This is a genomic window from Alkaliphilus metalliredigens QYMF, assembly GCF_000016985.1.
Lineage (GTDB): Bacteria > Bacillota > Clostridia > Peptostreptococcales > Natronincolaceae > Alkaliphilus_A > Alkaliphilus_A metalliredigens.
Window position 1 is genome coordinate 1,730,143 of sequence record NC_009633.1, and the last position, 230,686, is coordinate 1,960,828.

At 35.4% G+C, this 230,686-nt stretch carries 229 protein-coding genes, 14 tRNA genes, 3 rRNA genes, 5 pseudogenes, 1 CRISPR repeat array and 1 other annotated feature (2 of these 253 running past the window's edge); of the genes and pseudogenes, 214 read left to right on the forward strand and 37 right to left on the reverse strand.

Translation table 11 applies throughout. The features are described 5' to 3' along the window. The 18 genes from pheT to AMET_RS08195 form a co-directional block, all read left to right on the forward strand. Nucleotides 1–75, forward strand: partial view of a phenylalanine--tRNA ligase subunit beta gene (gene pheT / locus AMET_RS08110; RefSeq protein WP_012062855.1) — the 3' portion only. It extends 2,319 nt beyond the left edge of the window; the window shows 75 of its 2,394 coding nt (coding positions 2,320–2,394); the start codon falls outside the window, past its left edge; the stop codon is at nucleotides 73–75. A gap of 106 nt (nucleotides 76–181) precedes the next feature. Next, nucleotides 182–751 carry a cell division protein ZapA gene (locus tag AMET_RS24240; protein ID WP_012062856.1) on the forward strand — a complete coding sequence of 190 codons (570 nt, stop codon included), beginning with the start codon at nucleotides 182–184 and terminating at the stop codon, nucleotides 749–751. A gap of 127 nt (nucleotides 752–878) precedes the next feature. Next, entirely contained in the window at nucleotides 879–3,302 is a 2,424-nt protein-coding gene (locus tag AMET_RS08120) for a DUF3656 domain-containing U32 family peptidase (protein WP_012062857.1), read from the forward strand. Between the two features lie 130 nt (nucleotides 3,303–3,432). Further along, nucleotides 3,433–3,963 (forward strand): transcriptional regulator MntR, encoded by a 531-nt coding sequence (gene mntR / locus AMET_RS08125; RefSeq protein ID WP_012062858.1) that lies wholly within the window; start codon nucleotides 3,433–3,435, stop codon nucleotides 3,961–3,963. A 215-nt stretch (nucleotides 3,964–4,178) separates the two neighbouring features. Then, on the forward strand, nucleotides 4,179–4,940 hold the full coding sequence (locus AMET_RS08130; protein WP_012062859.1) for a metal ABC transporter ATP-binding protein: 762 nt from the start codon (nucleotides 4,179–4,181) through the stop codon (nucleotides 4,938–4,940). Next, nucleotides 4,937–5,812 (forward strand): metal ABC transporter permease, encoded by an 876-nt coding sequence (locus AMET_RS08135; RefSeq protein ID WP_012062860.1) that lies wholly within the window; start codon nucleotides 4,937–4,939, stop codon nucleotides 5,810–5,812. Before AMET_RS08130 ends, AMET_RS08135 begins: the two co-directional genes overlap by 4 nt. A gap of 70 nt (nucleotides 5,813–5,882) precedes the next feature. Then, a complete protein-coding gene (locus AMET_RS08140) occupies nucleotides 5,883–6,851 on the forward strand; it encodes a metal ABC transporter solute-binding protein, Zn/Mn family (protein ID WP_012062861.1) in 969 nt (322 codons plus the stop codon). A 217-nt stretch (nucleotides 6,852–7,068) separates the two neighbouring features. Next, entirely contained in the window at nucleotides 7,069–8,022 is a 954-nt protein-coding gene (locus AMET_RS08145) for an ATP-binding protein (protein WP_012062862.1), read from the forward strand. Continuing rightward, complete coding sequence (locus AMET_RS08150) at nucleotides 8,019–9,467, forward strand: Y4yA family PLP-dependent enzyme (protein WP_012062863.1); 1,449 nt, start codon at nucleotides 8,019–8,021, stop codon at nucleotides 9,465–9,467. Before AMET_RS08145 ends, AMET_RS08150 begins: the two co-directional genes overlap by 4 nt. A 19-nt stretch (nucleotides 9,468–9,486) precedes the next feature. Beyond that, on the forward strand, nucleotides 9,487–10,815 hold the full coding sequence (locus tag AMET_RS08155; RefSeq protein ID WP_012062864.1) for a pyridoxal-phosphate dependent enzyme: 1,329 nt from the start codon (nucleotides 9,487–9,489) through the stop codon (nucleotides 10,813–10,815). Continuing rightward, nucleotides 10,761–12,047, forward strand: coding sequence for an aminotransferase class V-fold PLP-dependent enzyme (locus AMET_RS08160; RefSeq protein WP_041720521.1), 1,287 nt, complete (start codon nucleotides 10,761–10,763; stop codon nucleotides 12,045–12,047). The genes AMET_RS08155 and AMET_RS08160 overlap by 55 nt, the downstream gene beginning before the upstream one ends. A gap of 267 nt (nucleotides 12,048–12,314) precedes the next feature. Further along, nucleotides 12,315–13,055, forward strand: a complete 741-nt coding sequence (locus tag AMET_RS08165) for an energy-coupling factor ABC transporter permease (RefSeq protein WP_012062866.1) — start codon at nucleotides 12,315–12,317, stop codon at nucleotides 13,053–13,055. 28 nt (nucleotides 13,056–13,083) lie between these two features. Further along, nucleotides 13,084–13,797 (forward strand): energy-coupling factor transporter transmembrane component T family protein, encoded by a 714-nt coding sequence (locus AMET_RS08170; protein WP_012062867.1) that lies wholly within the window; start codon nucleotides 13,084–13,086, stop codon nucleotides 13,795–13,797. Beyond that, a complete protein-coding gene (locus tag AMET_RS08175; RefSeq protein WP_012062868.1) occupies nucleotides 13,785–14,645 on the forward strand; it encodes an energy-coupling factor ABC transporter ATP-binding protein in 861 nt (286 codons plus the stop codon). Before AMET_RS08170 ends, AMET_RS08175 begins: the two co-directional genes overlap by 13 nt. Nucleotides 14,646–14,761: 116 nt before the next feature. Next, the gene (locus AMET_RS08180; RefSeq protein WP_012062869.1) at nucleotides 14,762–15,457 is read left to right on the forward strand and encodes a TVP38/TMEM64 family protein; all 696 of its coding nucleotides are present in this window, start codon (nucleotides 14,762–14,764) and stop codon (nucleotides 15,455–15,457) included. A gap of 333 nt (nucleotides 15,458–15,790) precedes the next feature. Beyond that, complete coding sequence (locus AMET_RS24245) at nucleotides 15,791–17,149, forward strand: copper amine oxidase N-terminal domain-containing protein (protein WP_012062870.1); 1,359 nt, start codon at nucleotides 15,791–15,793, stop codon at nucleotides 17,147–17,149. A 338-nt stretch (nucleotides 17,150–17,487) separates the two neighbouring features. Further along, complete coding sequence (locus tag AMET_RS08190) at nucleotides 17,488–17,736, forward strand: GIY-YIG nuclease family protein (protein WP_012062871.1); 249 nt, start codon at nucleotides 17,488–17,490, stop codon at nucleotides 17,734–17,736. A gap of 272 nt (nucleotides 17,737–18,008) precedes the next feature. Continuing rightward, entirely contained in the window at nucleotides 18,009–19,172 is a 1,164-nt protein-coding gene (locus tag AMET_RS08195) for an iron-containing alcohol dehydrogenase (RefSeq protein WP_012062872.1), read from the forward strand. A gap of 115 nt (nucleotides 19,173–19,287) precedes the next feature. Here AMET_RS08195 and AMET_RS24250 read toward each other — a convergent pair whose 3' ends face one another. After that, nucleotides 19,288–20,433: a glucosaminidase domain-containing protein gene (locus AMET_RS24250; protein WP_012062873.1), complete on the reverse strand. Its 1,146-nt coding sequence runs from the start codon at nucleotides 20,431–20,433 to the stop codon at nucleotides 19,288–19,290. A 188-nt stretch (nucleotides 20,434–20,621) separates the two neighbouring features. On the opposite strand from AMET_RS24250, the gene AMET_RS08205 reads away from it, so the two are divergent. Next, nucleotides 20,622–21,359: a SagB/ThcOx family dehydrogenase gene (locus AMET_RS08205; RefSeq protein ID WP_012062874.1), complete on the forward strand. Its 738-nt coding sequence runs from the start codon at nucleotides 20,622–20,624 to the stop codon at nucleotides 21,357–21,359. A 72-nt stretch (nucleotides 21,360–21,431) separates the two neighbouring features. Here AMET_RS08205 and AMET_RS08210 read toward each other — a convergent pair whose 3' ends face one another. Together AMET_RS08210 and AMET_RS08215 are read right to left on the reverse strand one after the other, a co-directional pair. Continuing rightward, nucleotides 21,432–22,004 (reverse strand): indolepyruvate oxidoreductase subunit beta, encoded by a 573-nt coding sequence (locus tag AMET_RS08210; RefSeq protein ID WP_012062875.1) that lies wholly within the window; start codon nucleotides 22,002–22,004, stop codon nucleotides 21,432–21,434. Nucleotides 22,005–22,017: 13 nt separating this feature from the next. Then, complete coding sequence (locus tag AMET_RS08215; protein WP_012062876.1) at nucleotides 22,018–23,805, reverse strand: thiamine pyrophosphate-dependent enzyme; 1,788 nt, start codon at nucleotides 23,803–23,805, stop codon at nucleotides 22,018–22,020. Nucleotides 23,806–24,433: 628 nt separating this feature from the next. Between AMET_RS08215 and AMET_RS08220 the strand changes: the two genes are divergently transcribed. Genes AMET_RS08220 through cas2 form a run of 7 tightly spaced genes read left to right on the forward strand, consistent with a single transcriptional unit; the run spans nucleotide 24,434 to nucleotide 32,394 of the window. Then, on the forward strand, nucleotides 24,434–26,830 hold the full coding sequence (locus tag AMET_RS08220; RefSeq protein WP_012062877.1) for a CRISPR-associated helicase/endonuclease Cas3: 2,397 nt from the start codon (nucleotides 24,434–24,436) through the stop codon (nucleotides 26,828–26,830). Nucleotides 26,831–26,844: 14 nt separating this feature from the next. Beyond that, complete coding sequence (cas5c, locus tag AMET_RS08225; protein WP_012062878.1) at nucleotides 26,845–27,597, forward strand: type I-C CRISPR-associated protein Cas5c; 753 nt, start codon at nucleotides 26,845–26,847, stop codon at nucleotides 27,595–27,597. Next, nucleotides 27,581–29,536 carry a type I-C CRISPR-associated protein Cas8c/Csd1 gene (gene cas8c, locus AMET_RS08230; protein ID WP_012062879.1) on the forward strand — a complete coding sequence of 652 codons (1,956 nt, stop codon included), beginning with the start codon at nucleotides 27,581–27,583 and terminating at the stop codon, nucleotides 29,534–29,536. The genes cas5c and cas8c overlap by 17 nt, the downstream gene beginning before the upstream one ends. 15 nt (nucleotides 29,537–29,551) lie before the next feature. Then, complete coding sequence (gene cas7c, locus AMET_RS08235) at nucleotides 29,552–30,412, forward strand: type I-C CRISPR-associated protein Cas7/Csd2 (protein WP_012062880.1); 861 nt, start codon at nucleotides 29,552–29,554, stop codon at nucleotides 30,410–30,412. Then, complete coding sequence (gene cas4, locus AMET_RS08240; protein WP_012062881.1) at nucleotides 30,399–31,067, forward strand: CRISPR-associated protein Cas4; 669 nt, start codon at nucleotides 30,399–30,401, stop codon at nucleotides 31,065–31,067. Before cas7c ends, cas4 begins: the two co-directional genes overlap by 14 nt. Beyond that, nucleotides 31,064–32,095: a type I-C CRISPR-associated endonuclease Cas1c gene (gene cas1c, locus AMET_RS08245; protein WP_012062882.1), complete on the forward strand. Its 1,032-nt coding sequence runs from the start codon at nucleotides 31,064–31,066 to the stop codon at nucleotides 32,093–32,095. Before cas4 ends, cas1c begins: the two co-directional genes overlap by 4 nt. Beyond that, the gene (gene cas2, locus AMET_RS08250; protein ID WP_330368728.1) at nucleotides 32,086–32,394 is read left to right on the forward strand and encodes a CRISPR-associated endonuclease Cas2; all 309 of its coding nucleotides are present in this window, start codon (nucleotides 32,086–32,088) and stop codon (nucleotides 32,392–32,394) included. The genes cas1c and cas2 overlap by 10 nt, the downstream gene beginning before the upstream one ends. A 168-nt stretch (nucleotides 32,395–32,562) precedes the next feature. After that, a CRISPR array of direct repeats spans nucleotides 32,563–33,661; the repeat unit is 32 nt; unit sequence GTCGCTCCCTATATGGGGGCGTGGATTGAAAT. A 196-nt stretch (nucleotides 33,662–33,857) separates the two neighbouring features. Here the strand turns inward: cas2 and AMET_RS08255 are convergent. Genes AMET_RS08255 through AMET_RS08265 form a run of 3 tightly spaced genes read right to left on the reverse strand, consistent with a single transcriptional unit; the run spans nucleotide 33,858 to nucleotide 41,056 of the window. Next, nucleotides 33,858–34,901: a flavodoxin family protein gene (locus AMET_RS08255; RefSeq protein ID WP_012062884.1), complete on the reverse strand. Its 1,044-nt coding sequence runs from the start codon at nucleotides 34,899–34,901 to the stop codon at nucleotides 33,858–33,860. Beyond that, complete coding sequence (locus AMET_RS08260; RefSeq protein WP_012062885.1) at nucleotides 34,898–36,142, reverse strand: lactate/malate family dehydrogenase; 1,245 nt, start codon at nucleotides 36,140–36,142, stop codon at nucleotides 34,898–34,900. The genes AMET_RS08255 and AMET_RS08260 overlap by 4 nt, the downstream gene beginning before the upstream one ends. A gap of 18 nt (nucleotides 36,143–36,160) precedes the next feature. Next, nucleotides 36,161–41,056, reverse strand: coding sequence for a cytidyltransferase (locus AMET_RS08265; protein WP_012062886.1), 4,896 nt, complete (start codon nucleotides 41,054–41,056; stop codon nucleotides 36,161–36,163). Nucleotides 41,057–41,545: 489 nt separating this feature from the next. On the opposite strand from AMET_RS08265, the gene AMET_RS24255 reads away from it, so the two are divergent. From AMET_RS24255 to AMET_RS08320, 11 genes and pseudogenes are all read left to right on the forward strand, one after another. Beyond that, on the forward strand, nucleotides 41,546–41,929 hold the full coding sequence (locus AMET_RS24255) for an RDD family protein (protein WP_012062887.1): 384 nt from the start codon (nucleotides 41,546–41,548) through the stop codon (nucleotides 41,927–41,929). A 191-nt stretch (nucleotides 41,930–42,120) separates the two neighbouring features. Then, nucleotides 42,121–42,948, forward strand: a complete 828-nt coding sequence (locus tag AMET_RS08275; protein ID WP_012062888.1) for a transporter substrate-binding domain-containing protein — start codon at nucleotides 42,121–42,123, stop codon at nucleotides 42,946–42,948. Nucleotides 42,949–43,044: 96 nt separating this feature from the next. Beyond that, on the forward strand, nucleotides 43,045–43,698 hold the full coding sequence (locus tag AMET_RS08280; RefSeq protein WP_012062889.1) for an amino acid ABC transporter permease: 654 nt from the start codon (nucleotides 43,045–43,047) through the stop codon (nucleotides 43,696–43,698). After that, on the forward strand, nucleotides 43,691–44,422 hold the full coding sequence (locus tag AMET_RS08285; protein WP_041720527.1) for an amino acid ABC transporter ATP-binding protein: 732 nt from the start codon (nucleotides 43,691–43,693) through the stop codon (nucleotides 44,420–44,422). The genes AMET_RS08280 and AMET_RS08285 overlap by 8 nt, the downstream gene beginning before the upstream one ends. A 225-nt stretch (nucleotides 44,423–44,647) precedes the next feature. Beyond that, nucleotides 44,648–48,178 (forward strand): pyruvate:ferredoxin (flavodoxin) oxidoreductase, encoded by a 3,531-nt coding sequence (nifJ, locus tag AMET_RS08290; RefSeq protein WP_012062891.1) that lies wholly within the window; start codon nucleotides 44,648–44,650, stop codon nucleotides 48,176–48,178. Between the two features lie 385 nt (nucleotides 48,179–48,563). Continuing rightward, a pseudogene (malQ, locus tag AMET_RS08295) lies at nucleotides 48,564–50,054 on the forward strand (4-alpha-glucanotransferase); the annotation flags it as partial. 8 nt (nucleotides 50,055–50,062) lie between these two features. Beyond that, a complete protein-coding gene (locus AMET_RS08300; protein WP_012062893.1) occupies nucleotides 50,063–52,423 on the forward strand; it encodes a glycogen/starch/alpha-glucan phosphorylase in 2,361 nt (786 codons plus the stop codon). 211 nt (nucleotides 52,424–52,634) lie between these two features. After that, on the forward strand, nucleotides 52,635–53,201 hold the full coding sequence (locus AMET_RS08305; protein ID WP_041721505.1) for a YdcF family protein: 567 nt from the start codon (nucleotides 52,635–52,637) through the stop codon (nucleotides 53,199–53,201). A gap of 43 nt (nucleotides 53,202–53,244) precedes the next feature. Next, a complete protein-coding gene (locus tag AMET_RS08310; protein WP_012062895.1) occupies nucleotides 53,245–53,724 on the forward strand; it encodes an ASCH domain-containing protein in 480 nt (159 codons plus the stop codon). Nucleotides 53,725–53,983: 259 nt separating this feature from the next. Then, entirely contained in the window at nucleotides 53,984–54,523 is a 540-nt protein-coding gene (locus tag AMET_RS08315; RefSeq protein WP_012062896.1) for an RNA polymerase sigma factor, read from the forward strand. Beyond that, on the forward strand, nucleotides 54,516–55,298 hold the full coding sequence (locus AMET_RS08320; protein WP_012062897.1) for a hypothetical protein: 783 nt from the start codon (nucleotides 54,516–54,518) through the stop codon (nucleotides 55,296–55,298). The genes AMET_RS08315 and AMET_RS08320 overlap by 8 nt, the downstream gene beginning before the upstream one ends. A gap of 282 nt (nucleotides 55,299–55,580) precedes the next feature. On the opposite strand, the gene AMET_RS24950 is transcribed toward AMET_RS08320, so the two are convergent. Then, nucleotides 55,581–55,751 (reverse strand): CDIF630_02480 family spore surface protein, encoded by a 171-nt coding sequence (locus AMET_RS24950; RefSeq protein ID WP_012062898.1) that lies wholly within the window; start codon nucleotides 55,749–55,751, stop codon nucleotides 55,581–55,583. A 475-nt stretch (nucleotides 55,752–56,226) separates the two neighbouring features. On the opposite strand from AMET_RS24950, the gene AMET_RS08325 reads away from it, so the two are divergent. The 14 genes from AMET_RS08325 to AMET_RS08390 all read left to right on the forward strand — a co-directional run bounded on the left by AMET_RS08325 (nucleotide 56,227) and on the right by AMET_RS08390 (nucleotide 70,096). Then, entirely contained in the window at nucleotides 56,227–57,504 is a 1,278-nt protein-coding gene (locus AMET_RS08325; RefSeq protein WP_012062899.1) for a uracil-xanthine permease family protein, read from the forward strand. Nucleotides 57,505–57,886: 382 nt separating this feature from the next. Beyond that, nucleotides 57,887–58,552 carry a hypothetical protein gene (locus AMET_RS08330; RefSeq protein WP_012062900.1) on the forward strand — a complete coding sequence of 222 codons (666 nt, stop codon included), beginning with the start codon at nucleotides 57,887–57,889 and terminating at the stop codon, nucleotides 58,550–58,552. A gap of 19 nt (nucleotides 58,553–58,571) precedes the next feature. After that, nucleotides 58,572–58,817, forward strand: coding sequence for a transposase (locus AMET_RS08335; protein WP_207636417.1), 246 nt, complete (start codon nucleotides 58,572–58,574; stop codon nucleotides 58,815–58,817). Between the two features lie 670 nt (nucleotides 58,818–59,487). Then, a complete protein-coding gene (locus tag AMET_RS08340) occupies nucleotides 59,488–60,255 on the forward strand; it encodes an ABC transporter ATP-binding protein (RefSeq protein ID WP_012062902.1) in 768 nt (255 codons plus the stop codon). Further along, complete coding sequence (locus tag AMET_RS08345) at nucleotides 60,242–62,101, forward strand: FtsX-like permease family protein (protein ID WP_012062903.1); 1,860 nt, start codon at nucleotides 60,242–60,244, stop codon at nucleotides 62,099–62,101. Before AMET_RS08340 ends, AMET_RS08345 begins: the two co-directional genes overlap by 14 nt. A gap of 1 nt (nucleotide 62,102) precedes the next feature. After that, nucleotides 62,103–62,471, forward strand: a complete 369-nt coding sequence (locus AMET_RS08350; RefSeq protein ID WP_012062904.1) for a YxeA family protein — start codon at nucleotides 62,103–62,105, stop codon at nucleotides 62,469–62,471. 90 nt (nucleotides 62,472–62,561) lie between these two features. After that, the gene (locus tag AMET_RS08355; protein WP_012062905.1) at nucleotides 62,562–63,275 is read left to right on the forward strand and encodes a response regulator transcription factor; all 714 of its coding nucleotides are present in this window, start codon (nucleotides 62,562–62,564) and stop codon (nucleotides 63,273–63,275) included. Between the two features lie 2 nt (nucleotides 63,276–63,277). Continuing rightward, nucleotides 63,278–64,681 (forward strand): sensor histidine kinase, encoded by a 1,404-nt coding sequence (locus AMET_RS08360; protein WP_012062906.1) that lies wholly within the window; start codon nucleotides 63,278–63,280, stop codon nucleotides 64,679–64,681. 247 nt (nucleotides 64,682–64,928) lie between these two features. Beyond that, nucleotides 64,929–65,144: a hypothetical protein gene (locus tag AMET_RS08365; RefSeq protein ID WP_012062907.1), complete on the forward strand. Its 216-nt coding sequence runs from the start codon at nucleotides 64,929–64,931 to the stop codon at nucleotides 65,142–65,144. Between the two features lie 285 nt (nucleotides 65,145–65,429). Beyond that, nucleotides 65,430–66,542, forward strand: a complete 1,113-nt coding sequence (locus tag AMET_RS08370) for a DUF362 domain-containing protein (protein WP_012062908.1) — start codon at nucleotides 65,430–65,432, stop codon at nucleotides 66,540–66,542. Between the two features lie 51 nt (nucleotides 66,543–66,593). Continuing rightward, complete coding sequence (locus AMET_RS08375; RefSeq protein WP_012062909.1) at nucleotides 66,594–67,754, forward strand: metallophosphoesterase; 1,161 nt, start codon at nucleotides 66,594–66,596, stop codon at nucleotides 67,752–67,754. 78 nt (nucleotides 67,755–67,832) lie between these two features. Then, entirely contained in the window at nucleotides 67,833–68,171 is a 339-nt protein-coding gene (locus AMET_RS08380; protein WP_012062910.1) for a YddF family protein, read from the forward strand. A 55-nt stretch (nucleotides 68,172–68,226) separates the two neighbouring features. Next, a complete protein-coding gene (locus tag AMET_RS08385; RefSeq protein WP_041720531.1) occupies nucleotides 68,227–69,420 on the forward strand; it encodes an FprA family A-type flavoprotein in 1,194 nt (397 codons plus the stop codon). A gap of 169 nt (nucleotides 69,421–69,589) precedes the next feature. After that, nucleotides 69,590–70,096 carry an arsinothricin resistance N-acetyltransferase ArsN1 family A gene (locus tag AMET_RS08390; protein ID WP_012062912.1) on the forward strand — a complete coding sequence of 169 codons (507 nt, stop codon included), beginning with the start codon at nucleotides 69,590–69,592 and terminating at the stop codon, nucleotides 70,094–70,096. Between the two features lie 52 nt (nucleotides 70,097–70,148). On the opposite strand, the gene AMET_RS08395 is transcribed toward AMET_RS08390, so the two are convergent. Further along, nucleotides 70,149–71,321, reverse strand: a complete 1,173-nt coding sequence (locus AMET_RS08395; RefSeq protein ID WP_012062913.1) for a TraB/GumN family protein — start codon at nucleotides 71,319–71,321, stop codon at nucleotides 70,149–70,151. Nucleotides 71,322–71,788: 467 nt separating this feature from the next. On the opposite strand from AMET_RS08395, the gene AMET_RS08400 reads away from it, so the two are divergent. Further along, nucleotides 71,789–72,781 (forward strand): NADPH:quinone oxidoreductase family protein, encoded by a 993-nt coding sequence (locus AMET_RS08400; RefSeq protein WP_012062914.1) that lies wholly within the window; start codon nucleotides 71,789–71,791, stop codon nucleotides 72,779–72,781. Nucleotides 72,782–72,987: 206 nt separating this feature from the next. Next, a complete protein-coding gene (locus AMET_RS08405) occupies nucleotides 72,988–75,915 on the forward strand; it encodes an insulinase family protein (RefSeq protein WP_012062915.1) in 2,928 nt (975 codons plus the stop codon). Nucleotides 75,916–75,954: 39 nt separating this feature from the next. On the opposite strand, the gene AMET_RS08410 is transcribed toward AMET_RS08405, so the two are convergent. Then, entirely contained in the window at nucleotides 75,955–77,568 is a 1,614-nt protein-coding gene (locus AMET_RS08410) for a putative manganese-dependent inorganic diphosphatase (RefSeq protein WP_012062916.1), read from the reverse strand. A 277-nt stretch (nucleotides 77,569–77,845) separates the two neighbouring features. On the opposite strand from AMET_RS08410, the gene AMET_RS08415 reads away from it, so the two are divergent. The 6 genes from AMET_RS08415 (at nucleotide 77,846) to AMET_RS08440 (ending at nucleotide 83,957) form a co-directional block, all read left to right on the forward strand. After that, nucleotides 77,846–78,163 carry a nucleoside triphosphate pyrophosphohydrolase gene (locus AMET_RS08415; protein ID WP_012062917.1) on the forward strand — a complete coding sequence of 106 codons (318 nt, stop codon included), beginning with the start codon at nucleotides 77,846–77,848 and terminating at the stop codon, nucleotides 78,161–78,163. Nucleotides 78,164–78,232: 69 nt separating this feature from the next. Beyond that, nucleotides 78,233–79,468, forward strand: coding sequence for a competence/damage-inducible protein A (locus AMET_RS08420; RefSeq protein ID WP_012062918.1), 1,236 nt, complete (start codon nucleotides 78,233–78,235; stop codon nucleotides 79,466–79,468). Nucleotides 79,469–79,552: 84 nt separating this feature from the next. Next, nucleotides 79,553–80,707, forward strand: coding sequence for an HD-GYP domain-containing protein (locus AMET_RS08425; protein WP_012062919.1), 1,155 nt, complete (start codon nucleotides 79,553–79,555; stop codon nucleotides 80,705–80,707). Between the two features lie 255 nt (nucleotides 80,708–80,962). After that, a complete protein-coding gene (locus tag AMET_RS08430) occupies nucleotides 80,963–81,916 on the forward strand; it encodes an L-threonine 3-dehydrogenase (protein WP_012062920.1) in 954 nt (317 codons plus the stop codon). 193 nt (nucleotides 81,917–82,109) lie between these two features. Beyond that, on the forward strand, nucleotides 82,110–82,706 hold the full coding sequence (gene rpsD, locus AMET_RS08435) for a 30S ribosomal protein S4 (RefSeq protein ID WP_012062921.1): 597 nt from the start codon (nucleotides 82,110–82,112) through the stop codon (nucleotides 82,704–82,706). A 147-nt stretch (nucleotides 82,707–82,853) separates the two neighbouring features. Next, nucleotides 82,854–83,957: an alanine racemase gene (locus AMET_RS08440; protein WP_012062922.1), complete on the forward strand. Its 1,104-nt coding sequence runs from the start codon at nucleotides 82,854–82,856 to the stop codon at nucleotides 83,955–83,957. A gap of 50 nt (nucleotides 83,958–84,007) precedes the next feature. Here AMET_RS08440 and AMET_RS08445 read toward each other — a convergent pair whose 3' ends face one another. Then, nucleotides 84,008–84,757, reverse strand: coding sequence for a peptidylprolyl isomerase (locus tag AMET_RS08445; RefSeq protein ID WP_012062923.1), 750 nt, complete (start codon nucleotides 84,755–84,757; stop codon nucleotides 84,008–84,010). A gap of 268 nt (nucleotides 84,758–85,025) precedes the next feature. On the opposite strand from AMET_RS08445, the gene typA reads away from it, so the two are divergent. From typA to AMET_RS08480, 7 genes are all read left to right on the forward strand, one after another. Continuing rightward, nucleotides 85,026–86,837 (forward strand): translational GTPase TypA, encoded by a 1,812-nt coding sequence (gene typA / locus AMET_RS08450; protein WP_012062924.1) that lies wholly within the window; start codon nucleotides 85,026–85,028, stop codon nucleotides 86,835–86,837. 339 nt (nucleotides 86,838–87,176) lie between these two features. Further along, on the forward strand, nucleotides 87,177–88,154 hold the full coding sequence (locus AMET_RS24260) for a polysaccharide deacetylase family protein (protein WP_012062925.1): 978 nt from the start codon (nucleotides 87,177–87,179) through the stop codon (nucleotides 88,152–88,154). A gap of 60 nt (nucleotides 88,155–88,214) precedes the next feature. Then, a complete protein-coding gene (locus tag AMET_RS08460) occupies nucleotides 88,215–90,584 on the forward strand; it encodes an endonuclease MutS2 (RefSeq protein WP_012062926.1) in 2,370 nt (789 codons plus the stop codon). 67 nt (nucleotides 90,585–90,651) lie between these two features. Next, the gene (locus AMET_RS08465; protein ID WP_012062927.1) at nucleotides 90,652–91,083 is read left to right on the forward strand and encodes a DUF523 domain-containing protein; all 432 of its coding nucleotides are present in this window, start codon (nucleotides 90,652–90,654) and stop codon (nucleotides 91,081–91,083) included. A 91-nt stretch (nucleotides 91,084–91,174) separates the two neighbouring features. Next, nucleotides 91,175–91,384 (forward strand) — a binding site (T-box leader). A 103-nt stretch (nucleotides 91,385–91,487) separates the two neighbouring features. Then, complete coding sequence (argS, locus tag AMET_RS08470) at nucleotides 91,488–93,188, forward strand: arginine--tRNA ligase (RefSeq protein ID WP_012062928.1); 1,701 nt, start codon at nucleotides 91,488–91,490, stop codon at nucleotides 93,186–93,188. Nucleotides 93,189–93,377: 189 nt separating this feature from the next. Next, a complete protein-coding gene (locus AMET_RS08475) occupies nucleotides 93,378–95,870 on the forward strand; it encodes an ABC transporter substrate-binding protein (RefSeq protein WP_012062929.1) in 2,493 nt (830 codons plus the stop codon). Between the two features lie 138 nt (nucleotides 95,871–96,008). Next, nucleotides 96,009–97,145 carry a hypothetical protein gene (locus tag AMET_RS08480; protein ID WP_012062930.1) on the forward strand — a complete coding sequence of 379 codons (1,137 nt, stop codon included), beginning with the start codon at nucleotides 96,009–96,011 and terminating at the stop codon, nucleotides 97,143–97,145. 27 nt (nucleotides 97,146–97,172) lie between these two features. Here AMET_RS08480 and AMET_RS08485 read toward each other — a convergent pair whose 3' ends face one another. After that, nucleotides 97,173–97,367, reverse strand: a complete 195-nt coding sequence (locus tag AMET_RS08485; RefSeq protein ID WP_012062931.1) for a hypothetical protein — start codon at nucleotides 97,365–97,367, stop codon at nucleotides 97,173–97,175. A gap of 144 nt (nucleotides 97,368–97,511) precedes the next feature. Here AMET_RS08485 and AMET_RS08490 point away from each other — a divergent pair, with 144 nt between their 5' ends. Then, on the forward strand, nucleotides 97,512–98,855 hold the full coding sequence (locus tag AMET_RS08490; RefSeq protein WP_041720536.1) for an MATE family efflux transporter: 1,344 nt from the start codon (nucleotides 97,512–97,514) through the stop codon (nucleotides 98,853–98,855). Between the two features lie 46 nt (nucleotides 98,856–98,901). Here the strand turns inward: AMET_RS08490 and AMET_RS08495 are convergent, their stop codons facing one another. Together AMET_RS08495 and AMET_RS08500 are read right to left on the reverse strand one after the other, a co-directional pair. Beyond that, a complete protein-coding gene (locus tag AMET_RS08495) occupies nucleotides 98,902–99,510 on the reverse strand; it encodes a zinc dependent phospholipase C family protein (protein WP_012062933.1) in 609 nt (202 codons plus the stop codon). Between the two features lie 162 nt (nucleotides 99,511–99,672). After that, the gene (locus AMET_RS08500) at nucleotides 99,673–100,314 is read right to left on the reverse strand and encodes a hypothetical protein (RefSeq protein ID WP_012062934.1); all 642 of its coding nucleotides are present in this window, start codon (nucleotides 100,312–100,314) and stop codon (nucleotides 99,673–99,675) included. 180 nt (nucleotides 100,315–100,494) lie between these two features. Here AMET_RS08500 and AMET_RS08505 point away from each other — a divergent pair, with 180 nt between their 5' ends. From AMET_RS08505 to AMET_RS26865, 24 genes are all read left to right on the forward strand, one after another. After that, nucleotides 100,495–101,250 carry a GNAT family N-acetyltransferase gene (locus AMET_RS08505; RefSeq protein ID WP_012062935.1) on the forward strand — a complete coding sequence of 252 codons (756 nt, stop codon included), beginning with the start codon at nucleotides 100,495–100,497 and terminating at the stop codon, nucleotides 101,248–101,250. A gap of 1 nt (nucleotide 101,251) precedes the next feature. Next, nucleotides 101,252–103,015, forward strand: a complete 1,764-nt coding sequence (locus tag AMET_RS08510; protein ID WP_012062936.1) for a B12-binding domain-containing radical SAM protein — start codon at nucleotides 101,252–101,254, stop codon at nucleotides 103,013–103,015. Nucleotides 103,016–103,046: 31 nt separating this feature from the next. Continuing rightward, nucleotides 103,047–103,799, forward strand: a complete 753-nt coding sequence (locus AMET_RS08515; protein WP_012062937.1) for a hypothetical protein — start codon at nucleotides 103,047–103,049, stop codon at nucleotides 103,797–103,799. Next, a complete protein-coding gene (locus AMET_RS08520; protein WP_012062938.1) occupies nucleotides 103,799–104,284 on the forward strand; it encodes a GNAT family N-acetyltransferase in 486 nt (161 codons plus the stop codon). Before AMET_RS08515 ends, AMET_RS08520 begins: the two co-directional genes overlap by 1 nt. 19 nt (nucleotides 104,285–104,303) lie before the next feature. Continuing rightward, nucleotides 104,304–105,434: a tetratricopeptide repeat protein gene (locus tag AMET_RS08525; protein ID WP_012062939.1), complete on the forward strand. Its 1,131-nt coding sequence runs from the start codon at nucleotides 104,304–104,306 to the stop codon at nucleotides 105,432–105,434. A 187-nt stretch (nucleotides 105,435–105,621) separates the two neighbouring features. After that, nucleotides 105,622–106,530, forward strand: coding sequence for a bifunctional enoyl-CoA hydratase/phosphate acetyltransferase (locus AMET_RS08530; RefSeq protein ID WP_012062940.1), 909 nt, complete (start codon nucleotides 105,622–105,624; stop codon nucleotides 106,528–106,530). Nucleotides 106,531–107,038: 508 nt separating this feature from the next. Next, nucleotides 107,039–108,566: ribosomal RNA gene (locus AMET_RS08535) — 16S ribosomal RNA — on the forward strand. 68 nt (nucleotides 108,567–108,634) lie between these two features. After that, nucleotides 108,635–108,710, forward strand: a tRNA-Ala gene (locus AMET_RS08540). A gap of 291 nt (nucleotides 108,711–109,001) precedes the next feature. Then, nucleotides 109,002–111,937 (forward strand): 23S ribosomal RNA (locus AMET_RS08545). Nucleotides 111,938–112,117: 180 nt separating this feature from the next. Continuing rightward, nucleotides 112,118–112,234, forward strand: a 5S ribosomal RNA gene (gene rrf, locus AMET_RS08550). The 16S, 23S and 5S rRNA genes sit together here with 14 tRNA genes alongside, the layout of an rRNA operon. An 8-nt stretch (nucleotides 112,235–112,242) precedes the next feature. After that, nucleotides 112,243–112,317: transfer RNA gene (locus AMET_RS08555), tRNA-Asn, on the forward strand. 5 nt (nucleotides 112,318–112,322) lie between these two features. Then, a tRNA-Leu gene (locus AMET_RS08560) sits at nucleotides 112,323–112,411 on the forward strand. Nucleotides 112,412–112,426: 15 nt separating this feature from the next. Then, nucleotides 112,427–112,502, forward strand: a tRNA-Met gene (locus AMET_RS08565). 5 nt (nucleotides 112,503–112,507) lie between these two features. Further along, nucleotides 112,508–112,584: transfer RNA gene (locus AMET_RS08570), tRNA-Met, on the forward strand. Between the two features lie 9 nt (nucleotides 112,585–112,593). Continuing rightward, a tRNA-Glu gene (locus AMET_RS08575) sits at nucleotides 112,594–112,668 on the forward strand. Nucleotides 112,669–112,676: 8 nt separating this feature from the next. Next, nucleotides 112,677–112,752, forward strand: a tRNA-Val gene (locus tag AMET_RS08580). Between the two features lie 125 nt (nucleotides 112,753–112,877). After that, a tRNA-Asp gene (locus AMET_RS08585) sits at nucleotides 112,878–112,954 on the forward strand. Nucleotides 112,955–113,023: 69 nt separating this feature from the next. Next, a tRNA-Tyr gene (locus AMET_RS08590) sits at nucleotides 113,024–113,108 on the forward strand. 39 nt (nucleotides 113,109–113,147) lie between these two features. Continuing rightward, nucleotides 113,148–113,230 (forward strand) — tRNA-Leu (locus AMET_RS08595). A 321-nt stretch (nucleotides 113,231–113,551) separates the two neighbouring features. Then, nucleotides 113,552–113,626 (forward strand) — tRNA-Gly (locus tag AMET_RS08600). Nucleotides 113,627–113,638: 12 nt separating this feature from the next. Continuing rightward, nucleotides 113,639–113,714: transfer RNA gene (locus AMET_RS08605), tRNA-His, on the forward strand. A gap of 12 nt (nucleotides 113,715–113,726) precedes the next feature. Next, nucleotides 113,727–113,801 (forward strand) — tRNA-Cys (locus AMET_RS08610). A gap of 4 nt (nucleotides 113,802–113,805) precedes the next feature. Then, nucleotides 113,806–113,882: transfer RNA gene (locus AMET_RS08615), tRNA-Arg, on the forward strand. A gap of 336 nt (nucleotides 113,883–114,218) precedes the next feature. Beyond that, nucleotides 114,219–114,350, forward strand: a complete 132-nt coding sequence (locus AMET_RS26865; RefSeq protein ID WP_278184243.1) for a hypothetical protein — start codon at nucleotides 114,219–114,221, stop codon at nucleotides 114,348–114,350. 174 nt (nucleotides 114,351–114,524) lie between these two features. On the opposite strand, the gene AMET_RS08620 is transcribed toward AMET_RS26865, so the two are convergent. Together AMET_RS08620 and AMET_RS08625 are read right to left on the reverse strand one after the other, a co-directional pair. Further along, nucleotides 114,525–114,785: a hypothetical protein gene (locus AMET_RS08620; protein ID WP_012062941.1), complete on the reverse strand. Its 261-nt coding sequence runs from the start codon at nucleotides 114,783–114,785 to the stop codon at nucleotides 114,525–114,527. A gap of 36 nt (nucleotides 114,786–114,821) precedes the next feature. After that, nucleotides 114,822–115,427, reverse strand: coding sequence for a class I SAM-dependent methyltransferase (locus AMET_RS08625; protein ID WP_012062942.1), 606 nt, complete (start codon nucleotides 115,425–115,427; stop codon nucleotides 114,822–114,824). Between the two features lie 414 nt (nucleotides 115,428–115,841). On the opposite strand from AMET_RS08625, the gene AMET_RS08630 reads away from it, so the two are divergent. From AMET_RS08630 to AMET_RS08665, 8 genes are all read left to right on the forward strand, one after another. After that, a complete protein-coding gene (locus tag AMET_RS08630) occupies nucleotides 115,842–116,042 on the forward strand; it encodes a helix-turn-helix domain-containing protein (RefSeq protein ID WP_012062943.1) in 201 nt (66 codons plus the stop codon). 96 nt (nucleotides 116,043–116,138) lie between these two features. Continuing rightward, a complete protein-coding gene (locus AMET_RS08635) occupies nucleotides 116,139–116,387 on the forward strand; it encodes a hypothetical protein (RefSeq protein ID WP_012062944.1) in 249 nt (82 codons plus the stop codon). A gap of 343 nt (nucleotides 116,388–116,730) precedes the next feature. Further along, nucleotides 116,731–117,282 (forward strand): CD3072 family TudS-related putative desulfidase, encoded by a 552-nt coding sequence (locus AMET_RS08640; RefSeq protein ID WP_012062945.1) that lies wholly within the window; start codon nucleotides 116,731–116,733, stop codon nucleotides 117,280–117,282. 26 nt (nucleotides 117,283–117,308) lie between these two features. Next, on the forward strand, nucleotides 117,309–118,751 hold the full coding sequence (locus tag AMET_RS08645; protein ID WP_012062946.1) for a bifunctional metallophosphatase/5'-nucleotidase: 1,443 nt from the start codon (nucleotides 117,309–117,311) through the stop codon (nucleotides 118,749–118,751). Nucleotides 118,752–119,006: 255 nt separating this feature from the next. Then, nucleotides 119,007–120,080 carry an ABC transporter ATP-binding protein gene (locus AMET_RS08650; RefSeq protein WP_012062947.1) on the forward strand — a complete coding sequence of 358 codons (1,074 nt, stop codon included), beginning with the start codon at nucleotides 119,007–119,009 and terminating at the stop codon, nucleotides 120,078–120,080. After that, on the forward strand, nucleotides 120,077–120,970 hold the full coding sequence (locus AMET_RS08655) for a carbohydrate ABC transporter permease (RefSeq protein ID WP_012062948.1): 894 nt from the start codon (nucleotides 120,077–120,079) through the stop codon (nucleotides 120,968–120,970). Before AMET_RS08650 ends, AMET_RS08655 begins: the two co-directional genes overlap by 4 nt. A 20-nt stretch (nucleotides 120,971–120,990) precedes the next feature. After that, nucleotides 120,991–121,812 carry a carbohydrate ABC transporter permease gene (locus tag AMET_RS08660; protein ID WP_012062949.1) on the forward strand — a complete coding sequence of 274 codons (822 nt, stop codon included), beginning with the start codon at nucleotides 120,991–120,993 and terminating at the stop codon, nucleotides 121,810–121,812. Nucleotides 121,813–121,836: 24 nt separating this feature from the next. Next, nucleotides 121,837–123,165 carry an ABC transporter substrate-binding protein gene (locus tag AMET_RS08665; protein ID WP_012062950.1) on the forward strand — a complete coding sequence of 443 codons (1,329 nt, stop codon included), beginning with the start codon at nucleotides 121,837–121,839 and terminating at the stop codon, nucleotides 123,163–123,165. Between the two features lie 116 nt (nucleotides 123,166–123,281). Here AMET_RS08665 and AMET_RS08670 read toward each other — a convergent pair whose 3' ends face one another. Further along, nucleotides 123,282–125,390, reverse strand: coding sequence for a polyribonucleotide nucleotidyltransferase (locus AMET_RS08670; protein WP_012062951.1), 2,109 nt, complete (start codon nucleotides 125,388–125,390; stop codon nucleotides 123,282–123,284). A 1,037-nt stretch (nucleotides 125,391–126,427) separates the two neighbouring features. Between AMET_RS08670 and AMET_RS08680 the strand changes: the two genes are divergently transcribed. From AMET_RS08680 to AMET_RS08690, 4 genes are all read left to right on the forward strand, one after another. Next, nucleotides 126,428–126,673 (forward strand): hypothetical protein, encoded by a 246-nt coding sequence (locus AMET_RS08680; protein ID WP_012062953.1) that lies wholly within the window; start codon nucleotides 126,428–126,430, stop codon nucleotides 126,671–126,673. A 189-nt stretch (nucleotides 126,674–126,862) separates the two neighbouring features. Further along, the gene (locus tag AMET_RS08685) at nucleotides 126,863–127,183 is read left to right on the forward strand and encodes a hypothetical protein (RefSeq protein WP_012062954.1); all 321 of its coding nucleotides are present in this window, start codon (nucleotides 126,863–126,865) and stop codon (nucleotides 127,181–127,183) included. 22 nt (nucleotides 127,184–127,205) lie between these two features. After that, complete coding sequence (locus AMET_RS27330; RefSeq protein ID WP_012062955.1) at nucleotides 127,206–127,325, forward strand: aspartyl-phosphate phosphatase Spo0E family protein; 120 nt, start codon at nucleotides 127,206–127,208, stop codon at nucleotides 127,323–127,325. 144 nt (nucleotides 127,326–127,469) lie between these two features. Continuing rightward, nucleotides 127,470–127,958 (forward strand): Csac_0668 family 2Fe-2S cluster-binding (seleno)protein, encoded by a 489-nt coding sequence (locus AMET_RS08690; RefSeq protein ID WP_198135415.1) that lies wholly within the window; start codon nucleotides 127,470–127,472, stop codon nucleotides 127,956–127,958. Nucleotides 127,959–128,116: 158 nt separating this feature from the next. Here AMET_RS08690 and AMET_RS08695 read toward each other — a convergent pair whose 3' ends face one another. The 3 genes from AMET_RS08695 to AMET_RS08705 all read right to left on the reverse strand — a co-directional run bounded on the left by AMET_RS08695 (nucleotide 128,117) and on the right by AMET_RS08705 (nucleotide 131,432). Continuing rightward, a complete protein-coding gene (locus AMET_RS08695) occupies nucleotides 128,117–128,323 on the reverse strand; it encodes a hypothetical protein (RefSeq protein WP_041720540.1) in 207 nt (68 codons plus the stop codon). 1,792 nt (nucleotides 128,324–130,115) lie between these two features. Then, nucleotides 130,116–130,379: a hypothetical protein gene (locus AMET_RS26500; protein ID WP_242661415.1), complete on the reverse strand. Its 264-nt coding sequence runs from the start codon at nucleotides 130,377–130,379 to the stop codon at nucleotides 130,116–130,118. Between the two features lie 54 nt (nucleotides 130,380–130,433). Continuing rightward, complete coding sequence (locus AMET_RS08705) at nucleotides 130,434–131,432, reverse strand: IS701 family transposase (protein WP_242661416.1); 999 nt, start codon at nucleotides 131,430–131,432, stop codon at nucleotides 130,434–130,436. Nucleotides 131,433–132,768: 1,336 nt separating this feature from the next. On the opposite strand from AMET_RS08705, the gene AMET_RS08710 reads away from it, so the two are divergent. The 9 genes from AMET_RS08710 (at nucleotide 132,769) to AMET_RS08730 (ending at nucleotide 135,842) form a co-directional block, all read left to right on the forward strand. Next, nucleotides 132,769–133,032: a hypothetical protein gene (locus AMET_RS08710; RefSeq protein WP_012062957.1), complete on the forward strand. Its 264-nt coding sequence runs from the start codon at nucleotides 132,769–132,771 to the stop codon at nucleotides 133,030–133,032. 13 nt (nucleotides 133,033–133,045) lie between these two features. After that, entirely contained in the window at nucleotides 133,046–133,297 is a 252-nt protein-coding gene (locus AMET_RS08715; protein WP_012062958.1) for a LexA family protein, read from the forward strand. A gap of 90 nt (nucleotides 133,298–133,387) precedes the next feature. Further along, complete coding sequence (locus AMET_RS26870; RefSeq protein WP_012062959.1) at nucleotides 133,388–133,513, forward strand: hypothetical protein; 126 nt, start codon at nucleotides 133,388–133,390, stop codon at nucleotides 133,511–133,513. A 266-nt stretch (nucleotides 133,514–133,779) separates the two neighbouring features. Further along, nucleotides 133,780–133,881: a hypothetical protein gene (locus AMET_RS27335; RefSeq protein WP_408626402.1), complete on the forward strand. Its 102-nt coding sequence runs from the start codon at nucleotides 133,780–133,782 to the stop codon at nucleotides 133,879–133,881. Nucleotides 133,882–133,910: 29 nt separating this feature from the next. Further along, nucleotides 133,911–134,306 carry a ComEC/Rec2 family competence protein gene (locus tag AMET_RS08720; protein ID WP_049765239.1) on the forward strand — a complete coding sequence of 132 codons (396 nt, stop codon included), beginning with the start codon at nucleotides 133,911–133,913 and terminating at the stop codon, nucleotides 134,304–134,306. A gap of 56 nt (nucleotides 134,307–134,362) precedes the next feature. Continuing rightward, nucleotides 134,363–134,491 carry a hypothetical protein gene (locus AMET_RS26875; RefSeq protein WP_012062960.1) on the forward strand — a complete coding sequence of 43 codons (129 nt, stop codon included), beginning with the start codon at nucleotides 134,363–134,365 and terminating at the stop codon, nucleotides 134,489–134,491. Further along, a complete protein-coding gene (locus tag AMET_RS08725; protein ID WP_012062961.1) occupies nucleotides 134,492–134,797 on the forward strand; it encodes a hypothetical protein in 306 nt (101 codons plus the stop codon). It begins immediately after the preceding gene. A 37-nt stretch (nucleotides 134,798–134,834) separates the two neighbouring features. Then, nucleotides 134,835–134,999 (forward strand): DUF3006 domain-containing protein, encoded by a 165-nt coding sequence (locus AMET_RS24960; protein ID WP_278184255.1) that lies wholly within the window; start codon nucleotides 134,835–134,837, stop codon nucleotides 134,997–134,999. A gap of 393 nt (nucleotides 135,000–135,392) precedes the next feature. Continuing rightward, nucleotides 135,393–135,842, forward strand: coding sequence for a hypothetical protein (locus AMET_RS08730; RefSeq protein ID WP_012062963.1), 450 nt, complete (start codon nucleotides 135,393–135,395; stop codon nucleotides 135,840–135,842). Nucleotides 135,843–136,028: 186 nt separating this feature from the next. Here the strand turns inward: AMET_RS08730 and AMET_RS08735 are convergent. Then, nucleotides 136,029–137,388 (reverse strand): annotated as a pseudogene (locus AMET_RS08735) (transposase); the annotation flags it as partial. Nucleotides 137,389–137,497: 109 nt separating this feature from the next. Here AMET_RS08735 and AMET_RS08740 point away from each other — a divergent pair. From AMET_RS08740 to AMET_RS08750, 3 genes are all read left to right on the forward strand, one after another. Then, nucleotides 137,498–139,732, forward strand: a complete 2,235-nt coding sequence (locus tag AMET_RS08740) for an nSTAND3 domain-containing NTPase (protein WP_012062965.1) — start codon at nucleotides 137,498–137,500, stop codon at nucleotides 139,730–139,732. Nucleotides 139,733–140,109: 377 nt separating this feature from the next. Continuing rightward, the gene (locus AMET_RS08745) at nucleotides 140,110–141,765 is read left to right on the forward strand and encodes a VWA domain-containing protein (RefSeq protein WP_012062966.1); all 1,656 of its coding nucleotides are present in this window, start codon (nucleotides 140,110–140,112) and stop codon (nucleotides 141,763–141,765) included. Nucleotides 141,766–141,947: 182 nt separating this feature from the next. Then, nucleotides 141,948–142,166: a hypothetical protein gene (locus tag AMET_RS08750; protein ID WP_041720543.1), complete on the forward strand. Its 219-nt coding sequence runs from the start codon at nucleotides 141,948–141,950 to the stop codon at nucleotides 142,164–142,166. A 1,446-nt stretch (nucleotides 142,167–143,612) separates the two neighbouring features. Here AMET_RS08750 and istB (AMET_RS08755) read toward each other — a convergent pair. Further along, the gene (gene istB, locus AMET_RS08755; protein ID WP_330368730.1) at nucleotides 143,613–144,323 is read right to left on the reverse strand and encodes an IS21-like element helper ATPase IstB; all 711 of its coding nucleotides are present in this window, start codon (nucleotides 144,321–144,323) and stop codon (nucleotides 143,613–143,615) included. Between the two features lie 35 nt (nucleotides 144,324–144,358). Further along, on the reverse strand, nucleotides 144,359–145,906 hold the full coding sequence (istA, locus tag AMET_RS08760) for an IS21 family transposase (RefSeq protein WP_012062968.1): 1,548 nt from the start codon (nucleotides 145,904–145,906) through the stop codon (nucleotides 144,359–144,361). A gap of 513 nt (nucleotides 145,907–146,419) precedes the next feature. Between istA (AMET_RS08760) and AMET_RS08765 the strand changes: the two genes are divergently transcribed. The 15 genes from AMET_RS08765 to AMET_RS08825 all read left to right on the forward strand — a co-directional run bounded on the left by AMET_RS08765 (nucleotide 146,420) and on the right by AMET_RS08825 (nucleotide 156,194). After that, nucleotides 146,420–147,070, forward strand: coding sequence for a hypothetical protein (locus AMET_RS08765; RefSeq protein ID WP_012062969.1), 651 nt, complete (start codon nucleotides 146,420–146,422; stop codon nucleotides 147,068–147,070). 553 nt (nucleotides 147,071–147,623) lie between these two features. Further along, nucleotides 147,624–148,343, forward strand: a complete 720-nt coding sequence (locus tag AMET_RS08770) for a class I SAM-dependent methyltransferase (RefSeq protein WP_012062970.1) — start codon at nucleotides 147,624–147,626, stop codon at nucleotides 148,341–148,343. Nucleotides 148,344–148,416: 73 nt separating this feature from the next. Then, nucleotides 148,417–148,839, forward strand: a complete 423-nt coding sequence (locus AMET_RS08775; protein ID WP_012062971.1) for a VOC family protein — start codon at nucleotides 148,417–148,419, stop codon at nucleotides 148,837–148,839. Between the two features lie 166 nt (nucleotides 148,840–149,005). Continuing rightward, nucleotides 149,006–149,239 (forward strand): hypothetical protein, encoded by a 234-nt coding sequence (locus AMET_RS08780; RefSeq protein WP_012062972.1) that lies wholly within the window; start codon nucleotides 149,006–149,008, stop codon nucleotides 149,237–149,239. Between the two features lie 152 nt (nucleotides 149,240–149,391). After that, complete coding sequence (locus tag AMET_RS08785) at nucleotides 149,392–149,865, forward strand: hypothetical protein (RefSeq protein ID WP_012062973.1); 474 nt, start codon at nucleotides 149,392–149,394, stop codon at nucleotides 149,863–149,865. Between the two features lie 336 nt (nucleotides 149,866–150,201). Continuing rightward, nucleotides 150,202–150,462: a hypothetical protein gene (locus tag AMET_RS08790; RefSeq protein WP_041720545.1), complete on the forward strand. Its 261-nt coding sequence runs from the start codon at nucleotides 150,202–150,204 to the stop codon at nucleotides 150,460–150,462. Nucleotides 150,463–150,558: 96 nt separating this feature from the next. Continuing rightward, entirely contained in the window at nucleotides 150,559–151,170 is a 612-nt protein-coding gene (locus tag AMET_RS08795) for a hypothetical protein (protein ID WP_012062974.1), read from the forward strand. 303 nt (nucleotides 151,171–151,473) lie between these two features. Further along, nucleotides 151,474–153,042: an IS21 family transposase gene (istA, locus tag AMET_RS08800; protein ID WP_049765184.1), complete on the forward strand. Its 1,569-nt coding sequence runs from the start codon at nucleotides 151,474–151,476 to the stop codon at nucleotides 153,040–153,042. Continuing rightward, nucleotides 153,030–153,773 carry an IS21-like element helper ATPase IstB gene (gene istB / locus AMET_RS08805; protein WP_012062302.1) on the forward strand — a complete coding sequence of 248 codons (744 nt, stop codon included), beginning with the start codon at nucleotides 153,030–153,032 and terminating at the stop codon, nucleotides 153,771–153,773. The genes istA (AMET_RS08800) and istB (AMET_RS08805) overlap by 13 nt, the downstream gene beginning before the upstream one ends. Before the next feature lie 24 nt (nucleotides 153,774–153,797). Next, entirely contained in the window at nucleotides 153,798–153,986 is a 189-nt protein-coding gene (locus AMET_RS08810) for a hypothetical protein (protein WP_041720379.1), read from the forward strand. Between the two features lie 52 nt (nucleotides 153,987–154,038). Beyond that, entirely contained in the window at nucleotides 154,039–154,275 is a 237-nt protein-coding gene (locus AMET_RS08815; RefSeq protein WP_041720546.1) for a hypothetical protein, read from the forward strand. Between the two features lie 80 nt (nucleotides 154,276–154,355). Continuing rightward, the gene (locus AMET_RS27340; protein ID WP_408626396.1) at nucleotides 154,356–154,502 is read left to right on the forward strand and encodes a PF20097 family protein; all 147 of its coding nucleotides are present in this window, start codon (nucleotides 154,356–154,358) and stop codon (nucleotides 154,500–154,502) included. Between the two features lie 108 nt (nucleotides 154,503–154,610). Continuing rightward, nucleotides 154,611–154,847: a hypothetical protein gene (locus AMET_RS08820; RefSeq protein ID WP_012062975.1), complete on the forward strand. Its 237-nt coding sequence runs from the start codon at nucleotides 154,611–154,613 to the stop codon at nucleotides 154,845–154,847. Between the two features lie 97 nt (nucleotides 154,848–154,944). Then, entirely contained in the window at nucleotides 154,945–155,097 is a 153-nt protein-coding gene (locus tag AMET_RS27050; protein ID WP_330368731.1) for a hypothetical protein, read from the forward strand. Next, entirely contained in the window at nucleotides 155,091–156,194 is a 1,104-nt protein-coding gene (locus AMET_RS08825) for a Y-family DNA polymerase (protein ID WP_012062976.1), read from the forward strand. Before AMET_RS27050 ends, AMET_RS08825 begins: the two co-directional genes overlap by 7 nt. 626 nt (nucleotides 156,195–156,820) lie before the next feature. Here AMET_RS08825 and AMET_RS08830 read toward each other — a convergent pair. Both AMET_RS08830 and AMET_RS08835 read right to left on the reverse strand, forming a co-directional pair. Then, the gene (locus AMET_RS08830) at nucleotides 156,821–157,525 is read right to left on the reverse strand and encodes a response regulator transcription factor (RefSeq protein WP_012062977.1); all 705 of its coding nucleotides are present in this window, start codon (nucleotides 157,523–157,525) and stop codon (nucleotides 156,821–156,823) included. Nucleotides 157,526–157,578: 53 nt separating this feature from the next. Then, entirely contained in the window at nucleotides 157,579–159,699 is a 2,121-nt protein-coding gene (locus tag AMET_RS08835) for a sensor histidine kinase (RefSeq protein ID WP_012062978.1), read from the reverse strand. A gap of 311 nt (nucleotides 159,700–160,010) precedes the next feature. On the opposite strand from AMET_RS08835, the gene AMET_RS08840 reads away from it, so the two are divergent. From AMET_RS08840 to AMET_RS26360, 3 genes are all read left to right on the forward strand, one after another. Further along, complete coding sequence (locus AMET_RS08840; RefSeq protein WP_012062979.1) at nucleotides 160,011–160,400, forward strand: flagellar protein FlaG; 390 nt, start codon at nucleotides 160,011–160,013, stop codon at nucleotides 160,398–160,400. Nucleotides 160,401–160,480: 80 nt separating this feature from the next. Then, complete coding sequence (locus AMET_RS08845) at nucleotides 160,481–164,998, forward strand: InlB B-repeat-containing protein (protein ID WP_012062980.1); 4,518 nt, start codon at nucleotides 160,481–160,483, stop codon at nucleotides 164,996–164,998. A 177-nt stretch (nucleotides 164,999–165,175) separates the two neighbouring features. Next, nucleotides 165,176–165,334: a hypothetical protein gene (locus AMET_RS26360; protein ID WP_012062981.1), complete on the forward strand. Its 159-nt coding sequence runs from the start codon at nucleotides 165,176–165,178 to the stop codon at nucleotides 165,332–165,334. 944 nt (nucleotides 165,335–166,278) lie between these two features. Here the strand turns inward: AMET_RS26360 and AMET_RS08850 are convergent. Genes AMET_RS08850 through tnpA (AMET_RS08855) form a run of 4 tightly spaced genes read right to left on the reverse strand, consistent with a single transcriptional unit; the run spans nucleotide 166,279 to nucleotide 168,099 of the window. Next, nucleotides 166,279–167,049: a DMT family transporter gene (locus tag AMET_RS08850; protein WP_012062982.1), complete on the reverse strand. Its 771-nt coding sequence runs from the start codon at nucleotides 167,047–167,049 to the stop codon at nucleotides 166,279–166,281. Continuing rightward, nucleotides 167,034–167,438 (reverse strand): IS66 family insertion sequence element accessory protein TnpA, encoded by a 405-nt coding sequence (tnpA, locus tag AMET_RS26510; protein WP_012062983.1) that lies wholly within the window; start codon nucleotides 167,436–167,438, stop codon nucleotides 167,034–167,036. Before tnpA (AMET_RS26510) ends, AMET_RS08850 begins: the two co-directional genes overlap by 16 nt. A 27-nt stretch (nucleotides 167,439–167,465) precedes the next feature. Next, nucleotides 167,466–167,771 carry an IS66 family insertion sequence element accessory protein TnpB gene (gene tnpB / locus AMET_RS27345; protein WP_012062984.1) on the reverse strand — a complete coding sequence of 102 codons (306 nt, stop codon included), beginning with the start codon at nucleotides 167,769–167,771 and terminating at the stop codon, nucleotides 167,466–167,468. After that, complete coding sequence (gene tnpA, locus AMET_RS08855; RefSeq protein ID WP_012062985.1) at nucleotides 167,761–168,099, reverse strand: IS66 family insertion sequence element accessory protein TnpA; 339 nt, start codon at nucleotides 168,097–168,099, stop codon at nucleotides 167,761–167,763. The genes tnpB and tnpA (AMET_RS08855) overlap by 11 nt, the downstream gene beginning before the upstream one ends. 225 nt (nucleotides 168,100–168,324) lie before the next feature. Between tnpA (AMET_RS08855) and AMET_RS08860 the strand changes: the two genes are divergently transcribed. The 17 genes from AMET_RS08860 (at nucleotide 168,325) to AMET_RS24990 (ending at nucleotide 182,328) form a co-directional block, all read left to right on the forward strand. Continuing rightward, on the forward strand, nucleotides 168,325–168,897 hold the full coding sequence (locus tag AMET_RS08860; RefSeq protein ID WP_012062986.1) for a TetR/AcrR family transcriptional regulator: 573 nt from the start codon (nucleotides 168,325–168,327) through the stop codon (nucleotides 168,895–168,897). A gap of 101 nt (nucleotides 168,898–168,998) precedes the next feature. After that, nucleotides 168,999–169,229, forward strand: a complete 231-nt coding sequence (locus tag AMET_RS08865) for an SDR family NAD(P)-dependent oxidoreductase (protein WP_012062987.1) — start codon at nucleotides 168,999–169,001, stop codon at nucleotides 169,227–169,229. A gap of 4 nt (nucleotides 169,230–169,233) precedes the next feature. Continuing rightward, complete coding sequence (locus AMET_RS24980; RefSeq protein ID WP_083760919.1) at nucleotides 169,234–169,491, forward strand: 4Fe-4S dicluster domain-containing protein; 258 nt, start codon at nucleotides 169,234–169,236, stop codon at nucleotides 169,489–169,491. A 215-nt stretch (nucleotides 169,492–169,706) separates the two neighbouring features. Further along, nucleotides 169,707–170,819, forward strand: a complete 1,113-nt coding sequence (locus tag AMET_RS08870; protein ID WP_012062989.1) for a metallophosphoesterase — start codon at nucleotides 169,707–169,709, stop codon at nucleotides 170,817–170,819. Between the two features lies 1 nt (nucleotide 170,820). Then, nucleotides 170,821–171,378, forward strand: coding sequence for a class I SAM-dependent methyltransferase (locus AMET_RS08875; RefSeq protein ID WP_012062990.1), 558 nt, complete (start codon nucleotides 170,821–170,823; stop codon nucleotides 171,376–171,378). Between the two features lie 728 nt (nucleotides 171,379–172,106). Beyond that, a complete protein-coding gene (locus tag AMET_RS08880; RefSeq protein ID WP_012062991.1) occupies nucleotides 172,107–172,679 on the forward strand; it encodes a hypothetical protein in 573 nt (190 codons plus the stop codon). Between the two features lie 289 nt (nucleotides 172,680–172,968). Beyond that, on the forward strand, nucleotides 172,969–175,878 hold the full coding sequence (locus AMET_RS08885) for a TOTE conflict system archaeo-eukaryotic primase domain-containing protein (protein WP_012062992.1): 2,910 nt from the start codon (nucleotides 172,969–172,971) through the stop codon (nucleotides 175,876–175,878). A 266-nt stretch (nucleotides 175,879–176,144) separates the two neighbouring features. Beyond that, entirely contained in the window at nucleotides 176,145–176,492 is a 348-nt protein-coding gene (locus AMET_RS08890; protein ID WP_041720550.1) for a transposase, read from the forward strand. 228 nt (nucleotides 176,493–176,720) lie between these two features. Then, a complete protein-coding gene (locus AMET_RS24265) occupies nucleotides 176,721–177,191 on the forward strand; it encodes a hypothetical protein (RefSeq protein ID WP_012062993.1) in 471 nt (156 codons plus the stop codon). 341 nt (nucleotides 177,192–177,532) lie between these two features. Then, nucleotides 177,533–178,483 carry a DUF5050 domain-containing protein gene (locus AMET_RS08900; RefSeq protein ID WP_012062994.1) on the forward strand — a complete coding sequence of 317 codons (951 nt, stop codon included), beginning with the start codon at nucleotides 177,533–177,535 and terminating at the stop codon, nucleotides 178,481–178,483. 852 nt (nucleotides 178,484–179,335) lie between these two features. Further along, nucleotides 179,336–179,464 carry a hypothetical protein gene (locus AMET_RS26880; protein ID WP_278184244.1) on the forward strand — a complete coding sequence of 43 codons (129 nt, stop codon included), beginning with the start codon at nucleotides 179,336–179,338 and terminating at the stop codon, nucleotides 179,462–179,464. Nucleotides 179,465–179,658: 194 nt separating this feature from the next. Next, entirely contained in the window at nucleotides 179,659–180,300 is a 642-nt protein-coding gene (locus tag AMET_RS08905) for a SurA N-terminal domain-containing protein (protein WP_012062995.1), read from the forward strand. 116 nt (nucleotides 180,301–180,416) lie between these two features. Next, nucleotides 180,417–180,704, forward strand: coding sequence for a hypothetical protein (locus tag AMET_RS08910; protein WP_012062996.1), 288 nt, complete (start codon nucleotides 180,417–180,419; stop codon nucleotides 180,702–180,704). Between the two features lie 380 nt (nucleotides 180,705–181,084). After that, nucleotides 181,085–181,285, forward strand: coding sequence for a hypothetical protein (locus tag AMET_RS08920; protein WP_041720554.1), 201 nt, complete (start codon nucleotides 181,085–181,087; stop codon nucleotides 181,283–181,285). A gap of 146 nt (nucleotides 181,286–181,431) precedes the next feature. Then, nucleotides 181,432–181,572 carry a DUF4181 domain-containing protein gene (locus AMET_RS27350; protein WP_408626403.1) on the forward strand — a complete coding sequence of 47 codons (141 nt, stop codon included), beginning with the start codon at nucleotides 181,432–181,434 and terminating at the stop codon, nucleotides 181,570–181,572. Nucleotides 181,573–181,716: 144 nt separating this feature from the next. Further along, nucleotides 181,717–181,977 (forward strand): hypothetical protein, encoded by a 261-nt coding sequence (locus tag AMET_RS08925; protein WP_041720556.1) that lies wholly within the window; start codon nucleotides 181,717–181,719, stop codon nucleotides 181,975–181,977. Further along, nucleotides 181,978–182,328 (forward strand): transposase, encoded by a 351-nt coding sequence (locus AMET_RS24990; RefSeq protein ID WP_083760927.1) that lies wholly within the window; start codon nucleotides 181,978–181,980, stop codon nucleotides 182,326–182,328. A 531-nt stretch (nucleotides 182,329–182,859) separates the two neighbouring features. Here AMET_RS24990 and AMET_RS08930 read toward each other — a convergent pair. From AMET_RS08930 to AMET_RS26515, 4 genes are all read right to left on the reverse strand, one after another. Continuing rightward, complete coding sequence (locus AMET_RS08930; protein ID WP_012062998.1) at nucleotides 182,860–183,183, reverse strand: hypothetical protein; 324 nt, start codon at nucleotides 183,181–183,183, stop codon at nucleotides 182,860–182,862. Between the two features lie 2 nt (nucleotides 183,184–183,185). After that, nucleotides 183,186–183,530 (reverse strand): hypothetical protein, encoded by a 345-nt coding sequence (locus AMET_RS08935; protein ID WP_041720558.1) that lies wholly within the window; start codon nucleotides 183,528–183,530, stop codon nucleotides 183,186–183,188. 55 nt (nucleotides 183,531–183,585) lie between these two features. Beyond that, on the reverse strand, nucleotides 183,586–183,777 hold the full coding sequence (locus AMET_RS08940; protein WP_242661422.1) for a DUF2922 domain-containing protein: 192 nt from the start codon (nucleotides 183,775–183,777) through the stop codon (nucleotides 183,586–183,588). Between the two features lie 61 nt (nucleotides 183,778–183,838). After that, nucleotides 183,839–183,991, reverse strand: coding sequence for a hypothetical protein (locus AMET_RS26515; protein WP_242661423.1), 153 nt, complete (start codon nucleotides 183,989–183,991; stop codon nucleotides 183,839–183,841). Nucleotides 183,992–184,408: 417 nt separating this feature from the next. On the opposite strand from AMET_RS26515, the gene AMET_RS08950 reads away from it, so the two are divergent. From AMET_RS08950 to AMET_RS09120, 39 genes and pseudogenes are all read left to right on the forward strand, one after another. Then, nucleotides 184,409–184,726: a hypothetical protein gene (locus tag AMET_RS08950; RefSeq protein WP_012063001.1), complete on the forward strand. Its 318-nt coding sequence runs from the start codon at nucleotides 184,409–184,411 to the stop codon at nucleotides 184,724–184,726. A 213-nt stretch (nucleotides 184,727–184,939) separates the two neighbouring features. Further along, a pseudogene (locus AMET_RS26520) lies at nucleotides 184,940–185,059 on the forward strand (helix-turn-helix transcriptional regulator); the annotation flags it as partial. 202 nt (nucleotides 185,060–185,261) lie between these two features. Beyond that, the gene (locus AMET_RS08955) at nucleotides 185,262–185,825 is read left to right on the forward strand and encodes an RNA polymerase sigma factor (protein WP_012063003.1); all 564 of its coding nucleotides are present in this window, start codon (nucleotides 185,262–185,264) and stop codon (nucleotides 185,823–185,825) included. A gap of 17 nt (nucleotides 185,826–185,842) precedes the next feature. Beyond that, nucleotides 185,843–186,565: a DUF4367 domain-containing protein gene (locus AMET_RS08960; protein WP_012063004.1), complete on the forward strand. Its 723-nt coding sequence runs from the start codon at nucleotides 185,843–185,845 to the stop codon at nucleotides 186,563–186,565. 117 nt (nucleotides 186,566–186,682) lie between these two features. Beyond that, the gene (locus AMET_RS08965; RefSeq protein WP_041720560.1) at nucleotides 186,683–186,922 is read left to right on the forward strand and encodes a hypothetical protein; all 240 of its coding nucleotides are present in this window, start codon (nucleotides 186,683–186,685) and stop codon (nucleotides 186,920–186,922) included. 64 nt (nucleotides 186,923–186,986) lie between these two features. Beyond that, nucleotides 186,987–187,553 (forward strand): hypothetical protein, encoded by a 567-nt coding sequence (locus AMET_RS08970; protein ID WP_012063005.1) that lies wholly within the window; start codon nucleotides 186,987–186,989, stop codon nucleotides 187,551–187,553. A 358-nt stretch (nucleotides 187,554–187,911) separates the two neighbouring features. Beyond that, entirely contained in the window at nucleotides 187,912–188,412 is a 501-nt protein-coding gene (locus tag AMET_RS08975; RefSeq protein ID WP_012063006.1) for a hypothetical protein, read from the forward strand. A 291-nt stretch (nucleotides 188,413–188,703) separates the two neighbouring features. Next, nucleotides 188,704–189,267 carry an RNA polymerase sigma factor gene (locus tag AMET_RS08980; RefSeq protein WP_012063007.1) on the forward strand — a complete coding sequence of 188 codons (564 nt, stop codon included), beginning with the start codon at nucleotides 188,704–188,706 and terminating at the stop codon, nucleotides 189,265–189,267. Between the two features lie 17 nt (nucleotides 189,268–189,284). Beyond that, complete coding sequence (locus AMET_RS08985) at nucleotides 189,285–190,019, forward strand: DUF4367 domain-containing protein (protein ID WP_012063008.1); 735 nt, start codon at nucleotides 189,285–189,287, stop codon at nucleotides 190,017–190,019. A gap of 293 nt (nucleotides 190,020–190,312) precedes the next feature. Further along, entirely contained in the window at nucleotides 190,313–190,885 is a 573-nt protein-coding gene (locus AMET_RS08990; protein ID WP_012063010.1) for a hypothetical protein, read from the forward strand. Between the two features lie 125 nt (nucleotides 190,886–191,010). Then, nucleotides 191,011–191,283, forward strand: a complete 273-nt coding sequence (locus AMET_RS08995) for a hypothetical protein (RefSeq protein WP_012063011.1) — start codon at nucleotides 191,011–191,013, stop codon at nucleotides 191,281–191,283. Between the two features lie 121 nt (nucleotides 191,284–191,404). Then, complete coding sequence (locus AMET_RS09000) at nucleotides 191,405–191,845, forward strand: hypothetical protein (RefSeq protein ID WP_012063012.1); 441 nt, start codon at nucleotides 191,405–191,407, stop codon at nucleotides 191,843–191,845. 63 nt (nucleotides 191,846–191,908) lie between these two features. Then, nucleotides 191,909–192,574 (forward strand): synaptonemal complex protein 1, encoded by a 666-nt coding sequence (locus AMET_RS09005; protein WP_012063013.1) that lies wholly within the window; start codon nucleotides 191,909–191,911, stop codon nucleotides 192,572–192,574. A gap of 37 nt (nucleotides 192,575–192,611) precedes the next feature. Further along, nucleotides 192,612–193,238, forward strand: coding sequence for a hypothetical protein (locus AMET_RS09010; RefSeq protein WP_012063014.1), 627 nt, complete (start codon nucleotides 192,612–192,614; stop codon nucleotides 193,236–193,238). A gap of 88 nt (nucleotides 193,239–193,326) precedes the next feature. Beyond that, nucleotides 193,327–193,758 (forward strand): hypothetical protein, encoded by a 432-nt coding sequence (locus AMET_RS09015; protein WP_012063015.1) that lies wholly within the window; start codon nucleotides 193,327–193,329, stop codon nucleotides 193,756–193,758. A gap of 351 nt (nucleotides 193,759–194,109) precedes the next feature. Next, nucleotides 194,110–194,334, forward strand: a complete 225-nt coding sequence (locus AMET_RS09020) for a hypothetical protein (protein WP_012063016.1) — start codon at nucleotides 194,110–194,112, stop codon at nucleotides 194,332–194,334. Nucleotides 194,335–194,482: 148 nt separating this feature from the next. Further along, nucleotides 194,483–195,631: a peptidoglycan DD-metalloendopeptidase family protein gene (locus tag AMET_RS26885; RefSeq protein WP_012063017.1), complete on the forward strand. Its 1,149-nt coding sequence runs from the start codon at nucleotides 194,483–194,485 to the stop codon at nucleotides 195,629–195,631. Between the two features lie 363 nt (nucleotides 195,632–195,994). After that, nucleotides 195,995–196,162 (forward strand): hypothetical protein, encoded by a 168-nt coding sequence (locus AMET_RS25685; protein ID WP_157047207.1) that lies wholly within the window; start codon nucleotides 195,995–195,997, stop codon nucleotides 196,160–196,162. Between the two features lie 64 nt (nucleotides 196,163–196,226). Next, on the forward strand, nucleotides 196,227–196,394 hold the full coding sequence (locus tag AMET_RS26225) for a hypothetical protein (protein ID WP_198135417.1): 168 nt from the start codon (nucleotides 196,227–196,229) through the stop codon (nucleotides 196,392–196,394). A gap of 87 nt (nucleotides 196,395–196,481) precedes the next feature. Beyond that, complete coding sequence (locus AMET_RS09030) at nucleotides 196,482–196,817, forward strand: DUF6054 family protein (RefSeq protein ID WP_012063020.1); 336 nt, start codon at nucleotides 196,482–196,484, stop codon at nucleotides 196,815–196,817. Between the two features lie 51 nt (nucleotides 196,818–196,868). After that, nucleotides 196,869–197,234: a DUF2500 domain-containing protein gene (locus tag AMET_RS09035; RefSeq protein ID WP_012063021.1), complete on the forward strand. Its 366-nt coding sequence runs from the start codon at nucleotides 196,869–196,871 to the stop codon at nucleotides 197,232–197,234. An 89-nt stretch (nucleotides 197,235–197,323) separates the two neighbouring features. Next, on the forward strand, nucleotides 197,324–198,631 hold the full coding sequence (locus AMET_RS09040) for a hypothetical protein (protein ID WP_012063022.1): 1,308 nt from the start codon (nucleotides 197,324–197,326) through the stop codon (nucleotides 198,629–198,631). A 581-nt stretch (nucleotides 198,632–199,212) separates the two neighbouring features. Further along, a complete protein-coding gene (locus tag AMET_RS09045; protein WP_012063023.1) occupies nucleotides 199,213–199,566 on the forward strand; it encodes a TIGR04104 family putative zinc finger protein in 354 nt (117 codons plus the stop codon). 649 nt (nucleotides 199,567–200,215) lie between these two features. After that, nucleotides 200,216–200,491: a hypothetical protein gene (locus AMET_RS09055; RefSeq protein WP_012063024.1), complete on the forward strand. Its 276-nt coding sequence runs from the start codon at nucleotides 200,216–200,218 to the stop codon at nucleotides 200,489–200,491. A gap of 33 nt (nucleotides 200,492–200,524) precedes the next feature. Then, the gene (locus tag AMET_RS09060; RefSeq protein ID WP_012063025.1) at nucleotides 200,525–201,094 is read left to right on the forward strand and encodes a DUF5673 domain-containing protein; all 570 of its coding nucleotides are present in this window, start codon (nucleotides 200,525–200,527) and stop codon (nucleotides 201,092–201,094) included. Nucleotides 201,095–201,181: 87 nt separating this feature from the next. Continuing rightward, nucleotides 201,182–201,580, forward strand: coding sequence for a DUF4181 domain-containing protein (locus tag AMET_RS27355; protein ID WP_041720569.1), 399 nt, complete (start codon nucleotides 201,182–201,184; stop codon nucleotides 201,578–201,580). 29 nt (nucleotides 201,581–201,609) lie between these two features. Beyond that, nucleotides 201,610–201,822: a PF20097 family protein gene (locus AMET_RS27360; protein ID WP_408626404.1), complete on the forward strand. Its 213-nt coding sequence runs from the start codon at nucleotides 201,610–201,612 to the stop codon at nucleotides 201,820–201,822. Nucleotides 201,823–201,901: 79 nt separating this feature from the next. After that, on the forward strand, nucleotides 201,902–202,459 hold the full coding sequence (locus AMET_RS09070) for a hypothetical protein (protein ID WP_012063028.1): 558 nt from the start codon (nucleotides 201,902–201,904) through the stop codon (nucleotides 202,457–202,459). Nucleotides 202,460–202,627: 168 nt separating this feature from the next. Beyond that, nucleotides 202,628–203,245 carry a DUF6273 domain-containing protein gene (locus AMET_RS09075; RefSeq protein WP_012063029.1) on the forward strand — a complete coding sequence of 206 codons (618 nt, stop codon included), beginning with the start codon at nucleotides 202,628–202,630 and terminating at the stop codon, nucleotides 203,243–203,245. Between the two features lie 35 nt (nucleotides 203,246–203,280). After that, nucleotides 203,281–203,601: a DUF6273 domain-containing protein gene (locus AMET_RS27365; RefSeq protein WP_408626405.1), complete on the forward strand. Its 321-nt coding sequence runs from the start codon at nucleotides 203,281–203,283 to the stop codon at nucleotides 203,599–203,601. Nucleotides 203,602–203,794: 193 nt separating this feature from the next. Beyond that, entirely contained in the window at nucleotides 203,795–204,259 is a 465-nt protein-coding gene (locus tag AMET_RS09080; protein ID WP_012063031.1) for a hypothetical protein, read from the forward strand. Between the two features lie 1,288 nt (nucleotides 204,260–205,547). After that, nucleotides 205,548–205,913: an ArsR/SmtB family transcription factor gene (locus tag AMET_RS09085; protein ID WP_012063032.1), complete on the forward strand. Its 366-nt coding sequence runs from the start codon at nucleotides 205,548–205,550 to the stop codon at nucleotides 205,911–205,913. A 76-nt stretch (nucleotides 205,914–205,989) separates the two neighbouring features. Next, a complete protein-coding gene (arsB, locus tag AMET_RS09090; protein WP_012063033.1) occupies nucleotides 205,990–207,063 on the forward strand; it encodes an ACR3 family arsenite efflux transporter in 1,074 nt (357 codons plus the stop codon). A 40-nt stretch (nucleotides 207,064–207,103) separates the two neighbouring features. Further along, nucleotides 207,104–207,403: an arsenite efflux transporter metallochaperone ArsD gene (arsD, locus tag AMET_RS09095; RefSeq protein ID WP_012063034.1), complete on the forward strand. Its 300-nt coding sequence runs from the start codon at nucleotides 207,104–207,106 to the stop codon at nucleotides 207,401–207,403. A gap of 12 nt (nucleotides 207,404–207,415) precedes the next feature. After that, complete coding sequence (locus tag AMET_RS09100) at nucleotides 207,416–208,303, forward strand: ArsA family ATPase (protein WP_012063035.1); 888 nt, start codon at nucleotides 207,416–207,418, stop codon at nucleotides 208,301–208,303. Next, the gene (locus AMET_RS09105; RefSeq protein WP_012063036.1) at nucleotides 208,296–209,186 is read left to right on the forward strand and encodes an ArsA family ATPase; all 891 of its coding nucleotides are present in this window, start codon (nucleotides 208,296–208,298) and stop codon (nucleotides 209,184–209,186) included. The genes AMET_RS09100 and AMET_RS09105 overlap by 8 nt, the downstream gene beginning before the upstream one ends. Nucleotides 209,187–209,310: 124 nt before the next feature. Beyond that, entirely contained in the window at nucleotides 209,311–209,538 is a 228-nt protein-coding gene (locus AMET_RS09110; RefSeq protein ID WP_012063037.1) for a hypothetical protein, read from the forward strand. Between the two features lie 176 nt (nucleotides 209,539–209,714). Next, a complete protein-coding gene (locus tag AMET_RS09115) occupies nucleotides 209,715–210,431 on the forward strand; it encodes a gamma-glutamyl-gamma-aminobutyrate hydrolase family protein (RefSeq protein ID WP_012063038.1) in 717 nt (238 codons plus the stop codon). A gap of 21 nt (nucleotides 210,432–210,452) precedes the next feature. Beyond that, nucleotides 210,453–211,379: a permease gene (locus tag AMET_RS09120; RefSeq protein WP_012063039.1), complete on the forward strand. Its 927-nt coding sequence runs from the start codon at nucleotides 210,453–210,455 to the stop codon at nucleotides 211,377–211,379. A 247-nt stretch (nucleotides 211,380–211,626) separates the two neighbouring features. On the opposite strand, the pseudogene AMET_RS25690 reads toward AMET_RS09120, so the two are convergent. The 3 genes and pseudogenes from AMET_RS25690 to AMET_RS24275 form a co-directional block, all read right to left on the reverse strand. Further along, a pseudogene (locus AMET_RS25690) lies at nucleotides 211,627–211,812 on the reverse strand (hypothetical protein); the annotation flags it as partial. A gap of 85 nt (nucleotides 211,813–211,897) precedes the next feature. After that, the gene (locus AMET_RS25695) at nucleotides 211,898–212,077 is read right to left on the reverse strand and encodes a hypothetical protein (RefSeq protein WP_157047209.1); all 180 of its coding nucleotides are present in this window, start codon (nucleotides 212,075–212,077) and stop codon (nucleotides 211,898–211,900) included. A gap of 258 nt (nucleotides 212,078–212,335) precedes the next feature. Continuing rightward, nucleotides 212,336–212,674, reverse strand: coding sequence for an ArsR/SmtB family transcription factor (locus AMET_RS24275; protein ID WP_012063042.1), 339 nt, complete (start codon nucleotides 212,672–212,674; stop codon nucleotides 212,336–212,338). 302 nt (nucleotides 212,675–212,976) lie between these two features. Here AMET_RS24275 and AMET_RS09130 point away from each other — a divergent pair, with 302 nt between their 5' ends. Genes AMET_RS09130 through AMET_RS09145 form a run of 4 tightly spaced genes read left to right on the forward strand, consistent with a single transcriptional unit; the run spans nucleotide 212,977 to nucleotide 215,788 of the window. Further along, nucleotides 212,977–214,116: an aminotransferase class V-fold PLP-dependent enzyme gene (locus AMET_RS09130; protein WP_012063043.1), complete on the forward strand. Its 1,140-nt coding sequence runs from the start codon at nucleotides 212,977–212,979 to the stop codon at nucleotides 214,114–214,116. A gap of 30 nt (nucleotides 214,117–214,146) precedes the next feature. Further along, nucleotides 214,147–214,680 carry a (Fe-S)-binding protein gene (locus AMET_RS09135; protein ID WP_012063044.1) on the forward strand — a complete coding sequence of 178 codons (534 nt, stop codon included), beginning with the start codon at nucleotides 214,147–214,149 and terminating at the stop codon, nucleotides 214,678–214,680. A 41-nt stretch (nucleotides 214,681–214,721) separates the two neighbouring features. Continuing rightward, a complete protein-coding gene (locus AMET_RS09140) occupies nucleotides 214,722–215,402 on the forward strand; it encodes a permease (protein WP_012063045.1) in 681 nt (226 codons plus the stop codon). A 41-nt stretch (nucleotides 215,403–215,443) separates the two neighbouring features. Further along, on the forward strand, nucleotides 215,444–215,788 hold the full coding sequence (locus AMET_RS09145) for an ArsR/SmtB family transcription factor (protein WP_012063046.1): 345 nt from the start codon (nucleotides 215,444–215,446) through the stop codon (nucleotides 215,786–215,788). Nucleotides 215,789–216,812: 1,024 nt separating this feature from the next. Here AMET_RS09145 and AMET_RS09155 read toward each other — a convergent pair. Together AMET_RS09155 and AMET_RS09160 are read right to left on the reverse strand one after the other, a co-directional pair. After that, on the reverse strand, nucleotides 216,813–217,004 hold the full coding sequence (locus AMET_RS09155; protein WP_041720576.1) for a hypothetical protein: 192 nt from the start codon (nucleotides 217,002–217,004) through the stop codon (nucleotides 216,813–216,815). A 278-nt stretch (nucleotides 217,005–217,282) separates the two neighbouring features. Next, nucleotides 217,283–217,543, reverse strand: a complete 261-nt coding sequence (locus tag AMET_RS09160; RefSeq protein ID WP_012063048.1) for a hypothetical protein — start codon at nucleotides 217,541–217,543, stop codon at nucleotides 217,283–217,285. Between the two features lie 535 nt (nucleotides 217,544–218,078). Between AMET_RS09160 and AMET_RS09165 the strand changes: the two genes are divergently transcribed. The 21 genes and pseudogenes from AMET_RS09165 to AMET_RS09240 form a co-directional block, all read left to right on the forward strand. Next, nucleotides 218,079–218,444: a GntR family transcriptional regulator gene (locus AMET_RS09165; RefSeq protein ID WP_012063050.1), complete on the forward strand. Its 366-nt coding sequence runs from the start codon at nucleotides 218,079–218,081 to the stop codon at nucleotides 218,442–218,444. A gap of 65 nt (nucleotides 218,445–218,509) precedes the next feature. Next, nucleotides 218,510–219,445, forward strand: coding sequence for an ATP-binding cassette domain-containing protein (locus AMET_RS09170; RefSeq protein ID WP_012063051.1), 936 nt, complete (start codon nucleotides 218,510–218,512; stop codon nucleotides 219,443–219,445). Between the two features lie 88 nt (nucleotides 219,446–219,533). After that, nucleotides 219,534–220,163 carry a hypothetical protein gene (locus tag AMET_RS09175; RefSeq protein WP_157047210.1) on the forward strand — a complete coding sequence of 210 codons (630 nt, stop codon included), beginning with the start codon at nucleotides 219,534–219,536 and terminating at the stop codon, nucleotides 220,161–220,163. Then, on the forward strand, nucleotides 220,163–220,861 hold the full coding sequence (locus AMET_RS09180) for a hypothetical protein (protein WP_012063053.1): 699 nt from the start codon (nucleotides 220,163–220,165) through the stop codon (nucleotides 220,859–220,861). The genes AMET_RS09175 and AMET_RS09180 overlap by 1 nt, the downstream gene beginning before the upstream one ends. Before the next feature lie 469 nt (nucleotides 220,862–221,330). Next, nucleotides 221,331–221,714 carry a hypothetical protein gene (locus AMET_RS09185; protein WP_012063054.1) on the forward strand — a complete coding sequence of 128 codons (384 nt, stop codon included), beginning with the start codon at nucleotides 221,331–221,333 and terminating at the stop codon, nucleotides 221,712–221,714. Nucleotides 221,715–221,729: 15 nt separating this feature from the next. Continuing rightward, nucleotides 221,730–221,894: pseudogene (locus AMET_RS27370) on the forward strand (S41 family peptidase); the annotation flags it as partial. 53 nt (nucleotides 221,895–221,947) lie between these two features. Further along, nucleotides 221,948–222,382, forward strand: a complete 435-nt coding sequence (locus AMET_RS09190) for a hypothetical protein (RefSeq protein ID WP_041720583.1) — start codon at nucleotides 221,948–221,950, stop codon at nucleotides 222,380–222,382. 369 nt (nucleotides 222,383–222,751) lie between these two features. Beyond that, nucleotides 222,752–223,264, forward strand: coding sequence for an RNA polymerase sigma factor (locus AMET_RS09195; protein WP_012063055.1), 513 nt, complete (start codon nucleotides 222,752–222,754; stop codon nucleotides 223,262–223,264). Continuing rightward, the gene (locus tag AMET_RS09200; protein WP_012063056.1) at nucleotides 223,236–223,952 is read left to right on the forward strand and encodes a hypothetical protein; all 717 of its coding nucleotides are present in this window, start codon (nucleotides 223,236–223,238) and stop codon (nucleotides 223,950–223,952) included. Before AMET_RS09195 ends, AMET_RS09200 begins: the two co-directional genes overlap by 29 nt. 326 nt (nucleotides 223,953–224,278) lie before the next feature. Beyond that, the gene (locus tag AMET_RS25700; RefSeq protein ID WP_157047214.1) at nucleotides 224,279–224,416 is read left to right on the forward strand and encodes a hypothetical protein; all 138 of its coding nucleotides are present in this window, start codon (nucleotides 224,279–224,281) and stop codon (nucleotides 224,414–224,416) included. 437 nt (nucleotides 224,417–224,853) lie between these two features. Further along, entirely contained in the window at nucleotides 224,854–226,332 is a 1,479-nt protein-coding gene (locus AMET_RS09205) for a WG repeat-containing protein (RefSeq protein ID WP_012063059.1), read from the forward strand. Nucleotides 226,333–226,430: 98 nt separating this feature from the next. Further along, a complete protein-coding gene (locus tag AMET_RS26530; protein WP_012063060.1) occupies nucleotides 226,431–226,610 on the forward strand; it encodes an ECF subfamily RNA polymerase sigma-24 factor in 180 nt (59 codons plus the stop codon). A gap of 146 nt (nucleotides 226,611–226,756) precedes the next feature. Continuing rightward, on the forward strand, nucleotides 226,757–227,044 hold the full coding sequence (locus AMET_RS09215) for a TIGR04104 family putative zinc finger protein (RefSeq protein ID WP_012063061.1): 288 nt from the start codon (nucleotides 226,757–226,759) through the stop codon (nucleotides 227,042–227,044). A 101-nt stretch (nucleotides 227,045–227,145) separates the two neighbouring features. After that, on the forward strand, nucleotides 227,146–227,298 hold the full coding sequence (locus tag AMET_RS25710; protein ID WP_157047216.1) for a hypothetical protein: 153 nt from the start codon (nucleotides 227,146–227,148) through the stop codon (nucleotides 227,296–227,298). Continuing rightward, the gene (locus AMET_RS09220; RefSeq protein ID WP_207636418.1) at nucleotides 227,259–227,579 is read left to right on the forward strand and encodes a hypothetical protein; all 321 of its coding nucleotides are present in this window, start codon (nucleotides 227,259–227,261) and stop codon (nucleotides 227,577–227,579) included. Before AMET_RS25710 ends, AMET_RS09220 begins: the two co-directional genes overlap by 40 nt. A 114-nt stretch (nucleotides 227,580–227,693) precedes the next feature. Then, a complete protein-coding gene (locus AMET_RS25715) occupies nucleotides 227,694–227,870 on the forward strand; it encodes a hypothetical protein (RefSeq protein ID WP_012063063.1) in 177 nt (58 codons plus the stop codon). 97 nt (nucleotides 227,871–227,967) lie between these two features. Further along, nucleotides 227,968–228,105, forward strand: a complete 138-nt coding sequence (locus tag AMET_RS25720; protein ID WP_157047217.1) for a hypothetical protein — start codon at nucleotides 227,968–227,970, stop codon at nucleotides 228,103–228,105. A gap of 61 nt (nucleotides 228,106–228,166) precedes the next feature. Beyond that, the gene (locus AMET_RS09225; RefSeq protein ID WP_012063064.1) at nucleotides 228,167–228,739 is read left to right on the forward strand and encodes a hypothetical protein; all 573 of its coding nucleotides are present in this window, start codon (nucleotides 228,167–228,169) and stop codon (nucleotides 228,737–228,739) included. Nucleotides 228,740–228,936: 197 nt separating this feature from the next. After that, nucleotides 228,937–229,659 (forward strand): MBL fold metallo-hydrolase, encoded by a 723-nt coding sequence (locus tag AMET_RS09230; protein WP_012063065.1) that lies wholly within the window; start codon nucleotides 228,937–228,939, stop codon nucleotides 229,657–229,659. After that, entirely contained in the window at nucleotides 229,656–229,985 is a 330-nt protein-coding gene (locus AMET_RS09235; RefSeq protein WP_041720589.1) for a hypothetical protein, read from the forward strand. The genes AMET_RS09230 and AMET_RS09235 overlap by 4 nt, the downstream gene beginning before the upstream one ends. A gap of 276 nt (nucleotides 229,986–230,261) precedes the next feature. Continuing rightward, on the forward strand, nucleotides 230,262–230,686 hold the 5' portion of the coding sequence (locus AMET_RS09240) for a nitroreductase family protein (protein WP_012063066.1). It continues 121 nt past the right edge of the window; 425 of the gene's 546 nt are visible here — the first part of the coding sequence; the start codon lies at nucleotides 230,262–230,264; its stop codon lies beyond the right edge, outside the window.

The window sequence follows — 230,686 nt, forward strand, 5'->3', positions numbered from 1 at the left end:
GATGATGTGAATATCCTACACGATCAAATCCTAACCCAGATCCGTGAAAAACTAGAAGGAATCTTAAGAGACTAAAAAATATCCATTTATACACATATTTAAAAAAGAAGGAAAATTACTTTTTATACAGAACTATATAGTAGTAAGCGGAATACGCCATTTAAAGGGGCTGATTATATTTATGGAAAAAAAGAATAAGGTAGTTGTTAAGATAAAGGGACAGGAATATCCAATTCTTGGAGAAGAGCCAAAGGAATACCTATTGCGGGTGGGTAATTTTGTAGACGAGAGAATGGAAGAAATTGCAAAGGCTAACTCAAAGTTAAGTACTTCTATGGCTGCTGTCCTAACATCCATTAATATTGCAGATCAGTTCTTAAAGCTCAAGATGGAAGTGGATACGGTAGAAAAAGAATATGTAGGTCCATTAAAGGATTTAGACAATATAAAAGGTCAACTGACATCAGCGCTAGAGCAAGTAGAGGAGCGCAAAGCCTACTGCAATGTATTAGAAGAAAAAGTAGACTCCTTGACCCAAAGTCATAAATCATATGATGAAGAGAATAAATCTATGAAAGAAAAACTCACCCAAAAAGAGACGGATTTGGCTAAAACCCAGGAGATTATCAATGGTCTCCAAAATAAATTATTTGAAAACCAGATTAAATTGGTACAAGCCCGCAAAGAGTTGGATGAAGTGATCCAAAAAGGTGACTACCAAAAAACAAAAGATAACAAGAGGGAAAGCTGAATATTAAATCAGCAAACATGTACCTTTGAAAATATCATAAGTAAGAAAAGAAGAGTAGTGATATAATAATATGACTACTCTTTCTATTGAGTAAAATCATTAAATTTTGATTAGGAGTTGTTGAGAAGTGAGAAGAGAAATTGAACTACTGGCTCCGGCAGGTAGTTTTGAAGCATTACGAGCAGCAGTTCAAAATGGCGCCAATGCCATCTATTTAGGTGGTGCAGAGTTCAGTGCAAGGGCCTATGCCTCAAACTTTGACCGAGAGCAATTAGAGGAAGCTGTTGATTATGCTCATATGAGAGGTGTTAAAATTTATGTGACGGTGAACACCTTAATCAAAGATAGAGAAATGGAAGGCCTACTAGGGTATATTACCTTCTTATATCAGATCGATGTTGATGCAATTATTGTACAAGATCTTGGCCTGGTTAAAATTCTCAGAGAAACACTGCCAGAATTTGAAGTCCATTGTAGTACACAAATGACTCTACATAATAGTGAAGGCGTGAAATTGCTTAAGAACATGGGTATGAGTCGTGTTGTCTTAGCTAGGGAGCTCTCCTTAGAAGAAATTAAGACAATTTATCAAACAACAGAAATGGAGCTAGAGGTGTTTGTACATGGGGCTCTATGTGTCAGCTATTCAGGGCAATGTTTAATGAGTAGCTTGATCGGAGGTCGTAGTGGTAATCGTGGACGTTGTGCTCAGCCATGCCGCAGAATGTATGAATTATATGATTTGGAAAAGGGAGAACCTGTCCAACCCATAGACTCCCAAGCATTTCATATGAGCATGCGGGATCTAAATACATTTGATCATATTCATCAATTGATTGATAGTGGTGTCACCTCCTTTAAAATAGAAGGAAGAATGAAAAAGCCTCAATATGTGGCTTCAATTGTAGGATCCTATCGACAAGCCATAGATCATTATTTAGAGCACAATCAAGCTTTTAAGGATGAAGAATTGCAATGGGAAATGGAACAAATGTTTAATCGGAAGTTTACCAAAGGCTACCTATTTAACAGCCAAAAGACTGAAGTGATAAATATCCAGAAGCCTAATAATAGAGGCGTTTCATTGGGAGAAGTAATGGATTATCATACAAAGACAAAAAAAATGAAAATAAAATTATTAAGAGATATAGAACCTGGAGATGGAATCGAAGTATGGGGACAAAAGAAAGAAGAAATCGGCGGTTCTGTTAAAATTCAGGGAAGTAAGGGACAAGTTGTGGAAATTGAGATGAGAGGTAATATCCAGCCAGGAGATGAAGTTTACAAAACCCTAGACATCAGCTTAAATAAAGAGCTTGAAAAAACCTATCATCGACAAGTTGAAAACAGGAAAATTAATATTAGAGCAGAAATTAAAGTTGAACTAGGGAATCCATGTGAATTATCATTGTGGGATGACAGGGGAAATACAGCCTTTGTAAAAAGTGACTTTATTGTAGAGGCTGCTCAAAAGGTCGCTGTAGATAAAGAGAAGATCGTCAAAAATGTAAGCAAGCTTGGCGATACCCCCTATCATTTGGAAAATGTCCAGGTTACCTTAGACCCCAATGTATCGGTACCACTGTCTGTGATTAATGACATAAGAAGAAAAGCAATTGAAATCATAAATGCCCAAAGGAATGTAGGCTACAAAGGAAGACCGGATGTCATTCCCCATTTACCCATGCTCAATGACATCATAGAGGATAAGTATAGTCACGCCAGTAGAAGAAAGGGTCTTGTTGTAAAATGTGACTCTATTATGCACCTTAGAGAGGTAGTCACAAAGGATGTACATCGGGTTTACTACGGGGATTTTAAAACACTACAGGTTGCCATAGATCTTTGTCATGGGAAAAAAATAGAAATATACTTTAAGAGCCCTTCCATTATTAAAGATCAAGAAATGACTCATCTTGTTGAAGGTTTATCGAAGCTGAAAATTGATGGCGTGTTGGCAGGAGACCTAGGCATGCTCAATGTGAGTATTCAAAATCTTAAAATACCTACCATTGCAGATTATTCCCTAAATATCTTCAATAGCTATACAGCACAATTGATGGCAGATATGGGCGCAAAGGGAATGACACCATCATTGGAACTGACACTGAGGGAAATGAAAGGACTCAAGAGTATAAAAGGATTAGATACTGAGGCTGTATCCTATGGGAAGCTTCCCATCATGACAATGGAATATTGTCCCTTGGTTCAGGTGGAAAAGTGCGATCAACAATGTGCCCCATGTAAATATTATCAGTATGACTATCGATGGGGACTGAAGGACCATAAGGACATTATTTTTCCCTTTACTAAGGATTACTGGGGAAGAACCATTTTATTCAATGGACAAACACTTTATTTAGCCGACAAGCTCTCTGACTTTAAGGATTTGAAGGTGAAGTGGCTAAGGTTAGAATTTACTGATGAAACAAAGGAAGATGTGACTTCTACCATTACCCAATACGAAAAGGGCTTAATGGGAAAAGAGGAGCCTTTAAAGAAAAAGCAAGGCACCTTTACACGGGGACATTATTACCGTGGGGTTGAATAAATAGTAAGATAACCAAAACCTCTGATCCCTTGATCGGAGGTTTTGTATTTAAACGGAAGCATCAGAGGAATTATATGTTATGGAAAGTACATTACAAGCATAAACTCATATAAAGGGTAGAGGGCAGGTGATGACCATGGACAAAACAGATGAGTTTTACACAGCCAGGGGATATGAAATGAGTAGAAAGCAACATAGGTTGACAGCTAGTATGGAGGATTACATCGAGATGATTTATCGGCTGAGTGTGAAAAGTGGCTACACCCGAGTCAATGACTTAGCAGAAAAGCTTAATGTACAGCCTCCCTCTGTCACAAAAATGATGCAAAAACTTCATGAAAAGGGATTGCTGGACTATCAAAAGTATGGAATGATCCACTTAACATCTGAGGGTATACGGCTAGGGAAGTACTTTCTAGAAAGACATAATATTGTAAAAGAGTTTTTGGCAATATTAGGGGCTAATGATAATTTACAAAAGGATGTGGAAGGAATAGAGCATTTTCTAAGCTGGAGTAATTATCAAATTTTAGCAGCCTTTCTTCAGTATCTAAAAGAGAATCAGGATTTTATTGAAAACTTTGCTCAATACAGAAATCGGTGGCTAGCAGAGGAAGTTAAAAAAGAGTTGCATACACAAAACAAATATTTTGAAAAATAGTGGATGAATTAATAGAATTTGATACATAGAGAGCTTCTTAGGAGGCTCTCTTTTTTTTGGTACAGGCACAAAAAAGATGTATTTCAATATAGTACTATTAGATGCCAGGTTAGCCGCAGGCAACTTTATTATAGATTGCTATACATGTGTTAAATGACTATCATGTGAAGCATTTACTTGGTGATGATTCAATTAAATATAAAGGAGGTAATTAAATGGAAAAGGATTATGTAGTTCAAGTTGATAACCTAACCGTGTCCTATTATGGAAATACAGCGCTCCAAAATATATCATTTGCAGTTGAACCTAGTCAGCTAGTTGGGATTATAGGACCCAATGGTGCAGGAAAATCAACACTGATTAAAGCCATTTTAGGGCTCATGCATATAGAGAAAGGAAATGTGAAAGTGTTTAATCAGATAATCCAAAAGGTAAATAAACGAATTGCATATGTTCCCCAGCACAATGACATTGACTTGGATTTTCCTGTTTTGGTAGAAGAGGTTGTGATGATGGGAAGATATCCTCATCTCTCCTGGTGGCAGTGGCCCAGTAAGTCTGATAAACAGAGTGTAGAAAAAGCCCTAGCAGAGCTGGGGGTAGAAGATTTGAAAAAAAGACAAATTGGAGAACTGTCAGGAGGACAAAGACAGCGGGTGTTTTTAGCTAGAGCATTGGTCCAAGATGCAGAACTATTCTTTTTAGATGAACCTTTTTCAGGAATTGATGTCATTTCAGAAAATATTATCATTAAACAATTAAGAAATTTAAAAAAGCAAGGGAAAACTATCTTTGTGGTACATCATGATTTAAGCAAAGCAGAAGCCTATTTTGATCAACTAATTTTATTAAATAAAAATCTTGTAAAATATGGGGACAGTAAGGATGTATTCAAAATGGGGCTACTTCATAAGGCTTACAATGGGAGTATTGCTATGGGCAGGAATGAAGATCAATTAATGGTGGTGAGTCAATGATGGAAAACATTCGTTTCTTTATGGAAGCTTTGCAATCCTATCAATATCTACAAAATGCAATGATTGCAGGAGTCTTGGTGGGAGTCATATGTGGGATGATGGGGTGCTTTATCATTCTAAGGGGAATGGCACTAATGGGTGATGCTATATCCCATGCAGTACTTCCTGGAGTCGTCATTGCATATTTGCTAGGTTTTAGTTTTTTTATTGGGGCGGTCATAACAGGTGCCATGACTGCCATAGGAATAGGATACATTACACAGCATAGTAAAATTAAGGATGATTCAGCCATTGGTATTATGTTTACCGCAGCATTTGCCCTGGGGATTGTGATGATTACAGCTCAAAAGGGAACTGATGTGCATCTGTGGCATATCCTCTTTGGCAATGTACTTGCTGTATCTAGGGTGGATCTATGGGTGATATTTACCATTGGTGTGGTGGTAATTGGAGGCCTGCTATTGTTCTATAGACAGTTCTTGCTAAGTACATTTGACCCCACAATGGCCCAGGCAATTGGATTGCCAACAAAGAAAATCCATTATCTGTTGATGCTCATGCTATCCTTAGTAACTGTGGCTGCATTAAATACAGTAGGGATTGTCTTGGTGGTAGCCATGTTAATTACACCAGGATCTACAGCTTATCTATTAACAAATCGCTTGCCTATCATGTTGGCACTTTCAGCTTTATTTGGTGTGGTATCCTCTGTGATTGGTGTTTATTGCTCTTTTATTTATGATGTTGCCACAGGTGGTTCAATTGTTTTAGTGGCATCGATACTATTTGCCATGGCATTTCTATTTGCACCTAGACAAGGAATTGTAAGGGTATGGTGGAGAGAAAAGATAAGATATGGTGCAGTACAATAAAAAATTAATTGTGCTTGTCAATCAATCATTTAAGGTGAGAACCTAATAAAAATAAAAGGAGTGTTAAAAAATGATATTGAAAAAGAAAAAATTGTACTTTGTATTAGGTATTTTATTGACATTGACATTAATACTATCAGCTTGTAGTAACACGATAGAACCAGCAATTGAAGATAACATTGATGAATCATTAGCACAGCATGAGGACATAGAAGATCCTGAAGAAGGACTACAAATCTTAACGACAATCTCAATTATAGGGGACTTAGTAGAAAATGTAATAGGAGACCGTGGGCAAGTGGAATATTTAGTACCAATAGGAGAGGAACCAGAAGAGTATGAGCCTATTCCAAGTGATTTTCAAAAAATCAGTGATACCGATGTTGTCTTTGCTAATGGATTAAACCTAGAGGGCTGGATTGAAAGAGTCATGACAAATGTCAGCGGTACAGATTTAGTTTATGTGACTGAAGGAGCTCCCACCATAACGTTAATCGATCAGGACATTGACGATCCACATTTATGGCTCAATGTAAGCTATGTTATTGATTATTACTTAGATAATATTTTAAATACCGTCATCTCTTTGGATCCCCAAGGGGAAGGAACTTATCGAGAAAATACGGAACAATACATTAAAGAGTTAAGGGAATTAGAGCTATGGATTGAAGAAAGCGTTAAAGAAATTCCAGAAGAAAACCGACTCATTGTCATTAGTGAAAACGCACTAAAATATTTTGGAGAAGCCTATGGATTTGAAACGGAGGGCATATGGGAGTTGAATTCCCACGAAGAGGGAACACCACAACAAATTTCCCGGGTAATTGATTTAGTAAGAGAGCGAAATATACCATCAATTTTCGTAGAAACCACAGTCAGTGATCGATATATGCAAATGGTTTCTAGTGAATCCAGGGTACCCATTGCAGGGAGTTTGTACACAGATGCAATCGGCGTTAAGGGGAGCCCGGGAGATACTTATATTAAAATGATGAGGCATAATGTAGAAGTACTTGTAGAAGGTTTGAGGGGACGTTAAAATTGATTTGCTGATGAAAAAAAGGTTAAGTCTATGAGTATAACATAGACTTAACCTTTTTATATAGAATCTGTCTATTGTAGTTTGTGCAGGTTTATTGTAAATGCTAAGGACAAGTACAAAAAATGGGAATAGGTTCCAATAAAGATGGCAATAATTAAAGATGCAAATTACTTGCATTTACAACTATAAAAAACTGGATAAGGAGCTTGAAAAGATGAGAGTAGGATTTTTTGGTAAGGGTGGAAGCGGAAAAACAACAGCTACAGCAGGGTTTATCAGCTATTTAAAAGATATGGGGGACCATGTTCTTGCTGTTGATGCAGATATGAATGTTCACCTAGGAAAAACACTACAGATGGAGCATAAATCAATAGGAGATGCCTTCGATGAATTTGAAGAATACTTAGAAGGCCATAGAAGACATCCAGTAGTGGAAAATAAGAAGCCTGTTATTATCGGGACAACACCTCCCGCTCTAAATTCAAGGTTTATAAGACCTAAAAGTGAGGATCCTTTTATCAAGACATATGCAACCCAAAGAGATAATATTTCTCTAATTACTGTAGGCACCTATAGAAATACTGAGGTGGGGCATTCATGTTATCACGGGAAGTTAGGAGCATTGGAGCTTATGTACAATCGCCTGTTGGATGATAAACATGATATTGTCGTGGCTGATTCAACCGCAGGGGTAGATAGTGTTGGCACAAGTATGTTTTTTGTTTATGACATTATTATTTTTGTTGTAGAGCCAACATTAAGGAGCCTTAATGTTTATCTGGATTTTCTAAAAATCACAAAAAACTATTCGCTAAATGTCTATGTGTTAGGCAATAAGGTTACAGATGAAGATGATATCAATTTCCTTAAAGAACATATTGGCGAGGACAAGCTTATTGGATGTATAAAACATTCCAGTGATTTAAGAAGATTTGAACAGGGAGACAATAGCTCTTTTGACGAATTTATAAATAAAAACCAAGCAGTATTTGAAACCATCCACCGCCTGATTATGGATACAGAAAAAAACTGGGATAGCTATTATGAAAGAGTATTAAATGTCTATAAAGCTGGATGTCAAGAATGGTACAATAACTACTATTCAGAAGAACTTGAAAAATATATTGATCCAGAATTTAACTATACTAAAGTGGTGTTAGCTTTATGATAAAATTCACAGCTTTTCTTAGAGAAACCATTAAGGAATTTATAGATGAAAAGCATAGTCTTTTAAATTTAATTGATGGTTTGGGATCACCATTAAATATTATATTTCCAGAGGAAATTAATCAAAACATAGAAGAATTTAAGGAAGTGTTCAATAAGCATTTTGTCAGTGGGAAGGTATTTTATGCTCATAAAACCAATAAGTCAAATTCAATAGTTAGACAAGCCTCCTTTGAAGCTGTTAATATTGATGTGGCATCTGAAAATGAACTAAAGAGCGCTTTAAAGAATGGATTTACAGGAGATAGAATTGAGGCAACAGGCCCTAAAAATAGAAATTTCATCACCCTAGGGCTGCAACATAACATCATTTTTAATATTGATAATTTACAAGAGCTTGATCAAGTAATGGAACTTAAAAAAGCAATAGATTTTCAAAATACAAAGAAGGTGAAAATTCTTTTGAGATTTAGCGGATTTAAATCTGAAAGTATTAAAGTGCTATCTAAAAACAGTAAGTTTGGCATACCGGCAAGTGGGATTTATCAAGCTTTAGAAAAACTAAGTCAATATAGAGAGGATATTCATTTTTGGGGATTTTCTTTCCATGTAGATACCATTGATCTCAAAGAAAAAGTGATAGCAATTGAAAATTGCATTGACTTCTTTGATATTGCTAGAGACCATGATTTTGAGCCAAGGGTGCTAGATATAGGAGGCGGTTTTAAAGTTAGCTATATAGAGGATGCCAAGGAATGGAATGACAGTATTAGTTATTTAAAGGAATCAATATTAGGCTATCAGGAAGGTGTAACCTGGAATAATCAAACCTTCGGCATACAGCAAGAAAAAGGGGTACTTAAAGGCACGTTAAATATTTATAATTACCATGATAATCTAACAGGCCCCAAGTATTTAGACGCCTTATTATCCACAAGGTTACCGAAATTTGAAAATAGAACAATAGGAACAATCCTAAGTGAAAATATGATTGATCTATTTATCGAACCTGGTAAGGCACTGGTGAATCAATTGGGCTTGAGTGCCGCAAAGGTTAACTTTATCAAACAATCTTCTGATGATGAAATTCTAATAGGGTTAGACCTTAAAAGGACAGATGTTGTGATGGGGGACCAAGAATTATTCATAGATCCAATTATAATCCATAGAAGTAAAGTCACAGATTTACAGGAAGATAAAGGGGTCTATTTCATCGGGAATCTATGTCTAGAATCAGATTTAATATTCAAACATAAAATTTTCATAAACCAACTACCTGCTAATGGAGATATAGTGATATTTCCTAATACAGCTGGTTATTTTATGGATTTTAATGCCACTGATTCCATTATGCAGCCAATTGCTAAAAAAGTGGCTGTAGTAAAGCAGAAAAGTGAATTTAAATGGTTTATCGATGAACTATACAATCCAGTAAATACTCATTAAGATAAAAGGGTGATGATTTATGCTATATAATAATATAATTGAGCTTATTGGAAATACACCTATTCTAAGGATTGCTCCAGAAGTTCATAAATTAAAAAATATTGACATTTATGCTAAACTAGAGTTTTACAATCCCTTTGGGTCTGTTAAGGATCGGGTAGCTTATGGGATGATTAAGGATGATATAAAAAATATTAAGGAAAACAATCAAACAATAATTGAATCCTCCAGTGGAAATACCGCTAAAGCCCTACAGGTTTTAGCTGCCATTAACGGAATAGAATTTAAAACAGTTACGAACAGAATTAAGATTCCAGAGGTGAAAAGCATTTTGCAAATGCTTGGGGCGGAAATAGAAGAGCTACCAGGTCTTTCTGAATGTCCTGATCCTACAGACCCTAATGATCCTGTTATATATATTGAAAAGATTATGTCTCAGGAGGCTAATCAATATTTTCACACTGCTCAGTATGTTAATATGAAGAATCGAGATACCCATTATGATACAACGGGGAAAGAAATTTATAAAGATGTTGGAAGCGTAGATTATTTCTTTGGCACATTAGGTACCACAGGTTCTAGTAGAGGCATTATAGAGTATCTTTACGAAAAAAATGAAAACATGAAAAAGGTCGGTATTGTAGCGGATAAAGGTGATACAATCCCAGGGATTAGAAACATAGATGAAATGTATGAAGTAGGGATATATGAGAAGAAGCTATATGATCATATTATTACTGTGGATTCGATAGAAGCAATTGATGGAATGTTGAAGTTAATTAAACAGTGTGGGGTATTAGGAGGGCCTACAAGTGGTGGAGCCTTCTGGGGAACATTAAAATATCTACAAGAAATTGACGAAGGTTTATCGGAAAAGAAAAAAGCAGTATTCGTTGTTTGTGATAGAGTGGAATGGTATGTATCCTACATTCAAAAAAGGCGACCGGATCTTTTTGATGCGACGATTAAAAAGGAGACCATTAGAAATCTATCTCAAGAAGAATTATCCAACGCCACAACGATAAAAATCCAAGAAGCATTGGAGTGGGTAGAAAAGAATAATTCTCTAATTATTGATTTAAGGGGAGGTTTGGCATTTAAAACAAGCCATATACCAAATTCAATCAACATAGTAGATGATTATTTTGAAGCGTTACTGGATTCTGGCATGCCCTTTGCCAATAACATGACTGTTCTACTGGTATGTCCAGTGGGAGAAAAATCCAAAAAATTTGTAGCACTAATGAAAAAGAGAGGGTTTGAAGCCTATAGTTTAGAGGGAGGAATGGTGGCATGGAGGGATGCAGGGTATCCTATGGAACGTTCAAGACAGAAAAAGAAGGGTTAGAGATGGATATAGAAAATATAAGAAATGAATTTCCTATACTAATCAATAATCCTGACAAAATATATTTTGATAGTGCATCTACTACCCAAAAACCGTACGCTGTCATTCATACATTAAATAACTTTTATACAAACTGTTGTGCGAATATAGGAAGAGGTAGTTATGAATGGGCAAACAAGCTTGATATAGAGGTAAATGAAGCAAGAAAAAAAGTTGCATCATTTATCAATGCACCAAGCCCAAACGAGATTGTTTTTACTTCTGGCACTACCCACAGTTCCAATACAATCATTTACTCCTGGGCACTTCACCATCTTAAAGAGGGCGATGAAGTATTGGTATGTTACTCAGACCACAAGTCTGCCATTATGCCATGGATACATATTAAAAATATTTTACAGGGTTTTAGCATTAAAATAAAAGTGATCCCCATTCTGATCAATAGTCAAGGAGATTATAATGAAATAGATTTGTATGAAAAGGTCAATCGTAAAACTAAAGTCATTAATCTCACTCATATACACAATGTTTTTGGTATTGAGATGGGGATAAAAGAAATGATTAGTAATCTCAGGAGCAACAAAGAGATTGTATTTATAGTTGATGCCAGCCAAAGCATTGGGCATGTTAGGGTAGATGTCCAGGACTTAGAGGCAGACTTTCTCTACTTTTCAGGGCATAAAATGTTTGCTGCAAACGGTACAGGAGTATTATGGGTTAATAAAAGGCTTCACAGTCAAATAAGACCATTTATGGTGGGTGGGAATAATAAGATTGAAGTTAGTGGAGAAGGTTTTTATCATGAGGATAAAATACAGAATTTACTAGAATCAGGAACCATGGACATTCCTTCTATATTAACCCTTGGGGCAGCCATTGATTTTATTAAAGAAATAGGCATAGAGCAAATAGAAGCATATCTATTACATTTAACGCAATACTTGATAGAAGAATTAAAAACCATTAAAGAAGTTCAATTTTTACCTGGACCAGCCCTGTGTAGCTGTATTATTGGAAATGGTATTGTTTCCTTTAAAATACAAGGGGAAAAGTCACAAGATATTGGTTATGTTTTAAATGACTATGGTGTATTTATTAGGGCAGGAAGTCATTGCATGGGGGATGAAAGTTTAGCTGAGGATTCTATTAGAGTAAGTTTACAGATATACAATACTGTGGAAGAGATAGACCGGTTCATTTCTATTATCAAAGAAATAGTTGAAGCAATATAATACAACTGAGAATAATTTCTAGCCTATTACCACTAAAAAATAATTGACCGAGGAGGCAGAATGAATAAAGCTCTGTATGTTCATATAATTAAAAATAAGCTTTATCATCTATATTGTATAGGTGGTAAAGCTTATTTTTTTATATTATTGACAATTAATTCCTATACATATAGAATATAGACAAGTGATAATGCAACTCATATGCATTACCTGAGGAGCATATATTAAAAGTGAAGATTTAAAATACACATTAAGGGGGAGATAGAAATGAGTCATATTCATGTCCCAGATGGCATTATACCTGCTATATGGTGGGTGTCTGGATATGTTGGCACCTGTATTGTTATCTATTTTATTATGAAGAGCCTTGACAAAGAAGAGGTAAGACAAAAAATTCCCTTCACCGGAATAGCAGCTGCTATTATGTTGATAGGAATGTCGGTACCATTAGTAATTGTACCATTACATCTAAGCCTTGCGGTATTAACGGGAATTTTAATAGGGCCTAAGTTAGGGTTTTTAGCAGTATTTGTAGTTAACTTAATTTTAGCTTTATTTGGCCATGGGGGTATAACAATTGTTGGTTTGAACACCTTGGTAATTGGTTCAGAAGTAGCTATAGGATTCTATTTGTTCAGGTATTTGAGTAATAATTATCATAAGGTCACAAGTACTGTCATTGCCACAGTGGTAGCATTAGTAGTATCCATGACACTAATGGTTAGTTTTGTAGCGATTACTGCCGACGTAACAGAAGCGCTACCCCATCACCATGCAGAGGGTGTTACACAAGAAGTGACCTATGAAGATGACTCTTCAACTCAGTATGGAGAAGGACTTCAGCAGGAAATTGCGTCCATGCGCTACTTTATGTTTAGTGGGTGGATAGCTGTATTGTTAATACTCTTAGGAGGGATTGCTTTAGAGGCAACAGGAACAGCCCTGATAGTAAGATACTTCTTAAAGGTGAGGCCAGACCTTATTCTATCACCTGCTGAAAAGGTGTAGAAAATATATTTGTAAAGGTGAAAAGAATATGCATTTAGCTGAAATTGATGAAATATCCAACAATGGCAATAGTCTTTTACATAGAACAGGAACAATAGCAAAAGTAATACTAGTAATGTGTATATTGGCAAGTTTCATTATTACCAATGATTTAATGAAGCTAGGTTTTCTTATAGGTGTTTTACTGATTCTTTTTATTATTGGAAAAGTGCCGTTAAATAAAGTGATTCACTTAGGTCTATATCCAGCTTTTTTTAGTATCATTTTTGCTCTTTTAAGGGCACAGCAAGGATGGTTGTTGGGAATAATCGTAATAGTAAAGGCTGTAGGAACAGCTTTTACCATGATATTATTAATCACCACGACTTCCTATGTAGATATTTTTTCTTTCTTTTCTTTATTTATGCCATCATTATTGGTGGATATTTTCCTTTTTACTTATCGATCGTTTTTCATATTGATAAGTAAAATTGAAAATCTATTTAAGAATATGCGATTAAGGGGAGGGTACAGGTCCTTTAATATATTTAAAAATCTTAAAAATATTGCAGCTATATTAGGAATGCTAATTATTCATTCCTTTGAAATGAGTGAGAGAATGTATAAAATTTATTCATTAAGGGGCTATCAAGGCACGATCCCCCTAAGAGTAGAGCTATGGCCCCTAAAAGGAAAAGATTTCATATTTATTACTTTAGGGTTAATGATTTTAACTGGGACGGTGATGACATGGAGCCTTTAATAAAGGTACAGTGCTTAAAGCATGTTTATCCTGATAAAACAGAAGTGAGTGTTTGTGGGTTGGATTTTATTGTGTCAAAGGGAGAAAGAACGGTAATATTAGGTCCTAATGGTGCTGGAAAAACAACACTACTGGCTCATATATTAGGATTACTTGCTCCTGTTGAAGGAGTAGTAGAGGTGATGGGGCTACCGCCTTATAAGAATTTTAATGAGATACGTAAAAATATAGGTGTTGTCTTTCAAAATGTAGATGAGCAAATCATTGGACCCAGGGTCTATGATGATATTGCTTTTACGCCTCGTAATGAGGGGTTATCTAAGGAAGCGGTTCATGAAAAAGTAATGAAAGTTGCTAAAACCCTTAACATAGAAGACTTACTCAATAAAATCCCCCATTATCTGAGCGGAGGCCAGAAAAAAAAAGTGGCCTTAGCAGGGGCTATTGTTATGATGCCCAAAATATTAATTATGGATGAACCATTTGATTCTTTAGATCCAAAGTCTAAGGTAGAAATGCTAGATATGATCAACTGTTTAAACAAAGAGTATGGCATAACATTGGTTATTACTACTCATGATATTAATTTAGTACTAGGATTAGCAGATACGATTTATATTTTAAATCAAGGGAATGTCGTGGCCAAGGGGACCCCTGAAGAAATATTTATGCAGGATGAAATCTTAAGAAAAGCAAACTTAGAACCACCTATTTTAGTAGCGTTATTTTCAAGACTACGAGAAAAAGGATATGATGTTATATCGCCAATTAGCTTAGAGAGTGCAGAAGAACAATTATTATTGATATTACAAAATGCTGGGAGGGTGGGGGAAGGTGTATCTTCATAATTACTGACCCTAACAATAATCTCAATATAAAATGAATTTGGATAAGGCTCTTGACATAGATTATCATGTTCAATAATATATAGAAAGAAGAAAGTATAGGAATGAAGGTGTTTTAATTGAGTAAGGGTAGTAAGGTTTTAAAGATTGCTTTAACGGTTGTCCTGTTTATGCTTTTAATATTTATCAATAAACATACCCCAAATTTCAATAAAGAACAACTAGTAAACTACTTTCAACAGTTCAACGATACAAAAAATTTAGAGTTTATTTTTGTGGGAACGACTGTAGTAGCTAGTGTTTTATTGGTACCGATTTCATGGTTTAAGGCAATTGCAAGTATTTCATTTGGTGCTGAAAAGGGGTTTGTTTATGCACTATTATGTGCAAATATCAGTTGTGCTATTTCTTTTTTGATTGGTAGACTTTTAGGAAGAAAGGCAATAATGGGTTTCTATAAAAGAGTGTTTGAGCACAGATTAAGTGAAAAGCAAAAAGAATACTTTGAAAAAAGTCAAAATTTAAGCTTTACATATATATTTTTACTAAGAAATATTTACTTTATACCCTTTTCATTGACTAATTACTATCTAGGAGTGACCAATGTTTCATTTAGAAAATATATGTTGGCTAGTTTTTTAGGAATGATTCCAGGGACTTTCATTTACACTTACTTTATTGCAAAGTCAGTGAGTATTACAGAAAACATTATGGAGTTAGTATTTCCAGCACTTTTAGTGATAGCTTATTATGCTTTAGTACACATTTGTAGGAAGAAATTTGAAGAAAGATCTTTATCTGAGCTTATGAATTAAGCTTATAAAAATTGGATTTAGTATTGGAACTCAAACGACTCCTTAGAGTCGTTTTTTTTATCATAAACATCCATGATAATCAATATTGGAAAATTGACCAACATTACAATTATTTGTTGACAATATAATAACAAAATTGTATTATAAAAAGAGAGTCTCGAGAATCATTATCATGTATTATACGTTATATAATGATATGGATTTTCATTTGCAGTGAAATATATTATTTTCTACTGGAAAGTTGGAAGATCTAATACAGAAATTTAGCAAATAATATAGTAGATGATTTTCAGGGTGCACTAAAATGTAAATATGGATATGAGGGGGATTATAATGAAGAAGTTTGTGGCAGGATTAATGGTTGGCGTAACTTTAATGGGTGGCATTTCTTATGCGTCTAATTCAAGCGTACAGGGAGCCTTAGAATCTTTTAGGTTTTTAATCAATGGAGAAGCGACTCAACAACAAGGTTTTATTCATGAAGGAAGAACCTATGTACCAGTAAGATTTGTATCAGAAATATTAGGGAAAGAAGTGTTGTGGGATGGTGCAACTCGAACGATCCATATCGATGAAAAGACCGGAGTAACTTATGATAATGGAAGATATAGAGGAACTTATGGAGATAGAGGGGACCAGCAAGTAAGCATCGAGTTCCACTTAGAAGATAATATCATTAAAGACCTCAGCTATCGATACCTATATCACTCGGGTAACGACTATCGTAAGATTGAAGAGGGACAACCACTATACCCAGTCGTGCAACAGCATCAGCAAGTACTAGACTACTTAGATGGAAAATCACTTGATGCCATCTATGACCTTTACAATCCAGGAAATATAGTAGCGGATATTGATAGCTTCACAGGAGCCACTATTCGAGGTTCAAAAATCTTCTCTGCTATACAAGATGGTTTAAATAGAGGAGTCTATGTGCCAGCTGGTGATTTTAGCAGAGAAGTTAGCGTCTATGAGGATGGAAGGTACAGAGGTGTATTTTCAGATGGTGGAGCACAACAAGTGAGTATTCAATTTCACTTAGAAGACAATGTAATGAAGGATTTAAGCTACAGACACCTATACCATCGTGATACTGACTATCGTCAAATTGAGCAAAGTCACCCATTATACTCAATAGTGGTACAGCATCAGCAAATCTTAGATCACCTAGAGGGGAAACCATTAGAAGCTATGTTTGCTCTACATAATCCAGGAGACTTGATAGAAGATATTGATACTTTTACTGGGGCTACAATTAGAGGAAACAAAGTACTTTCTGCAATTAGAGATGGATTAAATAGAGGTATATATACGCCATCTGGGGACGTTAGTACAGCCGTTAAAGTTTATGAAGATGGAAGATATAGAGGAATATACGGAGACAGAGGAGATCAACAAGTAAGCATTCAGTTTCATTTAGAAGACAATCTACTGACAAACTTAAGCTATAGACATTTATACCATTCTGGTAATGACTATCGCCAGATTGAGGAAGGTCATGCACTGTATCCAGTAGTGGTACAGCATCAGCAAATCCTAGACCATCTAGAGGGGAAACCATTAGCAGCTATTTTTGATCTGCATAATACAGGAGACTTTATAGAAGATATTGATACCTTTACAGGAGCTACAATGAGAGGAAATAAAGTGCTTTCTGCAATTCAGGATGGGTTAAATAGAGGTATATATTAAACTTAGTAGTGAATTACATTAGATATAAGATGCAAAATAGAGTTGGGCCTAAGCCTAGCTCTATTTTTATAATTAATATATGGATCAAAAGGAAAATCAGGCTACTTAACAACAAATCTTACACTTTTGTGTATAAGATGATAACTTTCTAGACATATTTTTATTTTTTACTCCATAAATAAAAACCAGAATGATACAATAAGGATAGAAGAAGTGAGATTTGGAATTCAAGTTTTGATATTGTGAACCACAATAAAAGGAAGCACTTTAAAATCTACTAAACACTGATTGTGTGGTAGGTTTATTTTAAGAATAAAAGACAGCAGGAGGGCGCGAAAATGCCATATACGTATATTGTTGAATGCAAAGATGGGACATATTATACTGGATGGACCGTAGATCTTGAAGCAAGAGTAAAGATGCATAATGAGGGCAAAGGGGCTAAGTATACAAGGAATAAAAGACCCGTTAAATTGATTTATTGGGAGCTAAAAGAAGATCGTAGTCAGGCACAAAAAAGAGAAAGAGCCATCCAGAAAATGAATAAATCAGCCAAAGTACAATTGGTACAGCAAATGAGTAAATGAAACGTACTCCAGGCAAGAGTAAGTTATGGAATCCTCTTTATTGTTTAATAAATAACGAATGCTGTGTTATTTTAGAACAGTTGGTCTAAAAGGGAACAAAAAAATGTGCCGAAGTGGAACTATTGGTGAAATATTCCGAATTGACTAAAAATTCACAATTTATTTTGACTGATATACTCCTACTTAATACAGACTTTAATAAATAATAAATTGTGGCATGGTACTTGCGTATAAGTATAGTGAAACTAAAATTTTTTAAGGGGGAAAATATAATGGCTTATGCAGATCAAGTTTTTAGTTATTTTATGCCAACAGTAAATTTAATGGGTGCGGGAGCAGTCAAGCAAGTAGGGGTACAGGTTAAAAATCAAGGTGGAAAAAAGGTGCTAATCGTTACAGATGCATTCCTGAACAAATTTGGAATGGCAGGGGACATTAAAGCTATTTTAGAAGCTGATGGATTAGAGGTAGTTATTTTTGACGGTGCACAACCAAATCCCACAGACTTAAATGTGGAAGCAGGATTAAAGGCATTTAAAGATAATGGATGTGATACAATCGTTTCTCTTGGTGGCGGATCTGCTCATGACTGTGCTAAAGGTGTGGGAATTGTAGCAGGTAATGGTGGCAAGATACAAGATTATGAAGGCGTTGATCAAAGTACAAAACCAATGGTACCGTTGATTGCAATCAATACAACTGCAGGAACAGCCAGTGAAATGACAAGATTTTGTATTATCACAGACACAAGCAGAAAAGTAAAAATGGCAATTGTAGACTGGCGATGTACACCAAGTGCATCTATTAATGACCCCGTCTTAATGGTTAATATGCCAGCTGGCTTAACTGCTGCTACCGGTATGGATGCTCTAACCCATGCAATTGAAGCCTATGTATCAGTGGCTGCAACACCTGTTACGGATTCAGCGGCTTTACACGCAATCAAATTAATTTCTGAAAATCTTAGAGGCGCAGTAGCTAACGGAGATAACTTTGAAGCTAGAAAGCAAATGGCATATGCTCAGTTTTTAGGGGGAATGGCCTTTAATAATGCAAGTTTAGGAATTGTTCATGGTATGGCACATCAATTGGGTGGATTTTATGACCTACCCCATGGTGTCTGTAATGCAATTTTATTACCACATGTAGAAAAGTTCAATATGCTTAGTAATCCGAACCGTTTTGTTGACATTGCAAAGGCATTTGGTGAAAATGTAGAAGGTCTATCAACAATTGATGCCGCAGAAGTTGCAATTAATGCAATCAAGCGTTTGTCACAAGATGTAGGAATTCCATCGGGCTTAGCAGCATTAAATGTTAAGGAAAAAGATTTCAAACTAATGGCAGAAAATGCGTTGAAGGATGCCTGTAGTGCAACAAATCCAAGAAAAGCATCGTTAGAAGACGTTATCAATATATTCAAAGATGCGATGTAATATAAAAATATAGAACAGCTACACATTAAGACGGAGTGTAGGTAAACGATTTCAAATGAAATACAATGAACATTCTAAAAAGATGAGTGCCCTTAAACAAAAGGGCACTCATCTTTTAATTTGATTCGACAATCTTGTTTAAATGTTCATATATTGATCTCACACCTCGCCACCAATCAGGGTCCTCTGCATACCTGCGATTAATCCACTTGAAGGGATCCATTCCCTTGGGCAATCCCTTAAGTAAGTTCGAAACTGTTCGTGCGGCAATGGCTGAAGAATCTTCAAGATTCGTATTATACTTGATCCAACTTTCAAAAACATTGTAGGGATTGTTGATGATTTCTCCTGCATTAGGGTGACTTTCAGGAATAAAACCTTGCTCATGTCCTGCAATAGAAAAAAGGATAAGTGGGTCAAGATGAAACTTTTTGCTTGTCTCTATAATGGTTAAAAAATGTGGATCTCTTCCTAGGAGAGAGCCTCTGTCAATTAAATAAAATCGCAAGTGATTTTCATTAATATTTCGATAGCGAAGGGTCTGAGGGATATGATAAAAAGTAATAATTTCATCCATCAGAGTCGTAAAAGAGCCTGATGTTAGTTGACTCATGGGCTCATCGATATTAAAACGTACAGCTGGCTCCGATGTGGTAGATGGATCTATATTAATAGAGTAGCCAATAAAAAGAAGTACAAAAGTTAATAATATGAATATAGATAAATGGTGGTTAGATAATCTTGTGAAAATTCGGCTGGATTCTCTATTAGTAGTGACTTCATCAATGACTTGATCAACTTCCCCCACAAAAGGGGCGTAAACTAAAGGGACTTCTTCTATGAAGGATTCAGCAAGATTTTTCTGATCCTTAGATAAAACTGCTTCTCGATAATTCATAATGGTTTCAATATCAATGCTATCTTGGATTTTGTGGTTAATCCAATTGCTAAGTGTGTCTAAAGTATCATCAGTAAAGCTATCCATTGTGATACAGCACTCTACGATATCAGAGCAAAGAATGGATCTTTGTTGTTCGAATAAAGTTTTCTGTAAAAGGCGTGTTCGGAGCTCCTCCTGATGATGAACCTCAAAGCCCTTTAATTCATGATCGATTACTTGACGAATAGACTTGGCTAAAATTTGTGCCTTGTGCTTTTCGCCATGATGGGGATATTTAAATTCAATATATTTTTTTAAGGAAAAGATGTTTTCCCTTGTCAAAATAGGTTTCGTTGCTAATCGATCTACGAAAGTAATCATATTTATCACACCTCAGGTTAGTGGAACTTTATATATTATACCTCTATTATAATACTTTTCTACCCAAGGGAAAAGGTGGAATTTAATGAGACATTTTGAGTAAGGAGCAGGATTATGATTTTTTGTATAGAATATGGATACAGGGAATGGTAAGTTAAAGAAATGATCAGAGTAGAGGAGGAATATAAATGACTAAAAATATTGGAAAAGAGTTCATGAAATATACAAAGTATGAATATTTAGTGCCATCGGATCAGGAAAAAGAACTGCCACAGCCACCCTTAGAGAATGCCTATGAAGGCAGTGAAGACAAAATCAACCTACCCTCTCCAGACAAAATAAAGGTTGGAGAAATAGACCTAAAGAAAGCCATGGAAGTTAGAAAAAGTCTTAGAAAATATTCCCAAAAATCCTTGGAAATTGAAGAACTAGGATTCCTACTGTGGTATACCCAAGGTGTGAAATCTGTGGTTTCAAGACCAGCTACTCTAAGAACGGTTCCTTCAGCTGGGGCAAGACATGCCTTGGAAACCTATCTGTTAATCAATCAAGTGGAGGGAATTAAGCCAGGGATCTATCGCTACCTCGCCTTGGCCCATCAACTGGTTCCAATCAATTTAGCAGATACATTAGCAGATAAAGTGACACAAGCCTGTCATAATCAAGAATTTGTTAACCAGAGTGCCGTGACCTTCATATGGGTAGCTGATATTTATCGCATGAAGTGGCGATATGGAGAAAGAGGCTATCGATATATTCATCTAGATGCAGGGCATGTTTGCCAAAACCTGTATTTAGCAGCAGAAGGGATTGATAGTGGCGTCTGTGCAATTGCAGCCTTTGATGATGATGAAATCAATCGGTTGATTGGCGTCGATGGAGAACAACAATTTGTAACCTATATAGCTACCCTAGGAAAGAAATAAATCAAAAATCAGTGAATCAAAAAAGCCCTTGTCAGAAGTTTACAAGGGCTTTTTTCGTAGATGCCGATCACATTAGCTAAATTCAAAGCCTAAATCAAAGGCTTTTAGATTGACATCAATGGCCTTGGAAGGCACGTTTTTTGTAAGAGACCTCTTCCATGAATCCTGACTTAGGGGCAAATGCTTTGCCATCATACCCAGTAAAATGGTATTGGCTACTTTATCATTGCCTAGTTTTTTAGCCTCCTCTAGGGCATCAATCTCAGAATAAGTAAAGTCCTTGGAGAGACCCGCCACTTCTGCCTGTGGGTAAGCTTCTTTTTCCAGTAAAACCGGTGTAGGATAAACTCGATTTTGATTGAGTACAATAATGGCAGTGCTTTTCATTAAATATCTCCACCGATAGGCTTCTAATGGTTCCATTCCCATGAGAATATCTCCCTCTCCTTCGGGAATATTAGGAGAAGCAATGGATTTGCCAATACGTACAGAACCCCAAACCATGCCTCCACGCTGAGAAAGACCTACGACATCATTACTCTTTACATCTAAACCTTCCTCAAGTGCTGCATCACATATGATTCTAGTTGTGAGGACAAGACCTTGGCCACCAACACCGGCCAGCATAATATTTTTCGTTTCCATAATCAATCCCCCTTTAGTCAGATTCCGAACGTTTTATGGCATTTACAGGGCACACCTGGGCACAAATACTACATCCCACACACATATTGGCATCAATGGAAGATTTCAATTTATCATAGTCTTTGTACTCCTTCATGCGAATGGGTGGACAGTTTGTGTTGACACAAGAGCGACAACCAATACAAATACTTGGATCTACATAGAAATGTGGTTCCTTGATTTTATATTTTAACGCACAGGGTCGTGTGGCAATGACGATAGAAATGCCTGGTCGTTTGATTTCATTATTAATCACCTTTTTAGCTTCATCATATTTAAATTGATCCACCATGACTACCTGTTTAAAACCAATGGTTTTTATAAGTGATTCAATGTCAATGTTCATATCATCAGCCAGATTATAATGACCAGAGCTAGCATTGGATTGACCACCAGTCATGGCTGTGGTACGGTTATCCAAAATAATAATGGTCAGGTTATCCTTGTCATCAGCTTGGTGGAGTAAGTTGATGAATCCTGGGATACCAGAATGGAAAAATGTACCGTCACCAATAACAGCAACTAGAGGCTTGGGATCTTCTTTTAATGCCAATGCTTTCTGTACACCCTTGGTAATGCCAATGGAAGCTCCCATACTAATGATGGAGCTAGAGCCATTAAAGGGAGCCTGGGCCGCCAAGGAATAACATCCAATGTCTCCCATGATTTTGACTTTGGATTTTTTCAAAATATCAAAAATGGGACGGTGTGGGCATCCTGAGCAGAAAAGAGGCGGTCTCGCAACGGCAGCTGTCTTTTCCGCTCTATCTATTTTTTTCTTAAGTACTCCCGCTTTATAGAGTCCCTCGGCAATCTCTTCACTATTGAGTTCTCCTGTGAAGGAAAAATAAGATTTTCCAGAGCATGGAATCCCATGAATTTTCAATTCATTTTCGATAAAGGGCATCATTTCTTCCAAGACAATGATTTCATCATACTGCTCAGATAATTCCTTTATTCTTTTTATGGAGAGGGGATAAGTCAAACCCAGTTTATAAATACTGACCGGGGGATCGATTTCTTTAAGATTGTAATACATTAGGCCCGATGCAATGACCAATATGGTAGCACCGTCTTTTTCTTCCAATTGATTCACAGGACAGTCATAGGCATATTCTTGTAGCTTTTCTAAACGATCCTTCATAAAATACTGGGCCTGGTAGGTGTTTTTTGGGATCATTGCATACTTAACAGGATCTAAATCAAACCCAGTGGGTGCATGTTCTTCTCTTTCTCCCATTGTCACCACACTTCGACTATGACAGACACGACTGGTAATATTAAGTAAGGTGGGTAATTGAAAATCCTCACTCAAGGAAAATGCAAGCTTCGTATAATCCTTGGCTTCTTGACTATTTCCTGGAGATAAAATGGCCATATTGGCGAATTTAGCAAACAAACGATTATCTTGTTCGTTTTGAGAACTGGCCATTCCAGGATCGTCCCCTGAAACCAACACAAAGCCACCTCTTATGGGGGTTTCTGTAAAGGTCATCAATGGATCCGAGGCAATATTCATGCCTACGTGCTTCATGACAGCCATGGATCTAGCCCCTGTAAAGGACCCTCCAATGGCAACCTCCAATGCTACCTTTTCATTTGTTGAAAACTCAGCATAAACACCTTCATAACTTTTTATGGTTTCAAGAACTTCAACAGTCGGCGACCCAGGATAACTGGCAGCCACAAGACCACCAGCTTCATAAAAACCTCTGACCAGGGCCTCATTTCCTGTTAATACACCTTTAGATTGTGAACTCATTTTCTCACACTCCTTTATCTGATTTTAATAGGATGAATATAAATGCGTATAGATGATAGCATACACTAACTATACCTACCCATTACTTTCGTAGATAAATCATACTTTCAATACTAATGATGAGATAGAAGAATTATTTAAAGCAAGGCTGAAGGTGTCTCACGGTGAAGACATTGAGCCTGTTATTGGAGAAAATGTAAAGAACAATGAAATTATTTATGATTCAGAAGATTGGTCCATTAAAGTTGATTATAAATAGTATTAGCACTACATTGGAGGATATTTTAATGTACCTAAAATACATGTGACATTAGAGGGACAGACTTGTGAGTCAGGGCATGTTTTGATTTACAATATTAATAAAGCTACGCACTGCAACAGGTATTGGAATTAATTTTTTTCTATACTAATGCTAGAAAAATAAAAATAGCTGTAAGAAAGCTCCTTGTCTTAATAAAATCTGTATTTTTATTTTAACTAACATAATTCGACAACAAATTAATAGCAAATTAGATATACTTAGGAACAAGAGAGAATTGTTTTTAGGATTTACTCCACCTTAAATTGATTGAATCCTAATAGATAAAGATTGGGAAGGTCTAAATTATACAAAACAAGGAGTGGTTAAATGTTTTGCGCTCATATTAATCCAACAACGCGAAAAGAACAAAGTGTTAAGGAGCATTTACATAGTGTTTCTAAAATGTCCATGGAATACGGTGCTAAAATTTCACTTGGTGCAACAGCCGAATTAATAGGCATGCTTCATGATATGGGAAAGCAAACAGACAAATTTAACTCTTATATACACTACAGTGCAACAAATCCCAGTGACAAATCCCTTAGGGGATCAATTGATCACTCCACAGCAGGAGCAAAGTTTATATATGATAACTTCTATCATACAAAGGATCCATATCAAAAGTTTACAGCACAGCTTATTTCATTAGCAATCTGTTCACATCATGGTGGATTGATAGATTGCTTAGACCTGAATGGCATGGATAGATTTACTGATAGGATGAACAAGGATAAAGACTTTTTATACGAAGAAGCACTATCTAATTATAGGTTGGAATTCTCAGAAATGAAGCATCTAAATGATTTATTTAATAAGTCAAAGGAAGAGATAAAAGCAATTCTTACTAAAGTTAACAAGATAGATGGTTCTGCTAAATTTGGACAGTTTGCAGCTGGGATGCTGGAAAAGTATCTTTTTAGTTGTGTGATTGATGCAGATAGATACGATACATATTTATTTATGGAAGGTAAAGAATCAAAACAAAACATTGATAAATCAGATTTGTGGAATGAACTTGCAGATGTATTAGAGGTCAAATTGAAAAGCTATCCTAAATCGGGCAAAATAGATTTGTTGAGAGAAGAAGTTTCCATAGCATGTAAAAACTTTGGAGAAAACAAAACAGGAATATATCAATTAGCAGTACCCACAGGTGGAGGTAAAACCCTGTCTAGTTTGAGATATGCTTTGCAACACGCAAAAAAATTTAATAAAGAACGAGTTTTTTATATTATTCCTTTTACCACGATTATCGACCAAAACGCTAAGGATATAAAAGATATTTTAGGTCGTGAGGATATCATTTTAGAGCATCATTCAAACCTTGTTGTTGATAACGATCAAGAAGAGTACAAGCTTCTAACGGAGCGCTGGGATAGTCCAATTGTTTTGACAACAATGGTACAGTTTCTTGATACTTTATTTAGTGGTGGAACACAAGGTGTTAGGCGAATGCATAACCTGACAAATTCGATTATCATATTCGACGAGATTCAGGCAATTCCCATTAAGTGTATTAATATGTTTAACAGTGCAATTAATTTCCTTTCAAACATTTGCAATGCAACGATTATACTTTGTACAGCAACGCAACCACTCTTATCGACTACAGAAATGCCCTTAAAGCTAAGTGAAAATCCTAATATTATTCCCGACATGCATGAGAAATTTGAACAATTTAAACGTGTGAATTTGATTGATAAAAGAACTACTGAAGGGTATAGTGCAGCTTCACTAAAAGATTTTGTACTAGACACCATGGAACGGGTAGAAAGCGTATTGATCATTGTAAATACTAAAAACACTGCAAAGGAAGTGTTTAATGAGTTAAAAAAAGCAAATGCTGATTTACCTCCAGAAAAGCAGTATGCAGTTTTTCATCTAAGTACGGGTATGTGTCCTTCTCATAGAATGAAAATTTTAAAAGAGATGAGAACAAAGCTAGGACATGAAAGGGTTATTTGTATTAGCACACAATTGATTGAAGCTGGCGTTAATATTTCCTTCGGTAGTGCTATACGCTCCCTTGCCGGACTTGATAGTATAGCTCAAGCAGCAGGAAGATGCAATCGCCATGGAGAAACAACTTGTAGTGATGTTTATATTGTTAATATTGAAGGAGAAAGTGTTAATAGATTAGTAGATATAAAAGAGGGACAAGAGTGTACTAGGAGAGTTCTTGATGAATTTAAAGAAAACCCGAAAAGCTTTGATCATGACTTGCTTTCCCCAAAAGCAATGAATCAGTATTATCAGTACTATTTCCATAATAGAAGTGCAGAGATGAACTACACATTAGCAAAGCCAAATGATGATAAATCGATGTATGACTTGTTATCTGGCAATAAAGAAGCATTCAATGCATTTAATAGTAGAAATGGCTACAAATCAGAATTAATGTTAAGACAAGCCTTTAAAACCGCAGGAAGTAACTTTCAGGTAATTGACCAGAACACAACTGGTGTCATTGTTCCATATGGAAGAGGAAAAACACTTATCACCCTTATAAATGGTGCATGTAATTTAAGTGAGTTAAAAGAGTATTTAAAGGAAGCTCAGCAGTTTTCAGTAAATCTATTTGAAACAGATAAAAGAAAACTAGAGGAAATAGGAGGAATCGTTGGATTGAAAGATGGTGCTATATTTGCGATTCGAGATGGATTTTATGAAGATGATGTGGGGGTGACTTTTGAAAATGCACCAATGGAATTTTATAATTATTAAGGAGGGGGAGAAAATTGAAAAAGGAAAATAGTGTTGAATTTAAAGTGAGTGGACGATATGCCCTTTTTAGCGATCCTATCAATCGAATTGGAGGAGAAAAATTTTCCTATCAAGTGCCAACATATCAAGCACTTAAAGGAATATTAGAAAGTGTTTATTGGAAACCCACATTAATATGGATTATTGATGAAGTCAGGGTCATGAATTTAATTAAAACCCAATCCCAAAATATACGTCCCGTCAATTTCAGTGGAACTAGTAAAGGTACAGGAACACCACTAAATACTTTGTCCATTTATACTTATCTAACAAATGTTGAATATCAAGTAAAGGCTCATTTTGAATGGAATTATAATCGTCCAAATTTAGAGAAGGATAGAAATGAGAATAAGCATTATATAGTCGCTAAAAGGATGATTAACCGTGGTGGTAGGCGAGATGTTTTCTTAGGAACCAGGGAGTGCCAAGCATATGTTGAACCATGCAAATTTGGGGAGGGCGAAGGTGCCTATGATCATTATGGGTCACTTTCATTTGGACTTATGTTTCATGGTTTTGACTATCCTGATGAAACAGGAGAAGACAAGCTAACAGCTAGGCTTTGGTCACCAGTAATGAACAATGGGTATATCAAATTTCTAAGACCTGATGAGTGTACGATTAAACGTGAACTCTCGTCCATGAAACCTAAGGTATTTGATGAAAATAATTTTAGTGGACTTGAAGAGTTTGAAGAGGAGGGGGATATAATTGAATTGGATTCATAAGCTTTATGATACTTATGAGAATTGTAAGAGTGAAGTAGGCGTTGCAAGGACAGATTCTAAAACACCTTTATTACCTCTGTCACATACCATTGTAAATTCTAATATTGAAATAGTGGTGGATATACATGGAAATTTTAGAAGGGCAAGAAATGTATCTAAAAGCGAGGCCATGACAATTGCTCCTTGCACTGAAGATTCAGCAAGCAGAGGTAATGGTAATAATCCACATACTTTGTTTGACAAACTACAATATGTAGCTGGAGATTATACTTCTTTCTTTAATGACAAAAGAGACAAGAAGTTCTTTATTGAATACATAAAGTTATTAGAAGCGTGGAGTAATTCTGAATATAAAGATGAAAAGGTAATAGCAGTTTTAAATTATTTAAAAAAAGAAAGATTAGTTGCTGATTTGATTTCAGAAAAATTGCTAGAGGTTGATGAAAATAGTCATGTAACAAACAAATGGTTTGGAGACAAAGATAATAAGCCGATGAAAACAAGTGATATTTTTGTTAGATTTATTGTGGAAATTCCAGGTGATGTTAATTGTAGACTATGGGAGAATACTGATATTCTCCGAAAATATCATAATCATTATTTAAATACTAAAACAAAATATGGATTATGCTATATACAAGGAAACAATATGCTCACTACTTTAAAACATCAATCAAAAATTAGAGGCAATGGTGACTCAGCAAAGCTTATTTCAGCAAACGATGAAAATGGATTTACATACTTAGGACGTTTTTCTGATAGCAATCAGGTAGTAAGTATTGCTTATGAAACTTCACAAAAGGCACATAATGCGTTAAAATGGCTTGTAGATATTCAAGGACAGAAGTTCGGAAACCCAAAAGATGGACAAAAAATTATAGTTGCATGGGGTACTAAAAACCAAACTATTCCCCAAATTTTAGAGGATACACAAGGAGGCATTTTTGGAAAAGAAGAAACGGCAATTGTTTCAACTGAAAAGGAATTTGCCCAGAGGCTAAATAAGGCTATTGCAGGTTATGGATGTGACTTAGATACAAAGGCTGAAATCGTTATTATGGGGCTAGATGCTGCAACAACAGGGCGGTTATCCATTGCCTATTATCGAGAGCTTTATGGTACTGATTTTCTAAATAGGATTAAACATTGGCACAGTACATGTATTTGGCAACATTCATACAAAATAATTGCTGATGGATTTGATGAAAAGGGAAAAGCAAAATTCAAGACGATTTCTTTTATTGGTGCTCCTTCTCCAAAAGATATCGCTACTATTGCACTTGGAAGTCCTAGAGAAAACAGCAAAACACAAAAGAAACATCTTGAATTAAAGGATTCTTTGCTAAAGGCAACGGTAGAAAGATTATTACCTTGTATTATTGATGGGGCTAAGTTACCCTATGATCTTGTCAATTCAGTTGTAAATCGTGTTTCAAACCCCGTTTCCATGGAAAAATGGGAATGGGAGAAAGCATTAACCATAACGTGCGCTTTAGTTAAAAAATATAAATATGATAAACTTAAGGAGGTATGGGAGATGGCGCTTGATGAAAATCAGAAGGATCGGAGTTATATTTTTGGTAGACTTTTAGCAATTGCACAACAAATCGAAGAATATGCATTGTATACGACAGGTGAAAAAAGGCCTACAAATGCAGAAAGATTAATGCATCAATTTAAACTTCACCCTTATAAAACATGGGGGATTATTACAGATAAGCTTGGACCATATATCGCAAGATTAGGTTCAAAGGGTACCGGTTTAACGGAGCTAATGACCCAGGTTAATTCGATGATACCCTATGAAGAATTTACTAGCCCAAAGAAATTAGATGATAGCTATATATTAGGATATTATTGCCAAAGACAAGTTTTTATTGATGAAAAAAATATAAGAATCCAAGCAAACGCAATAAAGAAATTAGGACAAGCAAATTAAAGGGGGAGAACCAATATGAGTAATTTTGAAAACAAGATTGATTTTGCAGTAGTTATTTCTGTAAAAAATGCAAATCCCAATGGAGATCCGCTAAATGGGAATCGACCTAGGGAAAATTATGATGGCTTTGGTGAAATTTCTGATGTTTGCATCAAGAGAAAAATCCGCAATCGCTTTCAAGATATGGATCAAGCAATATTTGTTCAGTCAGATGAAAGAAGAACAGATGGTTTTAGGAGCCTGAAGGATAGAGCCGATGGCTGTGAAGAACTTAAAAAATCAAGTAAAGACAAGGAACAATACGCAAAAATAGCCTGTGAAAAGTGGATTGATGTGAGAAGCTTCGGGCAAGTTTTTGCATTTAAAAAAGGTGGAGATGATAATTCTGTGTCGATAGGTATACGAGGTCCAGTTTCAATTCATTCAGCGGTAAGTATTTCTCCAATTGAAATTTCAAGTATGCAAATTACTAAAAGTGTTAATGGTGAAACAGGGAAAGATCCTGATAAGAAAAGCCCTGACACAATGGGTATGAAACATAGGGTTGAATTTGGTGCTTATGTGATTTATGGAAGTATCAATACGCAGTTGGCAACAAAGACAGGCTTTAATCAAGAGGATAGTGAACTCGTTAAAAAAGCTCTTATTACACTTTTCGAAAATGATTGTTCCTCTGCCCGTCCTGATGGCAGCATGGAGGTATGTAAGTTGTATTGGTGGAAACACAATAGCAAGATTGGTCAATATTCATCTGCAAAGGTTCATAGGACCTTGCGAATTGCCCCAACAATAGAAATGCCAAAAGATATTAATGATTACAATATCACCCATGAAACATTAGACGGACTAGCTCCAGAAATATATGATGGAATATAAAGAGGAAGATTTTATATTACTATCTGGGATACAGCACTTTTCATTTTGTAGACGCCAATGGGCTTTAATACATATTGAACAGCAGTGGCAAGAAAACCTTCGTACGATTGAAGGCCAAATTCTTCATGAAAGAACACATGATAACACCGTAAGAGAAAAGCGTGGAGACTTGATTGTTTCACGGGGGATGGCAATCTTTTCTCGTTCGTTAGGGATAACCGGGGCTTGTGATGTTGTTGAACTCCATAAGGCATCGGATGGAGTCAGTATATTTGGTAGGGATGGAAATTATAAGCCAGTCCCTATTGAGTATAAAAGGGGTAAACCTAAAGAAGATGAGTCTGATATACTCCAACTATGTGCACAGGCTATGTGTCTTGAAGAAATGCTATTATGTGAAATCCCAGAAGCTTTTTTGTTCTATGGGGAAACCAAACGACGGCTTAAAGTTACACTTGAAGATGAATTGCGGCAACGGGTACAAACAATTGTTAAAGAAATACATGAATTATATGACAAGAGATATACACCTAAAGTTAAACCATCTAAAAGGTGCAAGGCATGTTCACTTGCTGAAATTTGTATGCCGAAGTTATGTAAAAATCCCTCCGCTGTTAATTACATAAAGAAAAATCTTTTGGAGGTGGAGGAATGAGAAAACTATTAAACACACTCTATGTCACTTCTCCCAATACTTATTTATCTCTTGATGGAGAGAATATTGTGATTTTAAAAGATCAAGTAGAGATCTCTAGAATTCCATTACATAACCTTGAAGGCATTGTTGCGTTTGGGTATACTGGTGCAAGTCCAGCATTAATGGGTGCATGTGCAAAACGAAATATTGCGTTAAGCTTTATGAAACCAAGTGGTAAATTTCTCGCTAGAGTAGTTGGTGAGGTTAGAGGTAATGTCACTTTAAGAAAAGCACAATATAGGCTTTCAGACAACACAGAGGAAAGCAATATAATTTCTAGGAATTTCATTCTAGGGAAAATTTATAATACACGTTGGGTGATTGAGCGGGCAACTCGAGACTATGCAATGCGACTTGACGTTGATAAATTAAAAAAGGTTTCTAAAGTTCTTGCAAATTCCCTGAAATTAGTTGAACAAAGTGAAAATTTAGAGCAGCTCAGAGGTTATGAGGGGGAGGCAGCATCACAATATTTTAGTGTATTTGACGATTTAATTCTTCAACAAAAAGAATTCTTTTATTTTCGTTACCGTAATAAGCGCCCCCCTCTTGACAATGTTAATGCGATGCTGTCATTTGTATATACGCTACTGGCACATGATTTCGCAGCAGCATTGGAAACAGTTGGGCTTGATCCTTATGTAGGATTTTTACATCGAGATAGACCAGGCAGGATTTCGCTGGCACTTGATATGATGGAGGAGTTACGTTCTGTTTATGCTGATCGGTTTGTTATTTCGTTAATCAACAAAAAAGAAGTGAATTCAGATGGTTTTACCCAAAAGGAAAATGGTGCAGTTACTATGGATGATGATACAAGAAAAACCATCTTGAAAGCGTGGCAGAGTAAGAAGCAGGAAACAATCACACATCCATTTTTACAAGAAAAGGTAGAATGGGGCCTTGTCCCTTATGCCCAGGCAATGCTATTGGCCAGATTTATCCGGGGGGACTTGGACGGATATCCGACGTTTATGTGGAAGTAGGGGATGAAATGTTAGTGTTGATAACTTATGATATAAATACACAAACACCACTTGGTAGGAAACGACTACGCCAGGTTGCAAAACAATGTGTTAACTATGGTCAACGTGTTCAAAATTCAGTGTTTGAGTGTGTGTTAGATGCAGCTAAATGCCGTGAGGTTCAGCACACACTTGAAAAAATTATCGATAAGGACAAAGATAGCTTGCGATTTTATTATTTAGGAAACAATTATAAAGGTAAGGTTGTACATATAGGCGCAAAGGAGTCATTTGATGTTGAGGACACACTTATAATTTAGTGCGAACCTTTAGTTAACATGAAACGCCTAGAGCACTCGCACCTAAAATAGAAGGATTTTTGGTGCATAATAGTTAAAATATGCAATGAAAATCATTGTTTTAATAGTAAGAATGCAAAAGATGGCTAAAAAGTCAGGAAATTAGGTAGATTTTAGCTCTTTTTTGCTGTCGCTCCCTATATGGGGGCGTGGATTGAAATCGTTATTATCTTTTAGTCCTGCGAATTGCATTGGTAGTCGCTCCCTATATGGGGGCGTGGATTGAAATATTTTGCATTGATATTTCAACCCTGTTATTTTTCCAGTCGCTCCCTATATGGGGGCGTGGATTGAAATCCCATACAACTACATTGAAAAAATCCGCTTTTTTAGTCGCTCCCTATATGGGGGCGTGGATTGAAATGCTCATAGCTCTTAGCTTTGAATAAGATTTACAGTCGCTCCCTATATGGGGGCGTGGATTGAAATTAAAAGGGAGATGATTGAATGAAGTATATAGACCCGTCGCTCCCTATATGGGGGCGTGGATTGAAATTTCTGGTATTTCCTTACCTTTTAATATCGCTGTAGTCGCTCCCTATATGGGGGCGTGGATTGAAATTTATAGCTTCAGGTGTTTCTCCGGTGTTGTACATGGTCGCTCCCTATATGGGGGCGTGGATTGAAATAATGCTCCAGTTTTTAGCTTTCATTTCTCTTATAAGTCGCTCCCTATATGGGGGCGTGGATTGAAATTTCCATGTGGATTGACCTTTATCGTATTCATCCAGGTCGCTCCCTATATGGGGGCGTGGATTGAAATTTGTGTCATGTCCTCAACCCATTGTGTCCCTGTCGTCGCTCCCTATATGGGGGCGTGGATTGAAATCAATACACCAAATTCATTTAGTCTGTATTGCGTGGGTCGCTCCCTATATGGGGGCGTGGATTGAAATTGCCCTGGTGGCTGGTGTTAACTCTTTAAATTTAGTCGCTCCCTATATGGGGGCGTGGATTGAAATCTTGATAGTGTGTACAAAACACTCATATTCATTGTGTCGCTCCCTATATGGGGGCGTGGATTGAAATTTGTTCACTTAGTCCGTTCCATTGTTTTTTAGTTGTCGCTCCCTATATGGGGGCGTGGATTGAAATTTATCTTTTATTAACATGTTATAATCTGATAGAGAGTCGCTCCCTATATGGGGGCGTGGATTGAAATCTCCCCTCAATCTCCTACCATTTATTTCTGAATTGTCGCTCCCTATATGGGGGCGTGGATTGAAATGGATTCGGCAACAACAATCGAAGTAACAATGGGGTCGCTCCCTATATGGGGGGCGTGGATTGAAATACCAGGAAAAGTAATGTATTCAAATCATTTAGACTTCTCATTCCCAAATGTTCTCACAAACGATGAACCTCAACAAAACTTAGGCATAAAGGAAACCCTTTGATGAGCTTATCTTACCAAAGGGTTTCCTTTATGCTTTAATTTCTTTCAACATATTATGTGCAAAGACTTCGGCCTTTTCTTCGATCTGAGGATTCCAAAATATAGAGCCTGGATCATTAGCAATGGCTGTTAATGCAAAGTAAGGAGGTAATTGAAATCCTTTATTAATATTTAATGAATCAAAAAGTTGCTTTGAAACTGAATCACCACCGGAGTTAGCAGAAACAACTAGGGCAAAGATGCTCTTATCATAGAATTTGATTTTTCGATAGAGAGCTGTTAATCGGTTGATGACAGCAATTAAATTAGCAGAAACAGAATTATTGTAGTTAGGACAAATCCAGACGATGGCATCGGCTGCCTCAATGGCAGGATAAATCTCCGTGACCATCATCCCCCCATAAAAGCAACTGGTTTGCATGCCATAATGCTTGCAAGTTTGATATGGGCATCCAATACAGTCTAAGACGGTGCCATTTTCAACATGAAATTCTTGTATATCACAGACATCTAGATGATTTTTTACTAAATCCCATAGAATCAGGGTATTGGACGTCCTGCGATTACTAGAGTGTAAAGCAACAATTTTTGGCCTTTTAATGATCTGAGGTTGGTAATTTAGCAATCTTTTACCTAAGGATTTAGCGCGCTCTAATGCAATTTCTTCCAGGGATAAATCTAAGGCTTTCTGCCATGTCATAAAATTTTGAAATCCTCCGATGACTTCCACCAATGGATGCCCCATAAAGCGACATCCCATCTGGTTGGCTAAAAAAAGAATCGTCTTCGTCATACTTCGTGTATAGTATTCCGTATCGCTAGAGATGATTAATGCAGCCTGGGCTCCTAATAAGGAATCATCTCCTCTTCTCTTTAAAGTGGTCAACATTTCTAGTAAGGGGATATTTGTGCCTATTTCATCTAACTGAACCACAAATAATAGGCTACAGTTCTGTAAATCAGGCAAATCCTTGGATGTTTTATGTACTTGATAAGCACCACCTTCTACAGCGGATTCCATCATGTCATGTAAGTGAGTGGATACTTCTCCAGGGATGATGACATGAATCATAAAATCGCCTCCAGTTTATCATAGGTTTCCTGAAGTCGATTCAATAGTAAGGGATGAAGTGTGAGGGTTTCCACTTCTGTACCAGAAGAAATCAATCGATTTTTCGCTCCCATATAGACGCCTCCCATATAGGTGGCACTATAGTGCCACTCACCTTTGATTGTAGATAAAATGGAGAGGGCACCAGAAGAAAGGGCTGGGGCAATATAAGGCTTAAAGCCTAACTGCCGCACCTCTAAATTAGCTTTTTTGGCTTTTTCAGTTAAATAGGCTGATAAACTTTCATTATAATTGTAGATACTATCTGCGATGACTAAATCTGCTCCATGGGGTCCAAAAGAGCGACCCTCCTGTTCGAAATGCAGGGCCTTTGGATTTTCCTTTGAATAGTAACGGGCTCTGGCATTCATTACACCAAGACCATAACCCCGAATTTGCTCTGGGGCCAATCCCTTAAAGTCGTAATTCCCAGCGTTATCAGTGTTGCTACTATTTAAAACAACTTTACAAAGAAGATCAACAGGATCGGAAACCACAGCAAATATGCCCTTAAAGCCAGCATCTCGAGCCTGCTTGGCATAGACCTCAATGATTTCTGAATTAGCCTCTAGCTGTACCATTCGAACATCCTGTGCTTCATCTCCAATGGCGGGAACGCGAGCAGCAATACAGAAGACAAACATATCACAATTAAACAGTTGATCATTCTCCAGGATGTGTACATCAGGATAGAGGCTGTCATTAATATTGTAGATTTGATTGATTTCTTGCTCCCAGCGTTTCAGCTTGTTGGGGGTCCGATCATAAATGCCAATACGATCCACCCATTGATCTCCTAATAATCGGAGGCCCATTAATAATGTGCCTCCAACATCACCTAAACCAGCAATATGGACGCGCCATTTTTTGGGATGGGATTGTGTCAAAACAGTCTCCCAATCAGGGTAATCAGTATTGACACCTGTAACTGAACCTGCTTCAATTTTATGCTGTATCCACAGTGGGAGGGGATCCGTAGATGTGAATTCCTCCTGGTGGATCAAATTTAAATTCTCTTTGTCAGTAAAAATAAGAGCAGGATGTGAGAGGGAAAAGGTCCTTCGACTCTTATTAGGATCCATAGATTTTAGATAGTACAGTGATCCCTCATGTTTTTGAACTTCTACTTCATCAATTTGTTCAAAACCAGGGTAATGGTTACGTGAAAACAAAATGTTATCTTGAAAACGATAATAAAACATGTAGTAGTCCTCCTCTGATTATATCGTAAAGCTATATTTTAATCGTTTTAATTGTTCTAAATCTCTTTCTAAATGTTGGGATGGGTGAACGTTATAATTATAGCTGACATTTTCTCCTTGGTCAGGATAACGAGGGTACAGGAAGACTTCACCTAGCATAGAAAGTGTCAACTTCTTCTCATTAATTCTTTGGTATTCAATTTCTACAGCCTTTAATATATCGATGGCATTTTGAAGACAGGTTTCTGATAGATCATACAAGGTTTCCTTTGGCACATCCTTAATAAAGGAAGGTGAGGTGTAGGGAAGAATAAAATTAACTGAAGATAAAATATTCTTCTCAGGATAGACGCCTCTCCACAGTGTGTCGCCACCAATAAAGGGATACAATAAAGCCTCATTAAACCAGAGACGTAGCTTGGGTAGAAAATAAGCACTATCAACTTGACGATTTTGAATCTCCATTAACTCTTTACCTCGTCCAGATAAAAGGCCTACGATCACTTTTTTCACATTAATGTTTTCAGACTTTAGTAGTGGGTCAAGTCCTTTAAGACGATAGCCTTTATTTAACAGGTCATCAACTAAAATAACCGGACGATCAAAGGATCCAATCATACGAACTTGATTTTTTATATCTAAATAAAAGGGATAAGCACCAATTGTAAAGCTCTGCATATCTGGTGCAAATAGTCGTTCGATATGTAAGGACTTCGTAACGGTATTCGGAACAATGGCACGATTTAGGATGTTACCAAAGGGAACACACATAAATTCTCCTAGTTGCCGAGGAACCATGGCAATTGGGGGGACACTGTTTTCCATACATATTTTTTTCATAATCACTTCGTCAATGATCTTCCGATCAAATGAGAGGACCAAATGTCCAGGATAAAGCTTTGTGAAGGCTTCTTGCAACTTTTTACGAGTTTTAAGAACTGTTTTTTTGATCAAATAGTTGCTGTTAAAGGGTTCTTTAATGATGGTGTTAATATCAAGGGTCAAGGTACAGGGATTTGTCATATTAACGATAAATAGCGGACAAGACTTTTCATAAGAAATATCCTCAAAGCCATGCAAATTAAGTAAAGAGATCATATTAGGTGATACCTCTGGTTCAATGGTATTAAAGAAAACACCGAAGCTATAATCGTGCTTTAGGGCATAGGCTAAGGTTTCAGACAAAACCACCTGATGGAGATCATCAAAGGTTGCATGATCCTGGACAAATAACCCGCTAATGCAAACAATTCTCCCCACATATTGATTTCGAACCTGCTCAGACAGGTATCGATCCGTAAAGGTTTGGTAGAACATATCTGAAGGGAGCCAATGAAATAGACTATAGCCCAATATATGCTCCGGATCATTGGCATTTCGAGCCAGCAATAGGGTACATTGAGGCATGGTTAATGCTTGCTGAATACTCTTATATGATTTGGATTCATTTTTATGAAAGATGGAAACTAATTCTTTAATGAGATCATCATCAGGTCCATTGATGAAATCAAAATCCATAGAGACCGGCTGGGTGAATGATTTATATTGAGGTTCCCTTCGGTATAGGCTATGCTCATAAATATATCGTTGCGCCAGTGGATCAATTAAATTAGAGATATCTCTATTATCATCTATATAGTCTCGAATTTGGGAAGAACTAATATCCTCGTACTGGGGTGGCAGATTAAGGCGAAGAACAGGGCCTTTCATCTGTGTGATCATATCATGTAATAAAGTATCTTGCTCTATGGCAAAGTTACCTACTCTTCGTTCGAAAATAACGTGAGGCAACTGACTAATACAAAACTCTGTAGTAGGACTATCATAGGCTGAAGCGTTTAAAATGACATCGCTACCCACCACAATATAAACCTGAGATTGTGGGAAATTATGAACGAGTTTCTTTAAATCTTCTGGACTAGCGATATTGACGGGAAAGTCCTCGGGGTAAAGATAAACATCCAGTTCATCGGCCACAGACATATTAATAATATTTTTACGAATCAAATTAGGCTGGGTTCGCTTAGACCAAGAGAACTCATCTACTGTTAAGTAAACCTCAAATCCTGTGTCGCGAATGGCCCTCGTAATTTCTTTGTGACTCAAGGTAAAGGGATCAAATGAGCCTGGGAAAAAGGCAATTTTATCAGGTACTTTGATCTCAATGACATCAACAAAAAAATGATAGTCTGAAATAAAGCGATAAATATGGTTTAATCCTGCTGAATTTGTTAAGAAGGTAAGCTCTTTTTCTTCTGTATCACTTAAAAGGATCAACAGCTTTTTAGCAATTTGTTGGAAAATTTCATGCTTCTCTTCTAAGGTGATTCGATGAGATCTAAATAGATCTTTTCCAATGACACTGAAGGCAATTTGATTAATTTGAACATCATCATGAACCAAACCATTCAATAAAATACTAAGGAGCTTTTGTCGACGCAATTCATATTTTCCTGTATCCTCATCGAACAAGTTTTGGTATTTAGCGTAGTGAGATAGAAAGATACCAATTGTTTTTAATAAAAGCGAACTGGTTTGACTGTTGGATTGTTTGATTTTTTCATAAAAGTCCTCGATAATCTCATCTAGTTCAATGGGTTTTAAGTAACCAATTATTTGACCAAGATAATTAGGAATGAACTTAGTAAATTGTACCCCTTCAATTTCTAAAGCCCGGAGTAAGTCTATGGCAATGTCATTTCGTTGTTCTATGGGTAAGTGTGAGAAAATATTTACCAGGGATTCACCTGCACGATTACGCACGCTTTCAACAGCACTTACCTTTAATAAATTGCAAAAGTGCATGGCGGTATAAAACTTACTCACACTTGAGGATTCGATGCTGTACCTGAGCAAAAGTTCAACATGTGTTTTTTTTGTAATCCAATTTGTAGCAGTTTTTAAGTTACTCAAATAGATGTCTGGCACTTTATTACGACCTATTTCATAATGCTGCTGAAATCGTATGATATCTGCTTTATCTATAAAGATGAGTAGAGCAAGCTGATAGTGTAAATAATGAATTGCAGGAATTGATTGTGTTAATTCTTGTTGATGTAAAATGGCTTTTAATTCGGCGTAAATATTGTGACCAGCGGGCACAAAGTCAATAAAATAAACCATTGTCTCTAAGGCCGCTACTTGAAGGTCAATACGTTCACTTTTAATACCTTCTAGAATATAAGTGCCTAACTGATCAAAGTAAAGATCCGAAGAGGAAATTGGAATGAAATTTAATGTTTCAAACAAATCCATTGTGATGGCTGCATGATCTGCTGTATTGTGATTGTAGTAAGGTAAAATGATATTTTTGTAGTTCTTTAATTGATACTCTGGACATAGTTTGAATAGCGAAGCAATAAAAGGGCGCACACTATAACGAATCCAACGATGATGTAGAGAAATGATTTTATGATCAGGCCATAAAAAACGCTCAAGATATTCAGTTAATAAACCACAGCTGGTGATTGTAGGTGGGTCTAAGGTCACACCTTCTGGTATTTCTTTACGGTAATTTTCATCAAAGGTAGCAATTAAGCTGCCTATTAACTCAGCGCATTGACTACGAATGTCTTCCTCGGGGTGAATCAGTTTTTCATATAAAAACTTCAGCATAATCACTTTTTGTTTTTGGGTTAAATAAGTGGAATACTCGTCAAATAAATCTAAATATTCTCGTAGGGTTTTGGGATCCTTTTCTCCTCTAATCACTTCAATTAATTCATTCAAAGAAGTTTCATCTCTTAGTTTGTACATTAAGTGGATGTTATGGTGAATCGCTAAATATTTTATGTTCTCAGTAATGAGGTTGCCATGCATGAGAGAATAATAACGCCTTTCTTTTTCATCTAGTAGCTCACTTGGGTGTCCATCAGGATCCACAAGTACTCTGAAATCCAATAAATAACTTTCAAAATCCCTTAGTTTTTGATAAACACGTCTGTAGCGTTTTTCTTTTTCATCATCTACATTGTCCAATTTCTCTAATATGGTTTGAAAGGCCTCTTCAAGGCTAATCATTTTCATAACATATTTCCCTGAGTCGTCAAGAACATTCTTAACACGAAAATCTGAATAGATCAAAATCAGAGACTCTATAGATAAGTTTTCTAACTCTAAGTCCCAAACTGAGTGATTTAACGCAATATGACCAATAAAAGTAAAGTTATGTTCATTGAACCATTGATCTGTATAATAGTAATGGAGATAGGCCACACGCTTAGATTCAAAGGAACGACAACCAAACTTACCGATGTCATGACCAGCAGCAGCACCAGACACTCTACCTAGATCAACAGAAACACCACGATCTAATAATTGACGGCCCACATGTAGGGACAAATAGTGGACAGCACAAATGTGGTCCAAAGTATTATGGCCCATAACTTCAAAATTTAATTTCATCATTTCATAAATAAATTCTTCTTTAAAAGCCTTAACAAAAGACTTATACTCCCCCCTAGGAGTAGGAAGCTGCTTCACTTCTTCACTGGTTAAAAAGTCTAAAGGGTATTTACTTTGCCATGTCCCATCCTCAGTCCTTCTTTGATAGTCTGAAACAATTCTCAGGACTGCTAAATAGAGAAGACAGGCATTGTCATTTTGGGGATCCAGTGTGATTTCCACAGAATGAGGAAATGATTTACTTAAAGTAAATTGGTAGATATAATGCAAGGGGAGTTCGGGTGGTGTCCCCTTCCAGAGAGAACTGAATATGTGTTTACATAGATCGTATACACGTTGGCAGCTATAGTCACCATCTTCAATGATTGTATTAAGCTGTTGCATAAAGTGAGGGTTTTCTATTTCGGATGAAATGAGCTCCTCAGTCAAATGATACTGTGTAAGGAAGTCTTGCTCTAAAAGCTTCGTAGTGATGTCGTCATAAAGTTGTTTTTTAAGGTCCAGTTGCATTTAGGTTCCCCCTCTGTAGATTATCGTTAATTCTCATTATACCCGAAGTATAGGGTATTTAAAAAACAAATCCATATTTAATGTGATAAAAAATAACATTTCAGTATTGAGTGATTTTGAGATGATGATAAAAGGTTACGAATATATGAAATTGACTTGAAATAATATGGATTGAAGGGTATAATAGATAGAAAGTGCCACTGCTTGTGGTGCTAGAGAATAAAAACAAGCTTTATTGAATAAGGGAGGAAACGAAATGAAACCTAAAACAAGAAAAGCGATTGCGATTACAGTTGCAACAGCCATGATTATCGGTACATTCTCAAGTCTCCTATTGATTTTTTAATAGGAGATTTTTCTTTAAGCACTTGAAATTTTTAATAAACGAATGATTAAAAATTGAGTGCGCTATGAGTCGGTGCGGAGCATAGACGAATTTTAAGTACTTAAAATTTGAAAAATAGGAAAAATTAAAAAGGGAGGGGCGCAATGCATATCTCATCACCACTTAAAAGATTCATTGGAAACCTATTGGATAACGCTTTGTTTGGTATTATCGTTATGTTCTTTTTTATGATGGCTGCAGCAATAAATAGTGAAGCACTGGTTGCGATTTCTTTTTTTGCTGCTTGGGGCATACAGTTATATTTCTGGTCAAAGGGTACATCCCTTGGGAAAAATGTAATGGGGATGAAAGTAGTCAATAAGTATACCCAAGAGCCAGTTGGATTGGGTTTAATGATTATTAGAGAAACCATTGGTAAGTTTCTCTCGGGACTCATTTTCTCATTAGGATATATATGGATTCTGATCGATTCTGATCATCAAGGATGGCATGATAAATTCATACAGTCTATTGTTGTAGATTGGTAAGTAAAAATATGACTTAGAAAATTGACTACCTATTTTCAATGATAAGGCTCTTGTTAATCTTGGTATTACAGGATTTATCTAATTCGACAAAAAAACAAAGGAATTTTATAAAAGGCATTGCATATTTATTTATACAGATGTATAATATTACAATAAGAAAAAATAAAAAGTTCGTGTAGGGGGAAATATTAATGAAAAAAGGATTTGGAAAATTTATTAAAATAGGAATCGTTGCACTTAGTTTAATCATATTGGTTACGGGATGCTCTCAAGCTCCAGGTGCCAGTAGTGAACAATCGAAGCTAGAGGCGGTTCAAAGTTCAGGTAAACTGGTATTAGGAACTTCTGCAGACTATCCACCATATGAGTTTTATGCAGAAGTAGATGGTGCGTTACAAGTAGTTGGATTTGACATTGAGATTGCAAAGGAAATTGCAAAGGATATGGGAGTTGAATTAGAAATCAGAGACATGGACTTTGATGGATTGTTATCAGCATTGGTGACAGGAAACATTGATATGATTATTGCTGGTATGGTACCAAGTGACGAAAGAAAGAAAAGCGTTGATTTCTCAGTGCCATATTACTCAGCAGAGCAAACAATGGTTGTCAGAGCAGCAGATTTTGATAAATTTTCCACAGTAGAAGACTTCACAGGGTTGACAGTAGGGGCCCAAACAGCAACAATTCAAGAAGAAATTGCAAAGGAACAAATTGCTAACGCAGAGTTGAGAACATTAAGTGTCATCACTGATTTAGTAATGGATCTAAAGACAAATAGAATAGATGGTGTGGTTTTAGTTGAGCCAGTTGCCAAGGCCTATGCAGAAAACAATGATGATGTTGTGGTTTCTCAATTACACTTTGGACAGGAAGATGGCGTTGCAGTTGCAGTGGCAAAAGATACAGATGACTTCTTAAACTCCATTAACACAACATTAGAGAGATTATTAGCAGAAGATATGATTAGTCAATTTATCGTGGAGGCAACAGAATTAGCTAGTGAGCAAAGCGAATAGGCAGCCTAAGTAAAATAAATGAATAAATATATAGTCACAAAAGATGGTTGAGCAACCATCTTTTGTGATTGTTTAAATATATAAGGGGTGAATGGGATGGATTTTGGTTTTTTAACGAAATATTATGGAATGTATTTAACTGGTGCAAGAAATACCTTATTATTGGCATTTTTTACTGTATTACTTGGCGTATTTTTTGGCGTGGCCTTAGCCCTGATGAGATTATCTAAAAACCCTATATTAAAGGGATTTGCTGCATCGTATATTGAATTTATTAGAGGAACACCATTATTAGTGCAATTATTAATTATTTATTACGGATTACCTCATTTAACAGGGATGCGTTTTCCTGATCTGTTTGCGGGTATTGTGGCCCTGACATTTAATAGCGCAGCCTATATTGCAGAGATTATAAGAGCAGGTATTATGTCTGTAGACAAGGGGCAAATGGAGGCGGCGAGATCCTTAGGGATGCCCCATAGTATGGCCATGAAGCACATTATTATTCCCCAAGCATTTAAAAATATATTACCAGCCCTAGGCAACGAATTTATCGTGGTGATAAAGGAATCAGCAATCGTTTCTATCATTGGGATTTCTGATATCATGCGTACTGCTACAATTGTAAGAGGTAATACCTACAGGCCCTTTGAGCCTTTGATTGTAGCGGCGGTCATGTATTTTATGATTACATTTACATTATCTAATCTGATGCGTATGATGGAAAGGAGGCTGCGTGCAAGTGATTAAAGTAGAAAATTTGCATAAAAGCTTTTCGGATTTACATGTTCTAAAGGGCATAAACAGAGAAATAAAAAAAGGTGAAGTCGTTGTGGTGATTGGACCCAGTGGTTCTGGAAAAAGTACTTTTCTAAGATGTTTAAATCTTTTAGAGGAGCCTAATGATGGAAAAATCCTATATAACGGCGTGAATATCGTGGATAAGAAAAATGATATTAATAAATACAGAGAAAAAATGGGCATGGTATTTCAGCAATTCAATCTATTTCCTCATATGACGGTGTTAGAGAATATTATGCTAGCCCCCATGCAGATAAAAAACATGAACCGTAATGATGCCATGAAAATTGCAATGGATTTGTTAAATACTGTAGGGCTTTCAGAAAAGGCAGAAACATATCCCAATAAGCTCTCTGGAGGGCAAAAGCAACGGATCGCCATTGCAAGAGCCTTGGCTATGCAGCCGGAAGTGATGCTCTTTGACGAACCAACCTCAGCCCTAGACCCGGAAATGGTAGGGGAAGTGTTAGATGTGATCAAAAAACTTGCGGCTCAAGGGATGACAATGGTTGTGGTGACCCATGAAATGGGATTTGCAAGAGAAGTAGGAGACCGGGTTATTTTTATGGATGAAGGAAGAATTGTTGAAGAGGAAGCTCCGGAGGTCCTGTTTAAGAGCCCACAAAATCCTAGGACACAAGACTTTTTAGGAAAGATACTCAGATCATACTAAAAGGATAAAGCCATATGTCTATGGTTGTATGTAACCGAATAAGATTTTCAATAAGCAGCCACCTGATTTCAAATAGGTGGTTTTTTAGTTTTTGGGTTTTGGATGTATGAGAATGTTGAAAAAGTAAATAATACCAGAAGAATAAAGAGATATTTAATTTAGCAAGCCGATCAAGGATTCGAGTAATGCAATTAGTTTGAAATTAGATAAAAAGGAGAGAATCATATGGCGCGAAACAGAAAAACAATGGATGGAAATGAAGCCGCAGCTTATGTTTCCTATGCTTTTACAGATGTGGCAGCCATTTATCCCATCACTCCCTCTTCTTCCATGGCAGAAGGAGTGGATGAATGGGCTGCCCACGGAAAGAAAAACATTTTTGGACAGACTGTTAGAGTCGTGGAAATGCAGTCAGAAGCTGGAGCAGCAGGGGCGGTACACGGGTCATTACAAGGAGGTGCATTAACAACCACCTACACAGCATCCCAGGGACTGTTGTTGATGGTCCCGAATATGTATAAGATGGCTGGGGAGTTGTTACCAGCAGTATTTCATGTGAGTGCCCGGGCTCTTGCTGCCCATGCCCTATCAATATTTGGTGATCACCAAGATGTCATGGCGACTAGACAAACGGGTTTTGCAATGATTGCCTCAAATAGTGTCCAAGAAGCAATGGATCTAGGTGGGATAGCTCATTTAGCAGCCATCAAGTCACGGGTACCTTTTTTACACTTTTTTGATGGCTTTAGAACCTCCCATGAATATCAAAATATTGAAGTACTAGAGTATGATGAACTCAATAGATTGCTGGATCATCAAGCTGTAAAGGAATTCAGAGACCGTTCATTAAACCCTGAACGACCTGTTACAAGGGGGACAGCGCAAAACCCAGATATCTATTTCCAAGGGAGGGAAGTGTCTAACCCTTATTTTGATGCAGTACCAGATATTGTAGCTGATTACATGAAGGAAATTACTAGAATAACCGGGAGAGAATATCAGCCATTCAATTACTATGGAGATCCAAATGCAGATCGCATCATTATTGCAATGGGGTCCATGTGTGAAGTTATTGAAGAAACAATAGATTACTTAATGGCTCAAGGAGAAAAAGTAGGAGCCATCAAAGTCCATCTTTATAGACCTTTTTCACCAAAGTATTTTTTCGATGTCCTTCCAAAATCAGTGGAGCGAATCGCTGTGCTGGATAGAACTAAGGAACCTGGTTCATTGGGAGAACCATTGTATGAAGATATTAGAAGTCTTTTCTATGGACGACAAAAGGAGCCACTGATCGTTGGTGGGCGCTATGGGTTAGGCTCTAAGGATACAACACCGTCACAAGTCGTGGCTGTATTTAATAACTTAAAGCAAAGTCAGCCGAAGGACCAATTTACCGTTGGAATCAAGGATGATGTAAGCAACACTTCTCTGCCAGAGGAAGAAATCATCGAAGTTTCACCTGAAGGAACAATTAACTGTAAATTCTGGGGATTAGGGTCAGATGGAACCGTTGGAGCCAATAAAACAGCCATTAAAATTATTGGAGACCGAACAGATCTATTTGCCCAGGCTTATTTTTCCTATGACAGTAAAAAATCAGGTGGTACCACGATTTCTCATCTGCGTTTTGGAAAGAAGCCAATTAAGTCACCTTATTTGATTTATCATGCAGATTATATTGCTTGTCATAATAAGTCCTATGTTTATTTATATAATTTATTAAAGGGGTTAAAGGAAGGCGGCATCTTTGTATTAAATTGCCCTTGGACTTCGGAAGAATTAGAAGAAAAGCTACCGGCATCTCTTAAAAGACAAATTGCAAAGACAAAGGCTAAGTTTTATATCATTGATGCAGTTAAAGTAGCAGGGGAAATCGGTCTCGGTGCACGGATCAATATGATCATGCAGGCTGCATTCTTTAAGCTAGCACAGGTGATCCCTGTGGAAGAGGCAGTAAAATATTTAAAAGAAGGTATAGAAGATGCCTATGGTAAAAAAGGTGAAAAAATTGTAGAGATGAATAATAAGGCAGTGGATCAAGGGGTTAATGCATTGACTCAAGTGGAAGTGCCATCCCATTGGTCAGACGCCAAGGATCAAGCAGTTCCTGAAAGAAAGGAATCTGATTTTGTCAAGAACATCCAACGAGTGATGGAAAGACATGAAGGAGATGAATTACCAGTTAGTGCTTTTAAAGGAATGGAAGATGGTACATTTCCCATGGGAACCACTGCGTATGAAAAAAGAGGAATCGCAATTATCGTTCCCCAGTGGCAGACGGACAAGTGTATTCAGTGTAACCAATGTGCCTATATTTGTCCTCATTCAGTAATTCGTCCATTCTTGTTAGATGAAGAGGAAATCAGTAAAAAACCTGAAACATTTGAAACAAAGGATGCCATCGGTAAAGGGCTAGAGGGTTATCAGTACCGTATTCAAATTAGTCCCTACGATTGTACAGGATGTGGTAACTGCGCAGATATTTGTCCAGCACCGAAAAAGGCATTGGTAATGGTGGATGCTGAGCAGGAAATGAGTAAGCAGGAGGAAAACTGGGAGTTCTCCGCGGAGCATCTGACATACAAGGATCATTTAATGACTAAATCATCGGTTAAAGGTAGTCAGTTTGCCCAACCATTATTAGAGTTTTCGGGAGCCTGTGCAGGATGCGGTGAGACTGCCTATGTTAAGCTGTTAACTCAATTATTTGGAGATCGAATGATGATTGCCAATGCAACGGGTTGTTCCTCTATTTGGGGGGCCAGTGCACCCTCTGTTGCCTATACAACAAACTCATGTGGACGAGGACCAAGCTGGGCTAACTCATTATTTGAAGACAATGCTGAATTTGGTTTTGGAATGCACTTGGCTTCTCAGCAAATGCGATCGAAATTAGCAGACTTGATGAAAGAAGCATTAAAAAGTGATTTAGATGAAGATTGTAAGCAAGCATTTAGGCAGTGGTTAGACAACAAACAGGATGGAGAAGCGTCTAAGGAAGCTTCAAGAAAAATTGTATCCTTATTAGAGAAGCACCATCATCATGACCCAATTATTAAAGAAATTTTAGAAAAGAAGGATTACTTAACGAAGAAATCAGTTTGGATCATCGGTGGGGATGGATGGGGCTATGATATAGGATATGGTGGCGTTGACCATGTATTAGCCACAGGTGAAGATGTGAATCTATTGGTCATGGATACGGAAATCTATTCAAATACAGGAGGACAGTCCTCTAAGGCCACACCTCTGGCGGCGGTGGCTAAGTTTGCGGCTGCTGGAAAACGGATACGAAAGAAAGACTTAGGACTAATGGCCATGAGCTACGGCTATGTTTATGTGGCCCAGGTAGCCATGGGAGCCAATATGAATCACCTAGCTAAGGTGGTACAAGAAGCTGAAGCCTATCCAGGACCCTCTCTTGTTATTTGCTACGCACCTTGTATTAGTCATGGGATTAAGAGTGGCATGGGAACCAGTGTGAGACAAGAGAAAAAGGCTGTTGAAGCGGGATACTGGCATCTATATCGATTTGACCCAAGACTGAAGGATCAAGGCAAAAATCCATTTGTACTGGATTCCAAGGAGCCTAAGGAGTCATTTAGGGAGTTTATTGAGGGAGAAATCCGTTACTCTCAAATTCTAAATGTATTCCCTGAGGAAGCAGATGAACTCTTCACAGCTGCAGAGAACAGTGCAAGGGACAGATATATGACATACAAGCGATTAGCTGATATGAATTTTGAACAATAATTAAAAGATAAAAAAAACGAACTCCTTTTAGATATCTAAAAGGAGTTCGTTTTTTTAGGTTTTGGATAAAAAAGGAATAAGGAGATAAAATTAAATAAAATAATATTTAAATACTTTGATATTTCCTATATAATGAAACGAGAAAGCAATAAGATGATCCTGAGAATATACATAGGCCTAAAGACAGATGAAAAATATAGATAGTAAAGGCAGGATTGATATTGTGAAACCCTCATAGAAATAGAGTGAGTGGGAAATTTTTAAGTCCATATACATGACAAGAGGAATAAGATAATAGAATAAAATATATATTGAGATGGTCAATACAAAGAGTGAGAGACAAAAGTAATTTGTTACATTATTTAAGTGAAGATATTTTACCAGGAGAGGGAGAAAAAATATGGAAAGAAGCAGTGGGATTTTGATGCATATTTCATCCCTACCTAGTCCCTATGGAATAGGAAGTTTTGGAAAGGAAGCCTATGAATTTATAGACTTTTTATCTATAGCAGGACAAAAATATTGGCAGATACTCCCTATTGGATCTACGGGTTACGGAGATTCCCCCTATCAGTCCTTTTCTACCTTTGCCGGTAATCCTTTTTTTATCGATTTACAGTTATTGAAGGAGGAGGATCTGCTGGAAGCTAGGGATTTTGATAATATAGATTTTGGAGATAATCCCACGAAAGTAGACTACAGCAAGATATTTGAAAACAAATTACCGGTTTTAAGAAAAGCATTTGAAAATGGGAAAATAAGATATGGTGACGAGGTTGAGGCCTTTAAAAAAGAAAATGTATTGTGGGTAGAGGATTATGGTCTTTATATGGCCTTGAAGTTTCACTTTAACTCTAAATCATGGCAGGAATGGGAACAGGACATTAAGCTTAGGGAACAAGAAGCAATTCATTATTATAAAGAACGATTAAAGGACGAAATTGACTATTGGATTTTCCTACAGTTTCTTTTTTTTATACAATGGAATCGGTTAAAAAATTATGCCAATGATAAGGGAATTAAAATTATTGGGGATATTCCCATCTATGTGGCAGAGGATAGTGTTGATGCATGGGTCAACAGTGAAATATTTTTATTTGACGAATACAATAGACCGATTCACGTTGCTGGGTGTCCACCGGATGGGTTTTCTGAAACTGGCCAATTATGGGGAAATCCTCTCTATCGCTGGGATGTTTTGGAGGAGAGGGGCTTTGATTGGTGGGTGGAAAGAATCTCAGGAAGTATGAGATTATATGATGTCATTAGAGTAGACCATTTTAGAGGGTTAGAATCCTATTGGGCGGTGCCCTATGGAGAACAAACTGCTGAAGGTGGTAACTGGTTAAAGGGGCCTGGAATTAAGCTTTTTCATGCCATTGAAGCGCAATTAGGGCATGTTGAAATTATCGCAGAGGATTTGGGTTTTCTGACACCAGATGTCATTGCCTTGAGAGAACAGACAAAATACCCTGGCATGAAGGTATTGCAATTTGCCTTTAATATATGGGAAGAGAGTGACTATCTGCCCCATAACTATGATAAAGACTGTGTAGTTTATACAGGAACCCATGACAATGATACCGTAATGGGATGGTTACAAAATGGACCTAGAGACGATGTGGCATTTGCCAAAAGGTATTTACATCTTAATGAAGAGGAAGGTGTTCATTGGGGATTCATAAGGGGCGCCTGGAGCTCTGTAGGGGATTTAGCTATTGCCCAGTTACAGGATTTCTTAGGGTTAGGGAGTGAGGCTAGGATGAACACGCCTTCAACCCTAGAGGGCAATTGGCATTGGCGAGTAAAAAAAGAAGCATTAACCAGGGAGTTAGCTGAAAAAATAGGTGGACTCACAAAGTTGTATGGGAGGTAGGAGCCTAGATGCTAAATAAAAGAAAATTCAAAGAAAGTGTTGAACGCAATATCAGAGTGAATTTTCTAAAGACAATCAAAACAGCGTCGGGCCAGGAGCGGTACCATGCTGTTGTCAAAACCTTGATGGAGGAAGTTGTTACACATTGGCAAGAGACCAATGAAAGACATCATAATAAAAAGAAAGCTTGTTATTTTTCCGCTGAGTTTTTAATGGGAAGGGCCTTTGGAAACAATTTATTGAATTTAGGAATTTATGAGGAAGTAAAGGAAGTATTAAATGAACTTGAGATCGATATTGACGAAGTAGAGAAGGCGGAAGCCGATGCAGGTTTAGGTAACGGTGGACTTGGAAGATTAGCGGCTTGTTTTTTAGAGTCCTGTGCAACCATGAATTTGCCAGTAACCGGGTATGGTATCAGATATCACGATGGTATTTTCAAACAAAGGTTTGTAGATGGCTTTCAGGTGGAAGAAGGGGACCCTTGGTTAGCTCATGGGGAACCCTGGTCCTTCAGACGAAGTGAAGATGCAGTAACCGTTGTTTTTGGTGATGAAAGTGTTAAGGCAGTACCCTATGACACCCCTATTATTGGTTATGGTAATCAAACCATTAATACACTGAGACTCTGGCAAGGAGAACCCCTAATCAACTTTGATTTTAATCTTTTTAATGAGCAACGCTACGATGAATCCGTTAAGGAAAAAAATAGAGCAGAGGATATCTCACGGGTATTGTATCCCAATGACTCTAAAGAGGAAGGTAAGATATTAAGATTAAAGCAACAATACTTCTTTGTCTCTGCATCCTTGCAGGATTTAGTGAAAAAATACAAAGAGACAAATGGAAACGAATTCGAAAAATTTCATCAGTATCATGCCATACAATTAAATGACACACATCCTGTGGTAGCCATACCAGAGTTAATGAGAATACTCACTGATGAAGAGGGACTCTGCTGGGAAAAGGCTTGGGGGATTACAACTAAAACCTTTTCTTATACGAATCATACCATCTTAACTGAAGCCCTTGAAAAATGGGATGTTAAATTGTATCAGAAAATGCTTCCGAGAGTTTATGAGATTGTTAAAGGAATTGATGAACAATTCATAGAATTTTTAAATGAAAAATCCTATGAAAAGAAAAAGATAGATCAAATGAAAATCATCTCTAATGGAAGAATCAATAAAGCCTGGCTGGCCATTTACGGTTCCCATACAATCAATGGAGTGGCAGAAATTCATACAAATATATTAAAACACAAAGAATTAAAGGATTGGTATGAATTGTATCCCCAGAAATTTCAAAATAAGACCAATGGCATTACACCACGAAGGTGGTTAGCACTTTGCAATCAAGAATTATCCGCCCTAATCACAGCGCTTTTAAATACTGAAGACTGGATTACTGATTTATCTCAATTAAAGAAACTGGAAAAGCATCAGTATGATGATGAGGTATTGAAAAGATTCATGGCAATTAAAAGGACTAAAAAGAAACAATTGGCAGCATATATCTTTAAAAAAGAAGGAATACAGATTGATCCAAACTCCATTTATAATATACAGATTAAACGGTTGCATGAGTATAAAAGACAATTATTAAATGCCTTTCATATCTTAGATTTGTATTATGAACTAAAGGAAAACCCAGATATTCAAAGGACTCTAAGAACATTTATCTTTGGAGCAAAGGCAGCTCCGGGATATGTTAGGGCAAAGGGAATTATTAAATACATCAATGAAGTGGCGAAACTGGTAAACAATGATCCACAAATGAAGGATCAAATGAAAGTTGCCTTTGTAGAAAACTACAATGTTTCCTATGGAGAAAAGCTCTTTCCTGCGGCAGACCTCTCTGAGCAAATATCCACAGTGGGTAAGGAAGCTTCAGGAACAGGAAATATGAAGTTTATGCTAAACGGGAGTCCAACCATTGGCACCAATGATGGGGCAAATATCGAAATTGTTCAAGAGGCTGGAGAAGAAAACAACTTTATCTTTGGAATGAAGATAGAGGAGTTGCAGGCAATGGAAGATACCTATGAGCCTAGGGCGTATTATGAAAGTGTTCCAGGTTTAAAAAGAGTTGTAGATACACTGATAGATGGGACATTTGATGATGGAGATACAGGTATGTTTCAGGAGTTATATGACTCCTTATTAGAAGGTGCCAGTTGGCATAAGCCTGACAATTACTATTTATTGAAGGATTTTGATGATTATCGAGAAGCCCAGAGAAAAGCAGAAATAGCCTATGCGGATGAAATTGCTTGGGCAAGAAAGTGTTGGATGAATATAGCCAATGCAGGGAAATTCAGCAGTGATAGAACCATTACAGAATATGCAAAGCAGATATGGCATATATAGTTTCCCTCATAGAATAAATATTGATGGAATGGGTGCAATCATTGGAATTGTGCCCATTTCATCTTTTTTGTAAAATATTTTAAAGGAATTAAGATACTTTTGAAGAAATAGAAGATGAGTATATGATAAAAGATAAAAGTACATCTTTATGGGGAAATTATATGATTTATAGTAAGAAGGTTTAAACTTGATAGCAGGAAGGTTGATCTATTTGAACAAAACAATCAGGTATATCTTAGGAGTACTATTTATATGGGTGGCAGTCCATGTTTTGATCACTACATTTGATGGACTTAATGATAAAACTGAAATCGCTGATGCGGCTGTTGTACTAGGAAATAAAGTAGAATTAGACGGCACCCCTTCTCCACGATTACAGGGGCGGTTAGATAAGGCAGTAGAACTTTATGAAAAAGGATATTTCAACTATGTGATCGTAAGTGGTGGCACGGGAAAAGAGGGATTTGACGAGGCTCTGGTAATGAAAGACTATTTAGTTAAGAATGAAATTCCAGACGATAAAGTGATATTAGATCAAGAGGGCTATAACTCAATGATGACAGCAAAAAATACAAAAATCATAATGGATCATATGGATTTAGAATCAGTTACAGTGATTTCACAATTTTACCATATCACTAGAACAAAACTAGCATTTAGAAAAGTTGGTTTTGAGCAGGTGTATTCTGCCCATGCAGAATACTTTGATTTTAGAGATATTTATTCTATTGCCAGGGAGTTTGCTGGATATTATAAGTATTTATTTATGAAAGTATAAACACTACGATAGATAAGCAATATTAATAAGGGGGTATCGTAAGATGACAGCGCAACATCATTCAGTAAAAATAATGTGGGAAAATTATCTGAAGGCAAAGAAAGAAAAAGACAATGAAGAGCCTAATGAGAAGGAATGTGCTTCATGGCACTTTTGCAATAATGAAAAGGATGCAAATGAATTAGCTGAATTGGTACTAAAGGGGATAAAAAGGGCAACGGCATCCTTATATGATGGTTATGCATTTGAAGATCAGTCGATACCAGAGGTGGGAAACCATAGTATCATCACAAACTGGGAGGGTGTGGGCCAATGCATTATCAAGACAATAAAGATCGATGTGGTGGCCTTTAAGGATGTTACAGCAGAATTTGCTAAAACAGAGGGAGAAGGGGACCAATCATTAGACTATTGGCGAAGAGGTCACTGGAAGTTTTTTTCTGAGGAAAAGAAGATGATGAATGAGGAGCCTACAGAGGATATGCTTGTTGTTTGTGAGGAGTTTGAGATTGTTTATAAATAAAGTGATGCTAAATTTAGAAGAGTAGATCATAATATACAAAATAAGACTTAATGAAATCAAAGGAATTAAAGGGAACTATAGAAAATACTTGAAGGATCTTCACCAAGATAATCGATGAGAGGCATTGTAGTGAACGATGTGCTGACTCCGTTTTCTAGGTAGAAGATCTTTTATTTTTTGAAAACTTTCTTTTTATGAAAACTTTTCTCAAGCTTAGCGGGTATATTATATATAAGCTGCAAAGAAAGGTGGTGACAGTATGAATGAACTAATCAAACAAATAAAGGCAGGAGACAGGGAGGCCTTTAAAGCCCTCTATGATCAATATGCCAATTATACAATCAGGGTGGCAACAGGGATTACTCGAAATAAAATGGTTGCCGCAGATGCAGTGCAAGAAACCTTTATCCGTGTATATAACAATATTAATAGCTTTGATGAGGATAAACCCTTTGAACCATGGCTTTATAGAATCCTAATTAATGAGTGTAATCGAATTTTGAAAAATCAGTCCAAGACCATACCCATTAGTAATTACCTAGAAGAACATGCAGGTATAGTAGAAGAGGATGTCTACAAATTTGAGGAATATGAGGAGTTATACACTGCTGTTAACGAGTTAGACGACATGAATCGGATTCCAATTATATTAAAATACCTAGAAGGATTTACAGAGTTACAAATCGCAGATACGTTAAATCTCAATGTAAATACAGTAAAATCTCGTCTATTCAAGGGGAGAGAAAAACTCAAAAAAAAGATGGCAGCACTTAACGAGAGGAGGCATTTGTATGAATAAGAAATTTGATGATCAAATAAAGGAATCATTAATGAAGGGAACTGAAGAATCTACTAAACTCAAAGATGAAATATGGAATAAAATAGAACAAGAAATTGATGCAAATCAAATAAAACAAAAGATAGATCATAATCCAATAGGGGGATCAAGAAGGATGATAAAACAAAAAAGAAAAACGCCAAGAATTTTTGGTTTAGGAGCAGTTGCAGCTGCATTGCTTATCGTATTTTTAGCCGGTACTGCCCCAGGGCATGCTGCCATTGACAGGGTAAGGGAATTATTTGTACCAGAGAAAACCATTGTAGAAGAATTGGAAGGAATGGAAGAAGAAACAGACGTCAATTTACAAAAAAGCAGATTAGGATATGTGATTTATTTTGATGAACAAAGGTATTCATTAGACAGTTTAGATGGGAAGGATAAGATTGCGCCAATAGAACAGGCTGATTATGTCCCAGAAGTATTTATGGAAATAGAACAAGTAGAAGACAAGGATATAGAAACCCTGGCTACAGAAATCCAAAAAATGTTAGCGGGAGAATATGAGACGGTTAGAAATGAAGGCTCGGTGGATAGTCCGATCGAAAGCATCTATCTATATGCAAATACAGGTAACAATTGGGATGATGAAGTTGTGAAATATTATTTAGTGGACAATACCCAAGGGGGCGTATTTGTTATCAAACAGCAATTTTTCTTTGAAGCAAGTGAAGGCTTTGGTGTGAGGTTTGACAATATGTTAAAAGAGTTCCAAATGATTTCATTAGAAGAGTAGCTTGAGCTAAAGAATATACAATGATAAACTTGAGGTAAATAAAGGAATTTACTAATAAAAATTGAAATTATATTGGTGCCTCAGTGACTAAAATATTTTGATAATGTCATGTCTCTGAGGCACATCCATTCCTAGAATGGAAGCGAACCCAGCATGTTCATATATTTGAGAGGGGAAACAATGGAATCCAAAGACATCTTAATTTTAGAGACTATTGGGTAATATTTTATTCAATCAAAAAAAACCTATGCCCTGATGAAGACATAGGTTTTAAAATAGACATCACTTTTGGTTTGTGTCAACCCACTCTTTTGCATTTCTGACTTCTGTTTCATTGGGAATAGGGACATTGGAAAATGGCTTCATATCTTCAATATTAGCCCATGCTGCAGTGGTGTGGTTTTCAATAGGAGCCATAATATTTTTTTTGTTTGGGTTATTTCTTCGATGCATATGATCACTCCCTGCCTAGTTAAGTGGAAATTTTAGGTTGAATCAATTCAACCACGAGCTTACACTATTAGTATGAACTATTTTAGGGATAATATTTCAACTTGATTATGGTATTATGGTTATATTTATATAATTTGTTGGATTTTTTGTGACAATTACGATGTCTCAGAATACAATAAATTCTTAGAAATAATGGTTGTAAATTAGCAAAGTGCGTGATACAATGATTTAAGGTAAAAAATGAATCTTTAAATCAGTCCAGAGAGGCTGGCAAGGTTACGGTGTAACACAGTATTTTAACGCTTCAAAATGCTTTGTATTTTGAAGGTTAAAACGTAGCTTCTTGCTGGTATGCAAGAAGCTTTTTTATTGAGCACTTGAAATATTAACAAGAGATACCTTTTAAATCAGTCCAGCGAGGCTGAAAAAGGAGAGAGAATTTTTTCTCCTTTCACAATATGGAGGAGGTTTTTTTATGTCAGAAAGTACAATTAAGAAAACGACTGTTCAAGTTAAAGAAAGCAGCAATTTGTTTCAACTATCTAAAAAGGTAATTTTAGCATTACAGCACTTGATTGCAATGTTTGGGGCCACTGTACTTGTACCTATGCTAACAGGATTTGACCCAGCGGTGGCATTGATAGCAGCAGGGGCAGGAACATTACTATTTCATGCAGTAACAAAAGGTAAAGTACCCGTATTCTTAGGTTCATCATTTGCATTCATACCAGTTGTTATTACAGTAAGAGAAACATATAACGGAGACTTATCATATGCTCAAGGTGGAATTATTGTGGCAGGAATCATCTATATTTTGATGTCCCTCTTGATTAAAAAGGTAGGCGTAAAAAACATTACGAAATTTTTACCAGCCCAGGTTGTGGGACCGATGATTATGGTCATTGGACTGAGTCTTGTACCTGTTGCCATTGATATGTCATCAAATCACTTTGCAATCGCACTACTTACATTAGGAACAGCCTTAGTGATTAACTTTACAGCTAAAGGATTTATTAGACAGCTTTCTATTTTAATCGCAGTGGTAGTCGGATATGTTGTTTCCTTACAACTGGGACTTGTGGATACAGCAGTCATGAGGGAAGCTTCCTTAGTGGCCATGCCAAACTTTTCAACTCCTAAGTTTGAAATAGGTGCCATTATGGTCATTGCACCCATCGTACTAGCAGTATTCATGGAGCATATTGGCGATATTACAACAAACGGTGAGGTTGTCGGACAAAACTTTATCGAAGAACCAGGACTAAACAGAACATTATTAGGAGATGGACTAGCCACATTATTTGCAGGGTTCATTGGTGGACCAGCTAACACAACTTACGGTGAAAACACAGGTGTCCTTGCCATTACAAAGAACTATGACCCTTCAATCCTTAGATTAGCCGCAGTATTTGCTATTATTCTAGGATTTGTGGCAAAGGTTGGTGGATTCTTAAGCAGTATTCCAGTAGCAGTAATGGGTGGTATTAGTTTAATGCTCTTTAGCATGATTGCCATCGTAGGAGTTAAGACCATTAAAAATAGTGAAACGGCACTAAATGGAAAAAACATCATCATTATTGCCACAATCTTGATTTTAGGATTAGGTTCAGATTATATTGGCGGTGCATTAAATATGACAGTAGGGATTCCAATCCCATTTGCACAAGGAATTGCAATTACAGGACTGAGTTTTGCGGGACTTGTGGGTGTTTTGTTAAATGTAGTACTAAATAGAAATGAGCAACAGGCGTAGAAAATATGATTTAATGAATTGATTACAGGACCTATCAAGTGGTATCATAACACTGATAGGTCCTGTATTATTTTAAGCACTTGTGATTTTTAACAAAGGGGCGTTAAAAATAGAGTGCGCTATGAGTCGGTGCGGTAGCATGAGACGAATTTTTATTTAAGCACTTGCGATTTTTAACAAAGGGGCGTTAAAAATAGAGTGCGCTATGAGTCGGTGCGGTAGCATGAGACGAATTTTAAGACTTGTGATTTTTAACAAAGGGGCGTTGAAAGGAACTTTTTCAGGTTCACTGCGTCTAATAGAGTAAAGCTCATTGGTGTCATGGGTACAAGTCATAAAGTATGTCTCATAAGAATTTACGAAATAAAAAGGAGGAACAAAAATGAAAAAGAGTATTTTTCTTTTTACTTTGATATTATTAATAGGAGTCGCCCTTGTCCTATCAGGATGTAGTACCCCAGTAGAACAAGGACCGATTGATGAACCGGATATAGAGGAAAATGGAGAAGAGCAAGAGGAACAACCATGGATGGATGAGTCCCAATGGCCGAAGGAAAAGATGGAAACCATTATGATTGAAGGAATGGAGGAAGAAATCATATTAAAACGTTTTGTCCATGAAGGTATTTCGTTGATTACTTATGTACCTGAAGACATGATGGGAGAGACTGTTTCTTTTGGTGAATCTGATTCTGTATGGTTTTATACCAACTTCAATGGCAATAAAAATGAGGATGCTTTCATTCGATTTACCTTTTATCCAGTAGACAATGAAGCTCTAAATATTGAAACCTTAGCAGAAGAATATGAGTGGAACCTAGCTGAATCTCAAACTGAAGAAAATCGATTTAATTGGTCTATTGAAGAAGCACAAATTGGAGATGACCACATAACGGGTTATGTAGCTCGGGGCAAATATGAAGAACGGTATTTTGTCATGTCCTATCAATACCCCTGGGAATATGGAGATGGCTTTTCTCCTAGGCTACAGAAAATTATCGATGAAATTTATTTTGTTGGCCAAGAAGTATATTTAAATGATTTATAACACAAGAATTTGTAATATAATGGTAAGGAAAATTGATCGTCAAAATATATTTGAAGACGATGAAGATTATATCAAATTCATTAAAACGATACAGAAAAATAAAGAAAAAAGTGAATTTGAGCTCTATGGGTACTACATAATGGGAAATCATATACATTTGTTGTTACGTGAGGGTAAAGAATCATTATTAGAATTATTTGCGACAGAAAAAGAAATAGCAAAGAAAGAACTAAAAAAGCATATGAATCAGATTAATAAACGATGATTGTTTAGATTATGAAGAAAGACATAGGATTTCTGATGAAGAGATAATAGAATTAATCGAAAAGCAATATGGAGTAAAAAGGGGTTTTCTTCATAATTTAGAAAGGCAAGAAAAAGACATAATACTAAAAAATTTTAAGGCAACTAACGGTGTTGCAATAAGACAGATTGCAAGAGTAACGGGGGCAAGCAAGTATATGGGTGAAAAGGCATAACAGACAAGTCCCTGTCCCTCTGACTGATACTTAACAGACGAGTCCCTGTCCCTCTGACTGATACTTAACAGACGAGTCCCTGTCCCTCTGACTGAACGATTAATAATTCCATGGATCTAAAAGTATTAGAAATCATAAGTACTGATTTAAATCTATAGAATAAAATTGTATATAAAGATCAAATGAAATCAAAACTATAAATGTATTAAGATATAAAAATCTTGATGCATTTATTTTCATACTTAAAAATAGTAAGAAAGGATTGAGAAAGATACTAAAGGAACAAGCAATAGAAGTGGATGATATAGAAGTAATTCACACAAAATAGGATACTGGAAGAAGTTTTGGTCTAATGCTTATAGTTATGGTACATATTTAAGGATTATTTAAGTTGTGTGTAAATCTCATGTAAGATTATGATTGTATACTGTTGTTAAAGAGAGAGGTTGATAACAAATGGAATACGTATTAAAAGTAAACAAAGTAGAAAAAACATATGGAAGAGGAGCTAATACTTTCAATGCACTTAAAAATATAACCTTTGCAATTGAAGAAGGGGAGTTTGTGGGAATAATGGGACCATCAGGAGCTGGGAAATCTACATTATTAAATTTACTGGCAACTATCGATTATCCAACCAGTGGAGATATTTTTATTAAACAAGATAACATTGTCAAGATGACAGAGGATCAGTTAGCCGAATTTCGGCGAGAGAACTTAGGGTTTATTTTTCAAGACTATAATTTACTTGACTCCTTAACGGTAAGAGAAAATATTCTATTACCACTTGCAATTAAAAAAAGACCAGCAAAGGAAATTAATGAAAAGGTAATCTCTATAGCCAAAATATTTGATATTGAAGATCTTTTAGATAAATATCCTTATCAAATTTCTGGAGGAGAAAAGCAACGAACAGCTTCATCTCGTGCATTGATAACTAATCCCAAACTGTTATTTGCAGATGAGCCAACGGGAGCACTGGATTCAAAGTCAGCTACAGAGTTGTTGGAAAAGCTAAGCACTTTAAATATAGAGCAACAAGCAACGATTATGATGGTTACACATGATGCCTATGCTGCTAGTTTTTGTCGACGAATAATTTTCATTAAAGACGGTCAATTATCAAATGAAATAACCCGTGGAAATTCTACTCGTAAAGATTTTTTTCAACTCATATTGGATGAGCTATCGTATTTAGGTGGTGCTGATAATGACATTAATTGACCTAGTAAGAAAAAATATCAGACGAAATATTAAAGACTATGCACTATATATTGGTACAACAGTATTTTCTATCATTATATATTTTACCTTTGCCATATTAAAATATAGTGAGGATATCAGTATTTTAATGGGGACATCGCGGCAAATAAAAAGTCTAATGAGTGCTTCTACCTTTATATTGATGGTTTTTGCAATGACATTTATTCTTTATTCTAATACATTTTTTATAAAGAAGCGGAAAAAAGAAGTGGGGCTGTATTCTTTATTAGGATTAAAAAAAGGTAAAATCGGATTTATGCTTTTCTTTGAAAATATGATGATTGGAATTATGTCATTAGTTATGGGCATAGGGCTAGGTTTCTTTTTATCACAGTTATTCTTGAATATTTTATTAAGACTAATGGGGATCCAAGACGGGTTGGAGTTTGCTTTTTCTGTACAAGCAACCATTGAAACGATAATTATATTTTTTGTAATATTTTTTATCACATCATTAAGTGGATATCGTACTATTTACAAATTTAAATTAGTTGATTTATTTCAAGCAGTCAATAAAGGTGAAGAACAACCTAATGCACATTTAATCAAAGTATTAATTGGGATGTTGTCATTAGTAGTCGCTTATTGGATTGCATTGCAGGATTTAATAACCTCAGAAGTATGGAGAAGATTTGGTATAAGTACACCACTTCTGATTATTGCACTAACGATTATTGGTTCTTATTTTTTATTTAATAATGTACTTGTTTACCTATTAAATAAGATGAAGAAAAGAGAGAGATGGGCATGGAAAGGACTCAATCTAATGACAGTATCACAACTATTATACCGCATCCGTGGCAATGCAAGGACATTAACAATCATCGCTATCTTAAGTGCGACTACGATTACTGCTGGTGGCGCAGTATTTGGGATGTATTACACTACAGATAAAACTGTTGAACAATATGCACCATTTTCCTTTATGTGGCAAGGAGCACAACATGAAATTCCACAGGATTTTGTAGAATCATCCATTAACTTCGAAGTGAAAACTGTACGCATTAACGGTGAAAAAGTAGATGTAGAATATAATATCATTAACCAATCAACATTTGAACTACTTGCTCAAACATTGAAATGGGAAGATATTGAACAAATTGATAATAAGGAAAGTGAAGTTTTGTTAATCGAACCTTTCTATAATGAACGATGGTCAGAAGAAAGGGAAGAAATAGAAGTTGATGATAACTGGTATCAAATTAATAAAACATATACACAACCTATATTTAATGTAGAGATATTACGTGGGAGTGTACTAGTCTTAAATGATGAACGATTTGAAGATCTAAATCAAGAATCCATCAAATATAATGTCATTCAACTTGATGATTATAAAAAACATGTTAATTTAACTGAAGAGTTAGCCACTGAAATAGGTGCTGAGAATTTCTCAAGTGTATATATGGATTATCAAGAGTCACTAAAAAATTCGGGAGCTATATTGTTTGTAGGTAGTTTTTTAGGATTGGTATTCTTATTAGCAACAGGAAGCATTATTTTCTTTAAAATGCTTACAGAAGCAGAAGAAGATAAAAGTAAATATAGTATCCTTTATAAGGTTGGCGTATCGAAAGGAGCTATGAAAAGAACGATTCGTCATCAAATGGGATTAGTTTTTATTGCACCATTATCGTTAGGATTAATGCATGGAGCTGTAGCGTTAATAGCTTTTTCTAAATTACTGGACATAAATTTATTAAAGCCAGTATTATTATGGATGCTAGCTTATACAGTTGTTTATATTGTGTATTATTTTATTACTGTTAAAGGATTTTATCAAACTATTATAGGGGAGGGGAGTTAATTTGAAAAAATTATTGATTGTTATCGTGTTGTTAATGTTGGGTGTAGTATTATTATTTACTTCTTGTAACATTAATAGAATTGGAAAAGATAATGTTTATGTAGAAGTGATAGACTATGTAGATACACAAGAAACTAAGTTGGATAGTGGAGAAATCATGACTAGATATATCTACAATCAAAAAGCGTTTGATGAGGAAGGAAAATCAGTAGAGGTAGAATTCTCTGCAGGTAAAATATTACGGCAGGAGGGCTATTTAATGCTCTATGTCAAAAATGGAAACGAAGTTACATCCTATGAAGAAGTAGAATGGAATGAAATTCCAAGTAAAGCACAAGTAGAATTAGAGAATTATCATAGCACTAAATAAATAAAACAGGAAAAGAACCAAATGATACCATCATTTGGTTCTTTTCCTGTATAATAGAATTAATATATAAATATTATAGAGGTGTTTAATATGAATAACAGATCAAATAATGAAAAAATATTGATAATCGATGATGAAGAAGATATACTAAAGCTTTTATCTACGGTATTAAAAAGAGAAGGACTTGATGATATATATACAGCTGGGGATGCAAACAGTGGATATGCCTTATTTGAAAAGGAAGATCCTGACATTATCCTTTTAGATATTATGCTACCAGATGGTGATGGGTATGAAATATGTAAAAGGATTAGGGCGATATCCAACGTGCCTATATTATTTATATCAGCAAAGACTGAAGAAATTGATAGGGTATTAGGTTTTGCATTGGGAGGAGATGACTATATAACAAAACCTTTCAGCCCTAAAGAGGTAGCATATAGAGTAAAAGCAAGCTTAAGGAGAACTAATCAAAGGAATGAAAAATACCAAGATACTATATATGAACTTGGACCATTTAAGATAGATGAGAAAAAGATAGAAGTTATAAAAAATGGGCAATTGGTAGAATTGTTGCCTAAAGAATACAAAATTTTTTTATATATGACAAAAAATCCTAACCAGATTCTGAGTAAGGAACAAATAAGTTCCAAGGTTTGGGGAGAGGACTATATAGGTTTTGACAACACTATAATGGTACACATTAGAAGGTTAAGGGAAAAGATTGAAGATGACCCCTCGAATCCTAAGCATATTATTAATAAAAAAGGTCTAGGCTATAAATTTGTCATAAAGGATGAATAAGTATGAACTTTAAAATCACTGGAAGATTTATCTTAACAGTAGTATTTATAACTATTATTGTAATTATTATTAATTTAAGTGTGGGAATTGGTTTTATAGTTAATAGGGTAATAAATTCCAATGGTGAAATTACTGATTCTTCACCGGAAAATTTTACGAGAGAATTTAATAAGTATTTGATGACAAATCAAGGTGTAGTATATATTCATGAGGATGGAAAAAAAATCCTAGAGGATGAAGATATTTGGTTGCAGGTTTTAAATGAGGATGGAAATGAGCTTTATAATTATAATAAACCTGTTGATGTTAAAGAAAGTTATACTCCTATGGAAATGGTTCATGCATATAAATATGCGTTGTCAGAGAGTATGTCTACTATATTTATAGGGGAAAAAGTTTTTGATGACATAAATTATAGTTATATTTTAGGATTCCCTTTTGAGAAAATAAAAAGAAGTGTTATTTCTTATGATATTTATAAAGTAGTAGAAAGTATAAGGAAAGGGATCTATATAATTTTACTTATAGATATTCCTATTGTTTTGATATTTGGCTATCTATTTAGCAGAAGACTTACAAAACCTTTAATAGGTATTATAAACGATGTTGAAGTCCTATCAGAGGGAGAATATAATTTACAAAGGGAAGAAAAAGGAGTTTATAAGCAAGTTTATAGAACAATTAATAATTTATCTGCAAAACTCAGAAGCAATGAGAAAGAAAGAAGGAATCTTGACAGAATGAGGGAGGAATGGATATTAAATATTTCCCATGATATAAAGACCCCCTTAGTGTCCATTAAGGGATATGCTGAGATTCTATCTAATGAAGAATATAATTTTACAGATGATGAAATAAGAGAATATGGGAAAATAATAGATAATAAATCTAATTATATCAAAGAACTTATAGATGATTTAAATCTTAGTACCAGATTGAAAAATAAGTCTTTGAACCTTGATTTTAAGAATATTAATATTGTGAGCTTGGTAAGAGGAGTCGTTATAGATATTTTAAACAATCCAAATACTAACAATGTGAACATTGAGTTTATTGTAGAAAGAGAGATTATTGAAAAGAAGGTTGATAAGGTACTAATAAAAAGAGTAATCAATAATATTCTGTATAACTCCATAGTGCATAATAATGAGGATGTGTCTATAGAAGTTAAAGTAGAAAAAAAAGAAAACATCCATATATTCATCATTGATAACGGGAAGGGAATAGATGATGCAGAGATCAAACGTATATTTGATAGATATTATAGAGGGACAAATACAGGGGCAAAGCATAAAGGTTCCGGGCTAGGAATGGCTATAGCAAGAGATATCGTTACAGCTCATAATGGCTCTATCAAAATAAAAAGTCAACTGGGAGAAGGGACTGAAATAGAAGTTATCCTATAATTGGGAGAAAATTAAAAACCCTAAGTCAATCGCAGTTAAGGATTAAAATTGAAATGTTCACATATGCATTTGCTGGTAAAGATACTGTGATTTCTTTAAAGTATGGGATTACTGATAACCTGCATTCCCGACGTCATTGTAACGAGGTTGGAGTAGGATTATGGTTAAGAAAAAAGGACTAGCCTCCAGTGCGTATTCGGGGCTTTATGTTTAGATTCAAGAATATATAAATAGGAGTTGATATAGCATGTCTGATAATAATAATCCTAAGGATAATCATTATTTAGCTTATGGAGTTGGATTTGGATTACTACTAGGTAGTGCAGTGGGCGTAATATTTACCAGTATAACCAATGGAATTGAAAGGGGTATGATTTTCGGGATACCGATTGGAGCTGGAATAGGTATGCTTTTAGGAATAGTAGTAGGTATCGTAATGGATGCCAACAAAAATAAAGAGTAATACAAAATAAGGTTAGCCCCTGTTTTTGGGGGCTAACCACTTTAATAAGATATAAAGAAAAGTGTGAATATAGTATATATTCATACTGTCTCATGGATAATCACATACTTTTATTGTAAAAAGAAGAATATATCAGATGAATTACCATAAAAAACTCAAATTTAGAATATTCTTCTTTTGTGGTACAATGAAAGTAGAATTTCATTGAGAAAGGGTTTATTTAAAATTAAATGACGGAATAAACAAAATCAATTTAATAACGATTTAAGAAAAGGATGTGTTTTTTTGAGCAATAAGGTGTTTTTTATTGATTTTCAGGCAGATAGTAAAAAGAACAATATACCAAACAAAATCAAACGATTATTTGATAAAGCTGGTATTGCAGAAGTTTTAGGGGAGGATGAATTAACCGCTATCAAGGTTCACTTTGGCGAAAAAGGAAGCAATACATACATTCATCCAGTTTTTGTTCGTCAAATTGTTGACAAGGTAAAAGAGAGCAATGCAAAACCATTTTTGACAGATACAAACACATTATACACAGGAAGTCGAACAAATAGTGTTGATCACATTCAAACAGCTATTGAAAATGGGTTTGCCTACGCTGTGGTGAACGCACCCATTATTATATCCGATGGGATATATAGTAAAAATATCATGGATGTGGATATAGATCAAAAACATTTTAAACGTGTGAAAATCGCGGGAGATGTTTATCGAGCAAATTCCATGGTTGTCCTCAGTCATGTGAAGGGACATGGACTAGCAGGCTTCGGTGGTACGATGAAAAACCTTGCAATGGGCTGCGCAAGTGCGGCTGGCAAGCAAATGCAGCATTCTGACGCAAAACCCAAGGTAATGGAAAATCTTTGTATCGGCTGTCAGATGTGTGTTGAAAACTGCCCCGTAGACGCAATTCATATGGAGGACAAAAAAGCGGTGATTGACCCAGAGGTATGTATTGGATGTGGAGAATGCATCACTGTGTGTCCTAAACGCGCAATTGAAGTGCAGTGGAAAACTGATGCGAATATATTTGTGGAAAAAATGGCAGAATATGCCTATGGTGCTACGCAAAATAAGAAAGGCAAAGTAGCATATTTTAACTTTGTCATGAATGTTACACCGCTTTGTGATTGTGTCCCTTGGAGTGGTATCCCCATTGTAAATGACATTGGGATTCTTGCATCCTTTGACCCTGTTGCCCTAGATCAAGCTAGTTTAGATTTAATTGATGCCCAACTGGGTAATCCCCAGAGCCAGTTAAAATGTAACCATGAACCAGGAAAAGATAAGTTTGGTGGATTACACAAGGACACCAATGGTAGGCGGGTTTTAGAATATGCAGAAGAAATGGGCATGGGTAGTCGAACCTATGAATTAATTAAGATAAAATAGAAGCCTTATGCTAAATCAGCACAAAAGGCTGAGGTTAAGAGGGAAAACTTTATGAGACCATTATTAATTATTATATTTAGCCTGATACTTCTAGTCTATGGAGGTTTAACCTACTATATTGGAATTAGAGGATGGCAGTTTGTTGTTGCAAGTGGGTTGGATTTTTCTACTAAGGGCTACTGGTTGGTTTTATGGGTGATTGCCTTCTCATTTTTTTTCGCCAGAGGGGCGGATAAATGGATTCCAAGCTGGTTAAGTCATCCATTGGAGATTGTGGGTGCTTACTGGCTAGGGGTCATGACTTATTTAACAATGATCTTGTTCATAGTGGACATGGTTCTTTTATTAAATAATAGACTTCAGTTGATACCGGATGGGGTGACAAATCAGCCCACATTCACAGTAGCCATTGGTTCTGCTATTTTGATTCTGATACTAGCCATTACAGTTTATGGCGGGTGGAATGCGCGCAATCCTCAAATCATAGAATATGAAGTTCAATTAGATAAAGAAGTAAACGAACTTGAAGAACTGAATGTGGTGATGCTATCGGATTTACATTTAGGGAGATTGGTTGGCCGAAGACAGTTAGAAAAAATGATCAAGGAAATCAATCATTTGAATCCTGATTTAGTTTTGATGCCAGGAGACATTATAGACGATCGAGTGGATCCCTTTGTAGAACAAAATATGATGGAAGTATTTCAGAGACTCAATCCGCCACTTGGAGTCTATGGGTCTATGGGAAATCATGAGAATATTGGTGGTCAAGTGGAAAGAGTTGAAAAATACTTCCAACAGGCAGGAATCAGGATATTAAGAGACGAATATGTGAAAATAAAGGATCAGTTTTATATTGTTGGACGAGAAGATAAGTCCTTTGAACGATTCAAAGGGAGTCCCCGTCAGGAATTAAAAGAACTGCTGATGGATGTTGATAAAGAATTACCTATTATTATGCTAGATCACCAGCCAGTGGGTATTGATGAAGCCATAGCAAACGGTGTGGATATCCAGCTTTCGGGACATACCCACCGTGGACAGTTGTTTCCCTTTAGAATGTTTACCAAAAAGATTTTTATGGTTGATTGGGGGTATAAAAGAATAGAAGATTTACATCTGATTGTATCCTCGGGAGTGGGTACATGGGGACCACCAATAAGAGTGGGGAGTCGCTCAGAAATTCTACATATCAAGGTGAAATTTGAATAATGTAAGGTGTCCCCCAAAAAAAGACCATCATATGGACTCAGATTTCTTGGGGATACCTAAGTACGAGGAGGAAGCAAAGTGAGTGAAGGGGGAAAATTACCAATTGCATTATTTAACGGTACGGTAGCTACCAGCAATGGGACCTATCATGTTGAAGATATTACCGTAGAAGAAGCAAAGCAATTAATTGAAAAATATGGATTTCTATCTGCTATTGGACATGAAGCTGTGGCAGAAGTGATGTCTTATTTATTTGGAGTTGAAATCGAAATGAATAGAATACAATTTCAACATCAAGTAGGACAAAAAGCCATTGCATTAAAATTAACGGAACGTCCTCCGGAAGGCTCGGTTTTGTGTCGAGAGGAAATGGATAAAATTGGTTATTCACTTAAAATAATGACTCGTATTGATTAAGATCTAGTGAGGCTTGGAGCTCGTGATAAAAACTAATTAAAGACTAAAGGAGTGGATGTGTGTGTCAGCGATTGAAATTAAAAAAGGTGTGTATTGGGTAGGAGCTGTAGATTGGGATATTCGAAACTTTCATGGACCCTCTTATCATACGCAAAAGGGAACAACTTATAATGCATATTTAGTTATCGATGAAAAAGTGACATTAATTGATTTAGTAGATTTACATTTTGTTGATGATATGATCAACAATATTAAAGAAATTATTGATCCAAGTCTAATTGATTATGTTGTGGTCAACCATGTAGAACCAGATCATTCTGGGGCTTTTCCAAAGCTAATGGAGTACATTCCAGAAGCAAAAGTGTTTTGCACAAAGAATGGTAAAGAGGGTATGCTACATTATTACTTTGGAGATTACAACTATGAAACTGTGAAAACAGGGGACAAACTTAACATTGGAGAAAAGACACTTGAATTTATTGAAGCACCAATGCTTCACTGGCCTGATAGTATGTTTACCTATATTAAAGAAGTAGCACTACTGATGCCAAATGATGCCTTCGGACAGCATTTAGCTTCATCTCATCGTTTTGATGATGAAAATGACCTATGTGAAGTCATGGAAGAAGCTAAAAAATATTATGCTAATATTCTCATGCCTTTTAATCCCTTGGTATTGAAAAAAATTCAAGAAATTCAGAAAATGGGATTGGAATTTGACATGATTGCCCCAAGTCATGGAATTATATGGAGAACTGACCCTGGAAAAATAGTTGAAAAATATCTTTCATGGTCACAAAATGAAACAAAGCGTAAGGCGGTTGTTGTCTATGACACAATGTGGAATAGTACACAACTTATGGCTAAGGCTATTGTCGATGGTTTGATCAGTGAAGGAATTGAAACGAAATTATATAGGGCATCAAAAAGTGATGTCAATGACATCATGACGGAAGTATTAGACGCAAAGGCAGTTCTAATTGCCTCCTCTACAATCAATAACACCATGCTCCCCCACCTAGCCTATTTGCTAGAAGAGATGATGGGATTGAAGCCAAAGAAAAAAATTGGTGCAGCCTTTGGATCCTATGGCTGGGGAAAGGGTGCAGTAAAGAATATTGAAAAGAAGATGAAGGAAACAGGAATTGAACTGGTAAAAGAGGGATTAGAAATCAAATACGTACCAACAGAAGCGGATTTAAAGACCTGCTTTGAGTATGGAAAAGAAATTGGAAAGATGATTGAATAACCAATCATGATAGCATGGCATAACTAATGAATAGAATAAGGGCTCCCTTGATTAAATGGGAACCCTTATTTTTCAATTGCTATTAGTGGTCTAGTTAAAAAGTTTGCGCTTATAGAGTGAAGTTATTAAAACAATAAAAATACGAAGTCATATAAAAAGGGGGGAGCCTATGGCATATACAGTAAGGATAGCGGAGTTACAGGACCTAAAAAGTATCACTGAAATATACAATGAAGGTATCGAAGATAGAATAGCGACATTGGAAACCAAAATCAAATCAGAAGCTGAAATGATACCATGGTTACAACAGAGAAGTGAAAAACACAAGGTAATCACAATTGAAAATGAGCGAGATGAAGTCCTAGGGTGGGCGTCGTTGAACCCCTTTAACTCAAGATGCTGCTATGATGGCGTTGCTGATTTTTCGATTTACATTAAACGGCAAATGCGGGGAATGGGATTAGGGAAATTACTATTAAAAGCTCTAATTGAAGTAGCAAGAGAGCAGGATATCCATAAACTTGTACTGAGTACCTTCAAATCCAATGAGGCTGGACAAAGACTATATGAATCCTTTGGATTTAGAGAAGTGGGGACATATAAGAATCAGGGGATATTAGATGGAAAATTTGTGGATGTTACCATAATGGAAAAACTATTGATTGATGGTCTATAACAGAAAAACCACCCTAAATTGATTTTAGGGTGGTTTTTAATTGATAAAATCATTAAGCACCGCGTATTGTTCTTAAGAAGACACGGAAGACTTCTGCGCCACCAATAGCCGTTCCTAAGGTACTACCAAGATTGGTCAAAACAACTACTAATAAGATACGGGTCACTTTATTTTTCCAAAACCCCTTTAAAGTGAAAACATCATCAGACAAGTCTTCAAAGTCTCCCACATTGGGCTTACGCATATAGGCTTCAACGATTCCAGCAAACCAACCAGCTGCTAAAAGCGGGTTCAAGGAGCTCAAGGGTGCTACTACAACGGCTGTTATAATGGAAAAAGGATGACCAAAGGCAAGGGCTGCGCCGATTCCTGATAAAGCAGCATTCCATAATACCCAGCTCATGGTTTGATCTAGAGCAGCTGAACGGTTTAAATAAAATGTTGAGGCAATAAGGGCAATAATAAATGCAGGAATTAACCAAGATACTATCTTTCCTTTGTTTGACTTAGGAGGAACCTGAGACAATGCATTTAGATCGTGTTCTATTTCTAAGGCCTTAGTGACACCAGGAACATGGGCGGCTCCTAATACGGCTATAATTTTATTGCCGGGAGCGGTTCTCATTTTCTGGGCTAAATATTGATCTCTTTCATCAATTAGAGGAATTTTTAACCTGGGAAATGCAGCGGTGAAGTCATCTAACATAGAGGAAAGCATATCCTTTGATTTCAATTCTTCTAATTGCTCTTCTGTAATCTCTTCCTCTACCAGAACACTCATTAATATTTGCATTAAAAGCTGGGTTTTTCCCCATAGTCCGATATTTTTCCAAATTCTTGAAAATGTAACTTGAATATTACGATCGGCCAACACAAGGGCTGCCTCTACTTCTTTAGCAGATTCAATTCCTTGAATCATTTCCTGTCCAGGTTGAATACCAAATTGCTTAGCAATCCGTTTTTGAAAGGAGGACATAAGCAAATTAACTAATAATAAAGTTGATTTTTTTTCTTTAATGATTCTAAAAATATCAGTATTTCTCCAACGATTTCCGTCCATAATTGATTGATATCTTTGCTCATCTAGTTCAACACAGACTGAGTCGGGACGTTCTAATTCAATGACTTCCTTAACCTGCTCAGCACTTTGTTTTGAGACGTGAGCAGTACCAATAATAATAAACTCTTTATCGTTTAAATGTATGCGTGTGATATTTTCTTCCATAGAGTAACCTTCTTTCTCACAAATTTATTCCAATAGGCACCACGCTCTATTTTACCACAGTTTTCTCCTTCAAGTCATTGATTACCTATAAAATATTTTGAAAACCTTCTATAAAACGATATATACGATCTTCTATATTACCATCAATTAATAGGTTAGGGATATAAAGTGATTCACATGATACTTATCTATTATAACGTATTGATATCATAAATGAAAACATGATAAAACTAATTAAATTTATTGTTTTAATGATGAAACTAAAGAATGTATATGTAATCAGTACATCGTGGGTTTAAAATTGCTTGGAATGGGAATATATCTAATAATTGCCTGTGTAATAGATGCCAATCACTACATTACTTGTAAAGTGGTGTGCTTGGTAGATAAACTGCCATTAATTGAATAAAAGAAAGTCCCAGGTTTTGAATAAATGAAACAGAATAAAAAGAAAAAGGAGCATGGAAATGTCTGAAAAATTTAGAGCATTAGTTGTAAACAAAATAAATGAAGACTTTACAGTGAGCATCAATGATTTAATCATGGAAGACTTGCCTGAGGGAGAGGTCACGATTCGTGTGGCCTACTCTAGTGTGAATTATAAAGATGGATTGGCCAGTATTCCAGAGGGGCAGATTGTAAAATCTTATCCATTTATACCAGGAATTGATTTGGTGGGTACAGTGGTTACTTCGACAAATAGCCAATACCAAAAAGGTGATGAAGTGATTGTAACAAGCTATGGCTTAGGGGTTTCTCACTATGGTGGATACAGTGAGTATGCCCGGGTACCAGCTCATTGGGTGGTTCCTTTGCCTAAGGGATTGACCATGAAGGAGGCCATGGCCTTTGGGACAGCGGGATTCACCGCAGCACTATCAGTGTATAAACTTGAAGAGGCAGGGCTGACTCCAGATCAGGGGCCTGTGCTTGTGACGGGAGCTACTGGTGGGGTTGGAAGTGTGGCAATAGCCATACTTGCTAAGAAGGGATATGAGGTAGTGGCAAGTACAGGTAAAGCCTCTGAACATGAATACCTCAAACTGCTAGGAGCTAAAAAGATCATCTCTAGGAGTGAATTGCAGCCTGAAAAAATTAGAGGATTGGGTACACAAATGTGGGCAGGTGCCGTTGACCCTGTAGGTGGAGACACCTTAGCTTATATATTAAGTACAGTAAACTATGGTGGTGCCGTAGCCGTATGCGGATTAACAGGTGGGGTAAAGGTCCCAACAACCGTATTTCCCTTCATACTGAGAGGGATCAAATTGTTGGGAATCGATTCTGTGGATTGCCCTATGAAAATTCGTAAGCCCCTGTGGCAAAAGATGGCTGGAGAAATGAAGCCAGATCAACTACTAAGTAGTATTGGGCAAGAAGTGACATTAGATGAATTGCCGAACATATTGCCTGGAATTTTAAAAGGGAAAACAAAGGGAAGATTGATTGTAAAGATATAAAGACAAATAATTAGTAGAAAATAGATAAGAAGGGTAGTCTTATACTAAGGCTACCCTTCTACATAGAGAAAAGTTCGATGGAGATACAGTAATCACTGGATAAATTGGAGAACATTAGAAAGAAAACCACATATATGATAAAATAAGAGTAAAATGAGAGCAGAATATTTGATATGCGTACATCACATTCGAAGGGAGTTCATTTAATGTCATTGGAAATTGGAAAACAATATCATGGATTTAAATTACTAGAGGAAAAAGAGATTAAGGAAGTCAAAGGAATGGGTAGGCTGTTTCAACATGAAAAAAGTGGTGCAAGATTATTTTATATACAAAACCAGGATAATAACAAGGTATTTTCCATTACGTTTAGAACACCACCAAAGGATAGCACAGGACTACCTCATATTCTTGAGCATTCTGTTCTTTGTGGATCAAGGAAGTTTCCCCTGAAGGATCCTTTTATCGAGTTAGCGAAAGGCTCCATGAATACATTCTTAAATGCCATGACTTTTTCAGATAAGACAATGTATCCCATTGCCAGTAAAAATGAAAAGGATTTTGTGAATTTAATGGATGTGTATTTAGATGCAGTTTTTCATCCTAATATCTATCAACAACCTGAAATTTTGATGCAAGAGGGCTGGCACTATGAACTAGAGAACACAGAGGCTGAGATTGAATATAAGGGTGTCGTTTATAATGAAATGAAGGGGGCGTTTTCTTCACCAGAGCAAATGCTCTTTAGAAAAATCCAAGAATCATTGTTTCCCGATACCACCTATGGCTATGAATCTGGTGGGGATCCAGAAGTGATTCCTGACTTGACTCAAGAACAATTTTTAGGATTTCATAAAAAATACTATCATCCAAGTAATAGCTATATCTATTTATATGGAGATGGTGATCTATTGGCTCATTTGAAATTTATAAATGAAGGCTATTTAAAGGACTTTAATCAGATTAAAGTATGCTCTGAAATAGAAATTCAACAAACATTTAAATCGCCTAAGGTGAGTGAGGTAGCGTATCCTATTTCTGCCAATGAAAAAGAAGAAAACAAGACTTTTCTGAGCTTAAACTTTACAATAGGAAAATCCACAGACCCAGAGCTCTATTTAGCCTTTGATATGTTAAACCATTTACTTTTAGGGACTCCAGCAGCCCCGTTGAAAAAGGCACTCTTAGAGAGTGACCTAGGCAAGGATGTTTTTGGCTCATTCGATAGTAGTATACTTCAGCCGGTTTGGAGTGTTGTGGTAAAAAACACAAACGTAGAAGAACAAGAACGTTTTCAAGTGCTTGTGTTTGATACTTTGAAAAAGTTAGTAAAGGAAGGCATTGATAAAAGATTAATTGAAGGCGTGATTAATCTACATGAATTGAAACTAAGGGAAGCAGACTATGGCAGATATCCCAAGGGATTGATCTACTGTATCAAGTGCATGGATAGTTGGTTATACGGTGAAGACCCATCCTTGCATCTAGCCTATGAGGTGAACCTAGAAAAGGTGAAAAAAGCACTAGATAGCCATTATTTTGAAGCATTAATTGAAAAGCATATACTACAGAATACCCATAGATCATTACTCATTGTTAAGCCTGAAATTGGATTAGCCAATGAGTGGGATACCAAAACCAAACAAGAGCTAGCTGATTACAAAGTCAGTTTAAGTGATGAAGAAATAGCAGATCTTGTAGCCCAAACCCAGCATTTGAGAGACTACCAAGAAACACCAAATAGTGAGGAAGACATCAATAGTATTCCACTATTATCCTTAGAAGACATTGAAAAAGAGATAGAGGAAATTTCATTAGAAGAAAAAAGTGAGGAAGACACTCATGTATTGTTCCATCCCAGTTTCACCAATGGCATCGCCTATACCAACCTGTTATTTGATACAACAGCTGTTGCCCAGGAGGAAATTCCTTATATCGCATTGTTGAGTTATATGATTGGAAAAGTAAGTACAGAAAAATATAGCTACGAGGAACTGTCAAAGGAGACCAATATTGCAACCGGTGGCATTTCTACAAAACTAGAAACATACTCTAGTGATAAAAACAGAAATGAGTATTATCCGAAACTAATTGTTCGCGCCATGTCACTAGTAGAGAAGTTGCCTAAACTTTTTGAACTATTAACAGAAATGATATCCGCTAGTCAATTCGATGATAACAGAAGATTGAAGGAAGTCATACGTGAAACGAAATCTAGAATGGAAATGAGTTTGATGCAAGAAGGACATATGATAGCAGCAAAAAGAAGTGTTTCGCAAATTTCAACCGTCGGAAAATATATTGAATTGACCCGAGGGGTTTCCTTCTATCAATTTGTTTCAGATTTAGAGACAAACTTTGATGAAAAACTACCTGAAATCCAACAAAAGCTTAAAAATATTGCTGGAAAGATATTCGTCAAACAAAACCTATTGGTCAGTGTCACAACAGAGGAAAAAGATTATCCATTATTTAGTACAGAATTTAAATCCTTTGTTAAGGTACTGAAAAATGAAGAACTACAAAAACATGAATATCATTTTGATCTTGAAGTCAAAAAAGAGGCATTGTTAACCTCCAGTAAAGTGCAATATGTGGCTAAATCATATAATTTTAAAGATCTTGGTTATGAATATTCAGGACATTTACAAGTGTTAAAAACCATCATTAGTCTAGACTATCTATGGAATCGAGTCAGAATTGCCGGCGGGGCATATGGAGCCATGGCAGGATTCATGAGGAATGGAAATATGTACTTTGTCTCTTATCGAGATCCAAACTTAAGGGACACTTTGAAGGTTTATGATGAAATCAGTGAATTTTTGAAGGATTATCAAACGGATCAACGGGAAATGACAAAATATATTATTGGAACCATCAGCAATATGGATGCACCACTGTCTGAAGCCATGAAGGCAGATAAAGCTACACATTATTATATAAGTGGTATTACCAAGGACGATTTGCAGAAAGAAAGAAATGAGGTATTAAGTACAACACTTGAAGACATTAATATTCTAAGAAATTTAGTTGAAGAGACAATGAAACAAGATAATTATTGCATACTAGGAAATGAAGAAAAACTCAAGAAAAATGCTGATCAGTTTGATGAGCTTATTAATGTATTTGAATAGGCAAAAGGAGGGCTGATTCAGCCCTCCCTTTGTGGAACCTTATTTTGATCTTTGAATTGCTTCAAGAAGCTTTGGAATCACCTGTTTTTTCCTGGAGACAATTCCCGCAGAAAAGGCTCCTTGTATTAATGGGATGTTAAAGGCTGAGGTAACAATGGCTTGATTATTTGACTTAAAGAGAAGGTATGAGCCCTCTTTTAAAATATCAGTAATTAAAAGCAGTGAGATATCATAATTATTGTTTTGGTGGACCTCTTCAATAAAAGTTAAAAATGAATCCTTACGATTAAAGACATCTTCAATGTCTAGGGTGAAAACTTGACTGATCCCTACCTTAAATACCTCCAAGTGAAATTCCTTAAAGTCTTTATAGAAAATTTCTTCAATGGTTTGACCCTCTAAGGAGGTTCCTGTTCTAAACATATCCATGGCAAATTGATGGACATCTAGCTCTAAAATCAGGTTCAAAGCCTCTGCAGCCTGCCGATCTAGGCCTGTGGTTGTGGGGGATTTGAAAAGAAGTGTATCTGATAGAATACCAGAGATTAATACACCGGCTACTTCAAAGCTTAAGGGGATTTGATACTCTTGGAACATCCAGTAAATGATGGTACAAGTACTTCCCACAGGCATATTTCGAAAACTGATTGGCATTGAGGTGGAAATATCACCTAACTTATGGTGATCGATAATTTCAAGTATTTCAGCTTCCTCTATGCCCATAGCACTTTGACCGTATTCATTGTGGTCAACAAGAATGGCTTTTTTTCTAGCTGGATTCATAATGTGCTTTCGATTAATAAATCCCAAGAAAGTATTGTGACTGTCGATGACGGGATAATTACGAAAATGAGTATGGGCCATTTCTTCCTTCACTTCATCCAAATATTCTTGCTCATTGAACTTAATGATATTTTGAACCCGCATGATTGTTGTCACATAATTACATTGATTAATTACCTTGGTTAGGTAGTAGGTATCATGTGGAACCGATAGCATAGTCACACCCTGTGCCTTTGCCATGTTAATATATTTGGGGGGAATGTCTTTGCTACCAGTAATGATAATTAGCAATACATTAGATTCAATTGCATATTCAATAATGTCATAACGGTCTCCTACGATAACAACATCCTTTGGACCTAAGGATCCTTTTACGGTTTTATAATAATCATCCACAACAGAAACGTGGCCATTAAAATAAGTGGCATGAGATGATAGCACCCTTGCCTCTAAATCCTCTATTAGGTTTTCTAAAGAAGTATCGAGGTGACCAAGGTCACCTTTAATTAAGCCCATGGCAATATCCTTCATGCTAATAATACCTAGTAACTGATTCAGCTCATCTACCACTGCCACAGTTTCCAATTTATTTTGATCCATGAGCTTGTAGGTACGCAGAATTGAAAAAGACGCCGTGATACCCTTGGAAAAATAATAGTCTAAGTCTCTAATTTGAATTTTGATATTATCTAGGGAAGCAGGTGTTGTGATCTGAAAGTAATCAAGGACGTACTGAGACTCCTTATTAATTTTTCCTAGCACATAAGGGATCGTATCATAACCGAGCTTGTTCTTTAAATCAGATAGGGCAATTGCTGAAGCCACTGAGTCTGTGTCTGGGTTTTTATGTCCAAAAATGAAAGTTGACATATGATACCTCCTTGGATGAGTTCAATTATTTTTTAAAAATATACATGTCTGTCATCTCAGTATTATACCAGAAGATTGATAAAATTAAAGGAGAAATTTCGAAAAACTGATGGCGTTAAAGAAGGTTGTCTTTCATTAAAGGAATTTTAATCAGAATATAGAATGGTTATGAGAGGCATTAAAGATTTGATGGTGTAATTTGAGCAAGACCTTTGCGAATAGAGTCACTAACTTTTGTGAAATACTAAAGCTAAAACCTGTAAGTAGGAGGCACACAATGGAAATTATATATAATAAGCTAGTAAGAGATAAAATCCCTGAAATCATTGAATCAAATAATAAAAAATTTCAAATACAACAAGTAGATCAGGAGGAGTATTGTAAACTGCTAGATCAAAAATTGATGGAAGAAGTAAATGAATATTTGGAATCTGGAAATGTTGAAGAGTTAGCGGATTTATTAGAGGTTATTTATGCCATTGCAGAGACAAAGGAAATTAGTCTTGAGGAGTTAGAAATTATACGTAAGGGTAAATTATTTGAAAGAGGTGGATTTACCAAAAGAATTAAATTGATTAGAGTCTATGAAGAATAAAATTTCTTTAAAACTAGGGAGGTTTTGATTTTCAATCAAGTTTGATAACTTACGAGGGGGAAACGTAAAATGAAGGCAGAAATATTGGCTATAGGTACAGAATTGTTGATGGGTGAAATCGTAAATACCAATGCACAGTTTTTAGCGGAAAAACTTGTGGATTTAGGAATATATGTGTATCACCAAAGTGTGGTGGGAGATAATGAAGAGCGAATAATGCAAGCATATGAATTAGCCTTTTCTCGTTCGGATTTGTTGATTGTTACTGGGGGTCTCGGTCCAACCAAGGATGATATGACAAAGGAAGTTGCTGCAAAGTTTTTTAAAAGAGAGTTGGTTTTGCACCCGGAATCATTAGAAATAATGAAGACATTTTTTGATGCTAGAAATCTACCTCTAAATGAGGGGAATATCAAGCAAGCATACTTTCCAATTGGGGCTAAAATTCTTCCTAATCCCAATGGAACAGCTCCAGGGTGTATGGTTGAAGAGGGAGGAAAAACATTTATTTTGCTACCAGGGCCTCCTCGGGAGATGATTCCCATGTATGAAAACCATGTTGTTCCACACCTAAAACCTTATCAAAAGAACGTGCTGGTTTCTAAGGTACTTCATATTGTTGGAATTGGGGAAGGACATATGGTTGAAAAAATAGAAGATATTATTGATGGTCAAAATAACCCCACTGTGGCACCCTATGCCAAGGCAAAGGGTCTTACCCTAAGGATTACTGCCAGTGGACAAAATCAAAGTATTGCAGAAGGATTAATTAAACCAGTCCAAGAAGCCATACAGGAACGATTAGGGGAAGATGTTTACGGAGAAGGAGATATTACTTTAGAGGAAGTAGTGGCGAAGAAGTTAATAGAGAAGAAACAAACAATCGCCATTGCAGAATCCTGTACAGGAGGCATGTTATCAGGAAGATTAACCAATTATCCAGGAATCTCTTCTGTCTTTATGGAAGCAATGATTACCTATAGCAATGAAGCGAAAATTAAGCGGTTAGATGTGAGTCCACAAACCATAGAAAACTATGGGGCTGTCAGTGAAGAAACTGCTAAAGAGATGGCCATAGGAATGGCACGTACAGCCAATGCAGATATCGGTTTATCAGTCACGGGAATCGCTGGACCGGGAGGCGGTACAGTGGACAAACCAGTTGGACTAGTCTATATTGGTCTGTACTTAAACGGTCAAATGCAAGCTAAAAAACTGATCGTATCAGGAGACCGACAGCGAGTTAGAAAGCTAACAACAACCTACGCTCTAGATTTTCTAAGAAGACAATTGATGAAGGTATAGATCTGTTAAAGTATGGTATAATGAAATAAGAGGATATTCGACAGCAAATGACATGACAAAATGAAGTGAGAGAGGAATATTAGCATGAGATTAGTCCCGATTAATTGTATAAAAGAAGGAAGTTATCTGGCTCAAACAATTTATGATAAAGAAGGAAGAGTCCTGCTACAGGAGGGCGTTATCCTTAACGATAGCTTATTGCAAAAAGTAAAAGACAATGCTATTTATATGATTTATGTCAATGATGAGTATAGTCAAAATGAAATTGAAGATATTATTAAACCTCAATTAAGAATTGCTGCCACAAAGTCTATTAGGGATACATTTGGGGCATTTGAAAAACATAAAAATGATGAATCCATGAAAAAAAACCCTGCTCAAATCAAACGGACAGCACTACAGGAAAAAGAAGCTGTCAATCAATTAAATAATATATCGAAAAGCATGGTGGACGAAATATTATTCAATAAAAATCTACTAATCAATATGGTGGATATAAAATGTCTAGATAGCTATACCTATCAGCACTCTGTTAATGTGGCAGTACTTTCCTTGGTGCTTGGGATAGAACTAGGTTTGAATCGTAAAGAGTTATACGACCTATGTATCGGTGCAATGCTTCATGATATTGGTCGTGTGATGACACCTAGCAATATATTAGCAAAAGAAGGAAAGTTAACGGACGCAGAGTATGCCATTGTGAAGGAACATGCAGTCAAGGGGTATGAGTATTTAAAAGAAAATTATGATCTATCAGTTCCCGCTAGGATGATTGCCCTGCAACATCATGAAAGAGTGGATGGCACGGGATATCCACAGGGGTTAAAAGATGAACAAATCCATAAACTGTCCAAAATTGTAGGGATCGCTAATGTATATGATGCATTAACTTCAGACAGGCCCTATCGTAGAGCATTTCCTCCAAATGAAGCAATAGAGCTAATTATGGGTGGGGCAGGACGGTTTTTTGATTTTGAAATGGCGAAAATTTTTGTGCGGAAAGTCAATCCTTATCCCGAAGGAACATTGGTGAAATTGAGTAATGGGGAGTATGGTGTTGTGCAAGAAGTGTATCCCAATTACCCACTAAGACCTAAGGTTCAAATTATCAAGCAAAACGCCACACATATTGAAATCATAATAGTAGACTTATTGAAAGAATGTAATGTTGTGATTGAAAAAATCCAGTATGAGGCACCTGATAATTCAGTTCAAACTTATTTAAAGAATAAAAATTAAAACAAAGCTCTCCATTAGGAGGGCTTTTGAATTGAGAGAAAAATAGAGGTCTAGAATCAGTACTTGAAAGGGCTATTTTTACTTTGAACCACGACAAAAATAGAGTAAGGAAGAATAAAATGGATACAATATTAGATGGTAGTCATTTATAAAAATATTCTGTGAATCACTGGTGTAGAAGGAGAATAGATAATTTTGTAGAATGTTAAACAATGCTGAAATATGCAATTTTATGAATACAAAAGGAGGATAAAAATGAAAAAAATTCTAGTAACAGGTGCTTTAGGACAAATTGGAACAGAACTTGTCATGAAGATGCGAGATATGTATGGTGCCAACAATGTAATCGCCAGTAGTAGAAGTAAAAGAAAAGAAACAGAGGTAACTGAATCAGGACCCTTTGAGTTAGTTGATGTGGTCAATGCACAACAAATTGCAGATGCTGTGAAAAAGCATAATGTGGATACCGTGGTGAACTTAGCTGCGATTCTGTCAGCTTCAGGAGAAGCGAATCCCTCAGGAACCTGGGATATCAATATGGGAGGACTATATAATATACTAGAGGTTGCCAGGGAAAATAATTGTGCAGTCTGCACACCGAGTTCCATTGCTGTATTTGGACCCTCTACACCAAAGGAGCAAACTCCACAAGACACTGTGATGAGACCTACCACAATGTATGGGGTCACAAAGGTTGCAGGTGAGCTACTTTGTGACTATTATCATATGAAATTTAATGTAGATACAAGAGGGATGCGATATCCAGGATTGATATCTAATAAAGCACTACCAGGTGGGGGAACAACTGATTATGCAGTACATATTTATTATGAAGCACTAAAGCACAAAAAATATGAATGTTTCCTAGATAAGGGTACACGTATGGATATGATGTATATGCCAGATGCCCTCAATGCAGTAATTCAATTAATGGAAGCGGATCCAGCAAAGTTAATTCATCGAAATGCTTTTAATGTCACTGCTATGAGTTTCGATCCCGAAGGAATTGCAGCGGAAATTAGAAAACATATTCCAGAGTTTGAATTAACTTATAATGTTAATCAAGATATTCAAAAGATAGCCAATTCTTGGCCAGATTCTTTAGATGACAGTCAGGCAAGAAAACAGTGGAATTGGAATCCAAAATATGACTTAGCTTCTATGACAGAAGACATGTTGACTGAATTAAAAAAGAAGCTAAATATTTAGTCGAGGAAATTGTTTTTTAAAAATCTGTATTACATTCTACATCTTACATCTTCTGGAATGGTTGCTTGATAAAGATAATGATTAATTTGTCTGATTAATAATAATTATCATTTACAGCTAGAGTGATTCATGCTATACTTTAAGAGTATTATTCGCGGGCTGCTGAACTACATGAATTTGAGGAGGAAATAGTTTGGCAAAAATGATGGAACCACGCTTTAAATTAAGTCGTCGGTTAGGTGTAAATGTATATGGACATCCAAAGGCAATGAATCGAGCTGGAAATGGATCCTATAGAGGCAGTAAAAAACTGTCTAATTACGGAATTCAGCTTTTGGAAAAACAAAAGCTAAGAGCTTATTACGGTGTCATGGAAAAACAATTCAAATTATATGTTGATAAGGCAATGCAGTCTACAGGTGTTACTGGAGAAGTTCTGATACAGTCACTAGAATGCAGACTAGACAATATGGTATACCGAATGGGATTTGCAAGCTCTATTCGAGAAGCGAGACAGATGGTGAATCATGGACATCTATTGGTTAATGGACAAAAGGTGGATATCCCTTCCTATGGATTAAAGTTAGGTGATGAAGTTTCATTAAGAGAAAAATCACAACAAGTTGAAAAATATATCAGTAACTTTACTCATTTCGAGGGTCAGACCTTAAGCTATATAGATAAAAACATTGAAATGCTAACCACAAAGCTAGTGGCAATTCCTAGCAGAGAAGAAATACCCATTGAAGTTAATGACCATTTGGTTGTTGAATATTATTCACGAAGATAATTGATAAAAGGGAATCCTAATATAATGGGTTCCCTTTTTACTTATTCAAAAGACAATTTGTGTCATTTTCAAAATCATATGTTAAAATAACAGAAGAAGGACTACATATGAAACATACATCACTAAAAATAGAAAGGGGAGGGGCAAATGAATATAAAGGACTTAGATACACCCTGTCTGGTTGTAGATTTGGATCAACTGGAAAAAAATATTGAAGAGATGGGTGTCTTAGCTAAAGATCATGGGGTGGCCCTATGGCCTATGGTTAAAACCCATAAGAGTGAGTATATTGTGAAGAAACAGTTGGAAAACGGAGCAGAGGGGGTGTTGGCTGCAAAGCTAGGAGAAGCAGAAAAGATGGTGGAGGCAGGGGCCAAAAAAGTCATGATGGCCTACCCGATTATTGGTGAAGGCAAACTTAAGAGATTAGTTGCCCTCACTGAAAAAGCCGAAGTGTTTTGCAGTATAGATTCTCTTGAAGTAGCGGAAATTCTAAATGAGAAGGCAATCACTGAAGGCATTGTATTTCAATGTATCATTTTGATTGACAGTGGGCTGAAGCGTCTAGGAATCGCCCCCCATGAGGTGAAAAAGTTTTATAATAGCCTTGCAAGACTACAGGGCATTAAAATTGTTGGGGTGGGAACCCATGGGGGACATGTTTATGGCGCCATGAATACAGAATCTGTGATGAAAGCTGGGGAGGAAGAAAAACAGTCGGTTCTTAAAGCCAGTGAAATACTTGAAGGGCTAGGTGTGACCTGCCATATCATTGCATTAGGGAGCACACCTACAGTTATGGTAATGGAGTCTTATAAAGGAATTAAGCAGATTCGTCCTGGGAATTATGTTTTTTATGATGCCATTCAAGTGGCATTGGGGGTTGTCCCCCTTGAAAATTGTGCATTGCGGTTATTGACCACAGTACTGAGTGTTCCAGAAGCAGGAAGAGCCATCATTGATGGAGGCAGTAAGATGCTAGGCTTAGATGCAGGAGCACATGGCAATACAAATATTAGAGGCTATGGCATTGTCAAAGAAAAGCCATGGATTGTGGTGCAAGGTTTATCTGAGGAACTAGGAAAGCTAAGCTATCATCCTGATGAGGTCAATCTCAAAGTAGGAGAACGATTAGAAATCATACCTAATCATGCTTGCAGCGTTGCCAATCTAGTGGAGAAAATCTATGGTGTACGAAATAATGAAGTTGTAGAAGAAATTATTGTTACCGCCAGGGGACTTTCCCAATAAAACAAGCCTTAGTTCTTTTTAAAAGAACTAAGGCTTGTTTTGCAATGTGACTAAACGTTAAGGGTTACTGTGAATTGACCCTTTAACGCTTCAATTTTATCAAAGTATGCTTTTTGTTGCTTTTGAGATAATAATTGTTGGTTTAATTGATCCTTTACCTCAGCAAGAGATTTCTCTTGTGCTGGTTTTTGATCAACAACTTTAATGATATGGTAACCAAATTGAGTTTTAACAGGCTCACTCACGGTATCAACTTCCATATTAAATGCAGCTTCTTCAAACTCTGGTACCATTTGACCTTGTGCAAATAGACCTAAGTCTCCACCTTTAGCATTAGAAGGACAACTAGAATGCTTTGTAGCTGCTTCTTCGAAGGATAAACCTTCTTTTAATTCAGCTAAAACCCCTTGGGCTTTTTCTTCACTGTCTACTAAAATATGGCTTGCTTGTACTTGTGCAGGCTGCTCGAATTGTGCCTTGTTTTCAGTGTAGTAGTTAGTAATTTCACTGTCAGTGATTGTAATGTCACGTAATAACTTGTTGATAGCATACTGCTTTAGTAAGTTTTCCTTCATTTTTTCAAGGTCAGCTTGGTATGCATCTTCTTTTTCTAAGTTCTCTTCTTTAGCTAATAAGTAAAAAAGCTCTTGGTTGACTAGTTCATTGACTAATCTTTTTTGTCCGTCCTCAGATTGCAACTGCATGGCCATTTGAGGATCTAATGTTTTCATTAGCGCTTCCACATCTTGTTTCGTAATATTTTTTTCTCCAACAACTGCTAAAACATTCTTATTCTCCATGATTAATACGCTCCTTTATAAAGTATTCATTGCAAGCATAACAAAAAAAAACAGTTTTGTCCAATAATGCAAGCAATTCTAATCAATAATATCGTGGGTTTTATGACAAAATAAGATAGAATAACATAAAATGATAACTCCTAAAAACAAATAAGTCAATTAATTAATCAAAAAAAGATTGCGTAATTTGATGTTTTATGCTAAAATCTTACTATTGTCCACCTATTGGCTGGGAAAAAAATGAATATAGTAAAGGAAGTTGAGAAAAATGAAAAGATCAGACATTAGAAATATAGCAATTATTGCCCATGTAGATCATGGTAAAACAACATTAGTAGATCAAATGCTAAGACAAAGTGGTACATTTCGTAGCAATGAAGTAGTAGAAGAAAGAGTGATGGACTCTAATGACCTAGAGCGTGAGAGAGGGATTACGATTCTATCAAAAAACACTGCCATTGCTTACGAAAATGTGAAAATCAATATTATTGATACACCGGGCCATGCAGACTTTGGTGGAGAAGTTGAGCGGATTATGAAGATGGTAGACGGTGTATTATTAGTGGTAGATGCCTCTGAAGGACCAATGCCACAAACAAGATTTGTTTTACAAAAAGCATTAAAGCAAGGTGTCAAGCCCTTGGTTGTCATTAACAAAATTGACCGTCCAGAAGCCCGACCGGATGAAGTGGTGGATGAGGTCTTAGACTTATTTATTGAATTAGGTGCAGATGAGCATCAAATTAACTTTCCAGTGCTTTACGCTTCAGCGAAGGATGGAATCGCAAAAAAATATGTTGAAGATGAAAGCACAAATATGAAACCATTATTTGATGGCATTTTAGAACATATTCCATGTCCTGAAGGAGATGAAAATGATAGCCTTCAGTTACTGATATCTAATATAGATTATAACAAATATATTGGAAGAGTTGGAATTGGAAAAATTCAAAGAGGATCAATCAAAAAGGGTCAAATGGCTGTATTGGTCGACGCAGACAGCAAGGAAATCAATGTTAAGATAACGAATCTATATCACTATCAAGGATTAAATCGAGTTGAAACTGATCAGGCACACATTGGAGAAATCGTGGCCATATCAGGAATTGAAAAGATCAACATCGGAGACACTGTGTGTGGAACTGAAAAGGTAGAGGCTTTAGAAACAATTAAAGTAGATGCACCTACCATTTCCATGAACTTTATGGTCAATGACAGCCCGCTGTCAGGGCGTGAAGGTGATTTCGTCACCAGTAGACACCTAAAGGAACGACTAGAAAGAGAGATGCTGTCTAACGTAGCCATGAAGCTAGAGGAGATTTCTGCTGATTCCCACAAGATTTTAGGAAGAGGAGAGCTACACATCTCGATTCTGATTGAAACCATGAGAAGAGAAGGATATGAATTTGCTGTTTCTCGTCCAGAGGTGATTACGAAAAGAACTGAAGAGGGTCTATTTGAACCAATAGAACGTCTTTATGTAGAGGTACCGGAAGAAAGCATGAGTTCAGTAATTGAAAAGCTTGGACAAAGAAAAGCAGAAATGGTCAATATGGTACCCACAGGTACAGGTGTCATGAAGCTAGAATTCCGTATACCAGCTAGAGGTTTGATTGGTTATCGCTCTGAATTCTTGACAGATACAAAAGGTTATGGTTTATTCCATCACTTGTTTGATGGATATGACAAGCATAAAGGGGAAATTCGTAGTAGAACAAGAGGATCCCTAATTGCTTCTGAATCAGGAACCGCAGTAGCATACGGTCTTCATAGTTCTCAAGAGCGGGGAAAACTGTTTATTGGAGCTGGAACAGATGTCTATGAAGGAATGGTTGTGGGTGAAAGCGCAAGATTCGAAGACGTTGTCGTCAATGTTTGTAAGAAAAAGCAACAAACCAATGTAAGATCATCAGGAACTGATGATGCAACGAAGCTTACACCTGCTACAATACTTTCTTTAGAACAGTCCTTGGAATTCATCAATGATGATGAATTAGTCGAAATGACACCAAAGAGTATTCGATTAAGAAAGAAAATCTTAAATAAGACAATAAGAGAAAGATCTGAGAGAAAAAAATAATTTCATAATCGATAGAATGAAACTTTCATTAGATTTTATTTAACTCAATATAATAGATAGAGGAGCATAGTCAACTGATTATGCTCTTTGTTTTGGAATAAAAACGTAGAGATAAGCAATATTAAATCATAGAGTTGCTTATCTCTGGTCACTTTTTTATCGTTTCTTTAAAATATTTTTACAGATCTTTAATTCTTCTTTAGAAATATGCTTTATAATAGAGAGTAAGAACCCAAGACATCTCCAAGAAAATAATCAGTTAATATAAGGGTATATTTTGACCGATTATTTTTGTTGCGATGCCTATATGAACCATGACTAGAGAGGAGAACGACACAAATGAAAAAAATAGGTGGAATTGTAATGCTCGGTATCATGATTTTTATGATGTCTATGTTTTTACCATCTCTTGTGACCTTAGGACAAGGATTTCTTCCAAATGTTCCTGTTAATGATGGGATGGAAGACGTGGCAGTTGATGGAGAAAATCAAAACGAAGTTATTGACAGTGAGGGTTTGGATTTAGAAGACACAGGATCTGATGTTGAATCAGAAAATGAGGAACAAATGGATTCAACAGTAGAGGAGATTGAGTTGGAAACCTCTCAAAAAAGCGATGAAGTCAAGACGGTCTATCCTAATAATGGCCATAAAAAGGTTTTTCTAACATTTGATGATGGGCCGACTCCTTTGACCCCTAGGGTGCTAGACATACTGAAAGAAGAGAATGTTCCTGCTACATTTTTTATCATTGGCCGATTATTAGAGAAGTATCCACAATATACCATAAGAGCCTATGAAGAAGGACATGGTATACTGCCACACTCCTATTCACATGATTATTCAATTTATAGTACTTTTGAGACATTCTATGACGATTTTTACAAGGCGGAACAAAAGGTAAAAGAAACATTAGGGTATGAGCCACCACCAATTTTTAGATTCCCAGGAGGTTCCTCTAACCATAGTTCCTTTGACTATGGTGGCAAGCAATTTATGCCTAAACTAACAGAAGACATTAAAGAAAAAGGATATTACTATGTAGATTGGAATGCTTCATCGGGAGATGCAGGACCTGACTATGATAATCCTGATCAGATGCTGAAAAACGTACTGGAGGGTGCAGCTGGAAAGGACTTCGTTGTGGTATTATTTCACGATGTGACACGTAATGAAAAAATGCTTGAAATGCTGCCAAAATTAATTGAAACTTTAAAGAAGGATGGCTATACATTTAGGAGCTTCAGAGATATCACAGAGGAAGAACTAGACAAAATGGTTCAATTGAAGCTAGCGAATAAACCAATTATACGATAAAATAGTAAAGATGAAAATGAAAGCGACTGAAATAGCTTAGAAATATACGAGGTGAAAAAAATGAATGAGAAAAGCATACGCGTTTTAGAGTACGGAAAAATGATTGATAGACTTGAGGAGCGGTGTCTCTCTGCTATGGCAAAGGAGAAAGCCCGAGAATTGAGACCAATACAAAGCTTTGGAGAGATTACTCAGTTGCAAAGTGAAACAAGTGAGGCCCAAAGCATCTTGATTCAAAGAGGAAATATTCCCCTAGGTGGCATCCACGACATTAAACAATACTTAAGAAAAACAGAAATTGGGTCCTACTTAGACCCTAAGGAACTTCTGTTAGTTAAAGATACTTTGCGGACTGCCAGAAACTTGAAGTCGTTCTTTAAAGAGGGTGATGATCAAACAAAACATCCCATTGTTTCAGGGTTGATTCAGGGCCTGCAAAGCTTTAGAGCGATTGAAGATCGGATTGAGATATGTATTGTGAGTGATACAGAGATTTCAGACCATGCAAGTTCTACATTAAAAAATATTCGTAGACAAATCAGCTCTAAAAATGATGCTGTTCGAAATAAGCTCAATGGTATTATCAATTCATCTACCACACAAAAATACCTACAAGACGCCATTATTACCATGAGACAGGACCGATATGTTGTACCAGTGAAACAAGAGCATCGAGGAAATGTGCCAGGTCTAATCCATGATCAATCCTCCAGTGGCGCCACCTTGTTTGTAGAACCAATGGCAGTGGTCCAATTGAACAATGAATTAAGAGAGCTTAAAATAAAAGAACACATAGAAATAGAACGAATTTTAATGGAAATTGCTGAAATGATTGCACAGTATGCTACAGAAATGAGAAACAATCAAATCATATTGACTGCCATTGATTTTGTTTTTGCCAAGGGGAAATTGTCATTGGAGATGAAGGGCGTTGAACCGCTACTCAATGTGGAAGGCAATGTACATATCAAAAATGGCAGACATCCACTATTAAATGCTGATGAAGTGGTGCCCACTAATCTGTGGATTGGAGAAACATTTCAAACCCTTGTCATCACGGGACCTAACACAGGGGGGAAAACCGTCACCCTCAAAACACTAGGGTTATTGAGCATGATGGCCCAAAGTGGATTACATGTTCCTGCGGATTATGGAACTCGTTTGGCCATCTTTGATCAAATTTTTGCTGATATTGGAGATGAGCAAAGCATCGAACAGAGTTTAAGTACCTTTTCATCCCATATGACCAATATTGTTAACATTGTAGAAGAAGTGACATCCAATTCATTGGTCCTCTTTGATGAACTAGGAGCAGGGACAGACCCAACAGAGGGTGCCGCCTTGGGAATGGCAATTTTAAATCACTTAAGGGAAATGAATGTGACAACAGTGGCCACAACCCATTATAGTGAACTCAAGCAATATGCCTTGACAAATGAAGGGGTGGAAAATGCTTCGGTGGAATTTGATGTCGCTACTTTGAGTCCAACCTATCGCTTGTTAATTGGTGTACCGGGCAAATCCAATGCCTTTGAAATATCTAAAAAGCTAGGGCTTCCAGATGGGTTGGTTCAGCGGGCAAAGCGCTTCTTATCACAAGATACGATTCACTTTGAGGACCTACTTCAAAACATTGAGAAAAACAGAAGAGAAAGTGAAATAGAAAGACAAGAGGCAAAAAGAATACGGTTAGAAGCAGAGAAGTTTGCAGAAGGATATGAAGATAGAAAGCAAAGACTAGAAGCCCAACGGGATCAAATTCTTAGGGATGCAAAAAAAGAAGCCTACCGCCTTGTAAAAGAAGCAAAAATGGATTCAGAACATATTATAAAAGGCTTAAGAGAAATGAAGTTTGAACTAGAAGCAAAAGAAATGAACAAGAAAATGGAAGATGCTAAAAATCAACTTACGGGTAAAATGAACGACTTAAGTGATCATCACCAACAGATCTTAAATAAAAAGAATAAAAAACCACCTAAGAATTTAAAACCAGGTGATGCTGTCAGAATTTTATCCTTAAACCAGGTGGGACATGTATTAAATGAAGTAGACCCAAAAGGTGAAGTGCAGGTACAAGCTGGAATTATGAAGGTGAATATGCATATTTCTAATCTTGAAAGAGTCAGTCCAGAAAAGGATATCCAACAGAGTGGAACTGGGAAAATCATGAAATCTAAAACAGGAGATACCAAGTCTGAAGTCGATGTGAGGGGTAAAAACCTAGAGGAAGCCATGTTGGAAATTGATAAATATTTAGATGATAGCTACATTGTAGGCTTAACCCAGGTAACCATTATTCATGGAGTTGGAACAGGTGTATTAAAGGCTGGAATTAAACAGATGTTAAAGAAGAATAAGCATGTAAGAACCCATCGAGAAGGCGTCTATGGTGAAGGTGGCATGGGAGTCACCATTGTTGAACTAAAGTAGGAAGTGAACTGGTTTCAGCAAATGGACATGTCTAATAATAAAATCTTCATAAAATGAGGTGAAGAGCATGATTTTGGTGAGTGCTTGTCTAATTGGTGTTAACTGTCGTTATGATGGTAAACATAGTTTGGTTAAATCAATGTTAGAGGAACTAGATCCGAAGGATCTCCTGCCCATTTGTCCAGAACAGCTGGGGGGACTTTCCACTCCTCGATCACCTGCTGAAATTGTCGGAGGAGACGGCAAGGATGTACTAAAGGGCAATGCAAAGGTTATGACAATTGACGGTAAGGATGTAACAGAAGCTTTTGTGAGAGGGGCACAGGAATCCTTAAAGATGGCAAAGTTTATGGGTGTAACCCATGCGGTGCTAAAATCCAATAGTCCTTCCTGTGGCGCTGGTGAAGTATACGATGGTTCCTTTACAGGTAAGTTAATAAAGGGAGATGGGGTCACAACGGCTCTTTTAAAGCAACATGGGATTAAGGTGCTGACCTAACCTATGTTTATGTGACAGATTCTACAAAAAATGTATAAAATAATTGATTAATGTCAAAATATATGGTATATTATTTTTTAACAATAGTATCATGGTATCGAAGATGAGGAAAGTAGAAGTAAAGCATTGGTACAGCGAGTCAGAGATGGTGGGAGTCTGACGCAAATTTACTTTGAAGCGCACCTCTGAGATTCTACCTGAAATGTGAGTAGGGTATGACGGTTTCCTCCGTTAATGGGAGTCAGAGTGGGCATTTATGTCAATCAGAGTGGTAACACGGGAATAGACTCTCGTCTCTATTAGTATAGGGATGAGAGTTTTTTGAATGGATTTATTCAATCAGTAAGTTGGGGTAAGTAGATATTAAAGATTAAAAAAATAAGAGTATAACAAGGAGGGTTCATATGAGTGATTTTAAACAAAAAGTAAGTGAATTACTGGGAACGCAAATAGAGGGTATAGGACAACGTGAACTTTTGGAAATGATAGAGGTACCACCAAATTCAGAGATGGGTGACTTCGCTTTTCCCTGTTTTAGGCTAGCAAAGACGTTTAGAAAAGCGCCACAGGTCATTGCAGAGGAGTTAGTGGCTAAGATTCAATTAACCGATGACTTTGAAAAAGTGGACAATACCGGGGGGTATTTGAACTTTTTTGTGAACCGAAATACATATGCAAAGGCTGTTATCCAAGAGGTGCTGAGCAAAGGAGATCAATATGGATCTCGTAATTTAGGAGAAGGCAAAAACATTTGTATCGATTATTCTGCTCCAAATGTAGCAAAGCCTTTTCATGTGGGGCACTTGCGTTCCACGGTTATTGGAAATTCTCTTTATCGTATTTATGACTTCTTAGGATACAACTGTATTGGGATCAATCATTTAGGAGACTGGGGAACTCAGTTTGGAAAGGTAATTGTTGCCTATAAAAATTGGGGAGACAAAGCTGAAATTGAAAAAGAACCAATCAATACCCTATTAGCTCTGTATGTGAAGTTTCACGATGAAGCAGAAAAGAATCCAGACCTAGAAGATGAAGCCAGGGGCTGGTTTACAAAAATGGAAAAAGGTGATGAAGAAGCACTGAGTCTTTGGAAATGGTTTAGCTCTGAAACCATCAAAGAGCTGAAGAAAATCTATGCCTTGCTTGATGTTCACTTTGATCATTATAGTGGGGAAAGCTTCTATAATGATAAGATGGATGTTGTAATCGATGAATTAAACAAACAAAACCTCCTAAAAGAAAGCCAAGGGGCAAACATAGTAGACCTAGAAGAATACAACATGCCACCATGCTTAGTGCAGAAAAAGGATGGCAGCACACTCTATGCAACACGTGATATTGCGGCGGCTATTTATCGTAAAAACACCTTTAACTTTGAAAAGTGTCTTTATGTAACGGATTATTCTCAAAACCTTCATTTTGCCCAATGGTTTAAAGTCATTGAGTTAATGGGATATGACTGGGCCAAGGACATCGAACACATTTCCTTTGGCCGTGTGACCCATGAAGGAAGAAGAATTCAATCAAGAAAAGGATCCGTTGTACTATTAGAAGAAGTGCTTAATGGTGCCGTTGAAAGAATCAGCGAAATCATTGAAGAAAAGAATCCTAATGTAGAAAACAAAGAGCAAGTGGCCAAGGATGTTGGAATTGGAGCCATTGTCTTTAATGATTTAAGTAATAATCGAATCAAGGATATTTCCTTCTCCTGGGATACTGCCTTTAGCTTTGAGGGAGAGACGGGACCCTATGTACAATATACCCATGCCCGTGCATCTAGCGTATTAAGAAAAGCAGAGGTTGCCATTACAGATCACATTAACGCAGCACATTTAACAGATGATGTGACTATGAATGTCATTAAAACCATTGAACAATTCCCACAAGTTATTGTAGATGCACAACGTAAAAATGAACCATCAATCATCACACGACATATTGTGAATATCGCCCAAGCATTTAATCGCTTTTATCACGATCATCCGATACTAGTAGAGGATGAAGAATTGAAAATGGCAAGATTAGCCGTAGTTCAAGCTGTAAAACAGGTTTTAAGTGTTGGTTTATCACTGATCGGAATCAAAGCACCAGAAAAGATGTAGGCTTTGAAGAATATCACAGTAAATATAGGGAAAATACAGGAAATAGGCTGTGTTTTCCTTTTTATTTGTTAACATTTGTCAATATTTAAAGGTTTTCATACAGATAAGAAGAATTATGATACTTGGGAAACTTCAGGAAACTGAAGCGCAAGGGTATTTTTAAGAATCTATGTTAAGTGGAGGGTGTATATGATATTCTTTAAAAACAAAAATCAAACACAAGAGACAATGGAACCAAGGGAAAACAAGCAAGAAAAACGTGAAGAGCTTCAGAAAAAAGAGACAATGAAAAAGATAAAGGGTCAAAGTGAACGACAACAGCAGGCAAATGATCGCGTGAGTACTGGTGTAGAACAAGTAGAAAACACAATGGTCCAGATGCTTGACATTATTAAAGAAATTGCTGAGGAAGCAGAAAAGCAGTCTTTTTACTTAGAGAAATCAATTGAAATTGTAAATGAATCAGCAGCTTTTTCTCAACAGGTGGCAGTGAGTACCAGCCAAGCGGGAGAAATATCCACCAATGCATTAGCCACTGCCCAGAAGGGGAAAAAAGCTGTAGATAGCACCATAGAATGTATGCATACCATAAAAGACTCCGTGGACAATGTGCAAAACGTCGTCATAGAGCTGGAGAGTCGATCCAAGAAAATTGAAAATATTGTGGGTACAATAAAGGAAATAGCAAAACAAACCAACCTATTAGCATTGAATGCAGCCATCGAAGCAGCTAGAGCTGGAGAGCATGGAAGAGGTTTTGCTGTTGTGGCAGGGGAAGTAAAAAAGCTAGCAGAAAAAAGTGCCAGCTCATCAGAAGAAATCAGTACGATTATACTGGAAATACAAGGAAAAACCATGGAATCTATCAATGCCATGAAGGCCAGTTCACATGTTGTTGTCCAAGGGGTCGACATTGCTAAGGAAACAGAAAAAACCATTGAAGAAATTGTTTCTGCTGTGGATGTTTCCCATACAGTGACATCGGAAATTAATGAGGCATCACATAAGCAGGCAGATAACATTGAATTTTTAATCCAAACAATAGATGATATGGAAAAGGCGGCTCATCGGGTTTTGAACTTAACTGAAACCGCCACAATGGATACACAATATCAGAAGTCATCAGTAAGATATCTAAAAAGTTTAACGCAACAGTTGAATGAGATTTCCCAAAGAGGGATTGAGACCATTGCTAATTTCACCAAGGGGATAGAGGCTGAAGCCACAAAGCTAAACTTCTTAAACATAGGAAAACCAAAGGATTTTGATCCGGCTATGGCCATTGATCTAGCCTCCATCAATGTACTGGCCAATATGCATATTGGGCTGGTCAAGTTTGGCGAAGATACGGATATCGTGCCCTCAGCCGCAAAGTCTTGGCATTTAGAAAACGATGGGGTGACTTGGAGCTTTTTATTAAAACAAGGGGTGCGCTTTCATAATGGGAAAGAGTTAAAGGCCAGACACTTTAAGAGCTCCATAGAAAGAATACTCAATCCCAAAACCTATTCCCCTAACGCATGGCTGTTTGAGATGATTGTTGGGGCTAAGGAACTCATGGGAGGGGAACGTAACGAAGCCATAGGAATTAAAATAATGGATGACTATCGTTTATCAATTACACTAGAAAAGCCCTACCACTCTTTTATCTTGAACCTTGGACAAACAGCTTCTAGCATCGTGGATGTTGATGGAGAACAAGTTGTGGGAGCAGGACCCTATTATATTCAAAAAAGAGAAGAACACAGCTGTACATTAAAGGCATTTGAGGGTTATTATGAAGGAAAGGCCTTTGTTGATGAAGTGAAGGTGATTTATGAGGAGGCTAATAATTCTCAAGCCTTCGAAGAAAAGGAAATTGATTTGATGGGAGTCAATCATGGGGCATATCAATATATTAGAAAATTACCAGAGCACAAGGATCGGGTTTGTATTGATGAAGGATACGGTACCTATTATGTTGGATTCAATTTAAAAAGCAACAATCCATTGGTCCAGAGCAAGAAAGTCAGACAGGCAATTAATTATTCTGTACATAAGGGTCACTTGATTGATGAGGTAACAGGAGGCTTGGCAACAGAAGCACAGGGACCCATTCCCCCCACAATCATAGACGACAGAACTTTAAAGGGATATCCCTATGATATCAATAAAGGAAAAAGCTTATTTGCTGAAACTGAATTTAAAGGACAGCAGAAGGGTCAGTTGAATTTACATTATATTCAAAGTGCTGGAGACAATACATATGAGCTCATTGCCAAATCCATTCAAAGACAATTACAGGAGATTGGAATTGATGTCAAGCTCATGCCTCAAAATAATCAAGAGTATTTGACACCACGGGGATATGAAACCTGTGACATATTTGTCTACCGATGGATCGGAGATACAGGGGATCCCGATAACTTCTTACAACCAATGTTTAATATCAACAATCCAACAGACTTTACAAGATATCATAATCCCCAGGTTGATGCGGGATTAGAGGAAGCAATGGCTATTAAAAATCCAAGTAAACGCCAAGAAAAATATTGTGAAATACAAAGGATGATCGTGGAAGATGCTCCATGGATTTTCTTATACCATATGACAAATAATTATATCTATCAACCCTATGTAAAGGGTGCTAAAATCCACCCCATTGGATTTTATCGGTTTAATCATATCTGGTTAGATCAATAAAGTTGATCTAACCCTAACACGTTAACCCACAGGACGCTTGATATTTTTAATCCCATTAGAATATCAAGTGCTCAAATAAAAAAAGCAAACCCAATCACACTGGGTTTGTTTGCATTTGTTTTAAGGAGGCGAAGAAGGATGAACACCAGTGAAAAAATAAAGAATAGCTTTGTATCAATGGTCTACGGAGATGCACTGGGATTTTTAAATGAAAATACAGTAGGGGAAACAAATGTCCTGGAGCCCTTTGTCTTTGAATTTGACTCAAAGGTAAGGGTCAATGCATGCCCAGGGCAATGGAGTTATATTACTGAATTGAACATGATTGTGCTTAAAAGCTTAGTGGATGTAAAGGAAAAATATGCTGTTAAGGTAGATTACTCGAGATTAATCCACGAGTTAGAGCTGTGGCAATATTATCGCCATGGATCACCAGAAAATTTCGACAAAAAGCTGAGGGCAAAAAAAAGCTACTACAACAGTGAATATTATTGGAAAAATACAAGAGGAGATGGGTTTAGTAGAATTATACCCATTGTATTGACCAATAACAATTTCCAAGGAATTGAGGAAGAAGTGTACAAGAACATTATTTATATAAACAGACATCCCCAGGTCACATTAACTGGATTGTTGTTGGCCAGGGCTTTATTTTTGATGATTGAAAAGCCAGTAACCGATAGATTAGAATTGATCCAACAGCTTAAGGAATATTTAATATATCTTAAATTGACCACACTTGAAGGGTCCATACAAGGAGAACTGCCAGAAAAATATGGGATACAATTTGAAAAAGAAAAGGTTCAATATATAATGGCATTAGATAGGGTAAAGTATAGAAAATGTGAAGAACATCATGAGTGGGGAAGTCGAGATGTTTTTATTAGAAGTGTGCAAAGTCTGTGGAGTCTGATGGATGACGAGGCGATTTCTCTTGAGGGAATTCCTAAAAAAGAGCTAAAGGAATCACTTGCCATAACCTATAGTCTATGGGGAGCAATGGATGGACAAAAAAACAGGCCAGAGCTAAAGGATGAACATGTGTTAGAAAACATGGGGGACTATTTGAATAAGCTCAGAAGATACCAAGTCAGTAAGGACTATTATAGAGGCGTAAAAGAAGAAGTAGACCTATTTCAGTTGCAAAAGGGTGAAAAAGCAAAGCATCCTTTGTTGAATGCAGTGAAGGTCTTAGAGCGAAAAGAGAGTGATGCCTATGTGTTTTTGATCATGGAGACTAAATCTGGGGTTTATCATTTCTTGAAAAAAAAATAAAGACAGTAGGGATACTGTCTTTAAAGCTTACTTTTGAAGATACTCAATGAATTCTTCCTCGGTGGCATTGGCTAAACGACTTAATTCTTTGACGATATCATTCTTTAACTCCACAAAGGAAGGAATTTTTGTGTTTTCACCAGTATACTCTAATGCTTTGATGATCATGAGCATATCTCTTTTAGCTAATTCTTGGACTGATATTTTAGAAAACTCCTCCATATATAAACCCCTTTCTTTGACATCATAATAAGTTATAATAAGATGTATGGTAATAGCACTAATATACATTCTAATTCTACAATAAATTTAAAAAACCTTTATATTTCTACATTTTTTTTAGTCGACAATTGGGGGGCCGTGACATTGAGCGAAGCACTAAGGGTAGAAAGAAAGCAAATAAGAAAAATTTGGGATCTGGCTTGGCCAGTGATGATGGCGCAACTTCTGCATACACTTATGTCAATCGTGGATATGTGGTTTGTGGCCAACCTAGGAGATGTAGAGGCAGCTGCGGCTGGAACAAGCACTTCATTTATCGGGGTGATTCATGTCATCCCATTCCTGATTGCCACTGGAACCATAGCCATCGTAGCCAGGCTATCGGGCCAAGAAAATCATGAAAGTATTGCCTCGGTCGCAAAACAGTCCATGTTTCTGGCCATGACCATTGGAATCATGGTTCAAATGATGGCATTTTTAAATTTAGATAGCATACTGAAGATATTTGGTAATGCAGATTTAGTGGTGATGACCCAGGCTAAGCTCTACATCACCATAGTGCTCGTTGGCATTCCTTTGTTCTTTTTTAATGCAGCCACAAAAGCACTGCTACAGGCAACTGGGGATACAAGAACCCCTCTGATTATTTTTGTCATCATGAACCTTTTAAATATCGCATTAGATTATACATTTATCATCAAGTTAAGCTGGGGCATCGCCGGGGCAGCCTGGGCAACAACCATTTCGGAAAGTGTTGGATTTATATTGATGGTAGCACTTATTTATAAGCGAATGTTCAAAGGACGAGGGCGGGCTTCCATAGGGAGCTTCAGGATACATGGTGAGACCTGTATTAGAATTTTAAAAATCGGAAGTTTTTCAGCAGTACAAATGATGACAAGACCTGTGACTGGCTTAATTATCTATGGAATTGTTTTATCCCAGGGAGTGGAAGCAGGGGCGGCCTTTGGAATAGGAGGCAGGTTGTTTAACTTTGTTTTTATCGTGTTGATGGGTCTGGGCACAGCAACTTCAGTTCTAGTAGGCCAGGGTCTAGGTAAAAAAGATTTTGATGAAGTCGAGGGGATTGTCAAACAAGGCCTAAAGCTATCGGCGTATAATATGATCTTATTTGCGATTCCCTATTTTATATTGCCTCATTTATTAATCCAACAGTTCTCAGAAAACCAAGAAGTCATTCGGATTGGCATGCAATATCTTCGAATTTGCTATATGGGTGTGGTCTTTGTGATTTTCCCCCATATATTAGGAGGTGCTTTTTCGGGAGCAGGGGATACCTTTCCCCCAATGTTTGCCTCTCTTGTTGGAAATTGGGGTGTTAAAATCCCCTTGGCCTATGGATTGACACGCATTTGGCATTTAGAGACAATGGGGATTTGGATCGCCATCAGTTTGTCAGTGATTGTGGAAGGGATGATCGTGATCCATTACTATAAACGAGGGCGATGGAAGCAAAAAGTATTTTAGTACAGATCAAAAAAGGTCCCCTTTAAAGAAAGAGGACCTTTTATGACTAGGCTGCTATAATCAATTGTGATGTAAGTTGTCTTTGGTTACTGAGTGTATGGTAAATGACAAACAAACTAACCAGGGTAGTTGCATTCATCGCGCTGGTGACATCATTCATATAACCTTCACTGCGCCCCAGGTATTGTTGATGCAAGCCATCAAGAAAGTTCTGGATAGAGTGGTTTGAATGATTATCATAATTAAATTGTGATGTGGTAATATCGATCTTTTTATTATAGTCCTTAATGAATCCATGAAGCTTAGACTCATAATAAAAATGATTCAAAAAGTGACTTTTGCGGTACGTAATCCGGTCATTGTGAGGTAAACAGAAGAAGTCGGCAACGAAGTGTGTGATGACCCCTAGCTGTCTGGAAATTAATTTGATTAATTCCTCGTTTTCGATTAAGGAATATTGCGATAGGTCTTGTATTTGTTCGCAGATATAATTAAAAGATTGGGGCTTGAAATGTTGCATCTTAGCCAGACGTGGCGCTATATCGGGCTTAATACTACCATAAATCAAACTATTTTTATTGAGCTCTACCCCCAATGTTTCTTTTACCTGCATATGAATATGCTCTGAAATCAATTTATGACTTTGTGCAATCAAAAAAGGACCACCTTTCTTCGGGTTTATAATATAACTGTATTATATAATTTTATGTCGATTGATACAAGGGACTTTACATAAAACATGGAAAAATCACAAAACATTAACACTGATCTATGACTAATTACCTAACTAGTTTATGGATAATGACCCAAATTGTGACTAAAAAGAGAAGTCGAAGCGGTTTAAAAAGCGGCTGATAATCTGTTCAAGGTTAAATTGATAATAAATCACAACACGATTTTCTTCGAATTCCAAATGAGTTATGTTAATCATTTCAACTGTGGGCAGGGGGATTTCAATAAAATCAGTGTCTTTCTCCCCGTCCAATCCTTTGGCAGAGACAAGGTGTAAGAAGTGAGGATACAACATCGAAGGAACTGGAAACTTAGAAAAATAGACTTCTTCAATGGCGGCATATAGAGTACCATCTGAATAGGCTGGGTTCAAGAGAAACTGTAGCCTCACGGGGAAAACCTGTACACGACCATAAACACTAATTAGTATTTGTCCTTGTAAAAGGTTTGTTTCCATATATTCTAATTTGAAGTAGTTGGGTAGATAATCTGTCAATTGTGATTGAACCTGTTGCGTCATAAAACCATTCAACTCTTCCTCGGTGATGACGATACTATTTTGTTCAAGAAATTGAATATTATTACTGGTAATTTTGTTAATTAAATAAAACTCATCATACTGTATTGTGGTTGCCATTTTTTCTGATGGAATAGGATAGGTAAAGGCAGTAATGATGCCTATAAAAATGACAATGATTATGAACACCATGATGAAGACTTTTTTCACTTGTGTCCCTCCTTAGGAAATGACCTGATATTTCTCCTATCATATCACAAGAGACAGTGGGGAAAAAGAGGTAAGAGGAAGGGGAATATGGTATAATATACATATTGTTTTAGGGTATTATATTGATGCTATTAAGTAGCGATCCTAATAGAAGAACATGATATATGGGAGGGAACATGAATGTTTCGAATAGAATCATTGGAAAAAATCAAACCATTGTTAGGTGAAGATCATATTGCTCATCTCAATACAGTGGGTAGAATGAATAGCAATCCGGAAATTGAAATTTATGTGGACAATCTTGAGGATCCTAAGGGATTTGTTTTAAGGGAGGGGTATTGGCATATTCCTTATAGTCGCCATATGGATATCCTCTTACACATGATAAACAGTTTTTCTTGGAATAAAGAAATAGGCTTTTGTGGTATTCCATCTCATACAGCACAATTGCTTCGGGAAAAATTACTAGGATATGAATTAAGCTGGGATGAACCCTGTGAGTTGTTCTATTACCCCAATAAGACGTTACCCATTGAATCGGGATTAGAATCCTTACCTTCATTGAAGCCAGAGCATGTAGAAACGGTGAATCACCACTATACATATAAAGATGAAGACTCTTATGAATACCTAATGAGTTGCATTCAAAAGAATCCTTCCTCTGTGATACTTGATGAACAGAATAACCCTATTTCATGGGCGTTGGTTAGGGAAGATCATTCAATGGGTGTCATGTATACAGTAGATGCTCACAGAGGAAAAGGAATCGCTGAAAAAGTAACTTTAGATTTAATGAAAAAAGTATTGAATTATGGAAATACTCCATATGTACACATTGTGACAGATAACGAAAAGTCAAAGAACCTGGCAATAAAGGCTGGGTTCATCCATTGGGGACCGATTACTTGGTTTGGCATGGAGAGAAAAGAGGGTTAAAATGAAAGTATTGCTAGTTGCTATTAATGCAAAATACATACATACCAATATCGCAGTGCGTTACCTACTGCAAACAGGACGAAAGGCTGTAGATGAGATTGACATGAGGGAGTTTACCATCAATCATTCTGTTGAATACATTTTAAGTGAAATATATAAAACACAACCTGAGGTGATTTGTTTTTCTTGTTATATTTGGAACATGGAAATGATTGAGCAGTTAAGTCAATTGCTTAAAAAAATAATGCCCCAGGTGACCATTATTTTAGGGGGCCCAGAGGTCTCTTTTGAATCCAAGAATCTAATGGAGCAAAACGATGCAATTGATATCACGGTGATGGGAGAAGGAGAAGAAACATTCACAAATTTGTTGGTGTTATTAAATGAATATGGGGACTATAGCCAACTATCAGGAATTGCCTACCGTGTAAAGGGACAGATACTTGTCAATGAGCTAGGCTGTGAAGCCTATGATATGAAGGACATCCCCTTTCCCTATGAAGGTGAAGTGCTAGATGAAAACAAAATCGTGTATTATGAGGCCTCTAGAGGATGTCCATTTAATTGTCAGTACTGCTTATCTTCCTCATTTCAAGGCGTGCGATTTTTACCAATAGAACGGGTTAAAAAAGAACTAAAATACTTTATAGACCAAGAAGTGAAACAGGTGAAGTTTGTGGATCGTACCTTTAATGCCAACATAGAATACGCTCTAGAGATCATGAAATTTCTCAAAGAATATCATACAGGTAAAACAAACTTTCACTTTGAAGTCACAGCAGATTTAATTAGTGATGAAATATTGGACTTCTTAGAAACGGTTCCCGTGGGATTGTTTCAGTTCGAAATTGGGGTTCAATCAACAAATGAGGAAACCCTACAGGCAATTCAAAGAAAAATGGATTTTCAAAAGCTTTCCTATGTTGTGAAGCGCATTGCTAGATACAGAAATATACATCAGCATTTAGATTTGATCGCAGGACTGCCTAAGGAGAATTATTTTACATTTAGAAAATCATTTAATGATGTTTTTGCCCTGAAGCCTGAAAAACTACAACTAGGTTTCTTGAAATTACTCAAGGGATCAGGCTTGGCTCATGACGCCCACAAGTACGGATATATTTATACGGATTATCCACCCTATGAGGTATTAGAGAATGATTCCTTATCCTACGGTGAAATGAATCGCTTGAAAGGTGTGGAAGAGATGGTTGAAATCTATTGGAATTCAGGGATTTTTCGAACTTCAGTACAGGTGGTCATAGACAATTTTTATAGTAGTGCCTTTCAATTATTTGAGGATCTTTGGAAATATTGGGAGGGGCAAGGCTATCATCATAATGCCCAAGGTAAAAATCAGCTTTATGAAACCTTAATGGGATTTTATGAATTTAAGGGATTTGAATATGAAGAAAAGATGTTAGAAGTATTGAAGTTCGACTATCTTAGAAACACGAAAACATCTTCTCTACCTAAATTGTTTTATAGAGAATTGCCATCTGGATTTAAAAATCAAAGTCATACATTTTTGCAAAGCATTGAAAATCTAGAAAAGTTTCTACCTAGGTATATCAATATACCGGCAAAACAAATTATTAAGAAGGTTCACTTTGAACAATTTTCCTATAATGTGGTACAATTAGAGGGGAACCCTAAGGCTTTACGTGAACTGGAAGTAGAAAAAACCACTGTGCTATTTGACTATGATTTAGAAAATAAAGCACTAGATGATAGTAAGGTATTTATTGTCAACATAGAAGCCTAGGTTACCAATAATAAGAATTGAAGGTGATAAAATGGAATTGTTTCAGGACATTATTCATACGAACCGTCCGATTATCAAAAAGGCATTATTATCCTTGAAGAAAAACTGGTCAATTATTTTCACAGGTTTTTTCTACTCCATTGCAACTGTGCTTTTAATGAGTGTGATTAGATTCTTTGGTTTATTAGCAGGAATTGTGATGATTGTTGCCACCAGTGCATTGATCTCTAATTACTTATATCTACTGGATTGCATTATGAGAAAAGGCAAGTTCACAAAGCATGATTTTAAGGAAGGGTTTTCAGTTTACTTGCGAAAAATATGGGGAATTTTATTTGTGGGATACATTGCCAATATGGTTCTTAGTCTGTTTATGCCAGCCTTCTATAGATCGGGAATCATACACCCCAATGCAGTCAGTATGATTATTACATTTTTAACGGTTCTATTATTTAATGCAGTGCCGGAATCAGCCTATCAAAAACACTATAACCCGTGGGAGACCATCACCTATGGGGTTGAGTTTATTAAGGATAATTGGATTGAGTGGTTTGTTCCCAATGTTGTTTTATTAGGTGTGTTTTATCTACTAACAGGTCAATTTTTGACGGGTGTATTTAACTACCAAATCTCCCTGGTAACAATATTCACTTCGCCCTATGGTTTGCTGGGCTACGTAGTCGGTCAAGTTTGGTTTTCTTATATGATGATTTACCGAGGGTTTCTCTTTGGACTTTTAAGTAGCAGTACTCGGAGAAAGCGTTTGTTTATGAGGGACTTTTAATGAATGTTATATGTAGAGCAATTGAAAGAGATGATATAGCAAGTATTTGCAAGTTGTTTCAAGGACTACAAGAAGAAGGGGCTACGGTATCCTTCGTTGATGACATCAGTCCTCAGACCATTGAAAAGTGGATTGAAGATCCTAATGTATCTATATTTGTTGCACTGGATGAAAAGCAAGTGGTAGGGGTATTTAGGGCTAAAAGAGGTGGCAAGAATAAGGAACATAGCGCTTTCTTAACAGTAGCCGTAAACCCTGAATATAGAGGGTGTAAATTAGCCAAAAGACTAACATTATTCAGCTTAGAAAAACTGAGAGAATTAGGTATTAAAGTAGCAAGAGCTTATGTATATAGCGATAATAAGGCATCAATCAACACACTTTTATCCACTCGGTTCACATTATCGGGATGTGTATACCAGCACCACTATGATGAAAAAGCCGGAGAATATGTTGATGATTTGATTTTTCATAAAATTTTATAATAACCACTGGAGGATAACGATGAATTTTCTGATTGATAATTTTTTACGCAAAAGAACTGAAGATTTGACATTTATTCAATTAAAGGAAGGAACTCAATTGAATGCATCAGGATATGAAGTACCTGAAGTAGGATTGTATGTCCCTGTTTTAACAGCTGAATTAGCAAATCAAATTAAAACGAAAAAAGAGGATGAAGTCATTACGGTCGCCACCATTATTAGGGGTATCGCCTATTTGTTAGGGGTAGACCCGCAATTTAAACACAAGGAAGTCTATGCAGAGATGCTATACGGTATTGACCCTAATATTGAAGAGAAAATTATTTACGAGGGGATAGCTTACGCAGGACAAAATAAATGGATTGAAAGTATTATTTCCTTCAAAACAGTCATCCTTTTAAATGAAAAAAATATTAAGGCCATGCTGAACTATGCCATTACATTGATTAAGTATGCAGAAGAATCATTGCAGGAGAAAAAGCAAGTGTATAAAATCTTCAGGAAAGAAGCAAAAGAGAAGCTTGAACACATATTAGATATAGATGATGAATTAGCCCTGGCCTATTACCACTTGGGATTTTTATATAGAGATGAAAAAGCATTTGTTAAAGCCAAAATCTACTGGGAAAAGGCACTGCTACATCAACTGGATGAGGCATTAGCCAATCAACTTAGAGAAGAATTCCAACAGATAGGGACCCAGGTTACCTATGAAGAAGGATATGAGGCCATACTGGCAGGGAGACCCCAGGAGGGATTGCCGAAACTAATCGAATTAGAAGAGAGTTATGGTGCGTGGTGGAATTTACATTTTTTCATTGGGCTAGGATATCGACAGTTAGGGCAATTTAATGATGCTGTTGCTTATTTTGAAAAGGTTCTAGACGAAAATGAAGAACAATTAGATACAGTGATAGAGTTAGGTCTATGCTTTGCTAGTTTAGGAAAGTCCCATGAATCTATTGAGTACTTTCAAAAAGCACTGGTGCTAGGAGAAGAAAACAGCGAGGTTTTATGCAATTTAGCCATGGTGTATTTAGAGATTGGAAATATAGAGGAAGCAAAACACCATGTAGAGCGATCGTTGTTATTGGATCCGGAGGACCCAGTGACACAGGCATGTCAAGCTAGAATCATTGAATTACAGTAGGAGATAAATAAAGAATGTTTTATTGGAATAGATGTCAACCATAAGAGAAGGCTATAAAATAATAAATACTGAAAATTAAAAGCAGGATGAGAAGGAAATCAAAGAAGTACAGAGAATACATATTAATATAGCTTTATTAAAAAGTTTTAAAACATAAACAAAATTAACAAATATGAGGAGTGATAACATGATTACACGTTTAGATGAGTTAGTAAAAGTAGCACAAAAGCAAGCCACAATGAAACTTGCTGTTGCAGCTGCCCAGGATGAAGATGTATTGAAGTCAGTAGCCCAGGCCCAAGACTTAGGAATAATAGAAGCAATCCTAGTTGGAGATGAAGATAAAATTAAAGAAATCGCTCAGTCTATGAATATTGATTTAACCAAATTTACCATCATTCATAAGCCAGATTTAATGGAATCAGCTCTAGAAGCAGTGGAATTGGTTTCCTCGGGTAAAGCTGATTTCGTTATGAAGGGTATTTTAGATACAGCAATACTTTTAAAAGCCGTATTAAATAAAGAAGTAGGATTAAGAACCGAAAGCCTATTGAGTCATGTGATGGTATATGAAACAAATTCATATCATAAACTACTCTTTTTAACCGATGGCGGTATGAACATCCAGCCTTCATTAGAGGAGAAAAAAGCAATATTAGCAAATTCAATCATAGCAGCTAAAGCATTGGGGATTTTAGAGGTGAAAGCATCTTGTTTAGCGGCAAAAGAAAAGGTTAGTGAAAAAATGCAAGCCACAGTTGATGGTGCTGCCCTTAAAAAGCTAGCACAGGAGGGGTACTTTGGACAAGGTGTGGTTGTAGAAGGTCCAATTGCTTTTGACTTAGCGGTATCGAAAGAAGCAGCGGAAATAAAGGGCTACAAGAGTCCTGTTATTGGAGAAACGGATATTATGTTAGTACCAACAATTGAGGTCGGAAATGGAATTGGCAAAGCCTTAACCTATATGGGAAATGCTAAATCAGCTGGTGTGATTATGGGAGCAAAGGCACCTGTTGTTCTTGTGTCTAGAGCTGATAGTGCTGAAACAAAACTTTATTCTATTGCATTAGGTAGTGTGATTGCAGCGAATCAATAGACTTGGAAAAATGAATAGATAATCTACTATGAGGGACCGAGCCTTATTAAAGGAGGTCCCTTATTAATTCCTATAATATAACTAATTTTAAATTAAATAATAATGAATAAAAAAGCCTAGATAAATACATTATAATATATGTAAAAGAAAGCAAATGAAAAATACAGAAAATACATTGACATTGGTTCGCATTTGTGTTATATTAATTTAGTCGCTTCTGACAGATGCATTTCGAAAAAAGCTGATGACAGGAGTGCAAGAAAATAAAAGTGAAAAGAATAATGAAGATGTATTGACATTCGATTTCAAAAATGATATAGTAGTTAAGTCGCCAAAACGCGACGGGTTATACGGAGCAAGTTAGAAATCAGGTCTTTGAAAACTAAACAGTATAGATGTAAGCCAGCATATTACAAGTAGATTGCCAAAGTCTTAGATTTTGCGCAAGATACAAACTCGACAAAGTCGAGAAGCCATTTTAGTTTTACTAAGATGGACCCAGAAATTTATATATAAGAGTTTGATCCTGGCTCAGGATGAACGCTGGCGGCGTGCCTAACACATGCAAGTCGAGCGGGTTAATCTGACGGAAGCCTTCGGGTGGAAGAAAGTGAAACTAGCGGCGGACGGGTGAGTAACGCGTGGGCAACCTACCTTGTACAGGGGGACAACAACGGGAAACCGTTGCTAATACCCCATAAAACCCTAGAGGGGCATCCCTTAAGGGTCAAAGAATTTCGGTACAAGATGGGCCCGCGTCTGATTAGCTAGTTGGTGAGGTAATGGCTCACCAAGGCGACGATCAGTAGCCGACCTGAGAGGGTGATCGGCCACACTGGAACTGAGACACGGTCCAGACTCCTACGGGAGGCAGCAGTGGGGAATATTGCACAATGGGCGAAAGCCTGATGCAGCAACGCCGCGTGAGCGATGAAGGCCTTCGGGTCGTAAAGCTCTGTCCTAGGGGAAGAATATTGACGGTACCCTAGGAGGAAGCCCCGGCTAACTACGTGCCAGCAGCCGCGGTAATACGTAGGGGGCAAGCGTTATCCGGAATCACTGGGCGTAAAGGGTGCGTAGGCGGTCTTGCAAGTCAGAGGTGAAAGGCTACGGCTCAACCGTAGTAAGCCTTTGAAACTGCAAGACTTGAGTATGGGAGAGGAAAGTGGAATTCCTAGTGTAGCGGTGAAATGCGTAGATATTAGGAGGAACACCAGTGGCGAAGGCGACTTTCTGGACCATTACTGACGCTGAGGCACGAAAGCGTGGGGAGCAAACAGGATTAGATACCCTGGTAGTCCACGCCGTAAACGATGAGTGCTAGGTGTTGGGGGTCGAACCTCAGTGCCGCAGCTAACGCATTAAGCACTCCGCCTGGGGAGTACGCTCGCAAGAGTGAAACTCAAAGGAATTGACGGGGACCCGCACAAGCAGCGGAGCATGTGGTTTAATTCGAAGCAACGCGAAGAACCTTACCTGGACTTGACATCCCTCGGACCACTCCTTAACCGGAGTCTTCCCTTCGGGGACTGAGGTGACAGGTGGTGCATGGTTGTCGTCAGCTCGTGTCGTGAGATGTTGGGTTAAGTCCCGCAACGAGCGCAACCCTTGTCTTTAGTTGCCAGCAGTTCGGCTGGGCACTCTAGAGAGACTGCCGGGGATAACTCGGAGGAAGGTGGGGATGACGTCAAATCATCATGCCCCTTATGTTCAGGGCTACACACGTGCTACAATGGCCGATACAACGGGCAGCGAAGGAGTAATCCGGAGCAAATCCTATAAAGTCGGTCCCAGTTCGGATTGTGGGCTGAAACTCGCCCACATGAAGCTGGAGTTGCTAGTAATCGCGAATCAGAATGTCGCGGTGAATGCGTTCCCGGGTCTTGTACACACCGCCCGTCACACCACGGGAGTCGGAAGCACCCGAAGTCAGCTATCTAACCGTAAGGAGGAAGCTGCCGAAGGTGAAGTCGATGACTGGGGTGAAGTCGTAACAAGGTAGCCGTATCGGAAGGTGCGGCTGGATCACCTCCTTTCTAAGGAGCAAAGGCGCATCTATACTGTCTAGTTTTGAGAGACCTACTAATCTCTCTAAAAGCACCAAGGGGGCGTAGCTCAGTTGGGAGAGCACCTGCCTTGCAAGCAGGGGGTCAGGAGTTCGACTCTCCTCGTCTCCACCATAAGTAGATGACCGAAATCTATGATTTCGTGGCAGTCACTTAGTTAAAAATTATGTAATTCATATCATTGCTTTTTAAATGATAAGAAATGAATGGAAAAATTTTTAACATCATCAATAAAAACATGCTAAATTGTTCTTTGAAAACTACACAATGTTATGATGAAGCAATAAATGCGAAACCAATAAACTATCAATTAAACCTTTTCTTTGATTTGTTCAGGGGAATATAAGGTGCGATTGTTAGCTGAGCGATTGACTCTAAATCTATGATTTGGGTCATGAGCGTAAAGGTCAAGTTATTAAGAGCAAAGGGCGGATGCCTTGGCACTAGGAGTCGATGAAGGACGTGGTAAGCTGCGATAAGCCTCGGGAAGCCGCAAGCAGGCATTGATCCGGGGATTTCCGAATGGGGAAACCCACTTGGGTTCATATCCAAGTATCTATTACTCAATTCATAGGTAATAGAAGACAGACCGGGGGAACTGAAACATCTAAGTACCCCGAGGAAGAGAAAGAAAATTCGATTCCCTCAGTAGCGGCGAGCGAAAGGGGAAGAGCCCAAACCGATGGGGTTTACTTCATCGGGGTTGTGGACACGGTCGTTAAGAAGAAGGTATTGTAGTAGAAGAGGGTTGGAAAGCCCCACCGGAGAAGGTAATAGTCCTGTATATCAAACAAGAAGATCTTTGACTGTGATCCAGAGTACCACGGGACACGTGAAACCCTGTGGGAAGCAGGGGGGACCACCCCCCAAGGCTAAATACTACCTAGTGACCGATAGCGCATAGTACCGTGAGGGAAAGGTGAAAAGAACCCCGGAAGGGGAGTGAAATAGAACCTGAAACCCTTTGCTTACAAGCTGTGGGAGCACTTTATATGTGTGACCGCGTACTTTTTGTAGAACGGGCCAACGAGTTATGGTATGGAGCAAGGTTAAGCACTTAAGGTGCGAAGCCGTAGGGAAACCGAGTCTTAATCGGGCGACTTAGTTTCATGCCATAGACCCGAAACCGAGCGACCTACCCATGGACAGGATGAAGCGGAAGTAAAATTTCGTGGAGGTCCGAACCGATTGACGTTGAAAAGTCACCGGATGATCTGTGGGTAGCGGTGAAATTCCAATCGAGCTCGGAGATAGCTGGTTCTCGCCGAAATAGCTTTAGGGCTAGCCTCAAGATTAGAGACACGGAGGTAGAGCACTGAATGGTCAAGGGGCCTTCACCGGTTACCGAAACCTATCAAACTCCGAATGCCGTCGTCTTATACTTGGGAGTCAGACTGCGAGTGATAAGATCCGTAGTCAAGAGGGAAAGAGCCCAGACCATCAGCTAAGGTCCCAAAGTATACGTTAAGTGGAAAAGGATGTGGAGTTGCACAGACAACCAGGATGTTGGCTTAGAAGCAGCCACTCATTTAAAGAGTGCGTAATAGCTCACTGGTCGAGTGATTCTGCGCCGAAAATGTCCGGGGCTCAAACGTATCACCGAAGCTATGGATCCGAAAGGATGGTAGGCGAGCGTTCTGTAAGGGTAGAAGCTGTACCGTAAGGAGCAGTGGACTTTACAGAAGAGAGAATGTTGGCATGAGTAACGAGAGGCAAGTGAGAATCTTGCCCGTCGAAAACCCAAGGTTTCCTGAGGAAGGTTCGTCCGCTCAGGGTTAGTCGGGACCTAAGCCGAGGCCGAAAGGCGTAGGCGATGGACAACAGGTTGAGATTCCTGTACCACTTTTAGTCGTTTGAGAAATGGGGGGACACAGTAGGATAAACCATGCGCACCGTTGGTTGTGTGCGTCTAAGCAAGTAGGGAGTTAGGATAGGCAAATCCGTTCTAACATATTCTGAGATGTGATGGGGAGCGAAATATAAGTAGCGAACTGGTTGATTCCACACTGTCGAGAAAAGCCTCTATCGAGACTATAAAGTGCCCGTACCGCAAACCGACACAGGTGGGTGAGGAGAGAATCCTAAGACGATCGGGAGAACTATTGTTAAGGAACTCGGCAAAATGACCCCGTAACTTCGGGAGAAGGGGTGCCGGATTTGGTGAAGGATTTACTCCATAAGCCTTATCCGGCCGCAGAGAATAGGCCCAAGCGACTGTTTACCAAAAACATAGGTCTCTGCTAAGTCGAAAGACGAAGTATAGGGGCTGACGCCTGCCCGGTGCTGGAAGGTTAAGGGGACGTGTTAGCGCAAGCGAAGCACTGAACTTAAGCCCCAGTAAACGGCGGCCGTAACTATAACGGTCCTAAGGTAGCGAAATTCCTTGTCGGGTAAGTTCCGACCCGCACGAAAGGCGTAACGATTTGGGCACTGTCTCAACAATAGACCCGGTGAAATTGTAATACCAGTGAAGATGCTGGTTACCCGCGACAGGACGGAAAGACCCCGTGGAGCTTTACTGTAGCCTGACATTGGATTTTGGTACTATATGTACAGGATAGGTGGGAGACTTTGAAACTAGGACGCCAGTCTTGGTGGAGTCGACCTTGGGATACCACTCTTGTAGTACTGAAATTCTAACCATAGACCGTGAAACCGGTCTTGGGACACTGTCAGGTGGGCAGTTTGACTGGGGCGGTCGCCTCCCAAAAAGTAACGGAGGCGCCCAAAGGTTCCCTCAGCACGGTCGGAAATCGTGCGTAGAGTGCAAAGGCAAAAGGGAGCTTGATTGCGAGACATACAGGTCGAGCAAGGACGAAAGTCGGGCTTAGTGATCCGGTGGTTCCGAGTGGAAGGGCCATCGCTCAACGGATAAAAGCTACCCCGGGGATAACAGGCTTATCTCCCCCAAGAGTCCACATCGACGGGGAGGTTTGGCACCTCGATGTCGGCTCATCACATCCTGGGGCTGTAGTAGGTCCCAAGGGTTGGGCTGTTCGCCCATTAAAGTGGTACGCGAGCTGGGTTCAGAACGTCGTGAGACAGTTCGGTCCCTATCCGTCGCGGGCGCAGGAAATTTGAGAGGAGCTGTCCTTAGTACGAGAGGACCGGGATGGACATACCTCTGGTGTACCAGTTGTTCTGCCAAGAGCATCGCTGGGTAGCTACGTATGGAAGGGATAAGTGCTGAAGGCATCTAAGCACGAAGCCCCCCTCAAGATAAGATTTCCCATCTCGAAAGAGAGTAAGACCCCAGGAAGACTACCTGGTTGATAGGTTGGAGGTGTAAGTGCAGTAATGTACTCAGCTGACCAATACTAATAGGTCGAGGACTTGACCAAAAGAAATATCCATAACATTGTGTAGTTTTGAGAGAACTTAAGCAGATGCCTGAAATCTATGATTTCATGGCAGTCGCTTAGTTAGAAACTTACGATTTTCTAACCTTGAATTAACTTCAAAGTAAAAGAAAGTCGAAAGTTTATAACTTCCTCTAAAAATACTTACCGAAGGTAAGTTAATATCGTGACTATAGCGAAGGGGTCACACCTGTTCCCATCCCGAACACAGAAGTTAAGCCCTTCAGCGCTGATGGTACTTGGCGGGCAGCTGCCTGGGAGAGTAGGTCGTCGCGATATTTTATTGTTCCTGGGTAGCTCAATGGTGGAGCATTCGGCTGTTAACCGACAGGTTGGAGGTTCGAGTCCTCTCCCAGGAGCCATATATGCCGAAGTGGCGGAACTGGCAGACGCACAGGACTTAAAATCCTGCGGTCCTTCAAGATCGTACCGGTTCGATTCCGGTCTTCGGCACCATTTTTTTATTTACAACGCGGGGTGGAGCAACTGGTAGCTCGTCGGGCTCATAATCCGAAGGTCGCAGGTTCGAATCCTGTCTCCGCAACCATACATGGCGGCATAGCTCAGCTGGCTAGAGCGTTCGGTTCATACCCGAAAGGTCACAGGTTCGACTCCTGTTGCCGCTACCATATATGTTGGGCCCCTTGGTCAAGCGGTCAAGACACCGCCCTTTCACGGCGGTAACAGGGGTTCGATTCCCCTAGGGGTCACCATATTCCCAGGGCGCATAGCTCAGCTGGGAGAGCACCTGCCTTACAAGCAGGGGGTCACAGGTTCGAGCCCTGTTGCGCCCACCATTTATAACCTAACTCGATTTACGTTTGTAGCAAATCGGTAGTAGGTTAAACGCAACATTCGCACCAAATTTGCACGACCAAAAGGGAGTGAACAAATTTGTGATGCGAGGCTGCGAAAACAACGCGGCCTGGTAGTTCAGTTGGTTAGAATGCCAGCCTGTCACGCTGGAGGTCGAGGGTTCGAGTCCCTTCCAGGTCGCCATTTAAAATTAAAAAGATCAAATTGACGAGATGCATATGATGTGCAATTATATCTTGTCATTATAGATATGGAGGGGTTCCCGAGCGGCCAAAGGGGGCAGACTGTAAATCTGTTGTCAGCGACTTCGAAGGTTCGAATCCTTCTCCCTCCACCATAATTTAGCTGATGAAGCATAGATCAGCATCACACTAACGCGGGTGTGGCGGAATTGGCAGACGCACTAGACTTAGGATCTAGCGGGCGACCGTGGGGGTTCAAGTCCCTCCACCCGCACCATTTTAAAATTTATTAACAACATTGTCACAAAAACAAAGAGTGAAAACTATAATAATAACAAATATGCACAAACAGATATGCGGAAGTGGCTCAGTGGTATAAGCAGAGCACCCAAATCTAAGATTTGGCGTAAATCGCTTAGGTGTACGTTTCCTATAGTCACAAGAGTAAATGGTGAAAGATAAATCAATAACAGATATGCGGAAGTGGCTCAGTGGTATAAGCAGAGCACCCAAATCTAAGATTTGGCGTAAATCGCTTAGGTGTACGTTATCTATAGCTACAAGAGTAAATAGTGAAAAGAGAATCAATAACAGATATGCGGAAGTGGCTCAGTGGTAGAGCATCGCCTTGCCAAGGCGAGGGTCGCGAGTTCAAATCTCGTCTTCCGCTCCATAGACATTTATGGCGGGTGTAGTCAAGTGGTTAAGACACAGGATTGTGGTTCCTGCATGCGTGGGTTCGAACCCCATCACCCGCCCCAAAATAATTAGATGGCGGCATAGCCAAGTGGTAAGGCAGAGGTCTGCAAAACCTCTATTCCCCAGTTCAAATCTGGGTGCCGCCTCCAATAAGCGCCCATAGCTCAGCTGGATAGAGTGTCTGACTACGAATCAGAAGGTCGGGAGTTCGAATCTCTCTGGGCGCACCATGATAAACCCTGTAATCATAACGATTACAGGGTTTTTTGTTGTCCTTAAATTAGTTTACATAATACTCGATGGCTACCAATTGGCTACCAAGAAAAAATAGTACTTTTTCAAATAAGGCTATGTTGAATTCTATTGTTGATTTTTTACAATTCTATAAATATGGTACAATATATAGGCTCTGTACAAGAATAATGTTGTTTTAGGCAAAATGTTCATTTAAAATAGTGTGCTATATTTTTATAATTATGTAAAATTATGTTACAATTGAGATATAAGTATTGACGCATAAGATGGAAAATGTGTAACTAAATTGATCGAGAGGGGTTGAAGTTGCGATGAACATTAATATTCTGACAATTGTTCTAATTCCTTTGTACTTTGCTATTCCAGCATTGATACTATATTTTGTAATAAAATTAGCTGTAAAAAATGCCATAAAGGAATTAAAAGAAGATAAAACTCTCTAAATAATTAGGCACAACATCTTTTCTATGCAACATAAAATAAAAGAAGAATGGCTATATACTCAAAATAGTAATATAGCCATTCTTCTTTTATTTTCTAAAATATCAACATTCACTACTAACAAAGCCTATGTTTTAAAGCATTTTAGGGAGAACAACCTGATAGGAATGAACGGATTAAATAAACTTTTCAACTGCATCAGTTGTAAATTGCTTTATACCAGGACGTCCATCTTTAATGTACCTTAATGTATAATAGTCCTCTGATTGATGAGCAATTGCTATATGAGATATATTGTGTTTGGCTAGATGCGATTCGATTTTCTCAAGATTTTGTTGGTATTGTGCTTGGTGTTTTGGATTTTGTTGCAAATCTCGTTGGGCTCTCGTCCAACTTAATAGAGCAAAGTCTAAACTGCTATTTTCATCTCTATTCATATTAACCCCTCCGTTTAAGATATTGATAAAAGATGACTATTTTTTACATACTGCAACCATCAAGTAATATTTCTGTTCTGGATTAGGAATCTCAATTATTGAATCTATTTGATGATACATCGTTAATTCACTAAAGGGTTTGAGTACATCTATGAACTCTTCTTCCTTATATTGATACACATGGAAGGGGGAAGCACAGGGTTGGTCTTTACCTCGACCAAAGGGGGTGGAGATGATGAGGGTGCCACCTGGTTTCAGAAGGTTATACAGATTTTTAACAAAGACTTCATCCTCTTCAAGGTGTTCAATGGTTTCAAAACTAACAATGGTATCAAAGGTGCCATAGGTTTTATAGAGGTTTTTGTTTAAGGCATCATCAACATAATAGGAAGTCTCCAAAAAGCGATAATGTTGTTTTGCGTAATCAATAGCCTCTGGGGAAATATCTATCCCCACTAATTCATCAATTTGAGGGTTGTGTCTTATAAGAATGGGGCTTCCATAGCCTACTCCACAGGCGATATCTAACACTCGCCCCTTACATAATTTCCTTGCAAATTGATATCGAGCAATATGTTCAATTAACATCCCATTTTTAGGATGCATCATTTCAGGCATAACTCTTTCTCCAGTATATTCCATAGGTGTATCCTTTCTGTATCTAATTTAACAATTATGATTTAATTTCAGAAGTTACATGATATATTTTATCAAATTAGCAAATTAGTATTTCGAAACTGATTATGCAATTGTCTCGATTTGATTATAACCATTTATAACTCAAATATATTATAGCAAATGAAACCATATAATACAACTTTAAACACAACTAAACTTGTTAATTTATAAATAACTATATATACTATATAATAGAATGAAAGTGATGGGAGGTTAACAATGAATATGCAACACGATTTCAAAACCTTCTGGAAGAGAAGGAACTTGATGAAGAACAGCAGCAGGAGATGATTAAAGAACTTATTTATAATACGGAATATCTGCTATATAGATTAAAGGCTAACTTAAAGAATCCCATTTGAAGAAAGGAAGGGTATCATGGATCGGGAGTATAAAAGGGAAGAAGAGATTATGACCATCAGTGAGGTTGCTAAATATTTGAAAATTAGTGAGGTGACAACATATAAGTTTGTGCAAGAGGGAAAAATCCAGGGTTTTAAAATAGGGAGACATTGGCGAGTCAAAAGAAGTGACTTAGCTGAGTTTATTGAAAGACAAAAGAGAGATGAGCGTGATTAACTTTTTAGTTTAACTTAAAAATAGATTTGGCTAGACTATGAGTGATCACCACAATATGAGATAAAATACTTTTCATTAAAAGAAGGAGGAAAAATAATGGATATGAATATAGAAATAACAATAGATGAATTACTAGAGCTATGGGTAAAATACACATATAGATTATTTAATTGCGATGAAAGGGCTGATAAGGAAGTCGTCGAAAGAAGACAAATTAATGACATGTTAGATAAGAAGGGAATTACCAGTGTGGCAATTCATAATATGACTGAAGAAACCTACACCCTTCAATACTCTCATCGATCTAGTAAAATAGAGAAGGAAGTACAAATTATTAAAGAATAATCATACCACTGACATGTCACAAGAGATTGATGGGCTTCGTATTATTCATTCTTGAAAATAAACAAGGACGGTTTTTTATCAATATATATATTGATATATGAAGGTCATAATATGCAATTTCCTTATTGATTAATTAAGCCTTGTTACAATAGAATTTTTAGAGGGTAGGTCTGTGTATTTAAAAGATCTATCCTATTTTGTTTTAAGAAGATGTGAGAAAAATCCAACGTCTTGATTTGAAAATTCACATGCAAAAAAATACAATATATGGTATGCTAAAATGTCATTATAGTACAAGATAAAGTTAATAAGTTACAAAAGAATATACGAGGAGGATGAAGTTATGGAAAGAAGTAAAAAAGTTGTTTTATTATGCCATTGTATTTTAAATTCTAATACAAAGGTCGAAGGATTAGCAAAAAATAATGGGATTGGAAAAGGCATTGTTAATCTGTTGATCGAAAATGAAATTGGTATGATTCAATTACCATGTCCTGAATTTATGTGTTATGGACTCAAAAGGTGGGGACATGTAAAATCACAATTTGATACTCCTCATTTCAGAAAAAATTGCAAAATGATGTTTGAGCCATATGCAGATCAAATAACAGATTATATATCAAATGGATATGAAGTATTAGGTGTAATGGGAATCAACGGAAGTCCAACATGTGGCGTTGAAAGAACTTGCCAGGGGGATTGGGGCGGAGAATGGACCAGTACCGATGAATGGCAAAGCAGACTGGATACAGTTGAATATATAGATGAGATGGGTATATTCATTGAAGAAATAAAAAAAACATTAGATGACATGAAAATCAAAGTTCCCATTTATGGCATCAATTTTTCCAATGTTGAAGAGTCATATGAAATAATAAGAAAGATTTTGAAGTGATTTTTAATACAGAAAGAAGGATTGACTTGAAAAATGATGCTGAGTGGGTTTTGGATATTTACTCTATTAATGATTTTCATGGCGTTATTGAAGATGTCATATGGGAAACATCTTCTGAAGAAGCACATAAGAACCAGGGAGTTCTTATGTATTCAGAGCTTATAAACTGTATTAACAAATCAGAAAATACATTAGTGTTGTCTGCAGGAGATATGTTTGAAAGTCCTTCATTTGGAATGGAGGTGCCTGGACTTTTAACCGTAGAGTTATTAAATTTAGTGAAATGTAAAGCCATGGCAATTGGAAATCATGAGTTTGATTGGATACCCCATGATGAGGACTTTTTTATTAATCTTAAAAAACGTTTAGATTGTAAATTTTTATCAGCTAATTTAATTGATAAGAGAACGGGAATAAATCCCAAATCTATAGAAAAGTCTATAATTGTTAAAGTGAAAGATACCCACATCGGTATCATTGGTCTAACCACTAGAAGTTGCAAATCAATTTGTCTTGAAAATGAATTTAAAAACTATGATGTTACTAATGCTATTGTTTCATTAGAAAAAGAAATTCAGTCATTAAAAAAACAGGGGATCAATATAATCATATTGTTAGCACATTGTGATGCATCTAGATCTAAAGAAGATACATCATTAAAAGGTGAGCTCGTTGATATTCTAAAACATTTTGACTCAACGATGCTTCAAGGAGCCATAGCAGCACATGGTCATGAACTAACCGCGGGAACAGTAAATGGAATCCCAGTAGTCCAAGCAGGTTCTTATGGGAATGGATTGGGGAAAATTGAAGTAAGCATAAAAAATGATAAAGTCGTTGATTTAAAAGCTGAATATATAGATATTGAAAAGGATTCTATGAAAATTCATGAAAAAATAAAGGGAATACTGATTGAACATAGGAATAAATATAAGAGAACTGCAAAAAAAATCGGATTTTCTCAAATATGTCTCAAGGTAGAATCGGAATCAGAATCTTTTTGGGGAGAATACATAGCTAAGGTGATGGCATATAGCGTCTCTGCATCAATTGGTATGATAAATGTGGGAGCCATTAGAACCACTATCATTAAAGGGGATATCTTGGATATCCATATAAAAATGAATCTTCCTTTTGAAAACAAGATTATATCAATGGAGCTTTTAGGAGAAAAAATAGTTGATATTTTAAAACAATCCTATGAAAAAGGCTATGGAATTATGCAGACATACGGTATTTCATCAGATAAAACCTTTGATAAAAACGGGATCCATATTTCTAATCTAAGAGATCATAAAGGTAAGCTTATAAAGCTAAATGAATATTACTCTGTTGCTGTAACTGATTTTATGCTTGAAAGCATCGACTTTAAAGATGAATTTATTAATGCGGTATCAATTATAGATTCAAATATTCTTATCAGAGATGCAGTTTTAGAATACATCAATAAAAATAAGTACATTGTGTAATTGTTTTAAAAGCTCTATTAATAGAGCTTTTTTTATGTCTAAAAAATGATAGTTAATTAAATTTTACATATATGACACATTTTATGATAGGAAAATCTAATGGAAGTGATAATTTGTATAAAATATAACAATTAGACTTATGTTTTTATGGATGCTATCATGAACATTGATATGGCTATAGATAATAATTTGATTTAGGCATAAGCTGTTCACACTTGTATATGCCAGTTAATATTTTGAAAATGGGGTTTGAAAATGCAAATTAAAATTAGATCATTAGCAAAAAAATTTAAAGATGTTGTGGCCGTGGACAATTTGAATATAGATATTGAAGATGGAGAATTGGTTACTTTTTTAGGCCCAAGTGGATGTGGAAAAAGTACAACGCTTTTTATGATTGCTGGATTAATTAATCAAGATGAAGGAAGTATATTCTTTGAAAATCAGAGAATTGATAACCTGAAGACTGAAGATAGAAATATAGGTATGGTTTTTCAAAATTATGCGCTATATCCACACTTAACAGTGTTAAAAAACATACTATTTCCCCTTGAAATGATGAAAATCAATAAAAAAGAAGCTCTAAAGAGAGCTGAAGAAGTTCTTGAGCTCCTGCAAATACAGGAGCTTGGGAAAAGGAAACCGAGTCAGTTGTCAGGTGGGCAACAACAAAGAGTTGCAATAGCGAGAGCATTAGTTAAAAAACCAAAGGTTTTATTAATGGATGAACCATTATCTAACTTAGATGCTAAGCTAAGGATTGAAACCCGAGAAGAGATTAGAAAGCTGCAACAACATCTTTCTATCACGACAATTTTTGTTACCCATGATCAAGATGAAGCAGCCAGTATATCAGATAGAATACTTGTATTAGATAATGGAAAGCTTCAACAATATGGCAATCCAAGAGAAATTTATGAAGAGCCATCCAATCTATTTACAGCTAAATTTATGGGTTCAACACCAATTAATATTTTTGATGGAACCTATACAAATGACGGGATTTTACTAAAAGACAATAAAATAGTATCCTATGGAGAAAAATTTTCAGACTTAGAGATTAATAAAGTTACATTGGGTGTGCGTCCTGAAAACTTAATTGTATGTAAAAAAGAAGAATCGTCAATTAGTGCTAAAGTAAAACATGTAGATATGATAGGAAAAGATAACTTAGTTGTATTTTATATAGGAGAAGAGAAATACCGTTTTTTTGCGTCTCCATCTGATGATATAAAATCAGGAGATACCATTTTTTTGAAATTTGATAAAGAAAAAATCATGCTATTTCATCCGAATACTTACGAAAGTATGTCAAGGTGTTGTATATGAATAAAGGAAATTCCATGAAAAATGCAGCAATTGGAATTCTTTATCTTCTCCCTGCTATGGTTATATTAGGCGTCTTTCAAATCTATCCTATTATAAAAGTTTTTCTTATGAGTTTCTACACACAATACAATTATTTTCAACATATTGTTTTTGAGTATGGAGTAGGGAATTATATTCAATTGGCTACCGATCCAAAATTTATTTTAGCACTTAAGAATACAAGTATTTTTGTTTTTGGGGTAGTTCCTACTTCTATGATTCTAGCATTATTTTTTGCTGCATTGCTCAATAGTAAGGTAAGGTTAAAAAAGTTTTTTAGAAATATATATTTTCTGCCCTTTGTAACCAGTACTGTTGCAATATCAATGGTTTGGAGGTGGATTTTCCACTCGAAACATGGGATTCTAAATTATGGATTAGGTTTTTTGGGGATTGACCTCATCCCATGGCTCATAGATCCAGACTGGTCTATGGTTTCACTAATTATACTGAGTGTTTGGAAAACCCTCGGTTACAATATTCTAATCCTTTTAACAGGACTACAGAATATAGATGAGCAATACTATATGGCATCTAAAATAGATGGTGCTAATTCTTGGAAGAGATTCACTAGAGTTACGATTCCATTACTATCCCCGACACTTTTTTTCGTCTCAATAACATCCTTAATTGGATCATTTAAGGTGTTTAGTGAAGTGTATGCTCTTTTTGAAAAAAGGCCAGGTCCATTAAATTCTGCCTTAACTATGGTGTATTATATATATGATAAAATGACCAATCAATTTTCATATGGGGTAGCCGCAGCGGCATCAGTTGTTCTATTTATCATCATACTTACAATTACTATGATACAATTTTTAATTGGTAAAAGATTTGTTCATTATAAATAAAACGTTTATGGGGGTTTTAGATGAAGAATAAAGTACTAAGGATAATTAAATATTTAATATTAGTTATAGGTGCTCTAGTAACACTCATTCCTTTTTTTTGGATGCTAAGTACTTCTTTTAAAACCCTGGGAGAAGTATACCAGATGCCACCTGGACTTTTACCGAACAATTTTAATTTTGACAATTATAGAGTGGTTATAGAAAAAACACCGATGAGTACATACTTGTTCAATAGTGTATTAGTGACAACTATAGTAACGGTGGGAACTCTTGTCACATCAATACTAGCAGCCTTTGCTTTCTCTAGGGTTAAATTTAAAGGTAGGGACATTATTTTCACAATACTTTTGAGTACGATGATGGTTCCTAGTGAGCTTTTAATTACACCAAATTTTGTTATACTATCTAAATTAAACTTGATTAATACACTAACGGCTCTTTATTTGCCATGGATTAGTAGTATGTTCGCTATTTTTCTACTTAGACAGTATTTTCTAGGAATACCGGAAGAGCTTTATTATGCAGCTAAGGTTGATGGCTGTAGCGACTTTAAATATCTTATTAAAGTGATGGTTCCACTAACAAAGCCTGCACTGATAACAATAGCGCTCTTAAAAATAGTATATAGCTGGAATGAATTTTTATGGCCTATGATTATGGTCAGTACCCCTGATAAAAGAACTTTACCAGTTGGACTTGCTTACTTTATGACAGAAGCCGGTCCCAACTATCACCTGTTATTAGCCTATGCATCTATCATAATTGTACCAGTAATTTTTATTTACCTATTGTTGCAAAAGTATATTATTCAGGGTATCACACGTTCTGGAATCAAGGGTTGATATATAAAAAATGGAGGGGTTAAAATGAAAAAAATCGTTTCTATGGTATTATGTGCATTGATGATGGTAGTACTGATTGGTTGTAGCAATAATGATACGAATGAAGTTGCAAGTGGTGGAAATCAAGATGAAAACGGAGAGGAAATTCAAGAGGTTGTTGAATTAGAATTCTGGCATGCTCTATCTGATGAAAATGGCGATGTACTACAAAACCTTATAGATCAGTTCAATAATGAAAATGAGTTTATTCATGTTAATGCTTATTTTCAAGGGCATTATAGAGATTTGTTTGAAAAATTAAATGGTGCTGCTCAAGCAAATACGTTGCCAACGATAACAATGATTTATAACAATCGTTTAACTGCTTATGTAATGAATGATTTTGCAGAAGATCTAGGTCCATATATTTACGATAGTGAAAAAGGCATGGATTCTGCAGTATGGGAAGATATTCCTCTTGGTCTAAGAAATGACGGTATGTGGGATGGAAAGCATTATTCACTTCCTTTTAATAAAGGTTCCTATCTGATGTTTTATAACGTAGATGCATTGGAAGCTGAAGGGTTAAAAGTTCCAACAACTTGGGATCAGTTAGAAAATGCTGCTAGAGTTCTTAGTAAAGATGGAAAAACTGGATTAGTATTAAACCAAAGTGCAGGAATTGATTTTAGTTTCTGGGTAGAGCAAGCTGGTGGGCATATATATGATGAAGAATTAGAAGTTCCTTCAATTGACTCTGAAGGAGTTAAAGTTGCCTATGAATTTATTACAGGTATGGTCGAGGAAGGAATTGCTCAGCTTGCAGGAGAAGACAATTACATTACTGGTCCAATGTCTAGAGGAGAATCATTTATAGGTTTTGCTTCCTCTTCGAACTTACCTAGAATGGAAGAAGCAAGTAGAGAAACCGGTGTAAACTGGGCAGTTGCAGAACTACCAAGTGGGAAACGAGAAGCAGCTCTTTTCTCGGGTACAGATATAACGATGTTTAATACATCTACCCAAGAACAAAAGGATGCAGCATGGGAGTTTATTAAATTTTGGTACCAAACAGATATAACTACAAAATGGGGGATGGAGTCAGGTTATATTCCTTTGACATATGCAGGTGCTGAACACCCTGAATTCAAATCTTATTTAGAAAAAGATCCAAGTAAAATTCCAGCAATAGGTCAGTTGAGTGCAGCATACCAAGATCCAAATGGTCTTAATGGATATGCAATTCATAGCAATATGCAAACAGCTTTAGAAGAAATTTTAGCTGGAGTAAAAACCATAGATGAAGCATTAGAAACAGCTCAAGAAAATGCCACACGAGAGATGGAAGAAGCAAAGCGAAACTTTGCACAATAAGATATAAAGCCACAGAGGGTTCAACCTTCTGTGGCTTTTATTAATGATGTTCAACATTTTATTGAATTAATACAATGGGTTTTGATCATTTAAATAGGATAAGAAGATGAGCCTATTTATTCGCTTTGTGTTTCACTTTTCGTTTCTGGCTTTGGTAGTAGGGCTTTTCTGGATAGACCTATTTTCCCTTGGGGGTTAATTTCCATTAATTTAACTTCAATTAGATCACCCTCAGCAAGGACATCTGTTACTTTAGTCACTCTTTCATGGGCCAAATTAGAAATGTGAACTAATCCTTCCTTGCCTGGTAGAATTTCTACGAAAGCACCAAAATCCATGATTTTAATTACTTTTCCTGTGTAAACCTCACCCACAACAGGGTCCTTTACAATGAGTTCAATCATTTCCACTGCCCTTCGAGAAGACTCTTGATCTGGCGCAGCAACATAGATTGTGCCATCATTTTCAATGGTGATTTTACAACCGGTCTCATCTATAATTTTATTAATGACCTTACCACCGGCTCCGATGACTTCTCTCACTTTGTCTGGATGAACCTTTATCTGGGTAACCTTAGGGGCATAGGAAGATAATTCGATTCTAGGGCTGGTGATGGATTCCTTCATCTTGTTTAAGATATGGAGTCTTCCGATTCTAGCCTGCTCCAGGGCTGTTTCCATAATGCCTCTGTCTATTCCTGCTATTTTAATGTCCATTTGCATGGCAGTAATACCCTCTTCAGTACCTGCTACTTTTAAATCCATGTCACCTAGGGCGTCTTCCATCCCTTGGATGTCAGATAGAATGACAACTTGGTCGTCTTCTTTAATGAGTCCCATGGCAATTCCAGCTACCATCCTTTTAATTGGAACACCGGCATCCATTAAGGAAAGGGTGCTACCGCAAACACTTGCCTGAGAAGAAGAACCATTACAAGTTAGAACTTCAGATACCAGTCGAATGGCATATGGAAAATCTTCTTTGCTTGGAATCATTGGTAGAAGGGCTCTTTCAACTAGGGCACCGTGACCAATTTCTCTTCTGCTTGGACCCCTCATAAACCGGGTCTCGCCAACACTGTAGGGTGGAAAATTGTAATGATGCATATATCTTTTTTCATCTTCTTCACCAATACCATCTATCCGCTGGGCGTCTCGTAAGTCCCCCAGGGTCGTAATGGTTAACACCTGTGTTTCACCCCGATTAAACAAACCTGTACCATGGGCTCTAGGTAAAATACCGACTTGAGTTGATATAGGTCTAATTTCATCTAGTTTACGATTGTCCGGACGAATACCTTCGGAGGTAATCATTTTACGGGTTTCTACTTTAATCAGCATTGATAAAATGTCATGAACTTCCTTTGAACGCCCTTCATACTTTTCCTCAAAGTAGTCCAGGGCTTCAGCGGAAACAGCTTGGATATTTTCATTTCGCTCTGTTTTGTCAAAGGTTTTAATGGCATTTGCCAATTTTGTATCTAGGAAGATGACAACCTCGGTCAAGAGATTGGAATCCATTTGCTTGGCAATGACTTCTGATTTAGGTTTTCCTACTTCGGATACAATGTTTTCGATAAAAGCAACGATTTTTTTGATTTCCTCATGGGCAAACATGATGGCGTCTAAAATTTGAGCCTCTGTTAATTCATTGGCCCCTGCTTCAATCATCATGATTGCATTTTTAGTTCCGGAAACGATAAGCTCTAGGGTGCTATCCTCTTTCTGTTTACTAGTGGGATTCACAATATATTCACCGTCAATCATACCAACTGAAACCGAAGCCGTTGGCCCCATAAATGGAATGTTAGAGACCGATAGGGCGATGGAGGAGCCGATCATCGCTGAAATATCAGGGGGGCAATCCTGATCCATAGACAAAACAGTGGCAATGACTTGGACATCATTATGATATCCCTTTGGAAATAGAGGTCTAATGGGTCTATCAATCAATCTAGCAGTTAATGTTGCCTTTTCACTGGGTCTGCTTTCTCTTTTGATAAAGCCACCGGGGATTTTCCCAACGGCATAGAGCTTTTCTTCGTAATCACAACTTAATGGGAAAAAATCCAGTCCTTCCTTAGGCTCCTTAGATGCACAGGCGGTAACTAAAACAGTCGTATCTCCATATTTAATCATACAGGATCCCTGGGCAAGTTCGGCTACTTTACCAATTTCAACTACAAAAGGCCTGCCTCCAAGTTTCATTTCAAACGTTTTTACCATGTAAAATCACTCCGTCTTTTTTATTTTTTAAGTTCTATATGCAATACTCTTATCCACTTAGTAGACAGAGAATGTAAAAATGATTACGTTGGTGTTTGTCTATTTAAGATTGAGTCTCGTTACTCTTTATATTATTTCAATTATAATGATTTATAATCTTGAGACATTATAACAAAGTAAAATAAATAAAACAAATGTAGTGATAGCTCAATCAATTGAAGTATGGCTAATTATAAAGGTGCTCTATAGAAAAGTTCAGGGGTTTAAAATAGGGAGACATTGGCCAGTCAAAAGAAGTGACTTCACTGAGTTCATTGAAAAGTAAAAAAGAGGCGAAGGGATTTAATTGATTGAATCATTTTTGGAATGACATCAGTTTATTATATGGCAGTATCAAAACATTTGTCATATTGGTACTGGAAAATTCAAGTGATTAAAAGAATGATGTCATTTGGAAGGATGCTGTATAACGTTAAATTTCTTTCTACGGTTAGGTAAAAAACAGACTATCGTTAATGCAATGAGGGAAAAGATAAAACCTAGGATAAACCAAAGAATGAAGGAGTAGTTTTTCTCTTTGGCCTTATAGGCCGTAAAAAGACCTATGATAATTTCAAATATGAGTAAATAATTCAAGTCAATAAAGCCTCCTTTGAGTCATAACAGTTATAAATAATTTTCTATTTCATTGGTAGCAAATTCATCTCTCCTTTTCAATCAATTTGGTATGTTATAATCCATTTTAATTATAACCATTTACAATGTAATGGTATTATACCAAATTAAATCAATCTAAACAAACTAATTTATAATAAAACTTGTTTAAGTCATACTTATTAGATATAATGTTAAAGGATTCTCACAAGTAAAGGGCGGCATAATGGTATGTAGAAAATGAAGTTTATCCAATGAATCAGAAGGTGTATCGGAAAGATCACTTCATTCATTATAGTTCAAAGGGTCTATAATAAAGGTCTAATTCGGGGGAGACATGACCACGCAGTACTAAAAACTATGGTGATTAGGAGGAAATATTAATGAATATTGAACAAATGGTAATAGAAGAATTATTGGAGGCTTGGACAACAATTTCTTATAAGTTATTTAATGGGGGCAAAGAAGGAAAGACAGAACTGATACAGCAGAGAAGAAAGCTAATCAATAGATTAGAAGCCAAGGGCATAATGGATATACAAATCGATGGGATGGGTAAGGACCACTATGTCTTAGTATATCGTTATCGGAGTAATAAAGTAAGGGATAAAGTTTTCATCAATCTGTAGAGATAATTAAGCTAAGGACCAAACCTTCTTGACGGCTTAATCTTAAAATTGAACGGGAATAGATGGAGAAGAATAGAATAGGAATGGGATAGGCACTTAGGGGTCAGGTTATGAAAATACTAATCAATAAGCGATTAGTATTTTTTTATCTTAATCATGCTTTAACAGATAAAAGGTAGGAGGGATAGAATGAATCAAACAAAAAACAAACCTAAGAAAGTGATTCGTGATTTAATTGAGGATTTGGGGATTGAAGGCACAGATGACTATTTTCAGGAAGAGTTAAAAATCCTTGTGAAAAATGTAGCCGCCCTTAGGGAGAAGATCAAGGCCTTAAAGGATCTAGGACTAGAGGCTACCAATAGTGATGAAATCATGCATTTGAATTTTGATATTTCTGATCAGGAAAGTCTTTTAAAGATCCTTCTGACAAAACTTGAAATCCTTCATGAAGACTATCGCTGTTTTTTAGCCTATACCGAACAGTCAGGTAAGATAGATTTAATATAAAAATAAATACTCCAAATATAAAATGAAAAAGAAATTAAACGCACTTATATCAGACGCGGTGGATCTTACCTCTCCTGAAGCTATTGAAATCAGTCAAGAATTAGATAAACTACTAAATGAATATAATGGATATGTCATATAAACATCACCCCTATTATTGAAAGTAATCTCTATGTTGAATTATATTAAATTCAAAGGTTTTCAATGGATTGGTGTAGAGTGCTATCATTACATATTAGATGAAAAAGGGCGACACAGATCTTAAAGAAAAAGAGATGATGGATTTATGAAGGAAAATAAAATAAATAAAAATTGCTGAGGATCTCAAATAGATTCTACTGGTCTAGTAGAAGAAAAAAACTTATGCCCTATTTGTAATAAAGAAGGAACGAAAGTAAAAACTATTATAGTAAAGCATATGGTTATCGGTAGCTTGCTTCCAACAGTAACAGATGCTGACTATTATTTATGTACTAATGGAAAATGCGACATTGCTTACTATAGTTCTGAATCAGACTTGCAGATAAAAAAGGAGCAAGTCAAAGTGCCCATTTGGTTTAAAGAAGATGCTAATCCCAAATATATTTGTTACTGCAACCAAGTAACGGAGGAGAATATTGTAAATGCTGTAAAAAATGAAGGGGCTAGAAATACGAAGGACATTATTAGGTTAACTGGAGCTATGAAGAATGGAAAATGTGAAGTTAATCATCCAACAGGCAAATGTTGTAACCCAATAATTCAAGAAGCAATAAATAAAGCTTTAGAAATCTAAAAAAGATAAGTCGTATGATGCCTTATCTATTCTATTCGACATAAATATATCAAAAAGAATGGCAATACACTGTATTAGAAACACAGCCATTCTTTTTTTATTCTGTAAATATCGACATTTATCTTTAACAGATCCTAAATAATAATTCACCACTCCTTCTACAAACTGTTCTCTGCAGGGATTTGTTTGGTATAACAGATTGTCCAGTCCCTAAGTGCACCTATAGAGTGAAGACTGCCACTCCCTCCAGAGATTGCCCAGTGAAAGGTTTTAATATGGGGATGTGCAAACTCTTCCGGTCGCTGGGTCGATTGATGGGGTAAGGGGTCTCCGTTCTCTTCAGAGACTGCAGCTATGAATGCCATGCTAAAAAGTACTGCAGACTCTTCCTTTCACTGGGTCAATCTTCCAGGTCCTCTTTCTGGGGCCTATCTCATAGGATATTGAGCTCGCCTTTGTAGCAATTTCCCTCCTTCCACAGACTACAGCTGTCGTTCTACAAAAGGGATGAACAGGTAGAAAAGTCCATGGCTTGTTATTACCATACGTCCATAAAAGCCATGCTTCTTTCAATAAGATAGAGTGAATCAATGGGGCTGTAGACTGCTCCAGTCGTTGGGTGCGTCTCAAGGGTCTTTGCTGCCGCTCCTCTACCAAACTGTTTTATTATAGGGTCTTTTACGGTAGGGAAACAGATTGGGATCATCGCTGGGTCAAAACGATGGAGATTAGGGTTGGGCTTCGATAGTCCTCTATGGATATTATGGACAAAAAAACCTTTGAGCACATTTCCACAGAGCTTACGACGACTACGACGACTAAGTTAGGGTGAGTTTGAGCAGGATTTTTGTCAGGGCGTGTCTTTAGAGAAAACAGAGGTAGTGTATTTCTCGTCAAAGGGGAGTCAGACACTACCCCTTTTCTTTAGGGTCCACAACCTTTTACTTCTAGTCATTTATCCAGGAGACCAGTTTTTGTTTCACAAAATAAGGTCTCCTTCCTTCATTCCCTACAGTAAAAGATTGTATCTCACGGGTCTGAGTCACCGCTCCCTTCACAAACTGTTTTGACTAAGGAAATCCTTTAGGGGAAACAGATTGTTCCAGTCGCTGAGGAGGTTCCTAGGGCTTATCTCCACAGACTGTCTCATTATGGAGTCGGTTCAGGAAGAAAGACAGACTGTTCCGATTGCGGGTCATTCTTCCGGGTCCTTGATCCCCCAACTAACGTTCCATAGAGGTAGGAGCCATTTGAGGTGGGTTTCAATAGGGGATCCTACCACTATTACACTTTCCTTAAATGTCTTGTTTAAAAAACAGTTGCAAAGACCGCAACTGACGTTCCACTTTCTTTAAACGAACATTTAAGAAATAGTGTGGGGATAAGGGTCTGGCTTTGGGGTCTTTGGAAGGTAATGCTTTAGGGTCCCAAAATTCAATTTCTTAAGTACATAGATTGCAAGTTTGAGGTTGTTGTAAAGAAAAATCTTTAGGGTTTATATGAAAGTCATATCTTCGGGACAGTCTATTACCTAACGTCCATAGCTGGCCCTTGGTAAGTTTTGGGGAAGGTGTCTAGGTCCGTCTTTGTAGGTAATTTAGCTGCTGGGGTAGCGCTTATACTATTGACTATCCCCAAGGAAGGATACGTGCTTATGGGTCGGGATAGACAATAGAGAAATGTAGTTGATGCAGGAGAAGAAAACCACTTCACCTGCTTAATGATTTTAAGATAAAACACTAAAGTCTTTTTAATTATGCCGCAATTAGCTCCGCTACGGACACTGAGAAACGTGTATCCACTATCGGTGAGAACCATATCTAAAGGGTGTTTTTTGGGGTCTACACCGATGAAAGGTTAGGTTTTATTATCATAGTGATTGGCGGCATCTACATGGGCAAACTTAATATTTACTTGAACATGATATAAATTAGGGATTCAATGATATTAATAGTAATGCGATAAACTAGATAGTATAATTCACATCTCAACCGAAAATGAGAAGTTGAAGGCGTAAGAAATCAAAATATAGCTGAAATGTTTTTAATTATATTTTATTATATGTTTTACTTTAAAGATTATAAAATACGGCTTTAAATAAGAGATTCAAACTTTTGCTAAGCTTATAATAAAAAGAACACCAGTTTACAAGTTTGATTAAGCTACCCAATCCTTATTGAGGAAGCCCTGAACAGATTCTTTAATTGTAGAATAAATTTTAGCACTTTCGAAGCTCAATACGAAACTGTCAAATATTAATTCTTTTGTAATTTGAACGCCTACAGCTCTTTTGATCAATTGTGGACTTTTGAATTGATACTTTTCGTATCTTTTGTCCATGAAGGGTAACAAACACGCAAAAGTATATGCTACAAACAATAGGTTAACATATCTTTCGATTGCGGCCTTGTTTCTCACCATATAGTTACCGAAGGACCAAAAAAATTTATGCTGGTAAAACATCACCTCGATGTTTCATCTCATTCGATAAGTAGTCAGTGTTTTACTGGTGCATTCATCTTCATCTTCATTTTGATCATTCAATGCTCCTTTGGTATTTAGGGCGGTATTTATAGTTTTAATTTCATCAGGATTGATGCTGCTAATAAAAACTCTTATGGATGAGAACGGTTTAATATCTGTAGTGGTTACTGTAACGTAAATAGGTTTTTCAAATAAATTAGCCATTACTTTTTTCTCAGCAACATAGTATTCACCTATCTTAGTATAGGAAAATTCTCTAGTATTTAGTTTTCTACCTTTTTTCCTAGGTCTCCCTCTTTTCCCCGTAGGGGCTGGAGGAAGATCATATATGGCAGTATCATGACGTACTGCCCCTATGATTTCTAGATTTTCAAATTCTTTTACAGTATCTAGGATAGATCCTTTACTATACCAGCTATCACACAATAAAATTACTTGAAACATCTCAAGTTGAGGCATGATACATTTAATTATTTGTGATGCCATTTCAAGTTTGTTCTGCTCCTTTGAATACAGGCGATAGCCTATTGGTATACTTAAGTACTTCGCTTTATCTTGGTAATATAAAGGAATATTCAACACCACAGATACAAAGCAATGACCATTAAGATATTTGGTTCCATTCTTTTTTGTATGGTCAAAATGTTTAACATAACAATCAAATTTAGCACCGTATTTTGCTTGAAGAGTATCATCAATTGTTATAAATAAGGTGTTCCGTCTTAATTTTTCTGGTATCAAGGATAAAGCGATAGAAACTGTGATAGTGGTTAGGGCTTCTATTGGAAATTTTGAATAGGATAAAAAGTAATATATTGAATTCAGCACCTTATCGGTGTGTTTCTTGATGAAACTATCATAAACAAATTGTATAGATCTTACTTCTTCTGTGCAGAGGATTCCCATAATGAGCCAGTAGAAAATATCAAAGCTCCGCTTCTTGAAAACTGATCTATACTGCATTAAATATTGGTGTAATGTTTGTTTCATTGAATTACTGGAAATACTAATCATATCAGGCGCCTCCTAGGGGTTTTGATTTATGCTAAGATTAGTATTCCTAGGATTAAGGTGTCTGATTTTGTTATTTTATGGAATTATTTTTGAATCACTACATTACTTGTAAAGTGGTGTAAAAAGAAGAAAGAATTTAAAAGAGCAAATTCAAGAAGAGTCAGACTTATAAATATTATTAATATTCATATAGTATGCTTGCTAAAATCATGCCATTGCAAGTGTATTAATATGTATAAGTCATGAAATATAAAAAAGGTAGTCATTAATTCAACTACCTTTTTCAAAAAGGAGGACTCATCATTATATTGTAATATTTTATTGTGTGTTTAAGCCTTTATGGCAGGGGGATTATTCCCCCTGATAGGATCTTACGATCCTATTATTTTATAAAATATGATTACTATGTATTCTACAGGTATAGATTGTAAAGTAATCAAAAAATTTATAAGACACCATTCTAGCTTAATATACAACAATATGATGATCCTCCTTTATTTAATTTTTTATACTCAACTAATTATATCATAAAATATAAAAGGCTTTACTTGGTACATTTTACATAAGAACTAGTAAACGCTTATATATTGTTGGAATTTACGATTGGAAGGCGAAGATTTATAGAGAACTAGAGGTCATTCCTCCATAGTTTGTTATTACCAACAGTTTACAAATCGATGTTGGATCTAGCTTTGCGGTATTAAAGAGAAATTCAAGGAATTGACTTTAAGAGTACTCTCTTAGAAACTGTTATTCCTTAATGTTCATAGATGTCTCTTAGTAAGGATTTGAGGTTTTTACTTTTAAGTCTGTCTCTGTGGGTAGTACTATTTAGTGTTGAGATAATACCTTTACCATTAACTACCCCCCAAAGGAGATCAGCTTATGAGTCGGGATAGACAATAGAGTGGGGTGAGACGCTATTGAAATTTTGCTGCTAAAGGAGAAGAAAATCACTTCACCTGCTTAAACATTTCAGATAAAACACTAAAGTTTTTTGAATCATGTCGCAATTAGCTCCGCTACGGACACTGAAAATATTGTGTCCTATATCGGTGGAAAACCAACTGTCTAGTAGTATATGTATGGTCTACACCGATTCAAGGTAGTTTATATTATAATAAAACTGGCAAGTAGGATAATTTCGTTATTTTTTTTATCTTTACACAGAACATATGTTCTTGTATAATTAATTTAAGAAATCTTAAGAAATCAACAAAATTATGGAAATTATGTGAGGATAATGATGGCTCTTAGACCAAGGTAAAATTGTATTATAACTAAACAAAACTCTAGTTTGGAGGAGATTCAAATGAAGATAATTTCGAAACCAATTGATATGATTGCATCTTTTAATGAAGAAGGTACTCCAAGACCACTTAAATTTAGAATGAAGAATAGTGAACAAGTATCGATTGTAATAAAGATAGACCGGATACTATTATATGAAAAACAGAAAAAGGCAGGAATAGAGTCCTTAGTTTTTCGTTGTCAAAGTTGTTTTGAAAATATCGAAAGACTGTATGAGCTAAGGTATACGTTAAGTGACTGTAAGTGGGTCCTATATAAAATTTAGGGAGGAAAATCCAGTGAATAAAGAGGCAGAAATCTTAAAGGTGATTAAAGCTCACATTGAAGTCAATGGCTTTAGTCCTACTATTAGAGAAATAGCAAAACAGATGAAAATTAAATCCACTAGTACTATATTTCATCATTTAAGGGAATTAGAGAGTCTTGGTCTAGTAGCAAGACAGTCCACTCTTTCCCGGGCAATGATATTGACGGACCAGGGAGAAGAGGTGATCAAGGCTTATGAAATTATTAGACATGTAAAAATATAATACACCAATACTGAATAGTCATATAATGAGTAAAAGGGAGGCTCTAATCAGGACAGGATAACTTAAAGGTTTATTGAATGGGGGCTGAAAATGTTTAGAAACAATAAAATTAATTTCATATTAATGATTTTGTTAACTTTAATGATGTTGATTGGATGTACAACAGGGATGGAAAATAATGTTGTGCAAGAGAGTCCACCAAAACAAGCGCTTTAAGTGAATCACAAGTTGTGATGGATGAAATTTAGGAAGTAGAGGGTGCAAAGAAAGAGAGTATACAATATGTAGAAGATCATGAGAATTCCTCAACATTCAGTCAATACGAAGGAGAACTTCAAATTCATTTTATTGGTATAAATATAGATAAAGAAAATGCAACTTTTATCATTGTCCAGATGAAAAAACAATGATTTATGATGCTGGGGAGGATGTGACCCTGGAAGGATCATAGTAAATTACATTAAAAATTTAGGTTATGAAAAATTGATGTAGCTATTTTTACTCATCCTCATGCAGATCATGTTAATGGGGCACCAACCGCATTTAGAGAGCTAAAAGTAAGGCTGTATACTACCCCAAAGTAATTCATACAACAAAAATATTTGAAAACTTTATGGAAGCAGTTAATGCGGTAGGATTAAAATTTAAGACAGCTAAGGCTGGCGTAGACATACCTTTTGGAAAGACTGAGGTAGTCTTAACAGCACCTATATCTGAAGAGTATAAAAACCTAAATGACTACAGTGCAGCTGTTAAAATAAAGTTGGGAAATACATCTTTTTTACTGACGAGAGATGTAGAAAGAACTTGGGAAATGGAGATGGTGGCCAGCCAACAAGACTTAGATGTTAATCTATTATTAATTCCCCATCATGGATCTAATTCCTCCAGTACACAGGAATTTTTAGATAAAACTACCCATAGCTATGTCATCATCTCTTCAGGAAGGGATAATAACTACGGTCATCCCCATAAGGAAGTATTGCAGCGACTAGTGAAAATAATATAGCTTTCTATAATACCGGAGGAGATGGAACGATTGTAGTTATTTCAGATGGTGAAGAAGTGAATATTTATTTGGTGGATGGTACTGCAATTGGGGAGATACTTGAAGAAAAAGAGAAGGTATATAGTGAAGAAAATAAAGAAGAAACTATACAAGATAATGTGGAAGGTACTATAGGTACCTTATAGGTGGTAGCTTCTATAGATGATGCTATACCAAGTCAAAATACTAGTATAACCATGAAAGTGAAGGTAACTTCCAAAGGCCAGCGGGTACCTGGGGCAGAGGTAAAACTATTAAATCATTTTAAATCTACTAGTACACCCTATGAAGGAATAATAAATGAGCAGAGCCTAGCTGAAATAGCTTACAGTATTGGTAGAGCTAGTGTTGGATACGAGGTAAAGGTAGAAGTTACTGCAAAGAAGGATGAGGTAGAAGCCACTACAGAAACTTCATTCACACCACAATGGAGGAGGCTAGAAACATGCTGATACTGGATCTTTTTGAAGGAGACTATGGGTTATTGAAATAGATGGGAAGATGGTAGATGTTAAAAAGGAACTTATAGATTTACAGGTAAGAGAAGGAGATGCTTTGTTTTTAAAGAGAGATATTTATTATAGGGATGATGAAGAAACTAAAAGCAGGAAAAAAGAGATTCAAGATAGATTTCTAGATACGTGGAAGGATTAGCCAGCGTAGAAGAAGATCGATATGATTCGGTCTTTTTTTTATTTGTGCGTCATAATTCGACAAAGAAATAATGATGAATAGTATATTATGGAAATAGATGGGGAAATTGAAGGTCGGTTTTGATTGTAAACCAATAGGAATGATTGGATTTTTAGTATAAAAGCTATAGTTATTTTTCGTAATATGTTGATTTAAACTGATGTAGCTAATGTCTATAATGGGAAGTTGAGATGAATTGATTAATTTTACAATGTTACACATTAAATAGCTTAGAGCTCCAATTATTGAGGAGTAACTGGTATAATCTTAAATTCTACCATTACAAATGCTTTAATGAACTATTACTAAAATGATTTTTGTTTATAATAACAAAATAAAGGATGGAGATTGTACATGATTGAAAACAACTATGACTTAAAAGCACTTATTGACTATGTAAATGGGAAAGAAAAAGATTTAGATAGAGTAGCTATGCTTGCTAGTGTTACTATCACGGCAGCTATGTTAGGAAACACGCTAGTAGGGTCAGCTGCATCAACTTCATTTACAATACTAGGGACGAGCATATTACCTGAAATTAAGAAAATTATAGGTTTGATTAATAAAAAAGATAAGGAAACTGAGGCAACTGAGATATATGAGAAATGCAGATTTACCGAAATAGCACTAGCTAGACTAGCTGTTAAACATGCTATAGAAAAGAATTTAAAAGGAAAAAACGGGCTGTTTGCGCAATGGAAGCTATCAAACATGATAAATGAGCAAAAAGAATATAAAGTTAGAAAACTTGATAAAGAGCGAGAGTTAAAAAGTATTAAAGCATTTAGTAACAATATTAATTAGGTAATTGCGAAACTAAATTTGAAAAGTAGTTAGAAGGGCAGAAAATTGATTGCTGATTAAATTTTTTATAGAGACAAGGCGTACCGGTTAACTATGCAATAAGTGGTTTTAAACTTCTGATGTATTTGTGTTGATGTATTTTGTCAGCAAGTATAACAGTAACGAGCTGGGTGATACCAGCAAGCAATAAATCAGCATGTAATGTTTTAGCATTCTGTGTTCTTCGATTAGCAATACAAAAGCTATCTTTGAAATGGTTAATGGTTTGTTCAACTACACCTCTGTTTTTATAGATTTCATCCCAATCATCGGTACCACGAATGGTGCCTGGATAAGCCCGCAAGTCTTTTTCAGGATACACATAAATCATTCGGCCACAAGGTGATGAAGTACAGGGATTATCGCAATTATGCCGGCGGCGATACTTGCCGTCTTCACATTTAATCCAAGACATTTTAGGACAGACAAACTTAAAAGTAGGAATACCACACCGAAGATGAGAAGTATTACTTTCTGGCTTCATAGGCAGTTTAGGATCATGAGGACAACAGGGAACCCCATCTTCAGTAAGAGTGTATTCAGAGCTGCTAAGGGAAGAGCGAGAATTTAGGGGAATATAAGCTTTATTGAACTTTAAATCCGAAAAAATTCCTTTGTAGATAGATATGGTATCAAAAGCAGCATCCCCGATGAAGGTATCTGGTTGAATGAGTGGATGTTTATTAAAAAAGTCAGATAACACTGGTAAAAGAGCTTTTGCATCACCAAGGGACTTATCCTCATCAGGAGAGTTAGATTTTTTGTCAACAACAATGTCAGGATGAGCATTCATAAAATCTTGATCGTAAAAAGTAATATCACGAACAATACCAAGACCATTGGTGATCATCCCAAATTTATAGACATAACAAAAATGACCATTGATGTAAAGCTGCTTGATCTCTGGATTAGCAGCTGCATGAGAAGGCATGGAACCATAGGCTGCTTTATATGGATCATAGGAATCATCAAGGTTATGAGTCTTTTTAAAAGCTTTAAGTTGTTTAATAATTTTATTAGCGTATTTAGGATTGTTTTCAGTAACAAAAGCTTCAATGCCAGAAGTATCAAAGATAGTCATAGAAGCCTTATGAGGATCAATAGCCTGGCAAATAGGTTCAGTGACATCCACAAGATATTCAAAAAATGATTGTAAGTCTGGCAGAAAATCTTGTTTGAATCTAGTAAATCTAGAAGCATCAGGAACATTGGTGAAACCACAAAAATTTCTAAGTTCCTTAGAAAACTGAAGAAAAGTCAGCAACAGTGTATCGTTTGGAATGGAGAAAATCCGCTGCAGAAGCAAAGCCCAAACCATTGATGTAAGATGATGTTTTCTAGGTCTGCCAGTAGATGCATAGTAATTACGATGAAAAGAAAGAGGGATTAACTCATCAAGATTAAGGTTTTCTTTTAAAAGAGAAAGAAAGTGATGCTTATCATTTTCAAAATAATTGGCACAATCGGAATAAATTTCAGCCAAAGAAAGCTGTTTGTGTGGTAAAATAGCCATATATAACTCCTTTCAGGTTGGGTGAATTTGTTTCTGTCAATTCAATTTTACCACAATCTGGTGAGGAGTTATATTTTTTTATGCTTAAAAAAGTCCCGCAATAGTGCGGGTTGCGGCGTTTTGCAAACGCCTAAACAATATTAATTATAGAAAGGATGAGTATTGGAATGAATTATTAGAAGCAATTTTAGAGGTTATAAATATAGAAACCGATCTAGTACAAGAATTTAAAGACAAAATGAAACAAGAATTTATTACTAATTATGAAGCGTTTAAGAATATGGTCGTATATAAATCAGAAGTTTTTAGTAAATATGAATTGTCTGAATCTATTAATTCATGTAAAGAAAAATCAAATAACGATGAGATTTCTAATGATGTTTATAGAATTAGTATTGAAGAAGATTTTAAAGAATATTTTGTAGAAACAGAATTTTATAAAGATGCACTTAATGACTTACAAAAGTATCCTGTTGTTATTTTACTTGGGATGCCAGGGGCTGGAAAGACGCATACATCAAAGCGAATATGTCTTGAATATGAGGAAAAGGGTTATTGTATTTATTATTCTGAAGAGGGAAATATTGCGAATATAAGGAAGTTTGTTCAAATATGTGAAAAAGAAAAAATACTAGTTGTCTTAAATGATTTTTTAGGACAATTTTATATGGACCTGAATATGTCCGAAACTGGCGAATTTGGACAATTAATTTCGTACATAAGAACGAAAAAAGATATGAAGCTCCTCATAAATTCTAGAAATACTATCTATAAAGAAGCTTTGAATCATAGAAAATTCAATAATGCAATTGATAACAATTGGAAAAGTATTAGCGAACTCCGTGCAGATGAATTAAGTTTTGAAGAAAAGACATTGATTCTTTATAATCATTTAAAAAGGGCGTATAGAAATGGGAACCTTTCGAAAGAGCAATGCCAAGCAGTTATAGAGAATCAAAACTATGCAAAAATTATATTAAATGAGAAATTTAATCCACGAATTATTGAGTATGTTACTACTGGAAGAAAAGTAGTTGAAATTTTACCACAGGAATATGTAAAATTTATTAACAAAACATTAGAATTTCCAGAAACTATTTGGAAAGAAGAAGTTGAAAAGTTAAGTAAGTATGACCGAATTTTTATTAATACGCTTTTCTCACTAACTAAAACATGCGTCTCTAAAGATATCTTGAAAGAGTGCTTTAATCACAGGATTAACAAAGACATAAAGGTAAAAGATACGACAATTAATCACTTCGACAGTTCTCTTCACCGTCTATCTGAATCTATGATACAAGTTACTGTATCTGAAGATAAAGAAAAAAAAGAAAAAATTGGTGTATTGAATCCGTCTATTAATGCCTTTCTTCATGAAAGCTTATTTAACAATGAAAATGAGGTTGAAGAGATTATTAAGCATACTTTATATTTCGATCAGCTTGAACGCTTCGAGGTTTTAGAGTGTGCCAAAAACCAGATTATAGAACTAATAAAATCTCGTAAGTATATAAATCTAAAAATTTTATCGAGGCAAGTATTTCACAATATATCAATGGAATTTACTCCACCTGATTATATGTATAGATTAAAACATTTACTTTTTCTTCTAGATGAATCTGACTTACAAAAAATTAGCATTCAAAAAACTGATATACAAGATTTTGTATTAGATATATTTGCAAAAAAAACAGCCAATATTGAGGCAAACTCAAGATTATATTTTGTAAATGAATTTTCCGATATATTTTGCAAATTATTTTCTAAACCTGGAATATTTGATTATGATTTTACGGAGATTGTAGTTAATGAAACATATTTACAAATAATTTTGAATTCAGTTGCCAGGCAAAAATATTTTTGGGAAATCTTAAATAATATTCAGAAAAAATATTATTTAAGTACTGAAGATAGATTTTACGATTTAGAAAGTGTAAAAATCGCTATAGTAAATAGAATTGAGGAAGAAGTAATAGACCAAATATATGATGAGTTGTTAAAGGAAATTGATAATACAATAGAATATAATATCGATGATTTGGATGATTTGGATAATTTAGATAATTTTATTGGTTATGTGATTGATGAAGTTAGCCCTCAAATATTTCGTACAATTTCAGATTCTATAATTGATAAATTAACTGTACACAGCATTGATTTTCTAAGTATCGATAATTTTGATCTTGATAGCATTGTGAATGACCAGATAAATTTAGATGACTTGATCGAAAATGAATGCAACACAATTTTCTTTAATTATAGTAGCGATGAATATATAAAAGATACCCAAAAAACAGCAAATACTATTCTTTCAATATTTGAAGTTGACTTCTTCTAATCTGAAATTGTGTAAACCATGGGGACGTTTTGTTTGGCATGATTTTGGGCTAAAAGCATACGTATATTTGGAAGGTAGAATAATTTTATTGTACTAAAAGAGCCTGTTCAAAAAGGCTCCTTCCAGATTGAGGACGACAGCATAAAGAGCTAACAGACACTCCAAAATTGGAAATCAAAAGGTAGTAGCGGCAGTGAATCATCTTACTCAGTGTTTTTTTATTTTCACTCCCTAATATCGGACAGACTTATCCCTTTTGTGATAATTTTATTTTTAAAGTTGGAAATTTAATGGGTTTTATCCTGTGATGGTGGAGCAATTTATGCGTATCGACGGCTCTGAACGAGTATATTTTGAAATAGAATGGGAGTGACAATATGTTTTGTAAAGATTGTGGTGAATCTATTAAAGATGAGACTAGTAATTTTTGTTTTAAGTGTGGTACAAAGATAAAAGAGGTTGACCTAGTAGAAGGAAGAAACAAACAACTTTCTAACCCCAAGCAGTTAAATAATACAGTAAAAACAGTTGCAATAGCTTTAATTGCAATTTTGGCGTTGGTGTCTATTTTAAGACTGACTAATTTGGTTAAAGACAAAAATGTGTTGGAAGAAATACCTGTATCTCAATTAACAGGAGACAAATCATCAGAAGAGGTACTTTCAGTTACGCCAGAATCATTCATAGCTAAGGAAGCAATAGATTTAAAAATTAATCAACTGGACACATCTCAATTTCCTAAAATATCTTTGTATTTCTCAGCTTTAAACGCTCAAGGAATTCCAATATTAAACTTAACAAGAGATTCATTTGAAATTTATGAAGAAAGAATAATAAACTCTGATACTAAGCCAGTTAAATCCGATACATTTCTAGCCAATTTGCAACAGGTTCCGCTTTCTGTATCGTTGATTTTAGATAATAGCGGAAGCATGAGTGGTAATCCTATGACACAAGCAAAATCAGCTGCAAAACAGTTTTTAAACTATGTTGATTTTAGCAATGGAGATCAAGTAGAGATAATAGAATTTAACTCTGATGTATATATTCGTATTCCTTATGGGTCAGATATTAAAAGTTTGAACACTGCTATTGATACAATGGAATCCAATTCACAAACTGCACTATATGATGCATTGTATACAGGTTTGGTTCGTGCTTATTCTCAATCTGGACCAAAGTGTATTTTAGCATTTACTGATGGTGAAGAAAATGCAAGTATACGATCAGTATCTGAAGTAACTGAATTGTCTAGGGCAACATCCATACCAATTTTTATTATTGGTGTAGGAAGTCTTATTGACGAAGAGTCATTGAAAGAAATAGCAGAACAGACAGGAGGAGAATATTTCTATTCTCCTACAGCAGTGGAATTAGAACAAATTTATAAAACCGTATATGACCAACAAAAAGAACAGTATGTTTTGACATATGAATCACAAAACATTAACTCTTTGAAAGACTGGCATTATGCAATGCTAAGAGTAATAGATGAAAGTTATGCAGGAGAACTTAGTAAGGAATATATACCAGCACATGATTATAATTTGCCAATTGAACTTTTGTTTTCATCTGTAACAGCTTCTTCTACTCTTGAACCACAAGTGGAAATATTTACCAATTTGCGATTTGACTATCTTCCATATCATGCAATTGATCAGAGCAGTAATACGGCATGGGTTGAGGGTGCTAGTGGAGACGGTATAGGTGAATGGATTCGTATTGATTTTTTACGTCCCACTACATTGTCAGGAATGTATATAAGGAACGGTTATTGGAGAACAGCTGAAAGACTAAGACAAAACAATAGAATAAAACGGATACGCATAGAATTTAGTAATGGTTCTAGTGAAGAATTTAACCTGTCAGATCCAGTTAATCAAAATTTCAATGAACTTTTAATAGGGAATGGACAAAGGCTTGACTTTATAACATCACATACTACGTCCTATGTTAAACTTGAAATTTTAGAAGTTTATAGAGGTGATAGATGGCGAGATACGTGCATATCAGATATACTGTTATTTAGATAATGGTGAGAACAAAAGGGATGGTTATTGATAATTTCATATAATGGATTAATTTTTGAGTATATTCTTTCCGAAATTGCAATAGCAAATTGCACTATTTATTAGTTCAATTTTATTTTATAATGAAGGATAATTTCGATATAATATATTTTAAAAAAATTACGTTTTTGAAAGGGGATATATTTATGAGTTTTACATGTAATAATTGTAATGGATCTGTTAGCCAAGTAAAAATGGGTGGACTAGCTCTTGGTCAAGTAAGTAAAGAAGTTTTATACAGACAATTAGGATTGCCTACAACTAAAAATTTAACAGGTAATAATGTAGCATCAGAGCTTTCCGCAGGGATAGTAAGTGGGTTTCGTATTCGATGTCCTAAATGTGGCAAAAGCAATTGGAGTTAATAAATTTATTTGATGGTTCTAGTGCGTAAACTTTTAATTTCTTATATACACTTTTAGGATCAATATATGCAAAACCTCTTTACATGAGTGCTGAATTGCTCCAGAGTTCCAAAATTGATCTGCTATTGAAGGTTACACGCTCTTCAAAGACTGTACGCATCAAACGTCATAAAAAGAAACTTGGTACCAGTATTGATGAACGTCTTGAAAGCACTAATGATCGTAGTGTATTTGGCCATTAAGAATTGATACTGTCATTAAGCAAAAAACAAATCTGAAGCTCTTTTACTTACTATAACGGAGCGAATGACTCGTAATGAAATCATTGGTAAAATATCTAGTAAAACAGCAGAATCAGTTCAAAAGGGTCTAACGAATTTATCTAATGAAGTTGAAGATTGTTTCTCCAAAGTATCCAAAAGTGTTACTTGTGATAACGGATATGAATTCCCATATATCCTGGATTCCCGGCAACACATAACGATAATAACGCTAAACTCTAGTAATACCAATATATACATGATTAATAACTATTAATTGCTCCTCGTTATGGTAATCCGGGAATGAAGGATATATGGCTTCCATGGAAAAATACTCTGATACTAAGGTGTATTTTACACATCCATATTCATCAGGTGGAAGAGGTACTAGCGAGCGCCACAATAGCCTTATAAGACGCTTAATTCCTATAGGTAGAAGCATAAGTGACTTTTCTATTAATGCCATTGCCAGAGTTCAAAATTAGTGTAGTACTTTACTAAGAAAAATCTTAGGCTACCTAACTCCTGACGAATCTTTTGAAGATCAATTAAGAGAAGTTCTATTATAACTAAACATGCAAAATATTACAGTTAAGATTAGTTCAATTTGCTATTACAATTTACCATATGAAATAAGGAGTAATAGTTAAGATGGAATTAGATACAAGCACAATTAAATAGATACTTTGCTTGATTTGCAAGATGAATTTTGAGAGTTAAAACAGTGTGCCACTTATGTGCCACTTTTAAAAAAAAGTGCCAAAAATATAGAAACATATACACAATCTAAGTCTATACAAACATTGAAATTCAAAGCATTAAGCAAATCAACCTATAGTTGAAAATAGTCAAATACACAACTACGAATCAGAAGGTCGGGAGTTCGAATCTCTCTGGGCGCACCATGATAAACCCTGTAATCATAACGATTACAGGGTTTTTTATTGTTCTTAAATCAGTTTACATAATACTCGATGGCTACCAAGAAAAAATAATACTTTTTCAAATAAGGCTATGTTGAATTCTATTGTTGATTTTATATAATTCTATAAATTGAATAATATGATGAGATAGAACCATGCGTGTACTTTTTCAGTACCACCATGTGCATCTAATAGAGCCACTATGTTCATATGAGAGCCACCGCTATATTACAACGATGACTCCCCTATGATGTTAATAAATTTTATTTATCCTGCAATCCATGGCGTTCTCGCATAGAGACGTTACCATCAATATGGACCGAATAGGAATCGTGAACAATCCGATCAAGAATGGCATCTGCCAGTGTATCTTCGCCTATCTTTTCATGCCATCCACCTGGAGAGAACTGTGAACAGAAGATGGTGGAACCATTTTGATGTCTTGATTCAATTATCTCCAGTAGGTCACGCGCTTCCGCTCCCTTAAGTGGTACTAAGAGCCATTCATCAAGGATCAATAAGCTTACGCTTTTATACTGTTTCATGACCTTTTTATAGATACCTTCGCCCCTGGCGATAGCCAGTTCATCAAGCAAATCAGGAAGACGAACATATTTGACGGTATAGTAGTTGCGGCAAGCAGCTACTCCTAATGCACAACCGATATATGATTTGCCATTACCTGATGCCCCCATGATTATGACATTATGTTTTTCTTGAACATAATTACAGGAAGCGAGTCGAGTTATTTGGGCCTTGTCCAACTTTCTGTCACTGTGATATTCAATATCTTCAACACAAGCATTACTGAATCTAAAGTCAGCCTTTTTGATTAATCTTGCTAGTTTATTGTTTTTTCGTCTAGACCATTCTAAATCCACTATAATCCCAAATCGTTCTTCAAAACTTAGATCCTGGAAATTATTATCCTGGAGTTGCCCTCTGTAAGATTCAGCCATAGCAGTTAAGCGCATTTCATTTAATTTAGAGACAGTCATTTCATTCACCATTATTCATTACCTCCATAGTAGCCCGCACCTCTGGTGAAACCAAAGTTTACGGTATTTTCATTTGTAATTGGGGTAGGATCTTTTTCTTCAGTCACCCTATCTTGACCTGTCTTGAGTATTGTTTGTACATTTTTATAACTAGGTCGTGGTGTATAGGAAAGAGCCTTCTTGCAGGCGGCTTCTACACGGGTAACAGAATATTTATCTGCTAGCTTTAAAAGTCCCATACAGGATTTATAGCCCTGCTGTTCTATTTTATGCGTGGATAGAATGGCTTTAATTGCAATAGATGTATTAGGACCGATCCCTTTTGCCCAAGAAATGAACCTTTCAGAATTCCATGTAGTGTAACTTTTATGGTCTTCAGGCATATGTTCTACTACGGTACTGTATTGACCTACTCTACCATAGCATCTTACATGGGAGGCAATGCGATGATTATTGAAAAAGACTTCCACTACATTTCTAGTCATACGAACATCAACTTTATGCTTGATATATTCGTAAGGAACCGAGTAGTGCATTTTTTCTACTGATATGTGATAATTAAACTGTACGGTTGCTGTTTTCCAAAGGGCTAACTCGTATGGGGTGGCAGGTAGTGGAATAAGAGCAGACTTCTCTTCTTCAAGAAATACACTTAACCTGCTTCCCATTTTTTTCTGAAAGGGTTTGCTATTGAATTCATAGAGCTTTTCTAGTATGGCTTCATTGAGCTCTCTCAAAGAAAAGAATTGTTGATTTCTTAATGCAGCAATAATCCATGTGGATATGATACCTACTACGCCTTCAACATTTGGTTTATCTTTAGGTTTTCGAACCCGAGCAGGGATCACAGCAGTTGAATAGTGCTCGGCCATTTCATGATAGGTCTTGTTAATGGTAGGTGTATACCAAGACACTTTGTCTACTCCTGTCTTTAGATTGTCTGGGATTAGGATTCTTGTTGCACCTCCAAAAAACTGATATGCATTTACATGAGCTCCAATCCAGCATTCTTGTTTCTGAGATAAAAATGCCTCCACATAAGCATATTGACTACAGAACAAGACCGCTACAAACACAGATGCTTGAAGTACTTCTCCTGTATTTGGATCAACAATCTCAGCAGTTTGACCCGCCCAATCGACTTCCATTTGCTCTCCAGGTTTACGATGGATATGCATAGTAGCCTTCTTGGTACTGGCATACTTTCGGTAATACCTGCAGAATTGACTGTACATAAGGGGAATCTCATTGCTCAGTCTACATTGCTCGCAATATTCATTCCACAGAAGGCTTAAGGTAACACCACTCTTAGCCATTTCCTTATGAATGTACTCGCTGTCTGGTACTTTCCTTGAGGTAGAAAGTGCTTTCTCAGGAAACATTAACTCCTGAAGTTCGCCGTCAGACATATCTTTCTGAAACGGCCATGATATACCACATTCATCTGCTCGCTTAATTACAGCAGATATAGTGTTGCGAGAGCATTGGCAACTTGCAGCAATGCCACGCTGACTAATGCCTTGACTATTTAGTCGAAGGATTTCACGGTACTTGGTCATTTAAATGACCTCCCTTGAATCTATTTACACTGTAAAACAGTGCATAAATTCATTATACCGAGAGAGAAAGACAAGTGGATCTCTAAGTACCAGGGTGGCTCTATTTCATGCACATAGTGGCGCTCAAAAATCGGAAGGATGGCGCTATGGCATCATATTATTCATAAATATGGTACAATATATAGGCTCTGTACAAAAGTAATGTTGTTTTAGGCAAAATGTTCATTTAAAATAGTGTGCTATATTTTTATAATTATGTAAAATTATGTTACAATTGAGATATAAGTATTGACGCATAAGATGAATGCGAATCAAATAACTCATGTAATGCATAGAATATTTTTCCAAAATTATGATTAATATAGTAACCTATTCAAGGAGGAGAGTTATGATTTTAATATTTGTTTCTATATTCAGTAGCTACATAGCATATAAAATACACCAAGATTATAACCAGAAGAACCGCTTCCACGGTTACATTTGTAAATATTTTTGTAAAAGGCTGCAGATAATATGAAAAAATTTGCAGTTTTAATTTTACTAATATCCTCTCTGTTTATTGTATCAAGTTGCGGAAGGGTAATACGTAGTGGGATAAATGATTATTACGGAGAATATCATTTTGAATTGCCGTTTAATCATAGCGTTAGCAATATAACCAATATGCTTTTTTTCAAAACAGACTATTCTATGGAACGAATGAACGAATTAATTAATGAAGCAGGATATAATGCGAGCTTGCATGAAAACGGAAATATAAAAACAATATTAATTTCTGCTGTAAAAAATGAGTTTACCTATTACTTTGTTATTTACGACAAAAATCATCTCGGCAATACAGATGTTTATACGCTGAGTAACGCTATGTCAAGTATTGATATTGATGTATCTGAAAGAGTTCCTAATCTTTATGTATTTTTGGTTCCTCTTCATATACTTGATACAATAACCGATTCTGACACGAAAAAAGTTTATAATTCATTTGACTACATTGCAAATTTTTATCGTGCAACTGGAAAAAATGATGTCGAAATAGATGATGTCAATAAGACAATTATTTTTAAGTGTGAGGGCAATCCAAATTTTAGTTGGGTACAAGGAGTGGTTATTATGCAATATTCTGAAACTGAAACTGGAAATTATTTAGAGATTAAACCGTTATAATAACCAACAGCAGACACGAATCGGCTCAACCAAGGGGACGATTCTTGCGGTTGATGAAGATTTTAAAATGATGAGAGGACTTAGAGTGATAAAAATGCCAAGAACAGAAAGAAAAGTGAAACGCAAATTTATCATATTGTTATAAGAGGAATCAATAAGCAAGCAAGAACAGACCATGGAGATGTTTCGTTTGGCATAATTGGGGGCTAAAAACATACGCATATTTGGAAGGTAGAATAATTTTAGGCTCTGTACAAGAAAATGTTTATTTAAAATAGTGTGCTATATTTTTACAATTATGTAAATTTATTTTACAATTGAGATATAAGTATTGACGCATAAGATGATAAATATGAATCAAAGAGTTAATATACTATAAGGTATAATCGGTTGCTCAAAAGTATGGAATTCAGGATATTTGCATTTTACTATCATAGGTTTATGTAAAATTATTCCATAGTGTGATATTAGAATCTTATAAGAAGAGATAGTGACACTGGAAAATGTATAAGCGTTTAAAAACTATATAATTCTTTAATAAGGAGGACAACGAATGAATGATAAATTAGATCAAGAAGTCATATTAAATCAAGAAGACCTATTAAACATGTTAGATAGTCTGTTGGAGAAGTGGGATGAAGAGTGGTGGAATGAGTTCTACTCGGATAAAGGAAAACCGATTCCATTTTTCGTTAATGCTCCAGATGAAAACTTAGTGACTTACTTTGATAAATACTTTGATGATATTGGTAGGGCTTTAGATGTGGGGTGTGGAAATGGAAGAAACTCAAGATTTATAGCTTCAAGAGGATATGATGTTGAAGGGCTGGATTTCTCAAAAAAATCAATTGAATGGGCTAAAGAAGAAAGTAAGAAAACTGGTGACATTGCTCTATATGTTAACGATTCATTTTTCAACATTAACCGTGAGTTATCAAGCTATGACTTGATATATGATAGTGGATGTTTGCATCACATTAAACCCCATAGAAGAAGTCAGTATTTGGAGAAAGTTCATAGATTATTAAAACCAGGAGGGTATTTTGGGTTAGTTTGTTTTAATCTTAAGGGAGGGGCTAACCTATCAGATCATGATGTATATAAGAAATCTTCTATGGCGGGTGGGTTAGGTTATTCAGATATTAAGTTAAAAAAAATCCTTGGGACATACTTTGAAATAGTTGAGTTTCGAGAAATGAGAGAGTGTGCTGACAATGCATTATACGGAAAGGATATATGTTGGAGTATTTTAATGCGGAGGTTGGCTAAATGAGAAATTAATCAGACGTAATAGATGAAAATTGTAACGTAAGACTTTATATTTTACAAAGAAAGAAGGGTTAAAAATGATACAATCTGTTGTGCATATTGCTTTGGTTGTTAAAGATTATGATGAAGCCATTGAGTTTTACACAAAAAAACTCCATTTTACATTAATTGAAGATACCTATCAACCAGAACAAGATAAGCGTTGGGTAGTAGTATCACCGCCAGGCTCATCTGGAACTACAATATTACTTGCAAGGGCTTCAAAGCCAGAACAAGAGTCTTTTATTGGAAACCAAGCAGGAGGAAGAATTTTTTTATTTCTTGGGACAGATGACCTTTGGCGAGACTATGATGATATGATAACAAAAGGAATTGAATTCGTTAGAGAACCAAAAGAACAATCATACGGTACTGTAGCAGTTTTCAAAGATTTATACGGAAACCTGTGGGATTTAGTTCAATTTAAAGAAAGTCATCCAATGTTTCAACGAATAAAATAGTCTAAATCTACAGTGAAATTGCTACGCAAATTTCTTATATTGTGAAGAATCAAAGAATGATATTGCTTCGTATTATCTATTTTAGTCGTCACAGATGAATTAGGTGAAGTAAGGACTAGATTAAATTTTTATTTTATGGAATGAATTTTTAAGGGAGGGGACAGTTTTGAGGGGAACTGAATTATTCATATTGATTATTTTTTTAATACCTGTATATGGACTGTTAATTTGGGGATATAGAGAACCTGAAGAAAGCCACTTATTTGGTAGAAGATGGATGTATGAAGAAGAACCTGAATTAAGTGAAGAGGTTATTTGGCTTCATAAAAGAGTATCAATGATAGCCATTATTGTAATAACTTGTATGCTACTATTAACTATTTATCGAAGTTTTTGGTAGATAAAATAATATATATTTGTTTGATATAACAGATTATTAATAGATGACTATTGTAATTGCAAATAGTCTTAATACGCATTGTCTATTTAATGCACAGTTGATGTAAAATACTAGCTAATGGTAATTGCCATTATATATTAGGAGGTTGTAACTTGAGGAAAAATAATGCTATAACAATATCTTTAATTTCTATCATTTTATTTAGTGCCTTTTTTATAGCTATATTAATTTTTTATGGTGATATAATAACATTAAACAATTCACATAAGAGTTTTACGAGGGAATATTATGATTGGTATTTAGATTTTTACTGGAATGATCATATAAGCATGCTTGAGGTAATTACCTCAGCCGTTAAAATGACTTTCAGGCTAATATTCACAATACAATTCTTCTATTTAGTTGCTGATGAACAATATCAAAACAGAATAGATGTAAAGAACTTAGCAATAAGTATTATTCTGGGTTTAATCAGTAATTATTTAATTTCTATTTATATAAAATACTATGTTGAACATTATAGATTATTTATGACTATTATCTCAACCCAAATATTTTCTCTTGTTTTGCTAAGTATTGTCTTAAAACTAAAATTATCATTTAAAATGGATGGAAATCTTAACTAAATTGATGAACATTTTCTTTTTTATGTGCCACAAAATGTTTGAAATAAAGGAATGGAAATATGCTTGAAATAATAGCAATATAGCCATTCATTTACTTACTTATAAAATATGAACATGAGGCATTAACAAAGCCTCAATGTAAAAAAGACATAAAGATAGACATTTAAATTTTGTTCCTATAGTGTAATGTAAAATTATTCATCAGTACGATATGATGGTTTTGCAATATGGTAATAACCATATCATCTTTTAAGGCGTAAAAGATTATCTAAGCAATAGAAGCAACTAGGTTTTGTTCTGTGGTTTCCAGTATTTTGTTTTTAGAGGAGGGTTTGCATGAATCTGCCATTAATTTTTTTAGCTTCATCAATTTGGGTTTTAGCACTTTATTTACTAAATAAGGTATTTAACTACAAAGATAAATTAATTAAGCATTTTGGAATTGCAAAATATAAAATAATGCTACTTATTATATTTATACTTGCATTTCTAATTTTAAGATTAGGCTTTAATATTGACTTCTTTGGAAGTACAATTGGAGATTTAATATTCTGGTCCTACCTTTACCTAATAACTAACCCAGAACATTTTCGCTAAATAGAAATTTTATCTAGTTGTTACACATCATCTTTTCAATACCCATCAAATGGAAAATACTTAAATAACTGAAAATTCCAAGGGGGCACATGTCTAATGGGGAAAAAGTACCTTCTTATAATTTTAATGATCATTCTAATAATTGTGGTAGGCTGTGATAATTATATAGCAAGTAATGATGAGTTAGTCAAATTAGATCATCTCAAAACACCAGATGAATTAGAAATTTGGATTCCTGATTTAAACAAAAGAAATCTAGAGTTATCAATAACGGGATTAGAGATAAATGACTTAATAAGTAAAAGTAATCAGTTATCCAATGAAGAAATGAAAGAGCTAGAAGAAAAAATAGATCAGTATACAATTGAAGTGAATGAACTTCAAAATCAAATAATCAGAATCACCAACCCAGAGGCTATCAAAGATGTATTCGATAAAATTAGAGAGTCAAAAGCTAATTATGATAAATATTTAAGTGAAGACCTTTTAAGGAACGCTAATTACTATGCCGTACTACTATCATATAAGGATATAGATATACTAACAAATAGCCTAGAAGATGGGTATATTTTTTCTTTACTGATTTTTGAAGACAACACGCTGGTTTTCTTCGATAAAGTTTTCGATGGAGAGTTAGAATCAGTAGAGATTAATGCGCAATTTGATTATGAATGGTTTTATAGTCAGATTGAACAAGGTGGCAAGTAATAGCGCAACATTGTCATTTAAAGACGAATTAGATATTTAATGTGTAATTAATTGTTCGGGGAGGGTTGAAAATGAAGTCAAACAAATTATTTCATATTACTCTTGTTGTATTATTTGCTGTTACGGGTCTTATATCTAGGCAATATGATTTATATACTACAGAAAGAGCTGTATGGTGTAACTGGTAAAATAAAAGGGAGAGATTTTGGCAAACAAAAACGGAGAATAATTTCCAATTTACTACAATAATAATATCCCTTCTGGTAGAATTAGTTAGCTAGTGACACCAGAGGAGGAATGAAATTGAAGGAGTGGAATATGTTTGCTGAAATCCAAGGATACAAGTCCAAAGGACTGAATAAATCACAGGTAGCAAGGAGGCTGGAGATCGACTATAAAACAGTACATAAATATTGGGATATGACACCAGATGAATTTGCAAGCTTAAGACAAAGAACTGAATCTAGAGAAAGGAAGGTGGACAAATATAAGGACGAAGTCTTAGCATGGATTAGAGAACATAGGGATTTATCAAGTGCTCAAATATATGATTGGCTAGAGGAAAAATATCATGTGCTGGACTTTAAGGATAGAACTTTACGACTATATGTCAATCACTTAAGGGAAGAACATAAGCTCCCTAAAGTAGTTTCAGCAAGGCAATTTGAGGAGGTGGATGAGCTTCCTATGGGATATCAAGCACAGGTTGACCTGGGCCAAATATGGCTAGATAAACCTGACAAAACAAGAATCAAAGTATATTGCTTTGGTATGGTTTTATCCCATTCCAGACATAAATACATCTATTGGATAGACAAGCCCTTTACTACCCAGACATTCATTGAGGCCCATAATAAAGCCTTTGAATATTTTGGAGGAATGCCTAAGGAGGTTGTTTATGACCAGGACAGAGTCCTAGTGGTATCAGAAAATCATGGAGATATCATATACACAGAAGGATTTCAAAACTATATTAATTCCCTTAAGTTTAAAGTGTACCTTTGCAGGGGTTATGACCCACAGAGTAAAGGGAAAATTGAAGCCGTAGTGAAATATGCCAAGTATAATTTTGCAAAGAATAGAACATTTGTAGATATTGACTCATTTAATGATGATTCGCTGAAATGGTTAGAAAGAAGAGGTAATAAAAAAGTCCATGAAACAACAAAGAAGGTACCGGCAGAAGTGTTTGCCCTGGAAAAGGAACACTTAAAGCCAATACCCACTCTATTTGTAAACACAACTAATACAAATAGTTTAACCTATCTCGTTAGAAAAAACAATACAGTTTTTTACAAGCAAAATAGATACCAAGTCCCTACGGGAACCTATTCTCCAGGGAAAGAGGTTAAATTAATTATTAAGAAAGATACCATGGAAATTAAGAACCAAGATACAGAACAGTTAATTATTGAACATAAAATCAGTCAGGATAAAGGAAAATTAGTGAAAATAGAGCACTATGATAGGAATGAGAGTAAACACTGTACAAGTCATGAAATCTACAACAAAGTGTTAAAAAGCTTAGACCATACTGAAAAGGCTAATGAATTTGTTGATGTATTAAAAATAGAGAAGCCAAGACACTTTAAAGATCAATTTGCCCTAATAATGAATACAGTAAAAAACCAAGACAAATCAATTGTTCAAAGGGCATTAAGCTACTGTATTGAAAGGAAATTGTTTAGCGCAGGGCTCTTGAAGGATGCCATACAGTACTTAAAACTTGAAGAAAACAGACAACTAAATAAGAAGTACTTTAAAGCTGACATAACTACTCCTTCAAAATATCAGGATTTAAAGCCTCAAGTACGAGATATTAGAGAATACATGAGTGCCCTGAAGGAGGATAAAAGAAAATGGAAAAATTAGAATCAATAAAGGATCACGCTAAAAAACTCAAATTGAACTACTTAAATACCAATGCAGATTCCATCGTTGAAAATGCTGACATAAACAACATTTCATATCAGAATCTTTTACTGTCAATATTAGAAAACGAAGTCGATCTCAGAGAGAAAAAGGCCCAGGAACGCAGAGTTAAGGCTGCAGGCTTTCCGGTACTTAAGACAATAGAAGAGTTCGATCTAACCTTTCAAAGATCGATTACCCAAAGACAAATCAATAGTCTTATTGAGATGGACTGGATAGATAGAATGTATAATCTAATACTTTTAGGCCCTCCAGGGGTAGGTAAAAGCCACTTGTGTATTGCATTAGGGTACAAGGCTGTAGAGATGGGCTACAAGGTTAGCTTCACCACCATGGACAATCTGATGCACTGTTTAAAAACACAGGAGATATCAAGAAAAAGCAAAGGGAAAATCAACAATGTTTTATCTTCTAGTCTTCTGATCATCGATGAGCTAGGTTACCTCCCCATATCAAGAGAAGAAGCGAACTTGTTTTTCCAATTAATATCAGCCCTTCATGAACAAACATCGTTAATTATTACCTCCAACAAAGGGCTTGAAGATTGGACCGAGTTATTAGGGGACCCCGCTTTAACCACGGCAGTGTTAGATAGAATCACTTACAGATGTGAGCTATTTAATATGACAGGTAAGAGCTATAGATTAGAACATCGAGAATCATTGTTTTAATAGATGAAGGAGGCGATTGTGATTATGTTGTTAAGAGAGAAAGATTTAAAAAAGTATTTGTTTAGCAGAAGGATAACTATCTCTGATGGCTTAAAGCAGGAATTATTAAATGAGTATGGATCTCCTGTAGAAGATGATGAAGGTCATATTTTCGAGTATACGGAGCAAGATATTTATGAGCAAATCAGAAAAGTCATAAGAGATAAAAACTAATATTCGTTTAATAAAGTTCAGTGATTATAAGATAAATTACAAGCAGTAGTGTATGGAGAGATTTGGAAATTACTATGGAAAACTATTTGCCAAAATTTCTCCAAAAACACTTGCCAGTTACATATGGGAGACAATAGCTTTTACAATAATTTTTATTGTTGGAATAATAATGATTTTTAAGCCAAATTATTTAATTAATGCTCGGTCAAATCCAGGATATTCTAAGGTATTAGGAGTTCTATTTTTGATTTTATCTATTACTAGAGTTGGTAGTGTTTGGCATCTTTAATGTAACTATTTATTTTCTGTAAACCTTTTAAATGTGAAGCAATTAATCTATGTTAAACGATACCACAGGAAAGTGATCAAATGAATTATCCATATTGTCAAAAGGAATTAATAGAGGGATACATCTATGGTGATAGGTATTCTTTAAAGTGGTTGCCTGCTGATAAATTTGTTTTTAGGAGTGGCAATTGGCTCAAGAAGTACTACCTCATGTGGATAATTCTCTGAGACCTAAAGTGCGGGCCTTTAAATGCTATGAGTGCAAAAAAATGATCATGGACCTTGACCAATAGAAAAATAGTTTTGGACAATAAATGACTATAGGAGGAATCATCAGTGAATATAAAAGATAGGATAGAAATTTATAAATACTGCAATGAGTTATTTAAAAGGTATGAGAAAGAAAATGAGGATTGTGTTGCTATTGAAGACTATTTTGGAGATGAAGTCATGGAAACTGCAGGCAAAAAATATGGTTTATCATTAGAAGAAGTAGAAGAGATTTATGTAGATGTGCAAACGCTTTTTATGGAAGCTGCTGTAACTAAGCTATCAAATAAAAAATTGAATTAGGTGGTTGGAGACATATAATCAACCGAGCAATTTTTTTTACTCTTTACACAGAACATAAGTTCGGATATGCTTATAGCCAGGAAGGAGGGGGAATTGTATGCACAAAAGGGTTATTTTTCATATAGATGCAAATTCAGCCTATTTATCTTGGGAAGCAGTTTATAGATTACAACAAGGAGAGACAGTTGATTTAAGGAAAGTCCCTCAGTTATTGGAGGAAATGAAGAAAAAAGGCATGGTATTGTGCTAGCTAAATCAATTCCAGCGAAAAAATATAATATAAAAACAGGAGAAACCTTATTCTCCGCAAGAAACAAATGCCCAGAGTTAGTGATTATTCCACCAAGGTATACCCTATATATGCAGTGTAGCCGTGGCATGATGGAAATACTTAAAGCATATTCACCTACTGTACAAAGATATTCCATCGATGAAGCATTTCTAGATTATACTAATATGGAAGAATACTTTGGAGATCCTATTCAAGCCGCTTATACAATCAAAGAAAGAATTAAAAATCAGCTAGGATTTACAGTGAACATCGGTATTGGAAACAATAAACTTCTGGCTAAAATGGCTTCAGAGTTTGAAAAACCAGACAAAGTACATACCCTTTATAAAAATGAAATAACAAAAAAAATGTGGCCATTACCAATAGAAGAATTGTTTTTCGTCGGTCCAGCAACCTGGAAGAAGTTAAAAAGTAGAGGCATCATGACCATAGGAGGGCTGGCAAATACAGATCCTGATTACCTACAGAAGTGGCTAAAAAGCCAAGGCTTATTGATTTGGAAATATGCCAATGGTTTAGATGATTCACTGGTGAAAAATGATGGCGTGCCTATTAAGGGATTAGGCAACTCCAATACTGTTGCCTTTGACGTAACAGATCATGAAACTGCCTATCAAATTCTACTGGCCTTAAGTGAAACAGTAGGGATGAGAATAAGAAATGCTGGGAAATGTGCCTATGTTTTATCTGTTTCTATTAAGAATCACCATCTAATTTCCCATAGCCATCAAAGAAAGTTAGATGTACCCATAGAAGGCACCAATGAAATTTATGAAAATGCAAAAGTACTATTTAATGAAATGTGGCAAGGAGAGCCTCTTAGACACTTTGGTATTCATTTATCCTCTCTATGCGCCAATGATTTTTATCAACTGTCTGTATTTGCCACAAAAGAAAAAGAAAACAAAAATCTTGATAGAACAATTGATGAAATTAGGCTGAAGTATGGCTGTAATACACTAATTCGCTCATGTTTTTTAAATTCTAATATAGAGCCCTTAATGGGAGGTGTGCTGACGGAGGAAGAGTACCCAATGATGTCGAGTATATTATAGGTGTAAAGGAGACAAATATGTCCAAAACAAAAATCCCAGTAGGTATTCTGTGAAGGACATTTTTTGTGACTGAAGATGGTTGTGGGTCTTAGGGGTTTGCAAGGGAAGGGATTTTCTTCTCTTGCTTTTTTAATACTGAATAAAACTGAGCGCGTTGAAAACAGTCTTCTCACCCTGAAGATAGACCGTAAATAGGGGAAGTCTGTGGAAAGAGTAGAGGTGCCGGGCAGGACAAAACCCTAGTGATAGACCGCCATAGGGATGTGGGTAACGATACAATAAAACAAAACAGAATAAGTTGTCTACCATATCCACAATGTAAGCAGAGATGAGACCCCAGAGATGTCCTGGCAGGTACAGTCTACCGGTATCTTCATTCATGCTGTAAAAGAGGTAGCCTGTGCCAGTAAAGATTAAGAAGAACATCAATGGATGAAAACATTCTTGTCAAAAAATGTTCATAGGTTTATTCTTCGTACCTTTCTTACATGTTAATAATCGTCCAGCACTATAATTGCGCTTATCTTGACTTAATTTGTCTTCGCAAATATTTCATAAATTCCTCTATTATGTACTCATTTTAATTCCCCTTGTTAATAGGTATATTATTGTATTTAAGTGTGTCTTTATGTTGCGCAAAACTTATATCCAACGCCTTTAACCGTTTGAATCAATGCTGGCTTTTTAGCATCTCTCTCTATCTTTTTTCGTATGTTACTTATATGAACCATCACTGTTCTATGATCTCCAAAACTCTCAGTAGCCCAAAGGGTTTCAAATAATTGTTCATTACTAAATACCCTATTAGGATTTTTGGCTAATAGAGTCAATAGTTGGAACTCCTTAGGAGATAAAATAATTTCTTGTCCGTATACTACCACAGAATGATTGTCTAAATTAATAGTCAAATCCCCATAACATAATCGTTTATTTTGGGCATTGCTGTAGTTTGAATTTTCCAGTATACGATTTCGACGCAAATGAGCCTTAATCCTTGCCAGAAGTTCCATTGTATCAAAGGGCTTACTCATATAGTCATCTCCACCAGCTATTAATCCGATGGATTTATCACTTGGAGTAGATTTGCAACTCAGAAAAATAATAGGTGTAGATAAATTTTTACGTAATGCCTGGCACACTTCAATGCCGTCTAAACCAGGAATCATCATATCTAGAATAACTAAGTCGGGATTGAAAGAGAATGCACATTCTAATGCTTGATGACCATCCATAGCTAAAATCACCTGATATCCTTCTTTTTCTAAGTATAAAGTGATAATCTCTCTAATATCCTCATCATCATCTACAACCAGTATCGTTTCGCCTGCCAATGACTACACCTCCTTAAGCTTGATCACCTATTAAAGTTTAAATTTATTTGGTTTTAACTATGAATAGGTAGTGTGAAGAAAAAGTCACTACCTTTTCCGAGCTCACTTTCAGCCCATACCTTTCCACCATGATATTTTACAATTTCCTTAACAATAGCAAGGCCTAGACCACTACTATTAGCTTGCCTCGCTTTTGAAACCATATAAAAGCGATCAAAAATATGGGGTAAATCTTCTTGGGAAATTCCAACTCCTGTATCAGAAACGTTAACAAGAAGATTTTTTTGATCTCTAGTCATATCAAAACTTATCTGGACTTTATCCTTATCTGACGTGTACTTTAAGGCATTTGTCAATAAGTTTGAAAAAACTCTTTCAAGTTTATCTATATCTACCCTTACAGATAAAGCTTCTATATTATTAGCATCATTGATCCACTTATTTGGATAATAAACTTTGAATTGCACTTTTTCATTTAACATATCTAATTCATATTTTTCCGAAAGATTTTCTATTAACGTTTTTACTGGAATTTCAGTAAATTCTAACTTCAATTGTTGAGATTGTAATTGTGATAAGTCTAATAATTCCTGTACCATATGGTTTAAATGATCGGTCTTACCAATCACCCTTTTTAAATATTTATTTTGACTCTGGGGTTCGTTTACAACTCCGTCTAAGATAGCATTTACATACCCTTTAATGGCTGACAAAGGCGTTCTCAGGTCATGAGATATATTCTGCATCAAACACTGAAGAGACTTTTCAGATCTAGAAACGGCTTCATATGCTTTTTTAAGCTCATTTTTTGAAGTTTCTAAAGCACGTGTTCTTTCTTTCACCTTTTCCTCTAAGTTTAAATTTGCATGTTTTAACTGTTCTGATAACAATTCTACACTAGAAAAACTTTTTGAGAATTTCTTAGCCACAACTAAAGATTGAGTAAATACAAAGATTAATAATCCCCAAGAAGATAGATTGCCTCTGGTGATAATGCTTCTTAAAAAATGGTTATTAGTATCTGATAATAAGGTACTAAGAAATAGGATATCATTAATTGCAGTTAATACAAGAGTAGTTAAACCAATACCAATCAAATAAGCCCCTTCCCTTTTTCTATAACAGGTTGTCATAATAATATAAAGGACATATGCAAATACCATCAATGAAAAAAACTGATAGAGAGGGTTGAATGGGGTGAACACCTTTACGGGCATTAATAAAACTAAAAGTCCAAAGCTTGAAGCGATGATTTGAATAAAAGTGTTAACTTTTCTAGAAACATCATAGGGAAATGCCGCTCTTAAGAATAATAAGACCAAAGGAACACTCAAGTAGTATGCTAGGGTTTGTATCTTATGAGCTATTTCCCAGTTGAAATTAGGAAAAAGATGAATAAAGTATATCTCCCCAACTAATAGAGTTCTTAGACCAATTATGATTGAATATATGCCAAAATAAAGAGTGGTCCTGTCCTTTGTTCTAAAAAGAAAAAGCACCAGGTGATAAAATCCAATAATAAATAAACTACCAAATAGAAAAAGCTCAAGTGCAAGGTTTCTGGTACGTACTTCGGTAATTTCAGATGCAGAGCCCATTTGGATACTTTCTAATATACCACCACTGCGATGCCGATAATTTGCTACTTGAACCACTAGTTCAATCACATCTGTTTCTGGGTGAATATATTTTACTTGAGGCAAATATTGAGGAATCGTTTGCTGATTATCGTTACTAACCTTACCAGCTGAAGCAATAAGCTCCCCATTAACCCAAAGGTTATAGGAAGTAAAAATTCGTGGAATTTTAATACCGAGTATCTCATCGTCTGGATGATAAATTCTCAGTCTATAGGTCCCATAGCCCTCCCCTGTAAGCTCCTCTTCGTCAATCAATAACTTATTCCAAGCCCTTGGAAGGATGATTAGATCTCTTTCTTTTATTGGAGTCGTTTCTTTAAAGTCTCCTGGGGTAAAAAGCTCCTGCCAGTAAAACTCCCACTGCCCGTTTAAATTAACTACACCATTCTCTTTCCAATCCCAGTCTGTTAGGTCTAGTATACCATCCACTGCTTTAGGTGTATCTGTGGTTGAAATATCACTATATGTACAAGCTGATAATAATAAAGAACCTATAAAGAATATAATGAAAATTTTAATAAACTTTCTGGACATAAGTAACCCCCAACAGTTTTTCTATCTAAAGAAATTTTTAGTTTTTTTTAAAGTTGTCTTAAGCTGCTAAGATAGCATTTGATGATAAAATTATGTCATTAGCATATTTCGACAAATGTGACGGTAAATCCTCTATATCAAAGCAGAATTATGTCAAAATTTCCATGTTTTAAAACATTATCAAATTAATGATGATATTGTCTATGTAGTTTAAGACAGTATCAAAGTATATTAAGAAAGATTGTTAGAATTCTAAAATACTTGAGGAAGCTTATTTTATTTTGTCAATAAGAACAAAGGAGGAGAAAAAGATGGAGATTTCAAGTCTACAGCCCAATAACCATAGTCAGATGATACAGACCCAGTTGCGGTCTAAAAATAAGGTATCTGAGACAAAAGCTATGGATTCGAGCCCACAGAAGCCTCAAATTCAAGATGTTCTAAAAAGAAAAAAAGAAGGAGAGCATCTCAACATAAGGGAAGAAAAGCTAATAGAAATGATAGAACAGGCCAATAAATTCCTTTTAAAACCCCCGACTGAGCTACAGTTTTCTGTGCACGAGGATACCAAACGAATCAGTATTAAGATTGTTAATACTGAAAATCAAGAAGTACTAAGAGAAATTCCACCAGAAAAGCTACTGGATATGGTAGCCAAGATGTGGGAGCTTACAGGTTTGCTTGTAGATGAAAAAGCTTAGTATAAAATGAACTTTAAGTAATGTAAAGGTATTAAAATCCTATAGGCGACTGATGGATAAAGACAGAGGGGGCGATGTATATGAAGCGTATATTAGTAAAATTACTAATTATGATAATGATGGTACTGATGTGTAAAGATATTTTTATAATAGGAACAGTACATGCAGCAGATCTAGAACCGATTGCAGTTATGGTGGAATTAAATAACTTTGATGCCAATAACGTGGGTGGTGATGAATCGAGCGCCTTACTGTGGAAGCGAGGGGACGCCGATACCCCTTCTGGAAGCGGTATATTAAGAGTGGCTCCAAGAGCTAGAAATAAGGCTGGTACCGTTGTTAGGCGAAATCACATAAGATTGACAGACGGATTTAGCACCTATTTCGCAATAGATATTCACAGTCATGGGATTGATGACGGTCGTTCTGAGCCCCCAGGGGCAGACGGACTTGCCTTCATTATTTATGAAGCGGATCAGCCTAAAATTGGAAAGTATGGCTCCGGACTTGGATATTCTACCATAACAAATTCAATTGCAGTTGAGTTTGATACATGGAAAAATAGTGGCCATGGCGACCTCGATAACGAACATGTAGCTATCCTAGTAAACGGGGTTGTATCTCACCATGATCAACCAGAAGGGTCTAGAGTATCTTACCCTAAAATAAGAACAGACCTGATTCACGCTTGGGTAGATTATGATGACGGTATTATTACTGCTACAATCGGAACAAGCGATGTAAGAAGCGATGACGCCAATGAAACAATCACCAGAAATGTAGGCGATTTCCTTGAGGGTAAGGATGTATTTATTGGATTTTCAGCTTCCACAGGAAGTGCTTATTCGCATCATGATGTCTTAAAATGGTACTTTAAGGATAGTTATGTTGAAAGTGGTCTTGAAACAACACAGGGTACATATTCTCAAGCTGCATCAACCATCGACATCGAATTAGACAATGTAATAAATCCTGTTACTGCTACCATTACTCTTAGGGATGCAGTGGGGAACATTATGAATAATCAGAATTTAGATATTTATATAAATGATATAAAACACAATGGTTCTTTTAATACCGGTGACAATGGTGTGTTAAATTATAGTTTCCTTGATAACATAAACGATGGAGAACATGTGCTAAGGGTTATTGCTAATGGAGGAACCTCCAATTTTAAAAGGTTCGCCACTGGAGAGAATGCAGTTATATCTACACCTGAAGAGTATTTTTATTTCGATCCTGGAACAGGTACAATCACTGGATATCGTGATGATGGACCGAAGGATGTGGTCATACCCAGCACCATTGGTGGGGTCCTTGTAACTAGCATTGAATATTATGCATTTTTGTTTAAACAACTAACCAGTGTAAATATACCAGAAGGTGTAACTAGTATTGGCGATTATGCATTTTACTATAACCAACTGACTAGTGTACACATACCAGAAGGTATAACTAGCATTGGAAGTCACGGGTTTGATAGTAATGAATTAACCAATGTAACTATTTTAAATAAGCATGTAGACTTTGGTACTAGTGTTTTCATATGGAATCAAGCTAACCTTAAAATACATGGTTTTGATCCTTCTACAACTAAGAACTATGCACAGGCCAATGGACATACATTTATCAGTCTGGATCAATATACAGTGACCTTTAAAGACCATGATGGTAGTCTACTAAAGACTGAAGTAGTATATAATGGTGAGTCTGCAACAGTGCCTAATAACCCCACCAGAGAGGGATATACCTTTGCTGGATGGGATAAGTCATTTAATAATGTAACAACTGATTTAGAAGTAATAGCTCAGTATGATATTAATCAATATACCATAACCTTTGATAGTCAAGGGGGAAGCACAGTAGCAAGTCAAGAGGTAGATTACAACGATTTACTGGTAGCGCCAGATCTACCAGTAAAGGTAGGCTATTCCTTCGGAGGATGGTATAAAGAAGTTGAATTGAGTAACCAATGGGATTTTGGATTAGAGCGAGTCACAGAGAATACAATAATATATGCCAAATGGAACCTCGGTAGTGACACAGCATACAAAGTTGAACATTACCAACAAGATACAGTCGGTGCCGAATATAACTTACATGAGACTGAAGATAATCTAAGAGGAATAACAGGTGCAGATGTAACAGCATTATATAAGACCTATACTGGGTTTACACAAAACAGAAGCCATGATGAAAGCGTAGAAAGTGGGAAAATTTTATCTGATGGAAGTCTTGTATTAAAACTTTACTATGACAGAAACATGCATACAGTAAATTTTGAAAGTAATGGAGGAACATCTGTCTCTGATATTACAGGAGTACGATATGGAGCAATAATTTCATCACCTATAACCCCAACTAAGGACGGAAGTATCTTTTTAAGGTGGTATAATGGAGCAGATTTATCCGATATCTGGAACTTTACATCAGACAAAGTATTAACAGATACTACCTTGTTTGCAAAATGGATAGACGCAGAGAGCATTAGGATGACAGCCACACCAAATAACGTAGCAGGTAGCAAAAACTACAGCCAAATGTTCACATTACACATCCATAACGATACAGTGACAGGTTCAGTGTATGCATCAGATATGAGCCTTGGAGGTGCATTCAATGGATTAAATATCAGAACAGTGGATAACAAAACAAGCACAACGGTTACAGCAGAAGTTTATGGTAACTTAGACAGCGAAGGGGTAGGTACAATCTTATTAGATGGCAGTAAGCTTACAACCAGTATAAATCCATTAATAGCAGAAGTAACAGTGACACTGAAGGGCATAAGCTATGATGGGAATGGAAGTACGGGAGGTAATATACCAACCGAGGATAGCGGATATGCAGAAGGGGCAACTGTTACAGTCAAAGAAAACACAGGTAGCTTAGAAAAGACAGGATATACCTTTATTGGATGGAATACTAAAGCTGATGGAAGTGGAAGTTCCTATAAACCTAATGATACATTTAGTCTGAGTACAACAGGTTCAATTCTGTATGCCCAATGGAAAATAAACAGATACACCATTATCTTTAACCGTAATGGTGGAAGTGCAGTGAATGGACAGAATATAAAACATGGTGAAAGCGTAGCCCAACCACAAGAACCAACAAGAACAGGCTACAATTTTGGTGGTTGGTATAAAAATAGTGAGTTGAACGATGTTTGGGATTTCTACTCAGATGTAACAAAAGAAGATACTATGTTATATGCAAAATGGAGTCGAATTCCATCGGGTGGGAGTAGTGGGGATTCAGGGAACGATACACCGAAACTAGAGCCTGATCCAATACCAGAGCCTATAGCGGATTTTAATGAAATTGAAGTGATAATTAATGGAGAGACGCAGAAAACGGGAACAGAAACAAAAATAGAAACAGAAGGAAAAATAGAAGTTAAATTAACAGTAGACGCAGAACAAATGAGTAAACATATTGAAGAGGCTATAAAAGTAGAGAGAGATAACAATGAAGTAGTAATACCTGTACTAAATACTGGAGATACAGTTAAAGTATCTTTAACAGGTGATATTGTAAAGAAACTTGAAAACAATGATTTTAAAATTTCAGTTAAGGAAGAGAATGTAACATATCGTTTATCTGCAAAGGACTTTACGATAGAAAAACTTGCTGAGTCCATGGGTGTTGCTTTGGATAGTTTAGAGTCTATAGAAGTTGAAATGAGCATTAGTAAAATAGATTCTGAGGAAATTGAAAGATTAACAGCTAACGCAAAGGCAGTAGGCCATGAAATTGTATTTGAGCCTCTGCAGTTTGAAATAACAGCAAGAACAACCTCTAACGAAGGTACGGTTAAAGAAGTGAAAATTAATAGGTTTAAAAATTATGCAGAGCGTATAATGGAAATACCAGAAGAACTAGATCCAAGTAGAATCTCAACAGGTGTAGTATTCAACTCAGATGGAACATATAGCCATGTACCAACAGAAGTATTTGATAAAGATAATAAGTGGTATGCAGGGATAAACTCTTTAACTAACTCCACTTATTCAGTTATTTGGAATCCAACAATAATAGATAATGTAAATGGTCATTGGTCAGAAAAGATGGTCAATGATATGGCATCAAGACTGATAATCTTAGAAGTGGAAGATTTTATGCCGGATAAAGCAATCAATAGAGCCGAGTTTGCAACCTATATTGTCAGGGCCCTTGGCTTATATAGAGAAGGAGTTCAGTTGTCAGAAGAACAGGAGCTATTTATAGATATTGATAATGGTCATTCTGCATGGAAAGGAATCACCATCGCCAATGAGTGGGGAATCGTCAATGGCTACCCTGATGGCACTTTTAGATCTGATAATATAATCACTAGAGAAGAAGCCATGACCATGTATGCCAAAGCGATGGACATAGTAAAGCTTGCAGAATTAGATAAAGATCGGATTTTTCAATACAAAGATGTAAGTGAGGTAGCGCCTTGGGCATATGCTTCCGTCAATAAAACACTAAGTGCCGGTGTATTTAATGGAAGGGAAAAAGACATGATAGCGCCTAAAGGAACATTTACCCATGCAGAAGCTGCAACAGCTATTCGGAATCTATTAGTTGAATCTGGATTGATTAACAAATAGTACATTTTGAGTCTAAGCTTAAGCCACTTTGGATCCGACCTTTCTTAAGTACAAAAATAGGTCTAAAAGGATATTATCTAGACTATTTGTATATATCAGCATTATTTTTCTATTAAAGCCCCTACTGTTAGCAAGCTCCTAATATTTGAAATTTATGGAAGTTGCAAATATCATTTTATGATCTTAGATCAGCAAGGGAAGGCTTTTTCTTCTCTTGCTTTTTTAATACTGCAGAAAATTGAGGGCATTGAAAACGGTCTTCCCACCCTGAAGATAGACCATAAACAAGGGAAGTCTGTGGAAAGAGTAGAGATGCTGGGCAAGACAAGACCCTAAAGCTAGACCGCCATAGGGATGTGGGCAACGATACCATCAAACGGATCAGAATAAGTTGTCCATCATGCCCTGACCCCAAAATGTCACTTTCATCAGTAGTAGCAGTAGTCGTCATTAACTTTGTGGCTATGTGGTCAGGCACACAAGAAAACAACTGAAAAGGGCTATCCATCATACCCACAATGTAACCAGGGCTGGGAGTAGCCCAACCAATTGAACCACGGAGATAGACCTGTGCAAGATATTAAATAGACCTGCAAGACAGCCAGCCCACAACTATTCACTAAATGTCGATTAAGAAATAGTGTGGGGATAAGGGTCTGGCTTTGGGGTCTTTGGAAGGTAATGCTCTAGGATCCTATAATGCGTTATTAAGTATATAGATTGCAAGTTTAAGGGTGTTGTAAAGAAGAATCTTTAGGGTTTATGTGAAAATAATATCTTCGGGACAGGCTATTACCTAACGTCCATAGCTGTCCCTTGATAAGTTTTTTGGGAGGTGTCTAGGTCCGTCTTTGAAGGAAATTTAGCTGTTGGGGTAGCGCTTATACTATTGACTATCCCCAAGGAAGGATACGTGCTTATGGGTCGGGATAGACAATAGAGAAGTATAGCTGTTATAGAAATCTTGTTGATGCAGGAGAATAAAATCACTAGTGTTCAATTAATGGATTTAAAATCCATTAATTGAACACTAGTGAAAGATTATCTAAGGTAATGTAATTTCCATAGAGGAATTATGATAGAATCAAAGAAATGAAATTTCAAGTGAGTAACCACTAGTGATAATAGTAGGAAGTTTGATGATTAGGTGAGAATATTTAAGTATTTAAGTAGCGTTTAGGATAATGGATGGTGAACCGTACCATAAGTAACAGCGGTTTTTAATAACAATACTTAACCAGACTTATACCCATCAGCCCTAATAGTTATTATAAATGAATCTATGAATTATTTTGATAATTTACTACTATTACTCCTGTAGACGCTAATATCAAAGCACCTATTATAGAAATATTTAGACTTTCTCCCGGTATTATTAGGGCTGATAGTAAGGCTCCCCATATAGGAGTTGCAAATTTATATAGAGCTATTTCCCCAGCCTTATTGAATTTCAACAAGGAGTACCATAAACTAAAGGTCGCTGCAGACAAAAATGATGAGTAAATTAATAAGGCCCATGCTCTTGTTGTAAATATCATAGCTCTAGGTTGAAGTATGGGTACACCTATTAAAAGAAATATACTAGACCCTATCAGCATTTGCCAGCCAGTGATTAGAAATGGATGTACACCCTCCTTTGCAATTTTTTTAGCAAGTATTATTGCAAAGGCTTCAACAAGTCCATATATAATCATAAATCCTTCTCCTTGAAGCGAAAAGCTACTATCCCAGCCTGTATTTCCTCGATTTACCAACATAATTCCTACAAAGCCTGTTACTAATCCTATAACCTTTCTTAGGCTCATTTTATCATTACTATAAAAATAATGCGCTAAGATTACTATAAAAAGGGTGCCGATGGAGGAGAGTATCGAAGCCTTCATCCCAGAAGTGTTAGCTAATCCATTATAAAAGAAGAAATATTGTAAAGTAGTCTGAAGTATTCCTAATAAAAACAACCTTGGCACTCTTTTTTTCTCTATTCTAATACTTTTTTTAAATCCAAACTTTACAAGTAAAAATAAAATAATTGAAGCTATAAAAAATCCCATTCCTGCAAAACAATTATAGCTGCTAGGTTCGTTGAGGCTATTTCCATTTCAACATAGCTAGTTTTAATCACAGGGAAAGCACTACCCCATAATACAGAGCAAGACATGGCAATGACTACAACCCACGACTTCTGAGTAAAAATCATATTCCAATCTATACGAATACGCATTTTTGATACCTTCTGTAGCGTCACTGGTTTAATGGCTACAAATCCAGTACTTTCTTTAGATTGCTCAGGCTTAATCTGTAAGCGGTTCTTCCAGTATCTGAAGCTATGGATGTTTACACTTTGTTCTTCGCACCACTGAATTTGTGTCTGTCCGCTAGAAAGTTGCGAGTTTATATGTAACTTCCATTTTTCTTTATTCTCACTAGACTTTATTGTCATCACCTCATTTCACAATTTATGAGATAATTATATCAAAACTTCTTGTGAGAGAAAATGTGTGTTAGGATTTACGCTTACAGTGCCGCTGATTTCATCGGGCCAACTGAAGCGATCTTTTTCAAGGCGTTTATAGTGAAGCCAAAAGCCACTGGTGTCCCATTCGAGAATTTTGATTTTATCTCTCTTGCGATTACAAAAGACATATAAATTTCGAGAAAATGGGTCTAGATTAAAACGCTCCTGAACAATGAGGGCAAGGCCGTCGATCGACTTGCGTAGATCAGTTGGTCCTAATGCAAGATAAACCTGATGGATTCTGCTGTTACTGAACATATTTCATTAAGAGTGAAATGACATCAGATAGCGTATCAAAATTCACTTGCTCTGTCACGGTCACTGTTGCTTGTCCTATTTGGATTTGAATACAACTTTCACCATGACTATTGTTAGGAATCGATTTAGCTTTAGGGGCAATCAAAGCCCATTTGCCTTCGTTTGGATCAGCTTCAGCACTTGGATTTAAAGACAAACGTCTCTTCCAGTAACGAAATTTGTGGATATTAATACTGTTTTGCTCACACCACTTGATTTGAGTGAGGCCGCTTGAGATTTGCTCGGACAGAATTTCCTCCCAACATTCAAGATTTGCTTGCTTTCGCATAAAAAATCACCTCAATTTTTATATTTGAGATGATTCTATCATTGATATTTAACACAGAATATGTGCATTGGAATTTACGCTTACGCAGCGTATACACGGAATATTACAGTTTGACGGGTTTCGAGGGGTAGGCATTCAGTATAGGAAAGAATTTACCTACACTGCTTTTCTAATTTAGTGTTATGACAATTGACAATAACAGAACGTTCGTTTATAATAAAGCATATGAGAGTAAAAGACGAAAATAAAAAAGATGCTATTTTATCAGCGACCATAAAAATGATTAATGAAATTGGGTTTGCTAATGTTTCTATGTCTAAGATTGCAAAGGCAGCAGGAGTATCAGCATCTACTATTTACATCTATTATGAAAATAAGGAGGATATGTTTAAGAAAATATATATTGATGTAAAGACGCAGATGCTTAATGCCAGTATGAAAGGAATCAGAGACACGGAACCAGTCGAACAATCTGTTCTAAAGTTTTGCGAGAACGTATTGAATTTTGCAAGGAATTATGAAGATTATTTTCTCTTTATTGGGCAAGCGGGAGATTCACCACTGGTATTAACAGTTAAAAATCAAGAACTCTTAAAACTTATTCAACAGGCTTGCTCGCCATTCGAGCGCGGAATTAAAGAAGGAATCTTAAAGAATGTTTCACCTGCCTTATTAAGTGGGTTCTGTTTTTACCCGATTACACAGCTATATAAAGATAGTTGTCATCAAAAAGATGTGTTCGGGGAAATTGACTATAAAGTAGTTTTTGAAATGTGCTGGGATGCTATAAAGAAATAAGTACTCAAAAAAGAGTACTTATTTCTAAAAATGGTTATAAACGAACATTCGCTTATAATCATGAAGATGATTAAATAGTTATAAATATAGAAGGTAACTTTATGAAGAAGAAAGTAATACTTATAACGGGGGCTTCAAGCGGCATTGGAAAAGAAACTGCGCTTTCTTTAGCCAGAAAAGGTCATACAGTAATCATTCACGGTAGAGATGCTGCGAAAACGCAGTCTGTTTTTGATGAGATTTTGAAAAAAACTAATAACAAAAATCTGGAGATGCTAATTGCGGATCTATCCTTAATGTCAGAAGTCAAGAAATTCGCAGAAAAATGTTGAGGAAATGACAGGGATAATTGTAGCAGACATCAAAGCTCGAAAGCATCGGCAAGGTCCAGCATCGATAGGAGCAAGGGCGCTAACCTCAATTGTTAGTAAGCTGCCTAATAATGGAAAGGGTGCATTAAAATACATCGTAAACGAGCAATGTAAGCAGTGCGGTACCTGTGTCAAGGTCTGTCCTACCCAAAACATCGAGGTTGCAAATAAGGTTCAGTTTAGTGACCACTGTACAAGTTGCTATGGGTGTCTGCACCTTTGACCGCAAAACGCTATACATCTTAAAAATGAAATAAGCAGTAAGCGGTGGCTTAATCCTGATGTTACTTTGAAAGAAATAATTAGAGCGAATAATCGTTGTGGTGCTTAGCATTTTAACAATATAAAAAAAGCGATTGCGATATAATCCCAAAGTAAATTACTAAAATTATGTACCCAAATAATATGTCTGGAAATAAAAAAAGTAGAGGTGAGTAAATGAATAAGCTGTTGTCCATCGGATTTTCTATTGTAATTTTCGCTTTGCTCGTTCTGTCCATACTGTATGTGGGCTTTAGGCTACAAAAGATTTTTGGGCTAAATTCTTTATATCTGGTACAGTTTGGCGTTGCCGTTGGGGTCATCGGTGCTATGGCTACCATAGTAATAGCGGTGAAGTCTTCAAGTCAGTTGGTTGGAATTCTAAATATTATAGGCGGTTATATTTTCACTTTCTATATTTTTCTGTTTTTCGCACTTATCTTTTTTCATGCGATTCAAACTATTTGGAACTTGCCTATGGCGTGGAGCGGAACGGTAGCCTTGGCCTTGTCCCTAATTGTAACTGTGGTAGGTGCCCTGTTGGGTAACTCCTTTGTAGTAAATGAGAAGGAAATAAAACTTTCGGGGCTAAAAAGTGAGGTTGATGTAATGCTCATCTCAGACGTACATCTAGGTCACCATCGCAGCAAGGACTATCTTGCAAAAATAGTAGAGGAAACTAATCGTCGAAAGCCGGATTTAGTTCTCATCACCGGGGATTTGATCGACTCTGAGGCGGCACTCCTGCCCGGCGTCCTTAATCCACTTTCTGACTTTGCGGCACCTACCTACTTCGTAGGTGGCAACCACGAGAAGTACATCGACAACGAGCGAACGCTTCAACTGATTGAAAGTCACGGCATTCGGGTTCTACGTAACGAGGTCGTCGAGATCCAGGGACTCCAATTAGTCGGATTTGACTACATGAATGCGGACGAGGATACCTTTGACATGCACCCATCCGATGATACCCGTACAATCAAATCAGTTTTGCCAAGCATTCCTTTAAAGTCGGATATGCCATCGGTGCTAATGCATCATAGTCCGGTCGGTGTTCAGTACGCCGCAACAGCAGGGATTGACTTAATGGTGTCAGGTCATACACACGCGGGCCAAGTCTTTCCATTTACATTATTTAACGAGATTACGTTTCCGTTCAACAAGGGGCTTCACCAACATGACAAAACCAAAGTGTTTGTTTCCCAAGGTGCTGGTACTTACATGTTACGCGCGCGCCTAGGCACATCCAATGAAATTAATATGCTACGGTTGATATCCGAGGGGGTGTAGAATGGAAGTATGTAGTTTTATAAAACAATATTATTATAACCCTATGACAGTAGGAGCATTGGTTCCGAGTTCTAAGAATCTAGCAGATAAAATGATAGAAGACATTAACTTTTCAAATGCAGAATGTATTTTAGAGTACGGGCCAGGCACTGGGATTTTCACTGAAAAGATATTGCAAAAAAAGAAAAATAATACTGTACTCCTGACTATTGAATACAATGATGCTTTTTATAACATTCTAAAGAATAAGTTCGAAGACCACCAAAACTTTTTTATTGTTAAGGATTCGGCAGCAAATATAATAGAACACCTGGACAGACACAATATTAAAAAAGTAGATTATGTAATCTCAGGAATTCCATTTGCAAGTTTGGATGACAATATAAGTTGCGATATATTATCATCAACAAAAGAAATTTTAGGAAATGAAGGAGTGTTTATAACATTTCAGTACACACTTTTTAAGATGAAGCTCTTTAGTCAGTTTTTTAAAGATATTGAGAAAAGTAAAGTGTTGTTTAACTTTCCGCCAGCATATGTATTGAAATGTAAAGTCTAAAGATTTATTCTGTAAGTAATAATAACAGATCCCACCTGCACCTCTTAACAATGTGTCCCAGGGCCTCCAACTTCATCAAGTATAAATAATCCATATTTCACAATATCCCTCTTACGCGTCAATACTTATATCTTAGTTATAACATAAATTTACATAATTGTAAAAATACATCACCTTATTTTAAATGAATCTTTTTACCCCCAAAATCGTATTCCACGATGGTAAAGAGTTTCACTTATAAGAACCCTATAATAATGACTGCGATGAGGGTGAAGCTGATAAGCAAGCAAGCGACTGGCTTATTCCACCTACGGAGTATAGTCGTTTTATTAGTAAAGCTGAAAAAATTAATAGAGAGAACATTACTTTATTTGCAGAAGAAATAGGCATCCATCCCTTTATTGTTGTAGGAAGGTTACTTCATGAAAAAACTTCATGAAAAAAAATAACTATAAACACTATAGTGATTTAAGATCAAGTTTTTCTATAGTAAATAGTTGATATAAAACGCTAATATGAAAGGTGTAGTGTAGCTATAAAGGCTAGAAAATCCCTGTAATCATTGTGATTACAGGGATTTTTTTTTTAGTACGAACAGTATCAGATTCTTGAAGATAAGTGTAGGAATAAGTGATATAATAGAAACTGTAAAATTATGCCTGGTAGGTATTTAAACGATGGTAGGTGTTTGGGGTAAAGAGAATGATTACCAGGAGAGGATATAGAAAATGCTAAACAAAATTTTTTTTGATGAGAATCCTGTGAAAGAGAGCAGCGTACAAAGATTTGTATATAGTTATTTACTTTATGATGGATTGGATGAGGTTGCAAACCAGTTAAGCAAAAATTATATCAAAAGGGGTGAGGAAGAAGCAGAAATGCTTAAGAATGAGTCATCTTCAGAAGTTTTGCTAAAAATGATGAGGGGAAAATGTGACAATTCGAATCATATTTTACTTCACAGCAAGATTTTAGAGCAAGAGGATGTATTGATGCCAATCATTATTGAAAAACTAAAAACTTCGGGAAATAATGTTTTTATAGAACACACTATAAAGTTAATCAAAAAGGCTAATAACAACTATTGTGGAGATTTGATTCGAATTATTGATGATATTCGTTCACCGTATGCCCTTTCTTTAGCTTGTATAATTATAGGCTTCATGGGAAATGAATCGGATGTCCCCTTGCTCTTAAGAAAACATGCTGAGTTAAAATCTCTTTACCCTAGTAAAAGTTATGAACAGGGAGCATTATTAGGACTTATAGAGATTAGAGAACGTTTCAATTTACTTCGTTAACAGGTGGAAAAACCTTTATTGAGAGTATTGATGATATGGTGAAGCAGATGAAAGAGAAGAAAAGAGGCACCAGTAAATATTATCTGGAAGTTATATAGCGGAAGGGAAGCAGCAACCCCGTCCTCATACTAACTTGTAGTTTTCATGAATCTAGTATAAAAAGCTGTTATTTTGAAAAATGTGTTAGCACAAATCTTAGTGGAGCTATATCTATAGATAATAGATATACTTGAAAAAGTGATATGCCAATATAACGAGAACCATGTATAGCATAAGGAGAGAACTTATTATGGAATATGATGTTCTTCTAGAAAAATATGAAAATCTGCTGGAAGAAAATAAGGTATTAAGAAATGAAAACAAAAATCTTAAGGAACAGCTTAATATAGGTTATTCCACCTATAATGGAAAACATAAGGAAGTCATGTCTATAGATAGAAATAAAAATATAGAAACAAATAGAATTAAGGTTGAAGGCACTAATAATTACAGTTCTCCTAAAGAAAAGGTTAAGCTATTTATGTCTCTATTTAAAGGACGTTCAGAGGTATATGCTAAACGATGGCAAAATAAAGAAGGGAAATCTGGATATAGCCCAGTATGTTTAAATGAGTGGCAAAAAGGAGTTTGTAATAAACCACAAATAAAATGTTCTGTATGTAATAATAAAAAATATGCATTATTAGATGAGATTGCAATTGAGAAACATCTTAAGGGGAAGGATATACTGGGAATTTATCCTATGCTTGAAGATGAATCTTGTTTTTTTCTTGCAATGGACTTTGATGACACTGGATGGGAAAATGATATTTCTGCTATTATGGAAATTTGTGATGAAAAGAACATTCCAGCTTCAGTTGAACGTTCCAGATCTGGCAATGGTGCTCATATATGGTTCTTTTTTCAAGAAAAAACTAGTGCCACTATAGCTAGAAAATTTGGAACGGCGATACTAACCTACGCTATGATGAAGAGACATGAAATCAAATTCCAATCTTACGATCGTCTATTTCCCAATCAAGATACCATGCCAAAAGGTGGACTTGGAAATTTGATTGCATTACCTTTGCAATTATATGCTAGAAAAAGTAGCAATAGTTGCTTTATTGACACCAATCTTAGTCCCTATGATGATCAATGGAAATACCTTAATCGTGTTAGAAAATTACAGGAATGTGATATTAACCTTATAATATCAGAACTAGGTAGAGGCAATGAATTAGGGGTATTAAGAACAGATAATGATCAGATACCAAAACCATGGGAAACAGCTAGCGTAAAAGAAAAAATAACAAAAACTGATTTTCCTAATATAATCCATGTTATAAGAGCCAATGGACTTTATATAGAAAAGGAAGGATTCTCAAGTAAATCTTTAAATGTAATGAAGCGCTTAGCCTCTTTTAAAAATTCTGACTTTTATAAGGCTCAGGCAATGAGAATATCTACCTATGGTAAACCACGAATCATTTCATTATGTGATGAAACTAGTGAATATTTATGTCTACCTCGTGGATGTGAGGTAGATCTTGTGAATTTATCAAAGGAATATAAAATTCCTATTGAATGGAAAGATGAAAGATTTTATGAAAAAACAATTAATGTTGAGTTTAGCGGAAGCTTAAGGGAAGAACAAGAAAAACCAGTTAACGAAATGCTACAATTTCATAATGGTGTTTTATCTGCAACTACCGCTTTTGGAAAAACCGTAATTGGAGCAAAATTGATTGCTGAAAGAAAGCTAAACACCCTTATACTTGTACATACTAGACAGCTATTAGAACAATGGAAAGAGCGTTTGGGGGAGTTTCTAGAGATTAATGAAGTTGTACCTACAGAAGAAGGTAATAAAAGAGGGCGTAAAAAGCAGCTTAGTGCTATAGGACAAATAGGAGCTGGGAAAAATAATTCTCATGGAATTATTGATATTGCAATTATGCAGTCATTAGTAAAAGGTGATGAGGTAAAGGCGTTTATTAAAGAGTATGGGATGGTTATAGTGGATGAATGTCACCATGTTCCTGCATTTAGCTTTGAACAAATAATGAAGAACATTAATGCAAAATATGTATACGGCTTAACTGCAACCCCCATAAGAAAAGATGGGCATCATCCAATTATATTTATGCAATGTGGACCTATTAGATATAAAGTTGATCCTTTAAAACAAGCTATAAAAAGGCCTTTTGAGCATTATATTATTCCTCGATTTACCTCATTTAGAAGGTCAGGCGTAGAGAATAAACAGGACTGGTCAATTGGAGAAATATATTCAGATATTTGTACAAGTGCTATTCGAAATCAATTTATTATTGAAGATGTATTAGAGGCTTTAAGACAAGAAAGAAATCCAATTATATTAACAGAAAGAACAGCACACGTTGAAATACTTGCGCAACATTTAGAAGAAAAATCAGTGAATGTGGTTACGTTAACTGGGAGGATGTCGTCAAAAAAAAGGAAGGTTGAATTAGAAAAGCTAGAGAACCTGCATGCTCGAAATAGTACTGTAATAGTTGCTACAGGTAGATTGGTAGGAGAAGGATTTGATATGCCAAAATTAGATACTTTGTTTTTAGCTATGCCTGTAGCATGGAAAGGAACAATATCTCAATATGCAGGAAGGCTTCATAGATTATATGAGAGTAAAAGTGAAGTTCAGATATATGATTACATAGATATACATGTAAATATACTTGAAAAAATGTATCAAAAAAGACTAAAGGGATATGCAGCCATTGGGTATTCAATTAAGAGTGATAGCAATTCTTTTAATGATCTTAACTCTATTTTCAGTAATAATTGCTTTTTAACTGCATTTAGAGATGATATGCTGGCTACTAAATCAGGAATCACTATTGTTAGTCCTTATGTTAATAAGAAAGGATTAGAACAAATATTGACCAATTTAAAAGAAATAATGAGAAAAGGAGTAAAACTTACCGTTATTACACGTCCGGAGTCAGATTACAAGGAAAAAGATAGGTTTAATATTACTTGTACAATTAATGATATTAAAAAAATAGGTGGCAATATAGTTCGTAAATCTAACATTCATCAGAAATTTGCTGTAATGGATCAGCGGATCGTTTGGTATGGAGGCATAAATCTTTTAAGTTCTAACAATTCCGACGGAAGTATTATAAGACTAGATAATTTGAATATTGCTGATGAACTACTGTGTTCTATCGATATTTGATGAAAACATCACTAGTGTTCAATTAATGGATTTAAAATCCATTTACAATACTTCGTATCCAGTACTTTCATAATTTGCTTTAAATTTAGACATGAAAATAGTCAGTAACCTTTGCTTTAATATAATTACACCACTAACCATATTTGCAAGGGGGTACTGACTATTGGTTAAGGATAATTATATCACTATTTTCGAAAAATTATTAGACATCATTGATTGGAAAAAGTTGAAAGAATCTACTTATCTACTAGATACTGACCATTACATTGCTCAAAATCATTGATGCCGAAGGAAGAAGTTTAATTTCTATAACAAATGAACTTGACTTATCCAGTGAAGAAGTTGCTTGGTTATACAAGAAACGCTGGGAGACAGAGCTATTCTTCAAATGGATAAAGCAACATTTGAAAATCAAAAAAATTATTGGACATAGCTTAAATGCAGTAATGAACCAGATTATAACAGCTATCATTACTTTTGTTATGATGAGGATGATTCAAAAGACTTCTAAAACATCCTTAGGCTTATTGAAAATAAAGCGATTGATTAAGCATTCGATAACTAAGCTTGTAAATAATGAGACATTTAGTTGGACGCTATGGCTTGGAAGTTAACCAATATATAATTTCATAAAAATCCAAAATATTGTTTTATAAGGATAGTTGTATTTAATTTTACTGGGATATATTCCCTGAAGGCTTAATTGTAGAACTCCATCAACAAAACTGAAAAAATTTTTAAAAATCAATAGAAATATTATCTAATTTTTGAACACTAGTGTTAATCTTTAATAAAAGGTTTAATCATTATTCATAGAAAAAAAACATTCAAGGAGGGAGCGTATGTCAAAAAAAACAGCATTACGTTATTTATTGACTTTAGGGGTATTCATCATTTATGCTGCTGCTGGAGGATTTATAGAAAACTACATTACAGAGCTTCGATCGCGGCTATATAAACCCCTTATTCTTGAACTTATGTTTATTACAACGGTTTTTAATATGGGTATCGGAATTTTACTTGCATCTCATAATTATTTCAATGAGAAAAGGAAAGAGGGAAGTTGGAAAGTTGATAAATATAAATTATACTTTCTGTGTATACCAGCTTTATTTTTATCATTGTTAACGTGGATGTATTTATGGATACCCGGATCAAGACCAATATTAGAGACACTACAGATAGTGCTTCCTGTTAGGATTACATCAATGAATATATTTCAAATTTTGTTCGGGTATACTTTGGTAACTAGCTTTTACAAAAGCACTAATAATAGCAAACCAGAGTTAAGTGATGAAAATATGCAGAGTTAATAATAGAAATCATGAGGGTGTTTTTAAATTTCTCTCATAAGAAATATAACTTTTGAAATATTGATTTTTCATTCATTCGTTGAATAGGGGGTGCTTTCGGTATAGATGCTTCCAGTTATAATGAGTTTACCGATGGCTTTAATTTGGGACTATTCTCTATAAATCTATTTAAGTTTCTTATTCCTACTAGATAGTATATAGTCTTCCTGAGTTAATCGAAAAGAAAAAAGCTATAGAGGTTGAGTGATATTGCGTACTTGATGGAAATTGCCACTCAAAGCTACAAGTATAAGCTTTGTATACTTGAAATGATAATATCTATCTTGGAAAGGGGTAAAATTATGAAAAGAATTTTATTGTTTCTTATTATTTTTTCTGTAGTCATGACAGGTTGTAGTATGCCGACGACAAGCAATAATAACAGTTGGAATAGCGATGCCAATTCATCAAATGGAAACCTCTTCTTTGGCTATGGAGGAAATGTCTATTTTAATATTGTAGCCGAAGAGGGGATCTTTAGATTACATGAAAATCCTCGGGAAGTGTCGAAAGTGGCAGAAGGCATCTTTTCAAGACTCCACATTGAAAATGGGTGGATTTATACTATAAAGCTTTCAGGGGAAGATAGTGGATTTTTCAAAATAAAAACTGACGGAACAGAGATGGATCAATTGATGCCCCTATCAGTTTCAAAAGGAATTGAAATGGTTAAAGAAGATAATTATTTATATTATGTAGACCCTCAATCTGTAGTCGGAGGAATCTATAAAATGCACATTGATGAAGGTGAAGAGGTCAAGTTAACAGATGATTTTAGAGCAAGGCATCTTTACGTATTGGATGAATGGCTGTACTATCTAGAAAGTGAAGGCGGATATGTATACAGAGTTAAAACTGATGGTAGCGTACGAGAACAATTAACTAACAATACTTCTTTTATGATGATGAATGATGAATGGATTTACTACTTTTTCCAGAAAGGAACGATCAAAAGGATTAGACACGATGGCTCACAGGAAGAAGTAATTAAGGAAGAGGACACCCTACGGAATCAATACATGAATATTAAAGATAATTGGCTATATGTATCTGCTCACAAAGGGGAAGGATTCGATACCCAAGATTGGGAGTTTTATAAAATCAATTTGGAAACAAAGGAAGAAATTATGATTTATGAAGGCGTTGTAACGAACATTCACATCATTAATGATCACATCTATTTGCATGCCGACTCAAGCTTTTATCGAATGAATCTAGACGGTACTGAATGGATTGAATTATTTGATCTATAAACATTATATATAATCACAAGAGGGTCAGATTATCGATTTTATGTGTCAGAAAATGCTTGAAATAAAGGAATGGAAATATGCTTGAAATATTAGCAATATAGCCATTCCTTTATTTATTTCTAAAATATCAACATTAGCCATTAACAAAGCATTAATGTAAAAAAAGACATAAGGATAGACATTTAAATTTTGTTCCTATAGTTCAATGTAAAATTATTCCATAGTATGATATGATGGTCTTGTAATAATAATTAATCGTTTATTCCAAATTAAGTAAAGTTATAAATATGGCAAAAAAACTTATGAATAGTGAGGTGTTAAGGATTGTGCTCCGGTTTGATTCTTCGGTTCTCTTGCTGGAATAGCATATGTTCCCTATGGGTTGTCTAATTTAATACAAAGTTTTATGCGAAATTAATCTATGTTAAAGGATACTGCAGGAAGGTGATCAAATGAATTGTCCATATTGTCAAAAGGAATTAAGGGGGATATATCTACGGTGATAGGTATTCTTTAAAGTGGTTGCCTGCCGATAAATTTGTTTTTAGGAGTGGCAATTGGCTCAGAAGTACTACCTCATGTGGATAATTCTCTGAGACCTAAAGTGAGGGCCTTTAAATGCTATGAATGCCAAAAAATGATTATGGATCTTGACCAATCGAATTTGAACAAGTTATAGATCTATTAAAGGCAATGGAGTAAATTCATTGCTTTTATTGTAGTTAAAAACCCTGGGATTCATTTAATTGTAGGAACATTTTCTGGAGTACAGTGTCTTACTATTGGAGATAGCATGAAAACCCAAAGTGATTTCGGAGGGTATATTGGAATGAATATTACTTGGATATAACTATGAGAAAATCATTGCATAAGATAAATAGTTTTACTTTAGGGGGAGATAGTTGTGGTGGGGACTGGATACAACCATTAATCGGACTACTGGTTTTGATTACCTTTATATGGGCGGACGTTATCTATTGAGCTATTTATCTACAAGAGAAATCATATATTTGTACCCTTCAACAGCTATTATTTTTGGAGCAGTTCTAGCACTCTCAGCTATAGGGGGGTAGGAAGCAGAAAATTAATCCCGTATTACTTCATAATTGTCGTGTACTGAGCATTATTTGTAGTGCAAACCAGATGAAAAATGTGACTCAAAGGAGAGTAGAATAATGAAAAAGAGAGTGCTGGGTTTAAGCCAAAGAATGCTAATAATTACTGTTTTATCTTTGATTATATTGGCTTTTACAGGTTGTACCCTACAAGGAAAAGAAGATGCAACAGAGCTGTCATCACAAAATGAGATTCAAGAAGTTGATGAAGATGTAATCGCTCTAGTAAATGGAGAAAAAGTATATAAAGAAAAATTCGAACTGCTTTATGAAATCATGGAACCTACAGGTATATATGAGGACTTAAATAAGCTTAAAGTAAATATTTTGAAGACATTGATAGGAGAAAAAATAGAAGAACAAAAGATAAGAGAGTTGGGAATTACGGCAAGTAACGAAGAAGCTAAGGAAGCATATGAGAAAGCCCTAGATGATATTAGTTTTGAAGAGTTTATTGAAAATAATCCCCATATAGACGCAGAAGATTTCTTAAATGGTATGAAACCCGCTCTAAAGCATGACAAATTGTATAAGCAGGAAACGATTATTGGAGAAAGAGATTTGGAAAATGAAGAAATCGCTTCGGTCAAGCAAACCTATTTAAATGCTCTTATCAAAGAAGCAGACATAGGAGTTCAAGAAGAATACTTTGATTTAATATCAGAAATCTTTGAAGTAAATAAGTTAAAGGTAAAAAATTGATATAGAGAAAACTCAATGATATTTGCTCAGGTAGAGTACCGAATATACTTTTGTGAAAGAGGTTCTATTATGCACTTTCTTTTTAAGGTGAATTAGATGAAATAAAGGGGGTAAAAATGGACAAATTTTGGTTTGTGATTTCGATGGTTGGAGTAGTGCTGATGGGGGGAAGTGCTATGCGCTATTTTTATCTAGGGGCATTCCTTCAGATAGTAGGAGGAATCCTTATTTTATTAGGAGTATGGAGCATTCGACCATTTCTAATATTGCGTTATGGGAAGCAATTTTATGAGGTTGATGAAAAGCATGAGACTTCAATTAGAAGGCTCCTTCCAAAAGTTTTTAGGTTAGCACTGATTGGTGTTTTATTATTTATAGTTGGAGGAATAGTTAAAGTTGTATAAATCATTGAGGCGAAACTAGATGGTGACGATAAATGTGTGAAATTAATATAATGGAGGGGTTGAATTGTTTAGAAGATTCACGAAGTTCACAGGACCAAGGTCAAACGGGTTAATACATAAGGGCTTCAATAGCTCGTCAGATACTGGGGATAAAAAAGGTTCTAAAAATAAATGGTTGGACGCATACATTACTTACTATATAGTTACATTTTTTGGGGGGATACTTGGGATACTGATGCTAATATATAGAATGGTGACAAATCAATAGGTATATAGCGATAGTTATATAACTTGGACAGGCATTTTGATACAAGTTGTTACAATTATTATTTATGTATATGCTTCATATAAGAATGCTAAATGAAGAGGGTGAGGGGTTCATGGCACTAGTTAGGTTAATACCAGTTATTATACTTATTGGTTGTGCATATCAGGCATATAAGAATGCTAAAAATACTGAAGAACGAAAAAAAGTTAACAGGAATATAGGCACTATAGTGGGAGTATGGATAGCTTTATTATTACTAATTAGTATCCCAATACTGTTTATCATTATTTTAAACAAAGTGCAAGGATATTAAAAATAGTTGTAAACTCATTTTAATGGATAATAAGCTTTTAATTTATGAAGGCAGATATCTGAATTATTTTAATTAGCTTGGATGAAAATGTCTTGGTTATTTATATAACAACTTAAAGACAGAGAGAGAATTTGGTGAGTGAAGGGATGAAATTTTTTATCTTTATATTTGCTTTCCGTGCTTTTATGGAATGGAAATTTGAAAGAGAATCAAAAACATACATTTTGAATATTTTAAATTTTGCTGGAGCTTCATTGCTTTTGATAATACTCTTATTATTCTTCTAGATAAAATCATATAGGATATAGATAAGACATAGGAAATTAGTTCCTGCATATCATCGTTTAAGGCGTAAAAGATTATCTAAGCAATAGAAGCAACTAGGTTTTGTTATGTGGTTTCCAGTATTTTGTTTTTAGAGGAGGGTTTGCATGAATCTGCCATTAATTTTTTTAGCTTCATCAATTTGGGTTTTAGCACTTTATTTACTAAATAAGGTATTTAACTACAAAGATAAATTAATTAGGCATTTTGGAATTGCAAAATATAAAATAATGCTACTTATTATATTTATACTTGCATTTCTAATTTTAAGATTAGGCTTTAATATTGATTTCTTTGGAAGTACAATTGAACATTTAATATTCTGGTCCTACCTTTACCTAATAACTAACCCAGAACATTTTCGCTAAATAGAATTTTTATCTAGTTGTTACACATCATCTTTTCAATATCCTGAAGTAGAAAAAGTCATTCTGGTCTGTGATAACTTGAATACTCATAAAATATCAGTCATTTATGAGGTGTTCCCATCTGAGAAAGCAAGAGAACTTGCTAAACGTTTAGAAATACACTATACCCCAAAACACGGTAGCTGGTTGAATATAGCGGAGTTAGAGTTAAGTGTATTCACAAGGCAGTGTCTTAACAAGAGAATTCCAGATATAGAAACATTGCAAACCAAAGCATATCTATGGGAGCAGAACCGTAATGAATCCCAAAAGGAGTTAATTGGCATTTTACTACAAAAGATGCTCGTATAAAACTTCAGCATGTGTATCCACAGATTGTCATGTGACTAAGCACTAGGAGTTCTATCATATTTAGTCAATATTACACCTCGGGATAGGTTAGAGAAATTTATTACCTCTCTAAATGTCTATTTGTACATATAATTTATAAATTTTTGTTTCACATCATCTATCCAAAATGCGTAGAAAAAGGTAATTTCACTCAACATTAGATTAACTAATTAGATGACATATATCCTATAAGATGATTTTCCAACAATGAACATAGGCACTGCTGTCATTTGGGTTGTTAGGTTTACAATGTATGGACATCAGAGGATGGCATCACAGGAGCATAGATCTGCAAGGGAAGTGATTTTCTTCTCTTGCTTTTTTAATACTGAATAAAGTAGAGGGTAATTTTCTAGTTGAATACTTAGTGTTTCATAGATGAAAATTTATGGACTCTCTTGGTTTAAGCACAGAATACACCTGTTAAAGATAAGTAAAGGAGATAAAGGAAACTTTCTCGTAAACAGGGGAAATCATCCTTTATCTTTATTTTTATCCCATTTGATTCGATACACTTCCTCTACTAAACCCCCCAATGTTTTTCATACTGTTATACTTAACCAACACCTCAAAGCTAATCAATCCCATGGTGTAACATAAAGTAGTAAAGGGCTTAAAAGAGAGTTTCTCCAGTAATCTATCGGAAAAACCATACAGTAAAATAGTGACAGCCAGAGAAGAAACAATGATTTTTACGATCAAAATTCCTTCTATTCTTTCTAAGAAAGTATCCAGTAGATCCTTAGACAGGGCACCGAGAAAACAAAATAAGTAGATGAAGATGAAAAAAATACATTCGGTCATTAAAATATCCATGGCTAAACCTCATGTTTACAAGGTGAGTTAAGTTCACGGCATTTTTCATTGGCCTTTAAAAAGTCATTACTGTCGGATGTGATTGCCTGGGAATTGCCATTGGTTTTACAAAGTCTATTTTGTAGGCTGGCAAGGGGCAGGAATAGCAGATGAAATACAATGAAGATAAGAAACAATAGGGTTGCCTGTTCTGTATTGAAGGCTCCCTCCATGGCGTATCCTCTAGCTGGTATGATATGACGATAGAGTAAGTAATAAACCAGTGTAGTGGTAAGCACCAGGATGAAAATGAGTAGAGAAAAAATTTTGGATGGTTGATTTCCTTTCTTTGGGATTTGGATATTCATGAATCTTGGCACCTCCTTTAGTCTATGAAACTTAATTGATGACCTAAGCTACCACTTAAAGCTCAGTTGTTGCAGTCTCAACGATGTATGCACTATCCACCGCCACTAAGTTACCGGCAGCTGAGAAGACCACATCTTTTGCAACAATTAAATCCATGACAGCCTTCACCTGTGTTGCATCAAGATCCTCTCTAGGGACGGAGACTCTCAGGCTGACTAAACGATCTTCACCGGTCTTAAAGACCATTCGTAAATACTTATCCAAGGACTACACCTTCTTTCGTATTGGTATTTCCTAGGGAATAATCCTAAAACGTAAAGGTTTTAACTATCTGATCTCCCTCGAGCAGCTCCTCATCATAATCAATGGTAAAGTGGTCTTCTTCTGACTCTTCTGACTCATCAGACTCCTCAAGGACTTCAACCATTTCCTCATCCTCTGAGGCTTGATTTCCTAACATGGAAAGCTGTAAAGGGTCCAATGAAACGGATATCTCTTCATTGGGACGAAACTTTCTAAGGGCCACAAGGTTTTCATCATTTAATTAAATATCACTTAACACAATTGATATGGATTGACTCCAAGTGTCAGCAGCTACTTTATTACTAATATCAATTTTTTTAATCTTAGCGATTTGAATTTGATTCATTGGATTCCTCCTCTATTGTGTTTTTTACATTATATCCTATGATATTTTGAAATTCAGTGAGTGGAAGGATGAAATCAATCAGGGAAAATAAAGTTGAAATAAAGTTGAAATAAAGTAGAAAAACACTTTCAAAAAAGAGAAGAGATAGGCAAAGTAGGCAAAGTAGGGTTAGGCAAAGTAGATATAATAGGGTGGAACACATGTTCTTAATAAGAGGGGAGTAAAATAATGACCAGTAAAATAATGAGTGATTTAGTGATGCATATCAACAGTGGAAATGGGAAGGGAATATGGGTTGGGGGAAAACAATTTCAACTTTTAGAGGGGATATACCAACTGTCACATGAGATCTGGAGAGATCCAAAAATTGAAGAAGTTAAATCTAGGATTATGATCAAGCTAGATGGGGGAATAGAATTTTCCATTAAGTGGTTAGTGGATTTAGGAGCAATAAATGAAGACTTATATCAAAAAGGAACTGTGGCCTTGACGGAGCTTGGATTTGAATTGATTGAGTTAAAGAAAAGTATGGAAGAAGAGGAGTAGAATACAAAATAGAAGACTGATTAATTGAGAAGAGCTATCTTATTGCTTGAAGAAGTGATAAAAAGAGACAAAGAAATATAACTAAATTAACAGAACTAAGTTACCATATCGTAGACACAGAAAGTTGCCGTAACCATCGGCAACCCTCTGTGTTCTTTGTTTTTATTCCCACCACCCACCCTAAAGACTAAAAGCCTCTGGGGTACACAACCATCCATAAGTTCTATTGAAACAGGGCAGTTTAGCCCCACTGCGAAATTAGCACTTATTCTTTACATTGCATTAGATAAGAAGTTTGAAGAATTGTTCTATTTTGATGAATTTAATGCTTAAATCTTAACCTTATCAATGAGTGTTACTTATTAAATGCGACGGTGAAATAATGTTACTTTACACTATCTTATTCACGCGACATAAATCAAAAATATCTTGGAACAGGAGAATGGACTTTTATATAAACATCAAATTTCGACAAGAAACATAGAGAGGATCATATAGTATGTAGGTGATGGATATACGGAGGGGGATGATCAAAATGAACCGACTGACAAATAAGAAAAGTACTGAAGAAATCAGATCATATAGAATTTTATTTGAAACATATAAAGGCAAAGTTTATCGGGTAGCCTACTATATTTTAAAAAATGAGCAAGACTCGAAGGATATTGTACAAGAAGCCTTTACCATTGCCTATAAAAAAATGGATACATTGAGAGACTTAAGCAAGTTTGAAAGCTGGATTTGTACAATCGGGGCCAACCTGGCCAAGGATAAATGTAAAAAGAACGGCAAGGAGATATTGACCGATGACTATGATAAAGTGATGCCCATGGTAAGTGTGATAGAGCCCATTGAGTTACAAGAGGAAATATTAGAAAAACAAGAACTCAAGGAAAATGTATTGGAACAAATTAATCACCTAAACAGTCATTATAGAGAGGTGATTATCCTTTATTACTATGTTGAATTATCCTATGAGGAAATTGCAACTACACTGAACATCAGTCAAGGGACAGTAAAATCTAGACTGTTTAGAGCTAAAAAGATGTTAAAATCTGAGATGATAAAAGCTGAAAAAGGTCAGCCAGTAACAATATAAGGTTAGGAGGGATCAAAATGAGCAAAGTAAATGAGCTAGATAGAGTGATAAAAGAAGTAATCCATCAGGAGGTAAACTTGATAGAAGTTCCAGATATGTATGATGTGTGGAATGATATAGAAAAGAATATTAATAAAAAACATAAGCATAGATTGTTCACTTTCAACAAAAGGATAGCAGGCATAATCGCTGCATTATTAGTATTAGGGGTTACCCTTAGTACTACTGATGAGGGCTATACATATTACCGAAGGATTTTAAACTTTTTCTCCAGTACTGAAGGAGATCATATCAGTATTCAACTAGATTATGGTAGCAATAATAATCCTCAATTGAATTTTGAAACCACTACTCATAAGTTATCCTTAGAAGAAGCCAAACAGAATGTAAGTTTTCATATGGGTATACCATCTTATGTACCAGATGGATATAACATACAAGAAGCGTTCCTAACAGAATTTAATGGGGAAGTTTTGAATGTAGAGCTTATTTATATCTCCAATAATAATGAGCTAGTTCGAATTGATCAAGAGCCTATTTTTGAACAACATGCTGAAGTGATAAACATCAATTTAAATAATGCTACTGTAGAACAAATTGAGAAAAATAATATCATTTACACTGTTATTAAAATGAAAAATGATAAGGTCATAATTATATGGGATATGCATGAAGTGAAGTATACGGTTGATATGACTAGTAATGATGAATTAATGAAAATGGTATTTTCTATAGAATAAGCGCATGGCTTAAAGCAATGCACTTGTTTTTGAATTCAAATAAATTAATATTTTTAAAAATGTGACAATGGAAATTGCGTAGAAAAAAATATGACAATGATAAAAGGAGGGTTCATATTGAAAAAACACAAAATTATAAAAGAAACAAAGAAGTTTTTTACTTGTTTTCTAATTTATAAGTTCATTGGTTGGATAGGGATCGCTGTGGGTATACATGCTTTCCGTTATAGGGTGCTTCGTGATGACTTCAATTTGCAATTTTTCCTTATAGACACAATTAGGTTTCTTATTGCCTTTTGGATAGTATATAGTTTTCCTGGGTTAATTAAAAAGAAAAAAGCGATAGAGGTTGAGTGATACTGCGCACTTGATGTATACTGCCACACAACTTTGGTAACTTTCTGGAGAGGAGATTTGAAAAATGACAAATAACTTTTTAACAGGAAATAGGATTAAAATTTTGATTGGTATTTTGGTTATATCTTTATTGGCAAACATTTTTTTATTCGCAAAATTCATTTCTGATGAAAAGATAACAAGACTTAGTGCTAATAATAATTATACTGCTTTTTTTTCAACTTTAATGATTTACAGTGATAGCTTAGATTATTTAGCAAACAATGATTTGCAATTTCTTGGGGCTGGAGAAAGAGAACTACAAGCATTATATGGATACAGTTTTAATTTAGTAGAACATGCTAGAACTTATGGAATGCTTAGTGATAAAAAAGATGAATTACCAAGCTTAATTTGGAACTTTGCTATTCATATGCAAGATATAACCAATAATCTCAACCAAGTTGACATAAAGAACAATAGAGATAACCTTAAAGAATTTTCAAGAAATATAAACGGAATAGTTATGCTGGAAAATCAGACGAGAGGTGAAATGTATAGAAATAATAAAGGGTTTGTAGCGAAAGAGATGCACACTGTACTTAGCCCAAAAGTAGAGAAAATTATGGACTTATATTTATCTAATGAATAGTATCTTTTTTATGTCCACAAAATGTTTGAAATAAAGGAATGGAAATATGCTTGAAACATTAGAAATATAGCCATTCCTTTATTTACTTCTAAAATATCAACATTAGCCATTAACAAAGCCAATGTATTAAAAAATACAAGGGGGGAAGAAATTGAATTGGTCTAAATAATAAAATGGATTTTGATATTCTTAGTAGCACTTACGGTTGCTGCGTTCTTAACAGTGAGGGCATTCTTTAGATAGGGATAAGTCATATTATCTTTTTAATTTGCAATTGATATATTAGTTGAAGTAAGAGATGAAATCAAGAAATAGTGCAATGTAGTTTGTTGGAAATTTGTGTAAAGGAGGAGTTAACATGGCTACAACACTAAAAAAGCCAGGTAAAATTTTAAAAATCATAGTAGGTTTATCTCTGATTACTTCGATTGGTTTTTCTTATCACATTTACACCTTATACGATAGTATTAATAACGAACTAATGTTTTCAGATATCAACAATGCCTTAAATCATATTGGCATATTAATTCATGCTACTGATGAGACTGAAGACGGAGGGGCAATGGCATCTAGGGGGGAACACGCCTTTTATACTAACCCTCCATTCCATTATTACGATTATGCTAAATCTACGCAAAGTCAGATGATATATTTATATTGGACAATTACAAGAGGCTACGCGAATGAAGATAAAGAAAACTTTACAGAGATTAATAAGGAGCTTAAAGAATTACATGACATTATAGGTAATCATGAAAGGCATCGTCTCAGGGAAGAGAGTAATTATAGAAAGGCTTATAGAGAAATTGTCGCAATGTTAGAAGAAAATTTGCAAGAAATAAATTCATTGCAGCAGTGACAGCGAGCTTATCTTGACTTAAGATACTAGAAGTTAATTCACATCATCCTTTTTACGCGACAGAAAGTAAAAGAAGGAATGGTTACATATTTGATACTAAAAGTGTAGCCATTCTTTTATTCTATTCTAAAATATTGAAATTGATTGCTAATAAAGTCTTATTCTACATAAATCAAAAATATCTTGTAACAGAATAATGAAATTTTTATAAAAACATCAAATTTCGACAAGAAACCCAGAAAGGATCATATAGTATGTAGGTGATACATATACGGTAGGGAGCTGATCAAAATGAACCGACTGACAAATAAGAAAAGTACTGAAGAAATCAGATCATATAGAATTTTATTTGAAACATATAAAGGCAAAGTTTATCGGGTAGCCTACTATATTTTAAAAAATGATCAAGACTCGAAGGATATTGTACAAGAAGCCTTTACCATTGCCTATAAAAAGATGGATACCTTGAGGGACTTAAGCAAGTTTGAAAGCTGGATTTGTACAATTGCGGCTAACTTGGCCAAGGATAAATGTAAAAAGAACTGCAAGGAGATTTTGACCGATGATTATGATAAGGTGATGCCCATGGTAAGTGTGATAGAGCCCATTGAGTTACAAGAAGAAATAATAGAAAAACAAGAACTCAAGGCAAATATATTGGAACAAATTAATCATCTAAACAGTCATTATAAAGAGGTGATCATCCTTTATTACTACGTTGAATTATCTTATGATGAAATTGGAACTGCATTGAATATCAGCCCAGGAACAGTGAAATCAAGAATGTTTAGAGCTAAAAAAATACTTAAATCCAAAATAATGATTGCTGAAGGTGGCCAACCAATAACGATATAAGGTTAGGAGGGGCGAAAATGACTAAGAAAAAGGATTTAGATTCGATAATAAAGCAAGTTGTTCAGGAAGAAACGACTTTGATCGAGATTCCAGACATGAGTGATGTATGGAACAATATAGAAAATAATATTAATAAAGGAAGCTATTTTACAGTATTTACCTTTAACAACAAGGTAGCAGGAATTGTGGCTGCAATGCTAGTACTGGTATTTACATACAGCAATACCGATGAAGGTTATGCCTATTACAGGAGAGTTTTAAGCTTTATTACTAATACAGTTGAAAACAAAACAGTTATCAATATAGAATCAAGGCAAAGTACTAATTTAAACCCTGATATAGATGAAAGCTGGGAGTTGATCACAGAAAGCCTCTCTGTTGAGGAGGCAATTGGAAGGGCAACATTTCAGATAAAAATACCTACTTACACCCCAGCGGGATATTCCATAGATGAAATCATATTAAAACAGTTTGCTGGTGAAACATTAACTGCAGGGCTTCTATATATGTCGCAGGATCAGAGTTTAATTAAGCTAGTTCAAGAGCCAATATTAGGAGAATATGCTCAGACAATCCAAGTAGATTCAGAACGAACAAAGGTAAGTCAATTTAAAGAAAATGGGATCGACTATCATATGATGGAGTTCAGTGATGGTGAAGTGATGGTCTTATGGCAAATGTCAGAAGTCAAATATACAGTGACCGGAGTTGGTAAGGAAGAAATTAAGAAATTGATACTTTCTATAGAATAAGGATATGGTTTATTAGCTATATCCTTATTTTTATTGGGTTTAACAGTGTTTTGATTTGATGTATTTAGAGAATATAGCAAAAACATTACTAGACATGGGAACATTTAATGAAAACCTTCCCTCTGTATAGTGAGGGGCAAATAGAAGCCAAAGCTTCAAAACTAGATTTTAAATTAAAAGGGGGGAATTTAGTAAACTGTATTAAGAAGATGATGCAAAGGTGCGTACAGTTTATTTAAGCGTGATGATGAAACAAACTTGTTCTGCATGATAAATGGGCCAGGAGGATTAAAATGAAAAAAATTATAGTAGGAATACTGATAGGCAGTATAGGTTTAGCCGGAATAAGATGTAGTAATACAGCAGATGAAGGAACTAGTAAAGTAGTTGAAGTGATATCTGATGATCAAACTTTGCGTCCTGCCTTAGATGTGCTACTTAAAGAGGAAACTGATGAAGACATTTTAAAATATGTGGAAGAATTAAAGAAAGCAATTCCCCTGCCGGTAGCTTTTGACGAAGCTAATATCAGTGATGAAATCGGAGACTCGATATTGAGCTCATTATCTGCCATGGAACAATCATATAAAAATAATACTGAACTTTCTCAAGAGGAAGAAGCTATATTAGAAAAACTGCTCAATACATCTAGCTTAGATGATAATATTACTTATGAGGAGAGCTTCTTATTAGATCAATTTCAATATAATTATGATGTGGGCTTTACTACCATACAAGATGGTTATTCAAATAATAACATTACTCAAGCATATGAAGGTAGAGTAGCCTTCTTCTTAACAAGAGAAATTATTTTAGATGCCATGGATCCTCATAGAAATAAATATATGGATGTATCTAATGATTAGCTTAGCTTCGATTCATTGCCATTAAATATTAATTTTCAATGTGTATTCAATAAGCGGAGTAGGGGTCATTCATTTAGGTAGGGTATTGTAGAGAGCGTCTATTAAATCTATGTTAGGAGAAAAGGATGAAATCTGAAAAGTTTATTAAAAATTGGATCAGATATAGACAAGAGGGAAAAGAAAAGTATGTTGGTAAAAGGAGCATATTAATTGCAGTTTCAATATTGGTAGGTCAATCAGCTGCAAAATTATACAGAGGTGAATTGGGATTTTTTAATTTTTCAAATCTCATTTTAATTTTTGTTGTAAGTTATATTGCTGCACGAATTGGTGCAACTAATGGATGGAATAGGTATGAAAAAAAATATAGTAAGTTAATAAATGATATAGAAGAATAGTATTACCACCTATTATATATCCCATTATCTTTTAAAGTCATAACAGATGGGAAATGAGATGCAGATTAATTTGATGAATAATAATACTGAAAAATCTTTTTAATAAGGGAGGAACTGGACAATGTTTAAAAAGTATTTCATCAAAAGTGGGTTGATATGGTCCATACTGAATGTTGTGTATTTAGTACTTTCAGTTGTGTTACTACAATACATTAGACTCCTAGTAGGCAGAATTTACGATCCAAGACCAATGTACTTAGCGGCAACGGTAATTCCATTTCTATTTGGAACACTCCTTAGACTTCCTGCATTAATTGAAAGATGGGAATCAAACAAAAAATTTAACTGGATTAAGTTTCTAAATCAAGGCTTAATTGCATTAATATTAACATTTCTAACATCTCCAGCATTTTATGCATTTAATTATAGAATTCCTACCATGCTTTCATTAGCAGAAGCTCATGAAATTGTTTTGTATTTAACCGCAGTTTGGTTAGGGATGAGCATAACAGATTGCATAAAAGGCATTGAAAAGGTCGATTCCATTAATGAACATAACTAAATAATCTGTCAGAACATCCTGATTAGGGAAATCTAATAGGTAGCATCAGAAAGGAGGGTGACTATGTTTGATTCAATATTCTTAAATGTTGGATTTCTTGTGATTCTTTTATGGGGAATGAGTGCAATCACTAAAGAATCAAAGTTGTTCAATAAGCGGCTTGCAATCATAGGAGGAGCACTAGTTATCATTAATATTTTTGTGACTTACCAGTACATACAAGTACAAAGCAGTCACAATACAGCCACCTATAATTTGTATCTATTAACTTCCAGCAGCATGGATCAAGTGACTCAAATTGCAAATAAGGAAACGGAAAATATGGAGGACATTGCTTCTTTAAATAAGGTAATAGAAGATATATACCAGCACACCAATCCATTACTGTTACAAATGAATCATACTAGATTGGTTTCTAGTAGTAGCCAACGACAGCTCTATGGGATAATCGGTGATTTATCCGAACAACTAGAGGTATTTTTGAATCACCACAACAGCATTTTGGCAAAGGGTGAAGTAATAGAGACAGAACTGTTTCAACAGTATGACCAATTAAAATCAGAGCTGTTTATTTTTTCCCATAAATTTAGATCCAGAGGAGCCAGTAGCGGCGTTAGACTAGGCATCATACAGCACCGCTTATTTTTAGATGAGAATGAGATAAACCGGATGGAGAAAACAGTCGGCAATATTTCAAAGATTATTGAGGAATTAACTAGTGAGAACTAAAAGCACTTTTTTGATAAAGAAAAGGGGGAAGTAGCTTATGACTAAAATGGCCTATTTATCTATATTATCGGTAATGTTGATGTTATTCACTGTGGGATGTAATAATGAAATCGATGATGACAATAAAGTAGCTTATATTTCTATCAATCCTGACTCTAAATATGAAGAGACATTTACAGAATTAGGGCTTGGGAATCTTTTTGATTTCAACTTAAAATTACCTCGTGCTGATCAAACCTGGATTAGCATATGGGTGGAAGGTTATCGTGATGGGAAAGTAATGGAGGCATCTCCACTTATACAGCTTTCCTATGGTTTAAGCCCTGAGCAAGTAGTTGAAGGTCCAATGGGATTTGGAATTATAAATCCTAATGGTAAGGATCCCCAAGTCTTTTTATACTCCAAGGGTACTCGCACAGGCCCTAAGCCTATTGGCGAGAAATTATTTATTGAATCTGGTATTAGTGGCTGGGATTATGGGATCGGAAATGAGACAGTGGGACTAGAGTCAGGTGAAGAAATGGTATTAGCTGTGTATCGACAGAACGAAGGATCCATGAGGGCAGCCTATGACTATCAAGATGTAGACTCCATCAATGAAATGATTAATGAAGACATCACTGTACTTTTGATTAAGATTAAGGTCGAGGATAGAGATCAATGATAATAAAGTCCTGTGTTCTAAATTATCTTTTTTAGGCTACTTAGAAAAAAATGTATGATGCCAAAATTATTTGAAGGGGTGGGCGGTGATGGATAAAAGTAAGCTTTATATGGGAATGAGGTTGAAGATGTTTTTTACAATGTTTATCATGTTAGTCATGTTTCAAATCATTATCGGACTTATATTTTCTAATAGTGAAATTTATTGGAGCACTGTTATGATAATTTCTGTAATGTTTAGTGTGTTTGGTGCCGCCCAATATAAAAGGGCGGTCATAGGGATACCAATTGAAGATAAAGAGGCTTTTAAGCGATTTCTCAGGGAGTATCTAGAATGTGCTGGAGTGAAAATTGTTAGTGAAAACAAGGATACTTTTATTTTAAAGCCTAAGTTCGATTTGATTACCTATAGGTGGATAGTGAAAGAAGAACTGAGCATTAATCTATCAGAAAATCAGGCAACCATCGTCGGTCCAAGTTCATATGTAAACAAAATTAAATTGATTGTGGATACGAATTGATATATATAAGAATCCAACAACCCTTTGTATATTTGTATATGAAGGTGAATCAAGTAAAGGAGGGAAGTGCAAATGATACTGGGAATAGGGATGCCTGAACTAGTTATTTTAGTATTTTTACTACTTTTAATTATATTTATGGTCGGATTATTTAGGTTTGTATTTAAAAAGAGATGAAATTTTATCTATTACACATCATCTGCTCAACGGTTATTTACAAATCACATCCAAGGAATCTTGGTCATTCAAATCGCTTATTTTTTAATGCTTGTAGTATTTAGCTTAGGCTTTTATTCGGCACTGAAATCAAAATCTTTTTAAGGTGAATTAGATGAAATAAAGGGGGAAAAAATGGACGAATTTTGGTTTGTGATTTCGATGGTTGGAGTAGTGCTGATGGGGGGAAGTGCTATGTTATTACGCTCAATGAATGGCCAGTATTTTGGATATAGCATCTTTAAGCTCAAAGAGCCATATAAAAATATAGTAAAAATAACTTATCCAAGGGTATTTTTCTGCTTTTTATTAGGGCTAATCATGATCATTGTCGGTAGTGTATTTTTCATTGAATTGTAGGGGAGATGATACTATTTCCATGGGATCACCCATTATTGCTGAAATATGTACTAACTGTGGCTATATCTTAGGCATTAAGGTATCAAGTCCAGAAAAATTTAAGGTAGATTAATCAAGTGAAAAAGTGATGATGTAAGGGAGGAGAGACATGAGTCGAGGGAATTTGGATACAGTGCTGACAAAAGTACTAAATGTAACGGGAATATTGTTACTATTATTGATAGGAGTAGAGATGATACTTTCTCCACCTGAAATCTTCATGGATATAATAAGAATGATAATTTTAACTGGATTTATTCTTACTGCTCTAACCCTACCTTTGGTTAAGGGGGCCAGATTGTGGCTGAGGATTGTGGGATTACTAGGGATCATTTTATATATCATTGGTTTTTTAGTTCCTGGTTTAACAAATTTGCTGGTGGTTGCCATCCTGACTGGGGTTTTGATGGTAATCATTAGTAGTTTAGGGGGAATGGCCAAAGACGAAGAGGTAAAAGATCAAGACAATCAAGAAGAACCGGACTTTCCATTGCCAGGGCCTAGTGAAAAAGCTGGGAAGATTAAAAGTTATGCTAAATATTATATTTCAGGAGGGCTAGCCCTTGCTAATCCATTTCAGTTGTATCAAATGATGATGCAAATGCTTGGAATGATAGGAGCTGCTGAATTGAAAGATTTTCAGCAGAAAGGAAAATATATTTTACCTTTTTCCGAGGAGTGGTCAGTGGTCAATGGAGGAATTAAACAAAAGGACTCCCATTCTTGGGAAATAATCAATCAACGCTATGCCTATGACTTTGTGATAGCTGATTCAAAGAATATTCGTCACAAAAATGAGGGGAAGCATCTGAATGATTATCATTGTTATGATAAAGCAATACTGTCTCCTGGAGATGGGAAGGTAATAGAGGTGAGAGATAGAGTTCGAGACCACCCACATCCAGGGACTCTAATGGTAGACTTTTTAGCCAAAGATTTCAGAGGGAACTTTGTTATGCTACAACATGAAGAAAAAGAATATTCTTTCATGGCTCATTTTATACCTGGAAGCGTTATGGTTAAAAAAGGAGACTTAGTGAAAGCAGGGCAGTTGATTGGTAAGTGTGGCAATTCGGGCCATTCTACAGAACCTCATTTACATTTACACTTTCAAGATCACCCTAATTTTTATCGTGGAAAGGGGTTACCTATAAAGTTTAGTCAGTTAAAAATCAATAACCAATATCAAGAAGAAGCATACATTCAGAAGAAAACAAGGGTTGTAACAACAGCATTCAGGAGCATTGTCGATCAATAGAGAAAATATAGGTTAATACTTATTTTGTTACTATAGTATAATGTAAAAAAATTCCACTATATGATATCATAGATGTGGTACAAAGAATTTAACGAAAAATTAAAAGACTATTTTAAGGTGCTTAAGTTAGACTTATTTTCATTGAATGTACTTAGCGGTAATCAACTATTCTTAAAGTGCAACAAATACACTATGGGAAATAAGAATAAACAGGTTGAAGGATGATGAGCAGTCCTAAAGGTTTTACGAATTAATGAACCACAGTGTCACTGATTCATATGAACAATAAATTTAAAATTATCAAAGAACATTCGAGTGGTTTTTTTAACCTTAACCCTATACTTATTTTACAAGGAGGACATTATGAACTATATTCAGTATGTTTTTAACACCGTAGTGTATACCGTCATGGTTATATTCATCGTAAGGATCTATATGATAATAGCAGCTTATATTGGAGATCTATTCGGGATTGGAGATTTTTTCATAGGTTTATATGAAAGGATAAAAAGATCCAAAAATAATCTGTAGCCCATAGGTAGTTAATATTGTACAGAAAGCGTCTAATATTGCTTAGAATAAAATGGAGGAACCTATGAAACGAAAAAATGAATTTTATAGAATGGTGGGGTTTTTGATTTATCTAGTGATTGCTACCATAGATAGGTTCGTCATCAAAATACCCAACCTGATTTATATTGGTATAACTTTTGTTGCTATCATTTTTGTGGTATATGGTTTATTAAATCAAAGAGTTGATTAAAAAATAGAAAAGTAGATTTGAGTATGTTTCGAAGTATGTAGAATTAAATTTGAATGATTTAAGCTAGATTTATCGAGGAGGGTTATCATGGCAAAATATGAAAAAGCAATGACAGGTAAGTTTGAAGAAGTCCTTAGTCATTTAGAAAATGATATTCGTAATAGTGCAATGACTATGAATTTGGTGGATGAAAGCAATTATAGTTGTGGAGACATTAAAACTGCAGTCCGAGTATATGATAAATATTTTATGCGAAACAAAAGCAGAGCAAGTTTGAATTTGACTATAATTGGAAGTGGTACCGATATTTTTATTTCGGCAATTGGTGCTGGTGGTGGAGCAGGAATTATATTTAACTTTAGTTTAGGAGCTGAAGATAATATGGTGAATGTAGTGAGAGAGAGTGTAGAGCGAATAGGGTAAGATTCACCAGTTACTGAAAATAATGAACTGCATATACAAGAGAGGAGTAATATGATGAATCCCTTTTATTTTATGAATTCAGTTTTCCCTTTATTTTTTATTTTGATATTTGGATTTATATTATTTACTATTTTTAGAGGAGTTAAAGAATGGAGTCACAATAATAAACAAGCAGTTTTAAGTGTGGCAGCTAAAACTGTTTCAAAACGTACCCATACCTCAAGACGTACAAGTAACCATAATGGACACCATCACCACCATACTTCCACTAAATATTATGTTACATTTGAAGTACAAAGCGGAGATCGTATGGAATTTCATGTTTCAGCTAAGGAATATGGACTTTTAGCAGAGGGGGATACTGGTAAGTTAACCTTTCAAGGAACAAGATATCATGAGTTTGAAAGAAAAATATAGGAATAAGAATTCGTATCTAGGGCTTCTTAAAATAATTACCCTTGAAGTAGGAGAAAAGATAGTAACTATATTCGAAGGAGGATCGCAAGATGAAAAACATCAATACAAAGAAAATAGCTTACTTTCTGATTTACCTTCTCATATTAGGTGGTATTTTTTATGCCAGAAATAATTTTGATAGACAGGATAGATTTAATAGTAGAATGTACTATGACTTTCAAGACTTTGGTAGAGCAGTAGAGGAACTTAATGATGATCTATTAAGAATATTAGTATTAGAGGATCTTGATTTTCCTAGGGAAAAGTCCTTTATAAACAGGAATGCTTTGCTAAACTTTCAAAGGTCCAAAGGATATGCCGCAGATAGAGGAAGGTATCAATCCTATCATGAATATCAAGTTCTATATAATCAGGTGAATACCGTGATAGATAATATTTTAATGGATGGCAGTATCAGCCCCTCCGAAGAAGGATATTTAAAAGCTTTATATAATTATAGTGAAGCATTAATCCATGAGTATAGGGGTATTTTAGGGAATCTATATGATGAATGGCATCATGAAGAATTAAAAAGGTTACAAAAAAATATTGTCGCTATTTATGAGGACTTTTCTACTCAAGCGGATATATTACTAAAATCTGAGGAGTATAGTTTTTTACAGGATTACAGAGGGGATTTTCCAGAGGCTAACTTTTCAAGAGCAAAGGCGTTTTCTGAAGAAAATTTTTCGAAAATAATCTCCAATCAATCCTTAGATTTTGATAATAAAGATGAAGAGCACATGGATAAATTTATCTTCTCAACCCATGTAGGTAGAGACAGTACTTTGATATACGAAAACAATGACCCTTTTCATAATGCTACATACCAGGTTGAATATCACAAAGATAGTAAAGAAGTTACCCTAACCCTTAGGAGAGCTGTTGTGCCTCCCAAAGAATATACAGAGGAAGAACTAGATGCTTTAGCTGAAGAAATATTATCACCATTAGATCATATTGGGTTTTTATATAAACGGAAGGTAAATTTTATGTTAGATGATGGAGGACTTTCTAGTATCACCCATTCCTATATTGAAAAAATTGACGGTATATACGATGAACAACGAAAAATTCAATTGATACTAGAATCCAGTGGATTAATACGAGAGTTTTACATTGTTGATCACGATAATGTAGAGATGACACCCCCCTCCATTTCAAAGGAAGAAATTCTACAACAAATTAATCCAGAGGCTGTAATTAAAGAGATCTTCAAGGTGAGAAATCTAGAAGGTGAAATAGAGTATGAGGTCCATTTCACTTATGGAGATACTAGCTATGGAGCTATTTTTGACGGAGATAGTGGGGAGTTAAAATATACTGGTAGGAATATGAGGAAATATAATCAATCTTGAATTCGTATTCCATTTAAAATGTGGAAATTCTTTTACCATCAGTTCTAACGAAATAACTGTGTATAAGAATGGAAAAGCATACATTCTAAAAGGTGAGAATGGGTCGCTTTTTATAAAGGTTACATCTTTTTCAGTGAAGTGATCAAAGAAGAGCAAGCAAAATAAGTTCAAGTGTAACTGCATGAATATAATTTGTATTTGATAAAAGATACAAAATAATCACTAATTTCTTAAAGAAATACTTACTATCCCTGTAAATTTACTGTAATGGATAATTATAAAGCTTTGAGAATATCAAAAGTACTATTAAATTAGTTTTTAGAATTTTTAAAGGAGAGATTGTTATCAATATTGGTATATTTTGCGCATTTAGTTTTTATTCTTATTCCTTTTTCACTTGAGCAAGTTATTGACTCCATTTGGTTTACTATAACTAGAATGAGTATTATATTTATATTTGTGATAGCCCTAAAAACTATCGAAAAAATAAAATAATGCTCTAAATATTGCAGAGGTCACTATACACTATCTTTTAAAGGCGTAATTGATGCATTATATGTAATACGAAGGGGGCATTATTAATGCAAAAATGCAGCAATTGTTCAAGTCAATTTAAACGTAAAAATATTATTAAATCTGTATGGTTAAGGGGATACTCACCTATTCTATGTGAAAATTGTAATACTAAACATTATTTTAATGTCTCAACAAGATGGATTGTTGGATTATCTATAGGAGGCCCATTATTTATGTTATACAGGCCTTTTTATTATGGATACTATATTCTTTTAGGATATATACTTTGGTTGGCATTGGTAATCTATTTAACACCATCTTTTGCAAGATACCATATAAAAGCTGGAAATATGCTTGAAAGATATGGAGGAGGAAACAACATGCCTATAATTTATAAAATTTTGATTAGTATATTTTAAATTACGGGAACAATTTATCCCAAAGAAACTCTTAAGATAACAAAAGGGTGGCAATTTAAAGATGATGTTGAACCAAGTGCAATTTATATAACAATTAATAGAATAATTGCTGTCGTTTTTTTAGTTGTTATTTGGTTTATATTTCCTAATTAAGTTTGTGACAGTCAAATTTTCTTGAATTGCCAAGGAATTAGATTAATGTTTAAGTGGTAGAATTTTTTTAAGGCGTAACAGATGGGAAAGATGACATAGCTATGCTAGTTGATAATATAGTAGGAATAATTACACATTACTTTCAAGAAACTTATTTTTAGATTTAATCTGGAGGTGTTTCTTATGAACAAATTTAAAGTATTTCTCTATACAAGATGGACTTTATTTTTTACTATACTTACGCTTATTTATTACGGTATTAGGTATGGCCAAAAAATAATTAGTCTTTTTGGTGCTATTGTACACCTTATAATTATTCTCTTTATTGCAATTGAATTTTTCTACAAAAAAGAAAAAAGGAAAACTCCATAATGATAGTCATAATTAATAATCTATCCTACAGATCCCAACACAATGCCTAATCTTTTAAGACGTATCAGATGTAAAGTGTGCAATAAACATCCATTATTATAAAAGCGTGTTTTAGGGGGAGATAATGATGAAAGCTATAAGTAGATTATCAGGATTTACTTATACAATACAAAAGCTAAATATAGCAATGAGCTTTGTATTTCTTGCTAATGGACTTATCAGGTCAACCTTACTATCGTTAGTTTTCTTTATTCTTTGGGATATTCTACTATATAAACTCTTTGTTAAACAGAGAAAAGAGAAAAAATATTTGTTTTCATATTTTTTCATTGCTGCTTTAATAGGAGTATTTTTCTTAAAAGCTGGGTTAGTGATAAATCTATACCATCGTATTGTATGACATACTGTCTTTTTTAGTCGTCACAGATGAGTTATGTTTAACAATATATTATTCTGTTTGAGAAGCGAGGTGAAGGGATTCAGTGAAATAATCGGTGTATACTATGAGCTATCCATATACGGGGTATTTTCGCTATTTATAGCATTTAAGATGATTCAAAGGCAAAGAGTATTAGGCAATGTTAAACATAAGATTGGTTCAGAATATCAAATTTATGGTCTGATATTTCCTTCTTTTGTGATGGTAGGTTATTCATACATTACTTATTCAGTTATTCGTCGTAGAGGAGTGCCATATATATTAGAGTTAGTTGTTTGGGGTGAACTTTTTCTATTTCTCTTTCTTTATTGTATGTATTTTTGTATCAAGAATGGTGAAGTAAGAGAAAATGGAATAAGTGTTGGACCAAATGTCTTAAAGTGGAAAGAAATAAATTGTTTTAGAATAAGAGATGAAAATGTATTTATCATCGTTCTCAATCAAAAGTCTGTTTTCACTAAAAAATATAAAGAAGTCAGATGGATAGTACACAAGGAAAAAGTAAGTGAACTGAGGGAACTCCTAAATCAGCATGTTAAAGAGATTTGTAGTGACTCAGCTTAGAATGGTGATTAGGGAATTTATGTGTTTCATATTATCTTTTTTTAGGCTCCACAGATGAATAGATAATTGAGAAAGGAAGATTAGGTGATGTATATTTCTATATTTATATCTATATTTATATTTTGGATAGTGATAGAGAAGATTGTTATAAATAAGTTGAATATTAAAAAGAAAAAATTCTTATTTCAACACGTTAACAAAATTCATACATGGTTAGAAGCATTACTTTTTATTCTCACATTATCAATGATGTTTGTTAATGAGTATTATTTTTTCATAGGGATTACTGCGATATTTTGTTTCCGCATTGTGATTGAATGGAAATTTGAAAAAGAGTCAAAGACATACATCCTTAGCATTTTAAATGCAAGTATTTGTTTATTGCTTTTAATAATGTTTAAATTATTTTTTGTAGAAAAAATTATATTAACAATTGTAATTAGTCATTACACATCATCTATTCAAAATGTGAAGCAATTAATCTAAGTTAAAGGATACTGCAGGAAGGTGATCAAATCAATTGTCCATATTGTCAAAAGGAACTAATAGAGGGATATATCTATGGTGATAGGTATTCTTTAAAGTGGTTGCCTGCTGATAAAAAGTTGTTTTTAGGAGTGGCAATTGGCTCAGAAGTACTACCTCATGTTGATAATTCTCTGAGACCTAAAGTGAGGGCTTTTAAATGCTATGAATGCCAAAAAATCATCATGGACCTTGACCAATAGAAAAATAGTTTTGGACAATAAATGACAAGGAGCAATCATCAGTGAATATAATCTGATAGTGTAGAAGGGAGAAATGATAATGTTTTTAATATTTTATACCTTAGCTACAACTTTAGGGGCTTTGTTTATACTTCAAGGACTCATATTATTAACTAGAAGAAAATTCATGGTAAGACGGGAGTATGATCGTGTATTACACGCTTTCTTTATTATATTAGGTCCCATTTTATTACTAAATAAAATGGGGCACGAAACAAGACTTCTATTTATTGGTGTTTTACCTTTTATTGTGTTTGTTATAATCGTAACTAGAGGGAGATACACAATATATAATGTTAATACACAAATGGTATCGTCTGCACTCACAGATATTTTAGAAGCAAAAGGTATGTCTTATGAGGAAGAGAAGAGTTTCATAATTTTTAAAGATTATGATAATAAACGAATATCTTATACCCAATCATTAAATTCAGTGGAAATTAATTTAAGAGATGCCAGAAAACTTCGCTTCTATGAAGAACTAAGAACGGAGTTAAGAAGTGGAATTAAAGACATCAACTTAACAGTATTTCCCGCTACAGGACTTTTTTTTATAGTAATAGGAGCAATATTAATAGTTGCATTACAATATTTATAAAAAATACTAGGATAAGAGGTTCAACGAATTAATCTTCCAAGGACGACACAGTATCATTTAAAAGCGTTATCAGATGTATTATGTGCCATAGTAATACGCAATATAGGAGGTTAGGTCTTCTGAAAATCAGGTGTAAAGTTTGATATAGGGAAATAAGGGGGGCGTTTCATGAAGAAAAACTTTATTAAGGGATTAGTAATAGTGTTATTTATACTTCTTTCCCTATTTTTAGTGGGATGTGAAGGTACTGTAGGAGAAATAAGCATTGAAGTTGGTGACTACATTCAATTTGGTTCTTATCATGATGTTCCTATAATTTGGAGAGTAGTAAATATTGATAAAGATGATAACTTATTGCTATTTTCAGATAAAATCATATCCTTAAAAGCATTTGATGCAGCTGGTGATTATCATAGGGACGAAGATAGAATAAAGACAGGAAGCAACTATTGGAAAGACTCTAATATTCGCCAGTGGTTGAATAGTGACGAAGAAGTGGGAACAATAAGTTGGAGACAAAATCCCCCAACAGAGGAAAATATGTTTATGGGTTATGCACCCTATGAAAGCGAAAAGGGATTTTTAGCAGATGGAAACTTTTCAGAGGCAGAAAGGAACTTGATTAATCCTGTAACTCATAAGTCCATATTACATCATCTAGAAATAGATAAAAAGGATGGAGGCTCAGAGAATATCCTTCCAAATTCTCGTATACGAGAAATTGTAGAGAACTACGATAATTCCTACTATCAAGTTGTAGAAGATAAGGTGTTTTTTTATCAATAAAAGAATTACATGATTATGTATGGGAGAATAGAAGTATATTAGGTGAAGATTATTATATAGGTAAACCAACTAAAGAAGCAGTTTTTTACTCACCAGTTGAACATGAAAATTTGAGCTATAACAACAATTGGTTTTATTGGTTACGCACCCCTCAGACCTCGTCAATTCCTGACATTATAGATTCTAGCTATGTCCGTAATGTTAGTAATGACGGTTCTGTCTTCTCTTACTTTTCTTCCTTTGGTGGATATGGTGGGATACGACCTGCTTTATATCTTCAAGTGAAGGGCTTAACTTTTGAATCTGGAAATGGAGAAGAAGGGAGTCCCTATATTTTATCTATACAAAAATACTGAAGGTTAACCTTTTAAAGGGGTTAATAAAGTGACGCATTATCTATTAATTCGTACTTGATATAAAATGTGGTGAATAAGAAGTCGCTAGATAGTAGTGTTTCTGCAGAAACTATGTTAGTTACTAAACATATCCTTGCTCGAAACTGCAATCCGAGTAATTGGATTGTAGGTTGTAAGAATAGGAGGTGCTTATTTGAAAAATAATGATAAGCTTAATATAAATTTGAGTAAAGAAAAATTACGATACCTAGTAATATTCGTCATACTACTAGGAGTTCTATCATATTTAGTCAATATTACACCTCGGGATGAGTTTGATACCTCTGAACTAATTAGCTCTAATAGGACCGCAATAGATAAAATAAGTAGAGAAGGATTTTCAATAGAAATAGAAGATAACCAACTTGTAGAAGCCTTGCTTAATAATATGAATGAAAATAGTTTTATTGAAAGTAGTACTAGATTATCTGATGCAACCTATATTTTGTTTTTTAGTGGTTCAAGGAAAGATAATAATTTTAATAAGTCATATACTGTATCGGCTTTATTGAATGATGAGGGCGAAATGCTTATTTATGATAGTTTTGCCAAGAAAGAATATAAAGGAAGAGTTTCAAAGGAAATAGTTAAGAAATTAAGCAACATTTTCAAAGATTAATTAAGTTTAGCTTAAATTCCACGAAAAACTATTATATTCATAACTTCTCCGATTGGAGGCTTTTTAGTTTCCATGTTATTTTTTGTGATTTTCAAAGGGATTGTAATTATTAAGAAGGCTCAAATATGCACTTGATAGGTTTAATAAATTACATGACTCTAATTTATCTAATAAAGAGTAATAAAAAATTCACTTTTCGAACCACGGAGATAGACCTTTGCCAAATCTTAAATAGACCCGTAAGATAGGTAGCTCCCAACTATTGCACTAAGTGTCGATTTAAAGAAAGTGGAGCGTTAGTTGCCGACTTCAATGAGTTAGCCTTAAAGGAGCAACTATTTCTGAAATTCTGTACATTTAGGGAAAGTGGTATAGGGGAAGTTTGCCAATAAGATAGACCCTAGGTAAAACTACCTCTATGTAACGTTAGTTGGGGGATGGGACCCCAGAGATCTCCTAGCTGGTACAGTCTACCAGTACCTTCATTCATGCTGTAAAAGAGGTAGTCTGTGCCAGTAAAGACCCAAAAGGGTAATCTTTTAAAGGATTAGACTAGATTAAATCAACCCTAGGGCTTCTTTAAAAGTTTGCAGACCCCAGTTTTATGCTTCAAAGAACGGCCCAGCGACTGGAACAGTCTGCAGCGCATCTAGGGGAATACTATTTGAATACAATGAGTAAAACAGTGGCTTTTATGGACGTATGGGGATAACAAGTCACTGTTTTTTTGATGCCTAAAAGCAATATAGGATAGAACATTAGCTGCAGTCTGTGAAAGGAGCGGAGAGGATAGCCCGGAAGACTGTATTTGTAAAGGGACTAATAAGTAAAGCTGTCATTGCAAATAAATATTTAATAATTGTAATGTGTTCTAGATCAATGAAGTCGATGAATGGGTGAAGATTCATGGAGATTTGTGTAAATGAAGAGGTAATTGAATATATTTTACAGAATGAAGGCTCTGCATTCATTCGATATAGTGAAAAAGGGTGATGTCGTTCTGGTAAAGTGGGTGTACCCGTGATACATCTAAGTAAGCCCCAAAGTAATCTGGAGGATTACAAAAAATATAAGTTAGGTCAAGTAGTATTGTATTACCCTAAAAAGTTAGAGGAAGAAAGAGAAAAAATTATCATTTCCATTTGAAAATTATTTAAATGGAAAAAACTAACCTTTGAAGGATATTAGAAAAAACACAAAGTAATTTTGTGAAAATCTATTGACAAAAAATAGACTTAGGCATAACATATGAGTATAATCAAATATAAACATATAAGGCGGTGAAAAAATGGATAGTTTATTTAAAGCACTGGGAGATAATAATAGATTAAGAATATTGAATTTATTAAGAAAAGGTGAGCTATGTGTATGTGAAATTGAAGTTATATTAGATACAACCCAGTCTAATGTATCTAGGCACCTAGGCAAGCTAAGAAATGAAGGTATTATCACATATGAAAAGAAAGCACAATGGATACATTATCGTATAGATCCACAATTCATTGAAGAAAATAAACTGCTTTACCATTTCATTAACGAAAAAATGGATGAAAATAATAAGTTTTTAATGGATCTTACAAAATTAACAAAGTACAAGAAAAGTGCCTTCACTTGTGAAAATCTGAAGGAAATGAGTGAGATTATTTTTTCTTAGTAAACCTAGGTAACCTAGATAACATATGATTTTTAGCAATAATGTAAAACATAATTTTTTTTAGGAGGAGATATTTATGGGTAATGAAAATGTTGTCCACGAAGGAAAAGGGATTGGTTTTTTCGAAAGATATTTAACTGTGTGGGTAGCTGCATGTATTATCGTAGGGGTTGCTATCGGTCAATTGTTACCAGCTGTTCCAGAAACATTAAGTCGATGGGAATATGCCCAAGTGTCTATTCCTGTAGCAATTTTAATTTGGTTAATGATTTATCCCATGATGCTTAAAATTGATTTTACCAGTATTGTAGAAGCGACTAAAAAGCCCAAGGGTATCATTGTCACCTGTGTTACCAATTGGTTAATCAAACCATTTACAATGTATTTAATTGCGGCTTTCTTTTTTAAGATTGTATTCCAAAATTTGATTCCAGAGAGTTTAGCCAATGATTACTTGGCAGGTGCAGTGTTATTGGGAGCAGCTCCCTGTACTGCAATGGTATTTGTTTGGAGTCATTTAACAAAGGGTGACCCAGCCTATACATTGGTACAGGTGGCGGTTAATAATATTATCTTATTATTTGCCTTTACACCCATTGTTGCAATTTTACTAGGAATAACCGATGTCATTGTTCCCTATGATACCCTATTCTTATCTGTTGTGTTATTTATTGTTATTCCTTTAGTTGGAGGATATTTATCTAGAAAATATATTGTACAGAGTAAAGGGATAGAGTATTTTGAAAATGTATTTCTTAAGAAATTTGATAATGTAACAATCGTAGGGTTATTATTAACATTAATTATTATTTTTACATTCCAAGCAGAGGTTATTTTAAGTAATCCATTACACGTGTTGTTGATAGCTGTACCACTTACCATTCAGACGTTCTTTATCTTTTTCTTAGCTTATGGATGGTCAAAGGCATGGAAATTGCCTCATAACGTTGCTTCACCAGCTGGAATGATTGGCGCAAGTAACTTTTTTGAATTGGCAGTTGCCGTAGCAATTACACTATTCGGCTTGAACTCAGGAGCCACACTAGCAACTGTAGTCGGTGTTTTAGTAGAGGTACCAGTTATGTTAACATTAGTCAAAATCTCTAATAGAACAAGACATTGGTTTCCAGAGGTAGCAAGAGAAAATTAAATATAATCATACAGTCATACAATCGAAAGGATGAGTATAAATGAAAATTGAAATCTATGATCCACCAATGTGCTGTTCCTCAGGAATCTGTGGACCAAGTGTTGATGACACATTAATCAAGTTAAACGAGAATATAGAGATTATAAAAAACAAATATCCTGATGCATCTGTAGAGAGATATATGATTACTCAACAGCCATTGAAATTCAGAGAAAATGAAGCAGTATATAAAATGATAAAGGAAAAGGGAAGAGAGATATTACCCATTACAACAATAGATGGGAAAATTATTAAATATAATGAATATCCAACATTAGACGAAATTCAAACATACTTATAGGAGATGAATAAAATGCAAACAGAATTCATGCTTTTTTCAGGTAAAGGTGGAGTCGGCAAAACATCTATGGCTTCCACAACAGCAGTACATTATGCAGAAAAAGGTAAGAAAACCTTAATTGTTACAACGGATCCTGCAGCTAACTTATCCGATGTATTTGAGCAGGAAATTGGGCATAAGGTGACCCCAATTAATGGAATTAACAATCTTTATGCCATGGAAATTGATTCAGACAAGGCAACAGAGGAGTACAAAGAAAGATCTCTTGCGCCCATGCGAGAATTATTTGATGAAGATCTTGTAAAAGTAGCAGAAGAACAGTTAAGTGGACCGTGTACAGAGGAAATGGCAGCCTTTGATAAATTTATTGATTTCATGGATACAGATGAATATGAGGTCGTTATTTTTGACACAGCACCTACAGGTCATACCATTCGTTTATTAGAGCTACCAGTGGATTGGAGTAAACATATAGAAGAAAGTGCTAAGGGTAGTGGGCAAACCTGCATGGGACCTGTGGCATTGATCCAGGAGAGCAAGAAAAAGTATGATGATGCCATTGCTATATTAAGGGATCAAAGTCAAACAGAGTTCGTCTTTGTAATGCAGCCAGAGGAAACTTCTTTAGAAGAAACCGTAAGGTCTTCAAAGGATCTTGCAGAAATAGGTATCCATACAACAAAGGTAATTATTAATGGATTAATTCCAGAGGAAGAAACTGTAGTGCCTTTCTTCAAGGGAAAATATGATCGTCAACAGAATATGATTCAAAAATCCAAAGATACCTTTACAGACTTAACTATTCAAACCATGGAGCTGTTTGATACTGAGCTAAAGGGTGTAGAGATGTTTAGAAAAAGCGCTGCTAAACTCTTCGAAGGGAGTGATACTAATGAATAATTTCTCCAATGAACTCTATCCTATCGATGCAGAAAGAAAAAACATCTTTTTTTCAGGAAAAGGAGGTGTAGGGAAAACTTCAATGGCTTGTATCACTGCGGTAGAAACAGCTCAAAAAGGCTATAAAACCTTACTGTTAACCACAGACCCTGCTGCCCATATTGGGAATGTATTAGATCAGCCCGTTGGGGACAAAATTGCTGCTGTAGCAGGTATCGATAATTTATACGCCGTAAAGATTGATCAAAAGAAAGCAACAGAAGAGTATAAGCAAAATATCTTAAAGGATGCAGAATCAAAATTTGATCCAACCACAATTATGGCCATGAAGGAAGAATTAGACTCTCCTTGTACGGAGGAAATGGCATCCTTTCAAAAATTTGTTGAATATGCCAGTGGAGACGATTTTCAGGTGATTGTAATTGATACAGCTCCTACAGGTCATACCCTAAGGCTACTAGAACTGCCTATGGACTGGAGCAAGCAAATTCAATTAAAGGCAGGAGCATCTGTTGAAGTCAGTGATGAGGATAAACGGCAAAAAGAACGGTTCGATAAGGTCATTAATATGATGAAGGATGAAAAAGTAACTACATTTGCCTTTGTGATGTATCCTGAAAGGACACCAATAATCGAAGCCTACCGTGCATCAAAGGAGCTAGAAACACTAGATATTAAAACACAGCTAGTGGTAGCAAATTTAATCATCCCAGAGGAGCAAGCACTGACGCCTTTTTATCAAAAGAGAAGAAAAATGCAGTTAGGGTATATTGAGGAAATGAAGGAAACTTTTAAGGATGCTACGCTTTTAGAAGTGCCTATGTTTGGTGAAGAGATAAAAGGGTTGGATCTGTTAAAGGAAATTGCAAAACAAATATTTTAGGGGAGGTAATTTTATGACAGAAAAAATTAAAATTCAAATGCTTGGAATGAAGGATGAAGTGGTTGCGGCTCCATGTGGCTGAGGTCCTAGCACAAGCTGCGGTCCTAGTGAGGATCCAACAACCATGGAAATGTATGATGAAGTAAATCAATTTCTTCGAAATACCGATATGAAAGATAAGTATGAAATGGCATTTATTGATGTAATAGAAGATGATTTAAGCGGCTATGAAAAGGTAAAAGAGATGCTAGATAAAGGTTATCAACTACCCCTTACTTTGGTAGCGGGAAGAGCTGCTTTTGCAGGTAAGGTTGATAATGAAAAGCTGTACCAAATATTAAAAAGGATATAGAGGATTAACATTTTAGATAAGTCATCTAAAGGAATAATGGAGGTGACTTATCTTTTTTTGTTCAAATGTTGCATAAATATATAAATTCTAACAGAATATCTTTGTGTTTGTGATATCAATGAAAAGCTTGATTTAGAGCAATCTAATTGCAGACTAAAAATGGGGGAGAGACTAAAATGAGACCTATGATTGCTATATTAGCAACTAATTGTGGCGGAACACAGGCGGATTATGTAAAATCCGTGGAAAGAGCTGGAGGATGTCCTGTTATTATAGATAGGGTTGAAGATTTAAATACCTTGAAACCTATAATGCAAATAGTAGATGGGATTATCTTCACAGGAGGAACGGATATTACTCCTTTAACGTATAACGAGATGCCAAAGGAGGGATTAGGACGGGTAGATTCTAAAAGAGATGAGTTTGAAATCCTTTTAGTGAAATGGGTTCTATCCAATACCGATATTCCCATTTTAGGGGTTTGTAGAGGGATGCAAATTTTAAATGTGGTAGATGGTGGAAGTTTACATCAGGATCTTTTAGTGGAAAAAATAACTTTATCAAACCATTGGTTAAGTGGAATAATTCCTTCGGATGAGCATGGTCATAGTGTATATATTACAAAAAAATCGAGGTTATATGATGTTTATAAAAAAGAAAAAATCATGGTAAATAGTATACATCATCAAGGAATAAAAAACATTGGGAAAAGTTTTGAAGGAACAACTGTAGCTGAGGATGATATCATAGAAGCAATTGAAATGAAGGGGGAGCGATTTGTAGTTGGAGTACAGTGGCACCCTGAAATATTAGTAGAAAAACATCCAGAGCACTTAGCTCTATTTAAAAAATTTATTGAGTGCTGTTATAAGGGAAAAGAAGATAAAACATAAATAACATATGAGGTGATGGAAATGGAACGTTTTTTAGAGTTTATACAAAGTTTCATAGGGCTTTTTGGAGAACTGTTATTGCTGTTTATTGGGATAACATTTTTGGTAGGCATACTACAAGAGTATGTTAAAGATGAAACGATTAAGAAGATATTGGGAAAAGGAAAAAATGGTGTGGGGAACATTGTTGGAGCATTTTTAGGTTCGTTGACCCCGTTTTGTACTTGTTCAACTATCCCGGTGATGCTAGGTCTTCTTAAGGCGGGGGTACCTTTTGGGATTACGATGTCCTTTTTTTTCGCATCGCCTCTGTTGAATCCAATTATAATCGGGCTTATGTGGATGCTATTTGGTTTAAATATTACCATTGTTTATGTAGCGATCATATTCCCTGTGTCTGTGATGATTGGTATTGTTTTAGAAAAGTTTGGTTATGCAGATTCTATAAAGGCAGTGAGGATCGCAAATGAACAACAAAGCGCCTGCTGCGAAGTAGAAGCAGAGGAAGGTTTCTGGAATATAGCTAAACCAAGGATTAGAAGATCGGCTAACTATGCTATGAATTTATTTAGGCAGATGTTTCCCTATTTAGTATTGGGTTCTGCGATAGGCGCCTTTATTGCTGGATATGTTCCTGAGGCGTTTATCGTAAGAATAGCTGGACCCGATACGTTATTTTCAATTCCAGTGGCTTCTATAATAGGGATCCCCATGTATATTCGGGGGGCTACCATATTACCGATAGGGTCTATATTAGTGGAACAAGGGATGAATATGGGAGCTGTTATGGCGCTAATTATTGGAGGAGCAGGAGCGAGCTTGCCGGAGCTCACAATGTTGTCCTCAATATTTAGTAGAAAGTTATTGATCACCTATATTATAACGGTCATAGGTTTAGCGATCTTCACCGGTTATCTTTTTAATTTTTTATTAAGGATAGGACTTTAAATAGGGCTTAAAAGCCCTGAGGTAGCCCGATTTTTGCATGAACTGGGCTATGAGCTTCACGGTCCTTGTGGCTGTAGGCTTAGACCTAAAAAATTAACTTAATAATATACCTATAGAAGAAGGTGCAAAATGTCTAATGAAAACTATGAGATCTTGGATAAGTAGGTGTGATATTTACAATATTTTTTTCAATACTGCAAAAATAAAAGAACCGATTTAAAGGACATGTCCTTTAAATCGATTCTTTTTAGCTATTATTGATTTCTTCTAGGATGGCTTCGTTTTGGGGAAATTTACCGTTTCCAGTTCTACTATCGAAAAACACAAGATCATTAACTAATACTTGAAAAGTGCCCCCACCAACATCGACAAGATTGAAATTTTCATCATTAAGTTGTAGATTTTCTTTTAAGTAAGCCGCCAAACTGGAAGCTTTAGGGTGAAATCCTCAAGTACCACAATAATTGATTTGAATCTGTTTAATTTCATTAGCCATTTAACACACTCCTTTAATTTTATTAATTTTTTAAATTTTCAATCTCTAGCTGCAAATCATTGGTTTTTCTATTATAATAATTTTTTTCTTCCCGTAGTTTCACAGGTGTGGCTTGCCACCACACACCTGCAGGAACAGGACCTCCAAACCTTCGCCAGTTTAGCAAGAAGAAAGTTAGAAATACTTGAAATATGAGAATCACTTTGTTCTTTGATTTCCTTTAAAATTTCTTGCTCCACTTCAAAACCCTACTCTTCAAACATTACCCGAACTTCAGAGTTTGGATGGTCAGTTGTTTTAGTTGTTTGGCTCATGTTTGCTTGCATTTGCTGACACGTTTCATCAGGGGTATAATTTTAACTATATCTAACCTTCATGTTCTGCATCATTTCCCGATTTTTAGCCATTTTTCTTTGAATATAATTAGGTATCATGAGAAATCCTTCCTTAATTTAAAATATTAATCCCCTTTTAACCATGGGGGCTTACAGTTAGGTCCTGTAAAAATTTTTTCTGTAATAATTTTATCTTCTGCGAACTCACTAAAAGTCTCAATTAAATTAATTAATTCTGGGTGAGCAAGTTCATTAAAAACGAAAGTACCGTTTCTATTGGTCTTAACTACTTTAGCCTCACGAAGTACTTTAAGGTGAAAAGATACTAGTGGTTGAGAAAGACCCGAATCATTGATTATTTGCGAAACTGATTTCTGTGTATCTTTTAGAGAAAAAATTATTTTTAGCCTATTAGCGTCACAAAAAATCTTAAATAGATTAGCTAGTTTTTCAATTTTATCCAACTCCCTTTCATAAACTATGGTTTATATAAATACTCATTTATATTGTAACTAATAAAAAATATTTTAGCAAGTATAAATGAGTATTTATATAAATTTATTTTTATATTATAGGATAGTTGAAGCATTGACAGAGTTACTAAAACTTTTACTACAATTCTTACATTTGTAATGATATCAATATTCAATAATAAGCAGGCGATTTTTCATAACACCATTGCAATTTGGCAAATAATGGTGTAACATGACATCATATAAATATATGCACATGCACATATATTTATGAAAAACTAGGGGGGACTATAATGGGAGTTTATTTAGATAATGCCGCTACATCTTATCCAAAGCCTAAAGAAGTAGTAGATGCTGTCTATGATTTTATGTTAAACAACGGTGCTACTTCTGGAAGAGGAGCCTATGAGCGCGCAATGATGGCTGATGGCTTGGTATATGACACAAGGAAAATGATTGCTAACCTTTTCAATTTCCATGATCCTAAAAAAGTTATTTTCACAGCAAATATTACAGAGTCTCTAAACTTGGCCATAAGGGGTATCGTAAAAGAAGGAGACCATGTTATAACCAGTAGCATTGAGCATAATGCTGTATGGCGATGTCTTAAAACATTAGAAAGAGATAGGGGTATAAGTCTATCGGTGGTGCCGGCTTCTAAGGAAGGTTATACCAATCCATTGGATGTAAAGGATTTAATTCAAAAAAACACAGTACTAATTGTGATTAATCACGCCTCTAATGTTTTTGGTACGATACAGTCTATAGGCGAGATAGGTGCTATAGCGAGAGAGCATAGCATCCCGTTTTTGGTGGATGCAGCACAAACTGCAGGAGTTTTGCCCATAGATATAAAAAAAGATAACGTTGATTTACTGGCATTTACAGGACACAAAAGTCTTTTAGGTCCTATGGGTACCGGTGGACTTGTAGTAAATTGGGATGGAGAAATGGATCCATTAAAGGTTGGTGGAACAGGAGGAGATTCCGCCTATGAATATCAACCAGATTATTTCCCCAACAAATTAGAGACCGGCACATTAAATGTAAGTGGCATCGTGGGATTGAGATCAGCATTGAAATTTATACAAAAAGAAGGAATCGAAAGGATATATGAAAAAGAGAAGGACTTGGTAGGCTATGCACTTAATAGATTAGAAGAAATAAGGGGGATTTCTATTTACGGACCAAAGGATCCTAATAAAATAGTAGGGGTGATATCTTTTAACCTGCAGGGGATAACAGGAGAGGAAGTAGCCTATACATTGGATCAAGAATATGGCATTATGGTTCGAGTCGGTCTTCATTGTGCTCCAGGTCCCCATAGAATTATAGATAAGGTAAAAGAAGGGACTGTAAGAATAGGCATAGGATATTTTAATGAAAAAGAAGATATAGACCTGCTTGTAAATGCATTAAAGAAAATTAATTAACAAATATAAGGGTAAAGGGGAGAGATTATTGTGTATTTAGAAGAAATAAGAATGAACTTTATCAAACCTTGTACAACGGATGCAGGGAAAATGCAATTCAAGGCTAAATTTACAAGGGACATTTCAGAAGTATTTCCCTATATAAATGCAGTGCTACAAGGTGCAAACTATAATCATAGAGCTAAATGTTTGACATTTAGAAGAGGAATTGCCATTATTACACTTTTTCCAGAAAAATTAGCAGTGGCTAAGATTATTAATGAATCAGAGGCCTATGAGATTATGGATTTAGTTAAGGAGTTAGTAAATGATACCGATGAAAAAAAGGATGAAGTTGAACCTTTATATGAAATGAGAAAAAAGCCCAATGCTATTGAAATTTATAAAAAGTTACCAAAGTTAAATTGTAGAAAATGTGGCATACCAGCCTGTATGGCCTTTGCTTCAAAACTTTCAGAGGGGCAGATAAGTGTAAAGAGGTGTTTGCCACTGTATGAAGAAAGTAATAAAGAAAAACTACAGGAAGTTGAAAATATGGTGATTATGCTAGGACATGAAGTGTAGAAATAGAGTATAAACTTCAAACCTAAAGAAATGGGGGACTGATGATGGATATAATATTAGCGGGTTGGGAGGCTTTGGTTGATTACTTAATTATAAGAAGGGTTATTTCCCTTACAATAGCATTCTTTTTATCTGGAGCCATTTCTCAATTTATGTCACAGGGTGCTGTAATGAGATATTTTGGTCCTAAATCTGACAAGAGGCTTTCTTACTTAGTAGCATCTGTGTCAGGAGCTATTTTGGCGGTTTGCTCTTGCTCCGTACTCTCTATGTTTGCAAGTATTCGAAAAAAAGGTGCAGGAATAGGACCTGCGGTAACTTTTCTTTTTTCTGGCCCAGCACTTAACATTCTGGCCATTACCTTCACCTTTAGTCTCATAGGTGTAGATATAGGCTTTGTTAGATTGATTAGTGCGATTTTGTTATCCATTATAATAGGTTTTGTGATGTATCTGATATATAATGAAAGTGAAACTGTGGATCCTAATGATACTATGTTCAATATTGAGGATGATAATGATAGAACCTTGGGGCAAAACATATTATTTTTTATAACTTTAATTGCGATTTTAGTTTCTGGTGTTAGACGTCCAATAATGACAGCAATCCTTTTAGTCATCCTTATAGTACAACTCTTCACCAGAAGAAATAAAAAAACATCTTTAATTGAGGGAGTTTCATTGAATAAAGCTGCAGAGGAGGGTACATCTGCAGCTTTATAATTTTTACTAAATATAAATTTTAATGGAGGAACATAACAAGCATGGAAAAACTACTAAATTTTTTTAAAATTTTATCAGATGAAACTAGATTTAGAATTATAATGCTTTTATATAACAGAGAATGTTGTGTTTGTGAAATGGCTGAAATATTAAAGATAAGTCAGCCTAACGTATCTAGAAATCTCTCTAAATTAAAGGATTTAGAAATAGTTAGGGGTCAAAGACAAGGACAGTTAGTTTTTTATTATTTAAATAAAAAGGATGATTTAGTAGAAAATATAATAGAGGATATACACAAAGAAGTAAAAGAGAATCCTATTATTTTGCAGGATTTAAGAGAATTGAGAAGAAGAGAAGATGAAGGAACGATGTGTGTAAGAGAATAGTAAAATAGATCTCTGGATAAATAGCGTGTTAGTATTGTTGAAGACATAGGGGGAAATATTCTTGCTTTACCCCTATGTCAATTTTTTCTTGCTTATATACTTGATCATAATTATTTGCTGAAACCATTGAAACAAAAACTCTCTTTTAATATAAGGGAGCCAAGAACTTAATTCACTGGTGTATTGGGTCGACTTGACCTACTGTCACTGTATAAAACAGCAAAGCACTGCTCATTAATCGCTGGAAAAACAATCTCTGAGAAGCCCTTTGCCCAGTGTGAAGTATAGTTTAATTATAACATTTTAGAGTATCTTATTCTAGTTATATCAATGGTTTAGGTTGATTTTACACCACTGATTAGCGATAGATTGAATTTCAGATTTTAGATTTTAAATTTTACTTTTGATACTCTAACCATTGGGTGAATACAATTTAATTTTTTTTGCTCTTAAGAATTATCCCTTTATTAAAGTTAATCAAGAAGTATATGAAGACTAAATAAAATAACCAAAAAAAAGAATATTTATTTATATAATGACTTTTATTAAAAAAATAAAATAATGTTAAAAATACAATCAATATACAATATAGGATGTTAAATATTGAAATAAATCTTAATTTTATTGTGTTTACAATTGTGCTTACATTAATAATTTTAATTTCCAATAATTTTATTGAAATTATTGGAAATATTAAAACTACCATTAATGATCGCATTATGTGTATCGTGTTTATATAGCTATTCTCACTTAATGATATCATAGATATGCCCAGCAAGTATATAAATCCAAGCACCATAACATTTTTTTGAATATTCTTATATGATAAGAACTTTTCATTATCAATTCTTTTGATAAATATAAAATTTAAAAACAATGCTGGAAATACTAAAAATTTAAAATCTTCTACTCCCAAAACACTCCACCTCTTCCTAAATAAATTAGATATCGTTACTATGTTATTTTGTTGAACAAAATCTCCCTTCGGTGGAGTAAAAAAACCTAATCAAAACCATTCATATGATTATCTCTTGATTATCATATGACAATCACGCTTTGGACATAACACAATAGGGCTTCCACTTTTCTTATCATCAATTTGATGCCCTACAAGTAACACTCTGTCTGGAATCATTATTTTATCCAAGGTAGCTCTAATTGTTGGAAACAGGACTATCGAAACTATAATTGCTATTATTATCAATCTTTTCTTCAATATATCCCCCCTAATCACCATAACAAAGATATTAATGAACATAGTTATACCTATATAATATATTCTGTAGAATATCTGTTACAAATTTTACAGCTTACGCGTCAATACTTACATTTTAATCATAACATAAATTTACATAATTTCAAAAATATATAAATTATTTCGAGTGAATCTTTTTACCTCAAAACAACATTTTGTCTGTACAGAGCCTTTTCATTTAATCATGAATGTCCAAACATGGTACCGACTTGTCATCTTTAAGAAACTCACAAAACCACCTATTTTCTAAAAATTAAATGTATAATAAATGCTAATGTCAATGGAACTATACTTAAAACAATAAACAATGCACTTGTTTTCCATGAATTCTTGAGTATACCGTTAAAACCTTTTTTATCTTCTTTATTTGTGAAAAATGTGAAAAAATACCCAAATAAAAATGCATCAAAGGTATATCGAAAGACTGTTCCAATAGCCGCCAATAGTATGGAAATACCTATCAGAATATTAAATATGACGTCGATGAAGTCTAACTCCATGTCCTCTCCCCCTCGGTTCTCTATTATAGTATCTCAATTTCATCTTTAAACGGTGAATTTTGGTAAACTTATTAATTCACACTGTCTTTTTATGGTTAATTTGGATTCATTGCGCTCAAGCAACGCTATTTTCTTCATTTCTGAAACTTGATTTTCCTCTGGGGTCCATTTTCTTCTTTTTTTATTCATGGATATAGTTTATCTTATTTTTTATATTTTGTGTCCAACTACTTGTGTACATTATACTTGCTAGTCAATTTCAGTTGTATCAAATGATGATGCAAATGCTTGGAATGATAGGAGTTGTTGAATTGAAAGATTTTTTTGAAGCCTAAAAGATGACTAGTTCATCTTTTTTTATATAAAACAGATTTCTATTGATAAATTCCACATAACATAGTATACTAAGTTACAACAGTAATGCACATAGCCACTAAAAACGATAATGTGACTAATCTTTATATAAAGTTGCATAGATACGAGCTCAAGGATAAAGATTATCTATAGCATAGAAAAGGAGGAGGACCTTAATGTGATGATTAATACGGAAGGAACAGAACCGATTTATGTTCAAATTGCAAATTGGTTAGAGACAGAAATTTTAAACGAAAAAATCAAAGGCGATGAAAAGATGTATTCCCAATATAAACTTGCAGAAATGTTTAACATAAATCCTGCAACTGCAGCTAAGGGACTTAATATTCTAGTAGATGATGAGATTTTATATAAAAGACGTGGCTTGGGAATGTTTGTATCAGCAAATGCCAGGGAAATCGTACTGCAAAAGAGAAAACGGACGACATTAGAGAAGCTAATAGAGGATGTTGTAAGAGAGGCAAGGATATTAGAGGTTGATGAAAAAAATTTAATAGCAATGATTAAGAAAAAAATAGGGGAATAGAAGCAATGATTTAAAAGCGTTAAAAATCAATTGCATATAAAGGATTAATCGGGAGGGGAATAAAGATGAATATCGTTGAATTTAAGGATGTGACAAAAATATATGGAAGGAAAAAGGCCATTGAGGAGTTTTCCTTTAGCCTTGGTGAAAATAAGATAACCGGTATTATAGGGAGAAATGGAGCAGGAAAAACCACTTTACTCAAGTTACTGTCCGGTTTTTTAGTGACAAATTCTGGACAGATAAGGGTTTTCGAGGAAGACCCCTTCAATAGTCTATTGGTATCCTCAAATATGATATTTGTAGATGATAGCATGTCCTTTAATCCTAAGCTAACACTTCTAGAAATCCTTGAGTCAGCAAATCATTTTTATGAAAAATATGATATGAAATTTGCATTGGATTTAATGGAATACTTTTCTTTATCTAGAGAGCAGTTACATAGAAATCTTTCAAAGGGGATGCAGAGCACTTTTAATATGATATTAGGAATTGCGTCAAGATCCCCATTGACAATTTTAGATGAACCCACCACGGGGATGGATGCCGCAGTAAGAAAGGATTTTTATCGATTGGTATTAAAGGACTACATCAATCATCCGAGAAATATTGTGATTTCTAGCCACCTACTAGGGGAAGTAGAACATATTTTAGAAGACATCCTTCTTTTAAAAGAGGGCAAAAAATTATTGCATATGCCTGTTTCAGACTTGAAGAACTATGGAATGGGTCTTCGGGGAGAAAAAAAATTAATGCTGGAATTTATAAAATCACAACAAGTTTATCATAAAGAGGATTTTGGAGATCAAGACCTCTTTGCTGTAGTAAAAAATGATTTTGAAAAAAAGACATTAGAATCCATAAAGTCACAGGGAATAGAAATCATTCCACTTTCCACAAATGACATCTGTGTCCATATTACAAATACGAAAAGAGGTGATATTGATGACATCCTTAGCAAAAACCAATTTACAGGATATAATAAAAAAGCAAACCAGTAATAAAATCAAAACTAATATTGATTTTTTTTCTAGCATGGTGATCCTTCAATTAATTGCAATATTTTTATCATTTTCTGGGGGAGTAAGCATGATGAGTGGAACTAGTTCTTCTGGAAATTATTCCTATTCATACAGTGTGAAAAATCTTTCTGGGGAAATGATTTTTATATTTACAATTATATGGGTGATATATATAGGGATAAGTATTGCAAGAAATCAGGAGCGTGCATTTGTATTTGTGACCAATCGGCTTAGTAATAATGTTTCAAATATAATCCATATAGCTACATATACTCTAGTGGCGGCTGTAACAAGTGTTCTGGGAAGTTTATTTCTAAGGGTCTTGGTATATTCAATAGAAGGCAGTACAAATATCTCAAGTTTTAATTTTGTCATTCCTCCAATAGAGATCTTAATGCTTATATTTACAGGATTTTTGTATATGACGATCATCGCTTCTATTGCGTATTTAGTAGGAAACTTGATGAACATTAATAGGACCTTTGGGCCAATCATTATGGCTGTTCTTTTGGGGATCGTATTATTTGCCCCAGTAATTATAAGTGCTGTTTTACCAATGGGTTTTATAAAACGGGGGATAGAATTTTTTACTAAGGAACCTTCTTTAGTAGTCTTCACTTTTAAAATAGTTTTTGCAAGCAGTATTTTTTATTATGCTTCCATACTTATCTCTAATAGAATGGAGGTTTTAAAATAATGAATAATGTTGCCATTTTATCAACGATTCTTATGATCATAACACTCTTAATCGTGTTTGGAGTAACAAAGGGTGTGAGTAAGAAGATGAATAATAGAAGTGTAAGGTGGATTTTATATAGTTATCTCATTATCTTAGTCTCATCTGCAGTTGCTTTATACTTGATCCCCCAGGAGGGTTTTTTAGAAACAGGAAGAGATTCCAGCGGAAGAAATTCTATTTACCAAAGATTATCTGATGGTTCATATGAAGATTTAACCAAAGAGAAATTAGATGAAAAAGAATTTATTGGTAAAAAGGGATATTGGAAGTTTGAAAATATTGGTGAAACCCTAAGGATCATAGGAGCGTCCACGGGAAATGTAATCGTAAAAAGAGTGGATCATTTAGAGGATGAGATAGAAGTAATGAGCTATACGGGAAGCTTTTATTTAGGTGGGTCAGATGTGACCCATATGGGGAAAGAACCTGAAGTTACATTTCAAAAGGGTGATTTAAGAATTATGCCACCAGAAAGCTACCGCATTGAAATCTATAATTTTAAAAAGGATTTTATCTACACACAGTTTATAAAGGATCCTTTAAATAGTGGAAGGGAACATGGGGTATTTACGCCTATGGAGGAAATTATCCTTATACATGTCCCTAGAGGGTTGGAAATAAAAGGGAATCAAGAAGGCATAAAAATCATAGAGTAAAAAGTGCAATAGCCACTTTTTTTATTGGTAAAACAACATTTTTTTCTATTTATTTTTGTACTTATGGGTTTATCATCCTTGTGGCTTTAGGGCTATGGTTTTAAAGGAAATGCTAGTTGAATAATTCTGTTCTGTTGCGGCATATTATCTTCTTTATGTGCCACAAAATGTTTGAAATAAAGGAATGGAAATATGCTTGAAATATTAGCAATATAGCCATTCCTTTATTTACTTATAAAATATCAACATTAGCCATTAACAAAGCCTTAATGTAAAAAAGACATAAGGAAGACATTTAAATTTTGTTCCTATAGTCTAATGTAAAATTATTCCACTGTATGAGATAATGGTTTTGAAATATGGTAATAACCATATCATCTTCTAAGGGCGCAAAAGATCATCTAAGCAATAGAAGCAACTAGATTTTGTTCTTTGGTCTACAATATTCTATTTTAAAAGGAGACTTTGCATGAATCTGCTATTAATTTTTTTAGCTTCATCGATTTGGCTTTTAGCACTTTATTTACTAAATAAGGTAATGAAAAAATTGAATCATAGAATCACCATGATTGCCATAATATTGATGGCAATGCTGCTTTTTACCGCATGCGGAAACGCTGATGAACAACTGACAGCTGAAGAACTGACAACTAATGGACGATATAATTTTTTAAAACCTTCTTATACAAGTTCAAAGGCTTCACATTACACAGCCAATAATTACGAGGTATTCACTAATCCTGTCTCCCTGAGGTTCTACCAAGAACAGGAAGCCCTTATTAATAGCCTTGCTGAAAATGAAGTGGCGCTTTTCCAATTAATTTTTCGTGAAGAACCTCCGACCGGAGGGTAGAGCAGCCCTAGGCCTATGATTCAAACAGAAATTACTGAAGAGGACAGGATTGCATATTTAAAGGTGTCAAATTTTTCGAATTTCAACTTAAATACGACAGGTGAACTGAGAAGATTTTACGCAGATATCCAAGAATATGAGCACTTGATTATTGATATCAGGGACAATCCAGGAGGCAAAACAGATTTTTGGAGAATGTACATGATGAAAGCCCTTTGGCCAGAGGGTAAAATATGTCGGATATGCCATTATACGCTTTTTACCCAGACAGCGAGCTTGGAAAATATTTTTGGGAAGACAATATTAATATCGAAGCAAGTCATTCACGCTATATGCCTGAAACTGATGAGCTCCTTACAGTAAGAGAAATGATAGAATTATATAATTTACCTCATATTAATGAGGAGGATTTAGAAAATTTAGCTTATGCTGTTAGATTTAGTACCGGTATTGGCAATATTGAAGCTCAGCATATCAATGCGTTTGGATTTCGAGAAATGTCCTATTTCTTTAATGGAGAAATATGGATTTTAACCAATGAGAAAAACTACTCTGTGGCGGCCCTCTTTGCCTTGCCCAACACCGGGATTGTATTAAGGTGGGATATAGACTATTTAACGGATCATGAAGGTCGGGCTTTAAATGAGTTCACCCCCCCACCACGTTAACCGCCCTGGTATGGATGCCATGGAGACTGTTTTGCAGTTAATGGAAGAAGGCAGCTTTTGATAAATTCCTACAATGGCTTCTTGGACAGAATAGATAGCTCTATCTTTGAATCAATGATCAAGTGGCAAAATAGAGGGATAAAATCCAGAAGCATGTTATTGAAGTGAGACAATTTAACTTTGACATAAACAGACAATATTAAAAACTGGAAGGAATTAGAAAGGTATAAATAGAATAAGTAAACAACCTACAAACAAAACGATTAAATAAAGGTATTAGAGATACGAGGTGATATTTCAATGAAAAATTCCATAAGCTCCAAGGAGAATATAAAAGAAGAAGATCCAGTAGAAGATATTTAGTACTTAATGTATAAACGATACTATAGAGATGTCTATCGAACTGTATACTATATTACAAAAGAGAAAGAACTATCTCAAGATCTTACAAATGATGCTTTTTTAAAGGCATATGATAAGATACAATCCCTTGATGATATCAATAAATTTAAACAATGGATTTGTGTCATCGCCGCTAATTTAGCTAAAAATCATATTCGAAAGCAGAGTAAGGTACTTCCTTTTTACCCGATGGAAACACTAGAAGATAAGCACAATACAGAGGATATGGTGATTGAAAAAATAGATCTGGAAGAAAAAAGAGAAAAATTGAGAAGGGGACTACAACAGTTAGATCCCGATGCCAAGGAAATTCTTATTTTAAGGTACTACCACAACCTAACTTATGAAGAAATGGGAAAGGCATTATCCTTGAAACAAGGTACTGTCAAATCAAGGTTGAAAAGGTCCAAGGATAAACTCTTTAAAATATTCAACTCAGAGGATGAGAAAAATGAAAAAAGACAATGTGAACCAATTTGATATGCTTATAGCTGAAACGATAGAAGAGGAAATGAATGGCATTCATATTACTGATGAAGAGATTAAACAGCAATGGATGAAGTTTCAAGAAATGAATAGCAATAAGAAAGTGCACAGAAAGATTAACTATAAAAAGGCTGTTGTGATTATCATCGGTGCGTTAGTAGGATTTACAATGATGAACTTAATGGATATTGAAATATCCGCATGGCGGATGCCTAATATTGTAAGTGTTTTTACTCGGAGTGAAGATAAAGTAACCGTTGAGCGAACCTATTCTGTAGGTGAAGGGATAGAAATTATACCAGAGGAAGAAATTCCAAGGATGGTAACGAATTACATCGAAGAAGTCAGAGATATGATATCCTTTAACTTTAAAGAGCTTCCATTCCACTTAGAGGAAGCAATGATCGAAGGGGATATGCTGCACTTAAACTATATCAATGATGAAGGGGAAATACGGTTATTTCAAATGCCTCACGGACTTGAATTTGCTCAAACAATTCATTTTAGAGCAGGTAGTGAAATTAATGAAGTAACGATTGACGGTGTATCCTATACCATCGTAAGAATTATTGAATCAAGAACCAAGGTAATTTGGTCTTCCTTTGGAATCAGCCATACCATGGATATTGACTATCCAATCGAATTTGAAGAAGTGATAGATCTATTAAAGGCAATGGAGTAAATTCATTGCTTTTATTATAGTTAAAAACCCTTGGATTCATTTGATTGTGGGAACATTTTCTGGAGTACAGTGTCTTACTATTCCTCATTTTTGAAGTCATCGGTGGAATTCTCGTCTGGAATAGAAATGAGGATAGATATAAAAAAATTCATCTAAACTCAGATGACAAAGAAATAATTGAACATCCTCCAACCGAATGAAAGGATACAAAATGAGATTATTAGAGATATACCATTACGCATATTCTATTTATGACGTCTTAGATGGATTATAGGAATTGGTGTATTTTTACAATGGTAATAATTATATTGAAAGGGGGCATATTTGTGAATTTAACTGCTACTACTGCTTCATATATCAGTTTTTTTATTTTGGGTTTTGATTTATTAATGAAACTTGTTGCAATATATGCGATGTACATAGCTATTAAAGCTTTGAAAGTCTATATTAAGAAGAATTCATAAGGCCTAAGTATAATAAAGTTATGAGAGGTTATTTTAATTAGCCGTTAGATGGGAGTTATTGTCTTTTCAAGGCCACATAAAGCGAATTAATCAAGGAATGGTGTATATGATTTAAGTATTCTAATATACCCATTCCTATCTTCTTGCCCTGACTTCGAGTTGTCACTAGGAGATTCTAAGGTATCATCAGTTTCATCATTGCTAAAACTGGGATTTGATTCTGCTGTACCTTGTTCCCTCTTTGAAGTGAAGGAGGTATCCTCTTTAGGCTGAGGAGGATTTATTTCATCCATCACAAGATTGTAAGGCAAAAGATGTATTAGTCGTAATTGATAATACTGGGAAACGACTAAAATATACATTGCCCTAAATAGGGGGGAGATATCAATGTTAAAAGGCGGAACAGGAACCAATAGACGAAAAAGGAGGAGTTTGATTTGAAAAAGGTTGCATTTTTAATAATTATTGTTTGGGTTATGACAGCTATACAAGGCTGTAAAAATCAAGAAGATATTATAGTAACCACGGAGAGGTACGCTATGACGGAGGCAGTATATGTAAGTGAAGTAAAGCTTCAGGAAGCTTTTTGGTTTATAGACGGAATTGCAATAGTAAGAATAGATGATAAATTTGGATATATTGATAATACTGGAAAAATCATTATTGAACCTGTCTTTAATACTGCTGCTCAATTTTCAGAGGGGTTAGCTGCTGTAGAAATGGATGTCAAATGGGGATATATTGATAAGACGGGTGATGTGATTATTCAACCACAGTTTGATGAAGGACATAGCTTTGTTGAAGGCTGGGCAAGGGTTAAGGTGGATAAATATTATGGTGTCATTGATTCGTCTGGAACGTTTATTGTAGCAGCTAAATATGACCAAATATTTCCCTCTTTCGATGGTTTTATATCCCTTAGAAAAGAAGAACAATATGGGCTGTTCAATATAGAGGAAAGAATCCTAATAGAGCCTTTATATGAAGAAATAGGGGGATTCGTCGAAGGATTAGCTAGCGTAAAAAAGGATGGTTGGGGTTTTATTAATAAAAGTGGAAAGATTGTCATTGATACAAGGTTTGAGATGATTAGTTCCTTTTCCGAAGGATTTGCGGCAGTAGCAGTTATGACTGAAGGGGAAAGAAAGTATGGTTACATAGATAAAACAGGTGAATTTGTAATAGAGCCTAAATTTGATAGAGCAGGAGATTTTATTGAAGGCTACAGCATCGTTACGGAAGAAGAAAAGTGGTTGGTAATAGACAAGAGGGGTGAGGTAGTAAAATATCTAGAAATTAATGATGTGATTGATATGTCTCATCAGTTTAAACAGGTTGAAGTAGAAGGAAGATACGGATTCATAGATAATAAAGGCAATTCTATTATTGAACCAAGGTTTGATATGAGTTATAGCACCTTTAACTTTAAAGAAGGAATAATTACCCTACGGTTAGACGAAAAATGGGGCTATGGCAATATAGAAGGCAAAATTATAGTGGAACCACAATTTGATGATGCTATGGACTTCATGAACGAATATGCAGGAAGAGTGGTACTGGATGGAAAGTGTGGCTATGTTAATAAAAATGGTGAAATCATAGTAGAACCACAATTTGATGATGTGGATTTTCTGATGGCAGAAGGCATTGCCAGAGTGATGCTTGATGAAAGGTATGGATTGGTTAATGATAAAGGAGAGCTGATTGCAGCACCTAAGTACGAAGTTATTGGAGGATTTATTGAAGGTATGAGTGCAGTTAAGTTGGAAGAGAAATGGGGTTTTATTAATGACACTGGAGAAGAAGTAGTAGAACCTCAGTATGATAATGCCCGTCAATTTAATGAAGGTTTTGCCCCTGTCAACCTAGATGGGGAGTGGTATTATATTGATAAGACAGGTGAGGTGGTTTTTTAAGGTATAAGGGGTAAAGAATATTTTTTTTCAAATCATCATAGAGGAATTATACACCTAAAGGGGAGGCGTTCTAATTGTAGTGATGATAATTTTTGTAATTGCAGGGTGCGAACAGGGAGCTTCTTCCACAAATTAATCATCTAAACAGTCACTATAAAGAGGTTATCGTCCTATATTACTACGTTGAATTATCCTATGAAGAAATGTCAGAAGTTAAATATACAGTAATCGGGGTCGGTAAGGAAGAAATTAAGAAATTGATATTTTCTATAGAATAAGGATATGGTTTATTAGCTATATCCTTATTTTTATTGGGTTTAACAGTGTTGTTATTTGATGCATTTAGAGAATATATAAAAAAGTTTACTCAACTTGGGAACATTTAAAGAAAAACTTCCCTCTATATTAGTGAGGAGGGATTAACTTGAAGCTGCAAGGCTGTAAAAATTGTGAAACAAAATTTAGCTATAAAGCTATCCAAAGAGCATTCTTTTCGAAAACAGAGAAGCGTTTTAAATGTGAAAATTGTGGTACAGAACATAAATTAAAAAGAGATTATCATAGAATTATATCGATTATAGTTGTACTTCCAATGTTTTTACATTGGTTTTTGATATCTCTAGACCGCTTATTGGTGCTTTCTATTACCATTGCTTATGTCATAGCAATAATATTGTTAATTCCTAATATAGTCAAATACGATAAGATATAAAAAGAACTGGATTATTTATAAAGGTAGTTCGCAGCATATCATTTATAAAATACGAATTAATGCGTATTTCATAGATATAGTAAAAATTGAGGAGGATCACTATGTTTCATTCTATATTTATAAATATTGGATTTCTTGTGATTCTTCTACTTGGAATTAGAGAAATCACTAAAGAATCAAAGTTATTCAATAAGCGGCTTATAATCATACTAGATTGGTTTCTAGTAGTAGCCAACGACAGCTCTATGGGATAATCGGTGATTTATCCCAACAACTAGGGGTATTTTTGAATCACCACAACAGCATTTTAGCAAAGGGTGAAGTAATAGAGACAGAGCAGTTTCAACAGTATGACCAATTAAAATCAGAGTTGCTCATTTTTGCCTATGAATTTAGATCCAGAGGAGCCAGTAGCGGAGCTAGACTAGGCATCATACAGCACCGCTTATTTTTAGGTGAAAATGAGATAAACCAGCTGGAGAAAAGAGTTGGTAATATTTTAGAGATTATTGATGGATTAACCACTGGAAACTAAAGCAATGTTTTGATAACAAGGAGGGGATGTACATTTGATGAGTAATATTGTACACATTCTTTTTAAGACGAATTAGATGGAAAAGACGACACATCAAGAAAAGGAGGGGTTACTATGGATTATACTGGATGGTCTCTGCTCTTCACAGTTGCAAATATTTTGATATGGGTAGGAATAGCTTATTTTATTTTTAGTTTAGTGGTTAAATTTCCTAAACGAATTAAGCGTATTGAAGAAAAAATCGAAAGAATGGAAGATATGTTAGAAGACATAAGCAAAAAACTAAATTAAATAATTGTCACCTCATCTTTTTAATGACTATTTCATGAATTATACGAATTGGTGTATTTTTACAATGGTAATAATTATATTGAAAGGGGGCATATTTGTGAATTTAACAGTTACCACTGCTACATATATCAGTTTTTTTATTTTAGGTTTTGATTTATTAATGAAACTTGTTGCAATATATGTGATGTACATAGCTATTAAAGCTTTGAAAGTCTATATTAAGAAGAATTCATAAGGCTTAAGTGTAATAAAGTTATGAGAGGTTATTTTAAAAACAAGGAAGGATTTTAATACTTATGAAACGGTTGATAGCTTTGATAGTAATTATATTTTTGTTATTTCTTTTCGGTTGTTCCAGTGATAAGAGTTCTAGCGAGAGTGATTCTAAAAGTAATGGTACAAATATAGTAGAGAACATAGATGAGCTTTATGATAGAGCAATAAGTCTGGTAGAAAGTGGTGAAATTACGAATGAAATTGATATTAAAAGGGAAGGAAGAAAAGGTTTGTCTCTTAGTAGTGCCTTAGAGGGGACTTGGCTAATAAATGAAAACACTGTATTGATATTTGACGATTTATATTTAAAACAGGGAGAAAGCAAATTTAGATATGAAGTTAATGAAGAAAAGGGAGATGTACAACATATTTTTGTGTATGGATTAGAGGGGGTTCTTATTGAAGACAGAAAATTATTTGAAGCATTCATCCTGTACGATGAAACCAGGTCTAATATCCAATTGAAGAAAGTTTTCTCTCAATTATTTGGAAGTGATTTAATGTTTCAATATAATGCAGTCTTAATAGACGAAGATAACTATGTACTAGGCAATTTCGACTCAGATTTCTTTATAGAAAATCAATTTGATTAATAGAGATTGATGAATTCAATTACAGCGTATGACAATGCATTTGCATAAAGGTACTGAAGGCACGCTTAAAGGGCAAGGTTAGAGCACCTACTAAAAAATTCTAAAGTTCTTCATTTTTCAAGAATTCACTTGTCATTTATATTTTGCTTAAGTTCTGTGATTATACCTTGGGTTCCAATTAGTGGAGGAGGGGGAAAATGAAATATATTGCAGAAAGAATGACTAAGAGTGTTTATGTGATCGCTATTTGGGATGAAGCATGGGGTTCTTTTAATAATTGTTACGTGATAAAAAATGCTGGGAAAACTATATTGATAGATACTGGAAAGGTAGAGCATGTTGATTATTTCATAAGGGCACTTGGGGAGATTGGAATTGATGAGCATGATATTGATTTGATTATTGTGACTCATGTCCATAAAGACCACATTGGTGGCAGTATGGCCTTTAAAAGTAGAGAGAAGAGGATACATAAAAAAGACTATTTTCAATTAGATTCAATACTTCAAGAACAATTCACGCCGATTGAAGCAGATGAAGGTTGGATGAATGGGTTAAATTATTTTAGGTTAGGTCACCATACACCAGGCTCATTAGTATTATATTTACCAGCTGAAAAAGTACTTTTTATGGGTGACTTTCATTGCTTCTTTGGAGTCAAGTCAATTGAAAATGGCTTTGTGTATGAAGGGGTAGAACTTCGAGATCAGTCAAGAGAGATTGTATCTGGTATTCTACAGGAGGACCATGCCTTCGAAAAATATAATCTCAGGGAGTACTTTTTAGGACTTAAGAAAATAAATACGCTTCAAATAGATTATTTAGCCACTGGTCATGGGGTTGTCTTGAAGGGTGGGATTAAGGAATTTATAGAAGATCTATTACGCCTTGAGCCAATAAGAGGGAGGGAGGGAGGGTGAATAAAGAAATGGAATTGTTATTGTATTTGGCAATTATTATGAAAGTCGTCTATCCCATCCTATTGATAGTGGGGGCGGTGATCTGTAATAAATATTATTTTAAGGAAGGTTTTTATTTCTTTCTTTTTTCATTCATTCTCCAGGTAAATAGATTCGCTGTCCGTTATTATTTAGAGTGGTTTATGAATGATATGCAGTTTATTGGGTCTTTCAGAGTAGGAACTTTAATGGCCATTTTAGGAAATTTTGAAATGATAGTACAGACAATTATTGCTTTCGTCCTAATTTGGGGACTATATAAAAGGTTCACCAGTTTACAAGTTTGATTAAGCTACCCAATCCATATCGAGGAAGCCCAGAACAGATTCTTTAATTGTAGAATTAATTTTAGAACTTTCGAAGCTCAATACGAAACTGTCAAATATTAATTCTTTTGTAGTTTAAACACCTACAGCTTTTTTGATCAATTGTGGACTTTTGAATTGATATTTTTCGTGTCTTTTGTCCATGAAGGGTAACAAACACGCAAAAGTATATGCTACATCACATAGATAAAAACTATGTATTAATAAGTTTGAAAAAATATTTTAATAAGGGGATATATGAGTATGATTATAGAAATAAAAACACGGAGAAGCATAAGGAAATATATAGACAAACCAGTAGAAGAGGAAAAGATACTTAAGTTACTAGAAAGTGGAAGACTTGCCCCATCTGGCAGTAATACACAGCCGTGGCATTTCATTATAGTAAAATCGGAATTAAATAGAGAAAAACTAGCTAAAATATCACATAATCAAAAATGGATGCTTTCTGCTCCAGTTTTCATAGTATGTGTTGCAGATATACGTTCTAGAATAAAAGAAGAGATCGATATATCAATTGATGAAAGTAGTCCTCAGCAGGAGTTAAAGCAAATAATCAGAGATACAACAATTGCTATTGAGCATATGGTACTTGAAGCTGAAAGTCAAGGTTTAGGCACTTGTTGGGTTGCATGGTTTACTCAAGAAGAAATTAGACCGAT

Coding starts and splice junctions, on each gene's coding strand:
- AMET_RS08860 (WP_012062986.1), top strand. CDS start 168,325: ATGAGAGTAAAAGACGAAAATAAAAAAGATGCTATTTTATCAGCGACC.
- AMET_RS08130 (WP_012062859.1), top strand. CDS start 4,179: ATGGAAAAGGATTATGTAGTTCAAGTTGATAACCTAACCGTGTCCTAT.
- AMET_RS09035 (WP_012063021.1), top strand. CDS start 196,869: ATGATGAATCCCTTTTATTTTATGAATTCAGTTTTCCCTTTATTTTTT.
- AMET_RS08190 (WP_012062871.1), top strand. CDS start 17,488: ATGCCATATACGTATATTGTTGAATGCAAAGATGGGACATATTATACT.
- AMET_RS26500 (WP_242661415.1), bottom strand. CDS start 130,379: ATGGTGAGAAACAAGGCCGCAATCGAAAGATATGTTAACCTATTGTTT.
- istB (WP_330368730.1), bottom strand. CDS start 144,323: ATGCGCTTAACTGCTATGGCTGAATCTTACAGAGGGCAACTCCAGGAT.
- mntR (WP_012062858.1), top strand. CDS start 3,433: ATGACCATGGACAAAACAGATGAGTTTTACACAGCCAGGGGATATGAA.
- AMET_RS08950 (WP_012063001.1), top strand. CDS start 184,409: ATGACCAGTAAAATAATGAGTGATTTAGTGATGCATATCAACAGTGGA.
- AMET_RS09225 (WP_012063064.1), top strand. CDS start 228,167: ATGAAACGGTTGATAGCTTTGATAGTAATTATATTTTTGTTATTTCTT.
- AMET_RS08330 (WP_012062900.1), top strand. CDS start 57,887: ATGAAAAAGAGTATTTTTCTTTTTACTTTGATATTATTAATAGGAGTC.
- AMET_RS08340 (WP_012062902.1), top strand. CDS start 59,488: ATGGAATACGTATTAAAAGTAAACAAAGTAGAAAAAACATATGGAAGA.
- AMET_RS09040 (WP_012063022.1), top strand. CDS start 197,324: ATGAAAAACATCAATACAAAGAAAATAGCTTACTTTCTGATTTACCTT.
- AMET_RS08150 (WP_012062863.1), top strand. CDS start 8,019: ATGATAAAATTCACAGCTTTTCTTAGAGAAACCATTAAGGAATTTATA.
- AMET_RS08670 (WP_012062951.1), bottom strand. CDS start 125,390: ATGGTAAAAACGTTTGAAATGAAACTTGGAGGCAGGCCTTTTGTAGTT.
- AMET_RS08310 (WP_012062895.1), top strand. CDS start 53,245: ATGACAGCGCAACATCATTCAGTAAAAATAATGTGGGAAAATTATCTG.
- AMET_RS09045 (WP_012063023.1), top strand. CDS start 199,213: ATGCAAAAATGCAGCAATTGTTCAAGTCAATTTAAACGTAAAAATATT.
- AMET_RS08870 (WP_012062989.1), top strand. CDS start 169,707: ATGAATAAGCTGTTGTCCATCGGATTTTCTATTGTAATTTTCGCTTTG.
- AMET_RS08410 (WP_012062916.1), bottom strand. CDS start 77,568: ATGTCAACTTTCATTTTTGGACATAAAAACCCAGACACAGACTCAGTG.
- AMET_RS08485 (WP_012062931.1), bottom strand. CDS start 97,367: ATGGAGGAGTTTTCTAAAATATCAGTCCAAGAATTAGCTAAAAGAGAT.
- AMET_RS08990 (WP_012063010.1), top strand. CDS start 190,313: ATGAAAAAAATTATAGTAGGAATACTGATAGGCAGTATAGGTTTAGCC.
- AMET_RS24240 (WP_012062856.1), top strand. CDS start 182: ATGGAAAAAAAGAATAAGGTAGTTGTTAAGATAAAGGGACAGGAATAT.
- AMET_RS08845 (WP_012062980.1), top strand. CDS start 160,481: ATGAAGCGTATATTAGTAAAATTACTAATTATGATAATGATGGTACTG.
- AMET_RS08525 (WP_012062939.1), top strand. CDS start 104,304: ATGAATTTTCTGATTGATAATTTTTTACGCAAAAGAACTGAAGATTTG.
- AMET_RS08665 (WP_012062950.1), top strand. CDS start 121,837: ATGAAAAAAATCGTTTCTATGGTATTATGTGCATTGATGATGGTAGTA.
- AMET_RS08365 (WP_012062907.1), top strand. CDS start 64,929: ATGTCTGATAATAATAATCCTAAGGATAATCATTATTTAGCTTATGGA.
- AMET_RS08795 (WP_012062974.1), top strand. CDS start 150,559: ATGGGGAAAAAGTACCTTCTTATAATTTTAATGATCATTCTAATAATT.
- AMET_RS09175 (WP_157047210.1), top strand. CDS start 219,534: ATGATGAGTGGAACTAGTTCTTCTGGAAATTATTCCTATTCATACAGT.
- AMET_RS08355 (WP_012062905.1), top strand. CDS start 62,562: ATGAATAACAGATCAAATAATGAAAAAATATTGATAATCGATGATGAA.
- AMET_RS09075 (WP_012063029.1), top strand. CDS start 202,628: ATGAAGAAAAACTTTATTAAGGGATTAGTAATAGTGTTATTTATACTT.
- AMET_RS08145 (WP_012062862.1), top strand. CDS start 7,069: ATGAGAGTAGGATTTTTTGGTAAGGGTGGAAGCGGAAAAACAACAGCT.
- istA (WP_012062968.1), bottom strand. CDS start 145,906: ATGACCAAGTACCGTGAAATCCTTCGACTAAATAGTCAAGGCATTAGT.
- AMET_RS08215 (WP_012062876.1), bottom strand. CDS start 23,805: ATGAGTTCACAATCTAAAGGTGTATTAACAGGAAATGAGGCCCTGGTC.
- AMET_RS09165 (WP_012063050.1), top strand. CDS start 218,079: ATGATTAATACGGAAGGAACAGAACCGATTTATGTTCAAATTGCAAAT.
- AMET_RS24265 (WP_012062993.1), top strand. CDS start 176,721: ATGTCAAAAAAAACAGCATTACGTTATTTATTGACTTTAGGGGTATTC.
- AMET_RS09030 (WP_012063020.1), top strand. CDS start 196,482: ATGGCAAAATATGAAAAAGCAATGACAGGTAAGTTTGAAGAAGTCCTT.
- AMET_RS09015 (WP_012063015.1), top strand. CDS start 193,327: ATGGATAAAAGTAAGCTTTATATGGGAATGAGGTTGAAGATGTTTTTT.
- AMET_RS08930 (WP_012062998.1), bottom strand. CDS start 183,183: ATGGATATTTTAATGACCGAATGTATTTTTTTCATCTTCATCTACTTA.
- AMET_RS09190 (WP_041720583.1), top strand. CDS start 221,948: ATGTCGGATATGCCATTATACGCTTTTTACCCAGACAGCGAGCTTGGA.
- tnpA (WP_012062983.1), bottom strand. CDS start 167,438: ATGACAATAAAGTCTAGTGAGAATAAAGAAAAATGGAAGTTACATATA.
- AMET_RS09115 (WP_012063038.1), top strand. CDS start 209,715: ATGAGACCTATGATTGCTATATTAGCAACTAATTGTGGCGGAACACAG.
- AMET_RS09110 (WP_012063037.1), top strand. CDS start 209,311: ATGGAAATGTATGATGAAGTAAATCAATTTCTTCGAAATACCGATATG.
- AMET_RS08375 (WP_012062909.1), top strand. CDS start 66,594: ATGAGACCATTATTAATTATTATATTTAGCCTGATACTTCTAGTCTAT.
- AMET_RS09085 (WP_012063032.1), top strand. CDS start 205,548: ATGGATAGTTTATTTAAAGCACTGGGAGATAATAATAGATTAAGAATA.
- AMET_RS08995 (WP_012063011.1), top strand. CDS start 191,011: ATGAAATCTGAAAAGTTTATTAAAAATTGGATCAGATATAGACAAGAG.
- AMET_RS08360 (WP_012062906.1), top strand. CDS start 63,278: ATGAACTTTAAAATCACTGGAAGATTTATCTTAACAGTAGTATTTATA.
- AMET_RS08425 (WP_012062919.1), top strand. CDS start 79,553: ATGAGATTAGTCCCGATTAATTGTATAAAAGAAGGAAGTTATCTGGCT.
- AMET_RS08300 (WP_012062893.1), top strand. CDS start 50,063: ATGCTAAATAAAAGAAAATTCAAAGAAAGTGTTGAACGCAATATCAGA.
- AMET_RS08695 (WP_041720540.1), bottom strand. CDS start 128,323: ATGGCATTCATAGCTGCAGTCTCTGAAGAGAACGGAGACCCCTTACCC.
- AMET_RS09055 (WP_012063024.1), top strand. CDS start 200,216: ATGATGAAAGCTATAAGTAGATTATCAGGATTTACTTATACAATACAA.
- AMET_RS08420 (WP_012062918.1), top strand. CDS start 78,233: ATGAAGGCAGAAATATTGGCTATAGGTACAGAATTGTTGATGGGTGAA.
- AMET_RS08315 (WP_012062896.1), top strand. CDS start 53,984: ATGAATGAACTAATCAAACAAATAAAGGCAGGAGACAGGGAGGCCTTT.
- AMET_RS08960 (WP_012063004.1), top strand. CDS start 185,843: ATGAGCAAAGTAAATGAGCTAGATAGAGTGATAAAAGAAGTAATCCAT.
- AMET_RS08510 (WP_012062936.1), top strand. CDS start 101,252: ATGAAAGTATTGCTAGTTGCTATTAATGCAAAATACATACATACCAAT.
- AMET_RS08345 (WP_012062903.1), top strand. CDS start 60,242: ATGACATTAATTGACCTAGTAAGAAAAAATATCAGACGAAATATTAAA.
- AMET_RS24980 (WP_083760919.1), top strand. CDS start 169,234: ATGACAGGGATAATTGTAGCAGACATCAAAGCTCGAAAGCATCGGCAA.
- AMET_RS08160 (WP_041720521.1), top strand. CDS start 10,761: ATGGAGGGATGCAGGGTATCCTATGGAACGTTCAAGACAGAAAAAGAA.
- AMET_RS08660 (WP_012062949.1), top strand. CDS start 120,991: ATGAAGAATAAAGTACTAAGGATAATTAAATATTTAATATTAGTTATA.
- AMET_RS08175 (WP_012062868.1), top strand. CDS start 13,785: ATGGAGCCTTTAATAAAGGTACAGTGCTTAAAGCATGTTTATCCTGAT.
- AMET_RS08625 (WP_012062942.1), bottom strand. CDS start 115,427: ATGGAATATACTGGAGAAAGAGTTATGCCTGAAATGATGCATCCTAAA.
- AMET_RS08630 (WP_012062943.1), top strand. CDS start 115,842: ATGGATCGGGAGTATAAAAGGGAAGAAGAGATTATGACCATCAGTGAG.
- AMET_RS08765 (WP_012062969.1), top strand. CDS start 146,420: ATGAAAAAATTTGCAGTTTTAATTTTACTAATATCCTCTCTGTTTATT.
- AMET_RS27350 (WP_408626403.1), top strand. CDS start 181,432: ATGAAATTTTTTATCTTTATATTTGCTTTCCGTGCTTTTATGGAATGG.
- AMET_RS09185 (WP_012063054.1), top strand. CDS start 221,331: ATGAATCTGCTATTAATTTTTTTAGCTTCATCGATTTGGCTTTTAGCA.
- AMET_RS09180 (WP_012063053.1), top strand. CDS start 220,163: ATGAATAATGTTGCCATTTTATCAACGATTCTTATGATCATAACACTC.
- AMET_RS09195 (WP_012063055.1), top strand. CDS start 222,752: ATGTATAAACGATACTATAGAGATGTCTATCGAACTGTATACTATATT.
- AMET_RS08685 (WP_012062954.1), top strand. CDS start 126,863: ATGAATCAAACAAAAAACAAACCTAAGAAAGTGATTCGTGATTTAATT.
- AMET_RS24950 (WP_012062898.1), bottom strand. CDS start 55,751: ATGCATCGAAGAAATAACCCAAACAAAAAAAATATTATGGCTCCTATT.
- AMET_RS26885 (WP_012063017.1), top strand. CDS start 194,483: ATGAGTCGAGGGAATTTGGATACAGTGCTGACAAAAGTACTAAATGTA.
- AMET_RS08875 (WP_012062990.1), top strand. CDS start 170,821: ATGGAAGTATGTAGTTTTATAAAACAATATTATTATAACCCTATGACA.
- AMET_RS08980 (WP_012063007.1), top strand. CDS start 188,704: ATGAACCGACTGACAAATAAGAAAAGTACTGAAGAAATCAGATCATAT.
- AMET_RS08205 (WP_012062874.1), top strand. CDS start 20,622: ATGACTAAAAATATTGGAAAAGAGTTCATGAAATATACAAAGTATGAA.
- AMET_RS27050 (WP_330368731.1), top strand. CDS start 154,945: ATGCACAAAAGGGTTATTTTTCATATAGATGCAAATTCAGCCTATTTA.
- AMET_RS08465 (WP_012062927.1), top strand. CDS start 90,652: ATGATTTTGGTGAGTGCTTGTCTAATTGGTGTTAACTGTCGTTATGAT.
- AMET_RS08935 (WP_041720558.1), bottom strand. CDS start 183,530: ATGAATATCCAAATCCCAAAGAAAGGAAATCAACCATCCAAAATTTTT.
- AMET_RS08400 (WP_012062914.1), top strand. CDS start 71,789: ATGTCTGAAAAATTTAGAGCATTAGTTGTAAACAAAATAAATGAAGAC.
- AMET_RS08835 (WP_012062978.1), bottom strand. CDS start 159,699: ATGTCCAGAAAGTTTATTAAAATTTTCATTATATTCTTTATAGGTTCT.
- AMET_RS08405 (WP_012062915.1), top strand. CDS start 72,988: ATGTCATTGGAAATTGGAAAACAATATCATGGATTTAAATTACTAGAG.
- AMET_RS09120 (WP_012063039.1), top strand. CDS start 210,453: ATGGAACGTTTTTTAGAGTTTATACAAAGTTTCATAGGGCTTTTTGGA.
- AMET_RS08460 (WP_012062926.1), top strand. CDS start 88,215: ATGAATGAGAAAAGCATACGCGTTTTAGAGTACGGAAAAATGATTGAT.
- AMET_RS08880 (WP_012062991.1), top strand. CDS start 172,107: ATGCTAAACAAAATTTTTTTTGATGAGAATCCTGTGAAAGAGAGCAGC.
- AMET_RS08265 (WP_012062886.1), bottom strand. CDS start 41,056: ATGCAACTGGACCTTAAAAAACAACTTTATGACGACATCACTACGAAG.
- AMET_RS09160 (WP_012063048.1), bottom strand. CDS start 217,543: ATGGAGTTAGACTTCATCGACGTCATATTTAATATTCTGATAGGTATT.
- AMET_RS08430 (WP_012062920.1), top strand. CDS start 80,963: ATGAAAAAAATTCTAGTAACAGGTGCTTTAGGACAAATTGGAACAGAA.
- AMET_RS08255 (WP_012062884.1), bottom strand. CDS start 34,901: ATGATTCATGTCATCATCCCTGGAGAAGTATCCACTCACTTACATGAC.
- AMET_RS08745 (WP_012062966.1), top strand. CDS start 140,110: ATGTTTTGTAAAGATTGTGGTGAATCTATTAAAGATGAGACTAGTAAT.
- cas1c (WP_012062882.1), top strand. CDS start 31,064: ATGAGAAAACTATTAAACACACTCTATGTCACTTCTCCCAATACTTAT.
- AMET_RS09140 (WP_012063045.1), top strand. CDS start 214,722: ATGATGGATATAATATTAGCGGGTTGGGAGGCTTTGGTTGATTACTTA.
- AMET_RS08955 (WP_012063003.1), top strand. CDS start 185,262: ATGAACCGACTGACAAATAAGAAAAGTACTGAAGAAATCAGATCATAT.
- AMET_RS08705 (WP_242661416.1), bottom strand. CDS start 131,432: ATGAAACAAACATTACACCAATATTTAATGCAGTATAGATCAGTTTTC.
- AMET_RS27340 (WP_408626396.1), top strand. CDS start 154,356: ATGAATTATCCATATTGTCAAAAGGAATTAATAGAGGGATACATCTAT.
- AMET_RS08335 (WP_207636417.1), top strand. CDS start 58,572: ATGGTAAGGAAAATTGATCGTCAAAATATATTTGAAGACGATGAAGAT.
- AMET_RS24255 (WP_012062887.1), top strand. CDS start 41,546: ATGCATATCTCATCACCACTTAAAAGATTCATTGGAAACCTATTGGAT.
- AMET_RS08530 (WP_012062940.1), top strand. CDS start 105,622: ATGATTACACGTTTAGATGAGTTAGTAAAAGTAGCACAAAAGCAAGCC.
- AMET_RS25715 (WP_012063063.1), top strand. CDS start 227,694: ATGGATTATACTGGATGGTCTCTGCTCTTCACAGTTGCAAATATTTTG.
- AMET_RS08640 (WP_012062945.1), top strand. CDS start 116,731: ATGGAAAGAAGTAAAAAAGTTGTTTTATTATGCCATTGTATTTTAAAT.
- AMET_RS08220 (WP_012062877.1), top strand. CDS start 24,434: ATGTTTTGCGCTCATATTAATCCAACAACGCGAAAAGAACAAAGTGTT.
- nifJ (WP_012062891.1), top strand. CDS start 44,648: ATGGCGCGAAACAGAAAAACAATGGATGGAAATGAAGCCGCAGCTTAT.
- AMET_RS08325 (WP_012062899.1), top strand. CDS start 56,227: ATGTCAGAAAGTACAATTAAGAAAACGACTGTTCAAGTTAAAGAAAGC.
- AMET_RS24245 (WP_012062870.1), top strand. CDS start 15,791: ATGAAGAAGTTTGTGGCAGGATTAATGGTTGGCGTAACTTTAATGGGT.
- AMET_RS26515 (WP_242661423.1), bottom strand. CDS start 183,991: ATGTTAGGAAATCAAGCCTCAGAGGATGAGGAAATGGTTGAAGTCCTT.
- AMET_RS09170 (WP_012063051.1), top strand. CDS start 218,510: ATGAATATCGTTGAATTTAAGGATGTGACAAAAATATATGGAAGGAAA.
- AMET_RS08840 (WP_012062979.1), top strand. CDS start 160,011: ATGGAGATTTCAAGTCTACAGCCCAATAACCATAGTCAGATGATACAG.
- AMET_RS08790 (WP_041720545.1), top strand. CDS start 150,202: ATGAATCTGCCATTAATTTTTTTAGCTTCATCAATTTGGGTTTTAGCA.
- AMET_RS08135 (WP_012062860.1), top strand. CDS start 4,937: ATGATGGAAAACATTCGTTTCTTTATGGAAGCTTTGCAATCCTATCAA.
- AMET_RS26225 (WP_198135417.1), top strand. CDS start 196,227: ATGAAACGAAAAAATGAATTTTATAGAATGGTGGGGTTTTTGATTTAT.
- arsB (WP_012063033.1), top strand. CDS start 205,990: ATGGGTAATGAAAATGTTGTCCACGAAGGAAAAGGGATTGGTTTTTTC.
- AMET_RS08155 (WP_012062864.1), top strand. CDS start 9,487: ATGCTATATAATAATATAATTGAGCTTATTGGAAATACACCTATTCTA.
- typA (WP_012062924.1), top strand. CDS start 85,026: ATGAAAAGATCAGACATTAGAAATATAGCAATTATTGCCCATGTAGAT.
- AMET_RS08910 (WP_012062996.1), top strand. CDS start 180,417: ATGGACAAATTTTGGTTTGTGATTTCGATGGTTGGAGTAGTGCTGATG.
- argS (WP_012062928.1), top strand. CDS start 91,488: ATGAGTGATTTTAAACAAAAAGTAAGTGAATTACTGGGAACGCAAATA.
- AMET_RS08520 (WP_012062938.1), top strand. CDS start 103,799: ATGAATGTTATATGTAGAGCAATTGAAAGAGATGATATAGCAAGTATT.
- AMET_RS08385 (WP_041720531.1), top strand. CDS start 68,227: ATGTGTGTGTCAGCGATTGAAATTAAAAAAGGTGTGTATTGGGTAGGA.
- AMET_RS09145 (WP_012063046.1), top strand. CDS start 215,444: ATGGAAAAACTACTAAATTTTTTTAAAATTTTATCAGATGAAACTAGA.
- AMET_RS08770 (WP_012062970.1), top strand. CDS start 147,624: ATGAATGATAAATTAGATCAAGAAGTCATATTAAATCAAGAAGACCTA.
- AMET_RS08210 (WP_012062875.1), bottom strand. CDS start 22,004: ATGGAAACGAAAAATATTATGCTGGCCGGTGTTGGTGGCCAAGGTCTT.
- AMET_RS08475 (WP_012062929.1), top strand. CDS start 93,378: ATGATATTCTTTAAAAACAAAAATCAAACACAAGAGACAATGGAACCA.
- AMET_RS08810 (WP_041720379.1), top strand. CDS start 153,798: ATGTTGTTAAGAGAGAAAGATTTAAAAAAGTATTTGTTTAGCAGAAGG.
- AMET_RS27330 (WP_012062955.1), top strand. CDS start 127,206: ATGAAAAAGAAATTAAACGCACTTATATCAGACGCGGTGGATCTTACC.
- AMET_RS24250 (WP_012062873.1), bottom strand. CDS start 20,433: ATGATTACTTTCGTAGATCGATTAGCAACGAAACCTATTTTGACAAGG.
- AMET_RS08395 (WP_012062913.1), bottom strand. CDS start 71,321: ATGGAAGAAAATATCACACGCATACATTTAAACGATAAAGAGTTTATT.
- AMET_RS09200 (WP_012063056.1), top strand. CDS start 223,236: ATGAAAAAAGACAATGTGAACCAATTTGATATGCTTATAGCTGAAACG.
- AMET_RS08445 (WP_012062923.1), bottom strand. CDS start 84,757: ATGGAGAATAAGAATGTTTTAGCAGTTGTTGGAGAAAAAAATATTACG.
- AMET_RS26880 (WP_278184244.1), top strand. CDS start 179,336: ATGAGAAAATCATTGCATAAGATAAATAGTTTTACTTTAGGGGGAGAT.
- AMET_RS08165 (WP_012062866.1), top strand. CDS start 12,315: ATGAGTCATATTCATGTCCCAGATGGCATTATACCTGCTATATGGTGG.
- AMET_RS08925 (WP_041720556.1), top strand. CDS start 181,717: ATGAATCTGCCATTAATTTTTTTAGCTTCATCAATTTGGGTTTTAGCA.
- AMET_RS08975 (WP_012063006.1), top strand. CDS start 187,912: ATGGCTACAACACTAAAAAAGCCAGGTAAAATTTTAAAAATCATAGTA.
- AMET_RS09010 (WP_012063014.1), top strand. CDS start 192,612: ATGACTAAAATGGCCTATTTATCTATATTATCGGTAATGTTGATGTTA.
- AMET_RS08985 (WP_012063008.1), top strand. CDS start 189,285: ATGACTAAGAAAAAGGATTTAGATTCGATAATAAAGCAAGTTGTTCAG.
- AMET_RS08680 (WP_012062953.1), top strand. CDS start 126,428: ATGAATATTGAACAAATGGTAATAGAAGAATTATTGGAGGCTTGGACA.
- AMET_RS08815 (WP_041720546.1), top strand. CDS start 154,039: ATGGAGAGATTTGGAAATTACTATGGAAAACTATTTGCCAAAATTTCT.
- AMET_RS08620 (WP_012062941.1), bottom strand. CDS start 114,785: ATGAATAGAGATGAAAATAGCAGTTTAGACTTTGCTCTATTAAGTTGG.
- AMET_RS08650 (WP_012062947.1), top strand. CDS start 119,007: ATGCAAATTAAAATTAGATCATTAGCAAAAAAATTTAAAGATGTTGTG.
- AMET_RS09070 (WP_012063028.1), top strand. CDS start 201,902: ATGTTTTTAATATTTTATACCTTAGCTACAACTTTAGGGGCTTTGTTT.
- AMET_RS08885 (WP_012062992.1), top strand. CDS start 172,969: ATGGAATATGATGTTCTTCTAGAAAAATATGAAAATCTGCTGGAAGAA.
- AMET_RS09100 (WP_012063035.1), top strand. CDS start 207,416: ATGCAAACAGAATTCATGCTTTTTTCAGGTAAAGGTGGAGTCGGCAAA.
- AMET_RS09060 (WP_012063025.1), top strand. CDS start 200,525: ATGTTTAACAATATATTATTCTGTTTGAGAAGCGAGGTGAAGGGATTC.
- AMET_RS08900 (WP_012062994.1), top strand. CDS start 177,533: ATGAAAAGAATTTTATTGTTTCTTATTATTTTTTCTGTAGTCATGACA.
- AMET_RS09000 (WP_012063012.1), top strand. CDS start 191,405: ATGTTTAAAAAGTATTTCATCAAAAGTGGGTTGATATGGTCCATACTG.
- arsD (WP_012063034.1), top strand. CDS start 207,104: ATGAAAATTGAAATCTATGATCCACCAATGTGCTGTTCCTCAGGAATC.
- istB (WP_012062302.1), top strand. CDS start 153,030: ATGGAAAAATTAGAATCAATAAAGGATCACGCTAAAAAACTCAAATTG.
- AMET_RS08720 (WP_049765239.1), top strand. CDS start 133,911: ATGGAAGCAGTTAATGCGGTAGGATTAAAATTTAAGACAGCTAAGGCT.
- AMET_RS08635 (WP_012062944.1), top strand. CDS start 116,139: ATGGATATGAATATAGAAATAACAATAGATGAATTACTAGAGCTATGG.
- AMET_RS08970 (WP_012063005.1), top strand. CDS start 186,987: ATGACAAATAACTTTTTAACAGGAAATAGGATTAAAATTTTGATTGGT.
- AMET_RS08440 (WP_012062922.1), top strand. CDS start 82,854: ATGAATATAAAGGACTTAGATACACCCTGTCTGGTTGTAGATTTGGAT.
- tnpB (WP_012062984.1), bottom strand. CDS start 167,771: ATGTTCAGTAACAGCAGAATCCATCAGGTTTATCTTGCATTAGGACCA.
- tnpA (WP_012062985.1), bottom strand. CDS start 168,099: ATGCGAAAGCAAGCAAATCTTGAATGTTGGGAGGAAATTCTGTCCGAG.
- AMET_RS08195 (WP_012062872.1), top strand. CDS start 18,009: ATGGCTTATGCAGATCAAGTTTTTAGTTATTTTATGCCAACAGTAAAT.
- AMET_RS09130 (WP_012063043.1), top strand. CDS start 212,977: ATGGGAGTTTATTTAGATAATGCCGCTACATCTTATCCAAAGCCTAAA.
- AMET_RS09005 (WP_012063013.1), top strand. CDS start 191,909: ATGTTTGATTCAATATTCTTAAATGTTGGATTTCTTGTGATTCTTTTA.
- AMET_RS08655 (WP_012062948.1), top strand. CDS start 120,077: ATGAATAAAGGAAATTCCATGAAAAATGCAGCAATTGGAATTCTTTAT.
- AMET_RS08505 (WP_012062935.1), top strand. CDS start 100,495: ATGTTTCGAATAGAATCATTGGAAAAAATCAAACCATTGTTAGGTGAA.
- AMET_RS26360 (WP_012062981.1), top strand. CDS start 165,176: ATGATCTTAGATCAGCAAGGGAAGGCTTTTTCTTCTCTTGCTTTTTTA.
- AMET_RS08920 (WP_041720554.1), top strand. CDS start 181,085: ATGGCACTAGTTAGGTTAATACCAGTTATTATACTTATTGGTTGTGCA.
- AMET_RS25710 (WP_157047216.1), top strand. CDS start 227,146: ATGTTTCATTCTATATTTATAAATATTGGATTTCTTGTGATTCTTCTA.
- AMET_RS08170 (WP_012062867.1), top strand. CDS start 13,084: ATGCATTTAGCTGAAATTGATGAAATATCCAACAATGGCAATAGTCTT.
- AMET_RS08905 (WP_012062995.1), top strand. CDS start 179,659: ATGAAAAAGAGAGTGCTGGGTTTAAGCCAAAGAATGCTAATAATTACT.
- AMET_RS27355 (WP_041720569.1), top strand. CDS start 201,182: ATGTATATTTCTATATTTATATCTATATTTATATTTTGGATAGTGATA.
- AMET_RS09230 (WP_012063065.1), top strand. CDS start 228,937: ATGAAATATATTGCAGAAAGAATGACTAAGAGTGTTTATGTGATCGCT.
- AMET_RS08260 (WP_012062885.1), bottom strand. CDS start 36,142: ATGTTTTATTATCGTTTTCAAGATAACATTTTGTTTTCACGTAACCAT.
- AMET_RS08515 (WP_012062937.1), top strand. CDS start 103,047: ATGGAATTGTTTCAGGACATTATTCATACGAACCGTCCGATTATCAAA.
- AMET_RS09105 (WP_012063036.1), top strand. CDS start 208,296: ATGAATAATTTCTCCAATGAACTCTATCCTATCGATGCAGAAAGAAAA.
- AMET_RS08140 (WP_012062861.1), top strand. CDS start 5,883: ATGATATTGAAAAAGAAAAAATTGTACTTTGTATTAGGTATTTTATTG.
- AMET_RS08710 (WP_012062957.1), top strand. CDS start 132,769: ATGAAGATAATTTCGAAACCAATTGATATGATTGCATCTTTTAATGAA.
- AMET_RS08750 (WP_041720543.1), top strand. CDS start 141,948: ATGAGTTTTACATGTAATAATTGTAATGGATCTGTTAGCCAAGTAAAA.
- AMET_RS08775 (WP_012062971.1), top strand. CDS start 148,417: ATGATACAATCTGTTGTGCATATTGCTTTGGTTGTTAAAGATTATGAT.
- AMET_RS26870 (WP_012062959.1), top strand. CDS start 133,388: ATGTTTAGAAACAATAAAATTAATTTCATATTAATGATTTTGTTAACT.
- cas7c (WP_012062880.1), top strand. CDS start 29,552: ATGAGTAATTTTGAAAACAAGATTGATTTTGCAGTAGTTATTTCTGTA.
- AMET_RS08480 (WP_012062930.1), top strand. CDS start 96,009: ATGAACACCAGTGAAAAAATAAAGAATAGCTTTGTATCAATGGTCTAC.
- AMET_RS08730 (WP_012062963.1), top strand. CDS start 135,393: ATGATTGAAAACAACTATGACTTAAAAGCACTTATTGACTATGTAAAT.
- AMET_RS08850 (WP_012062982.1), bottom strand. CDS start 167,049: ATGGGATTTTTTATAGCTTCAATTATTTTATTTTTACTTGTAAAGTTT.
- AMET_RS08390 (WP_012062912.1), top strand. CDS start 69,590: ATGGCATATACAGTAAGGATAGCGGAGTTACAGGACCTAAAAAGTATC.
- AMET_RS24260 (WP_012062925.1), top strand. CDS start 87,177: ATGAAAAAAATAGGTGGAATTGTAATGCTCGGTATCATGATTTTTATG.
- AMET_RS08415 (WP_012062917.1), top strand. CDS start 77,846: ATGGAAATTATATATAATAAGCTAGTAAGAGATAAAATCCCTGAAATC.
- AMET_RS08940 (WP_242661422.1), bottom strand. CDS start 183,777: ATGGTCTTTAAGACCGGTGAAGATCGTTTAGTCAGCCTGAGAGTCTCC.
- AMET_RS08275 (WP_012062888.1), top strand. CDS start 42,121: ATGAAAAAAGGATTTGGAAAATTTATTAAAATAGGAATCGTTGCACTT.
- AMET_RS08865 (WP_012062987.1), top strand. CDS start 168,999: ATGAAGAAGAAAGTAATACTTATAACGGGGGCTTCAAGCGGCATTGGA.
- AMET_RS25685 (WP_157047207.1), top strand. CDS start 195,995: ATGAACTATATTCAGTATGTTTTTAACACCGTAGTGTATACCGTCATG.
- AMET_RS09020 (WP_012063016.1), top strand. CDS start 194,110: ATGGACGAATTTTGGTTTGTGATTTCGATGGTTGGAGTAGTGCTGATG.
- AMET_RS26865 (WP_278184243.1), top strand. CDS start 114,219: ATGAACATTAATATTCTGACAATTGTTCTAATTCCTTTGTACTTTGCT.
- cas4 (WP_012062881.1), top strand. CDS start 30,399: ATGATGGAATATAAAGAGGAAGATTTTATATTACTATCTGGGATACAG.
- AMET_RS08280 (WP_012062889.1), top strand. CDS start 43,045: ATGGATTTTGGTTTTTTAACGAAATATTATGGAATGTATTTAACTGGT.
- AMET_RS08320 (WP_012062897.1), top strand. CDS start 54,516: ATGAATAAGAAATTTGATGATCAAATAAAGGAATCATTAATGAAGGGA.